At 69.1% G+C, this 166197-nt stretch carries 145 protein-coding genes and 1 tRNA gene; 76 read left to right on the forward strand and 70 right to left on the reverse strand.

Annotated elements, in window-relative coordinates; all coding sequences use genetic code 11:
* Nucleotides 1–258: 258 nt before the first annotated feature.
* Entirely contained in the window at nt 259–1284 is a 1026-nt protein-coding gene (locus AAHG09_RS15440; RefSeq protein ID WP_342108285.1) for a histone deacetylase family protein, read from the forward strand.
* A 6-nt stretch (nt 1285–1290) separates the two neighbouring features.
* On the opposite strand, the gene AAHG09_RS15445 is transcribed toward AAHG09_RS15440, so the two are convergent.
* Complete coding sequence (locus tag AAHG09_RS15445; protein ID WP_342108287.1) at nt 1291–2001, reverse strand: DUF1013 domain-containing protein; 711 nt, start codon at nt 1999–2001, stop codon at nt 1291–1293.
* Nucleotides 2002–2460: 459 nt separating this feature from the next.
* Entirely contained in the window at nt 2461–3135 is a 675-nt protein-coding gene (locus tag AAHG09_RS15450) for a TetR/AcrR family transcriptional regulator (protein ID WP_342108288.1), read from the reverse strand.
* Nucleotides 3136–3212: 77 nt separating this feature from the next.
* Between AAHG09_RS15450 and AAHG09_RS15455 the strand changes: the two genes are divergently transcribed.
* Together AAHG09_RS15455 and AAHG09_RS15460 are read left to right on the forward strand one after the other, a co-directional pair.
* Nucleotides 3213–4421 (forward strand): HlyD family secretion protein, encoded by a 1209-nt coding sequence (locus AAHG09_RS15455; RefSeq protein ID WP_342108290.1) that lies wholly within the window; start codon nt 3213–3215, stop codon nt 4419–4421.
* The gene (locus AAHG09_RS15460) at nt 4418–5995 is read left to right on the forward strand and encodes a DHA2 family efflux MFS transporter permease subunit (RefSeq protein WP_342108292.1); all 1578 of its coding nucleotides are present in this window, start codon (nt 4418–4420) and stop codon (nt 5993–5995) included. The genes AAHG09_RS15455 and AAHG09_RS15460 overlap by 4 nt, the downstream gene beginning before the upstream one ends.
* Before the next feature lie 46 nt (nt 5996–6041).
* Here AAHG09_RS15460 and AAHG09_RS15465 read toward each other — a convergent pair whose 3' ends face one another.
* The 5 genes from AAHG09_RS15465 to AAHG09_RS15485 all read right to left on the reverse strand — a co-directional run bounded on the left by AAHG09_RS15465 (nt 6042) and on the right by AAHG09_RS15485 (nt 11129).
* A complete protein-coding gene (locus AAHG09_RS15465) occupies nt 6042–7034 on the reverse strand; it encodes an ABC transporter substrate-binding protein (RefSeq protein ID WP_342108293.1) in 993 nt (330 codons plus the stop codon).
* A 145-nt stretch (nt 7035–7179) separates the two neighbouring features.
* Complete coding sequence (locus AAHG09_RS15470; RefSeq protein ID WP_342108295.1) at nt 7180–8247, reverse strand: ABC transporter substrate-binding protein; 1068 nt, start codon at nt 8245–8247, stop codon at nt 7180–7182.
* 319 nt (nt 8248–8566) lie between these two features.
* Nucleotides 8567–9454, reverse strand: coding sequence for a hypothetical protein (locus tag AAHG09_RS15475; RefSeq protein WP_342108296.1), 888 nt, complete (start codon nt 9452–9454; stop codon nt 8567–8569).
* A gap of 226 nt (nt 9455–9680) precedes the next feature.
* Nucleotides 9681–10625: a ribose-phosphate pyrophosphokinase gene (locus tag AAHG09_RS15480; RefSeq protein ID WP_342108298.1), complete on the reverse strand. Its 945-nt coding sequence runs from the start codon at nt 10623–10625 to the stop codon at nt 9681–9683.
* 267 nt (nt 10626–10892) lie between these two features.
* Nucleotides 10893–11129 (reverse strand): DUF4170 domain-containing protein, encoded by a 237-nt coding sequence (locus AAHG09_RS15485; protein ID WP_342108300.1) that lies wholly within the window; start codon nt 11127–11129, stop codon nt 10893–10895.
* A 231-nt stretch (nt 11130–11360) separates the two neighbouring features.
* Between AAHG09_RS15485 and AAHG09_RS15490 the strand changes: the two genes are divergently transcribed.
* The gene (locus AAHG09_RS15490; protein WP_342108301.1) at nt 11361–11813 is read left to right on the forward strand and encodes a hypothetical protein; all 453 of its coding nucleotides are present in this window, start codon (nt 11361–11363) and stop codon (nt 11811–11813) included.
* 6 nt (nt 11814–11819) lie between these two features.
* Here the strand turns inward: AAHG09_RS15490 and AAHG09_RS15495 are convergent, their stop codons facing one another.
* From AAHG09_RS15495 to AAHG09_RS15505, 3 genes are all read right to left on the reverse strand, one after another.
* Nucleotides 11820–12056: a hypothetical protein gene (locus tag AAHG09_RS15495; RefSeq protein ID WP_342108302.1), complete on the reverse strand. Its 237-nt coding sequence runs from the start codon at nt 12054–12056 to the stop codon at nt 11820–11822.
* A gap of 207 nt (nt 12057–12263) precedes the next feature.
* Nucleotides 12264–12356, reverse strand: a tRNA-Sec gene (locus tag AAHG09_RS15500).
* 94 nt (nt 12357–12450) lie between these two features.
* Nucleotides 12451–13521: an oxidoreductase gene (locus AAHG09_RS15505; RefSeq protein ID WP_342108303.1), complete on the reverse strand. Its 1071-nt coding sequence runs from the start codon at nt 13519–13521 to the stop codon at nt 12451–12453.
* 198 nt (nt 13522–13719) lie between these two features.
* Here AAHG09_RS15505 and AAHG09_RS15510 point away from each other — a divergent pair, with 198 nt between their 5' ends.
* The 6 genes from AAHG09_RS15510 (at nt 13720) to AAHG09_RS15535 (ending at nt 21376) form a co-directional block, all read left to right on the forward strand.
* The gene (locus tag AAHG09_RS15510) at nt 13720–16083 is read left to right on the forward strand and encodes a sensor histidine kinase NtrY-like (RefSeq protein WP_342108304.1); all 2364 of its coding nucleotides are present in this window, start codon (nt 13720–13722) and stop codon (nt 16081–16083) included.
* On the forward strand, nt 16080–17444 hold the full coding sequence (ntrX, locus tag AAHG09_RS15515) for a nitrogen assimilation response regulator NtrX (protein WP_342108305.1): 1365 nt from the start codon (nt 16080–16082) through the stop codon (nt 17442–17444). Before AAHG09_RS15510 ends, ntrX begins: the two co-directional genes overlap by 4 nt.
* Nucleotides 17445–17805: 361 nt before the next feature.
* A complete protein-coding gene (gene hfq / locus AAHG09_RS15520; RefSeq protein WP_007563033.1) occupies nt 17806–18057 on the forward strand; it encodes an RNA chaperone Hfq in 252 nt (83 codons plus the stop codon).
* Between the two features lie 204 nt (nt 18058–18261).
* Nucleotides 18262–19674 carry a GTPase HflX gene (gene hflX / locus AAHG09_RS15525; RefSeq protein ID WP_342108306.1) on the forward strand — a complete coding sequence of 471 codons (1413 nt, stop codon included), beginning with the start codon at nt 18262–18264 and terminating at the stop codon, nt 19672–19674.
* On the forward strand, nt 19674–21059 hold the full coding sequence (locus AAHG09_RS15530; RefSeq protein ID WP_342108307.1) for an adenylate/guanylate cyclase domain-containing protein: 1386 nt from the start codon (nt 19674–19676) through the stop codon (nt 21057–21059). The genes hflX and AAHG09_RS15530 overlap by 1 nt, the downstream gene beginning before the upstream one ends.
* 86 nt (nt 21060–21145) lie before the next feature.
* Nucleotides 21146–21376 carry a hypothetical protein gene (locus AAHG09_RS15535; RefSeq protein ID WP_342108308.1) on the forward strand — a complete coding sequence of 77 codons (231 nt, stop codon included), beginning with the start codon at nt 21146–21148 and terminating at the stop codon, nt 21374–21376.
* A 284-nt stretch (nt 21377–21660) separates the two neighbouring features.
* Here the strand turns inward: AAHG09_RS15535 and AAHG09_RS15540 are convergent, their stop codons facing one another.
* From AAHG09_RS15540 to AAHG09_RS15560, 5 genes are all read right to left on the reverse strand, one after another.
* Nucleotides 21661–22854, reverse strand: coding sequence for a PepSY-associated TM helix domain-containing protein (locus AAHG09_RS15540; RefSeq protein WP_342108310.1), 1194 nt, complete (start codon nt 22852–22854; stop codon nt 21661–21663).
* A gap of 122 nt (nt 22855–22976) precedes the next feature.
* Nucleotides 22977–24545, reverse strand: coding sequence for a galactarate dehydratase (gene garD, locus AAHG09_RS15545; protein ID WP_342108311.1), 1569 nt, complete (start codon nt 24543–24545; stop codon nt 22977–22979).
* Nucleotides 24546–24555: 10 nt separating this feature from the next.
* Nucleotides 24556–25326, reverse strand: coding sequence for an HpcH/HpaI aldolase family protein (locus AAHG09_RS15550; RefSeq protein ID WP_342108312.1), 771 nt, complete (start codon nt 25324–25326; stop codon nt 24556–24558).
* 503 nt (nt 25327–25829) lie between these two features.
* Nucleotides 25830–26153 (reverse strand): hypothetical protein, encoded by a 324-nt coding sequence (locus AAHG09_RS15555; protein ID WP_342108313.1) that lies wholly within the window; start codon nt 26151–26153, stop codon nt 25830–25832.
* 149 nt (nt 26154–26302) lie between these two features.
* Nucleotides 26303–26563 (reverse strand): hypothetical protein, encoded by a 261-nt coding sequence (locus tag AAHG09_RS15560; RefSeq protein ID WP_342108314.1) that lies wholly within the window; start codon nt 26561–26563, stop codon nt 26303–26305.
* A gap of 519 nt (nt 26564–27082) precedes the next feature.
* Between AAHG09_RS15560 and AAHG09_RS15565 the strand changes: the two genes are divergently transcribed.
* From AAHG09_RS15565 to AAHG09_RS15575, 3 genes are all read left to right on the forward strand, one after another.
* Nucleotides 27083–28828 (forward strand): outer membrane beta-barrel protein, encoded by a 1746-nt coding sequence (locus AAHG09_RS15565; protein WP_342108315.1) that lies wholly within the window; start codon nt 27083–27085, stop codon nt 28826–28828.
* A gap of 118 nt (nt 28829–28946) precedes the next feature.
* Nucleotides 28947–29612: a hypothetical protein gene (locus tag AAHG09_RS15570; RefSeq protein ID WP_342108316.1), complete on the forward strand. Its 666-nt coding sequence runs from the start codon at nt 28947–28949 to the stop codon at nt 29610–29612.
* A gap of 156 nt (nt 29613–29768) precedes the next feature.
* The gene (locus AAHG09_RS15575) at nt 29769–33221 is read left to right on the forward strand and encodes a PAS domain S-box protein (protein WP_342108319.1); all 3453 of its coding nucleotides are present in this window, start codon (nt 29769–29771) and stop codon (nt 33219–33221) included.
* A gap of 347 nt (nt 33222–33568) precedes the next feature.
* On the opposite strand, the gene AAHG09_RS15580 is transcribed toward AAHG09_RS15575, so the two are convergent.
* Complete coding sequence (locus AAHG09_RS15580; RefSeq protein WP_342108321.1) at nt 33569–34141, reverse strand: hypothetical protein; 573 nt, start codon at nt 34139–34141, stop codon at nt 33569–33571.
* A gap of 501 nt (nt 34142–34642) precedes the next feature.
* Between AAHG09_RS15580 and AAHG09_RS15585 the strand changes: the two genes are divergently transcribed.
* From AAHG09_RS15585 to AAHG09_RS15600, 4 genes are all read left to right on the forward strand, one after another.
* Complete coding sequence (locus AAHG09_RS15585) at nt 34643–35290, forward strand: PAS domain-containing protein (protein WP_342108322.1); 648 nt, start codon at nt 34643–34645, stop codon at nt 35288–35290.
* 145 nt (nt 35291–35435) lie between these two features.
* Entirely contained in the window at nt 35436–35945 is a 510-nt protein-coding gene (locus AAHG09_RS15590; RefSeq protein ID WP_342108323.1) for a ferritin-like domain-containing protein, read from the forward strand.
* A 58-nt stretch (nt 35946–36003) separates the two neighbouring features.
* Nucleotides 36004–36648 carry a cysteine hydrolase family protein gene (locus AAHG09_RS15595; RefSeq protein WP_342108326.1) on the forward strand — a complete coding sequence of 215 codons (645 nt, stop codon included), beginning with the start codon at nt 36004–36006 and terminating at the stop codon, nt 36646–36648.
* A 192-nt stretch (nt 36649–36840) separates the two neighbouring features.
* Nucleotides 36841–37038 (forward strand): hypothetical protein, encoded by a 198-nt coding sequence (locus tag AAHG09_RS15600; protein ID WP_161393407.1) that lies wholly within the window; start codon nt 36841–36843, stop codon nt 37036–37038.
* 66 nt (nt 37039–37104) lie between these two features.
* On the opposite strand, the gene AAHG09_RS15605 is transcribed toward AAHG09_RS15600, so the two are convergent.
* Nucleotides 37105–37875 (reverse strand): SDR family NAD(P)-dependent oxidoreductase, encoded by a 771-nt coding sequence (locus AAHG09_RS15605; protein WP_342108328.1) that lies wholly within the window; start codon nt 37873–37875, stop codon nt 37105–37107.
* 154 nt (nt 37876–38029) lie between these two features.
* Here AAHG09_RS15605 and AAHG09_RS15610 point away from each other — a divergent pair, with 154 nt between their 5' ends.
* On the forward strand, nt 38030–38653 hold the full coding sequence (locus AAHG09_RS15610; protein ID WP_342108329.1) for a TetR/AcrR family transcriptional regulator: 624 nt from the start codon (nt 38030–38032) through the stop codon (nt 38651–38653).
* 38 nt (nt 38654–38691) lie between these two features.
* Here the strand turns inward: AAHG09_RS15610 and AAHG09_RS15615 are convergent, their stop codons facing one another.
* The 6 genes from AAHG09_RS15615 to AAHG09_RS15640 all read right to left on the reverse strand — a co-directional run bounded on the left by AAHG09_RS15615 (nt 38692) and on the right by AAHG09_RS15640 (nt 43819).
* A complete protein-coding gene (locus AAHG09_RS15615; RefSeq protein WP_342108330.1) occupies nt 38692–39036 on the reverse strand; it encodes a DUF1330 domain-containing protein in 345 nt (114 codons plus the stop codon).
* 57 nt (nt 39037–39093) lie between these two features.
* Nucleotides 39094–39786: an orotidine-5'-phosphate decarboxylase gene (gene pyrF / locus AAHG09_RS15620; RefSeq protein ID WP_342108331.1), complete on the reverse strand. Its 693-nt coding sequence runs from the start codon at nt 39784–39786 to the stop codon at nt 39094–39096.
* A 122-nt stretch (nt 39787–39908) separates the two neighbouring features.
* Entirely contained in the window at nt 39909–40181 is a 273-nt protein-coding gene (locus AAHG09_RS15625; RefSeq protein ID WP_342108332.1) for an usg protein, read from the reverse strand.
* Between the two features lie 164 nt (nt 40182–40345).
* On the reverse strand, nt 40346–40960 hold the full coding sequence (locus AAHG09_RS15630) for a uracil-DNA glycosylase family protein (RefSeq protein ID WP_342108333.1): 615 nt from the start codon (nt 40958–40960) through the stop codon (nt 40346–40348).
* A 135-nt stretch (nt 40961–41095) separates the two neighbouring features.
* Nucleotides 41096–43291, reverse strand: a complete 2196-nt coding sequence (locus tag AAHG09_RS15635; RefSeq protein ID WP_342108335.1) for a xanthine dehydrogenase family protein molybdopterin-binding subunit — start codon at nt 43289–43291, stop codon at nt 41096–41098.
* Between the two features lie 72 nt (nt 43292–43363).
* Nucleotides 43364–43819: a (2Fe-2S)-binding protein gene (locus AAHG09_RS15640; protein WP_342108337.1), complete on the reverse strand. Its 456-nt coding sequence runs from the start codon at nt 43817–43819 to the stop codon at nt 43364–43366.
* Between the two features lie 270 nt (nt 43820–44089).
* On the opposite strand from AAHG09_RS15640, the gene AAHG09_RS15645 reads away from it, so the two are divergent.
* Nucleotides 44090–45625, forward strand: a complete 1536-nt coding sequence (locus AAHG09_RS15645; RefSeq protein ID WP_342108338.1) for a sensor histidine kinase — start codon at nt 44090–44092, stop codon at nt 45623–45625.
* A 3-nt stretch (nt 45626–45628) separates the two neighbouring features.
* Here AAHG09_RS15645 and AAHG09_RS15650 read toward each other — a convergent pair whose 3' ends face one another.
* The 3 genes from AAHG09_RS15650 to AAHG09_RS15660 are packed head-to-tail and all read right to left on the reverse strand — an operon-like array spanning nt 45629 to nt 46618.
* Nucleotides 45629–45919 carry a type II toxin-antitoxin system RelE family toxin gene (locus tag AAHG09_RS15650; RefSeq protein WP_342108339.1) on the reverse strand — a complete coding sequence of 97 codons (291 nt, stop codon included), beginning with the start codon at nt 45917–45919 and terminating at the stop codon, nt 45629–45631.
* Nucleotides 45909–46157 (reverse strand): type II toxin-antitoxin system Phd/YefM family antitoxin, encoded by a 249-nt coding sequence (locus AAHG09_RS15655; RefSeq protein WP_342108340.1) that lies wholly within the window; start codon nt 46155–46157, stop codon nt 45909–45911. The genes AAHG09_RS15650 and AAHG09_RS15655 overlap by 11 nt, the downstream gene beginning before the upstream one ends.
* 38 nt (nt 46158–46195) lie before the next feature.
* Nucleotides 46196–46618, reverse strand: coding sequence for an EVE domain-containing protein (locus AAHG09_RS15660; RefSeq protein ID WP_342108341.1), 423 nt, complete (start codon nt 46616–46618; stop codon nt 46196–46198).
* Nucleotides 46619–46939: 321 nt separating this feature from the next.
* On the opposite strand from AAHG09_RS15660, the gene AAHG09_RS15665 reads away from it, so the two are divergent.
* Nucleotides 46940–49306 (forward strand): EAL domain-containing protein, encoded by a 2367-nt coding sequence (locus tag AAHG09_RS15665; RefSeq protein ID WP_342108342.1) that lies wholly within the window; start codon nt 46940–46942, stop codon nt 49304–49306.
* Between the two features lie 469 nt (nt 49307–49775).
* On the opposite strand, the gene AAHG09_RS15670 is transcribed toward AAHG09_RS15665, so the two are convergent.
* Genes AAHG09_RS15670 through tsaD form a run of 3 tightly spaced genes read right to left on the reverse strand, consistent with a single transcriptional unit; the run spans nt 49776 to nt 52692 of the window.
* Nucleotides 49776–50777, reverse strand: coding sequence for an NAD(P)H-dependent glycerol-3-phosphate dehydrogenase (locus tag AAHG09_RS15670; protein WP_342108343.1), 1002 nt, complete (start codon nt 50775–50777; stop codon nt 49776–49778).
* Nucleotides 50774–51631, reverse strand: coding sequence for a GNAT family N-acetyltransferase (locus tag AAHG09_RS15675; protein WP_342108344.1), 858 nt, complete (start codon nt 51629–51631; stop codon nt 50774–50776). The genes AAHG09_RS15670 and AAHG09_RS15675 overlap by 4 nt, the downstream gene beginning before the upstream one ends.
* Nucleotides 51628–52692: a tRNA (adenosine(37)-N6)-threonylcarbamoyltransferase complex transferase subunit TsaD gene (tsaD, locus tag AAHG09_RS15680; RefSeq protein ID WP_342108346.1), complete on the reverse strand. Its 1065-nt coding sequence runs from the start codon at nt 52690–52692 to the stop codon at nt 51628–51630. Before tsaD ends, AAHG09_RS15675 begins: the two co-directional genes overlap by 4 nt.
* A gap of 255 nt (nt 52693–52947) precedes the next feature.
* Between tsaD and ggt the strand changes: the two genes are divergently transcribed.
* Nucleotides 52948–54717, forward strand: coding sequence for a gamma-glutamyltransferase (gene ggt, locus AAHG09_RS15685; RefSeq protein ID WP_342108347.1), 1770 nt, complete (start codon nt 52948–52950; stop codon nt 54715–54717).
* A gap of 125 nt (nt 54718–54842) precedes the next feature.
* Here the strand turns inward: ggt and purD are convergent, their stop codons facing one another.
* From purD to AAHG09_RS15700, 3 genes are all read right to left on the reverse strand, one after another.
* Nucleotides 54843–56117, reverse strand: coding sequence for a phosphoribosylamine--glycine ligase (purD, locus tag AAHG09_RS15690; RefSeq protein ID WP_342108349.1), 1275 nt, complete (start codon nt 56115–56117; stop codon nt 54843–54845).
* Nucleotides 56118–56213: 96 nt separating this feature from the next.
* A complete protein-coding gene (locus AAHG09_RS15695) occupies nt 56214–56552 on the reverse strand; it encodes a hypothetical protein (protein WP_342108350.1) in 339 nt (112 codons plus the stop codon).
* A 72-nt stretch (nt 56553–56624) separates the two neighbouring features.
* Entirely contained in the window at nt 56625–57845 is a 1221-nt protein-coding gene (locus AAHG09_RS15700; protein ID WP_342108353.1) for an oxalate decarboxylase family bicupin, read from the reverse strand.
* 182 nt (nt 57846–58027) lie between these two features.
* On the opposite strand from AAHG09_RS15700, the gene AAHG09_RS15705 reads away from it, so the two are divergent.
* Nucleotides 58028–59299 (forward strand): efflux RND transporter periplasmic adaptor subunit, encoded by a 1272-nt coding sequence (locus AAHG09_RS15705; protein WP_342108354.1) that lies wholly within the window; start codon nt 58028–58030, stop codon nt 59297–59299.
* Between the two features lie 84 nt (nt 59300–59383).
* Here AAHG09_RS15705 and AAHG09_RS15710 read toward each other — a convergent pair whose 3' ends face one another.
* From AAHG09_RS15710 to AAHG09_RS15790, 17 genes are all read right to left on the reverse strand, one after another.
* Entirely contained in the window at nt 59384–60580 is a 1197-nt protein-coding gene (locus AAHG09_RS15710; RefSeq protein ID WP_342108355.1) for an FAD-dependent monooxygenase, read from the reverse strand.
* 167 nt (nt 60581–60747) lie between these two features.
* The gene (locus tag AAHG09_RS15715) at nt 60748–60888 is read right to left on the reverse strand and encodes a hypothetical protein (protein ID WP_342108356.1); all 141 of its coding nucleotides are present in this window, start codon (nt 60886–60888) and stop codon (nt 60748–60750) included.
* Entirely contained in the window at nt 60885–61142 is a 258-nt protein-coding gene (locus AAHG09_RS15720) for a hypothetical protein (protein WP_342108357.1), read from the reverse strand. The genes AAHG09_RS15715 and AAHG09_RS15720 overlap by 4 nt, the downstream gene beginning before the upstream one ends.
* 174 nt (nt 61143–61316) lie before the next feature.
* On the reverse strand, nt 61317–62717 hold the full coding sequence (locus tag AAHG09_RS15725; protein ID WP_342108458.1) for an IS4 family transposase: 1401 nt from the start codon (nt 62715–62717) through the stop codon (nt 61317–61319).
* Between the two features lie 215 nt (nt 62718–62932).
* Entirely contained in the window at nt 62933–63652 is a 720-nt protein-coding gene (locus AAHG09_RS15730; RefSeq protein ID WP_342108360.1) for an amino acid ABC transporter permease, read from the reverse strand.
* Complete coding sequence (locus AAHG09_RS15735) at nt 63652–64350, reverse strand: amino acid ABC transporter permease (protein ID WP_342108361.1); 699 nt, start codon at nt 64348–64350, stop codon at nt 63652–63654. The genes AAHG09_RS15730 and AAHG09_RS15735 overlap by 1 nt, the downstream gene beginning before the upstream one ends.
* Before the next feature lie 32 nt (nt 64351–64382).
* On the reverse strand, nt 64383–65183 hold the full coding sequence (locus tag AAHG09_RS15740; RefSeq protein WP_342108362.1) for an ABC transporter substrate-binding protein: 801 nt from the start codon (nt 65181–65183) through the stop codon (nt 64383–64385).
* 417 nt (nt 65184–65600) lie between these two features.
* The gene (locus AAHG09_RS15745; protein WP_024827743.1) at nt 65601–66323 is read right to left on the reverse strand and encodes an ABC transporter ATP-binding protein; all 723 of its coding nucleotides are present in this window, start codon (nt 66321–66323) and stop codon (nt 65601–65603) included.
* Nucleotides 66316–68364 carry a branched-chain amino acid ABC transporter ATP-binding protein/permease gene (locus AAHG09_RS15750; protein ID WP_342108363.1) on the reverse strand — a complete coding sequence of 683 codons (2049 nt, stop codon included), beginning with the start codon at nt 68362–68364 and terminating at the stop codon, nt 66316–66318. The genes AAHG09_RS15745 and AAHG09_RS15750 overlap by 8 nt, the downstream gene beginning before the upstream one ends.
* A gap of 38 nt (nt 68365–68402) precedes the next feature.
* Entirely contained in the window at nt 68403–69275 is an 873-nt protein-coding gene (locus AAHG09_RS15755) for a branched-chain amino acid ABC transporter permease (protein ID WP_010682997.1), read from the reverse strand.
* A gap of 130 nt (nt 69276–69405) precedes the next feature.
* Complete coding sequence (locus AAHG09_RS15760) at nt 69406–70617, reverse strand: ABC transporter substrate-binding protein (RefSeq protein ID WP_342108364.1); 1212 nt, start codon at nt 70615–70617, stop codon at nt 69406–69408.
* A 553-nt stretch (nt 70618–71170) separates the two neighbouring features.
* Complete coding sequence (locus AAHG09_RS15765) at nt 71171–72601, reverse strand: HlyD family type I secretion periplasmic adaptor subunit (RefSeq protein ID WP_342108365.1); 1431 nt, start codon at nt 72599–72601, stop codon at nt 71171–71173.
* A complete protein-coding gene (locus AAHG09_RS15770; RefSeq protein WP_342108366.1) occupies nt 72601–74364 on the reverse strand; it encodes a type I secretion system permease/ATPase in 1764 nt (587 codons plus the stop codon). The genes AAHG09_RS15765 and AAHG09_RS15770 overlap by 1 nt, the downstream gene beginning before the upstream one ends.
* A 325-nt stretch (nt 74365–74689) precedes the next feature.
* Entirely contained in the window at nt 74690–77974 is a 3285-nt protein-coding gene (locus AAHG09_RS15775; RefSeq protein ID WP_342108368.1) for a carbohydrate-binding domain-containing protein, read from the reverse strand.
* Nucleotides 77975–78413: 439 nt separating this feature from the next.
* Complete coding sequence (locus tag AAHG09_RS15780) at nt 78414–78731, reverse strand: hypothetical protein (RefSeq protein WP_342108370.1); 318 nt, start codon at nt 78729–78731, stop codon at nt 78414–78416.
* 437 nt (nt 78732–79168) lie between these two features.
* Nucleotides 79169–80080, reverse strand: coding sequence for a DNA-binding response regulator (locus AAHG09_RS15785; protein WP_342108372.1), 912 nt, complete (start codon nt 80078–80080; stop codon nt 79169–79171).
* Nucleotides 80073–83468, reverse strand: a complete 3396-nt coding sequence (locus AAHG09_RS15790; protein WP_342108373.1) for a hybrid sensor histidine kinase/response regulator — start codon at nt 83466–83468, stop codon at nt 80073–80075. The genes AAHG09_RS15785 and AAHG09_RS15790 overlap by 8 nt, the downstream gene beginning before the upstream one ends.
* A gap of 274 nt (nt 83469–83742) precedes the next feature.
* Here AAHG09_RS15790 and urtA point away from each other — a divergent pair, with 274 nt between their 5' ends.
* The 18 genes from urtA (at nt 83743) to AAHG09_RS15880 (ending at nt 103098) form a co-directional block, all read left to right on the forward strand.
* Nucleotides 83743–85011 (forward strand): urea ABC transporter substrate-binding protein, encoded by a 1269-nt coding sequence (gene urtA / locus AAHG09_RS15795; protein WP_342108374.1) that lies wholly within the window; start codon nt 83743–83745, stop codon nt 85009–85011.
* Between the two features lie 234 nt (nt 85012–85245).
* On the forward strand, nt 85246–86172 hold the full coding sequence (gene urtB / locus AAHG09_RS15800; RefSeq protein WP_342108375.1) for an urea ABC transporter permease subunit UrtB: 927 nt from the start codon (nt 85246–85248) through the stop codon (nt 86170–86172).
* A gap of 13 nt (nt 86173–86185) precedes the next feature.
* Complete coding sequence (gene urtC, locus AAHG09_RS15805) at nt 86186–87370, forward strand: urea ABC transporter permease subunit UrtC (RefSeq protein ID WP_342108376.1); 1185 nt, start codon at nt 86186–86188, stop codon at nt 87368–87370.
* A gap of 7 nt (nt 87371–87377) precedes the next feature.
* Nucleotides 87378–88163 (forward strand): urea ABC transporter ATP-binding protein UrtD, encoded by a 786-nt coding sequence (urtD, locus tag AAHG09_RS15810; protein WP_243966584.1) that lies wholly within the window; start codon nt 87378–87380, stop codon nt 88161–88163.
* 2 nt (nt 88164–88165) lie between these two features.
* A complete protein-coding gene (gene urtE / locus AAHG09_RS15815) occupies nt 88166–88930 on the forward strand; it encodes an urea ABC transporter ATP-binding subunit UrtE (RefSeq protein WP_342108377.1) in 765 nt (254 codons plus the stop codon).
* A 10-nt stretch (nt 88931–88940) separates the two neighbouring features.
* Nucleotides 88941–89960: an alpha/beta fold hydrolase gene (locus tag AAHG09_RS15820; protein ID WP_342108378.1), complete on the forward strand. Its 1020-nt coding sequence runs from the start codon at nt 88941–88943 to the stop codon at nt 89958–89960.
* 62 nt (nt 89961–90022) lie between these two features.
* The gene (gene fmdA, locus AAHG09_RS15825; RefSeq protein WP_043760420.1) at nt 90023–91252 is read left to right on the forward strand and encodes a formamidase; all 1230 of its coding nucleotides are present in this window, start codon (nt 90023–90025) and stop codon (nt 91250–91252) included.
* A gap of 198 nt (nt 91253–91450) precedes the next feature.
* Nucleotides 91451–91768 (forward strand): FmdB family zinc ribbon protein, encoded by a 318-nt coding sequence (locus AAHG09_RS15830; protein ID WP_342108379.1) that lies wholly within the window; start codon nt 91451–91453, stop codon nt 91766–91768.
* Nucleotides 91769–91949: 181 nt separating this feature from the next.
* Nucleotides 91950–92999: an aliphatic amidase gene (locus AAHG09_RS15835; RefSeq protein WP_342108380.1), complete on the forward strand. Its 1050-nt coding sequence runs from the start codon at nt 91950–91952 to the stop codon at nt 92997–92999.
* Between the two features lie 938 nt (nt 93000–93937).
* Nucleotides 93938–94702: a GntR family transcriptional regulator gene (locus AAHG09_RS15840; RefSeq protein ID WP_342108381.1), complete on the forward strand. Its 765-nt coding sequence runs from the start codon at nt 93938–93940 to the stop codon at nt 94700–94702.
* Nucleotides 94699–95469: an ABC transporter ATP-binding protein gene (locus AAHG09_RS15845; RefSeq protein WP_342108382.1), complete on the forward strand. Its 771-nt coding sequence runs from the start codon at nt 94699–94701 to the stop codon at nt 95467–95469. The genes AAHG09_RS15840 and AAHG09_RS15845 overlap by 4 nt, the downstream gene beginning before the upstream one ends.
* The gene (locus AAHG09_RS15850) at nt 95460–96275 is read left to right on the forward strand and encodes an ABC transporter permease (RefSeq protein WP_342108383.1); all 816 of its coding nucleotides are present in this window, start codon (nt 95460–95462) and stop codon (nt 96273–96275) included. Before AAHG09_RS15845 ends, AAHG09_RS15850 begins: the two co-directional genes overlap by 10 nt.
* Nucleotides 96276–96336: 61 nt before the next feature.
* The gene (locus AAHG09_RS15855; protein ID WP_342108384.1) at nt 96337–97317 is read left to right on the forward strand and encodes an ABC transporter substrate-binding protein; all 981 of its coding nucleotides are present in this window, start codon (nt 96337–96339) and stop codon (nt 97315–97317) included.
* 31 nt (nt 97318–97348) lie between these two features.
* Complete coding sequence (locus AAHG09_RS15860; RefSeq protein WP_342108385.1) at nt 97349–98365, forward strand: zinc-binding dehydrogenase; 1017 nt, start codon at nt 97349–97351, stop codon at nt 98363–98365.
* A gap of 257 nt (nt 98366–98622) precedes the next feature.
* Entirely contained in the window at nt 98623–99042 is a 420-nt protein-coding gene (locus AAHG09_RS15865) for a PaaI family thioesterase (RefSeq protein ID WP_091720902.1), read from the forward strand.
* On the forward strand, nt 99039–99851 hold the full coding sequence (locus AAHG09_RS15870) for a VOC family protein (protein WP_342108387.1): 813 nt from the start codon (nt 99039–99041) through the stop codon (nt 99849–99851). Before AAHG09_RS15865 ends, AAHG09_RS15870 begins: the two co-directional genes overlap by 4 nt.
* Nucleotides 99848–101371, forward strand: a complete 1524-nt coding sequence (locus AAHG09_RS15875; protein WP_342108388.1) for a class I adenylate-forming enzyme family protein — start codon at nt 99848–99850, stop codon at nt 101369–101371. Before AAHG09_RS15870 ends, AAHG09_RS15875 begins: the two co-directional genes overlap by 4 nt.
* Nucleotides 101372–101502: 131 nt before the next feature.
* Nucleotides 101503–103098, forward strand: coding sequence for an ABC transporter substrate-binding protein (locus AAHG09_RS15880; protein ID WP_342108390.1), 1596 nt, complete (start codon nt 101503–101505; stop codon nt 103096–103098).
* 219 nt (nt 103099–103317) lie between these two features.
* On the opposite strand, the gene AAHG09_RS15885 is transcribed toward AAHG09_RS15880, so the two are convergent.
* Nucleotides 103318–104307, reverse strand: coding sequence for a mechanosensitive ion channel family protein (locus AAHG09_RS15885; RefSeq protein ID WP_342108391.1), 990 nt, complete (start codon nt 104305–104307; stop codon nt 103318–103320).
* Between the two features lie 335 nt (nt 104308–104642).
* Between AAHG09_RS15885 and AAHG09_RS15890 the strand changes: the two genes are divergently transcribed.
* Together AAHG09_RS15890 and AAHG09_RS15895 are read left to right on the forward strand one after the other, a co-directional pair.
* Nucleotides 104643–105935, forward strand: a complete 1293-nt coding sequence (locus AAHG09_RS15890) for an alpha/beta hydrolase (protein WP_342108392.1) — start codon at nt 104643–104645, stop codon at nt 105933–105935.
* 59 nt (nt 105936–105994) lie between these two features.
* Entirely contained in the window at nt 105995–106408 is a 414-nt protein-coding gene (locus tag AAHG09_RS15895) for a DUF1236 domain-containing protein (protein ID WP_342108393.1), read from the forward strand.
* 46 nt (nt 106409–106454) lie between these two features.
* Here the strand turns inward: AAHG09_RS15895 and AAHG09_RS15900 are convergent, their stop codons facing one another.
* Entirely contained in the window at nt 106455–109127 is a 2673-nt protein-coding gene (locus AAHG09_RS15900; protein WP_342108394.1) for an ATP-binding protein, read from the reverse strand.
* Between the two features lie 240 nt (nt 109128–109367).
* Between AAHG09_RS15900 and AAHG09_RS15905 the strand changes: the two genes are divergently transcribed.
* From AAHG09_RS15905 to AAHG09_RS16000, 20 genes are all read left to right on the forward strand, one after another.
* Nucleotides 109368–110264 (forward strand): LysR family transcriptional regulator, encoded by an 897-nt coding sequence (locus tag AAHG09_RS15905; protein ID WP_342108396.1) that lies wholly within the window; start codon nt 109368–109370, stop codon nt 110262–110264.
* Nucleotides 110265–110374: 110 nt separating this feature from the next.
* A complete protein-coding gene (locus AAHG09_RS15910) occupies nt 110375–111181 on the forward strand; it encodes a putative hydro-lyase (protein ID WP_342108459.1) in 807 nt (268 codons plus the stop codon).
* 40 nt (nt 111182–111221) lie between these two features.
* Nucleotides 111222–112466, forward strand: a complete 1245-nt coding sequence (locus tag AAHG09_RS15915) for an ABC transporter substrate-binding protein (RefSeq protein ID WP_342108398.1) — start codon at nt 111222–111224, stop codon at nt 112464–112466.
* A gap of 90 nt (nt 112467–112556) precedes the next feature.
* Nucleotides 112557–113435, forward strand: a complete 879-nt coding sequence (locus AAHG09_RS15920) for a branched-chain amino acid ABC transporter permease (protein ID WP_342108399.1) — start codon at nt 112557–112559, stop codon at nt 113433–113435.
* 1 nt (nt 113436) lies between these two features.
* A complete protein-coding gene (locus tag AAHG09_RS15925; RefSeq protein ID WP_342108400.1) occupies nt 113437–114477 on the forward strand; it encodes a branched-chain amino acid ABC transporter permease in 1041 nt (346 codons plus the stop codon).
* Nucleotides 114478–114481: 4 nt separating this feature from the next.
* On the forward strand, nt 114482–115225 hold the full coding sequence (locus AAHG09_RS15930; RefSeq protein ID WP_342108401.1) for an ABC transporter ATP-binding protein: 744 nt from the start codon (nt 114482–114484) through the stop codon (nt 115223–115225).
* A complete protein-coding gene (locus AAHG09_RS15935; RefSeq protein ID WP_412760046.1) occupies nt 115215–115922 on the forward strand; it encodes an ABC transporter ATP-binding protein in 708 nt (235 codons plus the stop codon). The genes AAHG09_RS15930 and AAHG09_RS15935 overlap by 11 nt, the downstream gene beginning before the upstream one ends.
* 51 nt (nt 115923–115973) lie before the next feature.
* Nucleotides 115974–116735, forward strand: coding sequence for a 5-oxoprolinase subunit PxpA (locus AAHG09_RS15940; RefSeq protein ID WP_342108402.1), 762 nt, complete (start codon nt 115974–115976; stop codon nt 116733–116735).
* Nucleotides 116732–117454 carry a 5-oxoprolinase subunit B family protein gene (locus tag AAHG09_RS15945; RefSeq protein ID WP_342108403.1) on the forward strand — a complete coding sequence of 241 codons (723 nt, stop codon included), beginning with the start codon at nt 116732–116734 and terminating at the stop codon, nt 117452–117454. The genes AAHG09_RS15940 and AAHG09_RS15945 overlap by 4 nt, the downstream gene beginning before the upstream one ends.
* Entirely contained in the window at nt 117451–118485 is a 1035-nt protein-coding gene (locus AAHG09_RS15950; protein WP_342108404.1) for a 5-oxoprolinase subunit C family protein, read from the forward strand. The genes AAHG09_RS15945 and AAHG09_RS15950 overlap by 4 nt, the downstream gene beginning before the upstream one ends.
* Nucleotides 118486–119008: 523 nt before the next feature.
* A complete protein-coding gene (locus tag AAHG09_RS15955; RefSeq protein ID WP_342108405.1) occupies nt 119009–120562 on the forward strand; it encodes an ABC transporter substrate-binding protein in 1554 nt (517 codons plus the stop codon).
* Between the two features lie 117 nt (nt 120563–120679).
* Complete coding sequence (locus tag AAHG09_RS15960) at nt 120680–121651, forward strand: ABC transporter permease (RefSeq protein WP_342108406.1); 972 nt, start codon at nt 120680–120682, stop codon at nt 121649–121651.
* Complete coding sequence (locus AAHG09_RS15965; RefSeq protein WP_342108408.1) at nt 121648–122487, forward strand: ABC transporter permease; 840 nt, start codon at nt 121648–121650, stop codon at nt 122485–122487. The genes AAHG09_RS15960 and AAHG09_RS15965 overlap by 4 nt, the downstream gene beginning before the upstream one ends.
* Before the next feature lie 11 nt (nt 122488–122498).
* Nucleotides 122499–124256: an ABC transporter ATP-binding protein gene (locus tag AAHG09_RS15970; protein ID WP_342108410.1), complete on the forward strand. Its 1758-nt coding sequence runs from the start codon at nt 122499–122501 to the stop codon at nt 124254–124256.
* On the forward strand, nt 124256–125605 hold the full coding sequence (locus tag AAHG09_RS15975) for an aspartate aminotransferase family protein (protein WP_342108411.1): 1350 nt from the start codon (nt 124256–124258) through the stop codon (nt 125603–125605). Before AAHG09_RS15970 ends, AAHG09_RS15975 begins: the two co-directional genes overlap by 1 nt.
* Nucleotides 125606–125610: 5 nt before the next feature.
* Nucleotides 125611–127050, forward strand: a complete 1440-nt coding sequence (locus AAHG09_RS15980) for an amidase (RefSeq protein ID WP_342108461.1) — start codon at nt 125611–125613, stop codon at nt 127048–127050.
* Nucleotides 127051–127094: 44 nt separating this feature from the next.
* The gene (locus AAHG09_RS15985) at nt 127095–128162 is read left to right on the forward strand and encodes a phosphotransferase (protein WP_342108412.1); all 1068 of its coding nucleotides are present in this window, start codon (nt 127095–127097) and stop codon (nt 128160–128162) included.
* A 9-nt stretch (nt 128163–128171) separates the two neighbouring features.
* The gene (locus AAHG09_RS15990) at nt 128172–129458 is read left to right on the forward strand and encodes an aspartate aminotransferase family protein (RefSeq protein ID WP_342108413.1); all 1287 of its coding nucleotides are present in this window, start codon (nt 128172–128174) and stop codon (nt 129456–129458) included.
* Nucleotides 129459–129492: 34 nt separating this feature from the next.
* Entirely contained in the window at nt 129493–130332 is an 840-nt protein-coding gene (locus tag AAHG09_RS15995; RefSeq protein ID WP_342108414.1) for a GntR family transcriptional regulator, read from the forward strand.
* A 3-nt stretch (nt 130333–130335) separates the two neighbouring features.
* A complete protein-coding gene (locus AAHG09_RS16000) occupies nt 130336–131268 on the forward strand; it encodes a 2-hydroxyacid dehydrogenase (protein ID WP_342108415.1) in 933 nt (310 codons plus the stop codon).
* A 765-nt stretch (nt 131269–132033) separates the two neighbouring features.
* Here the strand turns inward: AAHG09_RS16000 and AAHG09_RS16005 are convergent.
* The 10 genes from AAHG09_RS16005 to AAHG09_RS16050 all read right to left on the reverse strand — a co-directional run bounded on the left by AAHG09_RS16005 (nt 132034) and on the right by AAHG09_RS16050 (nt 140430).
* Nucleotides 132034–132795: a GntR family transcriptional regulator gene (locus AAHG09_RS16005; protein ID WP_342108416.1), complete on the reverse strand. Its 762-nt coding sequence runs from the start codon at nt 132793–132795 to the stop codon at nt 132034–132036.
* Nucleotides 132796–132877: 82 nt separating this feature from the next.
* Nucleotides 132878–133642: a carboxymuconolactone decarboxylase family protein gene (locus AAHG09_RS16010; protein WP_342108417.1), complete on the reverse strand. Its 765-nt coding sequence runs from the start codon at nt 133640–133642 to the stop codon at nt 132878–132880.
* A complete protein-coding gene (locus tag AAHG09_RS16015; protein ID WP_342108418.1) occupies nt 133639–134028 on the reverse strand; it encodes a cupin domain-containing protein in 390 nt (129 codons plus the stop codon). Before AAHG09_RS16015 ends, AAHG09_RS16010 begins: the two co-directional genes overlap by 4 nt.
* Before the next feature lie 9 nt (nt 134029–134037).
* A complete protein-coding gene (locus AAHG09_RS16020; protein WP_342108419.1) occupies nt 134038–134931 on the reverse strand; it encodes an NAD(P)-dependent oxidoreductase in 894 nt (297 codons plus the stop codon).
* A gap of 41 nt (nt 134932–134972) precedes the next feature.
* Nucleotides 134973–136349: an MFS transporter gene (locus AAHG09_RS16025; RefSeq protein WP_342108420.1), complete on the reverse strand. Its 1377-nt coding sequence runs from the start codon at nt 136347–136349 to the stop codon at nt 134973–134975.
* An 89-nt stretch (nt 136350–136438) separates the two neighbouring features.
* The gene (locus tag AAHG09_RS16030; protein WP_342108423.1) at nt 136439–136840 is read right to left on the reverse strand and encodes a carboxymuconolactone decarboxylase family protein; all 402 of its coding nucleotides are present in this window, start codon (nt 136838–136840) and stop codon (nt 136439–136441) included.
* A gap of 73 nt (nt 136841–136913) precedes the next feature.
* Nucleotides 136914–138350 carry an aldehyde dehydrogenase family protein gene (locus tag AAHG09_RS16035; protein WP_342108424.1) on the reverse strand — a complete coding sequence of 479 codons (1437 nt, stop codon included), beginning with the start codon at nt 138348–138350 and terminating at the stop codon, nt 136914–136916.
* Nucleotides 138351–138354: 4 nt separating this feature from the next.
* The gene (locus tag AAHG09_RS16040) at nt 138355–139227 is read right to left on the reverse strand and encodes an NAD(P)-dependent oxidoreductase (RefSeq protein WP_342108425.1); all 873 of its coding nucleotides are present in this window, start codon (nt 139225–139227) and stop codon (nt 138355–138357) included.
* Between the two features lie 54 nt (nt 139228–139281).
* Nucleotides 139282–139608 carry an NIPSNAP family protein gene (locus tag AAHG09_RS16045; protein ID WP_342108426.1) on the reverse strand — a complete coding sequence of 109 codons (327 nt, stop codon included), beginning with the start codon at nt 139606–139608 and terminating at the stop codon, nt 139282–139284.
* Between the two features lie 12 nt (nt 139609–139620).
* Nucleotides 139621–140430 (reverse strand): N-acyl homoserine lactonase family protein, encoded by an 810-nt coding sequence (locus AAHG09_RS16050; RefSeq protein WP_342108428.1) that lies wholly within the window; start codon nt 140428–140430, stop codon nt 139621–139623.
* An 835-nt stretch (nt 140431–141265) separates the two neighbouring features.
* Here AAHG09_RS16050 and AAHG09_RS16055 point away from each other — a divergent pair.
* The 9 genes from AAHG09_RS16055 (at nt 141266) to AAHG09_RS16095 (ending at nt 149822) form a co-directional block, all read left to right on the forward strand.
* Nucleotides 141266–142576 carry a tyrosine-type recombinase/integrase gene (locus tag AAHG09_RS16055; RefSeq protein WP_342108429.1) on the forward strand — a complete coding sequence of 437 codons (1311 nt, stop codon included), beginning with the start codon at nt 141266–141268 and terminating at the stop codon, nt 142574–142576.
* On the forward strand, nt 142573–143547 hold the full coding sequence (locus AAHG09_RS16060) for a hypothetical protein (RefSeq protein ID WP_342108430.1): 975 nt from the start codon (nt 142573–142575) through the stop codon (nt 143545–143547). The genes AAHG09_RS16055 and AAHG09_RS16060 overlap by 4 nt, the downstream gene beginning before the upstream one ends.
* A gap of 177 nt (nt 143548–143724) precedes the next feature.
* The gene (locus AAHG09_RS16065) at nt 143725–144198 is read left to right on the forward strand and encodes a hypothetical protein (protein WP_342108431.1); all 474 of its coding nucleotides are present in this window, start codon (nt 143725–143727) and stop codon (nt 144196–144198) included.
* Entirely contained in the window at nt 144195–144566 is a 372-nt protein-coding gene (locus tag AAHG09_RS16070; protein ID WP_342108433.1) for a hypothetical protein, read from the forward strand. The genes AAHG09_RS16065 and AAHG09_RS16070 overlap by 4 nt, the downstream gene beginning before the upstream one ends.
* Before the next feature lie 2 nt (nt 144567–144568).
* Nucleotides 144569–145789: an AAA family ATPase gene (locus tag AAHG09_RS16075; RefSeq protein WP_342108435.1), complete on the forward strand. Its 1221-nt coding sequence runs from the start codon at nt 144569–144571 to the stop codon at nt 145787–145789.
* Nucleotides 145790–147035: 1246 nt separating this feature from the next.
* Complete coding sequence (locus AAHG09_RS16080; RefSeq protein ID WP_342108436.1) at nt 147036–147395, forward strand: hypothetical protein; 360 nt, start codon at nt 147036–147038, stop codon at nt 147393–147395.
* 80 nt (nt 147396–147475) lie between these two features.
* The gene (locus tag AAHG09_RS16085; RefSeq protein WP_342108437.1) at nt 147476–147691 is read left to right on the forward strand and encodes a hypothetical protein; all 216 of its coding nucleotides are present in this window, start codon (nt 147476–147478) and stop codon (nt 147689–147691) included.
* On the forward strand, nt 147691–148827 hold the full coding sequence (locus AAHG09_RS16090; protein WP_342108439.1) for a S49 family peptidase: 1137 nt from the start codon (nt 147691–147693) through the stop codon (nt 148825–148827). Before AAHG09_RS16085 ends, AAHG09_RS16090 begins: the two co-directional genes overlap by 1 nt.
* The gene (locus AAHG09_RS16095) at nt 148824–149822 is read left to right on the forward strand and encodes a hypothetical protein (protein WP_342108440.1); all 999 of its coding nucleotides are present in this window, start codon (nt 148824–148826) and stop codon (nt 149820–149822) included. Before AAHG09_RS16090 ends, AAHG09_RS16095 begins: the two co-directional genes overlap by 4 nt.
* Before the next feature lie 506 nt (nt 149823–150328).
* Here AAHG09_RS16095 and AAHG09_RS16100 read toward each other — a convergent pair.
* Nucleotides 150329–150760, reverse strand: a complete 432-nt coding sequence (locus tag AAHG09_RS16100) for a tail fiber domain-containing protein (RefSeq protein ID WP_342108441.1) — start codon at nt 150758–150760, stop codon at nt 150329–150331.
* 67 nt (nt 150761–150827) lie between these two features.
* Nucleotides 150828–151724, reverse strand: coding sequence for a caspase family protein (locus tag AAHG09_RS16105; RefSeq protein WP_342108442.1), 897 nt, complete (start codon nt 151722–151724; stop codon nt 150828–150830).
* 1442 nt (nt 151725–153166) lie between these two features.
* On the opposite strand from AAHG09_RS16105, the gene AAHG09_RS16110 reads away from it, so the two are divergent.
* Nucleotides 153167–153958 carry a hypothetical protein gene (locus tag AAHG09_RS16110; protein WP_342108444.1) on the forward strand — a complete coding sequence of 264 codons (792 nt, stop codon included), beginning with the start codon at nt 153167–153169 and terminating at the stop codon, nt 153956–153958.
* On the opposite strand, the gene AAHG09_RS16115 is transcribed toward AAHG09_RS16110, so the two are convergent.
* The 6 genes from AAHG09_RS16115 to AAHG09_RS16140 form a co-directional block, all read right to left on the reverse strand.
* Complete coding sequence (locus tag AAHG09_RS16115; protein ID WP_342108445.1) at nt 153904–154653, reverse strand: endonuclease/exonuclease/phosphatase family protein; 750 nt, start codon at nt 154651–154653, stop codon at nt 153904–153906. The genes AAHG09_RS16110 and AAHG09_RS16115 overlap by 55 nt on opposite strands.
* Nucleotides 154654–155036: 383 nt before the next feature.
* The gene (locus tag AAHG09_RS16120) at nt 155037–155882 is read right to left on the reverse strand and encodes a hypothetical protein (protein WP_342108446.1); all 846 of its coding nucleotides are present in this window, start codon (nt 155880–155882) and stop codon (nt 155037–155039) included.
* Nucleotides 155883–156103: 221 nt separating this feature from the next.
* Nucleotides 156104–156889, reverse strand: coding sequence for a helix-turn-helix domain-containing protein (locus AAHG09_RS16125; RefSeq protein ID WP_342108447.1), 786 nt, complete (start codon nt 156887–156889; stop codon nt 156104–156106).
* 491 nt (nt 156890–157380) lie between these two features.
* A complete protein-coding gene (locus tag AAHG09_RS16130; RefSeq protein WP_342108448.1) occupies nt 157381–157749 on the reverse strand; it encodes a hypothetical protein in 369 nt (122 codons plus the stop codon).
* Between the two features lie 381 nt (nt 157750–158130).
* Nucleotides 158131–158391, reverse strand: a complete 261-nt coding sequence (locus AAHG09_RS16135) for a DUF4113 domain-containing protein (protein ID WP_412760047.1) — start codon at nt 158389–158391, stop codon at nt 158131–158133.
* A 943-nt stretch (nt 158392–159334) separates the two neighbouring features.
* Nucleotides 159335–159955: a hypothetical protein gene (locus AAHG09_RS16140; protein WP_342108449.1), complete on the reverse strand. Its 621-nt coding sequence runs from the start codon at nt 159953–159955 to the stop codon at nt 159335–159337.
* Nucleotides 159956–160754: 799 nt separating this feature from the next.
* On the opposite strand from AAHG09_RS16140, the gene AAHG09_RS16145 reads away from it, so the two are divergent.
* From AAHG09_RS16145 to AAHG09_RS16160, 4 genes are all read left to right on the forward strand, one after another.
* Complete coding sequence (locus tag AAHG09_RS16145) at nt 160755–161183, forward strand: hypothetical protein (protein WP_342108450.1); 429 nt, start codon at nt 160755–160757, stop codon at nt 161181–161183.
* Between the two features lie 51 nt (nt 161184–161234).
* Nucleotides 161235–162473: a Shedu anti-phage system protein SduA domain-containing protein gene (locus tag AAHG09_RS16150; RefSeq protein ID WP_342108451.1), complete on the forward strand. Its 1239-nt coding sequence runs from the start codon at nt 161235–161237 to the stop codon at nt 162471–162473.
* A gap of 808 nt (nt 162474–163281) precedes the next feature.
* Nucleotides 163282–164487: a tyrosine-type recombinase/integrase gene (locus tag AAHG09_RS16155; RefSeq protein ID WP_342108452.1), complete on the forward strand. Its 1206-nt coding sequence runs from the start codon at nt 163282–163284 to the stop codon at nt 164485–164487.
* A gap of 403 nt (nt 164488–164890) precedes the next feature.
* Nucleotides 164891–166032 (forward strand): IS3 family transposase gene (locus tag AAHG09_RS16160; RefSeq protein ID WP_342108453.1). Its coding sequence is split into 2 segments (ribosomal slippage): nt 164891–165158 and nt 165158–166032, totalling 1143 coding nucleotides; the frame shifts between segments, so codons are not numbered across the junction.
* 35 nt (nt 166033–166067) lie between these two features.
* On the opposite strand, the gene AAHG09_RS16165 is transcribed toward AAHG09_RS16160, so the two are convergent.
* Nucleotides 166068–166197 (reverse strand): integrase core domain-containing protein (locus AAHG09_RS16165; RefSeq protein ID WP_342108462.1); only part of this gene is annotated, 130 nt, incomplete at its 5' end.

A 166197-nucleotide genomic window follows, 5' to 3' on the forward strand; every position in this document is an offset into this window, starting at 1 on the left:
GACCCGGGATCCGCAGACGTCACACAGGGAGCCCCGTCATGAATGCGCGCTGGATGACGGTGCCGGAGATCGCCCAGGCCCGCCACATCTCCCTGGACGCAGCCCGGCGCCTGGTCGACGCGACGGACTGCCCCAAGGTGTTCCGCGCCGACGGAACGATCTACCTCATCTGATCGCCGCGCGGCTGGACGATCCAACGCTCGGGCGGTCGTGAGACGGCGCATTCCGGTTCCCGGCCTCATGGCTTAATCTGCCGGGATGCGCGTCTACCACAGACCCGAATCGCCCCGGCACGATCCCGAGCAGTATTGGCGGCGGGGCACGCCGATCCCGCATCCCGAGCAGGCCGCACGCTACGCGATCCTGCGCGATGCGGCCCTTCGGGGCGGCCACGCCCTCGCGGAGCCCGGCGATCACGGCCTGGACCCGATCCGGGCGGTGCACGACCCCGCCTACGTGGCGTTCCTGGCCGAGGCCTGGGCACGCCGGGGGGAGATGCCGGGCATCGGCGACGAGATCCTGAGCGGCGTCTTCGCCCGGCCGCACATGCACCGGCGGCCCACGGGCCTCCTCGGCCTTGCCGGCCTCTACATGGCCGACACCTCGACGCCGATCCGCGCCGGGACATGGCCCGCCATCTACGGCGCCGCGCAATGCGCCGTGGCGGCCGCGGACGCGGCGCTGGGGGAGGGCCACGCCTACGCCCTGTGCCGGCCGCCCGGCCACCACGCCTACGCGGATTCGGCCGGCGGCTTCTGCTTCCTCAACAACAGCGCGATCGCGGCCGCCCGGATGCTGGCCGCCATCGGCGGCCCGGTGGCGATCCTCGACATCGACGTGCATCACGGCAACGGCACGCAGGGGATCTTTTACGGGCGCGCGGATGTCCTGACGGCCTCGGTCCATGCCGATCCGTCGGACTACTTTCCGTTCTTCGCGGGCTACGCCGATGAGACCGGCACGGGGGAGGGGGCGGGCTTCAACCGCAACCTCCCGCTGCCGCCGGGCTCGGGCGACGCGCCCTGGCTCGAAGCCGTGGAGGCGTGCCTCGCTAGGATCGCCGCGCTGCGGCCGCGGGGGCTGGTGGTGGCTTTGGGCCTCGACGCCTCGGCGGACGACCCGATCGGCGCCCTCAAGGTCACCCGGGCGGGCTTCGCCGGCGCGGCGGAGCGGATCGCCCGGGCCGGGTTGCCCACCGCCCTCGTCCAGGAGGGCGGCTATCTCTGCGCCGCCCTGCCGGAGAACCTGACGGCGTTCCTGGCCGCCTTCGACGCGGCCCGGTAGGCCGGTTTAGTCCTCGTCGTCCTCGTCGTGGTGCCGGCCCTTGAGCTTGGCGAACACGGAATCGGCGTCGAGCCGCTCCTCGCGCCCGCCATGCGCCTCCTCGTGGCCGGCCTCGTCCGCGTCGCGGGCCGTCGAGACCTCGGTCGGCAGCAGCGAGGCGCCGGACTCGGCCGCCACCGCGGCCGGGCGGTCGGCCGCCGCGCGCTGGACCTCGAAATCGAGGTTGATCTGGGTGGTCAGCCCCAGGGTCACCGGGTCCATCGGCTGGAGCGAGCCCGAATTCCAGTGGGTGCGCTCGCGGATCTGCTGGATCGTCGACTTGGTGGTGCCGACGAGCCGGATGATCTGCGAATCCTTCAGCTCCGGGTGGTTGCGCAGCAGCCACAGGATGGCGTTCGGCCGGTCCTGGCGGCGCGACAGCGGGGTGTAGCGCGGACCCTTGGTGGTGCGCTTCACCTCCGGCAGCTTCACCTTGGAGACGGCGGGCTTCAGCTTGTAGTGCGGCGCCTTCTGGGCCTTCTCGATCTCGTCGCGGGTGAGCTGGCCGGTGGAGACCGGATCGAGCCCCTTGATGCCGGCCGCGACCTCGCCGTCGGCGATGCCCTTCACCTCCAGCGGGTGCAGCTTGCAGAAATCGGCGATCTGCTCGAAGGCGAGCGAGGTGTTCTCGACCAGCCAGACGGCGGTCGCCTTGGGCATCAGCGGACCCTGGGACATGCTTTTCGTGCTCCGGCCTGGCGGGACGGGGGCCGGGCATCGGGCCGCGGGCTCCGGATGGTCGATCCGGATGTCCCGTCTCACGCTGTTGAATGGGGGATGTCCGTATATAGGCCGCGGCCGGGAGGGGCGCAATCGCGGGTTCGCGACGCCGGACGCGGATTCTTCAAGTCTCGGGGATGCGGCTAAGCTTGTGCCGTGAGCCCGACCGACTCACCCGCGAAGGCCGCACGCGGCCGGTTGCGGCCGGGAGTGTGGAGAGATGGTCTTCTCTCTGGCGTGGTCCCGACAAGCAGACGGCGAGTGGAGCTTCCGACTCCGACTCGCCGTCCACCCGCTTGTCTGGATTTGGCTGGCCCGCCTGAGCGGGTAATGCCAGGGATCGGCGGCAGCCACCGCCGGTCCCACTCCCAGATATAGCGCGGCCCAGGGGCACCAACAACAATCCCGGCTGCCCCCTCAGCGCGGCCGCACCCCGTCGAGGAACAGCCGCACCGCCGCCTGCCGCCGCCGCTCCTGCGCCTCCGGGTCGGTGGCGATGCCGTAGAGACTCGCCTGGGACGATCGGCCGAGCACGAGGCTGAGGAACAGATCGGCCGCGATCTCGGGATCGACCACCGTGATCCGGCCGCCCCAGGCCAGCGCATCGAGCAATTGCGCCACGGCGCGCACGCCCCGGAGCCAGCCCTCCTCGTGGGCGAGGCGGGCCAGTTCCGGGAATTGCAGCGCCTGGGCCACGAGGTTGCGCTTGAGCATCGCCGCCCCCGGCGACTGGCCGTGGGCCAGCAGGGTGCGGCTCAGGTCGTGCAGAGTCGCCTCGACATCGTCGGTCCCGGCCTGCGCCGCCTGCGCCTCCGCGGCGGCCGAGAGCGGGGCCAGCCACGCGGCGATCCGCTCGCGCAGGACCGCCTCGAACAGCGCCCGCTTGTCGCGGTAGCGGGCATAGACGGTCGGCTTGCTCATCCCGGCGGCCTCGGCCACCGCGTCGATGGAGGTGGCGTCGAAGCCGCGCTCCAGGAACAGGGTGGTCGCCACCGCGATCAGGTGCGCCTCGCGCCGGGCCGCCTCGGCACGGGTCGGCCGGCCGCCGCGCCGCGGCCCGGCCTCCGCCGGATCGATCTCCGTGACCGCCACGCGCGATCCTCCTTGCCCGAAACCGCCGACCGGATTATCAAAACGATACCGTACCGTTTTGATTCTGGCCAGACCCGATGGACGCACGTCGCAGCGACAGCTTCAAGAGCGCCGAGCCGATCGCGGGTGCTTCGGCCGCCTCTGCCGCACCGCCGGCCCCGGTGGCGAAGCCGCGCCGCGGCCGGGCGCGGGTCGTCCTGCCGCTCGTCGGCCTGCTCGCACTCGGCGGGGCGGGGACCTATGGCTGGCACTGGTGGACCATCGGGCGCTTCCTCGAAGTGACCGACGACGCCTATCTCCAGTCCGACAAGGTGACGGTGGCGCCGCGCATCGCCGGCATCGTCGCCGAGGTGATGGTCGGCGACAACCAGCCGGTGAAGGCCGGCGCCGTGATCGCCCGCCTCGACGACCGGTCCTACCGGGTCCAGCTCAAGCAGGCCGAGGCCGAGGTCGACAAGGACAAGGCGCAGATCCTGGGCGTCGCCGCCGCGATCATCCAGCAGCAGGCGCAGGTCGCCTCGTCGCGGGCCGATCTCGCCAATGCCGAGGCCGCGCTGACCTTCGCGCAGCAGGAATACACCCGCTACCAGAACCTGCTGCAAACCGGCTCGGGCACGGTGCAGCGCCAGCAGCAGGCGGATGCCGACCTGCGCCAGCGCCACGCCGCCCGCGACAAGTCCGCCGCCGCGCTCGACGCCGCGCAGAAGCAGATCGACAGCCTGAAGGCCCTCGAAGCCAGCACGCGGGCGAGCCTGGAGGGGGCGCAGGCCAAGGTCGAGGGCGCGAAGCTCGATCTCAGCTACACCACCATCCTGGCGCCGATCGACGGCGTGGCGGGCGACCGGGCGCTGCGGGTCGGCCAGGTGGTCGCGCCCGGCACCGGGCTCCTGACCCTCGTGCCGATGGGTCGCGATATCTACCTGGTGGCGAACTTCAAGGAGACCCAGACCGGCCACATGGTCGAGGGCCAGCACGTGACCTTCACGGTGGACGCCTTCGGTGACCATGCATTCCAGGGCCGGATCGAGAGCTTCTCGCCGGGCACGGGCGCGCAATTCGCCTTGCTGCCGCCGGAGAACGCCACCGGCAACTTCACCAAGGTGGTGCAGCGCGTGCCCGTGCGCGTCGCCCTGGACCCCGCGGACCCGCTGGTCGCCCGCCTGCGCCCCGGCCTGTCGGTGGAGGCGACCGTCCACACCCGGGATCCGGTGGAGCCGGTGGAGCCGGTGCGGCCCGCCCGGACGAAGCCCGCCCCGGCCCTCGTCAGCGAGGCCCTGCCGCAATGAGCCCCGTTCCAGCCGTGTCGGCACCCGAGGCGAAGGCGAGCGCCCGGGACTGGCTCGCCGTGTTCGGCGCGATCCTCGGCGCCTTCACGGCGATCCTCGACATCCAGATCACCAACGCGTCGCTCGCCGACATCCAGGGGGCGCTCGGCGCCTCCACGGAGGAGGGGAGCTGGATCTCCACCGCCTACCTGATGGCCGAGATCATCGTGATCCCGCTCACCGGCTGGCTCGCCTCGGTGATCGGCCTGCGCCGCTACCTCGCGGTGAACACGATGCTGTTCACCGCCTTCTCGCTGGCCTGCGCGCTCTCGACATCCTTGAGCCAGATGATCCTGTTCCGGGCCGGCCAGGGTTTTACCGGCGGCGTGCTGATCCCCACCGCCATCGTGATCGTGCGCACGCGGCTGCCGCGGAGCCAGCAGCCGGTCGGCATCGCGCTGTTCGGGCTCACCGCGACCTTCGCGCCGGCAATCGGGCCCACGGTCGGCGGCTGGCTCACCGACAACCTGTCCTGGCACTACATCTTCTACCTGAACCTGATCTTCGGACCGATAGCGGCGGCGATCCAGCTCGGCGCCTTCGAGAAGGCCCCCGCGCGCTGGGGCGAATTGCTCAAGGGCGACTGGATCGGCATCGGCCTGATGGCGACCGGCCTGCCGGCCCTGACCTTCGTGCTGGAGGAGGGCCAGCGCAAGGACTGGTTCGGCTCCCCGGTGATCGTCGAGGCGAGCTGGCTGGCGGCCGCCGGCATTGCCGGGTTCATCGTCCGCGAGCTGACGGCGGCGAAGCCCTTCATCAACCTGCGGGTGCTGGCCGACCGCTCGGTCGGCGGCGCCTGCGTGCTGATGACCGTGCTCGGCGCGGTCTCGTACGGGTCGATCTACATCATCCCGGTCTATTGCGCGCAGATCCAGGGCTACAACGCCGAGCAGATCGGCACCGTGGTGATGTGGTCGGGCCTGCCGCAGCTGCTGCTGTTCCCGATGATGCCGTTCATCATGCGGGCCGTGGACGCGCGGCTCCTCGTGGTCGCCGGCACGCTGTTCTTCATCGCGAGTTGCTGGATCAACGTCGGCCTCACCCACGATGTCGGCGCCGACCAGCTGATCCTGCCGCAGATCATGCGGGCGATCGGCCAGCCGCTGTTCACGATCCCGCTGTCGCAGCTCTCGACCGTCGGCTTGAACCCGCGCGACACCGCCGACGCCTCGGCCCTGTCCAACATGATGCGCAACCTCGGCGGCTCGATCGGCATCGCGCTGCTCTCGACCATGATCGACCGGCGGGAGCATTTCCACTTCTCGGTGCTGGCCGAGGCGATCACCGTCAACGCGACGCGCACGCAGGACCGGCTCGCGGCACTCGCCGCCGGCATGCACGCCCACATCGCCGATCCCCTGGCCGCCAAGGGCGCGGCCCTCGGGATGCTGGCCGCCCAGGTCCGCCGGGAGGCCACCGTCATGGCCTACGCGGATGGGTTCTGGCTGGTGGGGGTGAGCCTCGTGGCGAGCCTCGCCGTGGTGGCGATCCTCAAGAAGCCCCAGCGCGCCGCCGGGCCCGTCGAGGCGCACTGACGGGCGCACTGACGGGCGCACCGCGATCCGCCACCGGGTCGACGCCCTAATCGATGATCTCGTCGGCCCGGGCCAGGAGGGTCGGCGTGACGGTGAGGCCGAGTTCGTCCGCGGTCCTGGCGTTCAGCACGAAGGACAGCCGGTTCGGCCCCTGGATCGGAAGGTCCCCGGGCTTGGCCCCCCTCAGGATGCGGTCGACGTAATCGCCGGCCAGCTGGAACCAGACGGTCTCGTCGGTCCCATAGGAGGCCAAGCCGCCGACCGTCACGAAGTAGCGGAACGGGTAGAGGGCCGGGATCCGCGCGCGCGCCGCCAGGGATGTGATCAGGACGCGGTTCTCGAGGGTGAAGGCGCCCGGCGAGACGAGGATCCCGACCCGGTCCAGGGCCGTCAGGCGCGTGAAGGCCGGCTCCAGATCGGCGCGCGTGTGCAGCGGCAGGATCACGGTCTCCAGGCCGAGGGACGGGCAGACCTGCGCGATCGACTCCGCCAGGGCCGTGGAGATCGGGCTGCTCGCCGCGTGCTGCAGGAAGGCGATCCGCTTCAGGTCCGGGACGATCTCCCGGAGCAGCCCCGCCCATTTCCCGCCCATGGACGGCTCCATCACGGTGAAGCCGGTCATGTTGTCCCCGGGCCTCTGCATCGTGGCGACGATGCCCTGGCCCACGGGGTCGCTCACCTGCGTGAACACCACCGGCGTCCGCTGCGTCCGGCGATGCAGGGCGAGCGCCACCGCGGTCGAGCGGCTGACGATCACGTCCGGTTCCGGCGTCAGGATCTCGGGGAGGCGACGGCCGATCTCGTCCGGGTCGCTGCCGACGGCGGCGAAGGTCAGCGTCAGGTTCTTCCCTTCCGCCCATCCATATTTGAGCAGCGCCTCGCGCAACACGCGCGCGTTCTCGGCGAAGTTCGGATCCTCCTGCGAGACGGGCAGGAGGACCCGCACGTGGCGGACCCGATCGGGTACAGCATAGGCGACCGCCCGACCCGGGATCAGGAAGAATCCGGCCGCAAGACCGATGATGTTCCGCCGCCGCATGCCCCGTCCCTGCTTGTCGGCTGCTTGCCGCCAGGTGCGGATGATCTGAGACGGTTCAGCTTCGATTGCAACAGGCGGCCGCCGGTAGCCGGGATCGACCTTCAGCGTGCGATCGGATCCCGGCGCGGCTTCGCGCCCCGCGGCCTCACCGGCCCGGCAGGTTGTGGACGATCGGGAAGAACGTGTCCTTCCAGTCCTTGGGCTCGGCCTTGATGGTCTTCATCGCATAGAAGTGCCGGGCCTGGAGCATGATGCCGTAGGGCGTGGTCGAGAAGTTCGTCCCGGGCTCCTTCATGATCTGGACGAGCATCTCCGGCGGGGTCTTCTCGTTGGTGGCCGCCACGTAGTCCTTGGCGGCCTGGAGCGGATCCTTGGCGATCTCGCCATTGGCCTCGTCGATGGCGGCCACGATCGCGGCGGCGAGCTTGGGGTTGCGGTTGAACCAGCCGGTCCGGGCGTAGAAGATCGCGTTGCTCACCGGCTCGCCGACCAGCTCGAAGGAATTGAGCACCTTGTGGATCGCCGGGTCCTGCAGCTCGCGCTGCTGGAAGGGCGGCAGCGAGAAGTGGCTGTTGACCTCGTTGTGGGGGCTCGCCAGCGCCGCCACCGCGTCCGGGTGGCCGAGCTGGACGGTGAGCGGGTCGAGCTTGGTGGCATTCTCGGGTCCGAACGCCTTCTTGGCGGCGATCTGGAGCAGCACCGCCTGGGACGAGACCTTCACGGAGGGCAGGGCGATCTTGTCCTTGGGCGAGAAGTCCTTGAGCTCCTTCACGTCCGGATTGCGGGTGAGCAGCATCATCGGCGTGGTGCCGACCCCGCACAGGCCCTTCACGTCGCCGCGCGTCCGGTCGTGGAGCAGCAGCATGTTGGTCGAGCCGCTGTCGACGATGTCGAGATTGCCCGAGAGCAGGGCGTCGTTGCCGGCCGCACCGCTCGTCAGGTTGACCCACTCCACCGTCACGTCCCCGAGGCCCGCCGCCTTGGCGTGCTTCTCGATCAGCTTGTGCTGCTCGGCGAGCACCGCGGGGAGGTAGACGAAACCCGGCTGCCGGCTGATCCGGACCTTGGCGTCGTCGGCCCGGGCGGGGGTGACCAGGGTGTGGGTGACGAGGCTGGGGGCGGCGAGGGCGAGCCCGGCCGTCAGGAGGGCGGCCGGCCCCATCCGAAAGACACGGCCCAGCCGCAACGAGCCCATCCGCACCGTACGCACCATGACGCTTCTCCCTGTGGCCCGGCGGCTTCTTCGCCCCGATGCCGAGCTTGTGATTGGACACGAGTGGATAGATTCGCGTCGGCGAGCGCAAGGCCCCGCGCAGCTCTCCACGGTCCGCAAATGCCGAAGCGTCAGGGTCCGGGCGTTCCTCGCGGAGGTGAAGGCCGCCTGAGCGCACGTCATGGTTTCGAACGGGCGAGCCCTTTCGCGGGTCCAGGGCGGAGCCCTGGCCAAGCTTTCAGGGTTCCACCCTGAGCACCCGCCAAAGGGCTGAAGCCCTTTGGAAACCCGGGATCCGGAGACGAAGCCGCGGCTTCGCTCAGGGGCGATCGTTCAGGAAGTCGGCCAGGGCCTTGGAGAATTCCGGCGTGCGCAGGTAGCCGTAGGATTTGTGCCGGTTCTCGGTCCCGTCCGGTCGTCGGTAGGCGTTGATCACCGGCACGTCCCGGACCCGCACGCCGGCGGCGTTGGGCGCGTAGATCTCCGCGAAGTCGTCGCCCACCGTGGCGATATCCTGGCGGTCCATCAGGTTCGTCCAGGCGGCGAGCCCGGCCGGCACGCGCAGGGCGCCGTGCTCGTCGGCGAGCTTGAGCTTCAGCTCGGCGAGGCCCAACGGCGAGCCGAGGGTCACCAGGGTGCAGCGGGGCAGGGGGGTCCCATCCGCCTCGGCGGCGCGCAGCACGTCGTAGGCGATCAGGCCGCCCATCGAGTGCGCGGCGATCAGCACGTCCTGGCCGGCGGCCTCGGCGAGCGCGACGCGCAGGCGCTCCCGGGCGGCGGCCCGGAACCCCGCATCCGCGTAGTAGCCCCACAGGTCGTCGAGGCGATATTCGAGGATCAGGTCGTCCACCGGGGTCAGCCCGGCGGCCTCCTCCAGGTAGGACAGGCCCCGGTAGATCCGGTCGGTCAGCGTCGGTTCGGCCGTCTCGGGTTGCCCCGCCGGAGAGGGGAACGGACCGAGGCCGTAATCCGGGGCGTAGGGCTCGCGGTTGCGGTCGCCGGAGAGCGGCTGCGGGTAGCGCAGATCCGCCCAGTAGACGAAGGTGAAGGGCAGGCCGCCCTCCGGCACGAGCAGCCCGCAATTGCGGTCGAGCCCCTCGCGGATCGCGGCCTGCCACCAGGCCGACTTCTCGTCGCGCGGCGGCTTGTTGGCGAGCCCGTGGATGCCGATGATGTGCGCCCGACCCAGTGTCCGCTCCCAGACCAACGCCCCTGTCGGCTGAGCCAGATAGGGCCATCGCGCGCGGGTTGTACTGCGGCCCGGTTTCCCGGGTTTCCAAAGGGCCGAAGCCCTTTGGTGGGTCGTCGGGGCAAGGCCCTGACTGTCTCGCGCTCCGCTCGACACCGGGCGACGTCCGGCACCAGGGCTCCGCCCTGGGCCTGCGAAAGGGCTCGCCCTTTCGAAACCCCGCCCGTCTGTCCGCCTCAGGCGCTCAGTCGAACAGGCTGGAGACGCTGGATTCCGTCGCGGTCCGGCCGATCGCCTCGCCGAGCAGCGGCGCGATGGTGGCCACCCGGATGTTGCGGGCGAGCTTCACCGCCTGGGTCGGCTGGATCGAATCGGTGATCACCAGTTCCTTCATCCGCGAGGCGGCGATGCGCGAGACCGCGCCGCCCGACAGGACCCCGTGGGTGATGTAGGCCGAGACGTCCTTGGCGCCGGCGTTGAGCAAAGCCTCGGCGGCGTTGACCAGGGTGCCGCCCGAATCGACGATGTCGTCGACGAGGATGCAGGAGCGGCCCTCGACCTCGCCGATGATGTTCATCACCTCCGACTCGCCCGGGCGCTCCCGGCGCTTGTCGACGATGGCCAGCGGGCAGTCGATCCGCTTGGCGATGGCCCGCGCCCGGACCACGCCGCCGACATCGGGGGAGACCACCATGCGGTCCCCGCTCGGCAGCCGCTCCTTGATGTCGCGCACCATCACGGGGGCGGCGAACAGGTTGTCGGTCGGGATGTCGAAGAAGCCCTGAATCTGGCCGGCGTGGAGATCGAGGGTCAGCACCCGGTCGGCGCCGGCCTCCGTGATCAGGTTCGCCACCAGCTTGGCCGAGATCGGGGTGCGGCCCGAGGTGCGCCGGTCCTGCCGGGCATAGCCGAAATACGGGATCACCGCCGTGATGCGCCGGGCCGAGGACCGGCGCGCGGCGTCGATCATGATCAGCAGCTCCATCAGGTGGTCGTTCGCCGGGAACGAGGTCGACTGGACGATGAACACGTCCTCGCCGCGCACGTTCTCCTGGAGCTCGACGAAGATCTCCATGTCGGCGAAGCGCCGGACCATGCACTTGGCGAGCGGCAGCTCGAGATAGGCCGCGATCGCCTCGGCCAGGGGCCGGCTGGCATTCCCGGCGACGATCTTGATCGAGGATTTCATGAGGAGGACTTCATGGGCGGCCGCTCACGCGCGGCCGGGCTGCCCGCCGCGCTTCGAAGGCCGGCCCGCGACGGACCGGCACAATCCGATGACGGGCGAGGCTCTTAGCAGCGGGCCGGAAGTGTCACAATGCCTTCACGCAGTCCTCACCGATGCCGCACACAGGCTGCGCGGGGCGCCGCTCCCGATCGGCAGCGGCGCCGAGGTCCGATTTCGAGGCGCCGGTCGGGCGCCGAACCGGGATCCGATTCGGCGGCCCGTGCGCGCTCAGACGGTCGGCGGCTCCAGCAGCCGGTGCAGGTGGACCACGAAATAGCGGGTCTGCGCGCTGTCCACGGTGGCCTGCGCCTTGGCCCGCCATGCGGCCTGCGCCGAGGCGTAGTCCGGGAAGATGCCGACGATGTCGAGATTCGCGATGTCCCGGAAGCGGATCCCGTCGAGATCCTGCAATTCGCCGCCGAAGACCAAATGCAGCTTCTGGTCGCTGTCGATCGCCGTCGTCATGGCTGTTCCTCCCCGCTCGACCATCCTGAACGCAACCGCGGCGCTCGCAAATGGCGCGCCTGCGGTCAAGCCTGAACGCCGCATCCGAGCCCTGCCGCCGCCGCAAGCCCGGAGATCGGCAAGTACGGAGATCGGCAAGTTCGGAGATCGGCCAATCCGGAGATCGGCCAGTCCCCGCGTCGCAGGCGCTGCGACGCGCGCGCCCTCCGCCGGTCGTGCTACGAGCGACGCATGACGCGCATATTTCTCCGCCTCCCCCTCGTGGCGCTCGGCCTCGCGGCGGCGCTCGCGACGCCGCCGGCCCTGGGCCAGCAGGGCGGCCGGGCGCCGGGCCGCGCCGGACCCGACCGGAGCGCCCCCGACAAGGGCCTCGACAAGGTCCTCGATAAGGGCGCCGACAAGGCCGCCGATCGGCGGGGCGGGCCGCCGGTGATCGGCTGCCCGTCGCTGGCCAATTACCGGATGCTGATGCACGGCGGCCCGCAGGCCGCGGCCGCGCTTCTGGCCGATCCGAAGGCGGACCATCTCGGCTGCAGCGTCCTGACCCGGGGGGACATCACCGGCCTGGCCGACAGGGTCTCGCTCGGCGGCCAGAGCTACGATTGCGCCAGCCTGCGGACCACCACGGCCTGCCACTGGGTCGAGGCCGGTGCGGTCGACCGTCCCGGGTCGGCCGGGCGCTGACCCTGCTCAGCGCAGGTGGCCGCTGGCGCGCAGGTCCCGCTCCACGGCCTCGTGGACGGACCCGAGCGGATTGTCGTTCGTGGCGGCCGGCGGCGCGACGACGGGCATCGGGGCGGGCTTCGCGTCGAGATCCGGCAGCAGGCTCGGCTTGGGCTGCACCCGGCCCACGGAAAGCCGCGCGGCCGGGATGCGCAGCGCCTCGCGAAGGCCGGGCGGCAAGAGCGCGACGAGCCTGTCCAGCATGACCGGCCTCAAGGTTCGCGGCCGGGTGTCGACGGGATCGGGGCGAGGGAGGCGGACCGGTTCGTCACGAGGCACCAGTGCGGGATCGATGCGGCGCGGAGAAGCGGGACGAGCCGCCGCTCCGATACTTCAGAATTGCCGATTTTGCCGCGTGTGTCGCCCCAAGACCAATAAAGATTCCGGTATCGGGCCGGGCGGTCGGGAGCTTGGCGGAAGCGGATGGGAATCGAACCCACCGTACGCTGTTGGCGTACCGCTGGTTTTGAAGACCAGGAGGGCCACCAGACCCCGTTCGCCTCCGGGATCGGGGTTACGGGCCGCCATGGCCGGGGTCAAGGGTTCGGCCGGCGCCGGCGCGCACGACCGCCGGGGCGTGCGCAAAGGTCGCGCCCCATCACGGCGTCTGCTCGTCCGGCGCGAGCGGCAGAGCGACCGACGCCCCCGTCCGGGCGGACGTGAAGGCCGCCTCCAGACAGGCCATCACGCGGACGGCCGCCAGCGCGGCGGTGTCGTCGATCGCACCCTCGCCGATCGACGCGGCCACGCCCCGGTAGAACCGGCGCTGATCCCCGGCCACGGCCGGCCGATGCGTCACCCGCCCGGTCCCGTCGTGAAGCTCCAGATCGTCCGGATCCACGCCCCATCCCGGCGCACCGGGGGCGAGGCCGGCCAGCAGCTGTTGCTCCTGGCGGTCGGCGCCGCGCTTGATCAGGCTGCCCGCCTCGCCATGCGCCAGGAAGCGGGGCGATCCGCCGGCGACCAGCATGCTCGCGTGCAGCACCACCCGCAGATCCGGATAATCCAGCACCACATGGGCCCAGTCATCGGCGCGCGCGCCGGGGCGGAGCCGCGCGAGGTTGGCGGTGACACGCTCGGGCAGGCCGAACAGCAGGAGCGCCTGATCGAGGAGGTGGGGCCCGAGATCGTACCAGATTCCGCCGCCGGGGCCCGCGCCCTCGCGCCAGCGGTCGCGGACCTGGGGGCGGAACCGGTCGAAATGCGATTCCCAATGCCGCACCGGACCGATGAGCCCGTCCGCGATGGCGGCCCGGACGGTCAGGAAGTCGCTGTCCCAGCGGCGGTTGTGGAACACCCCGAGCAGCCGGTTCCGGCGCCCGGCCTCGGTACGGAGCGCACGGGCCTCCGCGAGATCGAGGGTGAAGGGCTTGTCGACGACGACGTGCTTGCCGGCCGCGAGCGCGGCCCGCGCCAGGGGGGCATGGGTGTCGTTGGGGGTCGCGATCACCACGAGATCGACCGCCCCCGCGGTGGCGACCGCGTATGGATCGGCGATGACCACCACACCGGGCAGGTCGGCCGCGACCCGGGCGGGACCGCGCGAGCCGATCAGCCGCAGGTCGAGCCCCGGGACGGCACGGATCAGGGGCGCGTGAAACGTCCGGCCGGCATAGCCGTAACCGATCAGGCCGACCCGGATTGCGGCATCCGGGGAAACGCCCGTCATCCCCACATCTTCCTCCCCCGCGCGGCCTGCGGCGACGCACGTCGGATTACGTCCGGGGCCGCCCGAGTCGCCACCCGAATGTCCACCCGGCCGCGATTGTCGTGCGGTGGCAAACCCGTGACAAATTCAACCTGAGCGCGTGGTCAACCGGGGCGATTCGTATTAATTCCGCCACACTGTTGTGGCCCTGCACCAGTCATGCCGTTCCTGCAGCGCTCACCCACAGAGGAAGGCCCCGTGCCGGACCCGGAAGGGCCGGGCGAGGGCGCCGGTCCGGACGCGGCTCTGGCCGAGTCGCTGCGGCCGGGGCCCCGCGGCCCGGGCTGGATCGGCGCGGCCGTGGTGGTCACCGCCCTGGTCTCGGCGCTCGCGACCTTCCTGATCCTGGCCGGCGTGATCCGTGTGACCCCGACGCCCGCCTACGGGGTGACGCTCCTCGGCATCAACGCCGCCCTGGTGCTGAGCCTCGTCTTCATCATCGCCTGGGAGGCGCGGGTCTTCCTGCACGCCCGCAAGGCCAATGCCGCGGTGGCGCGCCTGCACACCCGCATCGTCGGCCTGTTCTCGCTGATCGCGATCCTGCCCACGATCCTGCTCGCGGTGGTCGCCTCCGTGACCATCGACCGCGGCCTGTCGCTCGGCTTCACCGACCGGGTCCGCGACGTGGTGCTCAAATCCGTGGAGGTGGCCGACGCCTACCAGGAGAACCAGTGCCAGAGCCTCGCCCGGGAGATCCGGATCCTCGCCGACGACCTGACCCGCGCCCGGCCGAACTTCGACGTGAACCGCGATTGGTTCCAGAACTTCCTGACGACCCGGGCGACCAATCTCGGCCTGCCGGTCGCCCAGATTATGCGGGGGCCCACCGAGGTGGTGGCCCGGGCCAAGATCGACGTCCTCAAGACCAACCGCCTGCCCTCGGCGGCGGCCTTCGAGGACGCGGCGAGTTCGGCCGATCCGATCTGCCTGCTGCCCACCGAGGGGCGGGTCTTCGCCGCCCTGGTGCGGATGCCGGCCTATGACGACGCCGTGCTGATGGTGCAGCGGGAGGTGAGCCAGCTCGCCATCGACTTCCCCGGCGTCTCCCGGGCGGCGGCGGCCGAGTACCTCACCTACGATTCGCTGCGCCGCTCGATCCAGATCACCTTCGCGTCGGTGTTCCTGCTGATCGCCCTGATCGCGCTGCTCTCGGCGGTGTGGTTCGGCATGAACTTCGCCAACCGGTTCGTGGCCCCGATCCGGCGGCTGATCAACGCCGCCGATCAGGTCGCCTCGGGCAATTTCTACGCCCAGGTGCCGACCAAGAAGACCAGCGGCGACCTCGCCCATCTCGGCGAGAGCTTCAATAAGATGACCCAGGAGTTGCGCCGCCAGCACGCCGGCCTGATCGCGGCGAGCGACCTTATCGACACCCGCCGCCGCTTCACCGAGGCCGTGCTGTCGGGGGTCTCCCCCGGGGTGATCGGCCTCGACGCGGCGGGCTTCGTCACCATCGCCAACCCGGCCGCCGAGCGGATGCTCGATCTGGCGAGCGACGCCCTGGTCGGCCAGCCGCTGGCCCAGGCGGTGCCGGAACTCGCCCCCGTGCTCGCCGAGAGCGAGGCCCGCCCGCGCAGCCTGCAGCAGCAGCAGATCCAGCTCACCCGCTCGCGCGGCGAGCGCACCATCACGGTGCGGGTCACGAGCGAGCAGGCGCAAGGATCGTCCCGCGGCTGGGTGGTGACGCTCGACGACATCACCGACCTCGTCCAGGCGCAGCGCAGCTCCGCCTGGGGCGACGTCGCCCGCCGGATCGCCCACGAGATCAAGAACCCGCTGACCCCGATCCAGCTCTCGGCCGAGCGGATCCGGCGCAAGTACGGGAAGGTCATCACCGCCGACAAGGAGGTGTTCGACCAGTGCACCGCCACGATCGTGCGGCAGGTGGACGAGATCAAGCGCATGGTCGACGAGTTCTCGGCCTTCGCGCGGATGCCCAAGCCCGCGATCGCGCCGAACGACCTCACCGAGATCGCCAAGCAGAACCTGTTCATGATGCGCGTGGCGCACCCCGACATCGACTTCGCGTTCTCGGCCCAGGGCGGTGCGGGGAGCGCGGAGAAGATCGTGGCGGCCTTCGACATCAGGCTGCTCAGCCAAGTGATCACCAACATCCTCAAGAACGCCGTCGAGGCGGTGGCCGAGGTGCCGGAGGCCGAGCTCGGCAAGGGCAAGATCTCCCTGAGCCTCGCCGTCGAGGACGGGTTCGCGGTGATATCCGTCACCGACAACGGCAAGGGCTTCCCCGCCGAGGGCCGCCAGCGCCTGCTCGAGCCCTACATGACCACCCGCGAGGGTGGGACCGGGCTGGGGCTTGCTATCGTCAGCAAGGTGCTTGAGGAGCACGGCGGCGGGATCGAGCTGAACGACAATCCCGCCGGCCGCGGCGGCCAGGTGCGGATGCGGGTCCCGCGCGAGCACGGACCCGAGCCGGCCGCGGCACCGTCTGGAACACGACCCGTCACGACAGAGGAGAAGGGCGCCGCACCGACGGCCCCCCGGATCGCGGAGATGCACGCATGAGCGCCGATATCCTGATCGTCGACGACGAGGCCGACATCCGCGACCTCGTCGCCGGGATCCTGGACGACGAGGGCCACCGCTGCCGCACGGCCGGCGGCTCGGACGAGGCGCTGGCCGCCATCGAGGCGCGCCGGCCGCACCTCGTCTTCCTCGACATCTGGCTGCAGGGCTCCCGGCTCGACGGCCTGCAGGTGCTCGACCTCATCAAGGCGGCCAACCCCGACCTGCCGGTGGTGATGATCTCGGGCCACGGCAACATCGAGACCGCGGTCTCGGCCATCAAGGCGGGCGCCTACGACTTCATCGAGAAGCCGTTCAAGGCCGACCGGCTGATCCTGGTGGCCGAGCGGGCGCTGGAGGCCTCCCGGCTCCGGCGGGAGGTCCGCGACCTGACGGCGCGCTCCGGCGCCACCAACCGGATCGTCGGCGGCTCCCTCGCGATCAACCAGCTGCGCCAGACCCTCGACCGGGTGGCGCCGACCAACGCCCGGGTGATGATCACCGGGGCGCTGGGCGCGGGCAAGGAACTGGCGGCGCGCAGCCTGCACAAGGCCTCGGCGCGGTCGAACGGCCCGTTCGTGCTCCTGAACGCCGCCGCGATCCTGCCCGAGACCATGGAGGCCGAGCTGTTCGGCGTCGAGGGCGAGAGCGGCCGGCGGGTCGGCGCCCTTGAGGAGGCCCATGGCGGCACCCTCTACCTCGACGAGGTCGCCGACATGCCGCGGGAGACCCAGAACCGGATCCTGCGCGTCCTCGTCGATCAGAATTTCCAGCGGGTCGGCGGCACGACGCGGGTCCACGTGGATGTTCGGATCATCTCCTCGTCCTCCCGGGATCTCCAGGAAGAGATCGCCGCCGGCCGGTTCCGCGAGGACCTGTTCCACCGCCTGTCGGTGGTGCCGATCCGGGTGCCGGCCCTGTCGGAGCGCCGGGAGGACGTGCCCGAGCTGATCCAGTTCTTCATGGACAACATCTCGTCCCAGACCGGCCTGCCCAAGCGCCGGATCGCCGAGGACGCGATGGCGGTGCTGCAGTCGCACAACTGGCCGGGCAATGTCCGCCAGCTCAAGAACAACGTCGAGCGGCTGATGATCCTGACCCAGGCCGATCCGGAGCAGGAGGTCACCTCCGAGATGCTGCCCTCCGAGATCGGCGCCCTGGTGCCGACGACGCCGGGCGGCGCGGGCGGCGAGAAGCTGATGAGCCTCGCGCTCCGGGAGGCCCGCGAAATCTTCGAGCGCGAGTACCTCGTGGCGCAGATCGCCCGGTTCTCGGGCAACATCTCGCGCACCGCCGAGTTCATCGGCATGGAGCGCTCGGCCCTGCACCGCAAGTTGAAGTCCCTCGGGATCGGCCCGTAAGCCGGCGGGGCGTCCTCGGCCGCCGGGGAGAGAAGCCGGCGCGGTCTCAGGACGCGCGCCACCCGGTGGGCTCATGGGCCGATTCCGAACGGTTGTCGTAGGCTCCCGAAAAGCCCCGATGGACAACCTCGGACTTGGAGCAGCCGCGCGATTCCAATGTCCGGGGCGATGCCTTAGGGCAAATGGACGCGTTGAGAGCGACGCCGATCCGTCACGGATCGGCTGGGTACGGGGTTGCTTGCGCCCACGCTTTGACGACGTCATGTTGTATACACGGCCGCGGACAGGGTGATCGGACGATCCGGCCCGCGGCATACCCATCCCAGGCCGAGAACGCCGGGACAACAAGAAGGCCAAGAAGATGGCGGGCGAACGCGCACAGAACCTTCAGGACACCTTTCTCAACCATGTCCGCAAGAACAAGATTCCGCTGACGATCTTCCTGGTCAACGGCGTCAAGCTGCAGGGTGTCGTCACCTGGTTCGACAACTTCTGCGTGCTGCTGCGCCGGGACGGCCACTCGCAGCTGGTCTACAAGCACGCGATCTCGACGATCATGCCCGGCCACCCGGTGCAGTTGTTCGAGCCGGACGAGACCGCCGAAAAGGCGTGAGCGGTTCGATAGGGTAGGGCCGGTTCGGACGGAGCGTCTCCCTTCCCCCTCTATTTGAAGGGGGCGACGCGGAGCCGCTCGCGCGGTGCGGATCTCTGCGGCGGTAACCGGCTGGCATCTTGGCCCGGCCCGTCCGAATCCCCATTCTGACGAGTCCGAGTTCTCGAACGAAGCCGCCGGCCCCGTCGGCGCCACAAAGGCCGTATGACCGAAACGCTGACGTCCGGCGAAGCCCGCCTCCAGGCGCAGGCCGCCCCCGAGGGCGAGATCGCCGCGGCGACCCACACCCTGGTGATCGGCCCCTATCTCGCGCGCGGCGCCTACGGGACTGGCCCGGGACAGGCCGCGCCCACCCGCTCCGTGGAGGCGCGCCTCGACGAGGCCACCGGCCTCGCCGCCGCGATCGAGCTCGACGTGGTCGAGAGCCTCGCGATCAGCCTGCCGCGAATCCGCCCCTCGACCTATCTCGGCAAGGGTCGCGTCGAGGAGATCGCCGGCCTGATCCGCGCCCGGGAGATCGGCCTCGTGGTGATGGACTGCGCCCTCTCGCCTGTGCAGCAGCGCAACCTCGAGAAGGCCTGGGGCGCCAAGGTCATCGACCGCACCGGCCTGATCCTGGAGATCTTCGGCCGCCGCGCCTCCACGCGGGAGGGCACGCTCCAGGTCGAGCACGCCCACCTCGCCTATCAGAAGTCGCGCCTCGTGCGCTCTTGGACCCACCTGGAGCGGCAGCGCGGTGGCTTCGGCTTCCTGGGCGGCCCCGGCGAGACCCAGATCGAGGCCGACCGGCGCATGATCCAGGAGCGCATGACCCGGATCGAGCGCGACCTCGACGCGGTGGTGCGCACCCGCGGCCTGCACCGGCAGAGCCGGGCGCGGGTGCCCTATCCGATCGTGGCGCTGGTGGGCTACACGAACGCCGGAAAATCGAGCCTGTTCAACACGCTGACCCGCGCCGAGGTCGTCGCCAAGGACATGCTGTTCGCCACCCTCGACCCCACCGCCCGGGCGACCAAGCTGCCCCACGGCGAAACCGTCATCCTGTCCGACACGGTGGGCTTCATCTCCGACCTGCCGACCCCGCTGATCGCGGCCTTCCGGGCGACCCTGGAGGACGCCATCGAGGCCGACGTGCTGCTGCACGTGCGCGACGTCTCCCACGTGGATTCCGAGGCCCAGGCCGAGGATGTCGGGGAGGTGCTGCGCGAACTCGGCATCGAGACCAGCGCAGACCGGATCATCGAGGTCTGGAACAAGGCCGACCTCCTCGACGACGACGAGCGCACCCGGCTCCTGAACCTCAGCGGCCAGGGCAAGGCCCGCAACGACCGCGACAGCGCCGCGCCGGTCCTGGTCTCGGCCCTGACCGGGGAGGGGCTCGCCGCCCTCACCAGCCGGATCGAGGCCCGGATCGGGCGCAACCGGGCGAGCTTCGCGGTGGCGCTGCCGCCGGAGGACGGGGCGGCCCTGAACTGGCTCTACGAGAACGCCGAGATCCTGGACCGCCGGTCGGAGGCTGACGGCACCCTGCATCTGGCGGTGCGGATCGCCCCCGAGAAGGAGCCGCGCTTCCTCAACCGGTTCACGGCGGCCCGGCGCCTCGGCCGGGGCGGCTGATGGCCTTGGGCCGCGCCGGCACCCCGCCGCTCCCCGGCCTGCGGACGGCGCGGGCGCCGGTGGCGCGCCGCGCGGTGCCGCCGGATCAGGACGAGGACGCGGTGCTGCGCGCCATGCAGGCCGGCGGGGGCCTGCGCCTGCTCGGCCTGCGCATCGTGATCGTGCTGGTGCTGCTGATGGCAGCCCAGGCCTATGACGGCTCGCTGCACGCCCTGAGCCATTGGTTCATCCTGGCCCTCTACGGCCTGGGCACGGTCTGGTTCGGGCTGCGCGAGCGGGGCGGCGGGCCGGCGGCTTCGGCCTATAGCTGGGCCGGCACCGGGCTCAATGCCGGGCTCGCCGTCTACGTGCTGATCGAGCACATGCTGGCCGGCGGCGGGGCGGGCCTCGGCGCCGATGCGGTGAGCCGCCTGCCGGCGTTCCTGCTCCTGCTCCAGACCGGCCTGAGCATGCGGGTGGCCCAGACCGTGGTGTTCTGCGGCCTCGTCGGCGCCTGCTGGAGCGCGACCTTCCTGATCGGGCTCCTGCATCCGGAGCTGTTTCCGAACGAAGAAACCTTCCCGACCGCGCAGCTCACGGGCCTCGCCACCTTCGCGGCGGCGGGCCTGCTGGTGGTGGACGGGGTGGTCCGCCTGCGCGGGGCGGTGGCGCGGGCCCTGCGCATGGAGCACGAGCGGACCCGGCTCGCGCGCTTCGTGCCGGATGCGGTCGCCCTCGACCTGTCGGCCGAGGATGGCGACTCGGCGCTCGGCATCCACCGGCGCCACGCCTGCCTGATGATCCTCGATATCCGCGGCTTCTCCCGGCTCTCGGGCGAGCACCCGCCGGAGACCATGGTGGCGGCGCTCCTCGCCGTGCGGGCGGCCGCGCAGGCGGCGGTGGCCGAGGCGGGCGGGATCGTCGACAAGTATATCGGCGACGCGGTGCTGGTGCAGTTCGTGGTCGACCGGCCCGACGCGCAGGCGCGGGCGGCCCTCGCCTGTGCCCTGTCGCTGCGCCGCCGGATCGCGGCGCTCAATCACGCGCGGGCCGCGGAGGGCCTGTTCACCCTGCGGGTCGTGGTCGCCCTGCACGCGGGCGACCTGCTGGTCGGGGTGTTCGACGACGGGGTCCGGGCCGAATACACGGTGCTGGGCCCGGCCATGAACGCCCTGTCGCGGATCGAGGCCCAGGCCAAGGCGGCCAATCTCGAACTCGCCGCCTCGGGGGATTTTCTGGATCTGCTCGGCGGCACGTTGCCGGACGGCGTCCGGGCGGTTCCGGTGCCGCGGGCGGTGCTGCCCGAGGGGCTCACCCTGTTCGCCCTCGCGCCGGATGGGGATTCCGCCCCGCCCGGCCCCCGCACCGCGGGCGGGGCGACGTCCGCCGCCCGCCTGGACCCGTGAGGCGGCGCGACGCTCGGTCCCGGAACCCGCAAGGATTCTAATCCGTTCGGTCGTCGCGGCGCAGGGTCGCGGAGAACGATCAGATCATGAACAAGCTCATCCTCGGCGCGACGCTCGCGCTCGGCCTCGTCGTCGGCGCCGCCAGCCCGACCCTGGCGGCCCCCGGCGACGGCCTCGACCGGAATGCCGTCGCCACGGGCAACAGCAATATGGGCGGCATGCACCGCACCGCCCGGATGCAGTCGCGGATGGCGCGCCACCGCATGATGCACCGGCACCACCGCCGTCACCACATGATGCGCCGGCACATGCGCTGAGCGGCGTACGCGTCGGTTTGAAGGATCACGCAGCGCTCTGCGCCGACGTCGCCCCCGGCTCGGCGCGGAGCGTGTCTTCGACCCGAACCTCGGATGTTCGGGCTTTCGCAGGGGTTCCGCCCCGTCCCTTCATGCCGGATCGATCCGTGCCGCTGGCGCTCCCCCTGTCCGGGCATGGATGTGCGAACCCCCGGAGCCCACGGGCTGGGCTGCCCCCTCGAAGGGGCTGAGCCCTCTGAGATCCCGCCCGTTTGGGCCAGGGTGATCTCAGCCGCGAATACCGCTCAAGGATTGGCCGCGTGCAGGGTCGTCCGCACGGCCTCCGGCCGGCGCCGGGCAGCCGCCCGGCGGCGCAGGACGTAAAGCGTCAGGCCGGTCGCCGCGAAGCCCGGCATGGCGAGCGCCGCGAGGCAGAACAGCAGGGCGACCAGGCCGCCGAAGAAGCGGCCGCGATGGACTTCCAGGATGTTGTCCATGAGGCGCTTGCCCAGCGGCGTGTCGGCGGCGCGCTCGGCCGCCAGCAGCGCGCCGGTGGCGGCGTCGTAGCGGGCCTCGTTGCGGGCACTCAGGTCATCGACGCCCTTCGGCAGCCAGCGGATCCGGATCGCCTTCGCGTCGGGGCTCGGCAGGGTCAGGATCGCGGTGCCCGCCGCGTGCCCCTCGCCGGCCCGGAACGCCGCCCAGGCCCGGTCGACCGCGGCTGGCCCGGATGCGTCGACCGCCGCCTCGGGGGCAACCCGGCGGCCGGCGGCGCGCATCGGCTTCGCCGCCGCCCGCTCGCCCACCAGCAGCCACGCGGCGCCGTCCTTGAAGGACGGGTAGGACCATGTCAGCCCCGTCAGCGCCATGACGCCGTAGACCGGTATCAGCCACGTCCCCGCCACGGCGTGGAGCGACCACCAGCGCGCCCGGCCCGGCCGGGACAGGCTCGGCTTCAGCCAGACCCGCCAGCGGTGGATCTTGGGCCAGCGCAGGTAGAGGCCGGTCCCCAGGAAGACGAGGAGCGCCAGCACGCAGGCGCCCGTGATGGTGCGGCCCCAGCCCTTGGAGCCGCCGGGGAGCAGCAGCCAGCGGTGCAGGTCCCGCACCGTGGTGAACGCCCCCTCCAGCCGCACCGGGCCGAGCACCGTGCCGTCATAGGGGTCGGCATAGACCGAGGGCGGCCGTTCGCGGGTCGCGGGGTCGCGGGCGAAGCGGACGAAGACGCTCGCCGCCGGGTCGTCCGACAGGGTCAGGCCGTTCACCGGAAACCCGGCCTGCGCGGCGATCCGCGCCGCCAGGGCGGCGGGCGGCAACGCCTGCCGGTCACCAGCCGTCACCGTCAGACGGTCGTGGTTGGCGAAACCGGTGACCGCCTCCTCATAGCTCATCAGCGCCCCGGTCACGCCCATCAGCGCCAGCACGAGGCCGGCCGTGAGGCCGAGCGCCCAGTGCAGGCGGAACAGGACGGTGCGGAGGGAGGGAATCACGAACGGCATGGCAGTGGCGGCTGCCTAGCAGAACCCAGCCAAGCTGACGACGCCGCGGGGCGCATGCCCGGCGGCCCAATCCGGGCGGCCCAAGCCCGGCGGCCCAAGCCCGGCGGTCAGGGCCGCACGCCTCAGGTGATCGGCGCCGGGTTGAACAGGGTCAGGTCGTTGAACAGCCCCCACTGGTCGGACCAGGGGCGCTTGCGCCCGCTCGCCACGTCGAGGATCAGGTGGAACAGCTCCCAGCCGACCGCCTCGATCGTCGCTGCGCCGGTGGCGATCCGGCCGGCATCGAGGTCGATCAGGTCGGACCAGCGCTCGGCGAGTTCCGTCCGGGTGGCGACCTTGATCACCGGCGCCTGGGCCAGGCCGTAGGGCGTGCCGCGACCGGTTGAGAACACCTGCAGGGTGATGCCGGAGGCGAGCTGCAGCGTGCCGCAGACGAAGTCGCTCGCCGGGGTCGCGGCGAAGATCAGGCCCTTCTCGCGCACGCGTTCACCGGGGGCCAGCACGCCGGAAATGGCGCTGGTGCCGGACTTGGCGACCGAGCCCAGGGCCTTCTCGACGATGTTGTTGAGGCCGCCCTTCTTGTTGCCGGGCGACGGGTTGGCCCGGCGGTCGGCCTCGCCCTTGGCGAGATAGGCGTCGTACCACGCCATCTCGCGGATCAGGGCCTCGGCGACCTCCGGACTCTTCGCCCGCGGGGTCAGGAGATGAATCGCGTCGCGCACCTCCGTCACCTCGGAGAACAGTACGGTGGCGCCGCACCGGACCAGCAGATCGGCCGCGAAGCCGAGCGCCGGGTTGGCGGTCACCCCCGAGAACGCGTCGCTGCCGCCGCATTGCAGGCCGACCACCAGATCGGAGGCCGGGCAGGTCTCGCGGGTGCGCCGGTTCAGCACCTCCAGGCGGGCCTCGGCCATCGCCAGGATGCTGTCGATCATCGCCGAGAAGCCCCGGTGGCGCTCGTCCTGCAGGCGCACCACCCCGTCGCCGGCGGCGCCCGCATCCGGCAGTAGGCGCTCCGAGACGAGCTTCTCGCAGCCGAGGCCGACGACCATGACCTCGCCGCCGAAATTCGGGTTCTGCGCGAGGCTCTGGAGCGTCCGGATCGGCACCACCGCCTCGGGGGCGTTGATGGCGACGCCGCAGCCATAGGCGTGGGTCAGGCCGACCACGTCGTCGACGTTCGGGTAGCGCGGCAGCAGCTCCTGCTTGATCCGCCGGATCGCCACGTCGAGGGTGCCGGCGACGCATTGCACGCTGATCGAGATCGCCAGGATGTTCTTGGTGCCGACCGACCCGTCCGGGTTGCGGTAGCCCTCGAAGGTGTAGCCCTCCAGCGGGGGCAGGGGGGCCGGCACCCGGGTGGCGTGCTCCAGGGCGTCGAGGGCGGGGGCGACGGGGGTCGCGACCCGGGATTCCTCGACCCAGGCGCCCCGGGGCATCGCCTGCGTGGCGATGCCCACCACCTCGCCGTAGCGGCGGACCTCCCCGCCCTCCGGGATGTCGGTGAGCGCCACCTTGTGGCCCTGCGGCACGAACTCGACGAGTTCCAGCCCGTCCGGGAACACCGTGCCGGCCGGCAGCCCGAAGGCGTTGACCACGATGGCGACGTTGTCGGTCTCGCTCAGGCGGATCGTGCGCGGCACGTCGCCGGCGGCTTGCGGACGGGTCGGAGCGTCGATCTCGGCTTGCATCGGGGTGCCCTCAGCTTGCGGAGCGGAAGCGCCCGGCCAGCGCCTCGGCGTTGCGGGCGAGCAGGCCCAGATCCGAGCCCACGGCGGTGAACCGGGTGCCGGCCGCGATGTAGCGCTTGGCCAGGTCCTCGCTCGGGGTCAGGATGCCGGCGTGCTTGCCGGCCTTCACGATCCGGCCGACGGCCTCCTCGATGGTGCGGACCACCTCCGGATGGCCCTGCTGGCCGAGATAGCCGAGGCTGGTCGACAGGTCGCCGGGCCCGATGAACACGCCGTCCACGCCCTCGACGGCGGCGATCGCGTCCAGATTGTCGAGGGCCCGGCGCGACTCGACCTGCACGATCACGTAGATCTCGGACTCGCTGCGGGTGTGGTAGTCCGGGATGCGGCCGAACCGGGCGGCCCGGGGGGCCTGCGAGAAGCCGCGGATGCCCCGGGGGGCGTAGCGGGTCGCCGCGACCACCCGCTCGGCCTGGGCGGCATCGTCGATGTTGGGGATCATCAGCGACTGGGCGCCGGCGTCCAGGATGCGCTTGATGGTGATGGGATCGTCGCTCGGGACCCGCACCACCGGGCTGGTGGCGTTCTCCATCATCGCCTGAAGCTGGACGTAGATGTCCCGCAGGTCGTTGGCGGAGTGCTCCATGTCGAGGAGCAGCCAGTCGAACCCGGCCCCGGCGACGATCTCGGTCGAGATCGGGCTCGCGAGGCTGCACCACAGGCCTATCTGCTGGCGGCCTTCGGCAAGCGCCGCCTTGAAGCGGTTGGTGAGGCTGTCCATCGCGAGTCCTTCCCTGGGGCTTTGGGCGTCTGCGCGCCGTCCGCCCCATCACGCGCAGCCTTTGACCGGAAGGTCAAAGCCAAAGGCTGGATCGATCAATGCGCGCCCTGCATCAATCCGTCGGGCCGATCGGATGCAGACGCATATTGAGCCGGGTCGTCCGTGTCACGCCGCCAAGCCCGGTGCGGTTCGACCCGGCGCGGCGCGGGCACGGCGAGCGGCTGGTGCGCCCCAGAAGTCGCCCGTCGAGGACACGCCCCAGCACCTGATCTGCCGCGACGGGGCGGCCGCGCCCTGAGGGGATCGCGCTCGGCTCGAACATCCGCCGATCAGAGCCCGTCCGTTTGGCTGAGACGCGACTCGTGAGGGCACACGAACAGAAACCGTCCCCGATCGGTGTGCGATCGGGGACGGTTTCCTGGCCAAACCATCATGACTGCGCGCAGGCGACGGCCCCGCGGCTCGGGGGCGATCCGTTCGAACTCAGCGCGACCGGGCGTCGATCAGCAGCTCAGCCGCCGGCCTTCCTTGCGCCCGAACACGCGCCAATGCGCGGCGCCGGATTCCATTTGGCCGTTGGCCACGGCGCGGCGGACATCCGGGTTGCAGCGGAGATACTCGCGCTCGTCGAAGCCGTAGGCGGCGCGCCCGCCGCGGTAATCGTCCCGGTCGCGGTAGCCGCGGTCCCGGTCGTCATAGTCGCGATCCCGGTAGCCGCGGTCGCGATAGCCGTATCCGTCGTCGTAGGGGCGGGGCTGCGCCGTGACCGGGCCGACGACGCCCAGAACACCGATGGTCACTGCGGCCGCTGTCAGAAGTGCCTTCATGGTTTAATCCTCCCCATCCTCCGTTCGGTGGGCTGAAACGCGTCGCGCCGGGAATGGTTCGACCGGCTTGGCCTCAGCTCGGCCGCGGCGGGAGCGCCAATCCGCCCCCATCGCGGCCGCCGCGGAGCAGGCCCCGCGGCGGGTCTCGCTCACATCCGGTGCATCATGCGGTGGCGCATCTCACGGCGCATCTCGTGACGCTCCATCCGGCGCTCCATCCGGTGGCGCATCATCCGGCGCTCCATGCGACGGCGCATCATGTGGCGCTCCATCCGGTCCATCTGGACGGTCGAGACCATGCCGGCGGGCGCCGCGACGGCGGCGGGCGCGAGCGGGGCGGCGGAAGCCGGGAGCGCCAGGGTGCCGCCGAGGGCGGCGAGCAGCGCCGCGGTGAGGATCGAATGACGCACGGAAAAATCCTTTCTCGCCGCCCCGATGGGGACGGACATGCTCCACGAGCGCGCAATGGAAGATCATCCATCCGGGGCTCGCTCAGGAAGCCGGGGGCCGCCGGGATGGTTCCAAGGCTTGAAACCGGGATGCCGATTTCGGCTCGGGCGGTGATGCCGGCCCGCATCACCCCGCATCGTCATCCGCGGGAGCGATATCCCGGCCGAAGCGAACGACGCGTCATCGTCCGTCGCCACAACACAATACACTGCCATGATACAAATATTCAATCCAAACCAAGAGGTTAATCAGGTCATAAATTGATATAAATCTTGCAAAATACAGTCCTATACAAACACAGAAGACGCTTTACAAAATCATATTCCAGCGAGATATCTTGCTCTCAATCGCGATCCGATCACATGGGATGAAACATCATCCATCGAGATCCCGATTTTAACGGCTCTTTTACCATGAAGCCGTAGCGCACGATGAGGCGTGACGCGAAAATCGCGCGCGCCGGGGGGGGTTTTTACGATATGCAGCGGACCGTTGGTTCAGGACTTCTTCTGGCCTTCCTGTCGCAGACCGCCCTCGCCGCGGATCTTCCCCGGGCGCCCGGGCCCGATCCCGTCAAGCCGGATCTCGCCCTGTCGCCGCCCGTCACGTGGTCGGGCCCCTATGCGGGTCTGTTCGCCGGGTACGGTGCGCTCGGCAGCGCCACACGCTTCCTCTGCACGGATCAGGCCGGGGGCGCCGTTGGCGACTGCCCGATCCTCCCGTCGCGGCACGCCTCGGACGGCAGCTTCATCGGGGGCGGCGAGATCGGCTACACCTGGCAGGCGCCGTTCGGCCTCGTGGCCGGGGCCGCCGCGGATTACCAGTTCACCCGCCTCTGGGGCTACGGCCGACAGCAGGGCGACTTTTCGACCGCCGGGGGCGCCAGCATCCCGGACAGCGTCGCCAATTTCGGTCAGCGGCTGGACGACCTCGCGACGGTCCGCGGCAGGCTGGGTTTCGCCCTCGACCGGACCCTGGTCTACGCGACCGCCGGCTTGGCCGTCGGCAACGTCCGGATCGACAACAACCTGTCCCTGGTCCTGCGCTCCGGCTTGAACCTGCCGCCGGTGGCTTCGTTCGACGGTCGCGGCGGTGCGGTGCGCGTCGGCTACGTGGTCGGCGCCGGCATCGAGCACGCCGTGAGCGAGCATCTCTCCGCGAAGGTCGAGGGTCTGTACTACGATCTCGGCTCCCGGGCGGTCGTGCCCGGTCAGACGGCCGGAGACCTGCCCGGCTATCGCGCCGGCACCCGCGTCAAGACGGACGGATTCCTGGCCCGGGCCGGCCTCAATTACCGGTTCGGGGCCGGGCTGCCCGACCTGCCGCCGGCGGGACCGGCCGGACCCGCCACCTGGGCGTTCGAGGGCGGGCTGCGCTATGTCTTCAGCTCCGGCAGCCCCCGCGAGACGCTGAAAGACAGCGTCAACCCGGCCCTGGTGAATTCCCGCCTGATCTACGGCGGCGCGCAGGCCCATGCCGGGGAGAGCTTCGCCCGGCTCGCGCACAAGCCCACGGGCCTGTTCGTCAAGGGCTTCCTCGGGACGGGCGGCGTCACGGACGGGCGTCTCTCGGACGAGGATTTCCCGCCTGGATTCACGCCCTATTCGAAGACGCTCCACCCGATCAAGGACGGCGACATCAGCTACGGCACCGTCGATTTCGGCTACGATCTGCTGCGCCGGGACGGCTTCAAGCTCGGGGGCTTCTTCGGGTACCAGTATTTCTCCGAGCTGTATAACGGGTACGGCTGCCGGCAGGTCGCCGCGAACAGCATCTGCAACCCACCAAATCCGAACGGCATCAAGGGCCTCGGCGAGAACATGCAGTGGAACGCCCTGCGCGTCGGCGTGATCGGCGAGGCGCGGTTCGACCGGGTCCGGCTCAGCCTGGAGGGCGCCTACCTGCCGATCGTGGCCGTGGACGGCGTCGACCGCCACTGGCTCCGGCCGGACATCAATCCGGGGCCCGAAGGGGGACGGGGCGACGGCTACGTCCTGGAGGGCATCGTCTCCTACGACCTGACGCCGTCCGTGAGCGTCGGCGTCGGCGGCCGCTACTGGCGGATGCAGACCGACAAGGCGCAGGCGGCCTTCCCGCTGTCGTCGCCGAGCCCGATCAGGTTCGAGACCAACCGCTACGGCGGCTTCGTCCAGCTGTCCTACAGGCTGGCCGATTTCGGCCTCGGCGAAGCGGGGGCCCAGCCGGTCCTGATCCGCAAGGATTGAGGCCGCCCCGGTCGGTGTCCCCGGCGGGTCACCGGCCCTTGTTCCCGGCGGGCCGGAGGATCCCGGCCGCCGGGGCGCGGCGCATGCGGGCGCCGAGACCCGATCCGAGGAGGCGACGATGCCGTTCCACCCCCCGTCGCGGCCGCGCGCCGCCCGCCCCGCAGGCATCATCGGGCTCGGCCTGATCGCGGGCCTTGCCGTCGCCCCCGTCCGGGCGGAGCCCGCCTCCGACACCACGGTGGCGTGGCACTGCTACCGCAACGCCGCCGCGACGGTGCTGGCGACCGAGAAGACCGAATCCGTCGGCAGCCGGTACTGGCTGCGCAGGAGCACCGCCGATCTCAAGGCCGATTGCGCCGTGGAGCAGCGGCCGAGCGACCGGGTCCTGGGCGCCGACGACCCGAGCGACGCGAAGGGCTGGAGCGCCTACAGCACCATCGCCCTCGTCGGAGGTCTCCTGATCCTCGACGAGGGCACCAGCCCGGACCAGAACCTCGTGATCGTCGAGGTCCCGGCGGGGCGCAAGATCCTCGATGTCGGCTACTCGGTGCAGGAGGGCTGCAGCCCGAGTTCCGGCTGCCAGAGCGAGGAATTCCGGTTCGACGACACGGAGCTCACCTTCTGGAGGCAGATCAAGGACAAGCCGACGCCCAGGAATTGTCCGGGCTATGCCGGCTTCATGAAGACCACGGGCTCGGCCGCCCTTGAGGAGCGGTCGGTGTTCACCTTCGCGACGCGGAAGCTGGCGGGGAGCGGCACGAAGCGGTGTACGGCGCGGCAGTAGCGCGCAGGAGGGCCGGACGATCGTCACCCGAGGCGCCCATGCCGCAGGCGGTCGGCAAGGAATCCGCAACCATCGGATGAGAAAGCTGCGGCCCAACAGCACCGCCGGTGCTCACGGGGCGCGGTTCGCGCCGGTCGAACGGATCCGCCCGCGCCGATGCAGACAGCTGCGCCTCCCCCGGCCGCGCCGCCGAGCCCCGTCGGGCCCGCCTCCGGGCGCGATCCGGAGAGCTGGGACGGCGCGGCCGGCTTCGGCCAATGGCGCCTCGATCCGTCGACCCGCCGCGTCACCCGCTCGGCCGGGCTCGCACGCCTCCTCGGCGTACCGGACGCGCGCGACCTCGCCTTCGCGGACCATTTCGCCTGCTATCATCCGGACGACCGCCCCGGCGTGACCGCGCGGGTGGAGGGGATCCTGTCCGGGGACCGGCCGGCGGACCCCTATCAGGCGCGGGCGCGCATCGTGCGGCCGGACGGCACCGGCCTCGACGCGATCATCCAGGGCGTGCCGGAATTCGGGCCCGACGGCGCCCTCGTCGCCCTGCACGGCATGCTCCTCGACGTGAGCGACCTCGTCCGGTCCGAGCGGCGCGCCCACGAAACCGACCAGCTCCTGCGCGGAATGCTGGACAGCATGGACCAGGGCCTCGTGGTGCTCGACGCCGCCCAACGGGTCCGCGTGTTCAACCGCAGCGCCGCGGCGCTGCTCGACCTGCCGGGCGACGTGCTGCACGCGGGCGTCGCCTTCCCGGACATCCACGCCTACCAGCGCGCCCGGGGCGACTTCGCGGCCGCCGAGACCGGTCTGCGGCTCGGGAGCGCCGGACGCGACCTGGGGGCGCTTCCGCCCCTGTTCGACTGGCGCCTGCCCACCGGGATCACCCTGGAGGTCCGCCGCTCCGGCCTCGCGGATGGCGGGGCGGTCCTGACCGTCACCGACGTGACGCAGCACCGGATCGCCGAGCAGGCGGTGGAGGAGAGCGAGCGCCGCTATCGGCTGCTCACCGAGAACAGCACCGACATCGTCATCTGGTCCGACCTGACGACCTGCCGCCGCTACGTGTCGCCCGCCGTGCGCGCCGTCCTGGGCTACGATCCGGAGGACCTGATCGGGACGCAGCCCCTCGACTTCGTCCATCCCGACGACGTGGCGGCCTACCGCGCCGTCCTCGACGGGCTGACCAGCGGCCGCACCGCGCAGGCCCTGACCTGCCAGCGCTACCGGCACCGGGACGGCCATTGGGTCTGGCTGGAGATCTCCTTCAGCCTGACCCACGCCCGGGCGACCGGGGCGGCCGACGGCTACGTGGCCACCTTGCGCGACGTGAGCGCCCGCAAGGCCGCCGAGGAAGCCCTGCGCCTGAGCGAGGCGCGCTACCGGGCGCTGGCGGACGCGCTGCCGCAGCTCGTCTGGATCGCCTCCGTGGAGACCGGGGAGGCGACCTACGTCAACCGGCGCTTCGAGGATTACTACGGTCCGATCGGTCCGTCCCGGGCCGCGCGCCTCGCCCGCAACCACCCGGAGGATGCGGAGCGGATGGAGCAGCTGTGGCGCAATGCGCGCGCGCAGCGGACCGGCTACGAGGTCGAGGGGCGGCTGCGGCGGCAGGACGGTGCCTATCGCTGGCACAAGGTCGTGGTCCTGCCGATCTGGCAGGGCGAGGCGATGGTCGGGATGCTCGGCACGGCCCTCGACATCGACGAGATCGTGACGTCGCGGCGCGCCGTCGAGGATGCGAGCGGTCTGCTGCTGCTGGCCCAGCAGGCCGCCAAGGCGGGCACGTGGCACCTCGACCTCGACAGCAGCCGGATCACGTGGTCGGCGGGGAGCGCGCGCCTGCACGGGATCGAGACCGAGCGGGAATACGCGCTCGACGCGCAGACCTGGCTGACCCTGATCGACCGCCAGGACGGCGAGCGCGCCCTGGAGGTCGCCGCGGCGGCCGCCGAGACGGGCGAGACGTTCTCGATCGAGTTCCGGGTCCCGGATGCGGAGGGCCGCATGCGCTGGATCAACGGCGTCGGCCGCGCCGCGCCCGGACCGGACGGGCGCTCGCGGCGGATGATCGGCCTCAACATCGACATCACCGCCCGGAAGGCCGCCGAGGCGGACCTGCTCGCCGCCAAGGCCGTGGCGGACGCGGCGCGGCTGGAGGCCGAGCGTGCGAGCGCGGCCAAGAGCGAGTTCCTGGCCGCCATGAGCCATGAGATCCGCACGCCGCTCAACGGGGTGATCGGCTACGCCGACCTGCTCCTCGACGAGCCGGATCTCGGGCCGGCGGCGCGCCGGCACGCCGACCGCATCCGCACCGCCGGGGCGGCGCTCCTCACGGTGGTCAACGACGTCCTCGACTTCTCGAAGGTCGAGGCCGGACAGGTCGAGATCGTGCCCCGGCCCTTCGCCCTCGCGGCGCTGATCGACAACGCGGTCTCGATCGTGCGCCCCTCGGCCGAGCGCAAGGGCCTCGCGCTCGCGGTCACCTGCGACCCGAACCTGCCGGCCTGGATCGAGGGCGACGAGGACCGGCTGCGTCAGGTCCTGCTCAACCTGCTCACCAACGCGGTGAAGTTCACCCCGGCGGGGCGCATCGGCCTGACGATCGCGGCCGGCCCGGGTCGCCTGCGCTTCGAGATCCACGACACCGGGATCGGCATCCCGGCGGACAAGTGCGACCGCCTGTTCCGGCGGTTCTCGCAGGTCGACGGCTCGATCAGCCGCGAATATGGCGGGACGGGCCTCGGCCTCGCCATCTCGAAATCCCTCGTCGAGCTGATGGGTGGGACGATCGGCGTGGCGAGCGCGGTGGGGTGCGGCTCGATCTTCTGGTTCGAGGTCGCGCTCCCCGCGGCGAAGCCGGCCACGCCCGTCGCGGCGCCGTCCGCCGCGCTGGCCCGGGCGACCGGCAAGCACCTGTTGCTGGCCGAGGACGTGCCGCTGAACCAGGATCTCGCCCGGACGATCCTCGAACGGGCCGGGCATGCGGTCGATGTGGTGGGCGACGGGGTCGCCGCGGTGGCGGCCGTCCAGGCCCGGCCCTACGACCTCGTGCTGATGGACGTGCAGATGCCCGTGATGGACGGGATCGCGGCGACCCGGCGGATCCGCGCGCTGGGCGAGCCGCGGGGTCGGCTGCCGATCGTGGCGATGACCGCGAACGTCCTGCCGGAGCAGGTGGCCGAGCTGCGCGCGGCCGGCCTCGACGACCATGTCGGCAAGCCGTTCCGCGCGCAGGCCCTGCTCGCCGTGATCGACCGCTGGACCGGGGCACCCGCGGCGGCACCGCCCGCCACGATCGACCGCGCGGTCCTCGACGAGATGACCGAGATGGTCGGGCGCGCCCGGATGAACGACCTGCTGGCGATGCTGGCCAAGGAGCTGACCCAGCGGTTCGGCGCCGCCGCGCCCGAGACGAGCCGCGACCGGCTCTTGCTGGACGCCCACGCGATGGTGTCGGCGGCCAGCATGGTGGGCTTTGCCGGGCTCGCCGAGACCTGCCGGGCGGTCGAGGCCGCCTGCCGGGCCGGGGAGGATGTCGCGCCGATGCTCGGTACGCTCCGGGCCCGCACGGCGGTCACGCTCGCCGAGATCGAGGCCCTGCGGGCCGCTTGAGGCCGGCCGCGCGGACCCGTGAGCCTGCTCCGCCGGCACGGCGCCGGTTCGGCGAGCGCGCCAGAGGACGAAAGCTCAGTGGATCCCGGATGTTGGCCGGGAATCCGGAAGCATCGCGTCAAACGGCCCCGCGCCGCCACCTTCCCGGGTGCAGCCAGCGAAAGCGGAGCTTTGCCAGGGATTTAGAACCGTGCTCGCTCGCGCCACGATCGGGCACAGCGCCAAGCGCTTGTTTCAGCGCGCGTTCTTCGGCTGGCTCAAGGCCTGGCGGGCCCAATCCCACCTCAGGTTCCGCCGTCGCTTTCACCGGGCCGGGACGCGACCTGCCTGAGGCGCGGGACGTGGCGTCAGACGGGCGATGCCGCACCGTGCTGGACGGCCCGGACCCGGCGACGGGGATGGTGGTGGTGCCGGCGCCACTTCAGCACGGCGTAGCGCAGCCGGCTGTAATACGCGTAGAGGCGCGACCGGTGCGGGCGCCGATGGGCGAGGTGGACGCGGGCGGACCGCGCCGGCGCGACCGCACGGCTCGCCACGACCGTCGCGGCGGCGGAGGCGGGCTTCGCGTTCAGGACGGCGATCGGATCGACGTAGTTCACCCGGCGCATGGCCGGCGCCCGGCCATAGACCGCGCTCGGGGCCCCGCCGCAGCCCACGCACAGGGAGCCGTTGAGACGGCTCCACAGGCGCTGCTCCCGCTCCAGCCCATGCCGATCCTTCACGTCCGACAGCTCGACCGGCGAGCGCAACAGCGTCGCGCGGCTTCCGAAATTGGGCTTCTTCAGGATCAGGCCGAGATCGTCGGGCACTTCCAGCATGGGCAGGCGGACCTGCTTCGGCTTCGCGTAGCCTGTGACCGGGAAGACGACCGTAGACGCCAGCAGGGACAGCACTGCGGATTCAAGCGCGAGACGGCGCATCCTGGTCTCCGGTCTGCATGGACCCGTTCACATAGCCTTAAATCGGCATCTTCCCTACAACTAATTTTCGTCCCGAATATGCGAAAGCACCCTCCGGTTCCGCGAACTCACGGGTGGCAATAACAATATGACCACGCCTCAGTAGCGGCTGCGGAGATCAGCCAGGCACAGGCCCTGCATAGGGTCCTGCCGGGGGAGGGGCGAGACTCGGTCCAACCCGGGCCGGTGAAGCGCGCAACACGCGAAGACCAGTCCCTCCACCAAGCTTTGCCGTCACGCAATCGTCCGGCGATTGTCGCGGTGGTGATCCAGCGAGCCCGGCGCCGCACGCGCGGGCCCGATGCAGGCGGGACATACACTTGCTGTAGACACGATGCGCCCGATCATCGATCTGCAGTTGAGATCCTCTTACAAAACACCGGCTGCCCGGTCGCGGACCGACGAAAGGCTCCCCCGGGGGCGGGCGGGTTGTGAGGCGCTCTGCAGGCGCCGATGGGGCGCATGGACGTGACGACGCGGGACGGCCCGGTCGGGCGAGGGACGGTTCAGATGGATCAGGCGGCGGACGACGTCGTATCGGAGGCCGCGCTCGCCGCAGCCCTCGAGACCTCCGGCGGCGTCGGCTTCTGGATGTGGGACATCCGCGCGGACGTGGCACGGGCCGATCCGGTCAGTGCCCTGCTGTTCAACATCAGCCCCGCCCGGTCGCGGGCCGGGGTCAGCCTGTCCGAGATCCTGGAAGCGGTCCATCCGGACGATCAGGCGCATATCTCGCAGGTGATCCTGACCTGCGTTCAGTCCGGCGGCTCCTACACGGCCGAGTACCGCGTGCGCTCGCCGGAAGGCCGGCTGCGCTGGCTGTTCACCCGCGGGCATTTCTACCACGACGCGCAGGGCCGCCCGACGACGGGCCGGGGCGTGATCGTCGAGATCTCGGACAGCAAATCCGCCGGCACGGCCTTCGCCCAGCGCGACGAAGCCCCGATCGATGCCCTCAACCAAGCCGCGGATCTGTGCCTGTCCCTGCACAACGCGCTCTCGCAATTCGGCGAGGCGCCCATGCTGGCGCTGACCGAGACCTTGCTGCTCGAGATCGGCCAGCACTTGGCGGCGCGCCAGCGGATCGCGCGCGGCCACGCCCTGCACTGACGGGCCCGACGGTCAGGCCGGCGGCGGGTCCGGAGGGGCGCCCGCGACCTCCTGTTCGGGCTGGGCCGCCCGGAACTTGGCCGCGCCCCGCCTGGGTTTCCCGTCCGAATGGGCCACGGAGCCCGCCAGCAGACAGAGGTACCCCATGACCACCGACGCGCGCGAGATCTACGTCACGGCCCTCAAGAACACCCATGCCGTCGAAATGCAGGCCCTGCAGATCATGGAGCGGCAGGTCGAGCGCCTGGAGCACTATCCGGAGATGGAGCAGGCCCTGCGCCGCCACATCGCGGAGACGCACGGCCAGCGCGATCGCCTGGAAGAGGCGCTCCAGAGCCTCGGCGACAGCCCCTCGGCCCTCAAGGAGGGGTTCCTGGGCTTCGTCGGCAACATGATGGCCCTGGGCCATACCCCGGCCCAGGACGAGATCCTGAAGAACACCTACGCCAACCACGCCTTCGAGAATTTCGAGATCGCGGCCTACGAGTCGCTGCTGGTCATCGCCGACGCCGCCGGCCAGCAGGGGCACCGGACGGCGTTCCAGCAATCGCTCAAGGAAGAGCAGGGCATGGCGGAGGCGGTGCGCAAGCTGATCGGGCCGACCACCGAGCGCTACCTCCAGCTGACGACGTCCGGCGCGAAGGCCGACCGGTAGGAGGCTCGCCTCCCATTCTGCCGCAGGAACTCCCCCCGGCGCACCCGATTGCGCGATCATGGGATCTGGAAACGCTCGACCGACGGACAGCCGCGCTCAAAAGGGCGGGCCCCCCGTCGAACCCCTCGGCGAGGGCTGCCTCCATCTGTGCGTGGACATGCAGCGCATGTTCGCCGAATCAACCGACTGGCAGACCCCGTGGATGCCGCGGGTCCTGCCGCATGTCTGCCGCCTCGCCGAGGCGCACCCGGAGCGGACCATCTTCACCCGGTTCATCCCGGCCGCCCGGCCGGGCGAGGGGCGCGGGACCTGGGCGACCTACTCGCAGCGCTGGGCCGGCATGACCCGCGAGCGCCTCGACCCGGATCTGATCGATCTCGTCCCCGATCTCGCCCGGTTCGTCCCGCCCGCGGACGTCGTCGACAAGGACGTCTATTCGCCCTGGCTCGACACGGACCTCGACGCCCGCCTGCGGGCGCGGGGGGCCGACACTCTGATCGTCACCGGGGCGGAGACGGATGTCTGCGTGCTGGCCGCGGTGCTCGGCGGCGTCGATCTCGGCTACCGCATCGTGCTGGCCACCGACGCCCTGTGCAGCTCCTGCGACGAGGCGCACGATGCGCTGCTGCTGATGTACCGCATGCGCTACGGCCATCAGGTCGAGACCATGACGACCGCCGAGATCCTCGACCGCTGGCGGTGAGCGGCACGGCCGCACACGGCGCGAAGCCAGTTACGGCCAAGCTCAGGCGAGATCAGATCCGGTCGGTTCCGCCGGCCCCGGACTTCCGAATACGCGGCACCTCCGGAACTGGGTACGAAAAACAGTCGCCCCACGCGAACCTGTGGCCGGCATGACCGTTGTGTCTCCAAACTTCACACCGGAGGACAGGTTATGGCCAAGCACGAGATCCTCGGCTACTTCGAGCACCGCCGCGACGGCGCCTGGGTCTGCGTCCGGCCCTTCACCTTGACCACGCGGGATGCCAGCATCGATATCCGCCAAGGCATGCGGTTCGATTACGGCAAGCGGGTCGGCGGCGTGGACCTCGCCGAATACCTCGAGCGGCTGGGCTCGCAGTTCGGTTCGTAAGTCCGACCGAACGTTCGACGCGTCAGGCCATGCGGGCGCCGGATCGGATCCGGCGCCCTTTTGCGTTCAGGCCCCGCCCCACTGCATCGTCAGCCCGCCATCGACCACCAGGGTGTGGCCGGTCACGTAATCGGCGGCGTCCGAGGCGAGGTAGAGGATTGCCCGGGCGATCTCCTCCGGCTGGCCGGCCCGGTGCCACGGGATCCGCTCCAGGGACTGGTCGAGCACCTCCGTCTTCTCGAACCGATCGGCGGTCATCGGGGTCTCGATCAGGCCCGGGGCGACGTTGTTCACGTTGATCCGGTCCTCGGCGAGTTCCCGCGACAGGGAGCGGCACAGGGAGCCGAGCCCGGCCTTCGACATGCCGTAGGGGGCGCTCTCCGGCGTCGGCAGGTGCTGGGCCACGGAGGAGACGAACACGATTTTGCCGTTGCCGCCCTGCGCCTTGCGCATCTTGATAAACGGGCGGGCGCAGAACAGCGGGCCCATCAGGTTCACCCGCAGGATCCGCTCCAGCAGCGCGTCGTCCATCTCGGCCACCGGCACGCCGCTCATGGCCTGCCCGGCATTGGCCACCAGGATGTCGAGGGTGCCGAACTCGCTGCCGATCCGGTCGAAGGCGGCCGTGACCGCCGCCGGGTCGCCGACATCGAGTTGCAGCACCAGCGCCCGGCGCCCGGCCGCCTCGACCCGGGCGGCGGTCTCGCGGATGCCGGCCTCGTCGGTGTGGTAGGTGATCGCCACGTCGGCCCCTTCGCGGGCGAACAGCTCGGCGGTTGCCTGGCCGATGCCGGAATCGGCCCCGGTGATCAGGGCTCGGGTGTCGGTAAAGCTCATCTATAGATCCCTGGCGGTGTACCGCTTTCGCGGCCGGATGCCGGGGCAATCGGCGCCGCCCGGCGCGGTTCCGCACGCGCGCACCGGCCGCAGGGGAACCTCAGCCGGACTGACGTCTTTGACGCTCCGCGCCCGCATGCCCTAGTGAGGACGCATGTCCCTCGCCGACCCGACTTCATGCCTGACGGAGGACTGCGCGCCCGACACGCGCAGCCGCATCCTCGCGACGGCGGACGCGTATTTCCGTGAGATCGGCTACCAGAAGACGACGGTGGCCGACATCGCCCGGACGCTCAAGATGAGCCCGGCCAACGTCTACCGCTTCTTCGACTCGAAGAAGGCGATCAACGAGGCGGTGCTGGAACGCCTGATCGGCGAGGTCGAGGCGCTGATTTCGGAGATCGCCGACCGGCCCGGCCTCAACCCCACCGAGCGGTTCGTGGCGGCGATCGAGACCCTGCACCGCGACTGCACCCGGCGCTGCGAGGCGTTTCCGCGGCTCCACGAGATGATCGAGGCCGCGATGGCGGAGAGCTGGGAGGTCTGCCGCCACCACGTCGCCCGGATCACTGCCGGGATCGAGCGGATCATCCGCGACGGCGTGGCCAGCGGCGTGTTCGAAGCCGCGGATCCCGCCGAGGCGGCGGCCTGCGTCCACGCCGCGATCGCCCGCTACACGCACCCGGTGCTGGTCGGGAAGTCGCCGCTCCAGCCGGCGCCGTCCGTGGCGGCCATGACGGCGTTCCTGCTGCGGAGCCTGGCGCCGACGGGGCGCTGAGGCCCCGCCCAAATGTACTTTTCACCGCATCCCGAGCCCTACTCGGACGCCGGCCCCACCTCCGGCGCCGGCTCCGAGGCGCTGGGCTGCGGGCCGTCATAGCCTTCGATCACCAGGATCTCGGCCTCGACGCCGCCGCGCTGCTTGGCCTTGGCGGCCTGATAGAGGTCGGAATTCCAGCAGGCGAGGGCGTCGTCGTAGCTCGGGAACTCGATCACCACGTTGCGGGACCGGGCCGGGCCCATCACCGCCTCATGGGCGCCCCCGCGCACGAGGAACCGCCCACCGAACTTGGCGAAGGCGACGCCGTTGGCCGCCACGTACGCCTTGTAGGCCTCCGCGTCGCGGACATCGATCCGCGCGATCCAATAGCCCTTCGTCATGCTGCGTCTCCTCCGTGCGAGGCGAAGTGGGCCGGGGCCGCGGGAAAGCAATCCCGATCAGGCCATCTCGGCCACGATCGCCTGCGCCACGGCGCGGGGGTCGGCGGCGCCGGTGATCGGGCGCCCGACCACGACATGGTCGATCCCGGCCCGCCGGGCCTCCCCGGGGGTCATCACCCGCTTCTGGTCGCCGGCCTCCGCGCCCGCCGGGCGGATGCCCGGGGTGACGATCAGCCGGTCCGGCCCGACGACCGTCCGGACCGAGGCCGCCTCGGCCGCGGAGCAGACGAGGCCGTCGATGCCGATCTCGGCGGCCTGGGCGGCGCGCCGGGCGACCAGTTCCGCCACCGGCAGGCCATAGCCGGCCTCCGCGGCGTCGGCGTCGTCGTAGGAGGTCAGCACCGTCACGGCGAGGATCTTCAGGCCCGCGCCCCGGCCCCGGACCGCCGCCCGCATGGTCTGCGGATAGGCGTGGACCGTGAGGAAGGTGGCGCCGAGCCCCGAGGCCGCGCGCGCACCCGCCTCGACGGTGTTGCCGATGTCGTGGAGCTTCAGGTCGAGGAAGATCTTGAGGCCCCGCGCCGCCAGGCGCTCGGCGAGGGCCAGCCCGCCCGCGTAGCCGAGCTGGTAGCCAATCTTGTAGAAGGTCGCGGCATCGCCGATCCGGTCGATCAGCGCCTCGGCCTCGGCCACGCCCGGCAGGTCGAGGGCCACGATCAGGCGGTCGCGGGGGTCGGCAATCTCGGGCATCGGGCGTCCTTCCGGGTCGCGGCACGGATCACGGCCGGGCGCGGCCTGTCAATGCGCGGCCGGCGCCCGGCCACCGTCGGTGGAGGACGTTCAGGCGGTGGCCCGGACCGTTGGGCCTTCGCTCAGTGAAGCAGGAAGTCGCCCGACACCGCGCGCAGTTCGGCCGGCTTCAGGAGCCGGCAGTGCATGACCTTCACGGAATGCAGCGGACCATCGAGCCGGCTCTGCCAGAAGGCCAGGAATTTTCGCAGTTCCGGCAGTTGCGGGAAGAGATCATGCTGCTGCCAGATGAAGGTCTGCAGCAGATGCGGGTAGTCCGGCAGGTGATAGAGAATTTCGGCGGTCGTCAGGCTGTAGCCTTCGAGCCATACGCGGCGTCGTCTCGCATCTGACATTGATCAACCCACTCCGAAGGTTTGGCTGATGCAATATCCTGTCTCAGTAAGCCGGCTCACTCAAGGGAAAGCTGCGCCCTGATCCACCGCCCCAGCGCAGGCGCCTGCCCTGTGGCGCCGCTGCTGCAGGGTGCTTGTCCCAAGATGCGTTGCCACGGTCCGGCTCACCCCGCCAGCACCCGCGCCACCTCCGCCTTGAGCACCGGCAGCAGCTCCGCCTCGAACCAGGGCTCGCGCTTGAGCCAGCCGTTGTTGCGCCAGGACGGGTGGGGCAGGGGCAGCACCCGGGGGCGCCGGGGCTCGGCGAGGATCTCACGCCAGCGCCGCACCGTGCCGGTGAGCCCATCCTCAAGCCTCCCCAGGTGCCAGGCCTGCGCGTACTGGCCGATCACCAGGATCAGCGCGAGGTCCGGAAGCCCGGCGAACAGTTCCGCCCGCCAGCGCTCGGCGCATTCCCGGCGCGGCGGCCGGTCGCCGCCCTTGGCGTCGAGGCCGGGGAAGCATGCGCCCATCGGCAGGATGGCGACCTTGGCGGCGTCGTAGAACCGCGCCTCGTCGAGGCCGAGCCAGGACCGCAGCCGGACGCCGGACGGGTCCATGAACGGCATCCCGGTCCGGTGGGCGCGGGTGCCGGGGGCTTGGCTGGCGATGCAGAGGCGCGCGCCGGTGCTGCCCTGGACGATCGGCCGGGGCTCCTGGGGCAGGGGCGGGCCGTAGAGCGGGCTGTCCCGGCAGAGGCGGCAGGCGCGGAGGCGGGCGGCGGTGTCGTCGAACGGCATGCCCCCGAGATGGCGCGGTGAGGCCACAAAAAGAAACGGCGCGGTGTCGCGCCGCGCCGTCGTGAGTTGGTCTCTTGCCTTGGGGGAAGACCCTCTCGTCCTACGCCGATACGCGGCGCAGGGAGGTGCGATTCCTCACGCGCCCTTCACGCCGGAGAGGTCGAGGGGCAGGGAGCGCAGGCGCCGGCCGGTCGCCGCGAAGACCGCATTGGCGATCGACGGGCCGAGCACCGGCACGCCCGGCTCGCCGATCCCGGTGGGCGCCACCTGGCTCGGCACGATGTAGACCTCGACCTTCGGCATCTCGCTCATGCGGGTCGGCTCGTAGGCGTCGAAATTGTGCTCCTGCACCTGTCCGTCCTTGAGGGTGATGCGGTTGCGCAGCACCGCCGACAGGGCGAAGCCCACCGCACCCTCGACCTGCGCGCGGATCACGTCCGGGTTGACCGGCACGCCGACATCCACCGCCGCCACGATCCGGTTGACCCGGATCGCCGCATCCTGCGCGGTCACGTCCGCCACCATGGCGACGTAGGAGCCGAAGGATTCGTGGACCGCGACCCCGAGGCCGCGGCCCGGCTCCTGCGGCTTGGCGCTCCAGCCGGCCTTGTCGGCGGCGAGCTTGAGCACGCCGGACAGCCGCGGCGCCTGGGTCAGGAGGGAGAGCCGGTAGGCCACCGGATCGACGTTCGCGGCATGGGCCAGCTCGTCGATCATCACCTCCATCACGTGGGCCGTGTGGGTGTGACCGACCGAGCGCCACCAGAGCACCGGCACGCCCTCGCGGCCATTGTGGACGCCGAACCGGTAGGCCGCCAGCGCGTAGGGCGTGTCGGAGGCGCCCTCCACGGTGGTGGAATCGATGCCGTTCTTGACGATCATCGCCTCGAAGGGTGAGCCGATCATGATCGACTTGCCGACCATGACGTGGTCCCAACCGACCACCGCGCCCTTGGCGTCGATGCCGGCCCGGACCTTATGGAGCACGGTCGGGCGGTAATAGCCGCCGGCCATGTCGTCCTCGCGGGTCCAGACGAGGTGCACGGGCGCCTTCTCGCCGGACGCCTTGAGGATGGTGGCGGCCTCCGCGAGGTAATCGGCGGTGGGGGTCGCCCGGCGGCCGAAGGAGCCGCCGGCCCAGTTGCTGTGCAGCCGCACCCGGTCGGCCGTCACGCCGAGGATCGCCGCCATGGTGGCCTGCTCGACGGTCTGGAACTGGAAGCCGGCGTAGACGTCGTAGCCGCCGTCGGCCGCCTTCTCGATCGTCGCGTTGAGCGGCTCCATCGCCGCGTGGGCGAGATAGGGGAAGGTGAACTCGGCCTCGATCACCGTCGCGGCACCCTTGAGCGCTGCCTGCGGGTCGCCGCGCTCGGAGGCCGTCAGGCCCGGGCCCTTGGCCCGCTCCCGGTACTCGGCGAGGATCGCGTCGGACGAGCGGGTCTCGGCGGTGCTGTCGTCCCAGGCGACGGTAAGCGCCTCGCGGCCCTTCATGGCCGCCCAGGTGTCGCGGGCGATCACCGCCACACCGCTCGGCACCTGTACCACGTCGAGGACGCCCGCCACCGTCCGGGCGGCCGCTGCATCAAAGCTTTTCACGGTGGCGCCGAAGCGCGGCGCCCGGGCCACGACCGCGGTGACTTGGTTGGGGCGGCGGATGTCCAGCGAGTAGATCGCCGTGCCGTTGGTCTTGGCGACGGAATCGAGGCGCGGCACCTTCGCGCCGATCAGGTTCCACTCGCTCGGGTCCTTGAGCCGCGGCTCGGACGGGACCGGGAGCGAGGCCGCCGAGGCCGCGAGCTCCCCGAACCGGGCCTGCCGGCCGGACGGGCCGTGGCGCACGACATTGTCGGCGACCGTGATCTCGGAGACCGGCACCTTCCAGCGGAAGGCCGCCTCGGCCATCAGCATCTCGCGGGCGGCGGCCCCCGCCTTGCGCAGCTGGAACCAGGAATTGGCCACCGCGGTCGAGCCGCCGGTGCCCTGGATCGGGCCCATCAGGCTGTTGTTGTAGAGCGTCGCGTCGGCAGGCGCGAATTCGGTGCGGACCTTCGACCAGTCGGCGCCGAGTTCGTCGGCCAGGATGGTGGCGAGGCCGGTCGTGTTCCCCTGGCCCATGTCGAGGTGCTTGATCACCACGGTCACGGTGTCGTCCGCGCCGATCCGCACGAAGGCGTTGGGTTGCGCCTTCACGTCGGCGAGGTTCGGGCCGGCGGCGGCGCGGGCGGGCTTCGGATCGAGCCGGAACGCCACCACGAGGGCGCCGGCGCCCGCCAGCAGGCCGCGGCGGCTCGGACGGAGGGGGAGGGTGCTCGGTCGACGGGCGTTCAGCATGGCGGCGAGGCTCCGGTCGGGACCGCGGGGCGGGGCGGGCGAAGGGCAGAGGAAGGTGGGCGCCGGGACGGATCAGGCGAGGCTGCGCGCGGCTTCGTGAATCGCCGCACGGATGCGCTGGTAGGTGCCGCAGCGGCAGATGTTGCCGTCCATGGCACCGTCGATGTCGGTGTCGCTGGGCTTGGCGTTGCCCGAGAGCAGGCCGATCGCCGACATGATCTGGCCGGACTGGCAATAGCCGCACTGGACCACGTCGAGCTTGCGCCACGCGGCCTGGACCGCGTCCGCGACCCGGCCGTTGACGCCCTCGATGGTGGTCACCTGCGCGGTGCCGACATCGCCGAGGCGGGTCTGGCAGGCCCGGACCGGCTGGCCGTCGAGATGGACCGTGCAGGCGCCGCATTGCGCGATGCCGCAGCCATACTTGGTGCCGGTGGCGTCGAGCCGATCGCGCAGCACCCAGAGCAGCGGCATGTCGGGATCGGCGTCGATCTCGTGCGCGACGCCGTTGACGGTGAGCTTCGGCATGATCGGCGATCCCTGATCGACGCGTGAGCCCGGACGCTTCGGTTGGCGGCGCGCCGTGCGGTGAGGGCCGGCCGGGCCCTGGACCCTAACGAGCCTGATCGCGCGCGCGATGTGCGTGATCGCACATCGAGCCGAACGGCAGGTCAGCCTCGCCACAGCCAGGAATGACTAAGATCCGAGCAATGCCGGCAGCCCCTTCTTAACATATCCGCCTCATCCTCACGGAGCGATTCCCGGCCGACACCGCTTTTTTCGAGTTTCAGTGCGCGTATGCCCAATCTCACCGTCGAGATGGTCCAGCGCGGTCGCGGCCCCTCGACGGAGGAGGCCGCCCGCCGCCTCGGGGTCGCCCGCGAGATCCGCTCGGCGCGCGAGAAGCTGACCTCGCAGACCGGGCTGGAGCGGGCCTTCGACTACGAGCTGTTGCGCCACTACGCGCAGTCCCGAGCCGGTGCCGGCATCCCGCTGGCGGGCTTCGCGGCGGCGCTCGCCGCGGCGGCGACCTTCTGGATCCCGCCGGCGGTGGCCGCCGCCTGGGCGCTCGGCGTGTTCCTGATGATCACGCTCAACACGACGCTGAGCCGGCGCTTCCTGAACGCCGACCCCGAGACGATCCCGCTGCGGCGCTGGCGCCGCAGCTTCCTGATCGGCGAGGTGCTGCAGAGCCTGTCGTGGGCGGCGATGATCGGGCTCGGCGCCACCGGCGGCTGGACCTTCGCGCTGATCGGCCTCGTCATCGCCTCGGCGGTCACCACCATGCTGGCCGCGACGGTGCCGCTCGCGGCCATCGCCGCCCTGGTGCCGCTGGCTTTGGCCACCGCGTCGCTCGCCACCTTCTCCCGCGCGGCGGACGCGCTGCTCCTCGTCACGATGGCGGGGGGCGCGCAGCTGTTTTTCCTCGGCCTGTCCCGCCGCCTCTACGCGGCGACCATGGGCGCCCTGCGCTCGCGCGCCGAGAAGGACGCGGTGTTCGGCGAACTGGAGCAGGCCAAGGCCAATTCCGACGAGGCCCGCCGCCGGGCCGAGGAGGCGAACCTCGCCAAGTCCCGGTTCCTGGCCACGATGAGCCATGAATTGCGCACGCCGCTCAACGCGATCCTCGGCTTCTCGGAGGTGATGAAGAACGAGGTGTTCGGCGCCCACATCGCGCCGTCGTACCGGGAATATTCCAACGACATCCACGATAGCGGGCTGCATCTCCTCAACCTGATCAACGAGATCCTCGATCTTTCACGCATTGAAGCGGGACGCTACGAGCTGAACGAGGAGCCGGTGCAGCTCGCCCACGTGGTCGAGGAGTGCCGCCACATGATGGGCCTGCGCGCCAAGGCCAAGAACCAGACCTTCCACGACCTCGTGGACGATACCCTGCCGCGGCTCTGGGCGGACGAGCGGGCCCTGCGCCAGATCGTGCTGAACCTCCTGTCGAACGCCGTGAAGTTCACGCCCCCGGGCGGCGCGATCTGGCTGAAGGTCGGCTGGACCGCCTCGGGCGGGCAGTACGTCTCGGTGAAGGACAGCGGGCCGGGCATTCCCGAGGACGAGCTCGGCACGGTCCTGTCGTCGTTCGGGCGCGGCTCGCTGGCGATCAAGACCGCCGAGCAGGGCTCGGGGCTCGGCCTGCCGATCGTGAAGGGGCTGGTGGAGCTGCATGGCGGCCAGTTCCAGCTCGCCTCGAAGCCCCGGGAGGGCACCGAGGTGGTGGTGACACTGCCGGCCTCCCGGGTGATGGATACGCTGCCGCCGGTCGAGATCGACGCCGAGCCCGCGGCACCGGCCCGGGGGGCGCTCAACCGGGCGGCGTGAGCGTCACTCCGCCGTCCGACGGGCCGCGATCCGGTAGACCTCGTTGCGCTCCCGCTTGCCCACTGCGACGACGAGCACGATGAGGTCCCGGTCGCGCACCTCGTAGACCAACCTGAACCCTGCGCTGCGCAGCTTGATCTTGTACCGTTCCTTCGCGCCGTGAAGGCGGGCCGACGGGACCTTCGGGTCACGCAGGCGCTCGGCGAGCTTGGTTCTGAACTGATCCCGTACGGGTGCATCGAGCCGGCGCCATTCCTTCAGCGCCTCGTCGAGGAAGGCGAGGTCATAGCTCATCGAGCGTGACGCGATGAATGGCTTGCCCTTCCCGGGAATCCGCAAGGGCATGCAATTCAAGGTCTTCGATCCGCGCCAGCAGATCCTCGTAGGCCTTGGCGGGGATGCAGTAGAACGCCGGTTCGTTGCGGTTCAGAATCGCGACCGGGAATCCTTCGCCAGCGGCGACGGTGCCCATCGGGTTCTTCTTCAGGTCGGAGATGCTGGCCACGGTGGCGGCGTGCAGGGCATGGACCATGGGGAGTGCTCCTTGTCATGCTCTTGATAGCACGCGCATCAGGTCTCCGGTACGGAGCCCAACGCGCGCAGCCTGTCCCATTCGGCCTCGGTCACCGGCTGCACCGACAGGCGGGAATTGTTCACCAGCACCATGTCGGCGAGCGCCGGATCGGCCTTGATGGCGTCAAGCGTCACGGGGCGGGGCAGCGCCTCCACGGCGCGCACGTCGACCATGCCGAAGCGGCCACTCTCGTCGGTGTGGTCCGGATAATAGGGCCGGATCACCTCCACGATGCCGACCACCGCCTTGCCCTCGTTCGAGTGGTAGAAGAAGCCCCGCTCGCCGACCTGCATGGCCATCAGGTGCTTCTTGGCGAGGTGGTTGCGCACCCCGTTCCAGAACGTACCCGCCCCGCCGGCCGCGACCTGCTGGTCCCACGACCAGGTCGCGGGCTCGGATTTGAACAGCCAGTACGCCATCGCCGCATCCCCACCGGCCGCCCGGTTCGGCGGCGCACCCCGCCTTAGCGGTTCCCGATCGCGTTGCCACGCTTCACGGGGGCGATGCCGCCCCGGTCGGACGCCGCGCAGGCCTGCAAGGCTGGCCCACAGGGCCGGGCTCAAGCCCCCCGCGTCGCGCGAACCCGCACCGTCCGTGGGTGGGCGGATCGGTCCGCCCGCGGACCAATTCGACCGGCCATTCGTTCGAAGCGCGATCGATCACCCCTGTTGTTCGGATATTAATCTTCAACCCTCAGTAATTCTTGAAAGAACTCCATATAACTACCGCTGATTGTCTATATGCTGACCGTGATCGGCTGCTTCGTCGGGGAACACAACCTGTGGCTGGTGGCCCTCGCGGCCCTGGTCTGCACCCTGGCGAGCGCGACGGCGATCGCGCTGCTCACCCATGCCGGGCGGGCGGGCCAGCGCGGCCGCTACCTGTGGCTCGCGGTCGCCGCGGCGGCGGGGGGCTCGGGGATCTGGGCCACGCATTTCCTGGCCATGCTGGCCTACGCGCCGGGGCTGCCCTCCGGCTACGGGGTCGGCCTGACGCTCCTCTCCTATGCCGATGCGGTCGCGATCACCGGGCTCGGCTTCGCCCTGGCGACCATGGGCGGCCGGGGGCGGGCGGCGCTCGGCGGCGCCGTCGTGGGCGGCGGCATCGCGGCGATGCACTACACCGGCATGGCGGCCTATGAGGTGCCGGGACATCTGATCTGGAACCCGGCGGTGGTCGTCGTCTCGGTGGCGGTCGGCGCCGTGCTGGGGGCGATGGCGCTGGTCGCGGGCCTCTCGGCCAGCACCGTCCGGGGCCGGGCCCTCGGCGCCGGGCTGCTGATCCTGGCGATCTGCGGCCATCACTTCACCGGCATGGGCGCGGTGACCATCCAGCCCGATCCCACGGTGGCGATCCCGGAGAGCGCGATCCGGACCGAGTGGCTCGCCGCCGCCGTCGCCCTGGCGAGCTCGCTGATCCTGCTCCTGGCCGGGGCCGCCCTCCTGATCGACCTGCGGGAGCGTCGGCGCGCCGAATCCGAGCGCGAGCGCCTGCGCAGCCTCGCCAACGCGGCCGTCGAGGGCCTCGTCGTGTGCCGCGGCGGCCAGATCGTCAGCGCCAACGAGGCCTTCGCCCGGCTCGCCGGGACCGAGGCCGCGTCCCTGGTGGGCGCCAGCCTGTCCACCTACCTGCCCGGGCTCGCGGCGACGGCCGGCACGGCCGGAGAGGCCGTCGAGTCCGAGCTCGTCCCGGCGGGCGGCGGGACCATCCCGGTGGAGGTGATCCTGCGGCCGATGGCGGAGTACGGCCGCCAGCTGCATCACGCCGTGGCGGTGCGCGACCTGCGCGCCCGCCGCCGCGCCGAGAGCCAGATTCACTTCCTCGCGCACCACGACGCCCTGACGGGGCTCGCCAACCGGACGAGCTTCCACGCCCGGCTGGAGCGGGAGATGCGCGCGGCGGACACGCAGCGCACCCGGCTCGCCGTCCTCTGCCTCGACCTCGACCGCTTCAAGGAGGTCAACGACCTGTTCGGCCACGCCGCTGGCGACACGATGCTGCGCGACCTCGCGCTGCGCGTCGGCGGCCTGCTCGATCCGACGCAGCTGATGGCCCGTCTCGGCGGCGACGAGTTCGCGATCCTGATCCCGCAGGGGGACGGTTCGGCCGAACGGCTGGCCGAGCGCATCCTGGCGACGCTGGCGGCAGTGCCGGCGGCCGCCGGCCCGGTGATCGCCACCAGCATCGGGATCGCGATCTATCCGGACGACGCGCAGGATCAGCGCGCGCTCCTGAGCCACGCCGACGCCGCCCTGTACCGGGCCAAGGCCGAGGGGCGCGGCACCTGCCGCCGGTACGACGCCAGCATGGGTGCCCAGATCCGCGACCGGCGCATGCTGGAGCACGACCTGCGCCACGCGGTGTCCCGGGGCGAGCTGGACCTCGTCTACCAGCCGCAGACGCGGATCGACACCGGGGCCGTGACGGGCTTCGAGGCGCTGCTGCGCTGGCGCCACCCGGAGCGCGGCCCGGTCCCCCCGGACCTCTTCGTGCCGATCGCCGAGGAGACCGGGGCGATCCTGGAGATCGGCGCCTTCGTGCTGCGCGAGGCCTGCCGGACCGCTTCCCTCTGGCCGCAGCCGCTCGCGATCGCCGTCAACGTCTCGGCGGTGCAGCTCCACAACCCGCATTTCGTGCAGTTCGTCCACGGCACCCTGTTCGAGAGCGGCCTGAAGGCGGAGCGCCTGGAGATCGAGATCACCGAGACCGCGCTGATCCGCGATCCGGCGCGGGCGCTGCTCACCCTGCGCCAGCTCAAGGCGCTCGGCGTGCGGATCGCCATGGACGATTTCGGCACCGGCTACTCCTCGCTGTCGAACCTGCGCTCCTTCCCGTTCGACCGGATCAAGATCGACCGCTCGTTCATCAAGGCGGTGCACAGCAACCCGCAGGGGGCCGCGATCGTGCGTTCCGTGCTGGGCCTGGGGCGCGGCCTCGGCCTCGCCGTCGTGGCGGAGGGCGTGGAGACCGACGAGGAGCTGTCCTTCCTGGCCGCGGAGCACTGCACCCTCGCGCAGGGCTACCTGCTGGGCCGGCCCTCGCCGATCGCAATCTTCGCCGAATACACCCACGGGAACGCCGAGGATCCGGTCGCCGCCGTGGCGTGAGCGGCCGGATCCCGTCCGGGTTTCGAAAGGGCGAGCCCCAGCCCTTTAAGGTGTTCGGGCTGGCTGCAAGGATCGCAAGTCGTGGCTCCCACGTCCTGAAAGAGCACCGCCTTTTTCCTCCCCCTTGTGGGGAGGGGCCAGGGGTGGGGGTGGTGCAGGATGAGGCGCAGCGGTGCCGTCTGCACCACCCCCACGCGGGATCTGCGATCCCCAAACTCCTCCCCACAAGCTTGAGCGATTCCGGGCAGGCCCGGGATCGCCAGGGGAGGAGAGTGCCCTTGGCCCCTGTCTCGTTGCTTCCGCAAACACCTAAAAGGGCTGTGGCTCGCCCTTTCGCGGGTCCAGGGCAGAGGCCTGGTGCCGGGCTGCGCCGGCGGCGGTCAGGGCTGCGCCGACACGCATCGGCGTCCCGGGCTTCGGGACGAGACTTCATGCCCAAGCTGGACAGATGGCAGTTCAGCGGAGCGCGTCACGCATCCGTCTCCCCCCGCAGCGGTCGCGCCAGCAGCCCGGCGACCACATCGTCGACCCCGGCCGTGCCCGCCACGATCGCCGCGACCGCCTGCGCCACCGGCATCTCGACGCCCTGCGCGGCCGCGAGGCCCGCGAGCGCCGCGGCCGTGAAGGCGCCCTCGGCGAGCTTGCCGCCCGCGGCCTCCTCCGGGCTCGCCCCGGCGCCGAGCCGCTGCCCGAAGGCGAAGTTGCGCGATTGCGGCGAGGAGGCGGTGAGCACCAGATCGCCCAGCCCCGAGAGGCCCATCAGCGTCTCGGGCCGGCCGCCGAATCCCTTCGCGAAGCGCATCAATTCGGCGAAGGCGCGGGCGATCAGCGCCGCCCGGGCGCTCTCGCCGAGACCGCGGCCGGCCACGATCCCGCAGGCGATGGCCAGCACGTTCTTGCCGGCCCCGCCGATCTCGACGCCGCGCACGTCGTCGGTGTGATAGAGGCGCAGGCTCGGCCCCGAGAGCAGCGCCGACAGGGACGCGGCGAGGCCGGCATCGGCGGCCGCCAGGGTCACGGCCGTGGGCAGGCCGCGGGCGACGTCGGCCGCGAAGCTCGGGCCCGACAGGACCGCGACGGGCGTGCCCGGCGGCAGGACCTGCCCCGCCACGGCGCTCATGAAGCTGTCGCTGCCGCGCTCGATTCCCTTGGCGCAGAGGATCACCGGCCCGGCCGAGGCCAGGGGAGGGCGCAGGGCTTCCAGCACGCCGCGCACGGTCTGGGCCGGGACCACCAGCAGCGTGGCCCGGGCGCCGGCCAAGGCGTCGGCCTCCGCGGTCGCCCGGATGGCCGGGTGGAGCGGTACGCCCGGCAGGTAGCGGGGATTCTCGCGCCCGGCCTGGAGCCTGGCGGCGGCTTCGGGGTCGCGCAGCCAGAGGGTGACGGGATGTCCGGCCGCCGCGGCGGCGTTGGCGAGCGCCGTGCCCCAGGCCCCGCCGCCGACGACGTTGATCGCAGCGCCCGCGCTCATGCGGCAGCCTCCCTGTCGGCGCAGTCCAGCCGGTAGAGCACATGTTCGCGCAACGGTCCCTCCGGCACCGCCGGGTGCGGGAAGGTTCCGGCCGGCACCATGCCGAGGCGCTCCATCACGGCCCGGGACCGGGCATTGCCGGCCGCCGTGAAGGCGACCACGGCGCCGATGCCGCAGCGCTCCGACAGGTCGGCGCGCGCGCGGCGCGCGGCCCGCGTGGCGAAGCCCTGTCCCCAGGCGTCGCGCGTGAGGCGCCACACCAGTTCCACCGTACGCCCGGGCCGGTCGCCGCCCGGGAAGGGCAGGGGCCGCAGGATCCGCATCGCGCCGGCAAAGCCGATGAATCGGCCCGCCTGCTCCAGCGCCCAGGGGCCGAACCCGTCCGCCACGAAGCGCCGGTCGAGGATCCCGGCCTCGGCGGCGCTCTCCGCCGCCGTCCGGGGGCGGGGGAAGTGGGCCATCACCGCCGGGTCGGCGTTGAGGGCCGCGAAGGGCGCCGTGTCCTCCGGACGCCAGCGGCGCAGGATCAGGTCGCCGTCCCGGAGGGCGTCGGGGACCGGGGCGCAGGCGATCTTGCCGCGCCACGCGAGGGAGCGGCGGTTCAGGAGGGCGAGATCCGCATCCCCGGCGAGCACGGCCTCGCCCAGCGCGATCGCGACCTCAAGCTGATCGAGGGGCGTGTTGGCGTAAGCCGGCGGGCGGATCTGGTCGCGCCAGGGGCCACCGCAGGTGTTGTCGAGGAGGATCCGCGCGAAGCAATGGTCGAGGCGCACCGGCCAGTCCGGCCGGGCGGCCCCGGGCAGGCGGCGCTCGACCAGATCGCGCCATTGCGCACGCCGCGCTGCCTCGGTCATCCGGCTTGAACCGAAGCGCCGGCCGGATCGGCCGAGAGCGGCCAGCGCGGCCGGGCCGGGGCGGTGAGGTCGTCCACGAGGCCGAGGCGCAGGCGCTCCAGGCCGGCCCAGGCGATCATCGCGCCGTTGTCGCCGCAAAGCTGGAGGGGCGGGGCGACGAAGCTCAAGCCCGCCTCGCCGGCCAGTGCGGCGAGCGCCCGACGGATGGCGCCGTTCGCCGCCACGCCCCCCGCGGCCACCAGGGCGGTGGGCCGTCCGGCGACACCCGAGAAGCCGCGCAGCGCGACCCGGGTGCGGTCCACCACGACATCGACCACCGCGGCCTGGAAGCCCGCGCAGAGGTCGGCGACGTCGCGCTCGGCGAGCGGGGCGATCTTTTCCGCCTCGATGCGCAGGGCGGTCTTGAGGCCGGAGAGCGAGAAATCCGCCTCGCGCCGGCCCAGCATCGGCCGGGGCAGGGCGAAGCGCTCGGCATCACCCGCCTCGGCCATGCGCTCGACCTCGGGGCCGCCCGGATAGCCGAGGCCGAGAAGCTTGGCGGCCTTGTCGAAGGCCTCGCCGATGGCGTCGTCGATGGTCGAGCCGAGGCGGACGTAATCGCCGACGCCGCGCACGGCGAGGAGCTGGGTGTGGCCGCCCGAGACCAGCAGCAGCAGGTACGGGAAGGCGATCCCGTCGGTCAGCCGGGCGGTGAGGGCGTGGGCCTCCAGATGGTTCACGGCGAGCAGCGGCTTGCGGGTCACCAGCGCCAGGGTCTTGGCGGTGACGAGGCCGACCAGCACGCCGCCGATCAGCCCCGGCCCGGCCGCCACCGCGATCCCGTCGAGATCGGGCAGGCCGATTCCGGCCCGCTCCAGGGCGCGGGCGATCAGCCGGTCGAGCACCTCCACATGGGCGCGGGCCGCGATCTCGGGCACGACGCCGCCATAGGCCGCGTGCTCCGCGATCTGGCTCAGCACCTCGTTGGCGCGGATCTGCGCGCGGCCATCCGCGTCGATCGAGACGACGGCGGCGGCGGTCTCGTCGCAGGTCGTCTCGATGCCGAGCACCGTTGTCTGCACGCGTTGAGTCTCCTGGTTCCGGCCTATTCTAGCCGTCGGCGGCCCCGGCGCGAAGGCGGGGCCTGATCCGAACCGTTCTTCCCATCCGGATCCGCATCCTGACAAGCCGTGAGCCCGGCGGCGTTCCGGCCCGTGCCGAATGCCTTGCGGAATGCCTTGCGGATGCGGTTTCGATCGGGGACGGCGACTCCGGCGCCGGATCCCCTATATGGCGGCCCGGAACCCGCACCGGAGCGGGCAGGGATGATCGCACGTATGATCGCACCCGCGCGCGCGCTGCTGCTGGCCGCCCTCTTCGCCCTCGGCCCCCTCCCGGCCCGGGCCGCCTCGGGGCCGGCCGTGGAGGGCGAGAACGGGATGGTGGTCTCGTCCCAGCGCCTCGCCTCGCAGGTGGGCGCCGACATCCTCAAGGCCGGCGGCAACGCCGTCGATGCCGCGGTGGCGGTGGCCTATGCCGAGGCGGTGGTGAACCCGTGCTGCGGCAATCTCGGCGGCGGCGGCTTCCTGGTGCTGCACGCGGCCGACGGGCGGAGCCGCTTCATCAACTTCCGCGAGACCGCCCCGGCGGCGGCCACCCGCGACATGTACCTCGACGCCGCCGGCAACGTCGTGAAGGGCGCGAGCCTGCGCGGCTGGAAGGCGGCCGGCGTGCCGGGGACCGTGCTCGGTCTCAACACCGCGCTCGCCCAGTACGGGACCCTGCCGCTCGCGCGGGTGATGGCGCCGGCGATCGCGCTCGCCCGGGACGGGTTCGTGCTGACCCGGGGCGACACCGACATCCTCGAATCCGGCACCAAGCTGTTTTCCGCGCAAGCCAACGTCGCCCGCATCTTCCTGCGCCCGGACGGGAGCCCCTGGCGGCCCGGCGACCGGCTGGTCCAGGCCGACCTCGCCCGCACCCTCCAGGCCATCGCCGATCACGGCGCGGACGCGTTCTACAAGGGGGCGATCCCGGAGGCCGTGGAGGCGGCCTCCCGGGCGGGGGGTGGCCTGCTCACGGCGGCCGATTTCGCGGCCTACACGGTGACGGAATCCGAGCCGCTGACCTGCCGCTACCGGGGCGCGACGATCCTGTCGGCGCCCCCGCCCTCCTCCGGGGGCGTCACGCTCTGCGAGATCCTCGGCATCCTCGACGGCTACGACCTGCGGGCGGCCGGGTTCAATTCGGCCCGCACCGTGCACCTGATGGTCGAGGCGATGCGGCGTTCCTATGCCGACCGCAACCTGCTGCTCGGCGATCCGGCCTTCGTGACGAACCCGGTCGCCCAGTTCCTGTCCCCCACCTACCTCGACAAGCTCCGGGCCTCGATCCGGCCGGACCGGGCGACCCCCTCGGCCGAGATCCGCCCGGATCCGGGCCTGGAGACCCACGAGCGGCCTGAGACCACCCACATCTCGGTGATGGACCGGGCCGGCAACGCCGCCTCGCTCACCTACACGATCAACGGCTATTTCGGCGCCGGGGTGATCGCGGGGGACACGGGGTTCTTCCTCAACGACGAGATGGACGACTTCACGGTCAAGACCGGCGTGCCGAACCTGTTCGGCCTCGTGCAGGGCACCAGGAACGCGATCCAGCCGGGCAAGCGTCCGCTCTCCTCCATGGCGCCCACGATCGTGCTGCGCGACGGCAAGGTCGCGCTGGTGGCGGGCTCGCCGGGGGGCTCGCGGATCATCACGATCAACGCTCAGACGCTGATCAACATGCTGGATTTCGGCATGGAGCCGCAGGAGGCGGTGGACGCCCCGCGCATCCACCACCAGTGGCTGCCCGACACGGTCTACGCCGAGCCCTTCGCGCTCTCGGCCGACACACAGGCGATCCTGCGGGGCATGGGCCACACGATCGTCGCGCAGAAGCCCTGGGGGGCGGAGGAGCTGATCGCGGTGCGCGCCGCCGCGCCCGACACCCCGGAGGCGGCCTCCTCGGGCAACGACGCCTCGCGCACGGAGCGCATGCGCCCCGGCCTGCTCTACGGCGCCAATGACAACCGCAGGCCCGCCGGCGCCGCCATCGGCGAGTAAGGGGATCCCAAAGGGCTCGCCCTTTGGCGGGGCTTGGGGCGGAGCCCCGATATCGGGCTTTGCCCGACACCAGGGCTCTGCCCTGGACCCGCAAAAGGTCGACGACCTTTTGAAACCGGGACTTGTCAGGCCTGTCCGGCTTCCCGCGCCACGGCCCGGAACCCAATGTCGCGTCTACAAAAACCCTCCGGCCAGTCGATCCGCGCCACCGCGGCGTAGGCGCGATCCTTGGCGTCCGTGACGCTGTCGCCCAGCGCCGTGACCGCCAGGACCCGGCCGCCATCGGCTAGCAGCTGCCCGCCCTCGGCCCGGGTGCCGGCCTGGAACACGAACACGCCCTCGCCCTCGGCCGCCTCGACGCCCCGGATCACCGAGCCGCGCACCACGGCGCCGGGATAGCCGGCCGCCGCCATCACCACGGTGAGGGCGGCCCGGTGGGCGTCGAATTCGAGGGTCACGCCGGAGAGGTCGCCGTCGCAGGCCGAGAGCAGGGCCGGCACGAGGTCGGAGGCGAGCCGCGGCATCAACACCTGCGCCTCGGGGTCGCCGAAGCGGGTGTTGTACTCGATGAGCTTCGGGCCGTCGGCGGTGAGCATCAAGCCGGCATACAGGATGCCGGTGAACGGGCAGCCCCGCGCGCGCATGCCGGCGAGCGTCGGGCCGATGATCTCCGCCATGACCCGGGCCTCGATCTCCGGGGTGACGACCCGGGCCGGGGAATAGGCGCCCATGCCGCCGGTGTTGGGGCCGCGGTCGCCGTCGAACACGCGCTTGTGGTCCTGCGCGGTGCCGAGCGAAATGGCGCGCGTCCCGTCGCACAGGGCGAAGAAACTCGCCTCCTCGCCGAACAGGCATTCCTCGACCACCACCTCGGCGCCGGGCTCGGCGAACAGGGCGGCGAGCGCGTCCTCGGCCTGATCCAGGGTCTCGGCCACCGTGACGCCCTTGCCGGCGGCGAGCCCGTCCGCCTTCACGACGATCGGGGCGCCCTGCTGCCGGACATAGGCCAGCGCCGGCTCCAACGCGGTGAACCGCGCGAAGGCGGCGGTCGGGATGTTGCAGGCGGCGCAGAGGTCCTTGGTGAAGCCCTTCGAGCCCTCGAGCCGGGCGGCGTCGCGGGTCGGGCCGAAGGCGCGGATCCCGGCGGCCTTCAGGTCGTCGACCAGACCGGCGACCAGGGGCGCCTCGGGGCCGACCACCACGAGGCCGATCGACTCCGCCGCGCAGAAGGCCGCCACCGCGGCGTGGTCGGTGACCGTCAGGTCCGGCCGGTTGGTGCCGTGCCGGGCGGTGCCGGGATTGCCGGGTGCCGTGAACAGCCGGGTGCAGAGGGGGCTCTGGGCCAGTCGCCAAGCCAGGGCGTGCTCGCGGCCGCCCGAACCGATCAGCAGGATATTCATGTGTCCGCCACCATGAACCCAGGTTCTGGGCGAAGCCTGCTGGCGGGGAAAGGTTTTTTTCGGGCTTTCCCCGCTTCACGCAGCTATCCCGGCCGCTCAGCAGCCGGTGCACACGCTCGTGTTGATGCCGCCGCCGCGCCGGACGAAGCCGCGGGCGCCGCCATGATGTCCCGGTTGGCGTCCCACGTGGTGCCCGCCGTAGAGGCCCCGATAGGGCAGGACCGGCCCGAACGATTCGAACTGGACGTTGCGCTGGATCGACTGGTTCAGCGTATTGTAATCCGTGACCCGCTGCTGGTTGAGCGTGCGGATCTGGCTCTGCAGGGCGAACGAGGCATTGGCCGCGTCCGGGTTGTTCTGCTGCACCTGCGCCCGGGCGGTGCCCGCCGGGAGGGCGAGCGCCAGGGCGAGGAGCGCGCGGGATGCGGCGCGCATGAGGCTCTCCGTGAATGGGCCGGGACGTCTACACGGTCGACGTCCCGAAGACGCGCCAAGTTCCGGGCCGCGTCAACCGGGCACAACCGGTGATTTGGTCTGCGGCAGGGCCTCGACCTGCTTCGGATCGAGCCCGGTATGGGCCTCCACCAGGGGGTGCGGGGTCAGCGCCAGCCACTGGGTCAGCGAGATGTCGGCGTAGCGCGGGCTCTTGAACATCTCCAGGAAGGTCAGCACCGTGTCGCCGGTGTTCTCGATGTAGTGGCCCATGGCGAACGGCACGTAGCCGACGTCGCCGGCCTGATAGTCGAAGGTGCGCGCCTTCGACTCGGAGCCGAACACCGTCATCCGGCCCTTGCCCGAGAGGTAGTACTGCCACTCGTCGCCGTTGGGATGCCAGTGCAGCTCGCGCAGGCCCCCGGGCTCGACCTCGACCAGCGCCGCCGCGATCGTGACCGAGGCCGGGAACACCGTGGAATCGGTGATGCGCACGGTGCCGCCCCTGGTGCGGATCGGCTCCTGCGCCAGCATCCGGTGGCTGAATGTTTTTGGAATCTCACCGGAGCCGCCCATCTTGTCGGCCGAGAGCGGTCCCGGATTCGGGCCGGGGAAAATGTAAAGCTCCTTCTGAGGAACCTTGGCGAAGGCGCTCTCGGGCAAGCCGAAATTCTTGGCCAGGATGTCGGTCGGCGTGTGCGCCAGCCAGTCGGTCAGCAGGAAGGTGGAATCCTCCGAGAAGGCGCCGTCGTCGAACACGAGCAGGAACTCGCAGCCGTCGACCCCGTCGGCGGACAGCCCCTGGATCGAGTGCGGGATGCCGCCCGGGAAGTACCAGAGGTCGCCTTCGCCGACATCGTCCGCGAAGGTGCGCCCGTCCTGATCGACCGCGGTGATCCGGGCCTTGCCCTTGATCATGTAGGCCCACTCGGCCTCCTTGTGCCAGTGCATCTCGCGCACCGCGCCGGCCTTGAGCCGCATGTTGACCCCGGCCATGGCCTTCGAGACCGGCAATTCGCGGATCGTGGTCTGGCGCGCCCAGCCGCCCTTCTCCAGCCGCATGTGGCTGTCGGTGAACGACCATTTCAGGTTCGGCATCGTGCCGTGGTCGGTGGCGGGCGGGGCCAGGGTGAAGGGCTCCTCGCCGGCCCGCGGCGGGTTGCGCGGGCCCAGGATGTCGGCGCCCTTGTCGCCGCGCTCGGGCGGGACCGGGTTCGGAGACTGTGCCGCCGCGGGGGACGCTACCATCGCGCCCCCGGCCGCCGCGATGATGGCGCGCCTGGAGATCTCGGTCATTGTCGCTCGAATCCTGCTGTTCGGCTGAGTAACAGGGTGCGGGACCGGAGGATCCGGTCCGGATCGTGCAGTGCGGCATCTCGCCCGGATCCGGTCCGGGGCTTATGTATTGACGACAGAGCCGGGCGCGACCCGGGCGGGCGGCAGGCCCGCGATGCGGCGCAGTGCGCCCGAGGGGCAGGATGGCGGACCGGGACAGCGCAGCCGCAGACCATACCGGCCGGCCCGCGCGCGGCGGACGCGTCTGGCTCGCGCTGCTTGTGCTGGCCGGCGCCGGCCTCGTCGGATACCGCGCCTGGCCGGACGCGTCCCGGGCGGCGAGCCCGCCGCGATCCGCCGCGGCGAAGCCGCCCCAGGTGCGGGTCGCCAGGGCCGCCCGGGCCTCCGGACCCCTGAGCCTCACCCAGACCGGCACGACCCAGGCCTTCGACACGGCCAACCTCTACCCGCGGGCGACCGGCTACATCGTCGAGCGCAAGGTCGATATCGGCTCGCACGTGAAGCGGGACGACCTGCTGTTCCGGATCAGCGCCCCCGACCTCGACCAGCAGCTCGTCCAGGCCCAGGCGCAGGTGGTGCAGCTCGAGGCGGCGCTGATCCAGACGCGCGCGATGGTCGATCAGGCCGAGGCCAACCGCCACCTCGCGGATGCGAACAACAAGCGGACCTCGACGCTGGCCGGCACCGGGGTCGAGACCCGGCAGAACGCCGACACGTCGCAGGCCGGGGTGCTGACGCAGACCGCCAACGTCGACGCCGCCAAGGCCGCCGTGAAGGTCGCGGAGGCCAACATCGCCGCCCAGGCGGCGCAGGTCAGCCGGCTCAAGGTCCTGACCGGGTTCGAGGAGATCCGCGCGCCGTTCGACGGGGTGGTGACGGCGCGCAACAACGATGTCGGCGACGCGGTCACGGCGGACACCAACACGGGCGTGCCGCTCCTCACGCTGAACCGGGACGACGTGCTGCGCATGGCGGTGAACGTGCCGCTCTACGCCGCCGACGGCGTGCGCGACGGGCTCGCCGCCCAGGTCGAGGTCGCGCAGATCCCCGGGAAGATCTTCCCCGGCACGGTCTCGCGCTCGTCGACGACGCTGCTCTCCTCCGCGCGCACGCTGGTCACGCAGGTCGACATCCCGAACCCCGACGGCGCGCTCCGGCCGGGGCTCTACATCACCCTCACGCTGGAGATCCCGCGGGTCGCGCCCGCCGTGAGCGTGCCGAGCGATGCCCTGATCTTCGACCAGCACGGGACCCGCGTGGCCGTGGTCGAGACGGGGGCCGACGGCAACGCCGTGGCGCGGCTGCGCCCGGTCACGATCTTCCGCCAGACCCGGACGGCCCTGGAGCTGCGCTCGGGCCTGACCGGGGACGAGCGCGTGGTGGTGGGGCCGCCGGCTTCGCTGCGCGACGGCGACCGGATCGCGCCCCAGCCGGAGGACAAGGCCGGGGCGTAGACCCGAGGGAGTCCCGCGCCCCGAGCCGCCACGGAGCCGCTGCCGGGCGGCGCTTCGCGATGACGGCCCCGCACAGGCCCGGTCTCAGGTCGGTCGCCCGACGTACCGGGCGAGTTCGGGCTCCTCGGCGCGCCCGGTGAACAGCTTGGCGCTCAACCGGCGCAGCGCGGGTCGGCTCGCGATCCTGAGCGCGCCGTGCAGCAGGCCGATGCCGAGCCGGCTGCGCGGGTTCATCAGCTTCGGCGCGATCGCCGGCACAGCCTGCCCCTTCTCGACGAACGGGCGCATGGCCCGCCCATAGTCTGCGAAGGCGGCCGCGACATCGTCCGAGCGCGCCAGCGCACCGGACAGAACGGTGGCGCCGGTGATCGCCAGCGTCGTGCCGATGCCGGCGAGCGGCGTCGCGCACCACGCGGCATCGCCGATCAGCACGACGCGCCCGGCCGACCAGCGCTTCATCCGCACCTGCCGCAGGACGTCGACGTAGAAATCGTCGGTCGCCTCCAGGCCGGCGAGCACGCGCCCGGCCTGCCATCCGGCATCCGCGAACCGGTCGCGCAGATACGCCTTCTGCCGGGCGACGTCCCAATCCTGCTCCCCGCCCGGCGGCTGGCGGAGCATCAGCATCGCGCGCGTGGTGCCGTGCCGGTCCGGCCGCAGCGAGATGCCGCGCCCGCCCGTCGCGTTGTACCAGCGCCAGTCCCGGTCGTCGTCGGGTGTGCGGGGGATCGTGAAGTACGCGATGGTCAGGCCCATCCAGCGCGGCGCGTTCTCCCCCGGGAAGACGCGCTCGCGGGTCGCCGAGCCCACGCCCTCGGCGACGATCACCGCATCGTAGCGTTCCACGCCGCCGCCGGCGAAGCTGACGCGGGCGGCGTCATCCGTCTGGTCGATCCCCGCCACGTGGTCGCCGAAGCGATACTCCGCATGCTCCCGGGCCGGCGCGTAGAGGAGGCGGGCGAGGTCGCCGCGCAGGATCTCCATCTCGGCGGTCGGGCCGTCGCCCGTGGACCCGTCAACGCCGAACCGCGCGACGGCGCGGCCGTTTCCGTCGACCCAGGCGGTGCCCTCCTCGCCGGTCCCGGCGTCGAGTGCAGCCTGCTCCAGACCCATGCGGCGCAGCGCCTCGCGCCCGACGCCGCGGACATCGACGTTCTGCCCGCCGTCCCGGAACGCGGGCGCGCGCTCGACCACGGTGACGTCGAAGCCGTGGTGGCCGAGCCACCATGCGGCGGCGTTGCCGGCGATGCTCGCGCCGGTGATCAGGATGCGACGGGCCATGCGGGAGCCTCCGGTTGACGCAACACGTCGGCGCGGGGAGGGTTGCCTCGGTCCGGGACAGTGCGACTGGCTGCCCCCCTCCGGCCTGCCGGCGGATGGGTTCGGGGGCAATCGGTGTCGTGTCGTGCCGTGCCCTGCGGCGGGCCGCGCTCCGGGTCGTCGGCCCGTCAGGCCGGCAGGATGTGGAGCATTCCGCCGAGCACCCCGAGCAGGCACATCCCCATCAGCCCTGCCCCGATGAAGAGGCGCATGCGCGACGGTCTTTCGGAGAGGCCGACGCCGTCGTCCTCAAACGCGTCGTGGGTCATCGAAAGGCGCCCGCACCGGCTGGATGATCGGGCCTGGCCGGGGTCGGTCGGTCCAGGCCCCGGCACCACGTCCGCGCCGCGAGTTCGGAGCGCAGGTCGTCGCGCTGAACCTCGATCAGGTCGGGCAGGATGTCGTGGCCCTCCGCATCCCTGGCCGCGAGGAGGCGGATGCCGGACGCGTCGATGTCGAACGCGACCAGCACCTCGCGTTCCGCGAAGGGGTCGTGCGGATCCAGGCAGTTGTGCGTGAACATCGGAACCTGCAGCGGGCCGGACGCGCCGGCGAGGGGCGTGCCCTAGGCGGCTGTCATGACGGGCGGATGACCTCAGGTGGCGAGGGCCCCGCAGGTCCGGGATGCCGGAACACGGATCGCGACCGTCGTCGGGCGGCGATCGAAGGGTTTCCCAAGGGCTTCAGCCCAGCCCTTTTAAGGTGTTTGAGCTGCCAGAACCCTGGCCGTTGCGAGGTGGCCTCTGCTGGCTGGCTTGGGTTTTTCTGCGGGGTCTTTGGGTTTTCGCCGACGGGCCGTCACGCGCCTGGGATCAATCTTGCGGGCCAAGCTCAGCAGGCGCGCGGCAAGGGCTGGCGGGTCGACCGCACCGCAGGCCGTCCAGTGCTCCGGGGGCAGGGCGATCAGCAGGCCTTCGTAGCCGGCGCGGATCTGCAGGACGAGATGATACAGGGATATTTCGGGCGCCGCCTGGGCGGCGGGCTTCGCTGCAGGTTTCGCGGCGGGCTTCGCGGCGGGCTTCGCGGCGGGAGTGTGCCCCCGCTCGACGCAGCGCTCGATCAGCGCCAGGACATTGTAGGCCAGCAGGGCCACACTGAACCCGAACAGCGCCGCACGGGGGTGACCCAGGCTGGGGATCTCGCTGCGCAGCACGCCTTCCAGGCGTTGGAACATCCCCTCGATGCGCCAGCGGTCCCTATAGACCTGCGCGATCTGGGCCGCGCTCACCGAGGCCGGCAGGTTGCTCCATAGCCGCAGGACCCGATCGCCCGCCTGGGTCGGCTGCGTCAGGGTGAGTTCGATCCGCCGCCAAGTCGGGGCCTGATCCGGAGCCGGGGCCTGATCCGGAGCCGGGGCCTGATCCGGATCGGCCTCGGCGGGGGCGGGCGTGATCGCCTGCTCGCGCAGGCGGCCCGTCTCCGTCCGTCCGGCCATGCGCCAGGGGCCGGCATCCCGCAGGCGGGGATGCGTGGCATGCTCGCGCACCACGAACCCGGCCCCGGCCGCATCCCAGCCGGACAGCAGCGCGCCGGGACAGAAGTGGCGGTCGCCGACCCAGACCTGTCCCGGGCCGGCCCTATCCAGCAGGGGCGCAGCCAGGACCCGCTCGTGCGTATAGGCGTCCTCGCCCGCCACGAGATCGGTCACCAAGCCGCTGTCGGGATCGTAGACCACCATCGCCAGCCCCGGCAGCGCCGCGCCACGGCACTCACGCAGCACCTTCAGACGCTTGTGGCTGGCCGGCAGATGGTTGCCGTCGATCACCCGCAGCGCGTAGCCCGGCAGGCGGGACGGCCTCGCCCCCAGCTCCGCCAGAACCGGGCCGAGCCGCTCGGCGCTGGCGCGCACCAGCGCCCCCAGCAGGGCCGGGTCCGTGCGCTTGAGCTTGTCGTACAGCGCCGGCAGCGACACCGGCAGAGGCTCCGCCTGCCGGGCCGCCGCGTGCAGCGACGGCCGCAGGCCGACCGCTACCAGCAGCATCAGCTCGACCACCGTCGAGAACAGCAACTCGCGCTCGTACTGGCGCTGGCGATGGGCTGCGAACACCCCATCCAGCCACACCGCCGGAAACGCCTGCTCCAGAAGCGTCCGCGCCATCACACTGGCCGGCGCCTGTTGCTCGAAGCGCTCCAGAACGGCCGACCAGACACCACCCAATTCGTCCGATGATCTTGTCATCCCAACGACTTGGGCACACCACAAACACCTTAAAAGGGCTGGGCTTCAGCCCTTTGGCGGGTCGCCGGGGCGAAGCCTTGGCGCCTGGGCTCATCCGACATCCGAACGGCCGAGCCCCCCGCCCGATCAGCCGCTCAGATGGTCGCGCTCCGGATCCGCGTCGCGCCGGCCTGCCGGCGGGTCCGGGCGAGGCGCCATTCGAGCAGGCGCGCGCCGGAGGTCAGGGTGAAGCACAGCGTGAAGTAGGTCAGGGCCAGCAGCCCGTAGACCTCGAAGGGCTGGGTCAGCAGCAGGTTGTTGACCTGCGCGGCCGCGAAGGTGACCTCGTGGGCGCTGATCACGTAGCCGAGGGACGTCTCCTTGATGGTCGAGACGAACTGGCTGAGCATGCTCGGCAGCATGTTGTGGAGGGCCTGCGGCAGGACGATCGACAGGGTCGTCGGCCAGTAGCCCAGCCCCAGGGCGGTCGCCGCCTGCACCTGTCCCTTGGGCAGGCCCTCGATCCCGGCCCGGATGACCTCGGACAGGTAGGCGGCCTCGTACACGACGAGGGTGATGATCAGCGTCTCGACGCCGCCGACCGGGCGCCCCACCACCAGGGGCGACAGGAAGTACGCCCAGAAGATGAACATGATCAGGGGCAGGCCGCGCACGACATAGACGATCGCGGTCGCCGGCAGGCGCAGCCAGCGGTACGGGCTGAGGCGCGCGAGCGCCACCCCCACCGCGAAGGGGAAGCAGAGCGCGAGCGACGTGATCGCCATGAACAGCGTCATGGCGAGGCCGCCGATGGGCCCGTAGGGATATTGCCCGATCAGGAAGAGGAGCCAGTTGTCCCGCAGAATCTCCAGCATCAGCGCGCTCCGACCTTGAGGCGCCGGGCACAGACGGCCCCGAACAGCATGATGCCGAGGGAGACGACGAGGTAGATCACCGTGGCGACCGCGAAGGCGTCGAAGGTCCGGAACGTGTCGCTCTCGACCGCGCGGGCGCGATAGGTCAGCTCGCCGACGCCGATCGCCATGGCGAGGCTGGTGTTCTTGAACAGCAGCAGGGTCTGGTTGATCAGCGGCGGGACCGCGTGCCGCAGGGCCTGCGGCAGCACGATGGTGCGCATCGCGCCGAGATAGCCGAAGCCGAGGGAGAGGGCGGCCTGATACTGGCCCTTCGGGATGGAGCGGATGCCGCTGCGGATGTCCTCGGCGACGTAGGCCGCGGCCGCGAGCCCGAGCGCCGTGGCGGCGAGCAGGAACTGTCCGTCATGGGCGTTGAGCCACTGGCGCGCGGGGCGCGGCAGGAGCGACGGCACGCCGAAGTACCACAGGAAGATCTGCACCAAGAGCGGCACGTTGCGGTGGTACTCGACGTAGGCGCCGACGAACCACGCGCAGGGGCGTGCCGGGAGCATCCGGATCAGGGTGAGCAGGATCCCGACCGTGAGGGCGAGGCACCACGCCGCCGCGGTCAGGACGAGGGTCGTCCCGATGCCGAGGGCGAACCAGTCGCGGTAGCGGCCGTCGAGCACGCCGCCCGGTTCGAACAGGTGGATCATCGGGTCCCGCCCGGGTTCCGGCCCGGGGCGGCTCAGTCCTTGATCGGGGCGACCGCGTAGTCGCGCTTGATGTTGTAGGGCGTGCCCGCGCCGAGCCACTTGGCGAAGATCGCGTCGAGGGCGCCGGATTCGGCGAGCTTGGTCAGGGTGGCGTTGACCAGATCGGTGAAGGCCGGCTCATCCTTGCGCATGCCGAGCCCCCAGGGCTCCACGAACAGCGACTTCGCGATGATGACCATCGGCACCTTGGACTGGTGCTGGAGCTTCACGAGGATCAGCTCGGAGGCGCACAGGGCGTCGACCTTGTCTTGCGCCAGGGCCAGGAAGGCCGAGGACGTGTCCTGGAAGGTCACCGTCTCGGCGGTCGGGATCAGGCGGCGCACGCCCTGCTCGGAGGACGAGCCCTTCAGGGCGGTGATCTTCTTGCCGGCGAGCTGATCGAGCGTGGTGAGGCCGGATTCCTGCGTGGTCATCAGCTTCTGCTGGCTGACGAAATACGTGTCGGAGAACTGGATCTGCTTGCCGCGCTCGGCCGTGTATCCGAGGTTGGCGGCGAGGATGTCGACGCGCCCCTGGGTCAGCTCGGGGATCCGCGCCTCGACCGCGATGGTCTTGAGTTCGAGGGGCACGCCGACCGCGTCGGCGATCGTCTGGCAGATGTCGACGTCGTAGCCGACGATCTGGCGCGTTTGCGGATGCTGGAACGAGAAGGGCTCGACGGTCCCGAGCGTCCCGCAGATCAGCTTGCCCCGGGCCTTGATGTCGGCGAGCTGATCGGCCCGGGCGGCACCCGCGACGGTGACGAGGGCGGCCATCGCCGCCACGAGCGACATCAACCTCAGGGAATGCAGCCTCAGTGCAGTCGGCCTCATGGGATGGTCACCGTCTCATCGTGCATGCGGAGTTTCGACCGCGCCGTCGCCGGGCGGCCCTGCGACCCGGGCACGCGCCGAACCGGGCCGTCCATCGGGCGCGCACCGGTCGCCGGACCGCGTGGGGCGCCCGTCGCGAGAAATCACACCGGTTGTGATGAAGCTTGGCCGCCGTGAAAGAAAGCGAAGAAAACGCGCTTTCCGCATCATCTTTGCTCAAGCGCTACGCGAATTGGGCAATGCCGACCCGCTTCGCATCGGGCCGGGACCGGACCTCGAGAGCCGTGCCCGATCGCGTTGCCATCGGGCATGGCGCTCAATCCTTATTCGGCCGCGCGCTCTTGCGCCGAACCGGCGTCCACTTCGGCGGAGAGCGCTCTAATGGCTGCCGCCGAGATACGCCGCCCGCACGGCCGGATCGTTGCGCATCTGCTGGGCCGGGCCCTGGAAGCGGATCCGGCCGTTCTCCAGCACGTAGGCGTGGTCGGCGACGCCGAGGGCCGCCATGGCGAACTGCTCGACGAGGAGCATCGTCACCTGCTCGGCCTTGAGCAGGCGGATGATCCGGAAGACCTCCTCCACCAGCTTCGGGGCGAGGCCCATCGAGGGCTCGTCCAGCAGCAGGATCTCGGGCCGCAGCATCAGCGCCCGGCCCATGGCGAGCATCTGCTGCTCGCCGCCCGAGAGCGTGCCGGCGAGCTGGGTGCGCCGCTCCTTCAGGCGCGGGAACATCTCGAAGGCCCGCTCGCGGTCGGCCGCGACGTCGCCCTTCGGCCGCGAGCCGGTGAGCCGCGGGAAGGCGCCCAGCGTCAGGTTGTCCTCGACCGAGAGGGTCGGGAACACGCGCCGGCCCTCCGGCGAATGCGCGAGGCCGAACCGGGCGACGTCGTGGCTGTCGAGGCCGCCGATCTCGCGCCCGTTCAGGCGGATCGAGCCGGCCCGCGGGCGGATCATGCCCGACAGGGCGCGCATCGTGGTGGTCTTGCCGGCCCCGTTGGAGCCGATCAGCGCCACGACCTGACCCTTCGGGACCTGGAAGTCGAGGCCGTGCAGCACCTCGACCTGGCCGTAGCCGGCAGACAGACCCGTGACCTCAAGCATGGGTCGTCTCCTCGTCGGCGACGGGACTGCCGAGATAGGCCTCGACCACCTTCGGGTCGGCCTGAACCTCGCGGGCGCTGCCCTCGGCGATCTTGTGGCCGAAATCGAGGACGCTGACGCGGTCGCACAGGCCCATGACCACGTCCATGTGGTGCTCGATCAGGATGACGGTGATCCCGGCATCCCGGATCTTGCGGATGATCGCCGTCAGCTCGGCGATGTCGGGGGCGGTCAGGCCCGCGGCGGGCTCGTCGAGGAGGAGCAGGACCGGGTCGAGGGCGAGCGCCCGGCCGATCTCGAGGAGGCGCTGCTTGCCGTAGGGGAGGTTGCGCGCCTCCACCTGCGCCAGGGCGCCGAGGCCCACGAAGTCGAGGATCGCCATGGCGCGGGCGCGCTGTTCGCGCTCCTCCCGGCGCCGCCGCGGCGTGCCGAGGATCGCGTCGAACAGGGTGCCGCGGAAGCTGTGGTGCAGCCCGACCAGCACGTTCTCCAGGGCCGTCATCTCGCGGAAGAGCTGCACGTTCTGGAAGGTGCGGGCGACGCCGGCGGCGGCGATCTCGGAGGGCGTACGCCCGTCGAGGCGCTTCGTGCCCTGGCCGCGCGCCAGGGTCACGCTGCCGCCGGTCGGCCGGTAGATGCCGGTGAGCACGTTCATCATCGTGCTCTTGCCCGAGCCGTTCGGCCCGATCAGCCCGTGGATCGTGCCCGGCCGGACCGTGAGGTCGACGCCGGCCAGCGCCTTCAGGCCGCCGAACTGCATCAGGGCCTGATCGACGGAGAGGAGCGGGTCGGCGCCCCGGTCGCCGCTCTGCACGCTCAACGCCGCGCCCTCGGCGTGGAGGCTCTTGCCCTCGGCGGTGTGGACCGGACGCAGGGCGGGGATCGTCTCGCGCAGGAAGCCCACGATCCCGTCCGGCAGGTAGTAGACCACGAACAGGATCATCAGGCCGAACACGGTCAGCCGGAAGTCGGTGACGGATTCGAGCGCGAGGGTCGCCGGGAAGAAGGCGAGGCAGAGCCCGACCGGCACCAGCAGGGCGAACCGGTCCTCCCGGCGGCGCAGGAAGGCGAGCGCGCCCACCACCAGGGCCGCGGCGGCGATGATCCCCGCCATGATCCGCACCAGCCCGATATCGGCGAGCACGTTGGGCATCATCACGATGATCGCCGAGCCGATGATCGGCCCCGCCCGCGACTTGCGGCCGCCCATCGTGACGGCGAGCAGGAACAGCACGGTGAGCTCGAACCCGTAGGAGTTCGGCGCCACGTAGCGCTCCGACCACGCGAACAGCGCGCCCGCGAGGCCGGCCAAAGCCGCCGAGATCACGAAGGCGTAGACCTTGTAGCGGTAGACGCTGACGCCCATGCAGTCGCAGGCGATCGGCGAGTCGCGCAAAGCCTCGAAGGCGCGGCCGTAGGGCGAGCGCACCACCCGGTTGACCACCAGGATGGTGGCGAGCAGCGCCGCGCAGACGAGGTAGTAGAATTCGAGCTTGCGCCCGGCCGCGCCCCAGGGGGCCTGCAGGCCGAGGAGCGAGAAGTCGAGGACCCGGGCCGGCGGCAGGGTGATGCCCAGCGGCCCGTTGGTCAGCGGCGTCAGCTCGTTGATGAAGATCTGGATGATCGTGCCGAAGGCCAGCGTCACCATGGCGAGGTAGGGGCCGGTGACCCGCAGGGCCGGCACGGCCAGCAGCACGCCGAAGGCCGAGGTGACGCCGATCCCGGCCAGGATGCCCCACCAGATCCCGAGCTTGAAGTGCAGGAACAGCACCGCCGCCGCGTAGGCGCCGACGCCGAACAGGCCGGCATGGCCGAGGCTCACCTGACCGGTATAGCCGACCACGATGTCGAGCCCGAGGATCAGGATCGCGTAGATGGCGATCACCACCATCAGGTGGATGTAGTACGAGCTCGTGACCACGTGCGGGAACACGGCGAGGCCGATGACCAGCAGCACGGCGCCGAGGACGCCGATGTGGCGCGACAGGCTGGGGGCGGCGGCCGGGGCGGCTGCGTCGGCGGGGGCGAGGGTCTGCGCCATGGCTCAGGCTGCCGTGAGGGTTGCGCGGGCGGTCACGGTCAGACCTTCTTGATGACGGCCTTGCCGAACAGGCCGACCGGGCGGATGGAGAGGACGACGAGGAGCAGGATCAGGCCCGGCACGTCCTTGTAGCCGGTCGAGATGTAGAAGCCGGTCAGCGTCTCCGCGACGCCGAGGATCAGGCCGCCGACGATGACGCCGAGGCCGGATTCGAGGCCGCCGATGATCGCCACCGCGAAGGCCTTCAGGGCCAGCACCGAGCCCATCGTGGCGCCGGTGAGCGTCACGGGCGCCACCAGCACGCCCGCGAAGGCCGCCGTCATGGCGCTGATCGAGTAGGAGAGGGTGATCACCTTCTGGGTGTTGATGCCCATCAGCCCGGCGGCGTCGATATCGTTGGAGGTGGCGACGACCGCCTTCCCCCAGATCGACTTGCGATTGAAGATCTCCACCGCGAGCATCATCAGCAGCGCCCCCGCGACGATCAGCAGCTCCATCGGCAGGATGCGCACGCCGCCGACCTGCAGCGCGGTCTCGGGGAGCGGGGAGGGGAATTTCAGGTCGTCGCGGCCCCAGATGTTCTCGGCGACGTTCTTGAAGATGATGCCGAGCGCGATGGTGGCCATGATCCACCCGTACTCGGACTTGATCTTCACGGCCGGGCGCACGCCGAGGCGCTCGACCACCGCCCCGAGGGCGAAGCCGAAGACCAGGACCAGCGGGATCATCAGCCAGTAGCCGACGAACGGCACGAGGGTCAGGCCGAACAGGGCCCCGAGCGCCAGCGCCTCGCCCTGGCCGAAATTGAGCGTCTTCGAGGTCGCGAAGGTCAGCTGATAGCCGAACGCGATGGCGGCGTAGATCATGCCGACCGCGACGCCGGAGGCGATGAGCTGGAGCAGGATTTCCATGGGATCGCTGTCACCGGAGGGACGTCCGGTCGCACGGCGGGCGCCGCGGGACCGCTCTGTGCCGGGCCGGCCGTCGAGGGGCCGGCCCGGAGGAGACGCCGCGCCTCTGGCGGGCGCGGCGTCCGGAGCCTCAGTTCGAGGACTTCTCCTTGACGCGGACCACGCCCGCGTTCTTGGCGTCCTCGTCCTTGGCGTAGACGATCTTGCCGTCCTGCACCTTCCCGAACACGACCATGTTGCGCGAGATCGCGTTGTGGTCCTTGGCGGTGAAGGGCTTGTCGTAGGTGGTGACCACGCCCTCGACCTTCTCGTTCAGATTCTCCAGGGCGGCGCGGATCTTCGGGCCGTCGGTGCTGCCGGCCTGCTTGATCGCCGCCGCGAGGAGATAGATCGAGTCGTAGGCCTGGGCGCCGGCCACGGGGGTCGGGATCTTCGTCACGCCGTAGGTCTTGTAGTAGTTCTCCAGGAACGCCTTGCGCTTCGGCAGGGTCTGATCCTCGATGAAGGTCTGCGGCATGATCACGCCGTTGCCGTTCGCGCCCGCGATATCGATGAAGCTCTGCATCGAGGACGGCCAGCTGGTGACCATCGGGACCTTCCAGCCGAGCTTCGCCATGCCGCTGGCGATCTGGGCGAGTTCCGGCCCGATCCCGTAGGCGAGGATCACGTCGGCGCCGGCCTGCTGCGCCTTGAGCAGCTGGGCCGTCATGTCGACGTCCTTGATGTTGAACTTCTCGACCGCGACCGGCTTCACGTTCTTCGTGGCGAGATACTTCTCGATATCCTCGCGGCCGAGCTGGCCGTAATTGGTCGAGTCGGCCAGGATGGCGATCTTCTTGTGGCCCTGGGCGAGCGCCTCGTCGACCATCAGGCCGGCCTGGAGCACGTCGTAGGCGGAGTTCCGGAAGACGTAGTTCGCGTCGTAATCCGGCTCCTTGAACTGGTTGGTGATGATCGTCCCGGTGGCGACGTTGTTGAACACCGGGATCTCGGCTTCCTGATAGAAGCGCTGGGCGGCCAGCGCGACGCCGGTGTTGATGAACCCGACGGTCGCGACGACCTTCTCCTTGTTAATCAGCTCCTGCGCGACCTGCGCGCCGACCTCGTTCTTGGCTTCGTCGTCGCGTTCGATCAGCTGGATCGGCCGGCCGAGGACGCCGCCGGCCTTGTTGATCTCGGTGGCGGCGAGCTTGGCGCCGTCCCGCATCGACACGCCCATCGAAGACGAGCCCCCGGTATACGGGCCGCTCAGCCCGATCTTGATCGGGTCCGCAGCGCGCGCCGGCACAGCTGCGAGCGTGAACAAGAGCACGGCGGCAGCCGTGCGACCTGCAAAGACCATCGTTTCCTCTCCCAACGAGCGTTTACGCCGCGTGCCCTTCGTCGTGGCACTCTGGGAAAGGACCTCCTCGAATCGGAACGGGCCGTCAAGCTGCAAAGCCAGTAAACCCAAGATGATCAATACGGATTGTTCAAGGTTTTCTGTCGGGCGGGCACACGGCGACAGAAATTTCGGCGCCGCGCGACCGGCGCGGATTAAGAATCGCGCACGGACGTATTGGAACGGCTCGTCGCGCCGTATCGGTCCGACGCCCCTGTGCCGCACGCCGTGACCAACCGTCCGGCGGCGCATCTGCATGCTCAGCGACGGGACCCGTATCCCGCAGATCCGGCCCGCTCGTCTGCGGGCGGCGACGGGTCGAACGCGGCCGGACGGGCGGCTCGATTGTGCCGAAAGCCGCAGATCCACTTCGGACACGGCTGGCGTTGCGGCGAACGATCCCCTTTCACCGGGGCCGATCCGGAATGCAGGTGCCCGGACCTGCCGCACCCGGCGGTGAGCCGCAGCGGCCGGACGCGCTGGCGGCACCTGGCGTGCTCCGAGGCCCGCCGGGCTACTTCTCGCGCCAAGCCTTGGCGATCTGGTCGGACATCGGCTTGACGAGGTAGCTCAGCACCGTCCGCTCGCCGATCTGCAGGAACGCCTCCACCGGCATGCCGGGAACCAGCCGGACCCCGCCCAGGCGATCCCGCTGGGCGTCCGCCACCGTGATCCGTGCCGTATAGAAGCTCTGCCCGGTCTTCGGATCGCTCGCCACGTCCGCCGACACCCGGCTCACGGTTCCGTCGATCTCCGGCGTGGTGCGGCTGTTGAAGGCCGAGAACCGCAGCACCGCCCGCTGCCCGACCCGGACGTTGTCGATGTCCTGCGGCTGGATGCGCACCTCCACCGCCAGCCGGTCGGCGTCCGGGACGATCAGCATCACCGGCTCGGACGGCGTCACCAGCCCGCCCACCGTGTGCACGCTCATCTGGTGCACCACCCCGTCCTGCGGCGCCCGCAGATCCACCCGCTTCAGCTGGTCCTCCCCGGCCACCCGCTTCTCGGACAGCTCCGACCACTTCGCCCGGATCTCGGCCAGGTCCTTGCCCACCTCGGCGCGCATCTCCGCGTCGACCTGCAGGATCTGCAGCTGCGTCTCGGCGATCTTGCCCTTGGCCGAGGCTATCGAGGCGGTCAGCTGCCCGCGCTCGCCCTCCAGGCGCGCCCCGTCCCGCTCCAGCGCCGTCACCCGCGAGAGCGAGACGAGATTCTTGGCGTAGAGGTCCTGCACGCCCTTGAGTTCGTTGCCGATCAGGCGGATCTCCCGCGCCTTGGCGGCCACCTGCTCGCTCAGCCCCGCGATCTCGTCCTGCAATTGCGCGGCGCGCTCCGTCAGCTGCGCCCGCTGCCCGTCCCGGCTCGCCCGCCGCGCGGAGAACAGCCGGCTCTCGCCGTCCACCAGCGCGGCGACCTCCGGGTCGGCCACGCGGCGCAGCAGGAGTTCCAGCGGGAACGCGACCTCGCGCAGGCCATCGCGCTCGGCCTCGGCGCGGGCGCGGCGCGCGGCCAGCTCGTCGAGCGCCTTGCGCGTCATGTCGAGGTTGGCCCGGGTCTGGGTCTCGTCGAGATGCACCAGCACGTCGCCGGCCCGGACGCGGTCGCCGTCCTTGACGTTGAGCTTGCCCACCACGCCGCCCGTGGGATGCTGGACCTTCTTCACCTCCGACTCGACCACGAGTTGGCCCGGCGCGATCACCGCGCCGGCGAAGGAGGTCAGCGCCGCCCAGCCGCCGATGCCCGGCACCAGCACCACCGCGATCAGCCCGGCCGCCACCAGCTGACGCCGGATCGAGGTCCGCGGCTCGAAGGCGTCCGCCCCCGGCGTGCGGCCGGCGGGCGCGAAGGGCACGGCGACGCGGCGTCCGGCGTCGACCGCGACGCGGCGCGCCGCGCCGGTCATGCGCCGGACTTCGTCCGTCACGGCCCGATATCGGTTCGCCATCACGCGCTCTCCCGCAGGGCCGGCGCAGGGACTGGGGCAGGGGCGGGGACTGGGACTGGGGCGGGGACTGGGGCAGGGGCCGGGCGCAGGACGCGCTTCAGCACCTCGTCCTTCGGCCCGAAGGCCTGGACCCGGCCCTCGTGCATCATCAGCACGTGATCGACCGCCGCCAGCGCGCTCGGGCGGTGGGCCACCACCACGCAGATCCCGCCGCGGCCCCGCACGCCCAGGATCGCCTGCGTCAGGGCGTGCTCACCCTCCGCGTCGAGGTTGGCGTTGGGCTCGTCGAGCACCACCAGGAACGGATCGCCGTACAGCGCCCGGGCCAGGCCGATGCGCTGGCGCTGGCCGGCCGACAGGCCCGCGCCGCCCTCGCCCAGCACCGTGTCGTAGCCCCGCGGCAGGTTCAGGATCAGGTCGTGCGCGCCCGCCGCCCGCGCCGCCGTCACGATCGCCTCGGCCTTCGCGTCCGGGGCGAAGCGGCCGATATTCTCCGCGATCGTGCCGGCGAACAGCTCGGTCTCCTGCGGCAGGTAGCCGATCTGCGCGCCGAGATGCTCGGGCGCCCATTGTCCCAGATCCGCGCCGTCGAGGCGCACCCGGCCGTGCGCCGGCGCCCAGATCCGCACCAGCGCCCGCACCAGGGTCGACTTGCCCGCCGCCGAGGGGCCGATCACCCCCAGCGCCTGGCCGGCCCGCAGCTGGAAGCTCGCGTCGTGCACCGTCGCCCGGCCCGCGCCCGGCGGCACGACGTGCAGCGCCTCGACGCTCAGGCTCGCGCTCGCGTTCGGAAGGGTCAGCGGCGTGGCGTCCGCCGGGTGGCGCTCCAGCGCCTCGGCCAGGCGCTGCCAGCTCTGCCGCGCGGTCACGAAGCCGCGCCAGTTCGCGATCGCCAGCTCGGCCGGCGCCAGCGCCCGCGCCACGAGGATCGAAGCCGCGATGATGATGCCGCCGGAGGCCTGGTTGTTGATCACCAGGTACGCGCCGAGCGCCAGGACGCCGGATTGCAGCGCCATGCGGCAGGCCTTCGAGACCGCCCCCAGGCCGCTGGCGAGGTCGGAGGCGCGCTGCTGGGCGTGGGCGTGATCGCGGCTGACCGCCGCCCAGCGCCGACCGAGCCGGCCCTCCAGGCCCAGGGCGGCGACGGTCTCGGCGTTGCGCCGGGTCGCCTCGGACAGGGCCAGCCGCCGTCCCGCATGGGCGGTGGCGCTGCGCGCGGGCGCCCGCGTCGCCAGCTCGGCGGCGAGCGTCAGGCTCGCCAGCAGCACGGCGCCCCCGATCGCGGCCGCCCCGATCAGCGGGTGGAACAGGAAGCACACGGCGACGTAGACCGGCAGCCACGGCAGATCGAACAGGGCCGCGGGTCCCGATCCGGCCAGGAAGGCGCGCAACTGCTCGAGGTCCCGCAGCGGCTGCCCCGCCTGGTCCGGCTTCGCCCCGCGCAGGGGCGCCCGGACGCTGAGGCTGAAGATCCGCGGGCCGATCTCGGCGTCCAGCGCCGCGCCGATCCGGGTGAGGGTGCGGGCGCGCAGCGCCTCCAGCGCGCTCTGGGCCGCGAACAGGATCAGCGCGAGCACGCACAGGCCGACCAGGGTCGGGATCGACCGGCTCGGGATGACGCGATCGTAGACCTCCAGCATGAAGAACGAGCCGGTGAGCGTGAGCAGGTTCGCCAGCGCGCTCATCCCGGCCACGCCCACGACGGCGCCGACACTCCGCCGGAGCACGGTCGACAGCTCACCTGAATGTCCGCCCTGGCGCATGCGTTCGCCCCCTCGACGCAAACCGGTCCGGCGAGACCGGTCCTGGCATGATCCGTGCGGATCGTGATTAAGGCTCGTCGAGCCGGTGCGCCAATCAGAATTTATTGAGACGCCACTCTGCGAGTGGCCAATAGACCTCGATCACCGTCGTTGCAAGCTAATACTTTAAAATCGCAAGCAAAGCTAAGCATTGCGCGCGGCTCCACAAGGAGCCGCAGCACAGGATCGCAGGGCCGGACGTTCCGGCCCTGCGATGCATGCCTCGACGATCAGGTCTTGTTCTTTCCGGCGGATCGATGCCGGGCCACGAGACCTGGTCCGCACATCACACCGTGTGAACGCCGCTCGTCAGGTGATGCGTATCGAGGGTGAAGACCAGGGTGGCGTCGGGCGATGTGAGACCGGCCGCGCTGGTTTCGTTGACGGTGATCGTATGCTGGCCGTCGGCACTGCCGTCGATTGCCAGGACCGGAGCCGTCGTGGTGAACGCCCCGTTGTCGAGCTTATAATGCAGCGTGTCAACGCTCATGGATGGCCCGTAGGTGAGCAGGCCATCGCTGGTGATGTGGGCGCCGCCTGTTCCCGTGTCGTGCGTGAGCGTGACGGTCGGTGCACTCGGCGCGGCATCGACCGCCCCTGTCTTCATGAGGGCACTCGTGGTGGCCACGCCCGACGCGCTGGTGGCCGTGCCCGGGACGGCGAACTGCTGGGGGCCGGGATTGAGGAAGGTCAGGCTGCCGCCGGCGATGGCGGTTCCGTTGTAGCTGGCCCCGTCGAGGTACAGGTTGCGGTCGAGGGCGGGGCTGCCGTCGTAGGCGTCGTTGAGGAAGTTGAGGCTGACCGTGTGCGGGCCGGCGCCGAAGCTGCCCTGCACGGTCAGCGTGTCGGACTGGCCGGAGCCGTGGGCGGCGTGCGCGGTCAGGGTACCGCCGACCTGCTGGCCGTCGACCGAGACCGTGTAGAGCGCGTCGCCCTTGTAGGCATCCTCGCTGATCTTCAGCACCAGCTTGTCCGGCCCGGTGCCCACCGTGGTCGCCACTCCGGCGCCGGTGCCCGTGCCCGCGCTCGTCCCCGTGCTCGTCCCCGGGACGGCGAACTGCTGGGGGCCGGGATTGAGGAAGGTCAGGCTGCCGCCGGCGATGGCGGTTCCGTTGTAGCTGGCCCCGTCGAGGTACAGGTTGCGGTCGAGGGCGGGGCTGCCGTCGTAGGCGTCGTTGAGGAAGTTGAGGCTGACCGTGTGCGGGCCGGCGCCGAAGCTGCCCTGCACGGTCAGCGTGTCGGACTGGCCGGAGCCGTGGGCGGCGTGCGCGGTCAGGGTACCGCCGACCTGCTGGCCGTCGACCGAGACCGTGTAGAGCGCGTCGCCCTTGTAGGCATCCTCGCTGATCTTCAGCACCAGCTTGTCCGGGCCGGTGCCGACCGTGGTCGCCACCGCGCCGCTGGTGCCCGTGCCCGTGCTCGTCCCCGGGACGGCGAACTGCTGGGGGCCGGGATTGAGGAAGGTCAGGCTGCCGCCGGCGATGGCGGTTCCGTTGTAGCTGGCCCCGTCGAGGTACAGGTTGCGGTCGAGGGCGGGACTGCCGTCGTAGGCGTCGTTGAGGAAGTTGAGGCTGACCGTGTGCGGGCCGGCGCCGAAGCTGCCCTGCACGGTCAGCGTGTCGGACTGGCCGGAGCCGTGGGCGGCGTGCGCGGTCAGGGTGCCGCCGACCTGCTGGCCGTCGACCGAGACGGTGTAGAGCGCGTCGCCCTTGTAGGCATCCTCGCTGATCTTCAGCACCAGCTTGTCCGGGCCGGTGCCGACCGTGGTCGCCACCGCGCCGCTGGTGCCCGTGCCCGTGCTCGTCCCCGGGACGGCGAACTGCTGGGGGCCGGGGTTGAGGAAGGTCAGGCTGCCGCCGGCGATCGCCGTGCCGTTGTAGCTGGCCCCGTCGAGGTACAGGTTGCGGTCGAGGGCGGGACTGCCGTCGTAGGCGTCGTTGAGGAAGTTGAGGCTGACCGTGTGCGGGCCCGAGCCGAAGCTGCCCTGCACGGTCAAGGTGTCGGACTGGCCGGAGCCGTGGGCGGCGTGCGCGGTCAGGGTGCCGCCGACCTGCTGGCCGTCGACCGAGACGGTGTAGAGCGCGTCGCCCTTGTAGGCGTCCTCGCTGATCTTCAGCACCAGCTTGTCCGGGCCGGTGCCCACCGTGGTCGCCACCCCGGCGGCGCCGGTGCTCGTGCCCGTCCCCGTGCTCGTCCCCGGGACGGCGAACTGCTGGGGGCCGGGGTTGAGGAAGGTCAGGCTGCCGCCGGCGATCGCCGTGCCGTTGTAGCTGGCCGCGTCGAGGTACAGGTTGCGGTCGAGGGCGGGGCTGCCGTCGTAGGCGTCGTTGAGGAAGTTGAGGCTGACCGTGTGCGGGCCCGAGCCGAAGCTGCCCTGCACGGTCAGCGTATCGGACTGGCCGGAGCCGTGGGCGGCGTGTGCGGTCAGGGTGCCGCCGACCTGCTGGCCGTCGACCGAGACCGTGTAGAGCGCGTCGCCCTTGTAGGCGTCCTCGCTGATCTTCAGCACCAGCTTGTCCGGCCCGGTGCCCACCGTGGTCGCCACCCCGGCGGCGCCGTTGCTCGGCGCGCTCGTGCCGGATCCGGTCGCGCCCGACACCTGGATGATGAACGGACGGTCCGCAACCGACAGAGAAACGCTGGAGACGTCGCGCAGGGTCTGGACGGGTGCGGTGCCACTCACCGGGTCGAAGATCTGCACCGTCGAAAAGACTTGGTCCAATTGTACCGTGACCGGGCTCGAAGCGATCGTTATTGGCTGATGCGTTTGCTCATTCCAGATATCAGGCTCGTTCCAGACCACGATCTGATAAGAGCTGTCGGATTTTTGCGTGAGGAGACTGTAGGCCGAACTCGGCATTCCGCTCAGCGAATAAGCGAGGCCCCCAGGATTGAACTGCGATGCATCCGAGCCCGAGTCGCTTAAAATCGTGGTCAGGTTGTGAAGCGCCGTCGCGGCCGGCTTCGGCGTGTTGTCCAGACGAAAAAGCCCGAAATGATTCTCGATATTCGTGTTCTGCGGATCCGAATAGGCATCAAGCAGCTGATACAGATATAGCTTACCCGTCTGAAGCTGAGCGTAATCGAGAACGCTGTTCAGGATCAGCTTGGCCTGGGTGTTCTCATCGACACCCTCCCAATTGTTGGCTACCCCCGCAGGGATCGAGGTCTGATAGCCGAGTTCGGTGATCGCAACGGGTTTACCAGGATCGACCGCCTGGGCATCCGCCGCGGCACCACTGATGCTCGCGCGGGGCTGCCCGCCGATCTTGTCATAGAAATGTATGTTGTCTGCGTCCGAGGCGGCTTTGGAGACCGGAAAGTCGGTGAAGCTGAGGACCGGTATGCCTTTGAGGACGGGATCCGCCTTCACGGCGGCGTAGAGATCCTGCTGATAGGCCTGAGCCGCCACAGTCCCGGAGAGGCCGCGATACGTGATCGGGAAGTTGTTGACCTCGTTCGGCCCCTCAATCCCGGTGACCGAGCCCGGGTGAGCGACGACGAATGCGTGGATCTGCTTGACAGCATCCGCGGGATTGACCGAGCCCGGCACGATGAAGTTGAACTTCATCCCGGCCCGTGCGGCAGCAGCCAGGTTGTCCTGTCCCGCCAGAGCCGGATCCGGCGCCGCGTCACGAAGATTCGTTATGCCAAGATACTGAAGATCACTCAGGTCCTGCGCAATATTCGCGTATTGGCCATCCGTATAATTGATATGCGTGTTGACGCCGAGTTTGCCGACAACATCGGCCACGCGAAGCGCAGATTGCACGTTCATCGGTCTCTTCCGGATACGGGGATCGCGTCACACCAAGACGTCATGCGGCAACGGACCGTGGCCCAACGACGTCTGTCGTCCGATTGCGTTTATGCCGCCGCCCATCGTCAGCGGACTAAAAGACAAACCAGAGATCTCCTGTGGATACAGTAACAACCTGATCCGCGCCAATACTGTTCTTGACCGCGAACACCCGGGATCCCTTCGCCCCACTCCCATCGGATCCATGACGTCAGGCCCGTGACATCAGGTCAATCCCCACAGCACGCCAATTGTCACAGCCATCGCGATCGTCGACACGATCGTGATGGACGCCTTTGATGTCGCCCGGCCCGTCGCCGGCCCCGGGATCCGCATCAATACAACAATGCAGGTCGACGCTATTGTATAACGCGCCCCGCAACACGTAAACCGATCCCATCACCGCGTCGATCGAGCGGCGCAGGTGGGGCGCTCTCGATGCCGGGTCACGCATTGGCCTCCGACGGCGTCCGAACGCTTGCGGTTTCAGCGACCATCCGAGGCCGATCGACGTTTGGTCGGCGCCCATGATCGCCCTGGCTCGCAACCGATCGGTGTGCGCCGAGCCTGTTTGCGAAACGGTTAACAATGTCTCAACGCAGGGCCGAGGTTTCGTGAGGCCGTGCGCAGGGCGCCAGCGGTCCGGCACGTCGTCGTCGGATGTCCCGCGGCACGCCAGTCGGCCGCCGACCGGGTCGGGCGACCAACGGGCGTGCAGGGCACTGCGCCGGCCTCGGGCCGCCTGCGTCGCAGGGGCGCGGGCGAGAAGCCCAGGGTCAGGATGAAGGTCCGGGGCAAGGTGCCGGCCACAGGGCTAAGCCACCGGTGCGCAACGCCCTTGAAGGGTCCGACGGACCGTTTGAGTTGGTTGCGGGCGACGAGGCACGGCCCCAAGCCCCTGTTGTGACGCGCTCTCCTGCGCCGAACCGGTCTCCCCTTCGGCAGAGGGCGCTCTGAAGCGAAACGTCAACCGCCGCCCTGCAGGCAACGATTGGCAATCATGGAAGCTGCGGTTCTGTTCTCAACGCCAAGCTTGGCATAAATGGCTTCGAGATGTTTGGTCACGGTCCGGTGGCTCAGGCCCAGGATTTCCCCGATGTCCCGGCTCGACTTGCCTTGAGATAGCCAGAACAGGACCTCCGCCTCACGCGCGGTGATGGGCAGGCCCGCGCGCAACCGGGCGAGGCTCAGGGCCGGATCGTCCTGCGCGAGGCGCAGCAGGATCTCGTCGGCCGTGCCGCCGACGAACGTGAGCATGTGCGGTGCTCCCTTCGGATCCTTCAGGGTCAGGGGGCTGGACGTCGTCCCGGCGAGACAGGCTCGCAGCCAAGCGACGGCCTCAGGCGGCAGGGACAGCACGCCGTCGCGCGCCGGAGCCAGGGCGGCGATGAGCTGTCCGGCCTGCGGCGTACACCACAGGACCCGTCCAGTGCCTGAGACCGCCAGCAGGGTCCGACCCATCGCGTCGAGAGCCGTGCGGGCAGAGCGGGCGGAGCGCGCCCCGGCGAGGTGGGTGCGGATGCGGGCCAGGAGCTCGTCGGGGACGATGGGCTTCGTCACGTAGTCGACGCCGCCGGCGTCGAGGCCGCGGACGATGTGCTCGGTCTCGCTCAGGCCCGTCATGAAGATCACCGGCACGCCGGCGAGGTGCGGCTTCGCTTTGAGACGGCGGCAGGTTTCGAAGCCGTCGAGGCCGGGCATGACCGCATCGAGCAGGATCACGTCGGGGGTGACCTCGTCGACGAGGGCGAGGGCGAGATCGCCCGCCACCGCGATCAGCACGGTCGCGCCCGAGCGCTCGATCGCCTCCGTCAGGAAGCTCAGCGTCTCGGGCGAATCGTCGACCACGAGGATCACGTCGCGGCCGGGCTCACGCATCGCCGGCGAGCTCCTTCAAGACCGTGAGGTAGCGGCGCAGGTCGTAGCCGGCGATCAAGCCGCGCATCTGCACGACGAAAGCCTGAGGCACGGCCTCGTCCTGCTCCATCGCCGCAAGCTTCGCCTCGATGCCGCGGATATGGCCGATGCGACCGAGCCGCAGCAATTCGCCGACATGGCCCGCGCCGGGGCGGGCCGGCGCGGGCTGATCGTCCGGTGCGGCAGCCGTGGGGGATGACCCAGGCCCCTCCGCCCAGTCGAGGCGCAGCAGGGCACCGGTCCGGTCCAGCACGTCGCGCAGGTCGAAGGGCTTGGTGAGGATCGCGTCGTGGGGCGGGCTGTCGCCCCGCAGGGGGCCGAGTTCGTGGACGTTGGCGGACATCATCGCGATCGGCCCGGCATAGCCCCGCGCGCGCAGCGCCGCCGCCACGTCCCAGCCGCTCAGGCCGGGCATCGCGATGTCCAGAAGGATCAGGTCGATCCCCTCCGGCCCCTTCGTCTCCGCGACGGCCGCGAGGCAGGCCGGTCCCGTCTCGGCCTCGCGCACGGTGAGCCCGCGCGGTTCGAGGATGGCGCGCATCAGGGTACGGTGCGCCGTATCGTCGTCCACCACGAGCACGGTCCGGCGCGGCCCCGCATAGGCTGGCTCCGGGCGGGACACGGGCGCGGCGGCGGATGCGGGCGTGAGGGCCGGCTGCGTCACCGCGGCCAGCATCAGGCGCAGGCGCGCCTGCGTTCCCCCGCCCGGCGCGGGCGTCAGGGCGATCTCCCCGCCGAGGAGTTGCGCCAGCAGGTTGGCGATGGTCAGCCCGAGCCCGGTCCCGGGCGTGCTGCGGGCCGCCGGCGTCGAGCCGCGCTCGAACGGCTCGAAGATCCGGGCCAGATCGGCCTCCGGGATGCCGGGGCCCGTGTCGCGGATCGTGAAGACCGCGACCTGGCTGCGGTAGCTCAGATCGAGCGAAACCGTCCCGCGCGGCGTGAACTTGATGGCGTTCGAGAGCAGGTTGAGAAGCACCTGTCTGAGGCGCTTCTCGTCGGTGGCGACGACCTGCGGCAGGATCTCGGGACGCGTGAAGCGGAAGTCGAGCCCGGCCTCGCGCGCCTGGAGCCGGATCATGTCGGCGAGCTGGTCGAGGAAATCCGCGAGCCGGATCTCGTCGCGGTTGATCTGCAGGCGGCCCGCCTCCATCCGCGAGATGTCGAGGAGCCCGTCGATCAGGCCCGAGAGGTGCTGGGCGCTGCGCCGGATCACCCGGATGCCGTTGAGGCGGCCGGCGGGGATCGACGGGTCCGTCTCGAGGAGCTGGGCATAGCCGAGCACGCTGGAGAGCGGGGTCCGCAATTCGTGGCTGAGGCCGACGACGTAGCGGCTCTTGGCGTGGTTGGCGGCCTCGGCCCGCTCCTTGGCGTCCTGGAGCTTGGCGTCGGTCACCTTGTGGGCCGCGATCTCGGCCTCGTAGAGGGCGGTCTGGCGCCGCGTCTCGGCCTGGGCGACCCGCCGGCTCTCCTGCGCGAGCACGAACAGCCACGCGACGACCCCGAGGATGACGACGAGGATGAAGAACACGCTGGTCAGCGCCGCGCGCAGGACGTCGCGATGGTCCGGGTGGGCGAGGCTCGCGCCCGCATGCACGACGCCGAGGATCAGCCCGATCACCGTGCACAGCGTCAGCATCACCGCGAGATAGCGACCGAGCGGCGCGCCGATCCAGGCGGCGGTGCGGCGCGGCAGGATACGACCGAGGGTCTCCTGGGCCTGGACCTCCAGCCGGCCGTGCGGCTTGCAGAGGTCGCCGCAGCGCGCGTCGAGGGAGCAGCAGAGCGAGCAGATCGGGGCGTCGTAGGCCGGACAATGGGCCATGTCCTCGCCCTCGAAGGCCAGCTCGCAGACCCGGCAGGTGATCTCCCCCGTCCCCCAATCCGCGCGCGGGGTCCGGGCCAGATACCAGCGTCCTCCCGTCGCCCAGGCCAGGGCCGGCGCCGTGCAGAACGCGATGGCGAGGGTCAGCAGCGGGGCGAAGGCCCGCGGCATCGCGCCCAGGAGACCGAGGTGGAGCAGGCAGCCCGCCGCCAGGGCGAGCAGCATCGCCCCGGTGCCGACCGGGTTGACCGCGTAGAGATGCGCCCGCTTGAACTCGATGCCGGGCGGCGACAGGCCCAGCGGCTTGTTGACGGCGAGGTCGGCAGCGAGCGCCCCGACCCAGGCCGAGACGACGCAGGCATAGAGCGGAAGGGTGCTCTCGATCGTCTTGTCGATGCCGAGCATCATCAGCAGCACGGCGATGGCGACGTTGAAGACCAGCCAGACGACCCGGCCCGGATGGCTGTGCGTGAGGCGCGAGAAGAAGTTCGACCACGCGATCGAGCCCGCATAGGCGTTGGTTAAGTTGATCTTGAGCTGCGAGACGAGGACGAAGGCCCCCATCATCAGAAGCGCCGCCTCGCCGTTCCCGCCCGTCACGTAGCCGAAGGCGATGCGGTACATCTCGGTCGGCTCGGCGGCCGCGTCGGGCGGGACGCCGTGCCCGAGGGCGAGGACGGCGAGCCCGGCCCCGAGCAGGATCTTGACCATGCCGGGCAGGATCCAGCCGGCGCCGCCCGCCAGCACGGCCAGCCACCAGGCCCGGTCGCGCCCGGCCGCCGGCTCGGGCACGAAGCGCAGGAAATCCACCTGCTCGCCGACCTGCGCCAGCAGCGCCAGCAGCACGCCGGTGGCGGTGCCGAAGCGGACCAGATCGAAGCCGTCCCCCCCGCCGTCGAGGCCCGGGAACGTGGCGAGGTCATGCAACGCGGCGGGATTCCGGACGGCGATGCAGATGAGGGGCAGCAGGCCGAGGGCGAGCCAGAGCGGCTGCGTCCAGATCTGGAGCCGGCTGATCAGCCGGATGCCGTAGGCCACGAGCGGGATCACCGCGCTCGCGCAGACCAGATAGCCGAGCCAGAGCGGCAATCCGAGGCAGAGTTGCAGCGCGAGCGCCATGATCGCCGCCTCGATGGCGAAGAACAGGAAGGTGAAGCTTGCGTAGATCAGCGACGTGACCGTCGAGCCGAGATAGCCGAAGCCGGCCCCGCGGGTGAGCAGATCCATGTCGACGCCGTAGCGTGCCGCGTAGGTGGTGATCGGTGCCGCGGTGGCGAAGATGATCAGGCCGACGACGAGGATCGCCGCCAGGGCGTTGACGAAGCCGGCGGTGAGGACGAGCGTGCCGCCGATCGCCTCCAGGGCCAGAAACGAGACCGAGCCGAGCGCCGTCAGGGCGACCTCGAAGCCGGACCAGCGCCGGGCCTTCTTGGCCGTGAAGCGCAGCGCGTAATCCTCGAGGGTCTCGTCCGCGACGAAGCGATTGTAATCGCGCCGGATCGGGATGATGCGCTGCGGGCCGCTCATCGGCCGCCGGTCCGGCCTCGGCTGGCGCCACCGCGGCAAGCGACCTCAACCGCGCGTGACTTGCAACGCGCAGTCCATAGCGCCCTTACGCGGCGTGAATACGCGACCCCGAGCGTCATCTGTTCCTGAACGAGACGGATCGACTCTGCGGGAGAGGCAAGAGGCCGGCCATACGCAAAACAGCGTATATGCTGCACCGCGGCAGCCGACCTAGCCTGCGCTCGTCGATCCGCGGCCGCCTCGCAAGGCCCCGGACGGGAACAGGGTCAGGCAGATGGCAGACGACACCGACAAGGGCGCGGATCACGGCTTGCGCTCCCCGTTGCGGCGCAAGCTGCTCATGGGGCTGGCCGGCGCCCCGGCGTTGGCGCTGATGCCGCGGACGGCCTGGGCCGCGCCCGCGACCGCGGCGGTCAACAGCACCGGCTTGGCGGTGACCGACAGCGAGGTGACGGTCGGCATCCTGCACTCGATCACCGGCACGATGGCGATCTCCGAGACGGGCGCGCAGGAGGCGGAAAAGCTCGCGATCCAGCAGATCAACGATGCCGGCGGCGTGCTCGGCCGCAAGATCAAGATCATCCAGGAGGACGGCGCCTCCGACTGGCCGACCTTCGCCGAGAAGGCCAAGAAGCTCCTGGTCAACGACCATTGCGCCGCCGTGATGGGCTGCTGGACCTCGGCCTCGCGCAAGGCGGTGCTGCCCGTGTTCGAGCAGTATAACGGCCTGCTCTATTACCCGACCTTCTACGAGGGCCTGGAGCAGTCGAAGAACGTCTTCTACACCGGCCAGGAAGCGACGCAGCAGATCCTCGCCGGCCTCGACTGGGTGCACAAGGAGAAGGGCGGCGACAGCTTCTACTTCATCGGCTCGGACTATATCTGGCCGCGCACCTCCAACAAGATCGCCCGCAAGCATGTCGAGAACGTGCTCAAGGGCAAGGTGGTGGGCGAGGAGTACTTCCCGCTCGGCCACACCCAGTTCAACTCGGTGATCAACAAGATCAAGCTGACCAAGCCGAAGGTGATCTTCGCCGACGTGGTCGGCGGCTCGAACGTGGCGTTCTACAAGCAGCTCAAGGCGGCGGGCATCGATCTGTCGAAGCAGGTGCTGATGACGATCTCGGTCACCGAGGACGAGATCGACGGCATCGGCGGCGAGAACATCGCCGGGGCCTATGCCTGCATGAAGTACTTCCAGTCGATCGACAACGAGAACAACAAGGCCTTCGTCGCCGCCTTCAAGAAGATGTGGGGCGAGAAGACCGTCATCGGCGACGTGACGCAGGCTGCCTATCTCGGCCCCTACCTGTGGAAGATGGCCTGCGAGAAGGCCGGCTCGTTCGACGTCGACAAGGTGGTGGCGGCCTCGCCGGGGATCGAGTTCAAGGCTGCGCCGGAAGGCTACGTCAAGATCGACGAGAGCCATCACCTCTGGTCGAAGACGCGGGTCGGCCGGGCGAAGACCGATGGCCAGTTCGAGATCGTCTACACCAGCCCCGAGCTGATCAAGCCGGATCCGTTCCCGAAGGGATATCAATAGCCCCAGGCCCGCACACAGTCCGCGCCGCCGCTCATCCGATCAAGCGCGGGTCCCCTCTCCCGTGCGGGAGAGGGACAGGGTGAGGGATGCGACCTCTCCGGAAGAACCTGGTCCCTCACCCCAACCCTCTCCCGCACGGGAGAGGGGGTCCGTCGCGGACTTCAGAACCGGCACCGAACAATCCGCTCGGAGGACGCTCGCCCTCCGCCCCGATCTGCAGCGGAAGACCAAGACATGCTCGGCGACTATTCCCTCGGCGACCTCGGCGCGATCTTCGCCATGCAGGGCTTCGCCGGCCTGATCCTGTTCTCCGTCTACCTGCTGATGGCGCTCGGGCTTGCGATCATCTTCGGCCAGATGGGCGTGATCAACATGGCCCACGGGGAGTTCATGATCCTCGGCGCCTACGTCACCTATCTCTGCTCGACCGTCTTCCAGACCTACCTGCCGGCGCTGTTCCCGATCTACTTCTTCATCGCCATGGGCCTGGCGTTCCTCGCCTCCGGGGCCTTAGGGATGCTGGTGGAATGGGGCCTGATCCGGTTCCTCTACAAGCGCCCGCTCGATACGCTTCTGGCCACCTGGGGCCTGTCGCTGATCCTTCAGCAGGCCTACCGGTCGATCTTCGGCGCCCGCGAGGTCGGCGTCGAATTGCCCTCTTGGCTGATCGGCTCGGTGCAGGTCACCGACACGATCGAGATCCCGATCAACGGCCTGTTCGTCATGGCCGTCACCATCCTGATCACCGTCAGCGTCGCGCTGCTGATCTTCCGCTCGCGCTTCGGCCAGCAGGTCCGCGCCGTGATGTCGAACCGCGCCATGGCGGGGGCGGTGGGCATCGATACCGAGAAGGTCGACCGCTACACCTTCGGCCTCGGCTGCGGCATCGCGGGCATCGCCGGCTCGGCCTTCACGATGATCGGCTCCACCGGGCCGACCTCCGGCCAGCTCTACATCGTCGACACCTTCCTGATCGTCGTGTTCGGCGGCGCCGCGAGCCTCTTGGGCACCATCGCGTCGGCCTTCTCGATCTCGCAGACGCAGTCGACCCTGGAATTCTTCCTCTCCGGCTCGATGGCCAAGGTGATCACCCTGCTCGCGGTGGTCGGCATCCTGATGCTGAGGCCCCAGGGCCTCTTCACCCTCAAGGTCCGGCGCTGAGGATCATTTCACGATGACCAACCCCGTCCAGACCCTCACCAAGTCGGTCACCGTCAACGACAACCCGTTCATGAAGCCGGTGGAGTGGCTGAGCCTCTTCCTCCTGGCCGGGGTGATCCTGGTCGTCCTGCCGCTGATGCTCGACAGCTTCCGCCTCAACCTCGTCGGCAAGTACCTCACCTACGCGTTCGTCGCCCTCGGACTGGTGATCTGCTGGGGCTACGCGGGCATCCTCTCGCTGGGCCAGGGCGTGTTCTTCGGCCTCGGCGGCTACGGCATGGCGATGTATCTGAAGCTGGAAGCTTCGAGCATCGAGAATACGAAAATCCAGTCGACGCCCGGCATCCCGGACTTCATGGACTGGAACCAGATCACGGCGCTCCCCTGGTTCTGGCAGCCGTTCAAGAGCCTGCCGCTGACGCTGATCCTGACGGTCGCCGTCCCGGTCCTGTTCGCGATGCTGATCTCCTTCGCGATGTTCAAGCGCCGGGTCGGCGGCACCTATTTCGCCATCATCACCCAGGCGATCGCCGCGATCCTGACGATCCTGATCGTCGGCCAGCAGGGCTATACCGGCGGCATCAACGGCATCACCGACCTGCGCACCCTCCACGGCTGGGACATCCGCACCGATGGCGCCAAGACCATCCTGTACTTCGTCAACGGCGGCCTGCTGATCGCCTGCATCCTGGCGGCGCAGTACGTGAAGAAATCGAAGCTCGGGCGCATCCTCGTCGCCATGCGCGACAAGGAGGATCGGGTCCGCTTCTCCGGCTACTCGGTGGCGGGGTTCAAGGTCTTCGCCTTCTGCTTCGCCGCCGGCCTCGCGGCCATCGGCGGCGCGATGTTCACCCTCCAGGTCGGGTTCATGTCGCCCTCCTTCGTGGGCATCGTCCCCTCGATCGAGATGGTGATCTACGCCGCGGTCGGCGGGCGCCTGTCCCTGTTCGGCGCGGTCTGGGGCACGCTCTTGGTCAACTGGGCCAAGACCAGCTTCTCCGAGAGCTTCCCGGACCTCTGGCTGTTCGGCCTCGGCGCCCTGTTCATCGCGGTGGTGCTGGCCTTCCCGAACGGCCTCGCGGGGATCTGGCGCGAGCAGATCGAGCCGCGCCTCACCCGCCGGGTGAAGGGCCTGCAGGCGCCCGAACCCGCCATCGTCCCGCCCGAAAGCGCGCCCGTTGGCGCCCCGGCCGAGTGAGCACGCCATGAACGCCGCGATCCTCTCCTCCCCCGTGGTCGGCGCCGAGGCGGCCCCGCCCGATCACCTCCTCGCGGTCGAGGCGCTGACGGTCTCGTTCGACGGGTTCAAGGCGGTCAACGACGTGTCGTTCTACGTCGAACCCGACGAGATCCGGGTGATCATCGGCCCGAACGGCGCCGGCAAGACCACGGTCCTCGACCTGATCTGCGGGCGGACCAAGGCCAGCGCCGGCTCGATCAAGTACAAGGGCCAGGAGCTGACCAAGCTCTCCGAGAGCGCGATCGTGCAGGCCGGCGTCGGCCGCAAGTTCCAGACGCCGTCGATCTACGACGACCTGACGGTGTTCGAGAACCTGGAGATCTCGTTCCCCCGCGGGCGCTCGGTCTTCGGCGCCCTGACCTTCAAGCGCGACGCCGAGGTCCGCGACCGGATCCACGCCATCGCCGAGACGATCTTCCTGAAGGACCAGCTCAAGGAGCGGGCCGAGTTCCTGAGCCACGGCCAGAAGCAGTGGCTGGAGATCGGCATGCTGCTGATCCAGGACCCGGAACTGCTGATGCTCGACGAGCCGGTGGCCGGGATGAGCGTCGGTGAGCGGATCAAGACCGCAGAGCTCCTCAACCAGATCATCAAGGGCCGCTCGGTGCTGGTGATCGAGCACGACATGAAGTTCGTCGAGGACATCGCCCACCGGGTGACCGTCCTGCACCAGGGCAAGGTGCTGTCTGAGGGCTCGATGGAGCGGGTCAAGAACGACCCGAAGGTCATCGAAGTGTATCTGGGACATTGACGATGGGCTCGCTCCAGACCGCGCATCCGCCCCTGGTCCAGGCGCCCCCGCTCGCCACGATCCCCTCCGCGACGCCGGCCCTCGCCGTCGAGGACCTGCACGCCGCCTACGGCCAGAGCGAGGTCCTGCACGGGCTCACCTTCTCGGTGGCCCCCGGCGAGATCGTCGCCGTGATGGGCCGCAACGGCATGGGCAAGACCACGCTGATGAAGACCCTGATGGGCCTCGTTCCCGTCAAGGCCGGGTCGATCCGGGTCGAGGGCGCGGACGTGGCCGGCCTCAAGAGCCACGCCCGGGTCGCCAAGGGCCTCGCCTACGTGCCGCAGGGCCGGATGATTTTTTCCACCATGACGGTGCAGGAGAACATCGAGACCGGGCTCACGGTCACCGGCACCCGCAAGGTACCGCAGGACCTCTACGACATGTTCCCGGTGCTCCTGGAGATGAAGGGAAGGCGCGGCGGCAACCTGTCGGGCGGGCAGCAGCAGCAGCTCGCCATCGCCCGGGCGCTGGCGAGCCGGCCGAAGGTCCTGCTCCTCGACGAGCCCACCGAGGGCATCCAGCCCTCGATCATCCGCGAGATGGGCCGGACGCTCAAGAAGATCCGCGACGCGCGCGGCCTGTCCATCGTGGTGTCCGAACAGGTCCTGAGCTTCGCCCTCGACGTCGCCGACCGGGTGATCGTGCTGGAGAACGGCGCCATCGTCCACGAGGCCCCGCGCGACGGGATCGACGAGGCGGCGGTGGCCCGGTTCCTGTCGGTCTGAGGAGCGCGGAATGGCCGATTACGAGATCTTTGAACTCGGCGACTTCGTCCTTCAGTGCGGCAAGACGCTGCGCGCGGCCAAGCTCGCCTACAAGACCTTCGGGACTCTGAGCCCCGCCAAGGACAACGCCATCGTCTACCCGACCTGGTACTCGGGCCAGCACACCGAGAACGAATGGCTGATCGGCCCCGGCAAGGCGCTCGACCCGGACAAGTACTTCATCATCATCCCGAACATGTTCGGCAACGGGCTCTCGTCCTCGCCGAGCAACACGCCTGCGCCCTGGAACGGGCCGCGCTTCCCCAACGTCACCGCCTACGACAACGTCCGCGCCCAGCACCGCCTCGTCACCGAGCATTTCGGCATCGAGAAACTCGTGCTCGTCACCGGCTGGTCGATGGGCGCGCTCCAGACCTACCACTGGGCGTCGATGTACCCCGACATGGTGCCGAAGATCCTGCCGTTTCAGGGCTCGGCCAAGTGCTCGCGGCACAACTACGTCTTCCTGGAGGGCGCCAAGGCGGCGCTCCAGGCCGACGCCGCCTGGGCGGAGGGCTGGTACACGAGCCCGCCGACGCGGGGGCTGCGCGCCTTCGGCCGGGTCTATGCCGGCTGGGGCCTGTCGCAGACCTTCTACCGGCTCGAGGCCGACATCACCCACATGGGCTACGCCTCGCTTGAGGACTTCCTGATCGGGTTCTGGGAAGGCCTGTTCTACGAACGCGACGCCAACAACCTGCTCGCCATGCTGTGGACGTGGCAGCACGGCGACATCAGCGCCAACGACACCTTCAAGGGCGACTTCATGGCGGCGCTCGGCGCCATCCGCGCCCAGGCGATCCTGATGCCCGCCTCCACGGATCTGTATTTCCCGCCCAAGGACAACGCCATCGAGGCGGCTGCCATGCCGAACGCGGAGCTGCGCGTGATCGACACGTGGTGGGGCCATTTCGCGGGCGGGCCCGGCACCAGCCCGGACGACATCAAGGTCCTCGACGACGCGCTGAACGAGCTGCTCGCGAGCGGGTGAGATTCGCGCACCGGCGCGCGGATGGGGTCCGCCCCAAGGTTCTAGGGAGCTGGAGACAGAACATGCCCGAGACGCTGATCAAGGTCGATCTCACGCAATCGGCCTACGACAACGACATGGTGCACAACCGCTGGCACCCGGACATCCCGATGGTCGCCTATGTGAAGCCGGGCGCCGACTTCATCGTCGAGACCTACGACTGGACCGGCGGCTTCATCAAAAACAACGATTCCGCCGACGACGTGCGCGACATCGACCTGTCGATCGTGCACTTCCTCTCGGGCCCGATCGGCGTCGAGGGCGCCGAGCCCGGCGATCTGCTGGTGGTCGATCTCCTCGACATCGGCGCCAAGCCCGAGAGCCAGTGGGGCTTCAACGGCTTCTTCTCGAAGAAGAACGGCGGCGGCTTCCTCACCGAGCACTTCCCGCAGGCCCAGAAGTCGATCTGGGACTTCGAGGGCATGTTCACCAAGTCCCGCCACGTGCCGGGCGTGCGCTTCCCGGGCCTGATCCATCCCGGCCTGATCGGCTGCCTGCCCGATCCCAAGATGCTGGAGACCTGGAACACCCGCGAGAAGGCGCTCTACGACACCGATCCGGAGCGCGTGCCGGCGCTGGCCACGCTGCCCTTCGGCCCGACGGCCCATATGGGCCGTCTGAAGGGCGACGCGAAGGACGCGGCCGCCGCCACCGGCGCCCGCACGGTCCCGCCCCGCGAGCACGGCGGCAATTGCGACATCAAGGACCTGTCGCGCGGCTCGAAGATCTACTTCCCGGTCTACGTCCCCGGCGCCGGCCTCTCGATGGGCGACCTGCACTTCAGCCAGGGCGACGGCGAGATCACCTTCTGCGGCGCCATCGAGATGGCCGGCTGGGTCCATCTCAAGGTCGAGCTGATCAAGGACGGCATGGCGAAGTACGGGATCAAGAACCCGATCTTCAAGCCGTCGCCGATCACGCCGAAATACGACGACCACCTGATCTTCGAGGGCATCTCGGTCGACGAGAGCGGCGGCCAGCATTACCTCGACGTCCACATCGCCTACCGGCAGGCCTGCCTGAACGCGATCGAGTACCTCAAGAAGTTCGGCTATTCGGGCGCCCAGGCCTACTCGATCCTCGGCACGGCGCCGGTCCAGGGCCACATCTCGGGCGTCGTCGACATCCCGAACGCCTGCGCGACCCTCTGGATACCGACCAAGATCTTCGAGTTCGACATCAACCCGGGCGCCGACGGACCGACCCAGTTCCTCGACGGCTCGATCCAGATGCCGCTCTCGCCGGATCTGTGATCTTCCGGTCGTCCGGTGGGCATTTCGGTCTCACCGGACGCGACCTGCCCCCTCTCCCGTGCGGGAGAGGGTTGGGGTGAGGGATGCGACCTCTCCGGACAGATCTCGCCCCTCACCCTGTCCCTCTCCCGCACGGGAGAGGGGACCCGCGCTTGATCCGGCAGCGATCTGATCCGGCAGCCCCTCTGAAAGCACCCCATGCCCGTCTACGACTACGCCTGCGAGGCCTGCGGGCCCTTCACGGTGATGCGGCCGATGGCCGAGTTCCGCGATCCGCACGCCTGCCCGGATTGCGGCAGCTCGAGCCAGCGCGCCTTCCTCACCGCGCCGCGCATCGCCGGCATGGATGCAGGCCTCAGGACCGCCCACGCCACCAACGAGCGCAGCCGCCACGCGCCCAGGCGCTCGGGCGGTCACGGGGCGGGCTGCGGCTGCTGCTCGCCGAAGAAGACGACCGCCGCACCGGCCGCCGCCAAGAGCTTCCCGAAGGCAAGGCCCTGGATGATCAGCCACTGAGGCGACCTTCCGGGCTGCGCACGCTCTTCCCCTCCCCCTTGCGGGGAGGGGCCAGGGGTGGCGGTGGTTCAGGATCGAGCGTCCCGGTGCCTTCTGCGCCACCCCCACCTCCAACTCCTCCCCGCAAGGGGGAGGAAGCACGTCAGCGCTGAAGACTTACAGGTCAGGAGGACATCACGCCATGATGCACGGAGACATCTCGTCCAGTCAGGACAGCGTCGGCGTCGCCGTCGTGAACTACAAGATGCCGCGCCTGCACACCCGCGCGGAGGTGCTGGAGAACGCCAAGGCGATCGGCAGGATGATCGTCGGCATGAAGACCGGCCTGCCCGGCCTCGACCTCGTGATCTTCCCCGAATACTCGACCCACGGCATTATGTACGACGCCGCCGAGATGTACGAGACCGCCTCGACGGTCCCGGGCGCCGAGACCGAGGTGTTCGCCGCCGCCTGCCGGGAGGCCAAGGTCTGGGGCGTGTTCTCGCTCACCGGCGAGCGCCACGAGGAGCACCCGAACAAGGCGCCCTACAACACCCTGATCCTGATGAACGACCAGGGCGAGATCGTGCAGAAGTACCGCAAGATCATGCCCTGGACCCCGATCGAGGGCTGGTATCCGGGCGACCGCACCTACGTGTCGGACGGGCCGAAGGGCCTGAAGATCAGCCTGATCATCTGCGACGACGGCAATTATCCCGAGATCTGGCGCGACTGCGCCATGCGCGGCGCCGAGCTGATCATCCGCTGCCAGGGCTACATGTATCCGGCCAAGGAGCAGCAGATCGTCATCTCGAAGGCGATGGCCTTCGCCAACAACGTCTACGTTGCGGTCTCGAATGCCGCCGGATTCGACGGCGTCTACACCTATTTCGGCCACTCGGCGATCATCGGCTTCGACGGTCGGACGCTCGGCGAGTGCGGCGAGGAGGAGATGGGCATCCAGTACGCGGCCCTGTCGAAGTTCCTGATCCGGGATTTCCGCGCCCACGGCCAGTCGGAGAACCACCTCTTCAAGCTGCTGCACCGCGGCTACACGGGCATGATCAACTCGAAGGAGAACCGGCACGGGATGTCGGAATGTCCTTACGACTTCTACCGGCGCTGGATCGAGGATCCCGACGGAACCCGCGACGCCGTCCGGGCCATCACCCGGCAGAGCGTCGGGACCGAGGAATGCCCGATCGAGGGTATCCCGATCGTGGGTCAGGGCGAAGGGCCGCCGAATCCCTGATCCGCCGGGCCTGCCCGGCCTCGGCGCAATCTCTGCCGCATGACGCCGCCGCCGCGGCTCCGGGCCCGTTCCCGGAACGGCACCCGCGGCAGCGAACGGTTGCATCCGTGACCTTCGATGCCAAGACCGGGCAAACGGCGTCCGGCCGATCCTGGTCACCGGCCAGGGCCCGCCCGGGCGTCTGAGACGGGTTGAACGGCAGCCGTTTTAAGCTGTCTAGTCGGGCTGCGAGAGTCACGATCCGTGACTACGACATACTGAGGAATAATACTTTTTCCATCTCCTTCCGGGGAGGGGCCAGGGATGGGGGTGGTGCAGGATCGAGTGGTCCGGTGCCTTCTGCACCACCCCCATCTCCAACTCCTCCCCACAAGGGCTACGGGCGACACAGGTTTGCGGTCCGTCGAGCGCGTCCTCGACAGGTCGAGGCGCGGGTCCCCTCTCCCGAGCGGGAGAGGGACAGGGTGAGGGTCGAGAACGTTCCGAACCCGGCGCACCCTGTTGGGGGCATCATTCCCGCGCTCGATCCTGCGCGTTCTCATCCCTCACCCCAACCCTCTCCCGCTCGGGAGAGGGGGCCTGTCGCGCCCTGTCACGAGCCGCATGCCTCAAACCTGTGTAGCCCGTAGCCACAAGGGGGAGGAGCGCGCGCTTGGTTGGTCTCCCGGTCCGTCCGCAAACACCTTGAGAGGGCTGCCCGGCAACCCCTCGGCACATCACGCCCTGGCGCGGGCAGGGCGTGCCCACAAAGCGTGCTGCGCGGATCACGCGGCGTCTCCACGTCCCCCGGGCGCACGGCCGAAATCGATGTCCGCGGGCGCTCCACGCACCGATGGGAGGCGCGCGGCCAGGCCGGCGCCGGGTTGGCACATGTTCTGCGTGTGGTGAGCAGCTCACAGCCTGCTGTGGGAACCTCAAGGCCCGATCGGCGAGGTGCCATGACGATGCGCGATGACAGCTCCCGGCCCGCTCGCCCGACGGCGACGGTGCTCGCCGTCCCCGACGCCACGCACAAGGGCAATCTGGCCTACGACCTGATGCGACGCGAGATCGTCGCCTGCCGCCTCCTGCCCGGTACGCGCTTCACCGAGGCCGAGGTCTCGGAGCGCTTCGCGATCGGCAAGGCGAGCTGCCGCATCGCGCTTCAGCGCCTCGCCCAGGACGGCCTCGTCAGCTCGATGCCGCGGCACGGCTACCGGGTCAGCCCGGTGACCGTGAAGGATGTGGACGAGGTCTTCGCCCTGCGGATGGAGCTCGAGCCGCTGGCGGCACGGGGCGCCGCCGGCCGCGTGAACCGGGCGCATCTCGAGCGCCTGGAGCAGGCCTGCCGCCGCAAGATCACGGTGGAGATGGGCAACCAGATCGACTTCTTCCTGGAGGCCAACCGGGGCTTCCACCTCGCGATCGCGGCGGCTGCGGGGAACGGGCGCCTGTACCGGACGCTGTCGGGCCTCCTCGACGAGATGACCCGCCTCGTCGCCCTCGGCTTCGGCGTGCAGGGGGTGCGGCCGAACATCGAGAACGACCACACCGCGATGATCGAGCATCTGGTGGCAGGCGATGCCGACAGCGCCGCCCTGGTGGCGCGCCGCCACGTCGAGACGTTCCGGGCCATGACGATGGAGAAGGTCATCGCCAGCCTGCGCGACACCGCCGTGGTGGCGCCGGTGCGGACGTCCCGGGCCGAGGGGGGCGAGCCGTGAACGCCGTCGAACTCGACCACGTCAGCAAGTGGTTCGACCGGCGCGAGGGCGGGCCGCTCCATGTCCTCGACGCCATCGACATCGCGATCCCGCAGCACGCGATCGTCGCGATCCTGGGCGCGTCGGGCTGCGGCAAGAGCACCCTCCTGAACATGATCGCCGGACTGGTCGAGCCCGATCAGGGTGCCGTCCTCCTGAACGGCATCCCGTCGCACGCCTTCCGCGACTGGCGGGCCATGACCTACATGTTCCAGGAGGATCGGCTGCTCCCCTGGCGCACGGCCGCCCAGAACGTCGCCTTCGGCCTTGAGGCCGGGGGCATGGGCCGGGCGGAGCGGGCGCGGCGTGTCGACGCCACCCTGCGGCTCGTCGGGCTCGAAGCCTTCCGCGACGCCTACCCGCACGAATTGTCGGGGGGCATGCGCAGCCGCGTGGCGCTGGCGCGCAGCCTCGTCACCGAGCCCAAGATCCTGCTCCTCGACGAGCCGTTCTCGAAGCTCGATCCCGAGATCCGCGCCCAGATGCACGCGGAGCTGCTGCGCATCGCGGACCTGCGGGCGATGACCCTGGTCTTCGTCACGCACGACGTCGAGGAGGCGGTGGTGCTGGCGAGCCAAGTGGTCGTCCTGCACCCGCGGCCGGGCCGGATCGGTACGGTCCGGGCGATCGATCTGCCGTACCCCCGCGACCCCCTCTCGCCGGAGGTCGCCGAGGAGATCCGGCGCCTGCGCATCAGCCTCTCTTCCGCGAGCGCGCGATGCTCGTGAAGACCCCGCCCCGCCTGATCCGGCAGACGCGGACGTCCGTCGCCGGCCGCCGCGCGGGCCTGCTCCTGCAGCGGCTCGCCCTCCTCGCCCTGGCGCTGGCCGCGTGGCAGCTCGGATCGCTGCACGCGCCGAGCTTCGTCCTGCCGAGCCCCGCGCGGGTCTGGCACACGTGGCTCGGCCTCGTCGGTACGCCGAGCTTCGCCGCCGATCTCGGCATCACCCTGGGCCGGATCGGCGCCGGCTTCGCCTTCGCGGCCCTGGTGGGCCTGCCGCTCGGCCTGCTGCTCGGCGCGAGCCCCCGCCTCGGCCGGTTCTTCGAGCCGGTGCTGACCGTGACCAACACCGTCTCGTCGGCGATCTGGGCGATCTTCGCGCTGATCTGGTTCGGCCTCTCGAACTGGACCACGATCTTCGTGGTGTTCATGACCGCGATGCCGCTGATCCTCACCAATGTCTGGCAGGGCACGCGCACGGTCAGCACCGAGCATCTCGAGCTCGCCCGCACCTTCCGGATGCCGCGCCGCAAGGTGCTGACCAAGATCTACCTGCCGACGATCCTGCCCGCCTTCTTCGCGGGCGCGCGCCTCGCCATCGGCTTCGGGGCCCGGGTCGTCCTCGTGGCGGAATCGCTCGGGGCGAGCAGCGGTATCGGCTACCGCCTCCGGCAGGCGGCCGACCTCGTCCAGACCGATCAGGTCTTCGCCTGGACCCTCACCCTGGTCGCCCTGATGATCGGCATCGAGACGCTCGTCCTGAAGCCGGCGGAACAGCGCCTGTTCGCCTGGAAGAAGGCGGCGCAGCCATGACGGCCGCCGCGCGGGGACCCGCCCGCCAGACGCCCTCCCATCCCCCGTCCTGGAGAACGCCTTGAACCGGATCCGCGTCCTCGCCGCCGCCGCGCTCTGCGCCTTCGGCCTGCCCGGCCTCGCACACGCCGAGACGGTGCGCATCGGCTACTGGAGTTCCGGCATCAGCCTCGGCTTCGGCGCCGTGCTGGAGGCCGGCAAGTTCATGGAGAAGGAGGGCCTGACGCCCGAGTACGTCAAGTTCCCAGACGTGAACGCCCCCACCAAGGCCATGGCGGCCGGGGCCATCGATTTCGCGATCGCGGCGAGCGCGGGGACGGCGCTGAGCGTCACCGCCGACGGGCTGCCGATGCGCATCGTCCTGGCGACCCAGGTGGCCGACCTCGACTTCGTGGTCCTTGAGGACTCGCCGATCAAGACGATGGCCGACCTCAAGGCCAAGAAGATCGGCACCTCGCCGGCCGGCAGCGGCACCGCCGCCATCGCGGCGGCGATCCTGGAGACCAATCACGGCCTCAAGCCCGCCGATTACCAGGCGGTGCCCGGCAACGACTCCCGGCTCGCGCAATTCCTCGTCCAGAAGGACATCGATGCCGCGGCCCTGCGCACCGTGACCCTGGCGCTCCTGCCGGACGTCAAGCTGCGCCGCCTCGGCACCTTCCGGGAGGAATGGAAGCGCCTCACCCGGCAGGACGCGCCGCCGATCCTCGGTGTCGGCCTGATGCGCAACGCCTGGATGACTGAGAACCCGGATGCGCCCGCGAAGGTCGTGGCCGCGATGCGCAAGGCCTACGCCTTCGGCAAGGCCGACAAGCCCGGGGTGGCCAGGATCCTGAAGGCGGCCGCGAACCTGAGCGACGCCGACGCCGCCGCCTACGCGGGCCTCTGGGACGGCATCTACACGGTCAGCCTGGAGCCCGCCGACATCGCCTCGCTGAAGCGGGAGTTCGAGGTCTTCAAGGCGGTCGGCGTCGTCCAAGGCAGCCTGCCGGACGCGGCGCTGGTTCCCGGCCCCTACGAGCGGTCGAAGACGATCCCGTAGCCTTTCCGACCTGCAGAAGAGGGTTTCCACGATGGCTGAGACCATGAAGGCGCTGGTGCTGGAGGCGCACGGCGACATCGACACGCTGAAGGTGGTCGACGACTATCCGAAGCCGTCCCCCGGGCCGGGGGAGGTCCTGATCCGGGTCGGCGCCTCTTCGTTCAACTACCACGACGTGTTCACCGTGAAGGGCATGCCGGGCATCAAGGTGCCGATGCCGGTGGTGATCGGCCTCGACATGGCCGGACAGGTCGTCGCGCTCGGCGCGGGCGTCACGGAGTGGCACGTCGGCGACCGGGTGCTGGTCAACCCGCTCAACAAGGCCAAGGGCCTGATGGGCGAGATGCTCGACGGCGGCATGGCCGAGTATTGCCGGGTCTCGACGGGCCAGCTCATCGCGATGCCGCCGGACGTGAGCTACGCGGACGCCGCCTCCCTGCCGGTGGCCTACGGCACGGCCCACCGCATGCTGATCACCCACAACACCGTGAAGGCCGGCGACCGGGTCCTGATCCTCGGCGCCAGCGGCGGCGTCGGGACGGGCTGCGTGATGCTGGCCAAGCAGCTCGGCGCCGAGGTCATCGCCTGCGCGGGCAGCGCGGAGAAGATGGCGGCGCTGACGGCGCTCGGCGCCGACCACGTGGTCAACTACCGCGAGACCGACTTCTCCAAATGGGCGATCCAGACCTACGGCAAGCCGCAGCGCCGGACCTACGAGGGCGGCGTCGACGTGGTGATCAACTTCACCGGCGGCGACACCTGGGTGCCCTCGCTCAAGTGCCTGAAGCGCGGCGGCACGCTGCTGGTCTGCGGCGCGACCGCGGGGCACGATCCCAAGGAGGATCTCCGCTACATCTGGAGCTTCGAGCTCAAGGTGATCGGCTCGAACAGCTTCTACGACGACGACCTATCGGCCCTGATGGACATGATCCAGGCCGGCACGCTGAAGCCCACCATCGACAAGGTCCTGCCCCTGGAAGAGGCCGCCGAGGGCCTGCGGATGATCCGCGACCGCGAGGTCATGGGCAAGATCGTCGTCACCCCCTGAGCGGCCGGCCGAAGGCGCGCCTCTCGCTCTGGCACCACCGTCTGCAAGGAGAGGCGCTTTTCCCCTCCCCCTTGCGGGGAGGGGTCAGGGGGTGGGGGTGGCGCAGGATCGAGCGCAGCGGTGCCATCTGCACCACCCCCACCTCCAACGCCTCCCCACCCCGATCGGGCTTGCCCGATCGGGGCAGACAGGAAGCGGATCTCGGACAAGCCCGAGATCCGCGGGGAAGGAGAGCCGCACCCGAGGAGATCAAAGCCATGTCCGACACCCCCCTCAGCAAGGAGCAGGTCGAGGCGCTGCTGCTGCGCGGCCCGTTCCACCAGTGGCTCGGCCTCTCGGTCGTCTCGGTCGGCGAGGGCACGATCGAGCTGAAGGCGACGTGGCGACCGGAATGGGTCGTCAACGCCGAGCGCGGCTACGTGCACGGCGGCATCCTGGCGACGCTGGTCGATCTGACCGCCGACTGGGCGCTGGTCTCCAAGACCGGCCGGGGCGTCCCCACCGTGGACCTGCGGGTCGATTACCACCGGGCCGCGATGCAGGGCGATCTCACCTGCCGCGGCACGGTGGTGAAGTTCGGCAACCAGCTCTCGGTCGCCGAGGCGCAGATCCTCGACGACGCGGGACGCCTGCTCGCGAGCGGCCGCGGCGTCTACATGACCGCGCCGGCGAAATGAGCGGACCGCACCGCGCCGCCCCGGCGGACGGGGCCCTCGACCATGTGGTGGTCAACGTCCTGCGACGGATGGACGAGGCGGCGGACCTGTTCGCCGCCCTCGGCTTCCGGCTGACGCCGCGCGGCCACCACTCGCTCGGCTCCATCAACCACCTGATGATGACGGCGGGACCCTACCTGGAGCTGGTCGGCGTCCCCGAGACCGGCCCGCAGAGGCAGGACGTTCTCGACAGCCCGTTCGGCCTGAACGGGCTCGTGGTGGCGAGCCGGGACGCCGCGGCGACCCACGCCCGCCTCGCCGCGGCGGGGCTGGCGGCGGGACCGCCCGTCGCCTTCTCGCGCCCCGTGACGGTCGACGGCCGGGCGGACGAGGCCCGGTTCCGGACGGTGCGGGTGCCGGCCCACCAGTTTCCGGCGGGGCGCCTCTACCATTGCGAGCACCTGACCCCGGATCTCGTCTGGCGGCCCGAATGGCTCGACCATCCGAACGGGTTTTCGGGGATCGACGCGCTGACGGTCGAGAGCCCGGTGCCGGAGGCCGACGCCGCCCTCTACGCGGCGGCCTGCGGCGCGCCGGCCGAGGGCGCCGACACGGGCTGGACCATCCGGCTCGGGGACACGCGGGTCGCGATCGTGCCGGGGCCGGCCGCCCGTTTCGCCGCCCTTGCCCTGCGCGTTCGAAGCCTCGACGCCCTCGAAGCCCGCGCGTCCGCCCTCCCGGAGGCGGCCTGGGTCCGGCACGAGCCGGATACGGCCACGCTGACGCTGCCGGCCTTCGACCTTCGTCTCCCCTGCAGGGCGGCCCCATGACGCGCACGGCCACGGGTGCGACCAATCTCGGCGATCTCGTCGATCGGTCCGGGCCGCCGGACAGGCCGCTGATCATCGGCGTCGGCCCCGATGCCGAGCCCACGGTGATGACCCGCGCCGGCCTCGACGCGACGGCCGACGCCTTCGCCCGCGGTCTCCTGCGCGGCGGGATCGCCCGCGGCGCGCGGATCGCGATCCTCTCGGCCAACCGGCCCGACACGATCGCGGCCCTGCTCGGCGCGATGCGGGCTGGCGTCGTCCCGGTCCCGGTCAATCACAAGTTCCCGCCGGCCACGATCGCCACCGTGCTCGCCGATTGCGGGGCGCGGCTCGTGCTCTGCGACGGCCCGCGCCGGGGGATGCTGGCGGGGCTCGGCCCCGAGGTCCGGGTCGCCGGGTTCGACGACGAGGGGCCGGAGGGCTTCAAGGCCTGGCTCGATCCCGGGCCCTTCGCGCCGATCGTGCCCGAGCCCGACGAGGCGGCCCTGTTCCTCTACACGTCCGGCTCCACGGGCCGGCCGAAGGGCGTGCGGCTGAGCCATGCCAGCCACCTCTGGGTGGCGCGGACCCGCGCCGCCGAGACGGACCTGCGCGACGACCGGCTGCTCGTCGCGGCGCCGCTCTACCACATGAACGCGCTGGCCCTGGCGCTCCTCGTCTGCGCGGCGGGGGCCACGATGGTGCTGCTGCCGCAGTTCGAGGCGCGGGCCTACATCGCGGCGATCGACCGGCACCGCTGCACGTGGCTCACCGCCGTGCCGCCGATGATCGCCATGATGCTGCGGGAGCGGGATCTCCTGGCGGAGGCCGACCTGACCGGCGTGCGGACGGTGCGGATGGGCTCGGCGCCGGTCAACGACACCCTCGCCCGGCAGATCCGCGCCCTGCTGCCGAACGCCCGCATCCTCAACGCCTACGGGACCACCGAGGGCGGCCCCGTCGTGTTCGGCGACCATCCGGACGGCCTGCCGACGCCGGTCGCGTCGGTCGGCGCACGGCATCCCCAGGTCGCGGTGCGCCTCGTCGGTCCGGACGCGCCGGAGACGGGCGTCCTGCAGATGCAGAGCCCCGCGATCATGCTGGGCTACCACAACCGGCCGGACGTGCCCGTCCCGATCACGGCGGACGGGTTCTACGACACCGGCGACGTGTTCCGCCGCGACGCGGACGGGTTCTTCTCCTTCCTCGGCCGGACCGACGACATGTTCGTCTCGGGCGGCGAGAACATCTTCCCCGGCGAGGTCGAGCTGGTGCTGGAGCGCCATCCCGCGGTGCTCCAGGCCTGCGTGGTTCCGGTGGCGGATGCCATCAAGGGCACCAAGCCCGTCGCCTTCGTGGTCCGCCGGCCCGGCACCGCGGTCGACGAGGCCGCCCTCAAGGCCCACGCGCTCGCCCACGCGCCGGCCTACCAGCACCCGCGCCGGGTCTGGTTCGTGGAGGCGCTGCCGCTCGCCTCGACCGGCAAGATCGACCGCGCGGCCCTGCGCCGGACCGCCGAGGAGACGGTCGGCACCCCCTGACCGGCGGCGGGAACGGACCTTGCAGGTTGCGCTCCCGTTGGATGCGCACCCGCAGAAGTTGGCCTCGCCAAACGAGCCGCCCGGCGCAACCGTCCCCGCCCGCCTGATCCGGAAAGCCAGGAGTGACCTCCATGCTGCGACGAACCTTCCTCGGCGGTGCCGCCGCCGCGGCCGCCGTCCCCTTCCTGCCGGCCCGCCCGGCCCTGGCCCAGGGCGACCGGGCGCGCGTCCTGCGCTTCGTGCCGCAATCCGACCTGACCATCGTCGATCCCGTGACGACCACGGCCTACATCACGCGCAACCACGCGCTCATGGTGTTCGACCAGCTCTACGGCCTCGACGCGCAGCTCACGCCGCAACCGCAGATGGTCGAGGGCCACACGGTCGAGGATGACGGGCGGCGCTGGACCTTCCGCCTGCGTGAGGGGCTGAAATTCCACGACGGCGAGCCGGTGCGGAGCCGCGACTGCATCGCGTCGATCCGGCGCTGGGCGCAGCGCGACAGCCTCGGGCAGGCCCTGATGGCCCGCACCGACGCCCTGGAGGCACCGGACGACCGGACCTTCGTCATCCGGTTGAAGCGCCCCTACGGGCTGATGCTGGAGACCCTGGCGAAGCTCGGCCCGCCGGTCCTCGTCATCATGCCGGAGCGCCTCGCCGCCATCGACCCGGCCCAGCAGATCCCCGAGGTGATCGGTTCCGGCCCGTTCCGCTTCAACACCAAGGAGCGCCTCGTCGGGGCCCGCGTGGTCTACGACCGCAACCCGGATTACCGGCCCCGGGCGGACGGCACCGTGTCGTGGGTGGCGGGGCCCAAGCGCGTCCATTTCGACCGGGTCGAGTGGCAGGTCATGCCGGATCCCGGCACCGCGGCGGCCGCCCTCCAGAACGGCGAGGTCGACTGGTGGGAGAACCCGATCAGCGATCTCGTGCCGACGCTCCAGGCCAGCCCGGAGATCACCACGCAGCTCGCCTCGCCGCTCGGCAACCTCGGCACCGGCGTCATGAACCACCTCTATCCGCCCTTCGACAATCCCGCGATCCGGCGGGTGGTCCTGGCGGCCCTGTCGCAGGCGGACTTCATGGGGGCGGCGGCCGGCGACGACCCGAAGCTGTGGCGCAAGGATGTCGGCCTGTTCACCCCGGGCACCGCGATGGCCACCGATGCGGGCCTGTCCGTCCTCACCGGGCCGCGCGATCTGGCGAAGGCGAAGCGCGACCTCGTGGCGGCGGGCTACAAGGGCGAGCGCGTCGTGCTCATGTCGACGAGCGAGAACCCCGTGCTCGGCGCCCTCGGCGAGGTCATGAACGACCTGCTGCGGCGCCTCGGGATGAACGTGCAGTACGTCGTGTCCGACTGGGGCACGCTGGTCACGCGCCGCGCCAGCAAGGCGCCCCCCGATCAGGGCGGCTGGAACATCTTCAACACGACCTGGACCGGCCTCGACATGGCCAATCCGGTGGTGGAGCAGGTGCTGCGCTGCGGCGGCGAGAAGGGCTTCTTCGGCTGGCCGAACCTGCCCGAGCTGGAGAGCCTGCGCGAGGCCTGGATCGAGGCCCCCGATCAGGCGGCGCGGCAAGCGATCGCGGCCAAGATGCAGACCCTGGCGATGCGCGACGTGCCGTACCTGCCGACCGGCCAGTACTTCTACCGGACGGCCTTCCGGCGCGATCTCCAGGACATCGTCGACGGCCAGTTCGTCTTCTGGAACGCGCGTCGCGCCTGACGGGCACCGGGCGGATACCCGAGCCGAAGCGTCCGTTCGGCTTGGCGCCCGTTCGGCTTGGCGTCCGTTCGGCTTGGCGTCCGTTCGGCTTGGCGCCCGTCGCGGTCGTAGGCCGGCGACGACCAGATCCTGGAGAGCCGACAGCAAGGGCGGCACCGCTTGTTACCCCCGGCCTCCAGACATTGGCGGGCGGACGGTCCTGCCGGGGTCGGAGCACCTTCATGCGCCGGGATCGAACGATGCGGGTTCGGTGGGCGCCGGGCGCCGCTCCCGGGCCAGTCGGATCGGCGGCAGACCGACGATGTCATAGGTGGCCGAGGCGATACCGATGCCGGCCGCGTCGAAGCCGGCCAGGATGTCCCGGCTCATCGCGTCCTTGACCCCGCGGATCTGGTGGGTGCCGAGGATGAAGCGCACGCTCAGTTCGAGCCAGTTGTCGGTGATGCGCCAGAACACCCGCGGTTCGAGGTCGAGCGGCTCGACCCCGAACCGGGCCTCAAGCCGCGCCTTCGCCTCGGCGGCCATGAGGGACGGATCGATGGCATGCCGGCGCGCCGCGTCGAGGAGGATGGCCTCGGCCCTGGTCCGGTCGTCCGCGTAGCTGACCGGGATGGCGATCTCCTCCCAGATGAACGGGAAGTCGCGGGTGTAGTTGTAGACCGGATCCGAGAAGATCTTCGCGTTGCTCACGGTGACGATGCGCCCGGTGAACTGCCGGCTGCGCACCCACATCGCGGGATCGGCGCCCTGGACCGCGGGCGGCTGACCCATCTCCATGATGGTGGTCTGGATGAATCCGAGGCGCATGACGTCGCCGCGCACACCCCCCATGGAGATGCGGTCGCCGACCGTGAAGGTTGCCCCCCGCAGGATGACGAAGTAGCCGGCCAGCGCGGTGATGACCTGCTGCAGGGCGAAGGCCAGTCCCGCCGAGACGAGGCCGAAGGCGGTGGCGAGCCGGGTCGGGTCATCGAACCAGATCGACATCAGGCCGAGGATCAGCAGGGCCGCCGAGAGGAGACTGACGCCCTGGCGCGTCCAGAATCGGGTCTGAACGCTCGCATGATCCGACCGGGACAGGACGCGGCCGACCAGCGAACGCAGCCCCAGGCCTCCGCCGACGATGACCGCGATGAAGGCGAGGGACAGGATGAGTTTGCGACCATTCTCGGCATTCACGCCGACCCAGTCGATCCCGAAAACGTGCAAGGTGTCCGCCTCCATCGGATGTCGCCGCGACCTCCGCCCCGTGGGCGGCGCATCTGAGATCGGTCGGGCCGAACCGTCGCGTCAGAACGATCGGACCGCGCTCTTGTTGCCCCGGCGTCCGGATCACGTTCGTGCGGACGAGGCCGGATCAGTCCACCGCCCCTGTCGCGGCCTGAAGGACGGGGGCCGCGCTGCGACAACGCGGCCCCGCATGCACCGGGCCTTCGTCCGCCAGCCGCCGCAATCGCCCTCCAAGGCCCCTACGCCTTGACGGTCGCTTAACCATTCGCCCGTCCAACGCTGCCCAGGGGTCCGGGTCGGGGGGACGGATGCGCGTGCGGTTTCAACGGATGGGTCGGACGGGACCGGTCTTCGCCGTCCTCCTGCCCTTGCTGGGCTCCGGGGCCTGCGCCGGGCGTCCGACCGGTGTGCTGCTGCCCGTCACCGCGACCGAGCCCGTTCCCGGCACCGCGCGGGTCGACATGCTGGTGGCGACCACCCGCAAGTCGGCCGCCGATCGGGGCGTGTTGTTTTCCGGCGAGCGCGGCGATGCGGTGACCTACACGGACCTTGCGGTCTCCATCCCGCCGGACGCCACCCGGCAGCCGGGCACGGTGCAGTGGCCGAAATCGCTGCCCGGCAATCCGGCCACGGACTTCGTGGCGCTTCGCGCCGAGCCGGTCGACCGCGCGAAGGTCGCCGCCTGGACCGGCCGGGCCGTCCGGCGCGGCGCGAAGCGCCACGTGCTGGTGTTCGTGCACGGCTTCAACAACAAGTTCGAGGACGCCGTCTTCCGGTTCGCGCAGATCGTCCACGATTCCGGGGCCACGGTCGCCCCGGTGCTGTTCACGTGGCCGTCCAAGGGGTCGGTGCTCGCCTACGGCTACGACCGGGAAAGCACCAACTTCTCGCGCAACGGTCTGGAGACGCTGCTGCGGGACCTCTCCAGGGACCCGAACGTCGGCGAAGTCACGGTGCTGGCCCACTCCATGGGGAACTGGCTGACGCTGGAAAGCCTGCGCCAGATGGCCATCCGCGACCGGCGCGTGGCGCCCAAGATCCGGAATGTCATTCTCGCCGCCCCGGACGTCGACATGGACCTCGCCCGCGAGGCCTTTCGCGACATGGGCCCGAACCGGCCGCGCCTGACCCTGATGGTGTCCGGCGACGACCAGGCCCTGGCCGTGTCGCGGCTGGTCTGGGGTGACGGCATCCGATTGGGGGCCATCAATCCCAACGCCGAGCCCTACAGGACCGAACTGGCGCGCCAGAACATCGACGTCCTGAACCTTTCCTCCGTGAAGGGCGACGACCCGCTGAACCACGGCAAGTTCGCCTCCGGGGACGTCGTCGCCCTGCTGGGCAAGCGTCTCGCGGACGGACAGCCGATCTCGGACGGGCAGGTCGGCTTCGGGGACAAATTGGTGAGCACGGCGGCCGGGGCCGCGTCCACGGTCGCGACCGGCGCGGCGCTGGCGGTCGCGGCCCCGGTGGCCATCGTCGATCCGCAGACGCGCGAAACCTACGGCGAGCACCTGTCCAACGTCGGCTCGGGCCTGCGGGATGCGGTCGGCTCGACGGTCGACCTGGCCGGCGCACCCGTGCGGGCCGTGACCGGCGGCCGTTGAACCGCCGGACCGGCACGCAACGCCGCCGCCGGGCCCACCGGCATCAGGAGGAATGGAAGATGGCAGGCAAGATTCGACTGGCCGTCGCGGCGGCGACGTTGGCGTGGGCGGCGGCCGCCCAGGCCCAGGGGCTGGAACGCGGCGCGCAGGAGGGTGCGAACCGCGGCGCGATGATCGCCGGTCCCCTGGGGGCCGTCGTCGGCGGTGCGGTCGGGGCGGCGGTCGGGACGGCCAACGGCATCCTCGGCATCGACCGGCGTGAGCGCTTCCGCATCTACGCCACGGGCGAGCGGCGCCCCTCCTTCGCCTATCCGGGCACCCTGAAAGTCGGGACCGTGCTCCCCGAGGACGGTGTCGTCTACTACGACGTGCCCCCAGAGTTTGCCCTGCCGAGCTACAACTACACGGTCGTGAACGACCACCCGGTGCTGGTGGACCCGCGCACGCGCCGGGTGGTCGAGGTCATCGACTAGGGCGCGCTCCGCCGAAGTGGAGACCGGTTCGGCGCAGGAGAGCGCGTCACAACAGAGGCTGAGAGCCCTGCCCGATTGCAGCGCGATCGGGCAGGGCTCTAGGCGGGCCTCGGTCCGCGGCGATGGCCTGTGGGCGGAACCGGTCCATCACGGTGTGGAGTGCGTTCCAGTCGACCGGCTTCTGCAGGTAGTCGGTGGCCCCGAGCGCGTAGGCGCGGGTCTGCTCGTCGAGGACCGTCACCATGACGACGGGCGTCTCGTGCAGGGCCGCGTCGCCCCGGATGGCGTCCAGGACCGCCCAACCGTCCATCTGGGGCATCGTCACGTCGAGGAGGATGACGCTCGGCGCGAGGCTCCGGGCCAACGCCAAGCCGTCCCGGCCGTCCGCAGCCACCGCGACCCGGTATCCGTCCCGCTCCAGGAAGCGGGCCAGGAGTTCCCGCGTCGCCGCGTCGTCGTCGATGACCAGGACGGCGCCGTCGCCGGTCGCATCGACGGCCTTGGGGGTGGCATCGTCGACGGCAGGCGGCACCGCGTCGTTCGTGCCGGTGATGCGCGCCGGCACCGAGACCGTGAAGGTCGTGCCCCGCCCCGGCTCGCTCGCCACCGCGATGTCCCCGCCCAGCATCCCCGCGAACGCCCGGGTGATGGACAGGCCGAGGCCGGTGCCGCCGAACCTGCGCGTGGTCGACGCGTCGGCCTGGGTGAAGCGCTCGAACAGCCGCGACTGCTGTTCGGGGGTCATGCCGATACCGGTATCCGAGACCGCGAACGTCAGCCAGGCGGCGCCGTCTCGTTCGTCCCGCGCCGCCGACAGCGTGACCTGCCCGCCCTCCGTGAACTTGGCCGCGTTGCTCAGGAGGTTGATCAGGCACTGCCGCAGCTTGGTCACGTCGGTGCGCGCCGTGCCGAGGGCGGTGCCGAGATCAAGGGTCAGCGTGTTGCCCTTGCGGGCCACCAGGGCCTCCACGGCCGAGGCGACGTCGCGGACCACGGCCTCGACCGTGACGTCCTCGACGTAGGTCTCCATCCGCTCCGCCTCGATCTTGGAGAGGTCGAGGACGTCGTTGATGAGCCCGAGCAGGTGGCGCGCGTTCGCCTCGATCTTGCGCATATCGGGCAGCAGGTCATCCTGGCCGAGATCCTCCATCTCCTCCTGGAGCATCTCGGAATAGCCGATGACCGCCGAGAGCGGGGTGCGCAGCTCGTGGCTCATGTTCGCCAGGAACTCGCTCTTGGCCCGGTTGGCCTCCTCGGCCGCCTTCTTGGCGGCGGCGAGGTCAAGCTCGTTGCGCTTGCGCCCGTCGATGTCGGTGACGACCACCACGCCTCCCATCTGGTGGCCATCGTGATCGAACATCGGTGCGCCGGTGAAGCTGATCCAGGCCCGTGTTCCGTCGCCGCGCTGGTAGTCGACCTCCAGTTCGGCCCGGCGCTCGCCGTCACGGGTCACCCGCAGGAGCGGCCATTCGTCCGGACCGACGGGACTCCCGTCCGGGTGGAACCCGACCCAGCGGGCGGGCCCGTCGCCGGATTGCGCCGGGGTCAGCCCGTGCCCGAGGATGGCGGCGGCGCGCGCGTTGTGCCCGACGATGCGGCCCGACGGGGCCTGCGCGATCAGGACGCCGACGGGGAGCGTCTCCATCACGGTGCGCAAGGTCGCCTCGCCGGCACGGATGCCGCGCCGCGCCTCCGCCTCGCCGGCCTCGGCCAAGCCCGCCGGGACGGTCCCGGCGAAGAGGGCGGCGACGCGGAGCTCCCGGCCCGTGAAGGCGTCGGGGCGGCTCGACTGGAGCTTCAGGACGCCGATGGTCTCGTTCCCGCGGGTGATGGGCACGCACACGGCCGAGCGCAGGGCGAGCATCGGGTTGAGTTCCTGCCTGACCCGCGGGTCCAGGATGGCGTCCGGACACAGCACCGGCTTCGAGGTCCTGAGGCAATGGCCCGACAGGCTGCCGTCGACCGGCACCCGGAGGCCCGCATGGTCCGCCAGCGTCCCGCGCGTCGAGCGGTAGACGAGTTCGTCGCCCTCGCGGATCTCGATGACGCCGCCCTCGGCCTGGGGCACGGCCTCCATGGCGCCGGCCACGAGGACGTCGAGGATGACGTCCCGGTCCCCGTTCGCCCGGGTGATGGCGGCCTGCGTCGAGATCAGCGCGTTCTGCTGCGCGATCAGCGCCGCCTGTCCCGCGAGGACGCGCTCGCGCTCGGCCATGGCCCGGCGCAGGTCCATCTGGGTCATGACCTGCCCGGCCAGCGCCCGCAGCGCCGTGGCCTGGGGGGCGGTCAGCCCGGCCGGGCGCGGCTCCAGGTCGATCACGCATAGGCTGCCGAGGCGCTCCCCGCCCGGCGCCTGCAGGGGAGCCCCGGCGTAGAAGCGCAGATGCGGCTCGCCGGTCACGAGCGGGTTGTCGCGCGTCCGCGGGTCCTGCGTCAGGTCCGGAATGACCAGGAGGCCAGGCTCGGCCAGGGCATGCGCGCAGACCGACTTGTCCAGGGTGGTCTCGCAGGGGTCGAAGCCTGAGCGGGCCTTGAACCACTGTCGGTCGCCCGCCACGAGGCTGACGAGGGATACGGGAACCGCGCAGGTCAAGCGGGCCAGCTCGACGATGTCGTCGAACCCCTGTTCGGGGGGCGTGTCGAGGATGGCATAGTCGCGCAGGGCGTCGAGGCGACGGGCGTTCCCGACCTCGGATGGCAACGGCGTCGGATCGGTCATGGACGCCTCGTTGGCAGGGGCTGGTGCGCTCGCCGACGCAAGGCCGCCGCGCAGAGGCGGCGCGTCCCGCTGGTGCGGTCGACAACACGGACGCCCTGTGGAGGTTGCACGAGCCCGCGAACGGCCCCGGGACCCGCGTCGCCGGAGCGAGGCCATGGACAGGCCGACGACACGGGTATTCCATCGCCCCCGAGGTTGGGTGTCCATCCTGAACGGCCCACGCCCTGCATCCGGAGCGCCATGCCGGACTTCAAGAGCCTCGACGTCTACTACTGGGCCGCGACGCTCGGCAGCTTCAGCCGTGCGGCCGAGCGACTGAACATGACGCAGCCCGGGGTCTCGCAGCGGATCGCCGCGTTGGAACGGGAGTTCGGCCTGCCGCTGTTCGAGCGCAACGCCCGGACCGTCGTCCTCACGCCCAAGGGCCGCGAACTCCTGAGCTATGCCGAGCGCTTCCTGCGCCTGCGCACCGAGATGATGGGCGCCGTCGCCAACCCCACGGCGACGACCGGCGTGCTGCGGCTCGGCGCATCGGAGACCCTGGTCCACACGTGGCTCATGCCGTTCATCGAGGTGATGAGCCGGACTTATCCGGGCGTGGCCGTGGACCTGTCGGTCGACGTCTCGCCGAACATGCGCGACGCGCTCGCGCGCCACGAACTCGACCTCGCGTTCCTCGTCGGACCGATCACGGCGCCGGATCTGATCAACGTCCCGCTCTGCCGGTTCTCGGTCGCCTGGATCGCCGCGCCGAGCCTCGATTTCGGCGCCGGGGCGATCGGCCTGGCAGAATTGGTCCGGCACCCCGTGATCACCTATCCCCGCAACACCAACCCCTATGCCCAGCTGCGCGAGATCCTGGCGCGCTCCCATCTGCCGCCGCCGCGGCTCTACAGCAGCGCCTCGCTCTCGACGATCGTCCGCATGGCAGTGGAGGGGATCGGGGTCGGCGTGATCCCCGCAGAGACCGTGCGCGCCGAACTCGCGGACGGGCGTCTGCGCGTCCTCGACACCACCGTCCGTCTTCCGGACATCGATTTCACCGCAACCTACGAGAATGTGCCAGATCATCGGCTCCCGGCGGCGGCCGCCGAGATCGCGCGCAGCGTCGCCGTCGACTGGTGCAGCCGTCGATAAGCCAGGCTTATGGATTGCGATGAGAAAAGATAATTCGACGTCCACTGCCCATCGGATAGGCTTGCCGCATACGAAGGCACAGGAGTTCGGTGATGGCGTCAACGGCGACGATGTCCACGAGCGATCCGGCGTCACGCGCGCGCTTGAGCGGCCTCGAGGGCCGGCTCGCCTGCCGCGACGGGACGATCCCCGGCAGCACGGCGGGCGTCGCGGACGGCTACGTCCAGGGAAACCTCGCGGTCTTCCCCGCGCGGCTGGCGGATGAGTTCCGCCTGTTCGCCGAGCGCAATCCGAAATCCTGCCCGGTGATCGGCGAGTCGCGCCCCGGCAGCCGCACGATCCCAGAGCTTGGTCTCGACCTCGACCTCGCCACCGACATACCCGGCTACCGCATCTGGCGCGACGGCGCGGTGGTCGGGGAGCGGACGGAGGTCGCCGACCTCTGGCGCGACGACCTCGTGGCCTTCGTGATTGGCTGCTCGTTCTCGTTCGAGGCCGCCCTCGTCGCGGGCGGACTGCCCCTGCGCCACGTCGAGATGGGCGTGCGCGTGCCGATGTACCGGACGAACATCCCGTGCGCCCCGGCCGGGCCGTTCGCCGGGCCGATGGTGGTCTCGATGCGCCCGCTCACCCCGGCGCAGGCGATCCGCGCGGTGGAGATCACCGCCCGCTATCCCCGGGTCCACGGCGCCCCCGTCCATCTCGCCCGGCCGGACCTGATCGGCATCCGCGACCTCGGCGCCCCCGATTACGGCGACCCGGTGCGGATCGGCGCCGACGAGATTCCGGTCTTCTGGGCCTGCGGCGTCACCCCCCAATCGGTGATCGCGGCGGCCCGCCCGGACTTCGCCATCACCCACGCGCCGGGCTGCATGCTCATCACCGACCGGCTGAACGCCGAATTCGCGATGGCGTGAATCCCGCATTGCGATTCCCGTATCCTTTGGAGAACGCCCCATGCTGCGTCGTCGCGAAATTCTGGCCGCTGGCGCCCTGGCGCTCGCAGGCCTCGGGTCCCAGCGCGCGGCGGCCGCCGACGAGGTGGTGGTCGGCGTGCTGTACGCCCTGTCCGGCGCCAGCGCCCAGAACGGCGTCGATGCCCGCCGCGCCTTCGAGACGGCCCTCGACGTGATCAACGCGAGCCACGACCTCGACCTGCCCGCCGCCAAGGGCGCCGGCCTCGAAGGGCTCGGCGGCGCCAAGATCCGCCTCGTCATCGCCGACCACCAGGGCGATCCGCAGAAGGGCCGCGCCGAGGCGGAGCGCCTGATCACCCAGGACAAGGTCATCGCGATCGTCGGCGCCTACCAGTCCAGCGTCTCGGCCACCGTGAGCGCGGTGTGCGAGCGCTACGGCGTGCCCTTCGTCTGCGCCGATTCCTCCTCGCCGAGCCTGAGCCGCCGGAACCTGAAGTACTTCTTCCGGCCGGCCGCCAACGACGAGATGTTCTCGGCGGCGATGTTCGATTTCATGGACGGGCTGCGCAAGCAGGGCAAGGCGATCGACTCGGTCGCCCTGTTCTACGAAGACACGATCTACGGCATCGACTCGTCCAACGTGCAGCGCAAGCTCGCGAACGAGCGCGGCTACAGAATCGCCGCGGACGTGAAGTACAAGAGCAACTCGCCCTCGCTGACCGCCGAGGTGCAGGCGCTCAAGTCCGCGGGCGCCGACGTGCTGCTGCCGACCTGCTACACCAACGACGCCATCCTACTCACCAAGACGATGGGCGAACTCGGCTACAAGCCGAAGGCCATCATCGCCCAGGCGGCGGGATTCTCCGAGAAATCCGTCTACGACGCGGTCGGTGACAAGCTCCAGGGCCTGATCTCGCGCGCGAGCTTCTCCCTCGACCTCGCCGCCAAGCGGCCCTCGGTCGGCATCGTCAACGAGATGTTCAAGAAGCGCGCCGATCGCGACCTGAACGACAACACCGCGCGCCAGTTCACGGCGATGCTCGTGCTCGCCGACGCCCTCAACCGGGCCGGCTCCACCGACGGTGCCAAGCTGCGCGCGGCCCTCGCCGCGACCGACATTCCCGGCACGCGCACGATCATGCCCTGGAAGAAGGTGGTCTTCGACGCGGGCGGCCAGAACCCCGACGCGACGCCGGTCCTGATCCAGTACGTCGGCACCCAATTCGTGACGGTTTTTCCCGAATCCGCCGCCGTCGCCCCGCCGATCTGGCCCATGAACGCCTGACCGGGCGGGCCGCGCGCGGAGCGAGGGCCCACGCGTGACCTTGAACAGCCCCCGATCACCCCTTCCTCGGACCTGCGCGGGATCATGCCGATGACGATGCAAGCCCTCGTGCAGGTGCTGGCGAGCGGGTTGCTCACCGGGCTGATCTACGGCCTCGTCGCGGTCGGCCTGTCGCTGATCTTCGGCCTGATGGACGTGGTCAACTTCGCCCACGGCGAATTCCTGATGCTGGCGATGTACCTGACCTTCGGGCTCGTCGTCGTGTCGGGGCTCGATCCGATCGTGCTGATGCCGCTCGTGGCCGCGCTGATGTTCGTCCTCGGCGGCACCGTCTACCTCGGCGTGGTCCGCTTCGCGATGCGGGCCAAGGCCAACCAGGGCATGGTGCAGATCTTCGCGACCTTCGGCCTGGCGATCCTGCTCCAGGGCGTCGCGCAGTACCTGTTCACGCCGGACTACCGCAGCCTCCAGGTGTCCTGGCTCGGCGGGAAGACCCTCGACCTCGGCGGCGTCTACCTGCCCTGGCCGCAGGTGTTCGGCGCCCTCGTCTCGCTGGCGGCCTTCGGCGGCCTGTACCTCCTGATGACGCGGACCGATTTCGGGCGGGCCCTGGAAGCGACCCGCGAGGATCAGGGCGCCGTCGCCCTGGTCGGCATCGACCGCAACCGGATCTTCGCCCTCGGCTGGGGGCTCGGCGCGGCCCTCGTCGGCCTCGCGGGCGCGGTGCTGACCGTGTTCTACTACATCCATCCCGGCGTCGGGGGCGCCTTCGCGCTGATCGCCTACGTCACGGTGGCGCTCGGCGGCTTCGGCAGCGTCTTCGGCGCGCTGGCCGCGGGCCTGATCGTCGGGCTGGTCGAGGCGGCGACCACCCTGGTCCTGCCGCCCTCCCTGAAATCGGTGGGCGTCTACGCCCTCTACCTCCTCGTGGTTCTTGTGCGGCCCCAGGGCCTGTTCGGGAGGCTCTGACATGACCGGCACGTCGCTGATCGCCGCTCCGGCAATCTCCCCGAGCCTGGACGCGGCGGCCCGGCGCTTCGCGGCCAAGCGCCGCCGGAGCCTCTACGTCGGCGCGCTGGTCTTCGCCGGCCTCGCCGCGCTGCCCTACGCGATCCGGGACGTCTACCTCCAGAACGTCCTGGTCCTGACCCTGCTCTACGCGGCCCTGTCGCAGAGCTGGAACATCCTGGGCGGCTATTGCGGACAGATCTCCCTCGGTCACGCGCTCTACTTCGGCATCGGCGCCTACGCGACCAGCATCCTGTTCGTGAATTACGGCGTGTCGCCGTGGCTGGGCCTCGGGTTCGGCGCGGTGCTGGCGGCCTCGGTGGCCCTCGTCATCGGGTGGCCCTGCTTCCGTCTCGGCGGCCATTACTTCTCGATCGCGACCATCGTCATCGCCGAGGCCGGGCTGCTGCTCGTGCAGAACTGGGATTTCGTGGGCGGGGCGATGGGCGTGCAGTGGCCGTTCAACCCGGATAGCTGGGCGACCCTCCAGTTCGCGCGGGACAAGATCCCGTACGCCCATCTCGCCCTCGGCCTGCTGGTCGCGACCTGGCTCGTCACCTTCGTCGTCGCCGAATCGCGGTGGGGCTACGGCTGGCGCGCCGTCAAGGACGACCCGGTCGCCGCCCGGAGCCTCGGCGTCGAGGTGTTCCGGTCCAAGATGGCGGCGGCGGCGATCTCGGCCTTCTTCACGGCGATCGGCGGCGGGCTCTACGCCTCCTACGTCTCGTATATCGATCCCGAGAGCGTGATGAGCTTCCGCTTCTCCCTGCTCTTCGCGCTGCCCGCCGTGCTCGGCGGCGTCGGCACCCTGTGGGGCGCCCTGGTGGGGGCGGCGATCCTCATCCCGATCACCGAGATCAGCCGCTCCTATCTCGGCGGCACCGGCAGCGGCATCGACCTGATCTTCTACGGCGGCCTCGTGATGGTCGTGGCGATCGCCCGCCCCGAGGGCGTGCTCAGCCTGTTCAAGCGGTCGCGCGCCGCGCGCAACGAGGAGGCGTGAACCCGTGAGCGCGGACCCGAGCGACCCGATCCTGCGCGTCGACGACGTGACCTTGGCCTTCGGCGGCCTCGTCGCCAACCGCGACGTGACCCTCGACGTGCGCCGGGGCGAGATCCTGGGGCTGATCGGTCCGAACGGGGCCGGCAAGTCGACCCTGTTCAACCTGATCTCGGGTGTCTACCGCCCGAGCAAGGGGCGGATCCTGTTCGCGGGGGCCGACATCACCCGGCTGCCGCCGGCCGAGCGCTGCCGCCGGGGCATCGCACGCACCTTCCAGGTGCCGCGCTCCTTCGACTCGATGAACGTCCTGGAGAACGTCACGGTCGGCGCGCTCGCCCGCCATTCGTCCGCGGCATCCGCCCGCCGCGCCGCCCTGGACACCCTGGAGCGCGTCGAGCTGACCCACCGCGCCGAGGCGGTGGCCGGCGAGCTGACGCCGCCCGAGAAGCGCCGCCTGGAGGTGGCCCGCGCGCTCGCCACCGGCCCGCGCCTGCTCCTCCTCGACGAGGTGCTCACCGGCCTCACGCCCGCCGAGGCCAAGGCCGGCGTCGCGCTGATCCGGCGCGTGGCGGCCACGGGGGTGACCGTGATCATGGTCGAGCACGTGATGGAGGTGGTGATGCCGCTGGTCGACCGGGCCGTGGTGCTCCACCTCGGCAGCGTCCTGGCTCAGGGCCTGCCGGCCGACGTGGTGCGGGACGACGGCGTCATCACGGCCTATCTCGGGGAGCGCCACCGTGCTGCTTGAGGTCGACGCGCTCTCCACCGCCTACCAGGGCCTGCTCGCGATCCAGGGCGTGTCGCTGGACGTCGCCGAGGGCGAGATCGTCGTGGTGGCCGGCGCCAACGGCGCGGGCAAGTCGACGCTGCTCAAGTCGATCGCGGGGCTGGAGCGGCCGCGCGACGGGACGGTCCGCTTCGACGGCGGCCGCCTCGACGGGCTCCCGGGCCACCTCATCACCGCCCGGGGCGTCGCCTACGTGCCCGAGAACAAGCGGCTGTTCCCCCGCCTCTCGGTCGCCGACAACCTGCGGCTCGGCAGCTACCTGCATCGGAGCAGGGCCGACCGCGACGCGCCCCTGGAACGGGTGTTCGCGCTCTTTCCCCGGCTGAAGGAGCGGCTGCCGCAGCGGGCCGCGACCCTCTCGGGCGGCGAGCAGCAGATGCTGGCGATCGGCCGCGCCCTGATGACCCGCCCGCGCCTGCTGATGCTCGACGAGCCCTCGCAGGGCATCATGCCGAAGCTCGTCGACGAGATCTTCGCCGCCGTCACGGCGATCCGCGACGCGGGCGTGACCGTCCTGCTGGTCGAGCAGCGGCTCGCCGAGAGCCTCGCCATCGCCGACCGCGCCTACGTCCTCCAGACGGGGCGCGTCATCCTCTCCGGGCCGGCCGCGCAGGTGCGCGACGATCCGGAGGTGCGGCGGGCCTATCTCGGGATCTGAGAGCATTTCGTGCCGGCACCGCCGGCATAGGGTGAGACGGGAGAACGGGTGATGACCCGCGTGGACCTGAACTCCGACCTCGGCGAGGGCTTCGGCGCCTATACCTGCGGCGACGACGTGGCGATCCTCGACATCGTCACCTCGGCCAACGTCGCCTGCGGCCTGCACGCGGGCGATCCCGAGATCATGGCCCGCACCTTCGCGCTGGCGAAGGCGCGCGGCGTGGCGGTGGGCGCCCATCCGGGCTTCCCGGACCTCTGGGGCTTCGGCCGGCGGCGGATCCCGTTCACCCCGGGTGAGATCGAGCGGCTGGTCGCCTATCAGGTCGGGGCCGCCCAGGCGCTCGCCGCCTATGCGGGTCACCGCCTGACCTACGTGAAGACCCACGGGGCGCTCGGCAATATCGCGGCCGAGGAGCGCTCGGTGGCCGATGCGGTCGCCCGCGCGGTCAGGGCCGTCGATCCGGATCTCGCCCTGCTCGCCATCGCGCTGAGCGCGCAGGTGGCGGCGGGGGAGGCGGCGGGCCTCGAGGTCCACCAGGAGATCTTCGCCGACCGCGGCTATACCGAGGACGGGTTGCTGATCCCGCGCAGCCAGCCCGGCGCCTTCGTCACGGACCCGGACACGGCCGCCGACCGGGTGCTGCGCATGGTCCAGGGGGGCATCATCCTGACGGCATCGGGCCGGGAACTGCCGACCCCGATCCGCTCGATCTGCGTCCACGGCGACACCGCCCACGCGGTCGCCACCGCGCGTGCCGTCCGCGCCATCCTGGAGGGCGGCGGCGTGACGCTCGCCCCGTTCCGGCCATGAGCGCTCCCCGCCTCCTCGACGCGGGCGAGGCGGCCCTGGTCGTGGAGTTCGGCACCACGGTCGATCCGGCGCTCAGCGACCGGGTTCTGGCCCTCGACGAGGCGCTCGCCGCCGACCCGCCTGAGGGCCTGCGGGAGCGGGTGCCGACCTACCGATCCCTGATGCTGCACTACGACCCGCTCGTGCTCGACCGGGCGCGGCTCGCCGACCACGTGCTGCGGCTGACCGGGAACGCCACGGAGCGCACGGGTGCGGCCACCCTGTGGATTCTGCCCTGCTGTTACGACGCCCCGCACGGGGAGGATGTCGTCGAACTCGCCCGGCGTGCCGGGCTGTCGCCCGAGGCGGTGGTCGCGCGGCATGCCGGGGCGACCTACCGGGTCTACATGTACGGCTTCGCGCCGGGCTTCGCCTATCTCGGCGGCCTCCCGGAGGACCTCGCCGTGCCGCGGCGCGCGAGCCCGCGCCCGCCGCACCCGCGTAACGCCGTTGTGGTCGGGGGTGGCCTCGCCGCGGTCGCCACCGTGCCGATGCCCACCGGCTGGTACGTGGTCGGCGCCACGCCGTCCCGGCTCTACGCCCCCGAGCGCGCCCAGAGCTTCTTCGTGGCGGCCGGCGACGCGATCCGGTTCGAGCCGGTGGACGCCGCGACCTTCGACGCGCTGGCCGCCCGCGAGGCGGCGGGCGAGCCCGTGGCGCGACAGGGACGCGCCGTATGAGCGCCCTCGTCATCGAGGCCGCCGGCCCCGGCATCACCCTGCAGGATGGCGGCCGGCACGGCTACCTGCGCTACGGCTTCACCGCCGCCGGGCCGATGGACCCGCTGATGCACGCCACCGCCAACCGGGCGGCCGGCAATCCCCGCGACGCGGCGGCGATCGAGATCTCGACCGGCGGGGTCACGGTTGCGGGGGAGGGCGGCCCCGTCGCGCTGGCCCTCGCCACGACGGGGTTCCGCATCGCCCTCGACGGCGAGCCGCTACCGCCGGCCGTGGCGCTCACGCTGGAGCCGGGCCGGAGCTTGGTCGTGCGCGCCGGAGACACCGGATCCTGGGGCTACCTCGCCGTGCAGGGCCGGCTCGATCTCGCCCCGGTGCTGGGCTCCCTGGCGACCCACACGCGCTCCGGCGTCGGCGGTCTCGACGGGCGCGGGCTGGCCGCGGGCGACAGGATCCCGGTGGCGGATGGCCGCCCTGGCGAACGCGCGCCCCACAGGCTGGTCGCCCCGTGGCTCGACCGCGCGCCGGAGACGATCCGCGTCGTGCTCGGCCCCCAGGACGACTATTTCGCGCCCGACCAGATCGCCGCCTTCCTCGCCGGTCCCTGGACCGTCTCGCCCCGCGGCGACCGGATGGCGTGCTTCCTGGACGGGTCGCCGCTCCGGCACGCCAGGGGGCACGACATCGTCTCCGACGGGGTGGCGATGGGCGCGATCCAGGTGCCGGGCAACGGCCTGCCGATCGTGCTGATGGCCGACCGGCAGTCGACCGGGGGCTACCCGAAGATCGCCACGGTGATCGGGCCCGATCTCGGGCGGCTGGCTCAGGTCCGCGGCGGTGCGCGGATCGCCTTCCGGGCGGTGTCGATCGCCGATGCGGTTGCGGCCCGGCGCGCCGAGGCGGACGTCCTGCGCGGCCCGGTCCCGCGGGAGCCGGTGGTGCGGACGGATTTCGCCTCCGATTTCCTGCTCGGGCTCAACCTCGTCGACGGCGTCACGGACGGGCGGCCGTGGGAGCACGCGCACCGATAGGCGCGTCCGGTCCGGTGACGCCTCCGCGCCGCCGACCCGTTCCGAAACGAGACCCTGCTGCCGGAGGGCCGGCCTCGGATGCCCCACGCCAAGCCGCTCACGGACCCGATGTGATTGTCCCGGTCTCGAGATGCCGGACGCGATCGGAGAGGATTCAGCCCGGCCTCAGGAGCGGAGCCGGGTCACGCAAGTGTTGCCGGCTCCCGGCGCGGGCTGAATTGCGTACAGCGCGTGTCGCCCCATGGTCTCGTCGGCCCAACATATGGGCGACCCTGCCGTACAAAGAGGCGCCGCATGACGCCTTTTTCCGCCGCCGCGGTTTGACAAGCTGCTGATTCGGCAGTGATATACCGATATACCGCAACGTGCTTCCGCAGGCGGGACGGTCCCGTCCACCCCTTCGGATAAGCCCGCCGGCCTTCGGATGGCGAAGGGTCGATCTCGATCCCGGCAAGATCAGATCACATCAGGTTTCAGCGAATTCGATGTGCCCGCGCATGTGATCTCAGTGGATGGAGCTTCCATGTCGAACATTCTTCGAAGCTTGCTCACGATATCGGTCCTCGCCGGACCAGCCGTCGCGCAGGCGCAGCCCATCCCAGGCGGTCGCGCCAACCTGATCGTCCAGCCGGAACCGCCCAGCCTGATGCTGGGCCTCGTGACCAACGCGCCGACGCAGCTGGTGGCCGGGCAGATCTACGAAGGCCTGCTGCGCTACGACGACATGCTGAAGCCCCTGCCATCCCTCGCGAAGAGCTGGGAGATATCTCCGGATGGGCTGCGCTATACCTTCCACCTCAATCAAGGGGTGACGTGGCACGACGGCAAGCCGTTCACCGCCGCCGACGTTCTGTTCTCGGTCAACGACTTCCTCATGAAGACGCAGCCGCGCCATCGGAACACGATGACGCGCGTGGCCGGCGTCGCCGCGCCGGACGATCACACGGTGGTGTTCACCCTCAAGGAACCGTTCGAGCCCTTCATCCGCAGCTTCGCCTTCTGGGTGATGCCGATGGTGCCAAAGCACATCTACGAGGGCACCGACTACGCGTCCAACCCGGCGAACGACAGGCCGATCGGCACCGGGCCGTTCAAGTTCGAGAGCTGGCGGAAGGGCAGCGCCATCCACCTCGTGAAGAACGAGACTTACTATCTCGCGGGCAAGCCTTATCTTCAGGACATCTACTATCACGTCATCCCAGACGGCGCCTCCCGCGCCGTGGCCTACGAGACCGGCAAGGTCGACGTGCTGCCCGGCGGGTCGGTCGAGAATTTCGACGTGCCGCGGCTGACGGCCCTGAAGAACACCTGCGTCTCGCAGAAGGGGCAGGAATTCGACTCGCCCCTGTCCTGGCTCTGGCTCAACAACCGGAAGCCGCCGATGAACGACGTGCGGTTCCGGCAGGCGGTCATGTACGCCATGGACCGGCAATTCGCCCTCGACGTCCTGTGGAACGGGATCGGCAAGGTCGCCACCGGTCCGATCGCCGGGACGACGCCGTTCTACAAGTCCGTCCAGCCGCAATATCCGCACGATCCGAAGAAGGCCAAGGCACTGCTCGCCGAGATGCACTACGACGGCAAGCCGCTGAAGCTGCTGCCGCTCCCCTACGGCGAGACGTGGCAGCGCTGGGCCGAGGCCGTGAAGCAGAATCTCGGCGAGGTCGGCATCCCCGTCGAGATCCAGGCCACCGACGTGGCGGGCTGGAACCAGCGCGTGTCCCAATGGGACTACGACATGGCCTTCACCTTCCTGTTCCAGAACGGCGACCCGGCCCTCGGCGTCGAGCGGAACTACATCACCTCGCAGATCTCCAAGGGCAATCCCTGGAACAACGTCGAGGGTTATTCGAACCCGAACGTCGACGCGCTGTTCGCCAAGGCGGCGCTGGCGACGCCGGCCGAGAAGCGCCAGGATCTCTACGACGCGGTCCAGACGGCGGTTCAGGCGGACGTGCCCGTGGCGTGGCTGCTCGATCTGCGCTTCCCGGTCATCTACCGGTGCAATCTCCAGGACCTGATCACCACCGCCAACGGTCTCAACGACTCGCTGCGCGACGCCTGGATCAAGCGCTGACGGCGCTCGACCGGCCCGCACGACACCTCATCCACCGGCCCCGATCGCGGGGCCCCCGTCCGACACCGAGCCGCCGGCCGTTCCGGCCGGGCTCCCGCGCGGAGGACCACGCCCGTCATGCCCCGCTTCATCGCCGCGCGCCTGGGCAAGATGGCGCTCATCCTGATCGGGATCGTCATCCTCAACTTCGCGCTGATCCACGCGGCGCCGGGGGATCCGGCCTCCGTGATGGCGGGCGAGGCCGGCGATGCCGACGCCGCCTTCCTGCAGCAGCTGCGCGAGCGCTTCGGCCTCGACAAGCCGCTGCCGATCCAGCTCCTGACCTACCTCGCCAACGTCCTGCGGCTCGACTTCGGCTATTCCTACCGCCAGGGCATGCCGGTGATCGACCTGATCACCGACCGGCTGCCCGCCACCCTGCTCCTGTCGGGCTCGGCCTTCCTGATCTCCCTCGTCCTCGGCGTGGCGGCGGGGGCGCTGGCGGCCTCGCGCCAGGGCAAGGTCTCCGACTCGGTCATCTCGACCCTCGTGCTCCTGTTCTACGCCACGCCGCTGTTCTGGCTGGCGCTGATGGCGGTGCTGCTGTTCTCGGTGCAGCTCGGGTGGTTTCCGGGCTTCGGCTACGAGAGCGTCGGGTCCGGCTACAGCGGCCTCGACCGGGCGGCCGACATCCTCCACCACCTCGTGCTGCCGGCCCTGACCCTCGGCCTGTTCTTCATGGCGGTCTACGCCCGCATGACCCGGGCCTCGGTGCTGGAGGTGAGCCGGCTCGACTTCGTGCGGACCGCCCGCGCCAAGGGGCTGCGCCCCCGCGCCGTGCTGGTGCGCCACATCCTGCGCAACGCCATCCTGCCGGTCGTGACCCTGGCGGGCCTCCAGGCCGGGCAGCTCGTCGGCGGCGCCGTGCTGATCGAGACCGTGTTCGCGTGGCCGGGCATCGGCCGCCTGATGTTCGAGGCCCTGGAGCAGCGGGACTACAACCTCCTCCTCGGGATCTTCGTCGTCTCCGCCGCCATGGTGCTGGCCTTCAACCTCATCACCGACATCCTCTACCGGCTGGTGGATCCCCGTATCGGAGCTGCGGCATGACGGCGTTCTGGGTTCGCTACGCCCGCAACCGCGGCGCGGTGGCGGGGATCGTCATCCTCGTCCTGGTGCTGGTCCTGGCGATGGCGGCGCCGGCGCTCTACCCGCGCTCCCCCTGGGCGATGGTGCAGCGCCCGTTCCTGCCGCCCTTCACCAACGGCGGCTTCCCCCTGGGCACCGACACGATGGGCCGGGACATCGCCTCGGCGGTCGCCCACGGGGCCGGGGTGTCGCTGCTGGTCGGCTTCGTCTCGACCCTCGCGGCCCTGCTGATCGGCATCCCGATCGGGGCCGTCGCGGGCTATTTCGGCGGCCGGGTCGACGACCTGCTGATGCGCTTCACCGAGTTCTTCCAGAGCGTGCCGAACTTCGCCCTCGCGGTGGTGCTGGTGGCGATCTTCCGGCCGAGCCTCGTCTCCATCGTGGCGGCGATCGCGATCGTGAGCTGGCCGCCGGTGGCCCGGCTCCTGCGGGGCGAGGTCATGGCGCTGCGCGGGCGGGAATTCGTGCAGGCCGCGGTGCTGTCCGGCCAGCGCAGCGGCCCGATCATCCTGCGGCAGATCCTGCCCAACACGCTCTCGCCGGTCATCGTCCTCGGCACCATGATGGTGGCCGCCGCCATCCTGCTGGAGAGCGCCCTGTCGTTCATGGGGCTCGGCGACCCCAACATCATGTCGTGGGGCTACGTCATCGGCGCCGGGCGCACGGTGATCCGGCAGGCGTGGTGGGTGAGCCTGTTCCCGGGCCTCGCGATCCTCCTGACGGTGCTCGCCCTGAACCTCGTCGGCGAGGGGCTGAACGACGCCCTCAACCCGCGCCTGTCGCGCAAGACGCGATGAGGGGCGCAGCCATGACCGTCGCACCCCAAAACCACGCTCCCCAAAACCACGCCCCCCAGAGCCACGCCCCCGGCGAGCCGGTCCTCGTCGTCGAGAAGCTCGCCATCGCCCTGCCGCCCGGCGCGGACCGCCCCTACGCGGTCGACCGGGTCAGCCTCACGCTGCGGGCCGGCGAGATCCTGTGCATCGTCGGCGAGAGCGGCTCGGGCAAGTCGATGTCGGCCAACGCCGCGATGGGTCTCCTGCCGGAGACGGTGCGGCCGGTCGGCGGCCGGATCCTCCTCGGCGGGACCGACCTGCTCACCCTCGACGAGGCGGAGCTCTACGCCGTGCGCGGGCGGCGCATCGCGATGATCTTCCAGGAGCCGATGACGGCCCTCAACCCGCTGATGCGGATCGAGGCGCAGATCGCCGAGGTCTTCGCCGCGCACGGGCTGCTGACACCCCGGACGCGTCGGAGCCGGGCCCTCGAACTGCTGGCCGAGGTCGGCCTGCCGGACCCGGGGCGCGCCGCCGCCTCCTACCCGTTCCAGCTCTCGGGCGGCCAGCGGCAGCGCGTGATGATCGCCATGGCGCTGGCCCTCGAACCGCAGGTGCTGATCGCCGACGAGCCGACCACGGCGCTCGACGTCACCACCCAGGCGCAGATCCTGCGCCTGATCCGCGATCTCCAGGCCCGGCGCGGCATGGCGGTGATGTTCATCACCCACGATTTCGGCGTGGTCGCCGAGATCGCCGACCGGGTGGCGGTGATGCAGCACGGCCGGATCGTCGAGGAGGGCGCCGCCGCCGACATCCTCGACCGGCCGCAGCACCCCTATACCGCCAAGCTGATCGCCGCGATCCCCGACATGGAGGCCGGCGCCGACCACACGGCGCGGGCGGCGCCCCGGGCTTCCGTCCTCGACGTCGAGGGCCTGACCAAGACCTACACGCTCGGCGGCGGCCTGTTCCGGGCGCCCCGGACGGTCGCGGCGGTGCGCGACGTCTCGTTCACCCTCGGCCGCGGCGAGACCCTGGGCATCGTCGGCGAGAGCGGATCGGGCAAGTCCTCGGTGGGGCGATGCCTCGTGCGGCTCCAGGACCCCGACGGGGGACGGGTGCGCCTCGGCGGCATCGACATGGCCGGCCTGTCGGGCGAGGCCCTGCGGCAGGCGCGGCGGCGGATCCAGATGGTCTTCCAGGATCCCTACGGCTCGCTGAACCCGCGGGTGCGCGTCGGGCGGGCCATCGCGGACGGCCCGATCGCCTACGGCGAGCCTGTCGGGACCGCCCTGACGGCCGCGTCCGCGCTGCTCGAACGCGTCGGCCTCGACGCCTCGGCGGCGGACCGCTACCCCCACGAGTTCTCCGGGGGGCAGCGCCAGCGCATCGGCATCGCCCGGGCCCTGGCGCTCAAGCCGGAGATCATCGTGGCCGACGAGGCGGTCAGCGCCCTCGACGTCTCGATCCAGGCCCAGATCCTCGACCTCCTCGACGAGCTGAAGCGGGAGCTGCACCTCTCGCTCTTGTTCATCACCCACGACCTGCGGGTCGCGGCCAAGATCTGCGACCGGGTGATGGTGATGGAGAAGGGTGCGGTCGTGGAGATCGGGCCGGGGGCCGAGATCTTCTCGAACCCGCGCGAGCCGTACACGCGCAGCCTCGTGGCGGCGATCCCCGGGCGCAGACCCCGCGCGACGCCGCCGGAAGCCCTCGCCTCCGTATCCCTTGCCTCCGCCCCCTTTGCTGCCACGCCCCTTCCCGCCGCGATCAGGACACCCGTCTGATGACCTTCATGCCCAACTCCGTCGAGGCGCGCGACATCGCCTATCAGCTCCATCCGCTGGTCGACCTGCGCAACTACGACAAGACCGGCGCGCTCGTGATCGAGCGGGGCGAGGGGATCTACGTCTACGACAATGCCGGCCGGCGCTACATCGAGGGGCTGGCGGGGCTCTGGTCCGTCGCCGTGGGCTTCGGTGAGCGGCGGCTGTCGGACGCCGCCAAGCGGCAGATGGACCAGCTCTCCTACTACCACATCTTCGCGCACAAGACGCACGGCCCCTCGGTCGACCTCGCCGAGAAGCTGATCGGGATGGCGCCGGTCCCGATGTCGAAGGTGCATTTCACCTCCTCGGGGTCCGAGGCCAACGACCTCGTCGTCAAGCTGGCGTGGTACCGCGCGAACGCGCTGGGCAAGCCGGAGAAGAAGAAGATCATCGGCCGCCTGAAGGGCTATCACGGCGTCACCATCGCGGCGGGCTCGATCACCGGCCTTCCGCGCAACCACGAGAGCTTCGACCTGCCGCTCGACCGGATGCGCCACGTCTCCTGCCCCGACTACGCCGGGTCGGCCCTGCCGGGCGAGAGCGAGGCCGCGTTCTCCCGGCGGATGGCGGACGAGCTCGAAGCACTGATCCTGGCCGAGGGGCCGGACACCGTGGCGGCCTTCTTCGGCGAGCCCGTGATGGCCTCGGGCGGCGTCTACGTCCCGCCGGAGAACTACTGGGCGGAGATCCAGAAGGTGCTGCGCCGCTACGACGTGCTGCTGGTGGCCGACGAGGTGATCTGCGGCTTCGGGCGCACGGGGGCGATGTTCGGTTGCGAGACCTTCGGCATCGAGCCGGACGTGATGGTCCTCTCGAAGCAGATCTCCTCCTCGTACATGCCCCTCTCGGCGATCCTGATGAACGCGAAGTTCTACGAGCCGATCGCCGACGAATCCGCCCGGCTCGGCGTGCTCGGCCACGGCTACACGGCCTCGGGCCATCCCGTCGCCACCGCGGTCGGCCTGGAGAACATCCGGATCATCGAGGAGCGCGACCTCGTCGGGAATTGCCGGCGCCTGAGCCCGCTGTTCCTCGAGCGGCTGGCGGGGCTCGCCGAGCACCCCCTGGCGAAGACGTGGCGCGGCGTCGGCCTGATCGGGGCCCTCGAGCTGAAGCCCGCGACGGCCCCCGGGGCGAAGCCCGGCGCGGCCGGCGCCGCGCTCCAGGCCGCCGCCCTCGAACAGGGGGTGATCGCCCGCGCCATCGGCGATTCCCTGTGCTTCTGCCCGCCGCTGATCATCACCGCGGAGCAGATCGGCGCGATGTTCGACGCCGTCGGCCGCGCCCTCGACACGATCGCCGCGTGAGCCCGATGGACCAGATCCGCACGACGACCCGGACCGATCTCGGCGCGATGGATGCGGTGGAGCTCGGGGCGCTGTTCGCGTCCGGCCGGGCCTCGCCGGTGGAGGCCGCGCGGGCGGCGCTGGCGCGCATCGAGCGGTTCAACCCGCAGGTGAATGCCTTCGCGTATGTCGCGCCCGAGCCGGCGCTCGAGGCCGCGCGGGCCTCGGAGGCGCGCTGGGCCAGGGGCGCGGCGCTGAGCCCGATCGACGGGGTGCCGACGACGATCAAGGAGCTGACCGCCGTCAAGGGCATCCCGTGGCGGCGGGGCTCGAAGGTCACGGGCGATGCCCCGGCCACCGACGAGATCCTGGTGATGCGGCGCCTGCGCGCCGCCGGGGCGGTCATCCTCGGCACGACCACGTCGCCGGAATTCGGCTGGAAGGGCGTGACCCACGGCCCGGCCTTCGGCAACACCGTCAACCCCTGGCGCACCGACCGGGCCTCGGGGGGCTCCTCGGGCGGGGCCGGCGTCGCCGCCGCCCTGAACATGGGCGTGCTGCACGAGGGATCCGACGGGGCGGGCTCGATCCGCATCCCGTCGTCGTTCTGCGGCGTCTTCGGCATCAAGCCGACCTTCGGCTGGCTGGCCACCGACGCGCCGACGCCGCTGCGGGACATGGCCCATCGCGGCCCGCTCACCCGGACGGTGGCGGATTCCGCCCTGTTCCTGAACGCCGTCACCGGTCCGTCCCCGGATGGGCTGTACGGCGACTGCCCGAGCCCCGTCCCGGACTGGACGGAGGCGGCCCGCGGCGGCGTCGCGGGCCTGCGCATCGGCTACAGCCGGACCTTCGGCTACGCCCGCGTCGACCCCGAGGTCGCCGCCGCGGTGGACCGGGCCGCCGCCCGCCTCGCCGCGATGGGCGCCATCGTCGAGGAAGCCGATCCCGGCTTCGCCTCGCCCCTGGAGGCCCTGCGGGTGATCTGGTTCTCCGCCATGGCGGTCCTCGTGGATCGCTTCGCCCGCACCGAGACGGATCGCGCGCGCATGGATCCCGGATTCGTCGCCGTCGCCGAGATCGGGCGCCGCTACACTGCGGCGGAGCTCCTGGCGGCCGAGCAGGTCCGGGCCGAGCTGAAGGTCACGATGGCGCGCTTCCACGCGCGCTACGACCTGCTCCTCTCCCCGACCATGCCGGTCACGGCGATCCCGGCGGGCATCGACTTCCCCGCGGGCCAGGGCATGACCGACTGGACCGACTGGAGCCCGTTCACCTACCCGTTCAACATGACCGGCCAAGCCGCGCTCTCGGTGCCCTGCGGCTTCGATTCGGGCGGCCTGCCGATCGGGCTGCAGATGGTCGCCGCCCGGTTCCGGGACGACCTCGTCCTGCGGGCCGCCGCGGCGTATCAGGCCGCCCACCCGGAGGCGTTCCCGGACGCCCCGGTGGTCCGGTCCCTCTGAGGGCGCAGGGCGCGCCGGCTTCGCAACACCTGTCTGGATCCCCGATGTCCCATCCCACGATCGACGCCCCCGAGACCGGCATCGGCGCCGGCCTGTCGGTCGTGGCCGAGCCGGTCGATGCCCGCACCGCCGAGGGCATCGCCGCCGCGCAGTACGGCATCGCCGGCACGGCGACGTGGCTCGCCGGGGAGAAGGATTCGAACTTCCGCCTCGATGCGGGGGCGGGGACCGCCTACTTCCTGAAGATCCTGAGCCCCGGCGAGGATCCCGCGGTGTCCCGCCTGCACAGCAACGCCCTGATCCATGTCGCGCGGACCGCGCCGGACCTGCCGCTGCCGCGCATCGTGCCGACCCGCGCGGGCGAGCCCGACCTGCGCATCGCCGTCGCGCCGGAGGATTGCCGCACCGTGCGGCTCACCACCTTCACGCCGGGGCGCTCGCAGGCCGCCGGGCCCCGGACCGACGGGCAGCGCCGGGCCGCCGGGGCGCTGCTGGCGCGCCTCCAGGGGACGCTCGAGGGCTTCACGGACCCGGCGGCGGACCACGTCTCCTCCTGGGACCTGCGGCATGCCGGGCGGCTGCGCGCCGTGCTCGACGTCTTTCCCGAGGGCGGGCAGCGCGACCGCCTCGCCGGCATCCTCGACGCGTTCGCGGCGCGGATCGTACCCGCCCTGCCGGACCTGCCGCATCAGGTGGTCCACAACGACCTCGGCGGCGACAACATTTTAGTCGATCCCGACGATCCCGACCGGATCACCGGGGTGATCGATTTCGGCGACATGGTCCGCACGGCCCGGATGTTCGACGTGGCGATCGCGGCGGCCTATCAGCTCGGCCTCGACGCCGATCCCCTCGGCCCGGCCCTGGCGTTCCTGCGGGGCTACGCCGCGGTGGCCAGGCTGTCGGAGGCCGAGGTCGCGCTGCTGCCGACGGCGATCCGGACGCGGATGGCCCTGCGCCTCCTGATCCCGGAATGGCGTGCCCGTCGCTTCCCCGAGCGCCGGGACTACCTCACCCGCAACAGCGCCGGCGTCTGGGGGCAGTTCCGGCACCTCGACGCCCTGGCGCCGGCGGCGATCGACGCGGCGATCGCGCAAGCCTGCCGTCCCTGAGGCCGTACCATGACTGCCCCTTCCGCCTCCGCCGAGGCCCTGATCGCCCGGCGCCGCAGCCTCCTCGGCGCCTCCTACCGGCTGTTCTACGAGCGGCCGGTCCACATCGTGCGCGGCGCGGATGTCTGGCTGTACGACGCCGAGGGGCGCCGCTACCTCGACGCCTACAACAACGTGCCCTGCGTCGGCCATTGCCACCCGCGGGTGGTGGAGGCGGTGGCGCACCAGATGGCCACCCTCAACACCCACACCCGCTACCTGCACGCGGCGGTGCTCGACTATTCCGAGCGGCTGCTGTCCACCTATCCAGCCGCCTTCGGCCACGTCATGTACACCTGCACGGGGTCCGAGGCGGTGGACCTCGCCCTGCGGATCGCGCGCTACCAGACCGGCGGCACCGGTCTCGTGATCACGCGGAACGCCTATCACGGCACCACCGAGGCCACGGCGGGGATCTCCCCGTCGCTCGGCCCCAACGTGCCCCTCGGCCGCGACGTCTGGACGGTGCTGGCGCCGGACGCCTACCGCAACCCCGGCGTCGATGTCGGCGCGCGGCTGGCCGAGGACGTCCGGGCGGCCTTCGCCGACATGCGCCGCCACGGCGTGCGGCCCGCGGCGTTCATCGCCGACGGCATCTTCTCGACGGACGGGACCCTGGCCGAGCCCGCGGGCTTCCTCCGCCCGGCCCGGGAGGCGGTGCGGGAGGCCGGCGCGCTCTACATCGCCGACGAGGTGCAGCCGGGCTTCGGCCGGACCGGCGCGGGGATGTGGGGCTTCGCCCGCCACGGCATCGTCCCCGACATGGCCGTGATGGGCAAGCCGATGGGCAACGGCCTGCCCATCGCCGGGGTCGCGATGCAACCCGAGGTGGCGGACCGGTTCGGCCGGGACGTGCGCTACTTCAACACCTTCGGCGCCAACACGGTCTCGATCGCGGCGGCCGGCGCGGTGCTCGACATCCTGGCGGACCAGGACCTCGTGGCGAATGCCGCCGCCACCGGCGCCCTGATGCTGGAGGGGATGCGGGCGCTGATGGCGCGGATCCCGGCCGTCGGCGACGTGCGGGGGGCGGGCCTGTTCCTCGGCGTCGACCTCGTCGCCTGCCGGGAGAGCCGCACCCCCGACGCGGCGCTGGCCAAGCGGGTCGTCAACGCCCTGCGCGAGGAAGGCATCCTGATCAGCGCGTCCGGCCCCCACGACAACGTGCTGAAGATCCGCCCGCCGCTGACCTTCTCCGCCGAGCACGCCGCGCTGTTCCTTGAGGTCCTGGGCAAAACCCTGGACGATGCGGCCTGACAAGAAGACCACAAGACCTGGCAGGAGACGACCCATGCATCCGGCGGAAGTCCTGGACCCGAGTCCGGCGGCGGGCTCGGCCCTGCGCGCCGACCTGCCGAAGGCGGCGCGGGTCTACGCGACCCTGCGCGAGGCCATCATCGCCCTGCAGCTGAAACCCGGCGCGCGCCTCGTGGAGAAGGATCTCTGCGACGAGCTCGGCGTGTCGCGCACGCCCCTGCGGGACGCGATCCTGCGGCTCGCGCAGCAGCGGCTGGTGACCGTGGTCCCGAGCGACGCCACCTTCGTCAACAAGATCGTCCTGGACGAGGTGATCGAGGGCCAGCTCGTGCGCGAGAGCCTGGAGCTGCGGATGGTCGCCCTGGCGGCCGAGCGCTTCGAACCCGCCCACCGCTCCGCCTTCGAGCTCGTCCTCTTCCGCGAGGCCGACGCGGCCCGGCGCGGCGACAACGCCGAGTCCTTCGCCCTGGACAACGACTTCCACCGGCTCCTGTGCGCCTGCGCCGGCTTCCCCCGGGTCTGGGACACGATCCACCTCGCCACCGGCCAGCTCGACCGCGTCCGGCGCAACGCCTTCCCGCTGCAGAACTTCCACGTGGAGGTGCTCGACGAGCACCGGGCGATCTTCGCGGCGTTGTGCCGGCGGGATGCGGAGACTGCGGTCTCGCTCCTGCGCACGCATCTGGGCGGGACGCTGGATTCGCTGCGGATCCTGCTGACGCGGGAGCCCGATTTCGTCGCGTTCGACCCGGCATCGCCGGCCTTCGCGCTGTTGCGGCGGTCCGAGCAGGCCGGGGACGCCGCGCCGCGCGATGCGTCCGAGGGAGCGCCGAGGCGGGGCACGCGCCGCCGCGCCGCGCCGCGGGCCGTGTAGGCGATGGCGATCCCCGTCGTTCTCAAGACCGTTCCGGAGCACGCCCGCGTCTGGCACCACGTGTTCGCCGCGGAGGCGCCGGAACTGCGCCTGATCGACTGGGCGCCCGGCACGCGGTTTCCCGGAATCGGCGACTTCGCCGGCTGGAAGCCGCCCGCGGACCTCGCGGTGCAGATGCCGGACCTGCGCCTCGTGTTCTCGGTCGGCGCCGGGATCGATCACCTGCCGCTCGAGGCCCTGCCCGAGCACGTGCAGATCGTCCGCATGGTCGCCCCCGACGTGACGCGCTCGATGGTCGAGTACGTCACCCTCGGCGTGCTGGCCCTGCACCGGGACCTCATCCCCTACGCGGACGAGACCCGCCGGGGCCTCTGGAACCCGCGCGTGATCCGCACGGCCCGCTCCACCCAGGTCGGAATCCTCGGCCTGGGCGTGCTCGGGAGCGCGGCGGCCGCGGCTTTGGACGGGTTCGGCTTCCAGGTCCGCGGCTGGGCGCGAAACCCCAGGACGCTGGACGGGGTCACGTGCTTCGCGGGCCGCGCGGCGCTCCCCGGTTTCCTGTCCGGCTGCAACATCCTCGTGTGCCTGCTGCCCCTGACGCCGGACACGCGCGGGCTGCTCGACGGAGATCTGTTCCGGCATCTGCCAGCCGGGGCCGCGCTCCTGAATGCGGGGCGCGGGGCCCATCTGGTCGAGGGCGACCTGATCGCGGCGCTGGACACGGGCCAGCTCGGGGCGGCCATGCTCGACGTCCTGTCGGAGGAACCACCGCCCGCGGATCATCCGCTCCTCGGCCACCCCCGGATCCTCGTGACCCCCCACAGCGCCAGCGCGAGCCAGCCGGACGATGCCGCGCGCCAGATGATCGCGGCGGTTCGCGCCTGCCGGGACGGGCAGCCGCTTCTCAACCGGGTCGACCGCAGCCGGGGATTTTGAGCGCCGTCAGACCGTTTCGGGGGCACGATGGTCCACCGGCGTTCGCATCGTGCGGCGCGGAGGACCAACTGGCGGGGTGCGGCAGGCCGAGCTTCCCCCGGGACGGCGTCGTCTCGGCCTTCCTCAGGACCAGGCCTGCCCGGCGCTGTTCGGGACGGACCCGGGACCTGGCGTCGCCGAGGCCGCCCGGCATGGCGGCGGCCTCAGGGTAAAGCCGTCCGCACGACAGGCCTCAAACCTCTCCCGAAGGGCGTGGACGATCCGACCCGACGCGCCGGCCCGTTCACCCTGAAAATTTCCCCCCGCCGACATAGGGCTTCGCGCCATGTCGAGGATCTTGCCCTGGCCGGCAGAAGCTTTTGTGCGGTGATGTCGTGGCGCGGAGTATCCCGCGCGGCCGCGTGATGACAGGGATACGATTAAACGGGACACCGGGGTCGGGTCGTTGTGCTGCCGCATGCTTGTCCGGCCGCCTGCCGGAGAAGCGGCCATTAGCGGCTGCGCCGCGGCACGTTCAGCGGGATCGTCGACCTGCAAGCAGCGATCAGCGCTCCATCGCCGAGCATAAAAAGCCGCCGAGGCCCTCCGTCGGGACCAAGCCCGCCGCCGCAATCCCCGACAGCCAGGCGGCACCATTTGTCCGAGCCGGTGCACGCGCAATGGGCTTGAGGATGGTGCGATCTACAATGTCGGTCAGGGTCCCTCCGCACGTCGCCAAGTCCTTGGCCAAGTCACCTCCTTGGCCAAGTCACCTCCTCGGCCTAGTTACCTCCTTGGCCCAATCACCTCCTTGGCCTGATCGCCAGCTTTCTCGTGGCGACGCTTGGCGACCGCATTGCGCTCGCGCGTTTCCAGCTGCCTGAGGGCGACGGTGCACGCATTCGTCACGTGCTCGGAGGCTATCGCCTGGGCTCCGACAGCGTCCCTCGCCCTGAAAGCGGCCGCCAGCTTCTCGATCTCCGCCAAGCTGTGCGGAAGGCGTTCGGGGTGCATCAGCGAGGTCGCGCGCAGCAGATTGATCCGGGAGTAGAAGCCCCGGAGAATCTCGCAGACCAGGGCGTTCCCGCAATTGCCAAGCATGATGTCGTACAAGGTGCTTTTGGCCTTCAGCACCTGCTCGGTGTCGCCACTTTCGGCGGCGCTGCGCAATCGTCCAGCGGCCTGATCGAACGCGATCACGGCTGCGTCCGACCCGTGCGAAGCGAACTCGTGGGCGGCATACCCTTCGAGCACCGCTCTCAGCGCATAGAGCTGACGTGCCTCGTCCATCGAGATCGATGCGACCACCGGCCCCCTGTGAGGAACCGTATGGACGAGTTTCTCGGCCTCCAGCCGACGCATCGCTTCCCGCACGGAGACCCGACTGACTCCGAGATCCTCGCAGAGTTCCCGCTCGACCAGCCGCTCGCCCGGTGCGTAGACGCCCGACGTGATCGCATCCCGGACGGCATCCTCGACCTTTCGGCGTAGCGTATCCGGCTGTATGGACCCGATCCTGCTCATGGAATTGCGTTCGTTGTCCGCCATCGAGCCGAAGGGGTGACATGGCCCGCGTCGGGGGAGCAAGACGCCCCCCCGGGTGTCCGTGTCCGATCGGCCGACGGGGTTGTCAATCTCGGTTCCGCGCCGCCAGCTCCTCGCGCACGATGGGAGCCGCGAGTTCCGCGCCGTGCATTCCGATCAGGCTGACGATCTCCAGGACCTCCATGATCTCCTCTTTCGTCGCTCCGTAGCCGAGCGCGTTCTTCATGTGCATCTTCAGGCCCGGCACGTAGAGGTGCGTCGCGGCGGCGTCGAACGCGCAGTAGACGAACTCCTTCATCTTCGGCGTCAGGACGCCGTGACGCCAGGGATAGGCGGAGAAGTCGAGATATCCCGCGAACAGGTCCGGATCGAGTTCGAGAAGGCCGTCCCAGAACGCGTGCCAGTAGCCACGGTCGCGCGTGAAGTCGGCCTTCAGCGTCTCCTGTCGCGGCGTCAGCGGCTCGGGTCCCGTCCTTTGGCCGGCCTCCTCCAGCACCTCCAGCAGCAGCGGCACGCCGATGTTGCAGGCGTGGATGCCGAGCGTCGCCGTGAGCGCGAGCACCTCCGTGATCTCGTCGGCCGTCGCGCCGGCGTCCAGGGCGTTGCGGACCTGACGGCGGACGCCGGGCGCGTACAGGTGCGTCGCGGCGGCGGACGCCGAGAGCGCGATCAGGGCGCGGTCCTTGGCGCCGAGGTGGTTCTTGCGCACCGGCACCATCGCCAAACGCGCCCAGGCGTCGAGGAAGCCGGGCGACAGGTCCGCCAGCGCCCCGTGGCTCTCGTCCCAGTAGCCGATCTGTTCGGTCACGGTCGCCCGGAGGGTGTCGATCTCCGTATGATCGCCCCTCACGACGTGGCCTCCGCATAGTCGGCCTCGACCGCCTCGTCCTGCCAGTCGGTTTTCCCGAGGGAGATCGCCGTATGCATCAGGTAGCTGTCGACGGCCGCGCCGTGCCAGTGCCGTTCGCCCGCCGGGATCCAGACGGTGTCTCCGGCCCGGATCGCCTCGGCCTTCCGGCCTGCGACGCAGATCCAGCCCTTTCCGGCGGTCACCTGCAGGATCTGCCCCTGCGCATGCGTGTGCCAGAAGGTGCGCGCGCCCGGCGTGAAGAACACGTTGTTGATGGTGACGCCCTCCGTCGTGGGCATCACCGGATCGGCCCAGACCTGCCCCGTGAAGGTGGGGCCGCGGCTCTCGGACTTCGCGCTCTGCTCTCTGCCGTGGAAGATCTTCATGTCGACCTCTCAGTTGTCGTGGAGACGGATGCCGCCGGAGACGTCGCCGATGGCATCGACGACGCGGTTGGAGATGACGTCGCCGTAGCCGAGCGCCGTCGCGAGGCCGAAGCTCGCCATCGGGCCCGCCGCGTTGAAGGAGGCGACGCCGAGTTCGTGCAGGAGATCGGTGTAGAGGACGACGTCCTTGGTCATCAGCTTGCCGGTCAGGCCGCCTTCCAGGTAGTCGCCGTCGACGATCTTCGGGAAACGGTTCAGCGTGGCGAAGTTGACGCCGCTGGAGGCGTTCAGCACCTCCAGGAGCCGGTGCAGGTCGAGGCCCGCCTTCCTGCCCGCGACCATGACCTCCGCGGTGGCGGCGAGGCTGACCGCGTTCAGGAAGTTGTTGAGCAGCTTGGTTGTGTGGCCGGCACCGGAACCGCCCATCGTCACGACCTTCCGGGCGATCGGCGCGAACACCCAGGCGAGCCGGCCGATCACATCCCCTTCGCCGCCGACCATGAGCGTCAGGGTGCCGGTCTCGGCCGCGGCCGCACCTCCGGAGATTCCGGCATCGACATAGGAGACCCCCCGCTCGGCGAGGGCCCCCGCGATGCGGCGGGTCGAACTCGCGGCGGCCGTGCTGAGGTCGACCACGATCTGGCCGGCCCGGCAGCTGGCGAGCACCCCGCCATCCCCCAGGACGACGCGCTCGACGACCTTGCTGTCGGGAAGCGACAGGAGGACGACGTCCGCTGCAGCGACGACCGCGGCGATGGACGCGACGGGGGTCGCGCCCCAGCGGCCGGCGGCGTTCGGGTCCATGTCGAAACCCATGACCTCGATACGCGCCTCGACCAGGCGCCGCGTCATGCGGCCGCCCATGTTGCCGAGGCCGATGAAGCCGATCCGGTTCTCGTCCATTCTCGAATCCTCCCTTGGTCGGGTCCTGGGCACGGGCCGGCTCAGTGGCCGGTGCCGAAGTCCACGTCCTTGGTCTCCGGCCCGATCAGTGCGCCCACGGTGCCGATCAGGCCGCCGACGGCCAGCAGGGCCACGGGGGTCAGCGCCAGCGGCATCAGCGCGCTCAGCCAGTCCATGTAGAACGCGTAGAAGGACGGGATCACCACGGAGAGGCTGAAGCCGATGCCGAAGCCGGTGGCGCGGACGTCCGTGGCGAAGCGCTCGTTGATGTAGGTGACGATGACGCCCCAGGGCGAGGTCACGAGCACCGCCAGGAGGCTGACCAGCATCACGCGGGTGCCGAACGCCATCTCGGGCGTGACGGTCAACGTGTAGAGAATGTACGCTCCGACCGTCGCGATCAGCGGGCCGGCGATCACGAAGAACCGCCGGCGGCCTATCGCCTGTCCCAGAAGACCGGAGCCGATGTAGCTGAAGAACAGAATCGTGTAGCAGATCATCAGCGTCGCGGTCAGCGCGAAGCCGCTGAGGTGCAGGGTCTTCACCAGCAGCCCGGTCGGCATGTAGATCGTGATGATGTTCTGCGTCATCCAGAAGCCGGTCATCAGCAGCAGGACCTGCAGGAGGTCGCGCCCGCCCTTCCCAGTCAGCAGTCCCGACATGGGCGACGTCTCGGCCTGGACCGCCCCGGCGACGGCCTCCTTCTTCCAGACCTCCGATTCCGAGACCTTGTGGACGTAGTAGAGGGCGAGCAGGCCGGCGAGCGCCGCGCCGACGATGAAGGGGATGCGCCAGCCCCAGACCGTGTAGGGCGACCCGGGCCCGTCGAGCGGGAACAGGCAGAACATCAGCATGGTGATGAGGTTGATGCTGACGTAGGCGGCCGGGAAGCCGGCGATGATCAACCCGCCGACGAAGCCGCGCTTGTCCTTCTTCGAATACTCGATGGCCAGCGGCATGGCCCCCGTGTAGCCGCCGCCGAGGAAGATCCCGTCGAGGAAGCGCAGCAGCACCAGCAGGATGTACGAGGTCAGGCCGAGCGTCTCGTAGCCCGGCAGCAGCCCGATCAGCAGCGTGATCACGCCGAAGCCCGCCACCGAGTAGATCGAGGCGGCCCGGCGCCCGACCTTGTCGGCGATCAGACCGAAGATCAGGGCGCCGATCGGACGACCGAGAAGCGTGGTGATGAAGACCAGCGACGCCAGCACCGTCTCCATCTGGGGGGAGAGGTTCTTCGGCTGGAACAGGAACATCACCGGCGCCAGCGCCACCACCGGCAGATAGATGTCGAACATGTCGATGTATTCGGAGAAGAAGGCGCCGCGGATGGCGCTTCGACGCTTCTCCTCGAACGACTGGGACGATGCCGCAGGCACCCCCGTCGCGTCCGTTGCCAGTGCTGCCGACGTGACCGTCATGGCGTCTTACTCCCTGTTGGCGTGCCGCGCAGGTCTTCGCCTGCGTCGGGATTCGGGCGCAGGATCCCCCTGCGCGGAGGTCCTCCGGATCAGCGTGCGCCGCCGTGCTCCTTCTCCCAGTCGGCGATCGCCGTGGAGGCGGTCCGGAAGGCGGCCAGGGCGGCCGGCGCGCCGCAATAGACGAGCGCCTGCATCAGCACGGCCTGGATCTCGTCCTTCGTCACGCCGTTGGTGAGCGCGCCCTTCACGTGGACGGCGAGTTCGTGGTGCTGGTTCATCGCGGTCAGCATCGCGATGTTGAGCATGCTGCGGGTCTTGAACGGCAGCGTCTCGTCGCCCCAGACCGCGCCCCAGCAGTACTCGGTCACCAGCCGCTGGACCGGGCGGTTGAACGCATCGGCGTTGGCCCAGGATTTCTCCACGTGTGCCGCGCCGAGGACGGTCTTCCGGTTGTCGAAGCCCCTGTCGAACATCTCGTTCTCGTCGGACATGTCGCTACTCCCACGTTTCGAACGGCCGTTGCCGATCCCGGCCGCATCACCCGGCCCACGTCGCCACGACGGATCAGTCGATCCCGAAGCCGATCATCGCCTTGGTCTCGAGGTATTCGTGAAGGCCCGCCTCGCCCCATTCCCGGCCATTGCCGGACTGGCGGTAGCCGCCGAACGGCGCGTGCAGGTCCGGGGGCGGGTAGTTGATGTGGACCTGCCCGCCGATCAGCCGCCTCGCCACCGCGCGCGCCCGGTCGCGGTCCCGCCCCTGCACGTAGGCGGCGAGCCCGTAGTTCGTGCCGTTGGCGATGGCGATGGCCTCCTCCGCGTCGTCGTAGGCGAGGATCGACAGGACCGGCCCGAAGATCTCCTCCCGCGCGATGGTCATGTCCGGGGTCACGTCGGCGAACACCGTCGGACGGACGTAGAAGCCGTGGTCGAGGTGGTCCGGCCGCTCCGGGCCGCCGGCGACGAGCCGCGCGCCCTCCGCGATGCCGGTCCGGATCAGACCGACCACGCGCTCGTACTGGGTGCGGTTGACCACCGGGCCGAGATTCGTCTCGGGATCCGCGGTCGGGCCGAGCCGGAACCCGGACGCCGCCTCGGCCGCGATGGCGGCCACTTCGCCCATCCGGGCCCTGGGCACGAGCATCCGCGTCGGGATGGAGCAGGACTGGCCGGAATTGGTGCAGCAGGCCGCGACGCCGCGCCGGACGGCCTGATCCCAATCGACGTCGTCGAGCAGGATGTTGGCCGACTTGCCGCCGAGTTCCTGCGCGACGCGCTTGATGGTCGGAGCCGCGGCCCGGGCGATCTCGACCCCGGCGCGGGTCGACCCGGTGAAGGAGACCATATCGATCCCCGGATGCGCGGCGATCGCGGCGCCGACGCCCGGCCCGTCCCCGTTCACGAGGTTGAACACGCCCGGCGGGACGCCGGCGTCGTGCAGGACCTGCGCGAACAGCGTCGCGCTGACGGCCGAGTACTCGCTGGGCTTCAGCACCATGGTGCAGCCGGCCGCGAGCGCCGGGGCGATCTTCACGACGATCTGGTTGATCGGCCAGTTCCAGGGGGTGATCAGGCCGCAGACACCGATCGGCTCGCGCCGGATCCGCGTGGTGCCCCTGTCCGCCTCGAAGGCGAAGCGCTCCATCACCGCGATGAGCGCGTTCAGATGTGCCGGCCCCCGCGCCGCCTGCCCCGTGCGGGCGAAGCCGATGGGCGAGCCCATCTCCTGCCGGATCGCCTCGGCGAAGGCCTCGGACCGCTCCTCGAACAGCGCGAGGATCCGGCGCAGCAGCGCGACGCGTTCGGCGGGCGCCGTCTCCGCGAAGGCCGGGAAGGCGGCGCGGGCCGCGCGCACGGCCCGGTCGACATCCTCGGCATTGCCGAGCGCGAGCGTGCCGAACGCCGTCTCGGTGGCGGGATCGATGAGCGGGAACGGCCGGGCCGCGACAGGCTCGACCCAGGTGCCGTCGATGTAGAAGCGGCTCAGGTCCGGGAGCGCCATCGTCTCAGGCTCCCTTGCCCAGAAGGCGGTACATCTCGGTGTGGTCGGCCGCGGGCCCGACTTCGCCGGCGATCGCGTGCCAGGTCTCGATGCAGTGCCGGCCGAAGCCGAGCGGGTAGTCGACCGACTCCGCCAGAGCCCCGGCGATGCCGAGATCCTTGTCCATCAGCTTCAGCGAGAAGCCCGAGGCGAAGCTGCCGCTGAGCATGAACTGCTTGACCTTGTTCTCGGAGGTGTTGCTGCGCCCCGACGAGGCGTTGAGCACGTCGGTCATGGCCTCCGGCGCGATGCCGAAGCGTTGGGCGACGTGGAGCGCCTCGACCGTGGCGAGCAGGCCCGCGGCGGAGACGAAGTTGTTCAGCGCCTTGGCGGCATGGCCCGATCCGGCCGGGCCGATATGCAGGACGGACTTGCCCATCGCCTCCAGCACCGGACGCCGGCGGGCCAGGAGGTCGGCCTCGCCGCCCACGAGGATGGCGAGGGTGCCGTCCGACGCCCGTTTCACGCCGCCCGAGACCGGGGCGTCGAGATAGCCGAGCCCCTTCCCGGCGAGCGTCTCGCCGAGCGCGCGGGAGCGCACCGGCTCCGACGAGCTCATGTCGATCACGGTCGCACCCGCCGGGAGCGCGTCGGCCCAGCCCGAATCCAGCAGCACCGTCTCGACGATGGCGGAGTTCGGCAGCATCGTGATGAGCAGGTCGAGCCCGGCCGCGTTCTCCCGGGTGAGCGTCGTGGCGCCGAGGTCCCGGCAGAGGGCCTCGGTCCGCGCCGCATCCGTATCGAGCAGGCGGAGCGTGTGCCCCGCCTTGGCGAGGCACCGGCTCATGGGGTCGCCCATCATGCCGAGACCGATGAAGCCGATGCTGTTCTGTTCCATGCCGTCGATGTCCTCTTGGCGGCCGCCGGACGAGCCCGGCGCCGCGTGGTCCTGTCAGCGCAGTGCGGAGAAGTCCGTTGGGGTGAGGAAGGTGTTCTCGATCCGGGCGACGATCGGCCGGTCCTTCTCGGTCTCGGCGCGGGCGGCGATCCAGTCCGGGTCGGCCTGAAAGGCGTTCCAGCGCGCCTCGCGCTGGGCCATGTCGTCCCACTTCAGCAGGTAGGTGAGTGCATGGTTGTCCGGGCCGACGAGCGTGGTCCAGAAGCCGACCTGCTCGATGCCGTGCTTCTGGAAGAAGCCGAGTGTGGTGGCGCGGAAGCGTTCCAGCAGCGCCGGCAGCCTCGTGGGCGCGCAGTAGTAGACGCGCATCTCGACGATCATGGAATCCTCCGTTCAATAGGTCGGTGAGGTGGTCGGGGGCAGGTCGACGCGCGCGATCCAGCCGACGGCGTCGTCAAACGCCGGAGGGTAGATGGCGAGAACCTGCGGGTCGTGTCCCGGGACGATGCGATCCTCGGACCCGGCCAATCGCCGGACGGTCCGGTAGCCCTCGAACATGTCGCCGAGGTTGTAGACGACCGGGTAGGCCAGCTCCCGGCCGATGTTGGCGAAGAAGTGCGCGGCGTCGGAGGCCAGCACGACCCAACCGCGCTCCGTGTTCACGCGGACGATCTGCAGGCCGTCGGAATGCCCGCCGACCCGATGGAGGGTGATCCCCGGGTAGAGGGTGTCGGTCGTCTCGCGAAAGCGGACGCGGTCCTCGAACAGGCGATCCACCATCGCCTTCACGTCCTCGGCGGCGAAGGGGTGCCGCAGCCCGGCGTGGCACATGCACCGGCCGGTGCAGAAGGCCATCTCCCGCTCCTGGACGTGGAAGCGGGCCTTCGGGAACAGGTGGTGATTTCCGGCGTGGTCGTAGTGGAGGTGGGTCAGGACAACGTCCTCGACCTCGGCGGGATCGACCCCGATGCGGGTCAGGCCCTGTTCGACCGAGCGGACGATCGCGCGTCCGCGCTTTTCGGCCATCGCCCGATCGAAGCCGGTATCGACGACTATTGTTCGCCCGGCGCCCTGTATCACCCAGACGAAATAGTCGATCGGCATCGGTCCATCGTGGATGTCTCCGCCGATGAAATTATCGCGCGCCATGCGGTGATGATGCGCATATTTGATCGCGTAGATCCTATAGATCTCAGCGCCCATCCAGGTCTTTCCTCCAGGCGGCCGATTGTTCGGTTCTCGCGCGCGGATGAATCACAGCCGCGTGGCGATAATGATCATATCGTCATACAATCTGTCAACACGCTGCTCGGGCCCGCTGTCGCATGGCCCACGGTGTTCGATCGGCGCGGTTGGCCGCCGCCTGGTCCGGCCTTGAATGGCGTCCGCTCCATCGCGTGGATGAAGTCCCGCTTGCCGAAGAGCCCGTCCGCTTTGGCGCCAGACATCAGCGGACGAGGCAGCGTCGCCACAGCGGCTGCAATCCTGCCGGAAGCCCGTGCAGGCAATTCAAGCGTCAGCGGACGGTGATGCTTCGGAACTGAAAGCGCGAACGCTGAAAATGTCCGGTTCGAGGCCTCGTGCCGCCAGAACCAGCCGGACGGCTTCCGGCCCAACCTGGTCGAAACGCTGGATTTGCTCTGGTGTCGAAAGCAGACACCCGCATGCCTCGACCTGGATCCATTCCAAGCAAACGGCCGCACAGCGGGTGTGAGCAGCACTTCGTCAGTATGAATGGGCGCCAGGCTGATGGCCGACCAAATCCAGCAGCGTCCGAGTCTGTCCGGCTCGCTCGACGGGACACGAACTGGACACCAGCTACAGCGATTTAGGCTAAGTGCTTGGACTACCTGGCGCGCCCTACGGGAATCGAACCCGTGTTTTCGCCGTGAAAGAGCCACTAGTCAGACGTTCCGGGACATTGCCGGACGTGCTCGGATATTGCGTTATCAAGCACTTAGTGTGATGGTGTTCGAAACAGTCCCCGTTTGTTCGCCTACGTTTATTAGGCCAAACTTGGGGTCATTCGAGGCCACGCATGTCCCGCACACTCCGTGAGGCAACGCTCGATACTCGCGCCGCCCGGCTGCGGCTGGCGCCATCCCGCAAGCCCTACTGGCGCTCGATCGAAGGCGGCTTGCAACTGGGCTACCGCCGGGGCGATCGGGGAGGGGTGTGGCGAGCGCGGCGCTACGTCGGCACCCGGTACCTTGAGACGACGCTGGGCGTCGCCGACGACGAGACCGATGCCGATGGCGTGAAGGTGCTGGGTTTCCGTCACGCCCTCGCGGCTGCCCGCACCTGGTGGCAGGCCGAAGAGCGCCGGGATCTTGGTGCGCTCGAGCAACGCGCCGGGCCGTACACAGTCGGCGACGCGCTTGATGAATACCTGGCCAACTACGTCGCCAAAGGGGGCAAGAGCGAGAACGCGACCCGGACGGCCGCCAACGTTCACGTACGGCCGACGCTCGGAAAGGTCGCCCTCGACAAGCTGACTACCCGGAAGATGCGCGATTGGCACCACGGGCTCGCTGGCGCGGCCCGTCGCCTCCGCACGAAGGCTGGCAAGGAACAGCAGCTCGCGGAGATCGATGATGACCCGGAGGCAGTGCGCGCCCGGCGCGCCACTGCCAACAGGATCCTCACGATCCTAAAGGCCGCGCTCAACCATGCTTTCGCGGAGCGGCACGCCCAGTCCGATGCAGCCTGGCGGGCAGTCAAACCCTTCCGGGAGGTCGATGCGCCCGTGGTGCGGTTCTTTACCGAAGATGAGTGCCGACGCCTGGTGAATGCCGCGGAGCCGGAGTTCCGGCGCCTTGTCCAAGGCGCCTTGCTCACTGGCATGCGTTATGGAGAGCTCGGCCGCCTCAAGGTCTCGGATGTGAACCTCGACGCCGGCACCGCTTCGGTACGGCGCGGCAAGGGCGGCAAGGGCCGGCATGTGGTGCTGACCGACGAGGCGAGGGGGCTGTTCCGCGACCTGACGGCCGGGCGGCCAGGCTCGTCGCTGGTGTTCGCCCACGAGGACGGCCGGCCGTGGGGCATGAGCCACCAGATCCGCCCGATGGTCGAGAGCTGCCGCCGCGCCAGCATCGTGCCAGCGGCCGGTTTTCACGTCCTTCGGCACACGCACGGCAGCGCGCTGGCTATGAAGGGCGTGCCGATGCAGGTGATCGCCACACAGCTGGGCCACGCTGACACCCGGATGACTGAACGGCATTACGCGCACCTGGCGCCAAATTATGTAGCCGACACCATCAGAGCATCATTCCCCAACCTCGGAATTAGAGATGCCAACGGCATCAGTAATCTTTCCACGATGCGCTCCAAGAGTAGTGCGGCAGCGTGACCGCGATGAAAAAGAGCAGCGCCGAAGATTGGGACTTCGACAGCTTGGAATACATCGCCGCTATATACGCAGCTGAAAATTCGGCTAGGAACTTCATAACCGAAGCAGCTGTGGACAACCTTTGCCAATCAACAGGGATTCAATGTAACGAGCATTTTATAAGCTGGTATGAGCGCTCTGCAAACACACTCGCATCGGACATCATAGAAGAAATAAGATCCAGATCTAACATCAAAACAAGAATTGAAATACTAAGTCGCGCAGCTTCGGACCCGTCACGGGTCATACAAGATTATGTTAGCGAAAACCTACATGAAAGCGAATGGCTTTATGGCGATAAATGGCAATCAACTTTCGCTGGCCTTCGCACAATTCTGTCTAAATTTTACGGTCCGGAACTAGATCGACCCATAACACTACAGGAAACGGAAAATCTTCTAAGGGAGTGCCGTAATCATTTCACAGCACTCAGCCAAGCGGAAATAAGATTTGCTGCGAAGCGCGGCCGCAAGAAATCTCGCCCCCTATCGAGGGCAATGGGCCAACTTTGCCGCATGGCAGATTTATACGGACTGGATCTCATTCTACCAGCGAACGAGGTGGCGGGTATCAAAGAGGCATCCACGCCACTATTTCGGCTCGCACTCTCGTTTATTGGGCATGCTTCTTTCAAATTAAGCATCGCAATAGAAGACAACGTCTTCACATCTGCTGCGGATAACATCGCTCTTCAGAAGAAGGCTGCGTGGCTAAATCATTTTAGCCCACGAACTCTAGTTGCATACCTTCGCGAAGAAATCCGCGTCGTACAGGCGCAAAATTCGGTGCTTCAGGTCTATCAATTACCGCCTCACGGCGCCTCAGAAATTCGTGCTTTCAACCCCTCAGACGGCATCCCGTCCGAGGAGATCCAACCATGTTCGAAGCCGGAGCCGAGCGGATCGACACGCTCGCCAAACACTCCCCGCTAAGCCGCAGCGCCATTTACAGCGCCATCTCTGAAGGTGAGCTGACCGCTCGGAAGCACGGCGGCTGCACCTTGATCCTCAAGGCGGACTGGGAGGCTTTCCTTGCCAGCCGCCCGGTGTTGGAGCGGAAGCCTCGCTCAGCGCCGGCGCTGCCGGCGGATGCTGTTTGAGGAGGCCATCATGAACATACATCAGATTGATGTAGCCTTTGATGCCGCCATGAGAGCTGCCTTCGGCATGAGTGATGAGCGCTACGCCCGGTTCAAAGCGGCTTGCCCAGGGGGCGGCACGGCGGATCTGATTCAACGGCTCCGACCAGCACCGAAGGATGCATGGACACAGATATGCGAACAGCACGCTGTAGAACGAGCCCAAGAAGCATGCACAGAATACAAAGACGGAGACTTAATTTATAGAACCGGAGATTTCATCTGGGCATTGTATTGGACTGAATTTGACAACGCCCTCAAATCAATCGGATGCCGTCGGCGGCGCACAATAATATATGCCGCTGGAACATCCTTCATGGAAGAAGTTGAACGTATTCGGGACCGACGCCTTGGACCGTCTGAATTACGCGATCAGATGGACACTGAAAGCTTGGATTACAGTCCCACGCTGGGGGATCTGATGGAACGGCAGGATGAGGCATGATGGACCTTTCCGACCTTCCACTGTTCAGCGGCGTCACGGCGGTCGAGGCCGAGCGTAAGCCGAAGCGCCCCCGCTCGCCGCTGGCCCCGCCGTCGCCCCGGCTCATCAAGTCGGGTTCGCGCATCGTGGCCCTGCCGCTGGCCCGCGACCGGCGGCTCGTGGCGGACCTCGTGGCAATGTTCCGAGCGGTGCCGCCAGGACCGCAACGCGCCGCCGCGTTCCGCCGCGACGTGCTGACGCCGCTCGTGTCGCCGCGGCTCGCCCTCGGTCTGACGCCGGATCAGATCGAAGCCGAACTCAACGCCCTCGAAGAAGCGATGGTCGGACAGATGCTCGCCGGCCAGTTGCGGGCGGGGCGCCGCGGATGACTATGACCCCGGTGCCCCCTCCCGCATCTTCCGAACTCACCCCGCTGACCAAGTTCGACGGCGCCCGGCCACGTAGGCAACGCCCCGCCGTCGGCACCATCTTCCACCGCGTGGACCGTCTGCCCCCTCGCCCCCCGCGTTCGGAGTTGATCGCCGGCCTCGCCGCGGCGGGTGAGATCATCGCCCTCGCCGGGGCCCCGGGCTCTGGGAAGAGCGCGCTGGCCACGCTCATGGCTCGGACGCTTGCCGATGGAACACCCTTTCTGGGCCGATCAGTTCGGCGCGGGGCCACGGTCTACGTCGCTGCTGAGCGAGCCGCCGAGGTCGAGCGGCGGCTTCGCTCTGCCGCCTCTCCGGGCGCCGCCCTCTACGTATCGAGCGCTCGCCCGCAACTTGCCGATCCGATCAGCGTCGAGGAGCTCATCGAAGGGGTTCACGTGGTCGCAGCGGACGAGCCCCTGCCGATCCGGCTCATTGTGTTGGACACGGCCGCGCGATGCTTCAGCGGTCTCGACGAGAACTCCAGCCGTGACATGGGCCTCGCCGCGGAGGGCATGGCTCGCATCCTGGAGGAAATCCCGACCGCGGCGTTGTTGGTCCTGCATCACCTCGACAAGAGCTCGGCGGCCATGCGCGGCTCTACAGCCCTGCTCGGGGCGGTAGACATGGAACTAAGAGTCCGGGGTTCGGGCGCCGATCGCAAGGCCACCGTGACCAAGGCCAACGCTGTTGCCGAGGGTCAGCAGTTCGCGTTCTGCATGGTCGTTCGGAAGGCCGATGACGGGCTCGATGTGGTCGAGGCCGAGGCTGCCGATGATGCGTACGGCGGCGCAGGGAGGATGAGAGTCGTTCATCGGCGCCCCCCCGACGCCGATACGGCGCTGGCTGCCCTAAGCGATCTCGCCGGCCGAGGGGTCGTTTCCCTGGATGACTGGCGGTACGCCACGATGCTGCGGTTCGTGGACCGGACCCCGGCGTCCAAGCGCCAGGCGTGGTCTAAGGTCCACCGCCTGCTCATCAGCGCCGGTGATGTCGTTCTCGATGGTAATAGCGTCAGCATCAGCGAGGCGTCAGCGGGCCGTCAGCAAGGCATCGGCGCTGACGGGGGCAAAGTGTCAGCGCGAAGCGTCAGCGCACCCCTCCCTATAGGGGAGGGTGCTGACGTCGCTGACGCCCCTCGGGCTCAGGCTCGAAAGAGGATTGGCAGGAAACGTCAGCGCTGACGCTTGTTCACGGCATGTGCCGCCTCGGCACTGCCGTGAGCTTCCGGCGGCCGGCGCCCCATGGCATCCGGTCCGTCCGGCGCGCCTTATTCAGCCAGGACCGCACAGCTGCTTATGGTCCTGGCGAAGGCGGGTCGGGGCGCCCCAGGCGACCCCGAGCCCGCCCCTGCAGGCTGTGGCACCTATAGGACCATGCTTCGGCATCACGGCTGCGGGGCCCGGCATCGTGGCACCGTCCAACGTGTGAGGGCCACCCTGCAGTCGCTTTCTCACGCCTCGGCGCCATCTGCTCACAATCGGCGCTTACAATCTCCTACACTGCAGACTGCTGCTCACAGCCACCCACGACCCGCTCACCAGCACTGGCTTGGCGCTCACATTGGCGGGGTGTGAGGGGCGCTCGCGGCCCTAAAGGGCACGCGCCCCCCACGCCCCTCATTGTCGGCGCCCCTACGACCTGGGCCACCGCCTCAGCAACTCGATGTGGTGAGGCTCCATCTGGAACCGCCACCTGCCATCCTCTGCAGGCTCAAGCCATCCGTGTAGGGCTAACCAAGGCTGGGGCGAGAAAGCGACGGTGACACCACCATCAGGCCGATCACCCACAGGTGTGAGATAGATCGGCGCGCCGGATGGCGCTGAGAACAACAGTAGATCCTGGCCTGTGATCACCTTCCTGTCTCCGTTCAGCGTGATCAGCATACCGTGGGCGATCTCTTCGGCATCCGTTGTGCCCGAGATCATCCATCCTTGCTCAAGGTCTTCGGCCAATGCTCTCCCCCTGTGTGCGCGATGGATCGCCACTGTTCGAGCTTGTGCCGTCCGCGTGCAAGCTGCCCCCTGTAGAAGCGCCCGCCGCCCACCGCCCGCCCGGCCGACCCCGCAGAAATTGGCCTGTGGCGCCCGACGTTCCGCGCCCGGCCCGTTGCGCCTCGCAGCCCGCCCGCGGCTGCCCACGGCCCGCGCTGCGCACGCCTGCCCCCCCCAGGCAGGAGGGGCTGTGACACCCCCCGTGTCCGCCCCGAGACACTTAAGGGACCGTACAAAGGCTGGGAGGGCCCGCGCCGACGCGCAGCCCGGGACTTGCGCGTTTTCACCTCCCCCAGATTGCCATTTTCCTTTCTCGGCCGAGGCCTGCTTTTCCAGGCGTCCCGAGCCCACGAAAAGCCCCAATCTAGCAGGCAGCAGTTGCGCACAAACCACTGATTTTATTGACCTAATGTGCTATCCAGTCCGTATGAATGGCGTGGTTTTTCAGCTCGCACGGCAGGGACGGACGGCAGAGGAAATCCGCGCCGATCTGCAGGCTACGCACGCACAGTACGACGCCAGGGTGCGCACGCTCCTGGCCGAGCTTGAAGGCGCCCCGGCGAGGCCGGGCAGCCCCAGTGCCGACCCGTTCGCTGAGCAGAAGCAATCCAAGGCGCAGGCAGCACACGAGCTTGGGATATCGGAAAAGCGCTTGAGCAGCCTCCTGGTGCGATACCAGGAGGCGTATCCCGATCGCGCGAAACTGGCGGTCCAGCCAGCGGGCTTCAAAAACTCGCGCTGGTTGGTGTACACGGATCGTGTTCGCCGGGTCATCGAAAGCGGAGAGCCGTATTGAGAGGCTGAACGGAAAATTTGGCCAAAGACGTATAAAGATGGCGCCTGCCGCTTTTGCCTGAAGGGCGGTAGCTTTGGCGCATGGTACAGCACCTGCCCTACTCGCCATCGCGCGATCTCTGCACCGAAAACCTTTACGTTGGGGTGCCGCTCGACTTGAAGCGGGCCGTGGCCGATGCCGCCCGCCGTGAGGGCAAATCGGTCGCGAGCAAGGTCCGGGAGGCCGTGGCAGACGCGCTGGAGCGCGGCTGCCACAGCGCCCAGGAGCCCGCCACCGATCGCCGGGGCGCGCGCTGATGGCTGCCACCCTGCACCACATCGCCAGCTTGGTGTTGAACCGCCCGCTGATGCTGCTGCCGTCTAAGCTTGAGACCATCGCCGCCGTTCTCGGCGGCCGCATCGGTATCGACGCTTCGGGCCTCGCCCCGGCCGCAAGCCGGTTAGTAGGCAGCCGGGTCGATCAGGATCCGACCGGCGGCCGGGGTACGCTGCCTTACCGGCGAACCGCCGAGGGCACCGCCATCATCCCTGTGATCGGCAGCACCGTGAACCGCGGCGCTTGGATCGGCGCCAGCAGCGGCCTGGTGTCGTACGAGGGCCTGAAGTTCCAGTTGGCCACCGCGGCCGAGGATCCCCGCACCCGTGCGGTCTTGCTCGACATGGAGTGCCCCGGCGGCGAGGCCATCGGCTGCTTCGAAACAGCAGCCATCGTCCAGCAGGTGGCGGCCAGGAAGCCCGTGGTGGCTGTGGTGAACGGCATGGCCGCCAGCGCGGCTTACGCGATCGCGAGCGCCGCCACTCGCATCGTCACCACTCCCACCGGCATCTCGGGTTCGATCGGCGTGGTGATGCTACACGCGGACTACTCTGGCGCCTTGGCCAAGGCCGGGGTGAAGCCGACCTTCATCTTCGCGGGGGCCCACAAGGTAGATGGGAACCCCTACCAGGCGCTGCCCGAGGCCGTCCGCGATCGCCTGCACGCCGAGATCGAGGCCTTCTACGGGGCATTCGTAGAGGCGGTGGCCGCCGGTCGCAAGAACCTGTCCGCCGCGGCTATCCGGGCCACGGAGGCCAGCACCTACATGGGCGCCGCGGCCGTCGCCGCCGGCCTCGCCGACGAAGTCGGCACCTTTGAAGGCGCGTTGGCCGACCTGGCCGGCGGCCGCATCACCACCACCACCCCGCAGGGAGCACCCGCAGTGACATCGAACGCGCGCCAACCCGGCGCCACCTCGGCCCAGGCCAGCTCGGACATGTGGGCCGAGGTGATCGGGGAGCAGAACGCCCGCCTCGGCTTGGGCCAACGCCATGCCGGTGTTCCGGCCGCCGGTGGCGAGGGCCAGCAGGCCACGCCGTCCACCGCCCAGGCTGAAGCTTTCTCCTGGGATGAGGTTGTGGCCGAGGTCAACGCGACGGTGGGAGCGGCCCGATGATCCGCGCCTTAAAAAACCTGTTCGGCCTCGCCCAGCGCGAAGACGCCACCACGGGCGAACTGGCACCATCGCTACCGGCCGCTGAGGCCGAACTTGCCGCCGCCCAGGCAGCCCAGGCGGCGGCCGAGGAGGCCTATCGCGGCGCGTTGCTAACCGCCGATGAGGCCGGGCTTCTGCAGCTGGACGCTGCCCGGCGCGAGGCTGGTGTACGCATCGATAGGGCTACAGCCCTGATCGATGCGTTGAGCGCGCGCCTTGCCGATGCCCAAGCCCGGGAGGCCGAGGCGGCGCGGGTCATGCGTTTTCAGGAGGCCAGCCGGGAGGCGGACGACGCCGCGGCAGCCCTTGGCGAGTTGTACCCCAAGCTGGCTGGCGATTTGGTCGCCCTGCTCATGGTGGTCACGCGGGCCGACCAGCTGGTGCAGGCTGCCAACGCCGATCGCCCCGAAGGGACCGCGGCGATCCCAGGTGTCGAGGCTCGCGTCCGCAACCGGCCGGGTGAGCCTGAGGAGATCGTCGGCGAGGTTACGGTAGAGCGCTGGGTCCGGGTTGGGCAGATCCGGCCTGGCACCTTCGATCAGGGTGAAGTGAGAGCGGCCGGCAACGGCCGCGGCATGATCCCGATCGAAGGCCATCCCCTTCGCGAGGGACACGAGGTCGAACTACGCCGGTTCACCGAGCAAAAGTACATCCCGGCCGATTACGGCTCCGTCCCCGATCGGCTTGCGGAGCGATTGATGCTGCCTGGCCTCCGGTTCGGTGAAGCCGCCTATTACCAGCCGGTCGATCGCCCCCACCAAGGCACCATCCGGCCCGCAGATGTGCTCGCACGGATCGCAGCGCTGCGCGCCCAGGCCCCACGCGACGAGCCCATGCGCGCCGTCGAGACGAGGCTCCTCCCTGCGGACGAGCAGCCCGTGCGAGCCCTGCCGCCGCCTGAGAGCCATCGTGTGTACCGCGGCCGCTACTCGGCCGACAAGCCTGCCGGCGCCTGATTTCACGAGCTACTGGCCGGCCGTGGCGGTCTTGCCAGTAAGACAGGACAAACATTGAAGACGACGCGCGGCAGTCCGATAGCGAATAGTGACCTGCAAGCCCTGCCGCCGAAAGGCGATGCACTGTTCAAGGTCGCAAGCCGGCACTCTTTATTTAGATTCCATCTTACGCCGTTGCATAAGATCGACCAGGCGGCGCCAGTTGGTGCCCCATACAGCGAGGGTCTACTAATCGGTTGCACTTCAAGATCTGGTCGTAATCTTTCAGTACTATAACCGAACTTGGGCTTCCAGACCCACGAGCGCTCGGTCTGGTTTGGGTCTACTCTGTTATGCCGTGCTGCCGAACCACGCTACGGGGCCGCGTATTCGTCCCCTCCAAATTAAACTCGATCGGCCGTGGACGAACAAATGAGCAGCGTATTACGGCATAACAGATAGATTGCCCGAGGCGATACCGTAGGCCTGCGTTTGCTCACGCAGGCCTAAACAGATTATTGTCGAAATTAGAGCCTGACATCAAGAAGTTTATTGTAATCGACTATTAAAAATCCCGTCGGGTGCTCCGCAACTGCATCGGGAACAATTTCTAAGACTTCCTGCGCGATCACTCCAAGCCACCGTTCGGGTGCGCCCTTATAAGAAAACTCATATAAATTTATCCCCAAAGATGTTCTACCCTTCAACTGGATATCGCTTTTAAGCCTAATATCGCAGAATAGGGCCGCGCCAACAACAACGCCCAAAATGGCGGCCGTACCTTCATCCTTCGCATTTGCTTGAATATTGATTAAACTTGTGATTACTTCGGGTGTTAATTCGACCCCATCCTGCTTTAGCTGTGCAATAATTGCCCTCCGAGATGCTACAAGCGCCCGCTTTTGAACTTCAGGATCGTTGATTTTTGCAATCACGGAGTTGATATCCACGATTTCCATTGTCGCCTCCTTTGCAAGTTTACTACAATTTACTCTGACATTCAATTTTATCGGACGGCATCCCCTTTTATATCGAGAATGGCGCTGAGAGCTCCAATTGGGGGTTCGGAGCCCCGACAGTATAGAAGTTTGGGCTCTGCGTAGGGGGTAAGAAACTTTGTATTTTTTTCCAGAAGTCTCTATATGAACCATTGAAAGCGCCTTCACTCCAAGCTGCTTTCAAAGCGGCTGTAAAAGCACCGTTTATTCGCCCATCAAGAGATAGCTGATTATCCTGGCAGCCGGATATCAAAAGTACGGACGCGGATGGGGAGCGTTCTTTCGAAGGCAGATCGCAATGCCATTGCAAAGAGTCATAAAATTCTTTGGCTCGGCCGTAAGTGGCCACGGAAACATCATCCGGCGCAAATTTTGGGAGGGGAGCATCTTCCTCCGCTTCCTTAGCTGCCCGAAATATCTCAGGTCTAGCATTAATGTTTATGATATAGTTTCTCTGAGATTCTTCAATAATATCGAAACCGAGGCCTGACATATTTCTGACGACTGAGCCACTGTGACAACTATCGGAAAATACTACTATGCGGACGCCGGGATTAAATCGATACCAGAGACTATATAACTCATCGTCAATAATCATACGATCGAAGGCACACCATGTTTCATCCATGCCATCTTGAGTTTCATCGCCGTTTACATCTCTTATTTGCCCCCCGTGCCCGGAATAGCTCAGCAGGTACGTATCACCCGACTCAAGTTTTTGAGATGCATCTATTATACTGTTTAGTATTGCGTCCGATGTCGCGCCGGCTGTTATAAGCGTTTTTGATTCAAAACCTCTAGACCGTGCGATTTCAGCCATAAGCAGAGCGTCGTTTTCGCAGGCCCTCAACCTGCCTTCCCAGTTATCATATTTTGGCTTGGATACGGCGTTTAATCCAATATGAAGAGACATTCCAAAAGCCATGTAAACCTCCTCTCGATAGTCCAGATCACAACGAAGGAGCAACTTTAGTTAAGCAAATTCAGTTTTGTTCATGAAGGTGAAGCCGGCCATGCCGGCATACACCTGGGAGAAAAAGTGCCGGTGCTCCAGTTAGAGCTGGCCCGACCCGGTGTGTGCATTGCGGATCAGCTTCAGCAAGCTGGCACCGATCGCGGCACACCAGCGCAAAGACGCGCACAAAGAATACACCACGCGCCAAACGTATTGCTGTGATCAAAAATCATCAGCAACATCCATATCCACCGCCCGTCCGCGAGAGTTCACTATCTCCCAGCGGCTCGGACTGGACCACGCCCTGAACCATAGAGGATGCAAATCATCATTTGCAAGCGAAATCGCAATGAATATTGTCAAGCTTTTTTTCTAAGACAGCATCGAGGATAGTAAGACGCGCTGAATAAAGCATTATCCCGTGGATTAATTCGTTCTTTCGAACGTGCCGGCCATTCTCGCACTGCTTCACGTGGCGGCGCCGGGACATCGAACTGGGAGGAGTATCGCTGGCAACAGTCGGCAGCGCTCTACTCTGACTGCGCGCTCGCAGCTGCAACAAACCTCTACCGTCCGGTGGCGCTCACTGATGCGAAGGCAGCAGGCGGAGCTGCTGCGCAATTTATCTACCACCCATCGTCGAAGACGATCGCGAAGCAGAAGGTGAATGCCGAGGAGGCCGCTAGGACTACCGCGGCCGCGCAGGCAACGTCCCGGCAATTATGCCGGCCCTGCAGTCCCCTCCTGGCCGCCTGTTCGCGGTAGATGAGGCCGCCCTGCTGCTGCGCGGTCCAGCGGGCGGCCTGGGTACAACCGAGCGGATCGTGCGCACTCTAGCGCCCTTGGCTGCTGCCGGCCGGCACCCACGGCCGCATTTGGTGGCAGCGGGTGGCTGGCAAGACGAATGGGCGCTGGGCGAGGCCCTGGCCGCCCTGGGCGGGAAACTGGCGGCCCTGGGCCTGCGGATCGACTGCCGGAAGGCGGGGCTAAGGATCGCGAAGGTGAGGTCGGCATGCCCCAAAGGGCAAGCCTGCTGCTCAGCCGAACGAGCCCACCGCCGGCAGGTTACGGCCTGAAGATGGGCGGCGCCTAGTAATCTGCACACGCGGCAGTTGCGCCATCGTCTCCGCGTAACCGGGTGCAACGGCCTCGGGCACGAGTACGACGCGTGCAGCAGCGCGATCTTTCAAGGTCGACATAGGGTTCTCCATACAGCACCGGGCAGAACCCAGTGTGCGCTGCGGAAGATATAGGGTGCGCCGCAACAATCGTGTCGTGGACGCGGCGTTCTGTCAGCACCCATGGCGCACGTCCTGGCAGCCAAGTTAAGCATTGCTCGGTAGGACCCCGAGCTTGACAATATAGCACCACAGGTTGTCCGATGCCGCAGTTGCGCGCGGAGAACGACACCTGTGAGACGCCCATCTGGTATCGCCCTCGACGGCGCAACGCTCGCGGCCCTTGCCGACCTTCTGACGCCCTACGTCGAGCAGGAGAGCATGCGCCTGCCGGAAACCTACAGGTGGAAGATCCCGACCGGCGCGCCGGTCGCGCCGTTCAACTCCTCGGGCCTATCCCTGGCCGATGCCAACGTGCAGCTGAAGCGCTTGTTGTCCGACGCATGGCACCTGTCGGGATCCGATCGAGCTGCACTTGCGCGGTGGTACGTGGGCCGTTGGGGCGGGATCTACGCCAACAAAGATGAGACCCTACAGGGCTATGTGCTGCTGCCAGAGGATGAACTGGAAGGCGCCGCTCTTGCTGGTGTGGCCACGTGGTCCAAGATCCTGGCCATGCGCAATCCCGCCCGATACGCGATCTTCGACGCTCGGGTGTCAGCCGCCCTGAATGCGCTGCAAATTTCGGGAGGTGCCGATCCAATTCTGTTCCCTGATCTGCTGAGCCGCAACAATGCGGTGCGCGCGTTCCAGGGATGGGTGCGCATCGAGCACCGCGGGGCCCGCCGCCTCCTGAAAGACCGGGCCTATCCGGACTACATGGTGCTACTGCGCGAGGTCGGGGACCGGCTGGGCCATAAGAGCCCAGACCGCGCCGAGATGGTGCTGTTTGCCAACGCCGAGAGCCTGATCCAACGGGCGATGGTTCGGGCGAGCGGCCGGCCCCTGGGTCGATCGCCGGAAGGCCGGGCTCAGGATGGAGAAGGCGCGGCCATGAGATCTACCTCGACCGCCAATCCGCTGTGATCACTCAATCGCGGTTCCTGTCCGGTTTTGCCCTCCCAGGCCGCAATCGCTGCGGCATGCGGCTCCCAGGCCGCGGGTAGCAGCACGTGATCGATCGGCGGGTGTGCCAGCTTTCCGGCGGGTACTCGCTCGGTCTCCGTCGCGCAGAATAGGTCACAGGCAGCCATGGCCTCGCGCAGCAGCTGGCGGCTCTGGGCCGTGCCGTAATAATGCTTGCCGCCCAGGTTCATGTTCAGGTCGCCGGCCACACATAGATCCGCCCTGGGATACTGTCGCCGCAGCGCAGCCCACTCCTGCCCCTGCTGAACGACGACACGATGCATCTCGGACCAGTTGCGTAGTGGCGTGCCCGGTTCGGCATCGCCGCGATCGTCGTGCCAGGGCATCACTGTACCGTAGACGATGAGCGGACCTTTCGGCGCCTCCACCACGGCTGCCACGGTGCGCCGCGGATCAACGACTTCAAGCCGCTGCAACACCGGGTAGCGGGTCCAGATGGACGCCCAGCGCCCGCCCAGCCGCCCTGTCGGCCGCTGGTCACTATGAACTGCTGTGTGACCCACCGATGGGGCCAACTCGTCGTGTGTCTCCGTCAGAACCCAAACGTCGCAGTTGTGCAGCTGCAGCACTTCGCGCCGCCGCGCGTTCTTGCCGGCGCCGGTGGCGTACTCGACGTTCCACGTTCCAATCCGCACGGCGCTGGTTTCCCCGCCTTATGGGCCGACTGCATCTTGGACGATTCCGCAGCTACGGGGAAAGGCCGAAACCGTCGCCAGGAACGGGGCTGCTGCCCGGGCCCCGGCGGCCCAGGTACAGCCTGGATTGCGGTCGCCTGCGGGGCGCTTGTTCGCTACGGACACGGCCAGCTTGGTGCTCCGCGGGCCGCGGGGCGGCATCGGCACGGCCGCCAGGGTGGTGAAAACCTTGGAGCCGCTGGCCGCTGGTGGAAGGCACCCAGCCGCGGCGCTGGTCGCCGCGGGCAGCTGGGGCGACGAGGAAGCGTTGCGCGAGGCCTTGGTGGGTCTGGGGCCGAAGCTGGCTGCAATCGGCCTACGGATCTGCCGGCGGAAGGCGGGGCTTAGAATGGCGAAGGCGCGGGCGGCTTGACCAGTAGCCCCCGCTGAACGTCCCACGGCCGGGACCGGAACGGCATCATGGTAGGTAGATCGCCGGGCCGCGCGCGCCGGTGGTGCGGCAGCAGCGGCAGCTGGCCATATGGATTGGTGGTTCCGAAGGCCATGGTGCTGACGTAGAGCCCATCGTGGAACTGGGCCAGCGCGGCGACCACGGAACGGCCATCCGTGTTGAAGCGATAGATGAACTGGTCATCCGCGTGGTTGCGCCGGCCCTGTCTCAGCCCCGACTGGTCGGGCATGATCGACAGGAACGCCTTGGCCGTGTCGGGCGCTAGACCGGCGTTGAGGTACGCCCCGCACATGACGAAGCCATCCGGCGGCAAGGGGTGGCCGCAGTGATGGCGATAGAGCGCCATCCCGAGCTTTGCGGCGAACACGTCGAGGTAGGCGCGCAGCAGCGGCCCTTCCTGGCACATGATGATCATCGGGCGGCGGATCCCGCCAGGACCAGGGAGCCATTCAACGCTACGCTGGCTCCGGTCGAAGAACTCGGAAAGGAACCCGGGTGCCTGGGCCTCAAGTATGCCGCTGCGCGCCCTCGCCTCCGCAATCTTCCAATCGTCTTGATAGTACCGTGGGCTTAGCCGTGCGATGAAGCCGGCCACGAGATCCGCGGCGCCGGTGCCGTTGTTGCAAGCTGCGCACCCGGCGAACATCAGCCCGTAGGGTCTATTCCGTCCCCGGAACATGGAGATGGGCGGCATGTGCTCGACCGTGGTGTGCGGGGCCGCGCAGTAGATGCACCGCATCTCTGTTGCCATGATGTCAGCCTTGCTGGGGTGGCGCATTGCTCCGCTCGTTCGGCTATCGACCGCCGGCATGATGCCACGGCCTGGCTGTGTGCGATGTACGACCCGCGCACGACCCCCGCTGGCCCGCGCGGCTGAGGCAAACAGCCGCCTCCCGGCAGCATCATGCCGGTTCCGCTGGCCTTACGGCCGCATGGTTGAGCTCCAACCCCACAAGCCTGGGCCGGCCGCTCGCCGCTTTCCACGAGCGGGCGGCCGGCCTAGGCGCCCGCACCGCGCGCTGCAGGCCGGATGGTGCCGTCGGGCCGCGCAATGGGCCTGTGGCCGAAATTTCCGAGACCCTCCCGACCCTTAGAAGGAACTCTGACACCCGTGCCAGCAGCTAATTGCCCCCCTCCCACCAAGTCCGGGCGGGCGCTGCGGGGCAGCCGTAGGCGCAGCCAGGCCGCCCATTCGGCGCTGGCGATGCGGACCAGGTTGGTGTCGTTCCGAAACCCTGTGACGCGCCGCAGTTCGATGGTCACCAGGCCCACCAGCACGGCCTGGCGCATCGCGCGCTTGGCGGTGGTGATCGAGACGCCGGCGAGGGCCGCGATGTGGCCCATGGCCAGGTTGCAGACGCCGCGGGCCGCGATGTGCTTGCCCACCACGGCCATCACCGCCTGTTCCCCGGGGGTGAACGCTTCCGACAGCCTTGGGGGCAGGTACCCAGATGCGGCCCAGCGCCGGCGCCGGGCTTTGCTCTCGGAAGTGCGGGGACGCGACCCCGTGCGCGGGTGCGCGCGGGCAGGCGCTGTCCCCTGCCCATCAGGGGCAGGGGCAGCTGCCGGCACCAGCTGGGCGCAGGCAGCCCCCAGGGTTCGCGCCTTGGTAGGCACGGCCTGGGCGATCCGCCGGCGGGCGGCCATGAGCCCATCCAGTTGTTCGGCCTGCTCATCGGAAAGGCCGCCGGCGCCGTAGGCACGCCAGACAGCTGCCGCGACTTTGCCCAGCCGATCGGCGGCCGCGGCCTCTACGGCCCGGCGCATCTCATCGAACACGTCCATCCGTTCCCGGTCCCTTACGGGCCGCGGCTAGGGTCCAGGCAAAGCACTCCCGATGTCGGAACGGTGGTCCCGACTTGACGCTCAAGGCGCCGTGTGGCTTCTGAGAGATTGTGATCTAGGCTCTCAAAGGCCCGGGTTTTGGACGGCCTCACCCTTGCCGGGGTGGGGCCGTCTGCTTTTCAGGGTCTATCGCGCGGCGGCTGCACTCCCTGCCCGTGGGCAATGTTTCGACGCGTAACCTCGACGGCAGCGCCGAGCAAGGCCTAGCGCTGTATTAGATCGGCGCTCTTCTTTCGATCTTGGCGCCTGTACTCAAATGCCGGCGCTGTGTGGAATGGAGAGCTTCAAGGCGGCGCCAACGTGCTGCGGCTCTCCTTGGATATGCGGGCGGCTTCTGGCGGCATGCCCGGGCGGCGGGGAAATCCGGCCGCCACAGCAGGAAACGGCACACCGCAGTTGCCGCCGCACGATGCGGTACCTGCCAGGCAGTCCTAGCCGTTCAACGGCTCGACGCGGTGGCCTTTAAGCTGGTGCTGCACGAGGGCCAGCAAGGCTCCCTGCAGGGGCGTTTCAGCCACGCGAATGGCCTCTCGCATCGCCGCATCCATCGCAGCCTCGATTGAACCGTGGGGCGATCTGGGGGGCTCTTCCATCAGGTACTCGATACCTGTGCACAGGATCCGCAATTGCACGTCGTTTACGATCGGCTTGCGGGCCGTTTCGTTCAGAATGCCGATAAATTCGTTCATCGGCTTGTCGGGATCGTCCATGGGATGGCCGGCATTAAGATCAACTAAAGCCTTAATTGATCGATCCAGATTTTCAAGCTTCTGCTTATCACCATAGCGAACGACTGGCATTTATTAGCCCTTTCCTGCTCTGCACGAGTGGCCAATTACACCGCCCTGCCGCAGCGCAAGAGCTTCGCCAGGCAGCGCCACCGTTTATCCAATGCACTAAAGACATACTCCGAGAATTCTTATTGTCAATTGACTCGACCAATTGATGTGCTGTACATGATCCGTGTACGCGGATCTGTACTTGCAAAGCGCGCAATGACATCCATGCAAATAACTCTGAGGCCCAATATTCTTCCACTTCCAGTGCGCCGACCACCAGCACAGCCCGTTGGCACCATGGATTTACCAGCAGCGCAGCCTGCGGGATTTGGCAGGGCTGCTGGCCTGGGCGGCTGGAATGAACATGGCCCGTGGATACGGGCATGGCCGCCAGCGCTCCCGTCAAGCGTGGGCCACCGGCAGCTCGCCCACCTGGGTGGTGTAGCGCGATGTGCGCATCTCGAACTTCGTGTTCCAGCCTCGTTTGGCCACCAGCCCCGCCCCCGGGCCGGCACCACGGCGCCGCGGGCCCCAGCGGGCGTTACAGGCGTCTATGGCCGCCATGAGCGGCCCTGACCGCTCCCGGTACATCTGGCTGATTGGCGCCAGCGTCAGGCAAGCCAGCCCGCGCAGCTCGTGGATGGTACCCTCGCCCAACACCATCAGGCTTTTGCACTATGACTTGGGGCGAAGTCGCTCGGATCCGCGATAGGTGCGGATCGGGCTGAAGCCGCCAGCCAGGCGGCTCTACGCCCTGGATCCGGCGGCACTGCCCTTAATCGGTCCCGTCGACTGCGGCGGGGCGCATTATCGCACCCTGGAGGTTCTGCCGGGCAAGGGACGGCATCCTGTGCCGTCCCTCTTCACCGCCGGCCCCTGGCAGAACGAAGCGACGCTACGGGCCGCCCTGGAGGCCTTCAGTCCAAACTTGGCTTCAATCGTCGCAATTTCGCCGGCGGAAGGCGGATTGTCGCGCGCTGGAATACCTCCGAGCAGTCTTAGGCAACGCGATCGTTGATATCAGTTTTCTTCGTTATGATTTGCTGATCATGCCTATATAAGCGATCCATAAGGTAGTATAATCCGACGCATGTCGCTATGAATAGATGCGATATCATTAAACAGTACAATAAAGAAATAGTAGCTCGAATTGCAGGCACGTATGGAATTACCTGAGCCGGAACATCTGCTCCGCTTAGGCCTATTGCAAGCGCGCAAGCTAATGATATGGTCAACGCTGAAAAAGAAAGATATCCAAATATAGCGCAAGCAAATTCCCGTCGCGTCAAATAATATTGGATCCTACTTCCGTCAGACCCTTTTTCAACAAGAGCAATAGGGCCTGATCTGATGACCTTATCAAGATCCGGGTGCGCGAATGTTGCCGCAGCAACCAACGCAGCGATATAAAATCCGGTCAAACACGAAGCCAGGGTCAAAATTTTATCGAGAAATCCATTCGGTGAGAAAAATATCGCATTATTCAACGCAACGAATGGCAACCATATTACAACTGCCAACGCAGACGTTGGGATCAAGTCGAGATATGTCTTCTCTCGATTTAAAAGACGGAAATATCTCAAGGGATAAAATATTTTCCACATAGCTAAACCTTGGTTTGCATGCCCCAGTCCTTAGCGAAAATCTTAAGCGCCTCTTCCATCAACTGCGGCTCGACATTTTCGCAACACACATCGAGATCGCTTTCAACGTACACCTGTTCCGCGCGGACGAATAGGACGGAAGCCGCGTCATCTTCTCGGCCAAGCGTAACTAAACGCGAACGCTGATCGGGCAGACGCACTTGGACGCGCACCTCATCCCACTCGTGTTGGAGCGCCCAGTCTTTCAGTGCCTTAATTTTTTCAAGAGGCGACGATCCTTCTTTGCGTATCAAAACTTTTTGTTTCTGCTCTTTTGGAATGAACCCTTCAGTATCAAAGCCGGAAAGTTTCGCCTTACGAACCAACTCCACAAACGGAACTGTGCCCGCTTTAAGCGCATTCTCAATTTTAGCGGATTTATACCCTTCTAGGGCACAGATGGTAAACGTTGTTTTTGTAGCGCCGTTTCTGTCTTTGTAATCATACTCGGCATGTCGAAGGACTTTGTGTATCACACTTTGTATGTAGCTGCGGCCGAGCGTGGGCGTCTCTTCAACTATGGCTCTATAAATTCCCGGCCGACGCTCGTCGTGAAGCATGTCTACAAATAAATGCGCAGACACTGCAAGATCCTCCAAATCTTGCTTATCAGCCTTTCTCAGCTTGCCCGTTTTCTGTGTCCGAACACAGGGGTGGATGCGTCTGGACTACTCCTCCTAAACAGTATTGCGGCGTATCTACCATCAGCTGAAATCAACGTATTTGTGATTTTACATTCGTCTTTCGATTTCAGCTCTAACTTCCCATGATCCTTGCCGATTGATCCCTGCAAAAGACTGATAACATCGAGAGCCGGACCCTCTTCAAAAAATTTGATAGCTCGCCCTTCATTGTATGCTGGACGAAGCGACAAATCGTATTGCTGAAAAAAACGCGATCTTGGCTCAATCAACATCCGGTACGCCTCAGTTTTTAAACTGCGCCAAACGCGCTTGATTTTCTACCTAAGGTTCTACCGTTGTGGGAGGCGCACGCAACATGAAGGCCGTTGCCGTAAACACCTCTTTGTCACTTTAATCGTGCCACTGAGGCGCCTAACCACCTTGCCTCCACTGAAACGATCGGGCGCCGTCCGAACAATTGCCTTCCCCAAAAAAGCGCCGTCACGGTGATGAGTGCAACGCCGCGAAGGAGCGAGGCGAAGTCGCTTCGCAAGCCAGGCATGGCGGCAGTGTTCCAGCCGGGAACGCTGCCCCTGCCGCCGTCGACGATCTTGGCCTGACCCGCAGGGCCCGGGAGATACGCAACGTGAAAGCGGCTGCCCCGGGCGCGATCCACCGGGCGCTAGATGCCCAGTTAGAGCAGGGCTGATTAATAGGCGACCGTTCGTGTGTAGGCCGGCTCCGCTTCAGGGAGACTGCTTTGAACGATGCACTCGAGACCGGATCCCGCTTTCAACGGGTTCATATAGAGGCCGCAAACCGTGCCGAGACCACCGCGCTGCTGATCCGCTGCGGCTACCGCGTGTACCGGCCGGAAGCGGACATCGAGGGCGAGGATCTGGTGGTGCGTGATCCGGCTGGTGCGCTGGCCGGCGTACAGCTCAAGGGCCGGCCTCTGGTGGACTGGCGCCGCTATGGCGGCCGCCAGCTGCTGATGCTGTTCCCCTCAGCGCCGTACAGCCCTGCGGTGGCACGCGCGTGGTTTCTGGTGCCCCACGACCTATTCTTCGACTGGGTGAAAGCCCGGCACGGTCACACGCCGAAGTGGGGTGACGTGTGGCACTATCCGGCGATCGGGCGGGATCTCGTGGCATTCCTGGCGCCGTACGAGGTACAGCCGCCGGTGTAGCGACTAAACGAGCGTATAAATTAATCGAAATATAAATCGAGGCAAAGCCAAGTGAAATCAGATCATAAAGCTCAATTCTGCGAGGATGGTCGGGATGTCGCGAAATTTTTCCTCGATGGTATGATGAAAACATACTGGACCCCGATTTATAATATTGTTTACAGCAATCCGAAATTGAAAAAATTTGTCACCGGATTTATTGTTAATCCGACAAGTGTTTCAATTTATATTGGGCAAAAACATATCGCTCTTGAATATCATGGCTCCGAACTATACGAAGATAAAGGGGGCACGATAAATATGGAGGTAAACGTACAAGATTTATCAGAATCAGACGCACCCTTATTAGCGCAAATTATTGGCTTCCCCAATGACAGCACTGTTGGATTTGAATTTCCCCTGCCAAATTTCAGTGAAGATTTCATATGCCCAACCAATAGAGGGTTTGATGCCTTGGACGATCTTGGTTGGAATATGGCCGCTCAGAATAGTATTATGGCGCTAAACAGCCCTATTCCTACCCCAAACGAGGGAGAATTTAGTAGAATTATCAATGGTCGATTTTTCGACGCCGACAAAAATGGCCTCGTCACACGGCATGTGAAATGGATGGATTTCTTCCCGATACAATTTGATGGATCAGACGCCGAGTATGATCGGATAAGATTCACGTTAGCGCCACTAGAGCAAATGGTCGAAGCTGACTCGCGATATATCTATCCCGCGCCAACCGACTATAAATTCCAGAAGTTGCCCATAATAAATAGATTTATCGAACTGTGGGGAAATAGCGCCTCAGGGGAGACAGAAATAACTCGCTTCCTTGCAGAAGAAAGCCATAAGTTCATTCTTACTATGAAATTCGGTGCGGTAGATGCCAAGCCGGAGATTAAGTGCGAATGGCAGAGTCAACAAAAAGCCGACATCAAGCCCGATTTTTTTATGATTCAACCGAATGGCTTTGCAGATATCGTGGAATTTAAGCTCCCACACATAGGTAAGTCCGCCGTGGTTGGATCAGACAACAGGGAAAGCTTTGCTGCTTGGCTCAACTCATATATATCACAAACGCGAGTATATGCTAATTATTTTGACGACCCCAACAACAGGGCATGGTTTGAGGAAAAACACAAATTTAGAGTTTATAAACCGCGTAGGTGGCTCGTTGTTGGAAGACGAAAGGACTTTTCTCCGCACGAATGGAGGGAGATTATAGCTGATTACAGAGACGTCGATATAATCACGTTTGACGATCTTATCGACGGCACCACTGCACAATTTTACCGATAGCCGTACAAAAATGCTTTTATCTCTATAGTTTTTATAAGTTGCTATGTGATCCCGCCTCAATCGGATTTTTGAGGCGGGGGGCGTCCGATCTCACTAGCGATGGACTGATACCCAACGCAGCCCACCAGTACCGTGCCTACGGTGGGTCGCTGGCAACATGCGGCAGTGTCTCGCCCCCGGCCCTGGCCCAGCCAGTGCACGATGCCCCCACACTTATGGCGGCGTTTCCTCCCAGACTCGGCCGGGGCCTACGAGCTCCGGCCTCTTTCGTGGGGATCGACAATGTCGCCGTGGTTGGCTGCCGTTCTGAGCCTAGAGACCGCGCTGTGTTCCGCGATCCTGGCTGAAGCTGCCCACGATCGCCTCGAGGAGCCAGTACCCGCAGTCGGGATCGCCCGCGTGTCCGCATGGCTCCTACTGGCGGCTACCGGTTTCCTGCTCTGGTCGAAAGGATCCTGATCGCCACCGGCCTCGCAGTGCTGGCCGGGTGGCGGTGAGGGCAGGGGACGCGGTGCGGCCTTGAGCCGCTCGCAAGCCGATAAGCGCCGAGACGCTTATTGGGCCAAAGTTGGGGTTATTGGGCCGCCGCGCCAGTAAAATCGAGCTAAGATACTGATTTTGCTGGCGCGCCCTACGGGAATCGAACCCGTGTTTTCGCCGTGAAAGGGCGCAACCATTCGTCCAGGAACGTCCAACTAAGTCCTGTTAACCTATTGATTAATTAAGATTTTCGTCCAAACCGACGCTTGGCCTGTCCGACTTTGTGTGGCATGGTCCGAGCACGTTCACGGGACACTGGCGGGACACCATGGCTCGTAACACGCGATCTTCGAAGCTCGAAACTCGCACCAGCCGGCTGCGCCTGCCGGTAGCCAAGAAGCCCGTCTTCGCTCGCGTCGCGCCCGGTGTGTCGCTCGGCTACCGCCGTAACGAGACCGCAGGGACCTGGGTGCTGCGGGTTGCTGATGGGAAGGGCAGTTCCTGGACCAAACGGATTGGTCAGGCCGACGATTTCGAGGAAAGCAATGGCCGAAGCGTGCTCACTTTTTGGGAGGCGCAGCAGCAGGCGAGGACGACAGCGGGTGGCGAGAAAGGGGAGGGGGCTCAGATGGCGCCGCTCACCGTTGAGGTTGCTGCTTTGGCCTACCTCGCTGGGCTTGAGGCTCGAAACCAACGTACAGCTTACGACGCCCGCCGCCGCTTGGAACGCCTCTTCCTGCCTCGCTTCGGTCGGAGTCGCATTGAGGACTTAACACGCCGCCAGCTAGAGGCTTGGCGCGATGGCTTGGTGCGGGCCGGCGGTGACGCCGAGCAGCATCGCCGCAGCCAGGATACAGCCAATAGGGTGCTCAGCATCGTCAAGGCGATGCTTAACCATGCGGTGGGTGATCGGACGAACGGTCTGACTGATGACAGCGCTTGGCGACTAGTGCGCCCATTCCAGCGAGTCGGCCGGCCCCGCGAGGTACACTTCACGTCCGCAGAGGTGCTGCGCCTGCTCGAAGGTTGCGATGATGTCGGCTTCCGCGACCTACTAACGGCAGGGTTTCTGACAGGAGCGCGCTACGGTGAACTCGCCTCTTGTCAGGTCCGCCACTTCGATGCCGAGGGCGGCACGCTGTACGTGCCGCGTGGTAAGACCGGAGCAAGAATCGTCATCTTGCAGCCTGAAGCGGTGATGTTCTTCTCACGGCTGGTGATTGGCCGCGAGAAGAATGCCCAACTGTTGCCGCGCGTCGACGGCAACGCTTGGGGAGCGAGCCATCAGGTACGACCAATGAAGAAGGCGTTGCTAACAGCGAAGCTCGATCCATCAGGCACATTTTACGCGCTACGACACTCCTATATATCCCGCGCGATTGAGGCGGGCGTGCCGCTAAACGTGGTGGCGGAGAATTGTGGGACGAGTGTACGGATGATCGAAACGACTTACGCAAAGGTGCTGGCCGCCAAGCGGCGAGAGTTCATCGCGAACGGCGCGCCACGTCTGTTCGCTGCTGTCACACTAGCTTGATCTTCAAGCTTAAAGAACCGAATTCTCAACCTCCGCCACTTAAGTGCCATAAGTGTTTATTCCAGATACACTTTTAGCGACAGGCTTCCAACTCAACCCATGCCTCACCCCACATTCCAAAGTGACGTGCATGTACTGCTACAAATATTGTGGGATGTCGCGCTAGCTGGCTTGGAAGCCGAAGGTCGCGCCTCGGAGGAGTTAGAGGCTGCATCATATGCTTCTGCGATCAACGCATCCGGCCTGCCGCCACTCGCTTATGCACCTTCTCGCCATGGCCGACGGATGGATGCTTTGGCAACGGTCCAGTGGTCCTGCGCTAGGTGCTAGGCGTGGTTGACCTGACCGGCTGGCTTAGGACCGAGCTGATTGAGAGGATCAGCCAGGACCGAAGGAGCTGGATATGAAGCGAGGTCAGAAGACGGGTGCGGAGCAGGTGGTTCTGAAGCTGCGCCAGATCGAGGTTCAAACGGCACAGGGCAAGAGTTTGGCCCTGGCCTGCAAGGAGGCCGAGATCTCCGAGCAGAGTTACTATCGCTGGCGCAAGGAGTACGGCGGCCTGCAGATCGACCAGGCCCGTCGGATGAAGGATCTGGAGCGGGAGAACGCGCGATTGCGCCGGCTCGTGGCTGACTTGTCCCTGGAGAAGCAGGTGCTGGCGGATGTCGCCTTGGGAAACTTATAGCCCCCGAACGACGCAGGCGGGCGGTCGACGGCATCCGTGAGAAGTATGGTCTCTCAGAACGCCATGCCTGCCGGATCGTCGGCCAGCACCGGGGCACGCAACGCTACGTGCCGACGGTGCCGGCTGACGAGGATGCGCTGACCCAGGCCATCGTCGCCCTGGCGTCCGAGTACGGGCGCTATGGCTACCGCCGTGTCACCGCGCTGCTGCAGGCAGCGGGCTGGCAGGTGGGCAAGGACCGGGTTCAGCGGATCTGGCGTCGTGAGGGGCTTAAGGTCCCGCAAAAGCATCGGCCACGAAGCCGGTTGTGGTTGAACGATGGCTCCTGCGTACGGCTGCGGCCTCTCCATCGCAATCACGTCTGGAGCTTCGACTTCGTCCAGGGCCAGACCCATGACGGGCGAAGCCTGCGCATCCTGACGCTGATCGACGAGTATAGTCGCGCCTGCCTGGCGCTGAAGGTGGCGCGGCGCATCAACAGCCTGGGCGTGATCGAGGCGCTGGCCGATGCGATGTGTCTGCATGGCATCCCAAAGAACATCCGCTGCGACAACGGCCCGGAGATGATCTCGAAGACTTTGCGGAAATGGGTCGCCAAAACCGGCCCACAGATCCAGTACATCGCACCAGGATCGCCGTGGGAGAATGGCTATTGTGAGAGCTTCAATGGCAAGCTGAAGGACGAGTGCCTACGCCAAGAAATCTTCTACTCGCTCAAGGAGGCACAGACCGTGATTGGGATCTGGCAGAATACCTACAACCGCGTTCGACCGCATTCGTCCTTGGGCTACCGGCCGCCCGCCCCTGTCACCTTCCCGGATCTGGCCTTCCGGCTACCCATGGCCGCTACCATGCAGTAGCCTCTCAATCGGCTCGGTCCAAAATACCGGTCAGGTCAGGTTGCAAACGCGTTCGGGGTGAGCCCGCCGAGGCTCGTGTGCGGGCGGCAGGTGTTGTAGTCGACCCGCCACGCCTCGATGATGGTCCGGGCCGCCGGCAGGCTCCGGAACAGATGCTCGTTCAGG

The sequence above is a fragment of the Methylobacterium guangdongense genome (genome assembly GCF_038442355.1).
Classification (GTDB): Bacteria; Pseudomonadota; Alphaproteobacteria; order Rhizobiales; family Beijerinckiaceae; genus Methylobacterium; species Methylobacterium guangdongense.

Bases quoted from the DNA above. Each gene is read 5' to 3' on its own strand.
- AAHG09_RS15440 (WP_342108285.1), top strand. From the start codon at position 259: ATGCGCGTCTACCACAGACCCGAATCGCCCCGGCACGATCCCGAGCAG.
- AAHG09_RS15445 (WP_342108287.1), bottom strand. From the start codon at position 2,001: ATGTCCCAGGGTCCGCTGATGCCCAAGGCGACCGCCGTCTGGCTGGTC.
- AAHG09_RS15455 (WP_342108290.1), top strand. From the start codon at position 3,213: ATGGACGCACGTCGCAGCGACAGCTTCAAGAGCGCCGAGCCGATCGCG.
- AAHG09_RS15460 (WP_342108292.1), top strand. From the start codon at position 4,418: ATGAGCCCCGTTCCAGCCGTGTCGGCACCCGAGGCGAAGGCGAGCGCC.
- AAHG09_RS15465 (WP_342108293.1), bottom strand. From the start codon at position 7,034: ATGCGGCGGCGGAACATCATCGGTCTTGCGGCCGGATTCTTCCTGATC.
- AAHG09_RS15470 (WP_342108295.1), bottom strand. From the start codon at position 8,247: ATGGTGCGTACGGTGCGGATGGGCTCGTTGCGGCTGGGCCGTGTCTTT.
- AAHG09_RS15480 (WP_342108298.1), bottom strand. From the start codon at position 10,625: ATGAAATCCTCGATCAAGATCGTCGCCGGGAATGCCAGCCGGCCCCTG.
- AAHG09_RS15485 (WP_342108300.1), bottom strand. From the start codon at position 11,129: ATGACGACGGCGATCGACAGCGACCAGAAGCTGCATTTGGTCTTCGGC.
- AAHG09_RS15490 (WP_342108301.1), top strand. From the start codon at position 11,361: ATGACGCGCATATTTCTCCGCCTCCCCCTCGTGGCGCTCGGCCTCGCG.
- AAHG09_RS15495 (WP_342108302.1), bottom strand. From the start codon at position 12,056: ATGCTGGACAGGCTCGTCGCGCTCTTGCCGCCCGGCCTTCGCGAGGCG.
- AAHG09_RS15505 (WP_342108303.1), bottom strand. From the start codon at position 13,521: ATGACGGGCGTTTCCCCGGATGCCGCAATCCGGGTCGGCCTGATCGGT.
- AAHG09_RS15510 (WP_342108304.1), top strand. From the start codon at position 13,720: ATGCCGTTCCTGCAGCGCTCACCCACAGAGGAAGGCCCCGTGCCGGAC.
- ntrX (WP_342108305.1), top strand. From the start codon at position 16,080: ATGAGCGCCGATATCCTGATCGTCGACGACGAGGCCGACATCCGCGAC.
- hfq (WP_007563033.1), top strand. From the start codon at position 17,806: ATGGCGGGCGAACGCGCACAGAACCTTCAGGACACCTTTCTCAACCAT.
- hflX (WP_342108306.1), top strand. From the start codon at position 18,262: ATGACCGAAACGCTGACGTCCGGCGAAGCCCGCCTCCAGGCGCAGGCC.
- AAHG09_RS15530 (WP_342108307.1), top strand. From the start codon at position 19,674: ATGGCCTTGGGCCGCGCCGGCACCCCGCCGCTCCCCGGCCTGCGGACG.
- AAHG09_RS15535 (WP_342108308.1), top strand. From the start codon at position 21,146: ATGAACAAGCTCATCCTCGGCGCGACGCTCGCGCTCGGCCTCGTCGTC.
- AAHG09_RS15540 (WP_342108310.1), bottom strand. From the start codon at position 22,854: ATGCCGTTCGTGATTCCCTCCCTCCGCACCGTCCTGTTCCGCCTGCAC.
- garD (WP_342108311.1), bottom strand. From the start codon at position 24,545: ATGCAAGCCGAGATCGACGCTCCGACCCGTCCGCAAGCCGCCGGCGAC.
- AAHG09_RS15550 (WP_342108312.1), bottom strand. From the start codon at position 25,326: ATGGACAGCCTCACCAACCGCTTCAAGGCGGCGCTTGCCGAAGGCCGC.
- AAHG09_RS15555 (WP_342108313.1), bottom strand. From the start codon at position 26,153: ATGAAGGCACTTCTGACAGCGGCCGCAGTGACCATCGGTGTTCTGGGC.
- AAHG09_RS15565 (WP_342108315.1), top strand. From the start codon at position 27,083: ATGCAGCGGACCGTTGGTTCAGGACTTCTTCTGGCCTTCCTGTCGCAG.
- AAHG09_RS15570 (WP_342108316.1), top strand. From the start codon at position 28,947: ATGCCGTTCCACCCCCCGTCGCGGCCGCGCGCCGCCCGCCCCGCAGGC.
- AAHG09_RS15575 (WP_342108319.1), top strand. From the start codon at position 29,769: ATGCAGACAGCTGCGCCTCCCCCGGCCGCGCCGCCGAGCCCCGTCGGG.
- AAHG09_RS15580 (WP_342108321.1), bottom strand. From the start codon at position 34,141: ATGCGCCGTCTCGCGCTTGAATCCGCAGTGCTGTCCCTGCTGGCGTCT.
- AAHG09_RS15585 (WP_342108322.1), top strand. From the start codon at position 34,643: ATGGACGTGACGACGCGGGACGGCCCGGTCGGGCGAGGGACGGTTCAG.
- AAHG09_RS15590 (WP_342108323.1), top strand. From the start codon at position 35,436: ATGACCACCGACGCGCGCGAGATCTACGTCACGGCCCTCAAGAACACC.
- AAHG09_RS15595 (WP_342108326.1), top strand. From the start codon at position 36,004: ATGGGATCTGGAAACGCTCGACCGACGGACAGCCGCGCTCAAAAGGGC.
- AAHG09_RS15600 (WP_161393407.1), top strand. From the start codon at position 36,841: ATGGCCAAGCACGAGATCCTCGGCTACTTCGAGCACCGCCGCGACGGC.
- AAHG09_RS15605 (WP_342108328.1), bottom strand. From the start codon at position 37,875: ATGAGCTTTACCGACACCCGAGCCCTGATCACCGGGGCCGATTCCGGC.
- AAHG09_RS15610 (WP_342108329.1), top strand. From the start codon at position 38,030: ATGTCCCTCGCCGACCCGACTTCATGCCTGACGGAGGACTGCGCGCCC.
- AAHG09_RS15615 (WP_342108330.1), bottom strand. From the start codon at position 39,036: ATGACGAAGGGCTATTGGATCGCGCGGATCGATGTCCGCGACGCGGAG.
- pyrF (WP_342108331.1), bottom strand. From the start codon at position 39,786: ATGCCCGAGATTGCCGACCCCCGCGACCGCCTGATCGTGGCCCTCGAC.
- AAHG09_RS15625 (WP_342108332.1), bottom strand. From the start codon at position 40,181: ATGTCAGATGCGAGACGACGCCGCGTATGGCTCGAAGGCTACAGCCTG.
- AAHG09_RS15630 (WP_342108333.1), bottom strand. From the start codon at position 40,960: ATGCCGTTCGACGACACCGCCGCCCGCCTCCGCGCCTGCCGCCTCTGC.
- AAHG09_RS15635 (WP_342108335.1), bottom strand. From the start codon at position 43,291: ATGCTGAACGCCCGTCGACCGAGCACCCTCCCCCTCCGTCCGAGCCGC.
- AAHG09_RS15640 (WP_342108337.1), bottom strand. From the start codon at position 43,819: ATGCCGAAGCTCACCGTCAACGGCGTCGCGCACGAGATCGACGCCGAT.
- AAHG09_RS15645 (WP_342108338.1), top strand. From the start codon at position 44,090: ATGCCCAATCTCACCGTCGAGATGGTCCAGCGCGGTCGCGGCCCCTCG.
- AAHG09_RS15650 (WP_342108339.1), bottom strand. From the start codon at position 45,919: ATGAGCTATGACCTCGCCTTCCTCGACGAGGCGCTGAAGGAATGGCGC.
- AAHG09_RS15655 (WP_342108340.1), bottom strand. From the start codon at position 46,157: ATGGTCCATGCCCTGCACGCCGCCACCGTGGCCAGCATCTCCGACCTG.
- AAHG09_RS15660 (WP_342108341.1), bottom strand. From the start codon at position 46,618: ATGGCGTACTGGCTGTTCAAATCCGAGCCCGCGACCTGGTCGTGGGAC.
- AAHG09_RS15665 (WP_342108342.1), top strand. From the start codon at position 46,940: ATGCTGACCGTGATCGGCTGCTTCGTCGGGGAACACAACCTGTGGCTG.
- AAHG09_RS15670 (WP_342108343.1), bottom strand. From the start codon at position 50,777: ATGAGCGCGGGCGCTGCGATCAACGTCGTCGGCGGCGGGGCCTGGGGC.
- AAHG09_RS15675 (WP_342108344.1), bottom strand. From the start codon at position 51,631: ATGACCGAGGCAGCGCGGCGTGCGCAATGGCGCGATCTGGTCGAGCGC.
- ggt (WP_342108347.1), top strand. From the start codon at position 52,948: ATGATCGCACCCGCGCGCGCGCTGCTGCTGGCCGCCCTCTTCGCCCTC.
- purD (WP_342108349.1), bottom strand. From the start codon at position 56,117: ATGAATATCCTGCTGATCGGTTCGGGCGGCCGCGAGCACGCCCTGGCT.
- AAHG09_RS15695 (WP_342108350.1), bottom strand. From the start codon at position 56,552: ATGCGCGCCGCATCCCGCGCGCTCCTCGCCCTGGCGCTCGCCCTCCCG.
- AAHG09_RS15700 (WP_342108353.1), bottom strand. From the start codon at position 57,845: ATGACCGAGATCTCCAGGCGCGCCATCATCGCGGCGGCCGGGGGCGCG.
- AAHG09_RS15705 (WP_342108354.1), top strand. From the start codon at position 58,028: ATGGCGGACCGGGACAGCGCAGCCGCAGACCATACCGGCCGGCCCGCG.
- AAHG09_RS15710 (WP_342108355.1), bottom strand. From the start codon at position 60,580: ATGGCCCGTCGCATCCTGATCACCGGCGCGAGCATCGCCGGCAACGCC.
- AAHG09_RS15715 (WP_342108356.1), bottom strand. From the start codon at position 60,888: ATGACCCACGACGCGTTTGAGGACGACGGCGTCGGCCTCTCCGAAAGA.
- AAHG09_RS15720 (WP_342108357.1), bottom strand. From the start codon at position 61,142: ATGTTCACGCACAACTGCCTGGATCCGCACGACCCCTTCGCGGAACGC.
- AAHG09_RS15725 (WP_342108458.1), bottom strand. From the start codon at position 62,717: ATGGCGCGGACGCTTCTGGAGCAGGCGTTTCCGGCGGTGTGGCTGGAT.
- AAHG09_RS15730 (WP_342108360.1), bottom strand. From the start codon at position 63,652: ATGCTGGAGATTCTGCGGGACAACTGGCTCCTCTTCCTGATCGGGCAA.
- AAHG09_RS15735 (WP_342108361.1), bottom strand. From the start codon at position 64,350: ATGATCCACCTGTTCGAACCGGGCGGCGTGCTCGACGGCCGCTACCGC.
- AAHG09_RS15740 (WP_342108362.1), bottom strand. From the start codon at position 65,183: ATGTCGCTCGTGGCGGCGATGGCCGCCCTCGTCACCGTCGCGGGTGCC.
- AAHG09_RS15745 (WP_024827743.1), bottom strand. From the start codon at position 66,323: ATGCTTGAGGTCACGGGTCTGTCTGCCGGCTACGGCCAGGTCGAGGTG.
- AAHG09_RS15750 (WP_342108363.1), bottom strand. From the start codon at position 68,364: ATGGCGCAGACCCTCGCCCCCGCCGACGCAGCCGCCCCGGCCGCCGCC.
- AAHG09_RS15755 (WP_010682997.1), bottom strand. From the start codon at position 69,275: ATGGAAATCCTGCTCCAGCTCATCGCCTCCGGCGTCGCGGTCGGCATG.
- AAHG09_RS15760 (WP_342108364.1), bottom strand. From the start codon at position 70,617: ATGGTCTTTGCAGGTCGCACGGCTGCCGCCGTGCTCTTGTTCACGCTC.
- AAHG09_RS15765 (WP_342108365.1), bottom strand. From the start codon at position 72,601: ATGGCGAACCGATATCGGGCCGTGACGGACGAAGTCCGGCGCATGACC.
- AAHG09_RS15770 (WP_342108366.1), bottom strand. From the start codon at position 74,364: ATGCGCCAGGGCGGACATTCAGGTGAGCTGTCGACCGTGCTCCGGCGG.
- AAHG09_RS15775 (WP_342108368.1), bottom strand. From the start codon at position 77,974: ATGAAGTTCAACTTCATCGTGCCGGGCTCGGTCAATCCCGCGGATGCT.
- AAHG09_RS15780 (WP_342108370.1), bottom strand. From the start codon at position 78,731: ATGGGCGCCGACCAAACGTCGATCGGCCTCGGATGGTCGCTGAAACCG.
- AAHG09_RS15785 (WP_342108372.1), bottom strand. From the start codon at position 80,080: ATGCGTGAGCCCGGCCGCGACGTGATCCTCGTGGTCGACGATTCGCCC.
- AAHG09_RS15790 (WP_342108373.1), bottom strand. From the start codon at position 83,468: ATGAGCGGCCCGCAGCGCATCATCCCGATCCGGCGCGATTACAATCGC.
- urtA (WP_342108374.1), top strand. From the start codon at position 83,743: ATGGCAGACGACACCGACAAGGGCGCGGATCACGGCTTGCGCTCCCCG.
- urtB (WP_342108375.1), top strand. From the start codon at position 85,246: ATGCTCGGCGACTATTCCCTCGGCGACCTCGGCGCGATCTTCGCCATG.
- urtC (WP_342108376.1), top strand. From the start codon at position 86,186: ATGACCAACCCCGTCCAGACCCTCACCAAGTCGGTCACCGTCAACGAC.
- urtD (WP_243966584.1), top strand. From the start codon at position 87,378: ATGAACGCCGCGATCCTCTCCTCCCCCGTGGTCGGCGCCGAGGCGGCC.
- urtE (WP_342108377.1), top strand. From the start codon at position 88,166: ATGGGCTCGCTCCAGACCGCGCATCCGCCCCTGGTCCAGGCGCCCCCG.
- AAHG09_RS15820 (WP_342108378.1), top strand. From the start codon at position 88,941: ATGGCCGATTACGAGATCTTTGAACTCGGCGACTTCGTCCTTCAGTGC.
- fmdA (WP_043760420.1), top strand. From the start codon at position 90,023: ATGCCCGAGACGCTGATCAAGGTCGATCTCACGCAATCGGCCTACGAC.
- AAHG09_RS15830 (WP_342108379.1), top strand. From the start codon at position 91,451: ATGCCCGTCTACGACTACGCCTGCGAGGCCTGCGGGCCCTTCACGGTG.
- AAHG09_RS15835 (WP_342108380.1), top strand. From the start codon at position 91,950: ATGATGCACGGAGACATCTCGTCCAGTCAGGACAGCGTCGGCGTCGCC.
- AAHG09_RS15840 (WP_342108381.1), top strand. From the start codon at position 93,938: ATGACGATGCGCGATGACAGCTCCCGGCCCGCTCGCCCGACGGCGACG.
- AAHG09_RS15850 (WP_342108383.1), top strand. From the start codon at position 95,460: ATGCTCGTGAAGACCCCGCCCCGCCTGATCCGGCAGACGCGGACGTCC.
- AAHG09_RS15860 (WP_342108385.1), top strand. From the start codon at position 97,349: ATGGCTGAGACCATGAAGGCGCTGGTGCTGGAGGCGCACGGCGACATC.
- AAHG09_RS15865 (WP_091720902.1), top strand. From the start codon at position 98,623: ATGTCCGACACCCCCCTCAGCAAGGAGCAGGTCGAGGCGCTGCTGCTG.
- AAHG09_RS15870 (WP_342108387.1), top strand. From the start codon at position 99,039: ATGAGCGGACCGCACCGCGCCGCCCCGGCGGACGGGGCCCTCGACCAT.
- AAHG09_RS15875 (WP_342108388.1), top strand. From the start codon at position 99,848: ATGACGCGCACGGCCACGGGTGCGACCAATCTCGGCGATCTCGTCGAT.
- AAHG09_RS15880 (WP_342108390.1), top strand. From the start codon at position 101,503: ATGCTGCGACGAACCTTCCTCGGCGGTGCCGCCGCCGCGGCCGCCGTC.
- AAHG09_RS15895 (WP_342108393.1), top strand. From the start codon at position 105,995: ATGGCAGGCAAGATTCGACTGGCCGTCGCGGCGGCGACGTTGGCGTGG.
- AAHG09_RS15900 (WP_342108394.1), bottom strand. From the start codon at position 109,127: ATGACCGATCCGACGCCGTTGCCATCCGAGGTCGGGAACGCCCGTCGC.
- AAHG09_RS15905 (WP_342108396.1), top strand. From the start codon at position 109,368: ATGCCGGACTTCAAGAGCCTCGACGTCTACTACTGGGCCGCGACGCTC.
- AAHG09_RS15910 (WP_342108459.1), top strand. From the start codon at position 110,375: ATGTCCACGAGCGATCCGGCGTCACGCGCGCGCTTGAGCGGCCTCGAG.
- AAHG09_RS15915 (WP_342108398.1), top strand. From the start codon at position 111,222: ATGCTGCGTCGTCGCGAAATTCTGGCCGCTGGCGCCCTGGCGCTCGCA.
- AAHG09_RS15920 (WP_342108399.1), top strand. From the start codon at position 112,557: ATGACGATGCAAGCCCTCGTGCAGGTGCTGGCGAGCGGGTTGCTCACC.
- AAHG09_RS15925 (WP_342108400.1), top strand. From the start codon at position 113,437: ATGACCGGCACGTCGCTGATCGCCGCTCCGGCAATCTCCCCGAGCCTG.
- AAHG09_RS15940 (WP_342108402.1), top strand. From the start codon at position 115,974: ATGACCCGCGTGGACCTGAACTCCGACCTCGGCGAGGGCTTCGGCGCC.
- AAHG09_RS15945 (WP_342108403.1), top strand. From the start codon at position 116,732: ATGAGCGCTCCCCGCCTCCTCGACGCGGGCGAGGCGGCCCTGGTCGTG.
- AAHG09_RS15950 (WP_342108404.1), top strand. From the start codon at position 117,451: ATGAGCGCCCTCGTCATCGAGGCCGCCGGCCCCGGCATCACCCTGCAG.
- AAHG09_RS15955 (WP_342108405.1), top strand. From the start codon at position 119,009: ATGTCGAACATTCTTCGAAGCTTGCTCACGATATCGGTCCTCGCCGGA.
- AAHG09_RS15960 (WP_342108406.1), top strand. From the start codon at position 120,680: ATGCCCCGCTTCATCGCCGCGCGCCTGGGCAAGATGGCGCTCATCCTG.
- AAHG09_RS15965 (WP_342108408.1), top strand. From the start codon at position 121,648: ATGACGGCGTTCTGGGTTCGCTACGCCCGCAACCGCGGCGCGGTGGCG.
- AAHG09_RS15970 (WP_342108410.1), top strand. From the start codon at position 122,499: ATGACCGTCGCACCCCAAAACCACGCTCCCCAAAACCACGCCCCCCAG.
- AAHG09_RS15975 (WP_342108411.1), top strand. From the start codon at position 124,256: ATGACCTTCATGCCCAACTCCGTCGAGGCGCGCGACATCGCCTATCAG.
- AAHG09_RS15980 (WP_342108461.1), top strand. From the start codon at position 125,611: ATGGACCAGATCCGCACGACGACCCGGACCGATCTCGGCGCGATGGAT.
- AAHG09_RS15985 (WP_342108412.1), top strand. From the start codon at position 127,095: ATGTCCCATCCCACGATCGACGCCCCCGAGACCGGCATCGGCGCCGGC.
- AAHG09_RS15990 (WP_342108413.1), top strand. From the start codon at position 128,172: ATGACTGCCCCTTCCGCCTCCGCCGAGGCCCTGATCGCCCGGCGCCGC.
- AAHG09_RS15995 (WP_342108414.1), top strand. From the start codon at position 129,493: ATGCATCCGGCGGAAGTCCTGGACCCGAGTCCGGCGGCGGGCTCGGCC.
- AAHG09_RS16000 (WP_342108415.1), top strand. From the start codon at position 130,336: ATGGCGATCCCCGTCGTTCTCAAGACCGTTCCGGAGCACGCCCGCGTC.
- AAHG09_RS16005 (WP_342108416.1), bottom strand. From the start codon at position 132,795: ATGGCGGACAACGAACGCAATTCCATGAGCAGGATCGGGTCCATACAG.
- AAHG09_RS16015 (WP_342108418.1), bottom strand. From the start codon at position 134,028: ATGAAGATCTTCCACGGCAGAGAGCAGAGCGCGAAGTCCGAGAGCCGC.
- AAHG09_RS16020 (WP_342108419.1), bottom strand. From the start codon at position 134,931: ATGGACGAGAACCGGATCGGCTTCATCGGCCTCGGCAACATGGGCGGC.
- AAHG09_RS16025 (WP_342108420.1), bottom strand. From the start codon at position 136,349: ATGACGGTCACGTCGGCAGCACTGGCAACGGACGCGACGGGGGTGCCT.
- AAHG09_RS16030 (WP_342108423.1), bottom strand. From the start codon at position 136,840: ATGTCCGACGAGAACGAGATGTTCGACAGGGGCTTCGACAACCGGAAG.
- AAHG09_RS16035 (WP_342108424.1), bottom strand. From the start codon at position 138,350: ATGGCGCTCCCGGACCTGAGCCGCTTCTACATCGACGGCACCTGGGTC.
- AAHG09_RS16040 (WP_342108425.1), bottom strand. From the start codon at position 139,227: ATGGAACAGAACAGCATCGGCTTCATCGGTCTCGGCATGATGGGCGAC.
- AAHG09_RS16045 (WP_342108426.1), bottom strand. From the start codon at position 139,608: ATGATCGTCGAGATGCGCGTCTACTACTGCGCGCCCACGAGGCTGCCG.
- AAHG09_RS16050 (WP_342108428.1), bottom strand. From the start codon at position 140,430: ATGGGCGCTGAGATCTATAGGATCTACGCGATCAAATATGCGCATCAT.
- AAHG09_RS16055 (WP_342108429.1), top strand. From the start codon at position 141,266: ATGTCCCGCACACTCCGTGAGGCAACGCTCGATACTCGCGCCGCCCGG.
- AAHG09_RS16065 (WP_342108431.1), top strand. From the start codon at position 143,725: ATGAACATACATCAGATTGATGTAGCCTTTGATGCCGCCATGAGAGCT.
- AAHG09_RS16070 (WP_342108433.1), top strand. From the start codon at position 144,195: ATGATGGACCTTTCCGACCTTCCACTGTTCAGCGGCGTCACGGCGGTC.
- AAHG09_RS16075 (WP_342108435.1), top strand. From the start codon at position 144,569: ATGACCCCGGTGCCCCCTCCCGCATCTTCCGAACTCACCCCGCTGACC.
- AAHG09_RS16085 (WP_342108437.1), top strand. From the start codon at position 147,476: ATGGTACAGCACCTGCCCTACTCGCCATCGCGCGATCTCTGCACCGAA.
- AAHG09_RS16090 (WP_342108439.1), top strand. From the start codon at position 147,691: ATGGCTGCCACCCTGCACCACATCGCCAGCTTGGTGTTGAACCGCCCG.
- AAHG09_RS16095 (WP_342108440.1), top strand. From the start codon at position 148,824: ATGATCCGCGCCTTAAAAAACCTGTTCGGCCTCGCCCAGCGCGAAGAC.
- AAHG09_RS16100 (WP_342108441.1), bottom strand. From the start codon at position 150,760: ATGGAAATCGTGGATATCAACTCCGTGATTGCAAAAATCAACGATCCT.
- AAHG09_RS16105 (WP_342108442.1), bottom strand. From the start codon at position 151,724: ATGGCTTTTGGAATGTCTCTTCATATTGGATTAAACGCCGTATCCAAG.
- AAHG09_RS16120 (WP_342108446.1), bottom strand. From the start codon at position 155,882: ATGCGCCACCCCAGCAAGGCTGACATCATGGCAACAGAGATGCGGTGC.
- AAHG09_RS16125 (WP_342108447.1), bottom strand. From the start codon at position 156,889: ATGGACGTGTTCGATGAGATGCGCCGGGCCGTAGAGGCCGCGGCCGCC.
- AAHG09_RS16130 (WP_342108448.1), bottom strand. From the start codon at position 157,749: ATGCCAGTCGTTCGCTATGGTGATAAGCAGAAGCTTGAAAATCTGGAT.
- AAHG09_RS16135 (WP_412760047.1), bottom strand. From the start codon at position 158,391: ATGGTGTTGGGCGAGGGTACCATCCACGAGCTGCGCGGGCTGGCTTGC.
- AAHG09_RS16155 (WP_342108452.1), top strand. From the start codon at position 163,282: ATGGCTCGTAACACGCGATCTTCGAAGCTCGAAACTCGCACCAGCCGG.